This window comes from Sphingopyxis panaciterrae (assembly GCF_011762125.1).
In the GTDB taxonomy this organism is placed as follows: domain Bacteria; phylum Pseudomonadota; class Alphaproteobacteria; order Sphingomonadales; family Sphingomonadaceae; genus Sphingopyxis; species Sphingopyxis panaciterrae.
Genome location: NZ_JAASQN010000001.1, coordinates 967853 through 1192778 on the forward strand (window position 1 = coordinate 967853; position 224926 = coordinate 1192778).

General features: G+C 63.5%; 221 protein-coding genes, 4 tRNA genes and 3 pseudogenes (2 of these 228 cut by a window edge). 105 read left to right on the plus strand and 123 right to left on the minus strand.

Annotated features, from left to right (window positions below; all coding sequences use genetic code 11):
- The 8 genes from leuA to FHR22_RS04360 all read right to left on the minus strand — a co-directional run.
- Nucleotides 1-1496: the 5' portion of a 2-isopropylmalate synthase gene (leuA, locus tag FHR22_RS04325; RefSeq protein WP_166939298.1), read on the minus strand. The gene continues 169 nt to the left of window position 1, outside the view; the window shows 1496 of its 1665 coding nt (coding positions 1-1496); the start codon lies at nt 1494-1496; the stop codon falls past the left edge of the window.
- Between the two features lie 253 nt (nt 1497-1749).
- Complete coding sequence (locus FHR22_RS04330) at nt 1750-2136, minus strand: hypothetical protein (RefSeq protein WP_166939300.1); 387 nt, start codon at nt 2134-2136, stop codon at nt 1750-1752.
- A gap of 71 nt (nt 2137-2207) precedes the next feature.
- The gene (locus FHR22_RS04335) at nt 2208-2705 is read right to left on the minus strand and encodes a rhodanese-like domain-containing protein (RefSeq protein ID WP_166939303.1); all 498 of its coding nucleotides are present in this window, start codon (nt 2703-2705) and stop codon (nt 2208-2210) included.
- Between the two features lie 93 nt (nt 2706-2798).
- On the minus strand, nt 2799-4007 hold the full coding sequence (locus tag FHR22_RS04340) for an ABC transporter permease (protein WP_166939305.1): 1209 nt from the start codon (nt 4005-4007) through the stop codon (nt 2799-2801).
- Entirely contained in the window at nt 4004-4726 is a 723-nt protein-coding gene (locus tag FHR22_RS04345) for an ABC transporter ATP-binding protein (protein ID WP_166939307.1), read from the minus strand. The genes FHR22_RS04340 and FHR22_RS04345 overlap by 4 nt, the downstream gene beginning before the upstream one ends.
- 4 nt (nt 4727-4730) lie before the next feature.
- On the minus strand, nt 4731-6158 hold the full coding sequence (locus FHR22_RS04350) for an efflux RND transporter periplasmic adaptor subunit (RefSeq protein WP_166939310.1): 1428 nt from the start codon (nt 6156-6158) through the stop codon (nt 4731-4733).
- The gene (locus FHR22_RS04355) at nt 6155-7561 is read right to left on the minus strand and encodes an efflux transporter outer membrane subunit (protein ID WP_166939312.1); all 1407 of its coding nucleotides are present in this window, start codon (nt 7559-7561) and stop codon (nt 6155-6157) included. The genes FHR22_RS04350 and FHR22_RS04355 overlap by 4 nt, the downstream gene beginning before the upstream one ends.
- 212 nt (nt 7562-7773) lie before the next feature.
- Nucleotides 7774-9072 carry an MFS transporter gene (locus FHR22_RS04360; RefSeq protein WP_166940758.1) on the minus strand — a complete coding sequence of 433 codons (1299 nt, stop codon included), beginning with the start codon at nt 9070-9072 and terminating at the stop codon, nt 7774-7776.
- A 164-nt stretch (nt 9073-9236) separates the two neighbouring features.
- On the opposite strand from FHR22_RS04360, the gene FHR22_RS04365 reads away from it, so the two are divergent.
- A complete protein-coding gene (locus tag FHR22_RS04365; RefSeq protein ID WP_166939315.1) occupies nt 9237-9872 on the plus strand; it encodes a class I SAM-dependent methyltransferase in 636 nt (211 codons plus the stop codon).
- A gap of 3 nt (nt 9873-9875) precedes the next feature.
- Here FHR22_RS04365 and FHR22_RS04370 read toward each other — a convergent pair whose 3' ends face one another.
- On the minus strand, nt 9876-11072 hold the full coding sequence (locus tag FHR22_RS04370; protein ID WP_166939317.1) for a phospholipase D-like domain-containing protein: 1197 nt from the start codon (nt 11070-11072) through the stop codon (nt 9876-9878).
- Between the two features lie 152 nt (nt 11073-11224).
- Between FHR22_RS04370 and rpoZ the strand changes: the two genes are divergently transcribed.
- Nucleotides 11225-11569, plus strand: a complete 345-nt coding sequence (gene rpoZ, locus FHR22_RS04375) for a DNA-directed RNA polymerase subunit omega (protein WP_166939319.1) — start codon at nt 11225-11227, stop codon at nt 11567-11569.
- A 306-nt stretch (nt 11570-11875) separates the two neighbouring features.
- Here rpoZ and FHR22_RS22500 read toward each other — a convergent pair whose 3' ends face one another.
- Nucleotides 11876-13192 carry an SPOR domain-containing protein gene (locus FHR22_RS22500; RefSeq protein ID WP_166939321.1) on the minus strand — a complete coding sequence of 439 codons (1317 nt, stop codon included), beginning with the start codon at nt 13190-13192 and terminating at the stop codon, nt 11876-11878.
- A gap of 269 nt (nt 13193-13461) precedes the next feature.
- Between FHR22_RS22500 and FHR22_RS04385 the strand changes: the two genes are divergently transcribed.
- The 4 genes from FHR22_RS04385 to FHR22_RS04400 all read left to right on the plus strand — a co-directional run bounded on the left by FHR22_RS04385 (nt 13462) and on the right by FHR22_RS04400 (nt 16686).
- On the plus strand, nt 13462-14184 hold the full coding sequence (locus FHR22_RS04385) for an AAA family ATPase (protein WP_166939323.1): 723 nt from the start codon (nt 13462-13464) through the stop codon (nt 14182-14184).
- A gap of 15 nt (nt 14185-14199) precedes the next feature.
- Nucleotides 14200-14859: a hypothetical protein gene (locus FHR22_RS04390; RefSeq protein ID WP_166939325.1), complete on the plus strand. Its 660-nt coding sequence runs from the start codon at nt 14200-14202 to the stop codon at nt 14857-14859.
- A gap of 2 nt (nt 14860-14861) precedes the next feature.
- Nucleotides 14862-16256, plus strand: a complete 1395-nt coding sequence (locus FHR22_RS04395) for an SPOR domain-containing protein (protein ID WP_166939328.1) — start codon at nt 14862-14864, stop codon at nt 16254-16256.
- A 196-nt stretch (nt 16257-16452) separates the two neighbouring features.
- Nucleotides 16453-16686 carry a hypothetical protein gene (locus FHR22_RS04400; protein ID WP_166939330.1) on the plus strand — a complete coding sequence of 78 codons (234 nt, stop codon included), beginning with the start codon at nt 16453-16455 and terminating at the stop codon, nt 16684-16686.
- A 275-nt stretch (nt 16687-16961) separates the two neighbouring features.
- Here FHR22_RS04400 and FHR22_RS04405 read toward each other — a convergent pair whose 3' ends face one another.
- From FHR22_RS04405 to FHR22_RS04425, 5 genes are all read right to left on the minus strand, one after another.
- A complete protein-coding gene (locus FHR22_RS04405; protein ID WP_166939332.1) occupies nt 16962-18185 on the minus strand; it encodes a dihydroorotase in 1224 nt (407 codons plus the stop codon).
- Nucleotides 18176-19171, minus strand: a complete 996-nt coding sequence (locus FHR22_RS04410) for an aspartate carbamoyltransferase catalytic subunit (RefSeq protein WP_166939335.1) — start codon at nt 19169-19171, stop codon at nt 18176-18178. Before FHR22_RS04410 ends, FHR22_RS04405 begins: the two co-directional genes overlap by 10 nt.
- A gap of 13 nt (nt 19172-19184) precedes the next feature.
- Nucleotides 19185-19502: a DUF1294 domain-containing protein gene (locus FHR22_RS04415; protein WP_166939337.1), complete on the minus strand. Its 318-nt coding sequence runs from the start codon at nt 19500-19502 to the stop codon at nt 19185-19187.
- A gap of 7 nt (nt 19503-19509) precedes the next feature.
- Nucleotides 19510-19971, minus strand: coding sequence for a Holliday junction resolvase RuvX (gene ruvX, locus FHR22_RS04420; protein WP_166939340.1), 462 nt, complete (start codon nt 19969-19971; stop codon nt 19510-19512).
- Nucleotides 19972-20059: 88 nt separating this feature from the next.
- Nucleotides 20060-21343: a DUF3089 domain-containing protein gene (locus FHR22_RS04425; RefSeq protein ID WP_166939342.1), complete on the minus strand. Its 1284-nt coding sequence runs from the start codon at nt 21341-21343 to the stop codon at nt 20060-20062.
- A gap of 108 nt (nt 21344-21451) precedes the next feature.
- Here FHR22_RS04425 and FHR22_RS04430 point away from each other — a divergent pair, with 108 nt between their 5' ends.
- The 5 genes from FHR22_RS04430 (at nt 21452) to FHR22_RS04450 (ending at nt 27133) form a co-directional block, all read left to right on the plus strand.
- Nucleotides 21452-23236, plus strand: coding sequence for a DUF4153 domain-containing protein (locus FHR22_RS04430; RefSeq protein ID WP_243853463.1), 1785 nt, complete (start codon nt 21452-21454; stop codon nt 23234-23236).
- 73 nt (nt 23237-23309) lie between these two features.
- Nucleotides 23310-23612, plus strand: a complete 303-nt coding sequence (gene gatC / locus FHR22_RS04435) for an Asp-tRNA(Asn)/Glu-tRNA(Gln) amidotransferase subunit GatC (RefSeq protein WP_166939344.1) — start codon at nt 23310-23312, stop codon at nt 23610-23612.
- The gene (gene gatA, locus FHR22_RS04440) at nt 23612-25093 is read left to right on the plus strand and encodes an Asp-tRNA(Asn)/Glu-tRNA(Gln) amidotransferase subunit GatA (RefSeq protein ID WP_166939347.1); all 1482 of its coding nucleotides are present in this window, start codon (nt 23612-23614) and stop codon (nt 25091-25093) included. The genes gatC and gatA overlap by 1 nt, the downstream gene beginning before the upstream one ends.
- A 1-nt stretch (nt 25094) precedes the next feature.
- Nucleotides 25095-26561 carry an Asp-tRNA(Asn)/Glu-tRNA(Gln) amidotransferase subunit GatB gene (gatB, locus tag FHR22_RS04445; protein WP_166939349.1) on the plus strand — a complete coding sequence of 489 codons (1467 nt, stop codon included), beginning with the start codon at nt 25095-25097 and terminating at the stop codon, nt 26559-26561.
- Nucleotides 26562-26650: 89 nt separating this feature from the next.
- On the plus strand, nt 26651-27133 hold the full coding sequence (locus FHR22_RS04450; RefSeq protein WP_166939351.1) for a hypothetical protein: 483 nt from the start codon (nt 26651-26653) through the stop codon (nt 27131-27133).
- A gap of 53 nt (nt 27134-27186) precedes the next feature.
- Here FHR22_RS04450 and FHR22_RS04455 read toward each other — a convergent pair whose 3' ends face one another.
- A complete protein-coding gene (locus FHR22_RS04455) occupies nt 27187-27384 on the minus strand; it encodes a hypothetical protein (RefSeq protein WP_166939354.1) in 198 nt (65 codons plus the stop codon).
- A gap of 168 nt (nt 27385-27552) precedes the next feature.
- Between FHR22_RS04455 and FHR22_RS04460 the strand changes: the two genes are divergently transcribed.
- Nucleotides 27553-27637, plus strand: a tRNA-Leu gene (locus FHR22_RS04460).
- A gap of 88 nt (nt 27638-27725) precedes the next feature.
- Nucleotides 27726-29336, plus strand: a complete 1611-nt coding sequence (gene tig / locus FHR22_RS04465; protein ID WP_166939356.1) for a trigger factor — start codon at nt 27726-27728, stop codon at nt 29334-29336.
- A gap of 483 nt (nt 29337-29819) precedes the next feature.
- On the opposite strand, the gene FHR22_RS04470 is transcribed toward tig, so the two are convergent.
- The 3 genes from FHR22_RS04470 to FHR22_RS04480 form a co-directional block, all read right to left on the minus strand.
- Nucleotides 29820-30407, minus strand: a complete 588-nt coding sequence (locus FHR22_RS04470; RefSeq protein WP_166939359.1) for a GNAT family N-acetyltransferase — start codon at nt 30405-30407, stop codon at nt 29820-29822.
- Nucleotides 30404-30805: a ketosteroid isomerase-related protein gene (locus FHR22_RS04475; protein ID WP_166939362.1), complete on the minus strand. Its 402-nt coding sequence runs from the start codon at nt 30803-30805 to the stop codon at nt 30404-30406. Before FHR22_RS04475 ends, FHR22_RS04470 begins: the two co-directional genes overlap by 4 nt.
- A gap of 83 nt (nt 30806-30888) precedes the next feature.
- Nucleotides 30889-31506, minus strand: coding sequence for a DNA-3-methyladenine glycosylase family protein (locus FHR22_RS04480; protein WP_166939364.1), 618 nt, complete (start codon nt 31504-31506; stop codon nt 30889-30891).
- A 101-nt stretch (nt 31507-31607) separates the two neighbouring features.
- Between FHR22_RS04480 and FHR22_RS04485 the strand changes: the two genes are divergently transcribed.
- Nucleotides 31608-31925, plus strand: coding sequence for a 2Fe-2S iron-sulfur cluster-binding protein (locus tag FHR22_RS04485; RefSeq protein WP_166939367.1), 318 nt, complete (start codon nt 31608-31610; stop codon nt 31923-31925).
- A 93-nt stretch (nt 31926-32018) separates the two neighbouring features.
- Here FHR22_RS04485 and rlmB read toward each other — a convergent pair whose 3' ends face one another.
- Nucleotides 32019-32786, minus strand: coding sequence for a 23S rRNA (guanosine(2251)-2'-O)-methyltransferase RlmB (gene rlmB, locus FHR22_RS04490; RefSeq protein WP_166939369.1), 768 nt, complete (start codon nt 32784-32786; stop codon nt 32019-32021).
- Nucleotides 32787-32865: 79 nt separating this feature from the next.
- Here rlmB and FHR22_RS04495 point away from each other — a divergent pair.
- A tRNA-Tyr gene (locus tag FHR22_RS04495) sits at nt 32866-32951 on the plus strand.
- Between the two features lie 196 nt (nt 32952-33147).
- Nucleotides 33148-34371 carry a tyrosine-type recombinase/integrase gene (locus tag FHR22_RS04500; RefSeq protein WP_166939371.1) on the plus strand — a complete coding sequence of 408 codons (1224 nt, stop codon included), beginning with the start codon at nt 33148-33150 and terminating at the stop codon, nt 34369-34371.
- Nucleotides 34372-34438: 67 nt separating this feature from the next.
- On the opposite strand, the gene FHR22_RS04505 is transcribed toward FHR22_RS04500, so the two are convergent.
- The gene (locus FHR22_RS04505) at nt 34439-34630 is read right to left on the minus strand and encodes a helix-turn-helix transcriptional regulator (protein ID WP_243853465.1); all 192 of its coding nucleotides are present in this window, start codon (nt 34628-34630) and stop codon (nt 34439-34441) included.
- A gap of 201 nt (nt 34631-34831) precedes the next feature.
- Nucleotides 34832-35272: a DNA -binding domain-containing protein gene (locus tag FHR22_RS04510; RefSeq protein WP_166939376.1), complete on the minus strand. Its 441-nt coding sequence runs from the start codon at nt 35270-35272 to the stop codon at nt 34832-34834.
- A gap of 44 nt (nt 35273-35316) precedes the next feature.
- On the opposite strand from FHR22_RS04510, the pseudogene FHR22_RS22260 reads away from it, so the two are divergent.
- Both FHR22_RS22260 and FHR22_RS04520 read left to right on the plus strand, forming a co-directional pair.
- Nucleotides 35317-35511 (plus strand): annotated as a pseudogene (locus FHR22_RS22260) (DUF2274 domain-containing protein); the annotation flags it as partial.
- Between the two features lie 31 nt (nt 35512-35542).
- Nucleotides 35543-36232 carry a hypothetical protein gene (locus FHR22_RS04520; protein WP_243853607.1) on the plus strand — a complete coding sequence of 230 codons (690 nt, stop codon included), beginning with the start codon at nt 35543-35545 and terminating at the stop codon, nt 36230-36232.
- Between the two features lie 236 nt (nt 36233-36468).
- Here FHR22_RS04520 and arsH read toward each other — a convergent pair whose 3' ends face one another.
- The 7 genes from arsH to FHR22_RS04555 all read right to left on the minus strand — a co-directional run bounded on the left by arsH (nt 36469) and on the right by FHR22_RS04555 (nt 40314).
- Nucleotides 36469-37236, minus strand: a complete 768-nt coding sequence (arsH, locus tag FHR22_RS04525; RefSeq protein ID WP_166939383.1) for an arsenical resistance protein ArsH — start codon at nt 37234-37236, stop codon at nt 36469-36471.
- Nucleotides 37233-38309 (minus strand): ACR3 family arsenite efflux transporter, encoded by a 1077-nt coding sequence (gene arsB / locus FHR22_RS04530; protein WP_341786547.1) that lies wholly within the window; start codon nt 38307-38309, stop codon nt 37233-37235. The genes arsH and arsB overlap by 4 nt, the downstream gene beginning before the upstream one ends.
- A gap of 10 nt (nt 38310-38319) precedes the next feature.
- Nucleotides 38320-38748 (minus strand): arsenate reductase (glutaredoxin), encoded by a 429-nt coding sequence (gene arsC / locus FHR22_RS04535; RefSeq protein WP_166939387.1) that lies wholly within the window; start codon nt 38746-38748, stop codon nt 38320-38322.
- 13 nt (nt 38749-38761) lie between these two features.
- Nucleotides 38762-39091 carry an ArsR/SmtB family transcription factor gene (locus FHR22_RS04540; protein ID WP_166939390.1) on the minus strand — a complete coding sequence of 110 codons (330 nt, stop codon included), beginning with the start codon at nt 39089-39091 and terminating at the stop codon, nt 38762-38764.
- Between the two features lie 360 nt (nt 39092-39451).
- Entirely contained in the window at nt 39452-39664 is a 213-nt protein-coding gene (locus FHR22_RS04545) for a hypothetical protein (RefSeq protein WP_166939392.1), read from the minus strand.
- 180 nt (nt 39665-39844) lie between these two features.
- Entirely contained in the window at nt 39845-40099 is a 255-nt protein-coding gene (gene infA, locus FHR22_RS04550) for a translation initiation factor IF-1 (protein ID WP_166939394.1), read from the minus strand.
- A gap of 8 nt (nt 40100-40107) precedes the next feature.
- Nucleotides 40108-40314, minus strand: a complete 207-nt coding sequence (locus tag FHR22_RS04555) for a cold-shock protein (RefSeq protein ID WP_166939397.1) — start codon at nt 40312-40314, stop codon at nt 40108-40110.
- A gap of 368 nt (nt 40315-40682) precedes the next feature.
- Between FHR22_RS04555 and FHR22_RS04560 the strand changes: the two genes are divergently transcribed.
- From FHR22_RS04560 to FHR22_RS04575, 4 genes are read left to right on the plus strand one after another with little or no spacing between them, the layout of a single operon-like run.
- The gene (locus tag FHR22_RS04560) at nt 40683-41324 is read left to right on the plus strand and encodes a hypothetical protein (RefSeq protein ID WP_166939399.1); all 642 of its coding nucleotides are present in this window, start codon (nt 40683-40685) and stop codon (nt 41322-41324) included.
- Nucleotides 41314-41616 carry a DUF2384 domain-containing protein gene (locus FHR22_RS04565; protein WP_208417478.1) on the plus strand — a complete coding sequence of 101 codons (303 nt, stop codon included), beginning with the start codon at nt 41314-41316 and terminating at the stop codon, nt 41614-41616. Before FHR22_RS04560 ends, FHR22_RS04565 begins: the two co-directional genes overlap by 11 nt.
- The gene (locus FHR22_RS04570) at nt 41606-41839 is read left to right on the plus strand and encodes a hypothetical protein (RefSeq protein WP_166939404.1); all 234 of its coding nucleotides are present in this window, start codon (nt 41606-41608) and stop codon (nt 41837-41839) included. The genes FHR22_RS04565 and FHR22_RS04570 overlap by 11 nt, the downstream gene beginning before the upstream one ends.
- Before the next feature lie 32 nt (nt 41840-41871).
- Nucleotides 41872-42141 (plus strand): hypothetical protein, encoded by a 270-nt coding sequence (locus tag FHR22_RS04575; protein WP_166939406.1) that lies wholly within the window; start codon nt 41872-41874, stop codon nt 42139-42141.
- 532 nt (nt 42142-42673) lie between these two features.
- Here FHR22_RS04575 and FHR22_RS04580 read toward each other — a convergent pair.
- Nucleotides 42674-43153: a hypothetical protein gene (locus FHR22_RS04580; protein WP_166939408.1), complete on the minus strand. Its 480-nt coding sequence runs from the start codon at nt 43151-43153 to the stop codon at nt 42674-42676.
- 456 nt (nt 43154-43609) lie between these two features.
- On the opposite strand from FHR22_RS04580, the gene FHR22_RS04585 reads away from it, so the two are divergent.
- A complete protein-coding gene (locus FHR22_RS04585; RefSeq protein ID WP_243853467.1) occupies nt 43610-44785 on the plus strand; it encodes a winged helix-turn-helix domain-containing protein in 1176 nt (391 codons plus the stop codon).
- A gap of 500 nt (nt 44786-45285) precedes the next feature.
- On the opposite strand, the gene FHR22_RS22790 is transcribed toward FHR22_RS04585, so the two are convergent.
- Both FHR22_RS22790 and FHR22_RS04595 read right to left on the minus strand, forming a co-directional pair.
- Entirely contained in the window at nt 45286-46038 is a 753-nt protein-coding gene (locus tag FHR22_RS22790; RefSeq protein WP_481883013.1) for a plasmid partitioning protein RepB C-terminal domain-containing protein, read from the minus strand.
- Between the two features lie 325 nt (nt 46039-46363).
- Entirely contained in the window at nt 46364-47008 is a 645-nt protein-coding gene (locus FHR22_RS04595) for a murein L,D-transpeptidase catalytic domain family protein (protein ID WP_166939412.1), read from the minus strand.
- A 216-nt stretch (nt 47009-47224) separates the two neighbouring features.
- Here FHR22_RS04595 and FHR22_RS04600 point away from each other — a divergent pair, with 216 nt between their 5' ends.
- The gene (locus FHR22_RS04600) at nt 47225-47803 is read left to right on the plus strand and encodes a DUF4142 domain-containing protein (protein WP_243853469.1); all 579 of its coding nucleotides are present in this window, start codon (nt 47225-47227) and stop codon (nt 47801-47803) included.
- A gap of 311 nt (nt 47804-48114) precedes the next feature.
- On the opposite strand, the gene FHR22_RS04605 is transcribed toward FHR22_RS04600, so the two are convergent.
- From FHR22_RS04605 to FHR22_RS04615, 3 genes are all read right to left on the minus strand, one after another.
- On the minus strand, nt 48115-48909 hold the full coding sequence (locus tag FHR22_RS04605; protein WP_166939415.1) for a BON domain-containing protein: 795 nt from the start codon (nt 48907-48909) through the stop codon (nt 48115-48117).
- 276 nt (nt 48910-49185) lie between these two features.
- A complete protein-coding gene (xth, locus tag FHR22_RS04610) occupies nt 49186-49992 on the minus strand; it encodes an exodeoxyribonuclease III (RefSeq protein WP_166939417.1) in 807 nt (268 codons plus the stop codon).
- Complete coding sequence (locus tag FHR22_RS04615) at nt 49989-50210, minus strand: hypothetical protein (protein ID WP_166939420.1); 222 nt, start codon at nt 50208-50210, stop codon at nt 49989-49991. The genes xth and FHR22_RS04615 overlap by 4 nt, the downstream gene beginning before the upstream one ends.
- 95 nt (nt 50211-50305) lie before the next feature.
- Here FHR22_RS04615 and FHR22_RS04620 point away from each other — a divergent pair, with 95 nt between their 5' ends.
- A complete protein-coding gene (locus tag FHR22_RS04620) occupies nt 50306-50485 on the plus strand; it encodes a DUF3606 domain-containing protein (RefSeq protein ID WP_166939422.1) in 180 nt (59 codons plus the stop codon).
- Nucleotides 50485-50757 carry a hypothetical protein gene (locus FHR22_RS04625; RefSeq protein WP_166939424.1) on the plus strand — a complete coding sequence of 91 codons (273 nt, stop codon included), beginning with the start codon at nt 50485-50487 and terminating at the stop codon, nt 50755-50757. The genes FHR22_RS04620 and FHR22_RS04625 overlap by 1 nt, the downstream gene beginning before the upstream one ends.
- Nucleotides 50758-50791: 34 nt before the next feature.
- Here the strand turns inward: FHR22_RS04625 and FHR22_RS04630 are convergent, their stop codons facing one another.
- Complete coding sequence (locus FHR22_RS04630; RefSeq protein ID WP_341786549.1) at nt 50792-51286, minus strand: alpha-ketoglutarate-dependent dioxygenase AlkB; 495 nt, start codon at nt 51284-51286, stop codon at nt 50792-50794.
- Nucleotides 51287-51489: 203 nt separating this feature from the next.
- Between FHR22_RS04630 and FHR22_RS04635 the strand changes: the two genes are divergently transcribed.
- Nucleotides 51490-51627: a hypothetical protein gene (locus tag FHR22_RS04635; protein ID WP_166939429.1), complete on the plus strand. Its 138-nt coding sequence runs from the start codon at nt 51490-51492 to the stop codon at nt 51625-51627.
- A gap of 92 nt (nt 51628-51719) precedes the next feature.
- Here the strand turns inward: FHR22_RS04635 and FHR22_RS04640 are convergent, their stop codons facing one another.
- The 4 genes from FHR22_RS04640 to FHR22_RS04655 all read right to left on the minus strand — a co-directional run bounded on the left by FHR22_RS04640 (nt 51720) and on the right by FHR22_RS04655 (nt 53514).
- A complete protein-coding gene (locus FHR22_RS04640; RefSeq protein ID WP_166939431.1) occupies nt 51720-51896 on the minus strand; it encodes a hypothetical protein in 177 nt (58 codons plus the stop codon).
- Nucleotides 51897-52193: 297 nt separating this feature from the next.
- The gene (locus FHR22_RS04645) at nt 52194-52802 is read right to left on the minus strand and encodes an NAD(P)H-dependent oxidoreductase (RefSeq protein ID WP_166939434.1); all 609 of its coding nucleotides are present in this window, start codon (nt 52800-52802) and stop codon (nt 52194-52196) included.
- A gap of 24 nt (nt 52803-52826) precedes the next feature.
- A complete protein-coding gene (locus FHR22_RS04650) occupies nt 52827-53051 on the minus strand; it encodes a pepsin/retropepsin-like aspartic protease family protein (RefSeq protein WP_166939436.1) in 225 nt (74 codons plus the stop codon).
- A gap of 91 nt (nt 53052-53142) precedes the next feature.
- On the minus strand, nt 53143-53514 hold the full coding sequence (locus tag FHR22_RS04655) for a PRC-barrel domain-containing protein (protein ID WP_166939438.1): 372 nt from the start codon (nt 53512-53514) through the stop codon (nt 53143-53145).
- Between the two features lie 133 nt (nt 53515-53647).
- Here FHR22_RS04655 and FHR22_RS04660 point away from each other — a divergent pair, with 133 nt between their 5' ends.
- Entirely contained in the window at nt 53648-54211 is a 564-nt protein-coding gene (locus tag FHR22_RS04660; RefSeq protein WP_166939440.1) for a type 1 glutamine amidotransferase domain-containing protein, read from the plus strand.
- A gap of 190 nt (nt 54212-54401) precedes the next feature.
- Here the strand turns inward: FHR22_RS04660 and FHR22_RS04665 are convergent, their stop codons facing one another.
- Both FHR22_RS04665 and FHR22_RS04670 read right to left on the minus strand, forming a co-directional pair.
- Nucleotides 54402-54641: a DUF3606 domain-containing protein gene (locus FHR22_RS04665; protein ID WP_166939443.1), complete on the minus strand. Its 240-nt coding sequence runs from the start codon at nt 54639-54641 to the stop codon at nt 54402-54404.
- Between the two features lie 93 nt (nt 54642-54734).
- Nucleotides 54735-55511: an N-formylglutamate amidohydrolase gene (locus tag FHR22_RS04670; RefSeq protein ID WP_166940766.1), complete on the minus strand. Its 777-nt coding sequence runs from the start codon at nt 55509-55511 to the stop codon at nt 54735-54737.
- Between the two features lie 14 nt (nt 55512-55525).
- On the opposite strand from FHR22_RS04670, the gene FHR22_RS04675 reads away from it, so the two are divergent.
- Genes FHR22_RS04675 through FHR22_RS04685 form a run of 3 tightly spaced genes read left to right on the plus strand, consistent with a single transcriptional unit; the run spans nt 55526 to nt 58201 of the window.
- Nucleotides 55526-56467: a transglutaminase family protein gene (locus FHR22_RS04675; protein WP_166939445.1), complete on the plus strand. Its 942-nt coding sequence runs from the start codon at nt 55526-55528 to the stop codon at nt 56465-56467.
- Nucleotides 56461-57285: a transglutaminase-like domain-containing protein gene (locus FHR22_RS04680; protein WP_166939447.1), complete on the plus strand. Its 825-nt coding sequence runs from the start codon at nt 56461-56463 to the stop codon at nt 57283-57285. Before FHR22_RS04675 ends, FHR22_RS04680 begins: the two co-directional genes overlap by 7 nt.
- A gap of 28 nt (nt 57286-57313) precedes the next feature.
- On the plus strand, nt 57314-58201 hold the full coding sequence (locus FHR22_RS04685; protein WP_243853471.1) for an ATP-grasp fold amidoligase family protein: 888 nt from the start codon (nt 57314-57316) through the stop codon (nt 58199-58201).
- A 24-nt stretch (nt 58202-58225) separates the two neighbouring features.
- On the opposite strand, the gene FHR22_RS04690 is transcribed toward FHR22_RS04685, so the two are convergent.
- The 8 genes from FHR22_RS04690 to FHR22_RS04725 form a co-directional block, all read right to left on the minus strand.
- On the minus strand, nt 58226-58705 hold the full coding sequence (locus FHR22_RS04690; protein WP_166939449.1) for a hypothetical protein: 480 nt from the start codon (nt 58703-58705) through the stop codon (nt 58226-58228).
- A gap of 316 nt (nt 58706-59021) precedes the next feature.
- The gene (locus tag FHR22_RS04695; RefSeq protein ID WP_166939451.1) at nt 59022-59519 is read right to left on the minus strand and encodes a GFA family protein; all 498 of its coding nucleotides are present in this window, start codon (nt 59517-59519) and stop codon (nt 59022-59024) included.
- A complete protein-coding gene (locus tag FHR22_RS04700; RefSeq protein WP_166939453.1) occupies nt 59519-59848 on the minus strand; it encodes a hypothetical protein in 330 nt (109 codons plus the stop codon). Before FHR22_RS04700 ends, FHR22_RS04695 begins: the two co-directional genes overlap by 1 nt.
- 6 nt (nt 59849-59854) lie before the next feature.
- Nucleotides 59855-60259, minus strand: coding sequence for a PRC-barrel domain-containing protein (locus tag FHR22_RS04705; protein ID WP_166939455.1), 405 nt, complete (start codon nt 60257-60259; stop codon nt 59855-59857).
- 362 nt (nt 60260-60621) lie between these two features.
- Nucleotides 60622-60801 carry a hypothetical protein gene (locus FHR22_RS04710; RefSeq protein ID WP_166939457.1) on the minus strand — a complete coding sequence of 60 codons (180 nt, stop codon included), beginning with the start codon at nt 60799-60801 and terminating at the stop codon, nt 60622-60624.
- Between the two features lie 137 nt (nt 60802-60938).
- Nucleotides 60939-61109, minus strand: coding sequence for a DUF1328 family protein (locus FHR22_RS04715; RefSeq protein ID WP_084758191.1), 171 nt, complete (start codon nt 61107-61109; stop codon nt 60939-60941).
- Between the two features lie 260 nt (nt 61110-61369).
- Nucleotides 61370-61633, minus strand: a complete 264-nt coding sequence (locus FHR22_RS04720) for a DksA/TraR family C4-type zinc finger protein (protein ID WP_166939459.1) — start codon at nt 61631-61633, stop codon at nt 61370-61372.
- Nucleotides 61634-61760: 127 nt separating this feature from the next.
- On the minus strand, nt 61761-62216 hold the full coding sequence (locus tag FHR22_RS04725; protein WP_166939461.1) for a PA2169 family four-helix-bundle protein: 456 nt from the start codon (nt 62214-62216) through the stop codon (nt 61761-61763).
- Nucleotides 62217-62538: 322 nt separating this feature from the next.
- Between FHR22_RS04725 and FHR22_RS04730 the strand changes: the two genes are divergently transcribed.
- Entirely contained in the window at nt 62539-62898 is a 360-nt protein-coding gene (locus tag FHR22_RS04730) for a hypothetical protein (protein ID WP_166939463.1), read from the plus strand.
- Nucleotides 62899-63217: 319 nt separating this feature from the next.
- Here FHR22_RS04730 and FHR22_RS04735 read toward each other — a convergent pair whose 3' ends face one another.
- Together FHR22_RS04735 and FHR22_RS04740 are read right to left on the minus strand one after the other, a co-directional pair.
- A complete protein-coding gene (locus FHR22_RS04735; protein ID WP_166939465.1) occupies nt 63218-63358 on the minus strand; it encodes a hypothetical protein in 141 nt (46 codons plus the stop codon).
- 102 nt (nt 63359-63460) lie between these two features.
- Nucleotides 63461-63667: a cold-shock protein gene (locus tag FHR22_RS04740; RefSeq protein ID WP_166939467.1), complete on the minus strand. Its 207-nt coding sequence runs from the start codon at nt 63665-63667 to the stop codon at nt 63461-63463.
- 351 nt (nt 63668-64018) lie between these two features.
- On the opposite strand from FHR22_RS04740, the gene FHR22_RS04745 reads away from it, so the two are divergent.
- Nucleotides 64019-65356, plus strand: coding sequence for a glycine zipper 2TM domain-containing protein (locus tag FHR22_RS04745; protein WP_166939469.1), 1338 nt, complete (start codon nt 64019-64021; stop codon nt 65354-65356).
- A gap of 442 nt (nt 65357-65798) precedes the next feature.
- Here FHR22_RS04745 and FHR22_RS04750 read toward each other — a convergent pair whose 3' ends face one another.
- From FHR22_RS04750 to FHR22_RS04765, 4 genes are all read right to left on the minus strand, one after another.
- Nucleotides 65799-65951 carry a hypothetical protein gene (locus FHR22_RS04750; protein ID WP_166939471.1) on the minus strand — a complete coding sequence of 51 codons (153 nt, stop codon included), beginning with the start codon at nt 65949-65951 and terminating at the stop codon, nt 65799-65801.
- Nucleotides 65952-66117: 166 nt separating this feature from the next.
- Entirely contained in the window at nt 66118-66639 is a 522-nt protein-coding gene (locus FHR22_RS04755; RefSeq protein WP_166939473.1) for a lipocalin family protein, read from the minus strand.
- A gap of 389 nt (nt 66640-67028) precedes the next feature.
- Nucleotides 67029-67346, minus strand: a complete 318-nt coding sequence (locus tag FHR22_RS04760) for a hypothetical protein (RefSeq protein ID WP_166939475.1) — start codon at nt 67344-67346, stop codon at nt 67029-67031.
- 35 nt (nt 67347-67381) lie between these two features.
- Nucleotides 67382-67672: a hypothetical protein gene (locus FHR22_RS04765; RefSeq protein WP_166937679.1), complete on the minus strand. Its 291-nt coding sequence runs from the start codon at nt 67670-67672 to the stop codon at nt 67382-67384.
- A 159-nt stretch (nt 67673-67831) separates the two neighbouring features.
- On the opposite strand from FHR22_RS04765, the gene FHR22_RS04770 reads away from it, so the two are divergent.
- From FHR22_RS04770 to FHR22_RS04805, 9 genes are all read left to right on the plus strand, one after another.
- A complete protein-coding gene (locus FHR22_RS04770; protein ID WP_208417481.1) occupies nt 67832-68791 on the plus strand; it encodes a cation diffusion facilitator family transporter in 960 nt (319 codons plus the stop codon).
- A 96-nt stretch (nt 68792-68887) separates the two neighbouring features.
- The gene (gntA, locus tag FHR22_RS04775) at nt 68888-69607 is read left to right on the plus strand and encodes a guanitoxin biosynthesis heme-dependent pre-guanitoxin N-hydroxylase GntA (RefSeq protein WP_166939477.1); all 720 of its coding nucleotides are present in this window, start codon (nt 68888-68890) and stop codon (nt 69605-69607) included.
- A 285-nt stretch (nt 69608-69892) separates the two neighbouring features.
- Complete coding sequence (locus FHR22_RS04780) at nt 69893-70261, plus strand: hemerythrin domain-containing protein (RefSeq protein WP_243853473.1); 369 nt, start codon at nt 69893-69895, stop codon at nt 70259-70261.
- A 3-nt stretch (nt 70262-70264) separates the two neighbouring features.
- Complete coding sequence (locus FHR22_RS22265; protein ID WP_243853475.1) at nt 70265-70450, plus strand: hypothetical protein; 186 nt, start codon at nt 70265-70267, stop codon at nt 70448-70450.
- 185 nt (nt 70451-70635) lie between these two features.
- Complete coding sequence (locus FHR22_RS04785; protein ID WP_166939479.1) at nt 70636-71385, plus strand: Crp/Fnr family transcriptional regulator; 750 nt, start codon at nt 70636-70638, stop codon at nt 71383-71385.
- On the plus strand, nt 71382-71576 hold the full coding sequence (locus FHR22_RS04790) for a hypothetical protein (RefSeq protein WP_084758192.1): 195 nt from the start codon (nt 71382-71384) through the stop codon (nt 71574-71576). The genes FHR22_RS04785 and FHR22_RS04790 overlap by 4 nt, the downstream gene beginning before the upstream one ends.
- Nucleotides 71569-72066 (plus strand): hypothetical protein, encoded by a 498-nt coding sequence (locus FHR22_RS04795; protein WP_166939481.1) that lies wholly within the window; start codon nt 71569-71571, stop codon nt 72064-72066. The genes FHR22_RS04790 and FHR22_RS04795 overlap by 8 nt, the downstream gene beginning before the upstream one ends.
- Before the next feature lie 79 nt (nt 72067-72145).
- Entirely contained in the window at nt 72146-72769 is a 624-nt protein-coding gene (locus tag FHR22_RS04800) for a PRC-barrel domain-containing protein (protein WP_341786551.1), read from the plus strand.
- The gene (locus FHR22_RS04805) at nt 72756-73412 is read left to right on the plus strand and encodes a DUF6766 family protein (RefSeq protein ID WP_166939483.1); all 657 of its coding nucleotides are present in this window, start codon (nt 72756-72758) and stop codon (nt 73410-73412) included. The genes FHR22_RS04800 and FHR22_RS04805 overlap by 14 nt, the downstream gene beginning before the upstream one ends.
- Nucleotides 73413-73542: 130 nt before the next feature.
- Here FHR22_RS04805 and FHR22_RS04810 read toward each other — a convergent pair whose 3' ends face one another.
- Nucleotides 73543-74157 carry a DUF1989 domain-containing protein gene (locus FHR22_RS04810; protein ID WP_166939485.1) on the minus strand — a complete coding sequence of 205 codons (615 nt, stop codon included), beginning with the start codon at nt 74155-74157 and terminating at the stop codon, nt 73543-73545.
- 225 nt (nt 74158-74382) lie between these two features.
- Here FHR22_RS04810 and FHR22_RS04815 point away from each other — a divergent pair, with 225 nt between their 5' ends.
- Both FHR22_RS04815 and FHR22_RS22640 read left to right on the plus strand, forming a co-directional pair.
- A complete protein-coding gene (locus FHR22_RS04815) occupies nt 74383-74739 on the plus strand; it encodes a response regulator (RefSeq protein WP_166939487.1) in 357 nt (118 codons plus the stop codon).
- Nucleotides 74740-74866: 127 nt separating this feature from the next.
- Nucleotides 74867-76045, plus strand: a complete 1179-nt coding sequence (locus tag FHR22_RS22640) for an ATP-binding protein (RefSeq protein ID WP_166939489.1) — start codon at nt 74867-74869, stop codon at nt 76043-76045.
- Between the two features lie 52 nt (nt 76046-76097).
- On the opposite strand, the gene FHR22_RS04825 is transcribed toward FHR22_RS22640, so the two are convergent.
- The 3 genes and pseudogenes from FHR22_RS04825 to FHR22_RS22795 all read right to left on the minus strand — a co-directional run.
- Entirely contained in the window at nt 76098-76229 is a 132-nt protein-coding gene (locus FHR22_RS04825) for an entericidin A/B family lipoprotein (RefSeq protein ID WP_084758193.1), read from the minus strand.
- A 405-nt stretch (nt 76230-76634) separates the two neighbouring features.
- Nucleotides 76635-77828 (minus strand): AsmA family protein, encoded by a 1194-nt coding sequence (locus tag FHR22_RS22740; protein ID WP_425057425.1) that lies wholly within the window; start codon nt 77826-77828, stop codon nt 76635-76637.
- Nucleotides 77829-78125: 297 nt separating this feature from the next.
- Nucleotides 78126-78560, minus strand: a pseudogene (locus FHR22_RS22795) (AsmA family protein); the annotation flags it as partial.
- Between the two features lie 253 nt (nt 78561-78813).
- Here FHR22_RS22795 and FHR22_RS04835 point away from each other — a divergent pair.
- From FHR22_RS04835 to FHR22_RS04855, 5 genes are all read left to right on the plus strand, one after another.
- Entirely contained in the window at nt 78814-79542 is a 729-nt protein-coding gene (locus tag FHR22_RS04835) for a DUF72 domain-containing protein (RefSeq protein ID WP_166939493.1), read from the plus strand.
- The gene (locus FHR22_RS04840) at nt 79539-80504 is read left to right on the plus strand and encodes an NAD(P)/FAD-dependent oxidoreductase (RefSeq protein ID WP_166939495.1); all 966 of its coding nucleotides are present in this window, start codon (nt 79539-79541) and stop codon (nt 80502-80504) included. The genes FHR22_RS04835 and FHR22_RS04840 overlap by 4 nt, the downstream gene beginning before the upstream one ends.
- Before the next feature lie 82 nt (nt 80505-80586).
- Complete coding sequence (locus FHR22_RS04845) at nt 80587-82734, plus strand: catalase (protein WP_166939497.1); 2148 nt, start codon at nt 80587-80589, stop codon at nt 82732-82734.
- 12 nt (nt 82735-82746) lie between these two features.
- On the plus strand, nt 82747-83979 hold the full coding sequence (locus tag FHR22_RS04850) for an NAD(P)/FAD-dependent oxidoreductase (RefSeq protein WP_341786552.1): 1233 nt from the start codon (nt 82747-82749) through the stop codon (nt 83977-83979).
- Between the two features lie 224 nt (nt 83980-84203).
- The gene (locus FHR22_RS04855) at nt 84204-84959 is read left to right on the plus strand and encodes an SDR family oxidoreductase (protein ID WP_166939499.1); all 756 of its coding nucleotides are present in this window, start codon (nt 84204-84206) and stop codon (nt 84957-84959) included.
- Between the two features lie 102 nt (nt 84960-85061).
- Here FHR22_RS04855 and FHR22_RS04860 read toward each other — a convergent pair whose 3' ends face one another.
- On the minus strand, nt 85062-85808 hold the full coding sequence (locus FHR22_RS04860) for an HAD-IIB family hydrolase (RefSeq protein WP_166939501.1): 747 nt from the start codon (nt 85806-85808) through the stop codon (nt 85062-85064).
- A gap of 176 nt (nt 85809-85984) precedes the next feature.
- Between FHR22_RS04860 and FHR22_RS04865 the strand changes: the two genes are divergently transcribed.
- Entirely contained in the window at nt 85985-87103 is a 1119-nt protein-coding gene (locus tag FHR22_RS04865; RefSeq protein WP_166939503.1) for a glycoside hydrolase family 130 protein, read from the plus strand.
- Nucleotides 87104-87123: 20 nt separating this feature from the next.
- On the opposite strand, the gene FHR22_RS04870 is transcribed toward FHR22_RS04865, so the two are convergent.
- Together FHR22_RS04870 and FHR22_RS04875 are read right to left on the minus strand one after the other, a co-directional pair.
- On the minus strand, nt 87124-88155 hold the full coding sequence (locus FHR22_RS04870) for a mannose-1-phosphate guanylyltransferase (protein WP_166939505.1): 1032 nt from the start codon (nt 88153-88155) through the stop codon (nt 87124-87126).
- Nucleotides 88156-88166: 11 nt separating this feature from the next.
- Nucleotides 88167-90536 (minus strand): glycosyltransferase family 4 protein, encoded by a 2370-nt coding sequence (locus tag FHR22_RS04875; RefSeq protein ID WP_166939507.1) that lies wholly within the window; start codon nt 90534-90536, stop codon nt 88167-88169.
- A gap of 477 nt (nt 90537-91013) precedes the next feature.
- On the opposite strand from FHR22_RS04875, the gene FHR22_RS04880 reads away from it, so the two are divergent.
- Together FHR22_RS04880 and FHR22_RS04885 are read left to right on the plus strand one after the other, a co-directional pair.
- A complete protein-coding gene (locus FHR22_RS04880) occupies nt 91014-91286 on the plus strand; it encodes a hypothetical protein (RefSeq protein ID WP_166939509.1) in 273 nt (90 codons plus the stop codon).
- 200 nt (nt 91287-91486) lie between these two features.
- Entirely contained in the window at nt 91487-92794 is a 1308-nt protein-coding gene (locus FHR22_RS04885) for a glycoside hydrolase family 130 protein (protein ID WP_166939511.1), read from the plus strand.
- Nucleotides 92795-92930: 136 nt separating this feature from the next.
- Here the strand turns inward: FHR22_RS04885 and FHR22_RS04890 are convergent, their stop codons facing one another.
- The 3 genes from FHR22_RS04890 to FHR22_RS04900 all read right to left on the minus strand — a co-directional run bounded on the left by FHR22_RS04890 (nt 92931) and on the right by FHR22_RS04900 (nt 99052).
- Nucleotides 92931-95117 carry an AsmA family protein gene (locus FHR22_RS04890; protein ID WP_166939513.1) on the minus strand — a complete coding sequence of 729 codons (2187 nt, stop codon included), beginning with the start codon at nt 95115-95117 and terminating at the stop codon, nt 92931-92933.
- Nucleotides 95118-95473: 356 nt separating this feature from the next.
- Complete coding sequence (locus FHR22_RS04895; protein WP_166939515.1) at nt 95474-97771, minus strand: TonB-dependent receptor; 2298 nt, start codon at nt 97769-97771, stop codon at nt 95474-95476.
- Nucleotides 97772-98170: 399 nt separating this feature from the next.
- The gene (locus FHR22_RS04900) at nt 98171-99052 is read right to left on the minus strand and encodes an enoyl-CoA hydratase (protein ID WP_166939517.1); all 882 of its coding nucleotides are present in this window, start codon (nt 99050-99052) and stop codon (nt 98171-98173) included.
- Nucleotides 99053-99452: 400 nt separating this feature from the next.
- On the opposite strand from FHR22_RS04900, the gene FHR22_RS04905 reads away from it, so the two are divergent.
- Nucleotides 99453-100430, plus strand: a complete 978-nt coding sequence (locus tag FHR22_RS04905; RefSeq protein WP_166939519.1) for a helix-turn-helix domain-containing protein — start codon at nt 99453-99455, stop codon at nt 100428-100430.
- Nucleotides 100431-100455: 25 nt separating this feature from the next.
- Here FHR22_RS04905 and FHR22_RS04910 read toward each other — a convergent pair whose 3' ends face one another.
- Nucleotides 100456-101433: an amidohydrolase family protein gene (locus tag FHR22_RS04910; RefSeq protein ID WP_208417482.1), complete on the minus strand. Its 978-nt coding sequence runs from the start codon at nt 101431-101433 to the stop codon at nt 100456-100458.
- Between the two features lie 475 nt (nt 101434-101908).
- Between FHR22_RS04910 and FHR22_RS04915 the strand changes: the two genes are divergently transcribed.
- From FHR22_RS04915 to FHR22_RS04945, 7 genes are all read left to right on the plus strand, one after another.
- On the plus strand, nt 101909-102877 hold the full coding sequence (locus FHR22_RS04915; protein ID WP_166939523.1) for a polysaccharide deacetylase family protein: 969 nt from the start codon (nt 101909-101911) through the stop codon (nt 102875-102877).
- Nucleotides 102878-102879: 2 nt separating this feature from the next.
- Nucleotides 102880-104775, plus strand: a complete 1896-nt coding sequence (locus FHR22_RS04920) for an acyl-CoA synthetase (RefSeq protein WP_166939525.1) — start codon at nt 102880-102882, stop codon at nt 104773-104775.
- Between the two features lie 117 nt (nt 104776-104892).
- Nucleotides 104893-106515 (plus strand): AMP-binding protein, encoded by a 1623-nt coding sequence (locus FHR22_RS04925; RefSeq protein WP_208417483.1) that lies wholly within the window; start codon nt 104893-104895, stop codon nt 106513-106515.
- A gap of 747 nt (nt 106516-107262) precedes the next feature.
- Complete coding sequence (locus FHR22_RS04930; RefSeq protein ID WP_166939528.1) at nt 107263-109623, plus strand: TonB-dependent receptor; 2361 nt, start codon at nt 107263-107265, stop codon at nt 109621-109623.
- Nucleotides 109624-109741: 118 nt separating this feature from the next.
- Entirely contained in the window at nt 109742-110764 is a 1023-nt protein-coding gene (locus FHR22_RS04935; RefSeq protein ID WP_166939530.1) for an alpha/beta hydrolase, read from the plus strand.
- Between the two features lie 268 nt (nt 110765-111032).
- Entirely contained in the window at nt 111033-111965 is a 933-nt protein-coding gene (locus tag FHR22_RS04940; RefSeq protein ID WP_166939533.1) for a LysR substrate-binding domain-containing protein, read from the plus strand.
- Between the two features lie 138 nt (nt 111966-112103).
- Nucleotides 112104-113744 carry a flavin-containing monooxygenase gene (locus tag FHR22_RS04945; protein ID WP_166939535.1) on the plus strand — a complete coding sequence of 547 codons (1641 nt, stop codon included), beginning with the start codon at nt 112104-112106 and terminating at the stop codon, nt 113742-113744.
- A 250-nt stretch (nt 113745-113994) separates the two neighbouring features.
- Here the strand turns inward: FHR22_RS04945 and FHR22_RS04950 are convergent, their stop codons facing one another.
- From FHR22_RS04950 to FHR22_RS04970, 5 genes are all read right to left on the minus strand, one after another.
- Complete coding sequence (locus FHR22_RS04950) at nt 113995-115284, minus strand: CaiB/BaiF CoA transferase family protein (RefSeq protein WP_208417484.1); 1290 nt, start codon at nt 115282-115284, stop codon at nt 113995-113997.
- 112 nt (nt 115285-115396) lie between these two features.
- Nucleotides 115397-115879: a hotdog family protein gene (locus FHR22_RS04955; protein ID WP_208417485.1), complete on the minus strand. Its 483-nt coding sequence runs from the start codon at nt 115877-115879 to the stop codon at nt 115397-115399.
- Nucleotides 115880-115891: 12 nt separating this feature from the next.
- Nucleotides 115892-117058 (minus strand): acyl-CoA dehydrogenase family protein, encoded by a 1167-nt coding sequence (locus tag FHR22_RS04960; RefSeq protein WP_166939537.1) that lies wholly within the window; start codon nt 117056-117058, stop codon nt 115892-115894.
- Nucleotides 117059-117089: 31 nt separating this feature from the next.
- Nucleotides 117090-118595 (minus strand): aldehyde dehydrogenase family protein, encoded by a 1506-nt coding sequence (locus FHR22_RS04965; RefSeq protein WP_166939540.1) that lies wholly within the window; start codon nt 118593-118595, stop codon nt 117090-117092.
- A gap of 395 nt (nt 118596-118990) precedes the next feature.
- Nucleotides 118991-120436 carry an amino acid permease gene (locus FHR22_RS04970; protein WP_166939542.1) on the minus strand — a complete coding sequence of 482 codons (1446 nt, stop codon included), beginning with the start codon at nt 120434-120436 and terminating at the stop codon, nt 118991-118993.
- 442 nt (nt 120437-120878) lie between these two features.
- Between FHR22_RS04970 and FHR22_RS04975 the strand changes: the two genes are divergently transcribed.
- Nucleotides 120879-121847 carry a LysR family transcriptional regulator gene (locus tag FHR22_RS04975; RefSeq protein WP_166939545.1) on the plus strand — a complete coding sequence of 323 codons (969 nt, stop codon included), beginning with the start codon at nt 120879-120881 and terminating at the stop codon, nt 121845-121847.
- Between the two features lie 63 nt (nt 121848-121910).
- On the opposite strand, the gene FHR22_RS04980 is transcribed toward FHR22_RS04975, so the two are convergent.
- The gene (locus tag FHR22_RS04980) at nt 121911-123392 is read right to left on the minus strand and encodes an aminotransferase class III-fold pyridoxal phosphate-dependent enzyme (RefSeq protein WP_208417486.1); all 1482 of its coding nucleotides are present in this window, start codon (nt 123390-123392) and stop codon (nt 121911-121913) included.
- A gap of 69 nt (nt 123393-123461) precedes the next feature.
- Nucleotides 123462-124016, minus strand: coding sequence for a TetR/AcrR family transcriptional regulator (locus tag FHR22_RS04985; RefSeq protein ID WP_341786553.1), 555 nt, complete (start codon nt 124014-124016; stop codon nt 123462-123464).
- Nucleotides 124017-124030: 14 nt separating this feature from the next.
- Between FHR22_RS04985 and FHR22_RS04990 the strand changes: the two are divergent.
- Nucleotides 124031-124270: pseudogene (locus FHR22_RS04990) on the plus strand (aldehyde dehydrogenase family protein); the annotation flags it as partial.
- A 225-nt stretch (nt 124271-124495) separates the two neighbouring features.
- Nucleotides 124496-125026, plus strand: a complete 531-nt coding sequence (locus tag FHR22_RS04995; protein ID WP_208417555.1) for a DMT family transporter — start codon at nt 124496-124498, stop codon at nt 125024-125026.
- A 120-nt stretch (nt 125027-125146) separates the two neighbouring features.
- On the opposite strand, the gene FHR22_RS05000 is transcribed toward FHR22_RS04995, so the two are convergent.
- On the minus strand, nt 125147-126058 hold the full coding sequence (locus FHR22_RS05000; RefSeq protein WP_166939549.1) for a LysR family transcriptional regulator: 912 nt from the start codon (nt 126056-126058) through the stop codon (nt 125147-125149).
- A 98-nt stretch (nt 126059-126156) separates the two neighbouring features.
- On the opposite strand from FHR22_RS05000, the gene FHR22_RS05005 reads away from it, so the two are divergent.
- The 6 genes from FHR22_RS05005 to FHR22_RS05030 all read left to right on the plus strand — a co-directional run bounded on the left by FHR22_RS05005 (nt 126157) and on the right by FHR22_RS05030 (nt 129694).
- The gene (locus FHR22_RS05005; protein ID WP_166939552.1) at nt 126157-126534 is read left to right on the plus strand and encodes a nuclear transport factor 2-like protein; all 378 of its coding nucleotides are present in this window, start codon (nt 126157-126159) and stop codon (nt 126532-126534) included.
- Nucleotides 126531-127319: an SDR family oxidoreductase gene (locus FHR22_RS05010; RefSeq protein WP_166939554.1), complete on the plus strand. Its 789-nt coding sequence runs from the start codon at nt 126531-126533 to the stop codon at nt 127317-127319. The genes FHR22_RS05005 and FHR22_RS05010 overlap by 4 nt, the downstream gene beginning before the upstream one ends.
- A gap of 181 nt (nt 127320-127500) precedes the next feature.
- A complete protein-coding gene (locus FHR22_RS05015) occupies nt 127501-128049 on the plus strand; it encodes a hypothetical protein (RefSeq protein ID WP_166939556.1) in 549 nt (182 codons plus the stop codon).
- A 47-nt stretch (nt 128050-128096) separates the two neighbouring features.
- Entirely contained in the window at nt 128097-128534 is a 438-nt protein-coding gene (locus FHR22_RS05020; RefSeq protein WP_166939558.1) for a VOC family protein, read from the plus strand.
- Between the two features lie 77 nt (nt 128535-128611).
- On the plus strand, nt 128612-128881 hold the full coding sequence (locus FHR22_RS22745; protein WP_425057415.1) for a DUF6961 family protein: 270 nt from the start codon (nt 128612-128614) through the stop codon (nt 128879-128881).
- Nucleotides 128882-129031: 150 nt separating this feature from the next.
- On the plus strand, nt 129032-129694 hold the full coding sequence (locus FHR22_RS05030) for an alpha/beta hydrolase (protein WP_208417487.1): 663 nt from the start codon (nt 129032-129034) through the stop codon (nt 129692-129694).
- Between the two features lie 57 nt (nt 129695-129751).
- Here the strand turns inward: FHR22_RS05030 and FHR22_RS05035 are convergent, their stop codons facing one another.
- The 7 genes from FHR22_RS05035 to FHR22_RS05065 all read right to left on the minus strand — a co-directional run bounded on the left by FHR22_RS05035 (nt 129752) and on the right by FHR22_RS05065 (nt 137059).
- Nucleotides 129752-130045: a hypothetical protein gene (locus FHR22_RS05035; RefSeq protein WP_166939563.1), complete on the minus strand. Its 294-nt coding sequence runs from the start codon at nt 130043-130045 to the stop codon at nt 129752-129754.
- Nucleotides 130046-130910: 865 nt separating this feature from the next.
- On the minus strand, nt 130911-132707 hold the full coding sequence (locus FHR22_RS05040; protein ID WP_166939565.1) for a CocE/NonD family hydrolase: 1797 nt from the start codon (nt 132705-132707) through the stop codon (nt 130911-130913).
- A gap of 117 nt (nt 132708-132824) precedes the next feature.
- Complete coding sequence (locus FHR22_RS05045) at nt 132825-133793, minus strand: cation efflux transmembrane domain-containing protein (protein WP_166939568.1); 969 nt, start codon at nt 133791-133793, stop codon at nt 132825-132827.
- Entirely contained in the window at nt 133790-134293 is a 504-nt protein-coding gene (locus tag FHR22_RS05050; protein ID WP_166939571.1) for a type 2 periplasmic-binding domain-containing protein, read from the minus strand. Before FHR22_RS05050 ends, FHR22_RS05045 begins: the two co-directional genes overlap by 4 nt.
- An 83-nt stretch (nt 134294-134376) precedes the next feature.
- Complete coding sequence (locus tag FHR22_RS05055; RefSeq protein WP_243853585.1) at nt 134377-135171, minus strand: FkbM family methyltransferase; 795 nt, start codon at nt 135169-135171, stop codon at nt 134377-134379.
- A 5-nt stretch (nt 135172-135176) separates the two neighbouring features.
- A complete protein-coding gene (locus FHR22_RS05060) occupies nt 135177-136331 on the minus strand; it encodes a hypothetical protein (protein ID WP_166939575.1) in 1155 nt (384 codons plus the stop codon).
- A complete protein-coding gene (locus FHR22_RS05065; RefSeq protein ID WP_166939577.1) occupies nt 136331-137059 on the minus strand; it encodes an HAD-IB family hydrolase in 729 nt (242 codons plus the stop codon). Before FHR22_RS05065 ends, FHR22_RS05060 begins: the two co-directional genes overlap by 1 nt.
- Before the next feature lie 140 nt (nt 137060-137199).
- Here FHR22_RS05065 and FHR22_RS05070 point away from each other — a divergent pair, with 140 nt between their 5' ends.
- Nucleotides 137200-137877, plus strand: a complete 678-nt coding sequence (locus FHR22_RS05070; protein ID WP_166939579.1) for a response regulator transcription factor — start codon at nt 137200-137202, stop codon at nt 137875-137877.
- Nucleotides 137874-139232, plus strand: coding sequence for a HAMP domain-containing sensor histidine kinase (locus FHR22_RS05075; protein WP_166939581.1), 1359 nt, complete (start codon nt 137874-137876; stop codon nt 139230-139232). The genes FHR22_RS05070 and FHR22_RS05075 overlap by 4 nt, the downstream gene beginning before the upstream one ends.
- 305 nt (nt 139233-139537) lie before the next feature.
- On the opposite strand, the gene FHR22_RS05080 is transcribed toward FHR22_RS05075, so the two are convergent.
- The 4 genes from FHR22_RS05080 to FHR22_RS05095 all read right to left on the minus strand — a co-directional run bounded on the left by FHR22_RS05080 (nt 139538) and on the right by FHR22_RS05095 (nt 145180).
- Nucleotides 139538-141688 carry a prolyl oligopeptidase family serine peptidase gene (locus tag FHR22_RS05080; RefSeq protein WP_166939583.1) on the minus strand — a complete coding sequence of 717 codons (2151 nt, stop codon included), beginning with the start codon at nt 141686-141688 and terminating at the stop codon, nt 139538-139540.
- Between the two features lie 89 nt (nt 141689-141777).
- Nucleotides 141778-142200, minus strand: a complete 423-nt coding sequence (locus FHR22_RS05085) for a DUF4112 domain-containing protein (RefSeq protein ID WP_166939586.1) — start codon at nt 142198-142200, stop codon at nt 141778-141780.
- Nucleotides 142201-142243: 43 nt separating this feature from the next.
- Entirely contained in the window at nt 142244-143737 is a 1494-nt protein-coding gene (locus tag FHR22_RS05090; RefSeq protein WP_166939588.1) for an ABC transporter substrate-binding protein, read from the minus strand.
- A gap of 81 nt (nt 143738-143818) precedes the next feature.
- On the minus strand, nt 143819-145180 hold the full coding sequence (locus FHR22_RS05095) for an alpha/beta hydrolase family protein (protein ID WP_208417488.1): 1362 nt from the start codon (nt 145178-145180) through the stop codon (nt 143819-143821).
- A gap of 152 nt (nt 145181-145332) precedes the next feature.
- Between FHR22_RS05095 and alr the strand changes: the two genes are divergently transcribed.
- The gene (gene alr / locus FHR22_RS05100; protein ID WP_166939591.1) at nt 145333-146454 is read left to right on the plus strand and encodes an alanine racemase; all 1122 of its coding nucleotides are present in this window, start codon (nt 145333-145335) and stop codon (nt 146452-146454) included.
- A gap of 148 nt (nt 146455-146602) precedes the next feature.
- Here alr and FHR22_RS05105 read toward each other — a convergent pair whose 3' ends face one another.
- From FHR22_RS05105 to FHR22_RS05115, 3 genes are all read right to left on the minus strand, one after another.
- Nucleotides 146603-147721: a dipeptidase gene (locus FHR22_RS05105; protein WP_166939593.1), complete on the minus strand. Its 1119-nt coding sequence runs from the start codon at nt 147719-147721 to the stop codon at nt 146603-146605.
- Nucleotides 147718-147984, minus strand: a complete 267-nt coding sequence (locus FHR22_RS05110; RefSeq protein ID WP_166939595.1) for a hypothetical protein — start codon at nt 147982-147984, stop codon at nt 147718-147720. The genes FHR22_RS05105 and FHR22_RS05110 overlap by 4 nt, the downstream gene beginning before the upstream one ends.
- Nucleotides 147985-148037: 53 nt before the next feature.
- Nucleotides 148038-148123, minus strand: a tRNA-Leu gene (locus FHR22_RS05115).
- 88 nt (nt 148124-148211) lie between these two features.
- On the opposite strand from FHR22_RS05115, the gene FHR22_RS05120 reads away from it, so the two are divergent.
- Together FHR22_RS05120 and FHR22_RS05125 are read left to right on the plus strand one after the other, a co-directional pair.
- Nucleotides 148212-149159, plus strand: a complete 948-nt coding sequence (locus FHR22_RS05120; RefSeq protein WP_166939597.1) for an ABC transporter ATP-binding protein — start codon at nt 148212-148214, stop codon at nt 149157-149159.
- Nucleotides 149156-149923 (plus strand): ABC transporter permease, encoded by a 768-nt coding sequence (locus FHR22_RS05125; RefSeq protein ID WP_166939600.1) that lies wholly within the window; start codon nt 149156-149158, stop codon nt 149921-149923. Before FHR22_RS05120 ends, FHR22_RS05125 begins: the two co-directional genes overlap by 4 nt.
- Before the next feature lie 49 nt (nt 149924-149972).
- Here FHR22_RS05125 and FHR22_RS05130 read toward each other — a convergent pair whose 3' ends face one another.
- From FHR22_RS05130 to aroA, 5 genes are all read right to left on the minus strand, one after another.
- The gene (locus FHR22_RS05130; protein ID WP_166939602.1) at nt 149973-150251 is read right to left on the minus strand and encodes an integration host factor subunit beta; all 279 of its coding nucleotides are present in this window, start codon (nt 150249-150251) and stop codon (nt 149973-149975) included.
- A 197-nt stretch (nt 150252-150448) separates the two neighbouring features.
- Complete coding sequence (rpsA, locus tag FHR22_RS05135) at nt 150449-152161, minus strand: 30S ribosomal protein S1 (protein WP_166939604.1); 1713 nt, start codon at nt 152159-152161, stop codon at nt 150449-150451.
- Nucleotides 152162-152332: 171 nt separating this feature from the next.
- Nucleotides 152333-152965 (minus strand): (d)CMP kinase, encoded by a 633-nt coding sequence (locus FHR22_RS05140; RefSeq protein WP_166939607.1) that lies wholly within the window; start codon nt 152963-152965, stop codon nt 152333-152335.
- Nucleotides 152965-153492, minus strand: a complete 528-nt coding sequence (locus FHR22_RS05145) for a hypothetical protein (RefSeq protein ID WP_166939609.1) — start codon at nt 153490-153492, stop codon at nt 152965-152967. Before FHR22_RS05145 ends, FHR22_RS05140 begins: the two co-directional genes overlap by 1 nt.
- 76 nt (nt 153493-153568) lie before the next feature.
- On the minus strand, nt 153569-154903 hold the full coding sequence (aroA, locus tag FHR22_RS05150; protein ID WP_166939611.1) for a 3-phosphoshikimate 1-carboxyvinyltransferase: 1335 nt from the start codon (nt 154901-154903) through the stop codon (nt 153569-153571).
- A gap of 125 nt (nt 154904-155028) precedes the next feature.
- On the opposite strand from aroA, the gene FHR22_RS05155 reads away from it, so the two are divergent.
- Complete coding sequence (locus tag FHR22_RS05155) at nt 155029-155352, plus strand: TIGR02300 family protein (protein WP_166939613.1); 324 nt, start codon at nt 155029-155031, stop codon at nt 155350-155352.
- 135 nt (nt 155353-155487) lie between these two features.
- Nucleotides 155488-155563 (plus strand) — tRNA-Ala (locus FHR22_RS05160).
- A 211-nt stretch (nt 155564-155774) separates the two neighbouring features.
- Here FHR22_RS05160 and FHR22_RS05165 read toward each other — a convergent pair.
- The 8 genes from FHR22_RS05165 to miaA form a co-directional block, all read right to left on the minus strand.
- Nucleotides 155775-157055 carry an adenosylmethionine--8-amino-7-oxononanoate transaminase gene (locus FHR22_RS05165; protein WP_166940783.1) on the minus strand — a complete coding sequence of 427 codons (1281 nt, stop codon included), beginning with the start codon at nt 157053-157055 and terminating at the stop codon, nt 155775-155777.
- A 103-nt stretch (nt 157056-157158) separates the two neighbouring features.
- Nucleotides 157159-157770, minus strand: coding sequence for a dethiobiotin synthase (bioD, locus tag FHR22_RS05170; RefSeq protein ID WP_166939615.1), 612 nt, complete (start codon nt 157768-157770; stop codon nt 157159-157161).
- Nucleotides 157767-158909: an 8-amino-7-oxononanoate synthase gene (locus FHR22_RS05175; RefSeq protein WP_166939618.1), complete on the minus strand. Its 1143-nt coding sequence runs from the start codon at nt 158907-158909 to the stop codon at nt 157767-157769. The genes bioD and FHR22_RS05175 overlap by 4 nt, the downstream gene beginning before the upstream one ends.
- Before the next feature lie 50 nt (nt 158910-158959).
- Nucleotides 158960-159577: a DUF6151 family protein gene (locus FHR22_RS05180; protein WP_166939620.1), complete on the minus strand. Its 618-nt coding sequence runs from the start codon at nt 159575-159577 to the stop codon at nt 158960-158962.
- 114 nt (nt 159578-159691) lie between these two features.
- Nucleotides 159692-160726 carry a ketol-acid reductoisomerase gene (ilvC, locus tag FHR22_RS05185; RefSeq protein WP_166939623.1) on the minus strand — a complete coding sequence of 345 codons (1035 nt, stop codon included), beginning with the start codon at nt 160724-160726 and terminating at the stop codon, nt 159692-159694.
- A gap of 123 nt (nt 160727-160849) precedes the next feature.
- Nucleotides 160850-161368, minus strand: a complete 519-nt coding sequence (ilvN, locus tag FHR22_RS05190) for an acetolactate synthase small subunit (RefSeq protein ID WP_166939625.1) — start codon at nt 161366-161368, stop codon at nt 160850-160852.
- Nucleotides 161369-161372: 4 nt separating this feature from the next.
- Nucleotides 161373-163127: a biosynthetic-type acetolactate synthase large subunit gene (ilvB, locus tag FHR22_RS05195; protein WP_166939628.1), complete on the minus strand. Its 1755-nt coding sequence runs from the start codon at nt 163125-163127 to the stop codon at nt 161373-161375.
- 87 nt (nt 163128-163214) lie between these two features.
- On the minus strand, nt 163215-164174 hold the full coding sequence (gene miaA / locus FHR22_RS05200; protein ID WP_166939630.1) for a tRNA (adenosine(37)-N6)-dimethylallyltransferase MiaA: 960 nt from the start codon (nt 164172-164174) through the stop codon (nt 163215-163217).
- Here miaA and serB point away from each other — a divergent pair.
- On the plus strand, nt 164173-165057 hold the full coding sequence (gene serB, locus FHR22_RS05205) for a phosphoserine phosphatase SerB (RefSeq protein ID WP_166939632.1): 885 nt from the start codon (nt 164173-164175) through the stop codon (nt 165055-165057). The two genes, miaA and serB, sit on opposite strands and share 2 nt — an antisense overlap.
- A gap of 344 nt (nt 165058-165401) precedes the next feature.
- Here the strand turns inward: serB and FHR22_RS05210 are convergent, their stop codons facing one another.
- From FHR22_RS05210 to wecB, 12 genes are all read right to left on the minus strand, one after another.
- Nucleotides 165402-166007: a DUF3800 domain-containing protein gene (locus FHR22_RS05210; protein WP_166939634.1), complete on the minus strand. Its 606-nt coding sequence runs from the start codon at nt 166005-166007 to the stop codon at nt 165402-165404.
- A 6-nt stretch (nt 166008-166013) separates the two neighbouring features.
- Entirely contained in the window at nt 166014-166499 is a 486-nt protein-coding gene (locus FHR22_RS05215; protein WP_166939637.1) for a DUF11 domain-containing protein, read from the minus strand.
- Between the two features lie 34 nt (nt 166500-166533).
- Nucleotides 166534-166929 (minus strand): hypothetical protein, encoded by a 396-nt coding sequence (locus tag FHR22_RS05220; protein WP_166939639.1) that lies wholly within the window; start codon nt 166927-166929, stop codon nt 166534-166536.
- Between the two features lie 233 nt (nt 166930-167162).
- Entirely contained in the window at nt 167163-169106 is a 1944-nt protein-coding gene (gene ftsH / locus FHR22_RS05225) for an ATP-dependent zinc metalloprotease FtsH (protein ID WP_166939641.1), read from the minus strand.
- Between the two features lie 89 nt (nt 169107-169195).
- Nucleotides 169196-170194, minus strand: a complete 999-nt coding sequence (gene tilS, locus FHR22_RS05230) for a tRNA lysidine(34) synthetase TilS (protein ID WP_166939643.1) — start codon at nt 170192-170194, stop codon at nt 169196-169198.
- Nucleotides 170148-171095, minus strand: coding sequence for a tetratricopeptide repeat protein (locus FHR22_RS05235; RefSeq protein WP_166939645.1), 948 nt, complete (start codon nt 171093-171095; stop codon nt 170148-170150). Before FHR22_RS05235 ends, tilS begins: the two co-directional genes overlap by 47 nt.
- 120 nt (nt 171096-171215) lie before the next feature.
- Nucleotides 171216-172073: a helix-turn-helix domain-containing protein gene (locus tag FHR22_RS05240; RefSeq protein ID WP_166939647.1), complete on the minus strand. Its 858-nt coding sequence runs from the start codon at nt 172071-172073 to the stop codon at nt 171216-171218.
- A gap of 345 nt (nt 172074-172418) precedes the next feature.
- Nucleotides 172419-173720, minus strand: coding sequence for an ATP-dependent protease ATPase subunit HslU (gene hslU, locus FHR22_RS05245; protein ID WP_166939650.1), 1302 nt, complete (start codon nt 173718-173720; stop codon nt 172419-172421).
- 64 nt (nt 173721-173784) lie between these two features.
- Nucleotides 173785-174870: an FAD-dependent oxidoreductase gene (locus FHR22_RS05250; protein WP_341786554.1), complete on the minus strand. Its 1086-nt coding sequence runs from the start codon at nt 174868-174870 to the stop codon at nt 173785-173787.
- 17 nt (nt 174871-174887) lie between these two features.
- The gene (hslV, locus tag FHR22_RS05255; RefSeq protein WP_166939652.1) at nt 174888-175454 is read right to left on the minus strand and encodes an ATP-dependent protease subunit HslV; all 567 of its coding nucleotides are present in this window, start codon (nt 175452-175454) and stop codon (nt 174888-174890) included.
- A gap of 65 nt (nt 175455-175519) precedes the next feature.
- On the minus strand, nt 175520-176812 hold the full coding sequence (wecC, locus tag FHR22_RS05260; RefSeq protein ID WP_166939655.1) for a UDP-N-acetyl-D-mannosamine dehydrogenase: 1293 nt from the start codon (nt 176810-176812) through the stop codon (nt 175520-175522).
- Entirely contained in the window at nt 176802-177917 is a 1116-nt protein-coding gene (wecB, locus tag FHR22_RS05265) for a non-hydrolyzing UDP-N-acetylglucosamine 2-epimerase (RefSeq protein ID WP_166939657.1), read from the minus strand. Before wecB ends, wecC begins: the two co-directional genes overlap by 11 nt.
- 260 nt (nt 177918-178177) lie before the next feature.
- Here wecB and FHR22_RS05270 point away from each other — a divergent pair, with 260 nt between their 5' ends.
- From FHR22_RS05270 to FHR22_RS05365, 20 genes are all read left to right on the plus strand, one after another.
- The gene (locus tag FHR22_RS05270) at nt 178178-178963 is read left to right on the plus strand and encodes a metallophosphoesterase (protein ID WP_166939659.1); all 786 of its coding nucleotides are present in this window, start codon (nt 178178-178180) and stop codon (nt 178961-178963) included.
- Nucleotides 178964-179124: 161 nt separating this feature from the next.
- Nucleotides 179125-180585, plus strand: coding sequence for an O-antigen ligase family protein (locus FHR22_RS05275; RefSeq protein WP_166939662.1), 1461 nt, complete (start codon nt 179125-179127; stop codon nt 180583-180585).
- A gap of 27 nt (nt 180586-180612) precedes the next feature.
- Nucleotides 180613-181371 carry a polysaccharide biosynthesis/export family protein gene (locus FHR22_RS05280; protein WP_341786555.1) on the plus strand — a complete coding sequence of 253 codons (759 nt, stop codon included), beginning with the start codon at nt 180613-180615 and terminating at the stop codon, nt 181369-181371.
- Between the two features lie 13 nt (nt 181372-181384).
- Nucleotides 181385-183577, plus strand: a complete 2193-nt coding sequence (locus tag FHR22_RS05285; protein WP_166939664.1) for a GumC family protein — start codon at nt 181385-181387, stop codon at nt 183575-183577.
- A gap of 218 nt (nt 183578-183795) precedes the next feature.
- Nucleotides 183796-184857, plus strand: coding sequence for a hypothetical protein (locus tag FHR22_RS05290; RefSeq protein ID WP_208417490.1), 1062 nt, complete (start codon nt 183796-183798; stop codon nt 184855-184857).
- Between the two features lie 52 nt (nt 184858-184909).
- Nucleotides 184910-185959, plus strand: coding sequence for an NAD-dependent epimerase/dehydratase family protein (locus FHR22_RS05295; RefSeq protein ID WP_166939667.1), 1050 nt, complete (start codon nt 184910-184912; stop codon nt 185957-185959).
- 372 nt (nt 185960-186331) lie between these two features.
- The gene (locus FHR22_RS05300) at nt 186332-187645 is read left to right on the plus strand and encodes a nucleotide sugar dehydrogenase (protein WP_166939668.1); all 1314 of its coding nucleotides are present in this window, start codon (nt 186332-186334) and stop codon (nt 187643-187645) included.
- Between the two features lie 4 nt (nt 187646-187649).
- On the plus strand, nt 187650-188585 hold the full coding sequence (locus tag FHR22_RS05305; protein WP_166939669.1) for a Gfo/Idh/MocA family oxidoreductase: 936 nt from the start codon (nt 187650-187652) through the stop codon (nt 188583-188585).
- Nucleotides 188586-188596: 11 nt separating this feature from the next.
- The gene (locus FHR22_RS05310) at nt 188597-189502 is read left to right on the plus strand and encodes a UDP-3-O-(3-hydroxymyristoyl)glucosamine N-acyltransferase (RefSeq protein WP_166939670.1); all 906 of its coding nucleotides are present in this window, start codon (nt 188597-188599) and stop codon (nt 189500-189502) included.
- Nucleotides 189472-190587 (plus strand): DegT/DnrJ/EryC1/StrS family aminotransferase, encoded by a 1116-nt coding sequence (locus FHR22_RS05315; RefSeq protein ID WP_279588395.1) that lies wholly within the window; start codon nt 189472-189474, stop codon nt 190585-190587. The genes FHR22_RS05310 and FHR22_RS05315 overlap by 31 nt, the downstream gene beginning before the upstream one ends.
- Nucleotides 190584-191666: a hypothetical protein gene (locus tag FHR22_RS05320; protein WP_166939671.1), complete on the plus strand. Its 1083-nt coding sequence runs from the start codon at nt 190584-190586 to the stop codon at nt 191664-191666. Before FHR22_RS05315 ends, FHR22_RS05320 begins: the two co-directional genes overlap by 4 nt.
- The gene (locus FHR22_RS05325) at nt 191659-192567 is read left to right on the plus strand and encodes a glycosyltransferase (RefSeq protein ID WP_166939672.1); all 909 of its coding nucleotides are present in this window, start codon (nt 191659-191661) and stop codon (nt 192565-192567) included. Before FHR22_RS05320 ends, FHR22_RS05325 begins: the two co-directional genes overlap by 8 nt.
- Nucleotides 192462-193850, plus strand: a complete 1389-nt coding sequence (locus FHR22_RS05330) for a glycosyltransferase (protein ID WP_208417491.1) — start codon at nt 192462-192464, stop codon at nt 193848-193850. Before FHR22_RS05325 ends, FHR22_RS05330 begins: the two co-directional genes overlap by 106 nt.
- Before the next feature lie 15 nt (nt 193851-193865).
- Nucleotides 193866-194435, plus strand: coding sequence for an acyltransferase (locus FHR22_RS22515; RefSeq protein ID WP_208417492.1), 570 nt, complete (start codon nt 193866-193868; stop codon nt 194433-194435).
- Nucleotides 194436-194456: 21 nt separating this feature from the next.
- A complete protein-coding gene (locus FHR22_RS05340) occupies nt 194457-195683 on the plus strand; it encodes a hypothetical protein (RefSeq protein ID WP_208417493.1) in 1227 nt (408 codons plus the stop codon).
- Between the two features lie 159 nt (nt 195684-195842).
- Nucleotides 195843-196421 (plus strand): dTDP-4-dehydrorhamnose 3,5-epimerase, encoded by a 579-nt coding sequence (rfbC, locus tag FHR22_RS05345; RefSeq protein WP_166939675.1) that lies wholly within the window; start codon nt 195843-195845, stop codon nt 196419-196421.
- A gap of 10 nt (nt 196422-196431) precedes the next feature.
- Complete coding sequence (gene rfbB / locus FHR22_RS05350) at nt 196432-197487, plus strand: dTDP-glucose 4,6-dehydratase (RefSeq protein ID WP_166939676.1); 1056 nt, start codon at nt 196432-196434, stop codon at nt 197485-197487.
- Nucleotides 197430-198386 (plus strand): dTDP-4-dehydrorhamnose reductase, encoded by a 957-nt coding sequence (gene rfbD / locus FHR22_RS05355; protein WP_341786556.1) that lies wholly within the window; start codon nt 197430-197432, stop codon nt 198384-198386. The genes rfbB and rfbD overlap by 58 nt, the downstream gene beginning before the upstream one ends.
- Nucleotides 198383-199258 (plus strand): glucose-1-phosphate thymidylyltransferase RfbA, encoded by an 876-nt coding sequence (gene rfbA / locus FHR22_RS05360; RefSeq protein ID WP_166939677.1) that lies wholly within the window; start codon nt 198383-198385, stop codon nt 199256-199258. The genes rfbD and rfbA overlap by 4 nt, the downstream gene beginning before the upstream one ends.
- Nucleotides 199259-199312: 54 nt before the next feature.
- A complete protein-coding gene (locus tag FHR22_RS05365; RefSeq protein WP_166939689.1) occupies nt 199313-200797 on the plus strand; it encodes an FAD-binding oxidoreductase in 1485 nt (494 codons plus the stop codon).
- A gap of 80 nt (nt 200798-200877) precedes the next feature.
- On the opposite strand, the gene FHR22_RS05370 is transcribed toward FHR22_RS05365, so the two are convergent.
- The gene (locus tag FHR22_RS05370; RefSeq protein WP_166939692.1) at nt 200878-202092 is read right to left on the minus strand and encodes a sugar transferase; all 1215 of its coding nucleotides are present in this window, start codon (nt 202090-202092) and stop codon (nt 200878-200880) included.
- 98 nt (nt 202093-202190) lie between these two features.
- The gene (locus FHR22_RS05375) at nt 202191-204134 is read right to left on the minus strand and encodes a polysaccharide biosynthesis protein (protein WP_166939694.1); all 1944 of its coding nucleotides are present in this window, start codon (nt 204132-204134) and stop codon (nt 202191-202193) included.
- Between the two features lie 419 nt (nt 204135-204553).
- On the opposite strand from FHR22_RS05375, the gene FHR22_RS05380 reads away from it, so the two are divergent.
- The 5 genes from FHR22_RS05380 to FHR22_RS05400 all read left to right on the plus strand — a co-directional run bounded on the left by FHR22_RS05380 (nt 204554) and on the right by FHR22_RS05400 (nt 213773).
- Nucleotides 204554-206017: a protein adenylyltransferase SelO gene (locus tag FHR22_RS05380; RefSeq protein WP_166939696.1), complete on the plus strand. Its 1464-nt coding sequence runs from the start codon at nt 204554-204556 to the stop codon at nt 206015-206017.
- A 350-nt stretch (nt 206018-206367) separates the two neighbouring features.
- Entirely contained in the window at nt 206368-208548 is a 2181-nt protein-coding gene (locus FHR22_RS22645) for an autotransporter assembly complex protein TamA (RefSeq protein WP_341786557.1), read from the plus strand.
- A complete protein-coding gene (locus FHR22_RS05390; RefSeq protein ID WP_166939701.1) occupies nt 208548-212774 on the plus strand; it encodes a translocation/assembly module TamB domain-containing protein in 4227 nt (1408 codons plus the stop codon). Before FHR22_RS22645 ends, FHR22_RS05390 begins: the two co-directional genes overlap by 1 nt.
- On the plus strand, nt 212774-212968 hold the full coding sequence (locus FHR22_RS05395) for a hypothetical protein (RefSeq protein WP_166939703.1): 195 nt from the start codon (nt 212774-212776) through the stop codon (nt 212966-212968). Before FHR22_RS05390 ends, FHR22_RS05395 begins: the two co-directional genes overlap by 1 nt.
- Before the next feature lie 232 nt (nt 212969-213200).
- Complete coding sequence (locus FHR22_RS05400; RefSeq protein WP_166939705.1) at nt 213201-213773, plus strand: TMEM165/GDT1 family protein; 573 nt, start codon at nt 213201-213203, stop codon at nt 213771-213773.
- Nucleotides 213774-213781: 8 nt separating this feature from the next.
- On the opposite strand, the gene galE is transcribed toward FHR22_RS05400, so the two are convergent.
- Both galE and FHR22_RS05410 read right to left on the minus strand, forming a co-directional pair.
- Nucleotides 213782-214798: a UDP-glucose 4-epimerase GalE gene (gene galE / locus FHR22_RS05405; protein WP_243853481.1), complete on the minus strand. Its 1017-nt coding sequence runs from the start codon at nt 214796-214798 to the stop codon at nt 213782-213784.
- A 79-nt stretch (nt 214799-214877) separates the two neighbouring features.
- On the minus strand, nt 214878-215156 hold the full coding sequence (locus FHR22_RS05410; protein WP_166939707.1) for a hypothetical protein: 279 nt from the start codon (nt 215154-215156) through the stop codon (nt 214878-214880).
- Nucleotides 215157-215261: 105 nt separating this feature from the next.
- On the opposite strand from FHR22_RS05410, the gene FHR22_RS05415 reads away from it, so the two are divergent.
- Nucleotides 215262-216722 carry a helicase HerA domain-containing protein gene (locus FHR22_RS05415; protein WP_166939709.1) on the plus strand — a complete coding sequence of 487 codons (1461 nt, stop codon included), beginning with the start codon at nt 215262-215264 and terminating at the stop codon, nt 216720-216722.
- A 137-nt stretch (nt 216723-216859) separates the two neighbouring features.
- Here the strand turns inward: FHR22_RS05415 and aguB are convergent, their stop codons facing one another.
- The 3 genes from aguB to FHR22_RS05430 all read right to left on the minus strand — a co-directional run bounded on the left by aguB (nt 216860) and on the right by FHR22_RS05430 (nt 220641).
- Nucleotides 216860-217711, minus strand: coding sequence for an N-carbamoylputrescine amidase (gene aguB, locus FHR22_RS05420; RefSeq protein ID WP_166939711.1), 852 nt, complete (start codon nt 217709-217711; stop codon nt 216860-216862).
- A 90-nt stretch (nt 217712-217801) separates the two neighbouring features.
- Nucleotides 217802-218785, minus strand: coding sequence for an agmatine deiminase family protein (locus FHR22_RS05425; protein ID WP_166939713.1), 984 nt, complete (start codon nt 218783-218785; stop codon nt 217802-217804).
- 158 nt (nt 218786-218943) lie between these two features.
- Nucleotides 218944-220641 carry a M28 family metallopeptidase gene (locus FHR22_RS05430; RefSeq protein ID WP_166939715.1) on the minus strand — a complete coding sequence of 566 codons (1698 nt, stop codon included), beginning with the start codon at nt 220639-220641 and terminating at the stop codon, nt 218944-218946.
- 167 nt (nt 220642-220808) lie between these two features.
- Between FHR22_RS05430 and FHR22_RS05435 the strand changes: the two genes are divergently transcribed.
- On the plus strand, nt 220809-222794 hold the full coding sequence (locus FHR22_RS05435) for an alpha/beta hydrolase family protein (RefSeq protein WP_208417494.1): 1986 nt from the start codon (nt 220809-220811) through the stop codon (nt 222792-222794).
- A 57-nt stretch (nt 222795-222851) separates the two neighbouring features.
- On the opposite strand, the gene rpsD is transcribed toward FHR22_RS05435, so the two are convergent.
- The gene (gene rpsD / locus FHR22_RS05440; RefSeq protein WP_166939717.1) at nt 222852-223463 is read right to left on the minus strand and encodes a 30S ribosomal protein S4; all 612 of its coding nucleotides are present in this window, start codon (nt 223461-223463) and stop codon (nt 222852-222854) included.
- Between the two features lie 201 nt (nt 223464-223664).
- Between rpsD and FHR22_RS05445 the strand changes: the two genes are divergently transcribed.
- Complete coding sequence (locus FHR22_RS05445; protein WP_166939719.1) at nt 223665-224003, plus strand: chorismate mutase; 339 nt, start codon at nt 223665-223667, stop codon at nt 224001-224003.
- Here FHR22_RS05445 and FHR22_RS05450 read toward each other — a convergent pair.
- Nucleotides 224000-224926: the 3' portion of a TrmH family RNA methyltransferase gene (locus tag FHR22_RS05450; protein WP_166939721.1), read on the minus strand. Its footprint extends 255 nt past the window's final position; the window shows 927 of its 1182 coding nt (coding positions 256-1182); its start codon lies off the right edge, out of view; its stop codon occupies nt 224000-224002. The two genes, FHR22_RS05445 and FHR22_RS05450, sit on opposite strands and share 4 nt — an antisense overlap.

A 224926-nucleotide genomic window follows, 5' to 3' on the forward strand; every position in this document is an offset into this window, starting at 1 on the left:
TCCATCACCGGGCCGCCGCTTTCGCTGAGCGCGGCGATGACGCTCGACATCAGGCCGTTGCCGCGGCCGCTGACGCTGCGCGGGGTGCCGTCGATGGTGAGCTTGCCGGCGAAGATGCGGTCGGAGCCCGAATGGGTTTCCGACCAGTCGACGAGCTGGAAGCGCTTGGCTTCGGTCGCCAGATACTGACCCTCGAACGCGTGCCAGATATCCTCGGCGCCGAGTTCGCGGCTCGTTTCGTCGGCGAGGGCCTGGACGATATGGCTGAAGCTCGCCTGCATTTTCTTGGGCAGTTTCAGGCCCTTGTCCTGTTCGAGTACCCAGGCGACGCCGCCCTTGCCCGACTGGCTGTTGACGCGGATCACCGCTTCGTAGCTGCGACCCAAATCGGCGGGGTCGATGGGCAGGTAGGGGACTTCCCAGCGTTCGTCATTCTGGCGTTCGCGCGCGGCGAAGCCTTTCTTGATCGCGTCCTGATGGCTGCCCGAAAAGGCGGTGTAGACCAGCTCGCCGCCATAGGGGTGGCGCGGGTGGACGGGCAAATTGTTGCAATATTCGACCGTCTGGATGACCTCGTCGATGTTCGAGAAGTCGAGCTGCGGGTCGACGCCCTGCGTGTACATGTTGAGCGCGATGGTGACGAGGCAGGTGTTGCCGGTGCGTTCGCCATTGCCGAACAGGCAGCCCTCGACGCGGTCGGCGCCCGCGAGCAGGCCGAGCTCGGCCGCCGCGACGCCGGTGCCGCGGTCGTTGTGCGTGTGCAGGCTGATGATCGCGCGGTCGCGGTTCGGCAGATTCTTGCAGAAATATTCGATCTGATCGGCGTAGATGTTCGCCGTCGAGGCCTCGACCGTCGCGGGCAGGTTGAGGATGATCGGGTTTTCGGCGGTGGGTGCAAGAATCTGCATCACCGCTTCGCAGCATTCGATGCTGAAATCGAGTTCGGCGGTCGAGAAGGTTTCGGGGCTATATTCGAAACGCCAGTTGGTCTGCGGCAGGCGCGCGGCATTGTCGCGCAGCTGCTTGGCGCCCTCGATCGCAATGCCCTTGATATCGGCCATGTCCATGCCGAAGACGATCTTGCGCCACGCCGGGCTGACCGCGTTATAGACGTGGACGATCGCGGTCCTGGCGCCCGCGAGGCTGTCGAAGCTGGTGCGGATGAGGTCGGCGCGGCTTTGCGTCAGAACCTGCGGGGTAACATCGTCGGGGATGCGGCCATCGCGGACGAGGCCGGAGATAAAGTCATATTCGGTCGCGCCGGCGCTGGGGAAGCCGACTTCGATTTCCTTCAGCCCGATGCGGACGAGCAGGTCGAAGAAGCGCGCCTTCTTTTCGGCATCCATCGGGTCGATCAGCGCCTGGTTGCCGTCGCGCATGTCGGTGGAGAGCCAGATCGGCGCCTTGGTGTTGACGCGGCCGGGCCATTCACGGTTCGCCAAGGGAACCTGCGGAAAGGCGCTATATTTGACCGAGGGGTCGCGGAGCATGGTCATGGGTTGAAACTTCTTCTGCTGGGTTGGTGTCACTTGTCGATCGGACCCTTGAGCGGGTGGCCGCGACTAGCGCGCAGCCAGTGTCACGCCCAAGGGCGTGTAAGTCGCAGAAGAAGAAGGGCGTCGGTGCGCATCGCGACGCTATTGGTTTAAAATGTCGCGCTTGGCAAGGGGGAGCGAAGAAAATGTCGCCGGACCGCGTACAGGGGGATCGCGGCCCGGCGGAGGTGCAGGGGTCGTTGGAGCGCGAGGGTCAGGCGGCCTCGCTCTCGTCGTCCTCTTCGTTCGCGTCGTCTTCGTGCGTGTCGTCTTCGTCCCAGGGTTCGAAGACTTCTTCCTCGAACATATTGTCGACCGCGTGGATGCGGACGCCGATGACCCAGTCGTGGAGGGGGCCTTCCCATGCAGCCTCGACCTCGGTCAGCGTGTCGCCGGCGGCGTCCGCGGGGCGGTCGCCGACAAGGTCGAAGTCCTGAAAGCCGTCCTCGGGCGGGGTGATATAGACATGCGGGTCGAGCCGGACATTGTTCCAGCCCGTGGTGGGCGCAAGACCCTCGGTCTCGACGGTCAGCACGGGATTTTCCTCATCGCCGCCGATCGCGGCGTTTACTTCGACAATTTCGCGTACCAGTTCGCTCATCGTCCATACTCCTGTCGGGGTGGTTCGCCCCGGTGCTACAGGAGTCGTGTGACAGATTGGGGTGCGGCGGTTCAGCCCTTCACCCAGCCGACCGCCGGATTGTCGAAGTCGACGACATCGGCGAGTTCCCAGACGTTGGGATAGCCATAGCCGACGAGGTTGATGAAGGTCTGGATATTGAGCGCGAGGCCGCGCGACTTCATCGGCACCGGGGCGCGATCGTTCGAGAAATTATTGTTGCAATAGATGAGGATAGGGCGGTCAGGGTTGGCGCCGATCACCGCCGCCAGACTGTCGGCGGTAAAGTCGGTGAGCGGCAGGTTGATCGCGCCTGCGATATGCCCCGCGGCGAAAGCGTCCTTCGAGCGCGCGTCGAGGAGCAGGGTGCCGGGTTTCGCGGCTTCGGCCTTGAAGCGGTCCAATGCGATCAGCCGCTCGGCGCGCTGGGGGGAGACGGCGGCGGTAAGCTGCTGGAAGGCGGGATAGTCGATCTGGGGATTGGCGGGCGCGATTTGGGCGAGCGCGGGCGTGGCGGCGAATGCGAGGGCGAAAAGCAGGGTCTTGCGCATGGTGATCCTCCCTTTGATGGGGGGAGGTTAAGCGCGCGTTGGTGGATGGGGGATGAACCGCAATATGCGCAACGTGACGATCAACGAAGCAGCCTATTCATGCCGCAGCGCGTCGATGGGATTGAGGCTGGCGGCGCGGCGGGCCGGAAAATAGCCGAACACGACGCCAATAATCGCCGAAATCGCAAAGGCGATGACGTTGATCTGCGCATCGAACATCCAGCTCACCTGCATCAGCGGCGACAGGACCGCGATGGCGAGTTGCGCGATGACGAGGCCCGCCAGCCCGCCGAGGCAGGACAGGACGATCGCTTCGACCAGAAACTGCAGCAGCACTTCGCGTGCTACCGCGCCGATCGCGAGGCGGATGCCGATTTCACGCGTGCGTTCGGTAACCGATACCAGCATGATGTTCATGATGCCGATCCCGCCGACGAGCAGCGAGATCGCCGCCACCGTCGCAACGATGCGGGTGAGAAGGGTGGTCGTCCCGGTCAGCGTCTCCGAAATCTGCTTGGTGTCGAAAATGTTGAAATCATCGTCCTTGCCGCCGGTTATCTTGCGCCGTTCGCGGAGCAGGTCGGTGATCGAGGCCTGTACCTGTTCGTTCGCATAATTCTGATCGACTCCGACCAGCATCACCGACACATTCTGGTTGCCGGTGAAGCGGCGCTGCACCGCTTTGACCGGCATGATCACGATATCGTCCTGATCGCCGCCGAAACCTGCCTGGCCGCGCGTCGACAGCACGCCGATGACGTCGCAGCTTACCCCCTTGATGCGAAAGCGCGTCCCGACCGCGCCGCCGCCACGATACAGATTCTGGCGGATCGTGTTGCCGATGATGCAAACGCTCTTGCCCGCCTGCTCCTCTGCGGGTGTGAACGTGCGGCCCTCGGCGAGCGGCCAGGGCTGGACGGTGAAATAGGCGTCGGTAGTGCCGTTGACCGTCGTCGACCAGTTGGCGCCCTCGTAGATCGCGGTGCCGCTGGTCTGTGCCTGCGGCGCGACCGCGGTGACCCCGGCGATCTGCTGCGCGATCGCTTCGAGGTCGTCCATTTCGAAATCGGGCGGACGCGGGCCGCCGCCGCCGCGGCCGAAGCCCTGGCCGGGGCGGATCTGGAGGATGTTGGTGCCGAGCGCCGAAATCTGGCTCTGCACCGCCGCTGTGGTCGCGTTGCCCAGGGTCACCATCGTCACGACCGCCGCGACGCCGATGACGATGCCCAGCACGGTCAGGAAGGAACGCAGCACATGGCGGCGGATCGAGCGCAGCGCGAGGAAGAAGGTCGTGCCGATCACGCGTCGGACCCCGCAAGGCCGAGCGGTTTTGGATTGGCCTCGATCCGTTCGACCAGCCCGTCCTTGAAATGCACCAGCGTGTGGGCGAATTCGGCCATATCGGGTTCGTGGGTCACCATCAGCACGGTGATGCCGCTGTTGCGGTTGAGGTCGGACAAGAGTTGCATGATCTCGACCGATCGTTCGGAATCGAGATTGCCCGTCGGTTCGTCGGCGAGCAGCACCTGCGGCCGGGTGACGATGGCGCGGGCGATCGCGACGCGCTGTTGCTGGCCCCCCGACAGTTCGGCGGGAGTATGGTCCCACCAGTCCTTGAGCCCGACCTTGTCGAGCGCCGCCATCGCCGCGTCGTGCCGTTCGGCCTTCGGGTCGCCGCGATAGACGAGCGGCAGTTCGACATTTTCGAGCGCGCTGGTGCGCGAGAGAAGATTGAAGCCCTGGAAGACGAAGCCGAAATATTTGCGGCGGAGCAGTGCGCGCTGGTCGCGGGTCAGCACCTCGACGCGGTGCCCGCGAAACAGATATTGCCCGCGCGTCGGCACGTCGAGGCAGCCGAGGATGTTCATCGTCGTCGACTTGCCCGATCCCGACGCCCCCATCACCGCGATGAAATCGCCCGGCATGATGTCGAGGTCGATGCCCTTGAGCGCCTGGAAAGCGGTCGGTCCCTCGCCATAGGTTTTGACGATCCCGCTGAGGCGGATGATGGGGTCCGCCATCGGATCAGCCTCCGCCGCCCCCGCCGCGCCGGCCACCGCCACCGCCGCCGCCCGCACCGCCGCCAGCGCCGCCGGACCCGGCAGCCGCTGCCGATGTGTCGTCGGAGAGCTGGCCGGTAATCACCTTGGATCCGGCGCGCAGACTGCCCGAGGTAACTTCGGTGACGCTGCCGTTGGTTTCGCCCGTGGTGACCTGGACCGCCTGGGGCTGTCCCTCGCCGCCCAGAATATAGACGGTTTGCTGCGCGCCCCGATCGGACGTGACGGTCCGCTCCGGCCGGTCGCCGCCGCGCCGCGGGCGACGAGGCACCAGGGCGCCGGTGATCCCGCCGCTCGATGCAGCTGCCCCGGCCTGCGCGGGGCGGTAGCGCAGCGCGGCGTTGGGAATCAGCAGCGCATTCTGCTTGTGCATGGTGACGATATCGGCGGTCGCGGTCATGCCGGGACGAAGCTGCTGTTTGGCGTTATCGACCGAAAGGATGGCGGTGTAGGCGACGACGGTGCCGGCGCTGGCGCTACTCGCGGTGGAGGATGACGAGGAAGACGACGAGTTGCCGCTGTTGTTCGACCCGACGTTGACGCGTTTGATCTTCGCCGGAAAGCGCTCGCCCGGAAAGGCGTCGACCGTGAAGGTGGCATCCTGGCCTTCCTTCACTTGTCCGACATCGGCTTCGTCGATCGACACCTCAAGCTCCATCTGACTGAGATCTTCGGCGATGGTGAACAGGACGGGGGCATTCAGGGACGCGGCGACGGTCTGACCGGGCTCGATATCGCGCGAAAGCACGACCCCGGTCACCGGTGAATAGATGCGCGCCTTCGACAAATTGGTCTGTGCGGTGCCCAGCGCGGCGCGTTGCTGCGAAACCTGCGCGCGCGATGCCGCGAGCGACGCGGTGGCGCGCTTCTGGTCGGCGCGTGCAGCGTCGAGCTCGGTCTTTGAAGGCACACGGCCGCCCGACAGGCGGAACACCTCTTCCTGGCGCGCGAGCGTCGCGTTCGACAGCGCCAATGTGGCCTGTGCTTCGCCGACATTGGCCTCGGCGGCGGCGAGGCTTGCTTCGGCCTGAACGACCGAATCCTGCAGACGCGCCGGGTCGAGCGTCGCGAGCAATTGCCCCTTCGTCACGCGGTCGTTCACATCGACATAGACGTTCGTGATCAGCCCCGACTGTTCCGAACCGACATCGACCTGATTGATCGGCTTGATGTTGCCGGTGGCGGACACGGTGACGGTCAGCGCGCCCTTGCTGACCTCCCCGGTCGAATAGCGGACGGCGTCGCCGGGGCCGAAACAACGATAGAGCAGGAGGAGAAACAACAACGCAAGCAGGGCGACGCCGATCCACTTTCCCCTGCGAAGCCAAGGGTTTGCCGGCTTCACGCCCAGAAATTCGTCGAGCGTCTCGTCGCGCTTTTTTTCGTCGGTCATGCGCCGGTTCCGTTCGTTTCCATGGTCTGCCATCCGCCGCCGAGCGCATTATAAAGCTGGACCACGGCCAGCGCCTGCGCCGCTCGCGAACTGGCCAGGCTGTTGCTCGACGACAGAAGCGAGGTTTCGATATTGGACAAGGTCTGAAAGTCGGTCAGCCCCGACTGATATTGCAGCCGGGCGAGAAAGGCGCTGTTGTTTGCCGCTTCGCGCGCGATCGCCAATTGGGCGCTGCGCTCGTCGGCCGACGACACCGCAACCAATGCGTTTTCGACGTCTTCGAGCGAGGTCAATATGGTCTGGCGGTAAGCGGCAAAGGCGCCGTCGGCGGCCGCACGCTGTGCCCGGACCCGCGACGCGCGGGCGCCGCCGTCGAACAATATCTGCGACAGGCCCGCGAACAGCGATCCGGCGATCGTGTCGAACAGGCCCCCGGTGGTGAGGGCGCTGGTCCCGAGCGAACCGCTCAGGCTGAGCGAGGGCAGCAACTGCGCCTGCGCGACCCCGATACGGGCGGTCGCGGCCGCGAGGTCACGTTCGGACGAACGGACGTCGGGTCGCTGGCGAAGTGTGTCGGCGGGGAACCCTGCGGCGATGCCGGTCGGTGGGGCAGGAATCGGTGCCACCGGTTCAAGCGCCGCGGTCGCGGCGCCCGGTGCCTCGGCGGTCAGCACCGCGATGCGATTGAGTGCGTTGCGGATGCCAGTCCGGATTTCGGGGATGCTCGCTTCGGTCTGGGCCAGCTGGGTGCGCGCCTGCTGCTCGTCGAGCGAGGAGGCGAGGCCCGCCTGCACCCGCCAGCGGGCGATATCATAATTGTCGCGCTGATAGCCGACGGTGCTTTGGGCGATCGCGAGCTGTTCCTGCGCGAGGCGCAGCTGCACATAATTCGTCACGAGTTCGGCGATGATCGCGATCCGTACGCCGGCGAGGTCATAGCCGGTTGCCGCCTCGTCGGCCCGTGCCGCCTCGACCGCCCGCCGGTTGCCGCCGAACAGGTCGACCTGCCAGTCAGCGTCGAGACCCAGCGAAAAACTGCTGCTGTCCTTGCCGTTGATCACGACGTTGCGGCCCGCGCGGCCGCTCCCGCTGACCGTCGGCAACAGGTCGGCGCCGGCCTGGATCGTCGCTTCGCGGGCTTGCCTAAGACGCGCCTGTGCCTGGACGATGTCGAGATTGACCGAAATGGCGCGTTCGACAAGCCGGTCGAGCGCCGGATCGTTGAACCGCTTCCACCACGACGCGAGCCCGGCCTCGTCGAGCGCCGCGACGCTGCCATCGCTATACGTCGAAGGCAGTGCCAGATCGCCTGACGTGGCGGGGCGATAATCGGGGCCGACGCTGCAGGATGCCAGCGATGCCGATGCCAGCAGGACGATCAAAGATCCGTATCGCTCGCTCATCTACGGCATCCATATCAAGGTTGCCCGGCTTTCACAGGCGCCGGCGATCGGTGATCGTGCCCACCTTGTAACGACTTGCGATACCCAGTCAAAATCCATTTAAACACTTGTGACCCGAGAGCTGCCACGTGCAACATATCCCATCGGCCGCGAAGCTGCCGACCGAAGCGCCGTCCTCGGGTTCGCCGGGATGGCGCGGTTCGGCTCGCGATTCAGCCGATGTGCGTGTCCTGCCGCAGCGCGGACCAGCCCCATGCCACCAGCCAGACGCAAAAGCCCGCCATCAACCCATAGGCGACCATCGGGTGCCAGTTGTAGAGCAGCACCCCGATCGCGGGCGAGACGATATAGGCCGATCCGTTGATCGACGCGGTCATGCCCGCGACGGCACCCTGATCGCGGCGGGGGACGGCGAGTGAGGAGCCGGCGGTGAAGCCGGGGCGGAACAGGCCGAAACCGAGCGAAGCGGTCGCGAAGCCGATGACGATGCCGTGCAAATCCTGCGCGAGGCCGGTCATCACGATCCCGCAGATGGCGAGAGCCGCGCCCCAGAGGACGGTCGGGCGCGGGGTCATCTTGAACAATGGAATCAGCCCCCATTGCGCGAGCAGCGTCGCGAAAGCGCTGGCCATCAGGACCGTACCGGTCAGCTCGGCGGCGGTTTTCGGATCGCCGCGCAAATGAAGCCGATCGAGGATCAGGAATCCGATGACGCCGATCATCATCGCTTGCGCCTGTCCGCCGAGCAAGCCGGCGAGCAGCCACGGCCGAACCCGCTCATCGCGCCAGCTCAGCGGTTCTTGCGCCGGGGCATCGGGATCATTTTCCTCGTCACTCGTCGGTTCGATTGGCCCTGCCGACAGCGGGTAGGGCGCGATCGCGCCGCGCGCCGCGAAGCGCGGCGTATCGTTGGGGAGGCGCCAGCGCAGCAAGGCCAGCACGACCATTCCGATCAGCGCGAAGATCAGCATCGGGCCGGCCATTCCGACGACCGGCAGAATGAAATAGGGCGCGACCGCGGGCCCGATCACCGTCCCGATGCCGAAGGAGGAGGAGACGAGCGACAGCGCCTGCGTCCGCTCTTCCGGGTCGGTGCGCGAGGCCACATAGGCCTGGACCGCGGGCGGTGCGGCGGATCCCAGTCCGCCGTAAAGGCTGCGAAACAGCGCGAATATGACGAAGGTGAGCCCGGCGCCGATCAGCCCCTTCAGTCCGGCCCAAAGGACAAGGCCGCAAAGGGCCATCGACGAGAGGAAGCCGATGATACCGAGCGCCATCAGCGCCTTGCGGCCGCGCTTGTCCGATTGCCGCGCCCAATGCGGCGCGGTGAGAACCCAGAGCAGCGCCGACCAGCTGAAGGCCAGGCTGACCCAGACGTCGGGGATATGCAGTGTGGTTCCGATCGCGGGCAGGATCGATTGCATCGCGGTGTTGCCCGCCGCGGCGACCAGCATCACCGCGAAGAGGACCGCCATGCGGTCGGCGGGGATCGATTGCGAAACCGTCGCCATATCCTGTTGGCCCCTGCTGGCGCCTGCCGCCTTCGGCTCGTCGCGCATCCCTGTCTCCCTACACCGCGAGGAAGCGCTGTCCAGAGTCAAGCCCCACTCTTTCCTTGCGCCCGCGCGCCTATTTTGCCACCCCTTTAAGCAACCGCAACAACGCGAAAGCCATCATGACCAATCCCCGGGCGCAGGCCCAATCGAATGTCGCGCCGATCCGCCGGATCCGCGAAAGGCTGAAGCGCTTTTTCGGGCCGTGGGGCATGTTCGTCCGCGGTTTCATCAAGCATCCGGTGATGGTCGGGTCGATCGTGCCGTCGTCGCCGACGCTGATCCGCCACATGCTGAAACCCGTGGACTGGAAGAATACGAAGCTGTTCGTCGAATATGGCCCGGGTGTCGGCACCTTTTGCCGCCCGGTGCTCGAACATATGGCCGGCGACGCGACGCTGATCGCGATCGACACCAACGAGGATTTCATCGATTATCTGCGGGGGAATATCCGCGACAGCCGCTTTATCGCGGTCCACGGGTCGGCGGCGGATGTCGAGGATATCATCGCCGCGCACGGGTTCGATCACGCCGATTATGTCCTGTCGGGCCTGCCGTTCTCCACCTTGCCCGCGGGTGTCGGCCCGGCGATCGCGGCGGCGACGCATCGCGCGCTGCGCCCCGGCGGCGCCTTCCTCGTCTATCAGTTCCGCGCCCGCGCGCGGGACTTTCTGGCGGCGCATTTTGGCCGCATCGACAATGCGTTCGAATGGGTCAATGTCCCGCCCTGCTTTCTCTTCTGGGGCTGGAAGGAATAGAGCTTACACCTCGGTATCGGGGTCGGTCTCGGCGAGGCCGAAGTTCAGCCGCCGCGTGACGGTATAATCGGCAAAACCGACGACAAACCACGACAATGTCCAGCGCAGCCGCGTCAGCCAGCCGGCGCGCGCCTTTTGAACGTCGGCGGTGATGATAGCGCAATCGGCCTCCAGCCCGGCGATGAAATCGCGCATTTGCCGCGCAAATCCGGCGTCGGCGATGCGCAGCATGACCTCGACATTGACGAACAGGCTGCGCATATCGAAATTTGCGGTACCGACATGGACGACATCGTCGATGACGATCAGCTTCATGTGCAGCCGGCACGGAAGATATTCCCAGACCGTCGCCCGCTTGCGCAACAAATAGCCGAAAAGCAGGCGCGAGGCGCCGATGGTGGCCGGATTGTCCGACTTCGCCGCCATCACAAAGCGGGCGCGTCCGCGCTTTGCCACGCGCCCCAGCCGCCGCAGCATGCCCTGACCGGGCGAAAAATAGGCCATCGCCATGTCGAGCTGATGCGCGCGGTCGAGGTCGGCGCGGACCGAGCGCGCCCATGGCGACAGGCGCTGGGTTGGCCCGCCGACCAGCCACGACACGGGCCCGCTATCGACCGGCCATTCGCGGATCAACCGGCGCAGCATCAAAAGCTTGCCGTCGTTGTTCACCGTATAATCGTGGATTTCGGCGAACCAGTCGACCATCCGCGCCACCGTCGGCCCGCGCACGACGATGCCAAGGTCGAACCAGCAATGGGTGCGGCGGTTGCTGAGATAGGGATCGGCGATGTTGAAACCGCCGGTTACCGCGACATTGTCGTCGATCAGCAGCAGTTTCTGGTGATTGCGGATCAGATAGCTCGATCGCCAATGCCGCGAGAAGAAGGTCACGCTGCCGCCCGCCGCCCGCAGCGGGGCAAAGACGCTGTCCGATATGTCCGACGAGCCGAAGCTGTCGATCACCGCGCGGACGCGGACCCCGCGTTTCGCCGCCGCGGTCATCGCGTCCAGCACCTGCGCCCCCGCGATGTCATGCTTGAAGATATACATGACCATGTCGACGCTACGGATCGCCCCGCCAAGCAGCGCGAGGATCCGCTCGAGCCGCTGGTCGCCGTCGACGATGACCTCGATCCGGTGCCCCGCGACATCGGCCGTCAGCGTCCTGGCATCGCTGACGGGAAGGGGCGCGGCGGTCATGCACCGCTCATAGGCCCGGCGCGGCGCGGGGGGCAAGGACGGACGGCAGTAGACGCGGTTTTATTGACATTCGCATGCGGCGCTGCTAGCGCGCAGCGCTTGCCGCCACGCCCCCAAAAAGGGCATGGCCTCTCCTCAATCAAGGAATTACCATGGCCCGCGTTACCGTCGAGGATTGCGTCGACAAAGTTTCCAACCGTTTCGACCTGGTTCTGCTCTCGGCGCATCGCGCGCGCGAAATCTCGGGTGGTTCGGAGCTGACCATCGACCGCGATCGCGACAAGAACCCCGTCGTCGCGCTGCGCGAGATCGCCGAACAGACCGTGCGTCCGAAGGATCTGCAGGAAACTTTGGTCGGTTCGATGCAGAAGGTCGTCGTCGACGATGACGACACGCCCGATGAAATCAGCTCGATCAGCCGTTCGGCCGAAGCGCTTCGCCTGACCGCCGCGGCCCCGCCGCGCAGCCCGGCAGGCGGTGGCAGCGACTTCGAATAAGTCGCGCCATTACGGATTATGAAAAAGGGTCGCGGGAAACCGCGGCCCTTTTTTGTTGGCGGTTGTGCATTTGGCTGGGGCGGCTGGTTGCGGCCGATTGTTGCCCTTTTTCAGTCATCCCGGGCTTGACCCGGGATCCCGCTTTTCTGAGGGTAACGCAGGTTTCGACGTCCAGCGGGACCCCGGATCAAGTCCGGGGTGACGAAAAAGGGAATGTCCGCAACCGGCCGGAAGTTGCCGTTCCCGTCGGGGTACACAAACGAGCGAATGGCCGCTTTCCTACCCCAAGGCCGACACCCTGGTAAGTTACCTGTCGACAACGAGGCAGGCCTGGCCCGACTTGCGGACGGTGGCGCAGAAGCTTTCGGTTTCGCCCTTGTTTGCGAAATCACCGACCTGCAGGCGGGTCAGCTTGCCCTGCACAAGATAGGGCTGGCGCGCCGCGAAGGCGGGGTGCTTCTTTTCGAGGCTGAGCCACAGCTTGCGCGCATTGCCCTCGACCCCGAAGGCCCCGAGCTGCGCGCGCCACGGGCTCGCCGTCGCACTGCGCACTGATGCTGCCGGGGCAGCAGGCGCCGCGGCGACAGCCACGGGCGCGGGCTGCGCGACCGGGGTCACGGGAACGGGCTGCGCCGGCTCGGGCGCGGGCGGCAATTCGCCGCTTTCGGGCGGCGCGGTGTAGGTCGTTCCGGGCTGCGCCGGCGCGGCCCGTGCCGGGGCGGGCTGCGACGGCGGCAGCGCGGCGGTGCGGATCGGTGCCGGGACCGCGCGGACGGGCGCTGGCGTGGTCGCCGTTGCGGCGGCGGCTTCGCTGGCGGCCTGAACCGCCGCTGCTGCGGCGGCGTCGGCGGCGGGTGAGGAGAGCGGCGCAGGCGCCGGGACCGGGGTGACGCGCGCCGGTGGAGCGGGTGCCGGCGCGATCACGGGCGGCGGCGCATAGGCGGTTCCGGGCTGCGAAGCGGGCAGGCTGGCGGTTTTTACCGGCGACGGGGTGGGCTTGGCCGGGGCCGGCGCGGCGGCATTGACCGCGGCCAGGCGCGCGCGTTGCTCGTTCTTCTCCATTTCGGGGAGCATCGCGAGGCCGCGCTGGCGCTGTTCGAGCGGGATGAGGTTGTCGAGCTGCGCCAGCCGCGCCGAAGCGATGCCGAGCCCGGCGTCGCTCGCGCGCTTGGTCAGCGCATAGGCGCGCGGCCAGTCCTGCGCGGCAAGGTCGCCATTGAACATCGCGGTGCCGAGGACATATTGCGCGCGCGGCTCGCCACGCTCGGCCGAGCGGAGGATATAGCTCATCGCCTCCTCGCGGCGGTTCGCGGTGAAGAGGATGAGGCCCAGATTATCCTCGGCCTGCAAATGCCCCTGTTTCGCGGCGCGGCGGTACCAGGTTTCGGCCTGCGTCAGATCGGCGGGCACGCCGCGGCCGAGCTTATAGGCCTGGCCGAGATTGAATTGCGCATCGGCATCGCCGGCCAGCGCGAGCGGCCGCCACTCGGCCACCGCGGCTTGATAGTCACCCGCCTGCCACGCCTCGACGCCTTGCTTGACGTCGGCGTGTGCGGGAGCCGCGAGGATCGCCGCCGAAGCGAGCGGGATCGCCAGAAAAAGGGCGGTGCGGAATGAGCGCATCTGTATTCTCCAATGACATGCGCCGCTCAGGATGAAGAATCCCGGGCGGTGCGCAGTCCCGAAGCCGTCCTACCCATAAATGGCTAACAGCGCGTTAGCGACGGGCAAGCGATACGCGAATCCTGATCCGTTTCGGGACACCTGTCCGTAAAGCCGATGTTTACCACAAGCGTGAAGAAGGTGTTCACCCTCTTTTTGACATCGTTAACCCAATTTTAGCGCCCCGCGTGGCATTCCCCGCCGCAATTGAGGTAATCAGGGGGGCAGTCGTGCGCGTTTTGGCATTGGCTTCACAAAAGGGCGGGTCGGGCAAGACGACATTGTCGGGGCATCTCGCGGTGCAGGCGCAACTCGCCGGCGCCGGTCCGGTGGTGCTGATCGACATCGATCCGCAAGGCTCGCTCGCCGATTGGTGGAACGAACGCGAAACCGACCTTCCGGCCTTTGCCCAGACCACGGTCGCGCGGCTTGCCTCGGACCTCGAAATCCTCCGCCAGCAAGGCTTCAAACTCGCCGTTATCGACACGCCGCCGGCGATCACCATGGCAATCCAGAGCGTCATTTCGGTTGCCGAACTGATCGTCGTCCCGACGCGCCCCAGCCCGCACGACCTGCGCGCCGTCGGCGCGACCGTCGATCTGTGCGAACGCGCCGGCAAGCCGCTGGTTTTCGTCGTCAACGCCGCGACGCCGAAAGCGAAGATCACCAGCGAAGCCGCGGTTGCGCTGTCGCAGCATGGCACCGTCGCGCCGGTCACGCTGCATCACCGCGTCGATTATGCCGCGTCGATGATCGATGGCCGCACGGTGATGGAAGTCGATCCGAACGGCCGCTCGGCCGAGGAGATCCGCCAGCTCTGGTCCTATATGAACGACCGGCTGGAAAAGAATTTCCGCCGTACGATCTTCTCGTCGCCGCTGCCTTCGCAGTCCGGCTATGGCGCGGTCCGTCCGATGGGCGGTGGCTTCGGCCGCCGCATCGCGGGCCAGTAAGGGGGAGCCGGAGTGATGGGCGAACCCAAACCCCTCGCATCGCTGAGCGCCGGTCTGCTGGCGCGCAAGGGCGCCGCGCGCCCCGCAATGCGCCGCCAGCCGCTCGGCAGCGGCCCCGCGGTGCTGAATACGGTCGGTTACGACGACCTTGGCTGGAACGACATGGGATATGATGTCGATCCCGAACAGTCGACCGAACCGACGAACATGGTCGATCTGAAACCGATGCTGGCGGGGTCGGTGCTCGCGCACAACGTCGAGGCCGAACAGGCGGTCGACGAAAGCGCCGGGCATGAATTGACCCCGATATTGGGCGACGCGTTGGCGAACGAGGAAGTCTTTCCGGCCGAACCGCCCGCGATCCCCGAGGTCGTTCGCCAGCAGGAAACGCTGGCCGACCGTGTCGCCGCGGTGGCGCGCAAGGTCGAACAAGGCCCTGTCGAGCGCCAGCCGCGTACGCTGCGCGCCCGTGAAAAGGCGGCGTTCACGCTGCGTCTCGATGCCGAACGCCACCTGCGGTTGCGGCTCGCGAGCGCGGTGACCAACCGGTCTTCGCAGGTGATCCTGACCGACTTGCTCGACGAATATCTGTCGTCGCTGCCCGAAATCGACGCGATGGCGAGCCGCCTGCCGGCGGTGCGCCCGACGCGCCAGACGATGCGTAAGGGGGACTGATCATGAACCGCAACATGCTAATGAAGCTGGCTATTTCGGGCTTTGTCCTGGGAATTACGACCTTCGGGCACGGGACGCTGGGCCAGAGCGCCGAAGCGTCGAGCGTCGGCAAGCCCGGTATTGCCGAGAAATCGGCGGGTGCTGCGCGGACCGCGCTGGAAAAGGGCAAGGCCGGCAAGGCGGTCGGCTATGCCGAAGCCGCCGTCGCCGCGAGCCCGCGCGATGCCGGATATCGCGCCTTGCTCGGCCAGGCCTATCTGAACGATGGCCGCTTCGCCTCGGCCTCGACCGTGCTGACCGAAGCGATGGAGTTGGGCGCGAACGACGCCAACACCATCATCGCGCTCTCCCTTGCGCATATCGCGCAGGGCAAGGCGGCCGACGCCGTCGCGCTGCTCGGCGCACACCGCGACACGGTGCCCGCCCCCGATGCCGGGCTGGCCCTCGCGCTGGCCGGCGACAATGAATCGGCGATCTATGTGCTGACCGAAGCGGCGCGCGCCGAAGGTGCGAGCGCCCGCACGCGGCAGAATCTGGCGCTGGCGTTCGCGCTGTCGGGGCGCTGGGCGCAAGCGCGCATTCTCGCTGCGCAGGATTTGTCGCTCGCCAAGGTCGACCTTCGCATGACCGAATGGGCAAAACTTGCGGGGCAACCCGATGCCCAGTTGCGTGTCGCCAGCCTGATCGGGACGAAGGCCAAGGCTGATGCTGGCATGCCGGTGCGTCTCGCGCTCGCCAATTCGGCGGATACGCGGATGGCCGCAGCCGGCGATGGCGCCGGGGATGAGGTGGCACTCGCTGCTGCCGACCCGGCGCCGGTCGATAGCTTCGCACCGCCGCCGCCCGTGCTGGCCAGCGCCGATACGAGCATTCGCTCGGTCGAACTGCCGATGCCGCAGCGCGACGAAAACGGCGTCGTTCCGGTGACCGAACTGCCGCAGCCGGCAGCCGCGCCCGCCGAAGTGATCATGGCCGACGCGGTGCCTTATCGCGCCGCGCCGGGGGCACCCGCCGAAACGGTCCGTCCTGCGCAGGCGCAGGCGCTGGAGCTGGCGACGCGCATCGTTCCCGCAGCGTTCAATGCCAAGAAGCCGGACGGCTGGGCCGTCCAGCTTGGCGCCTATGACAGCCTCGGCATCGCCAAGGAAAAATGGGGCGTGCTGAAGAAGAAGAACGGCATGCTCGCGAGCTTCCCGGCGTCGAGCCACGCGGCCACCGTGAAGGGTCGCACCTTCTATCGCCTGACCGTCAACGGCCTCTCGACGCGCGGCGACGCGACCGAAATGTGCCGGCAATTGAAGGCGCAGGGACAGACCTGCTTCATTCGCCAGATGGGCGGCGCCGAAAGCATCCAATGGGCCGCCAAATCGAGCCCGATGCGCCTCGCATCGCGATAAAGTTCGACACTCCGGGGGGAGTGGACCGAGGAAGGGGCGCAGCCGCGAGGCTGCGCCCCTTCGCTTGTAAGGGAGCGGAGATGACGCGGGGTTTGCGAAGAGATGAGATGTTTTTGCGGTGTGTTGAGCCGCAAGACGCTGGGAAGACACAGAATTGTGGTTAGAGCGCAATGCCTGATAGTGGACGGAGTTTATCATGAATATTTTCAAAAAGGCCGCCGTGGCACTTGCCGCAACCTCGATGGCTTTGGCGCCGGTGGTGGCTTCGGCTGCCCCCGCGGCGGCTTTCGACGGCGCACGTGCAACCTCGACTGTCGATGGTCAGAGCGAATTTGAAGGCTCGACCTGGCTTTATGCCCTGATCGCCCTGGCGGCCGTCGTCGGTGTCGTGCTTCTGGTCGACAAGGATAGCGATCCGGTCAGCGCCTGATTCTCTATCGAAGCTATCTTTGCGGGCTCCGTCGAAAGACGGGGCTCTTTTTGTTGGTGATGCCGATTGCATCGCGGGGAAGTGATGTCGGTTTTGGGGTGGGGAGCGGACGCTGCTTAACGCACCTTCGTCATCCCGGGCTTGACCCGGGATCCCGCTTTTTTTTGGGCAGCGACAGTTTCGACTTCAAGCGGGACCCCGGATCAAGTCCGGGGTGACAAAAAGGGAAATGGCAACTTCCAGCCGTTATCCGACAAACCGGCTTCACCCAGCCCCTAACGCACCCGCAAACCGCCCTTCCAGATCGCGGTGGCACGGCCTTGCACCGGCATGCCGTCGAAGGGCGTGTTGCCTGCCCAGGCCGCCATCTTCTTGGCGTCGACCTGCCACGGCGTGCCTTCGTCGATCAGGATGAGGTCGGCTTCCTTGCCCACCGCGAGGCTGCCGGCATCGACGCCGAGCAGGCAGGCGGGAGTGGCCGCGAGCAGTTCGAACAGGCGGCCCGGCGAAACATGGCCGTCGCGGACAAGGTTCAGGCCGAGCGCGAGCAAGGTTTCGGCGCCGGCCATGCCGGGCAAAGCCTCGGCGAAGGGCAGGCGCTTGTCTTCGGGGCCGCGCGGGTCGTGGCCCGAGGCGAGGATGTCGATCGTGCCGTCGGCGATCGCGGCAAGGCAGGCGTGGCGATCATCTTCCGACCGGAGCGGCGGCGACAGGCGTGCGAAGGTGCGGAAATCGCCGATCGCGGTGTCCGAGAGGAGCAGGTGCGCCGGGGTGATGCCGCAGAGGACGGGCAGTCCCTTCGCCTTGGCGGCGCGGATCAGGTCGAGCCCGCGCGCGGTCGTGACCTGCCGGAAATGGACGGGCGCGCCGGTTTCCTCGACGAGCGCCAGGTCGCGCGCGATCGCGATCGCCTCGGCGATGGCGGGCGCCGAGGCGAGGCCGAGGCGTGTCGCCATCTCGCCGTCGGTCGCGACGGCGCCGGCGGTGAGTCCCTCATCTTCGGCATGGATGATCGTGACGAGGCCAAGCGAGGCGGCGTAGGTCAGGACGCGGCGCATGACGCCGCTGTCGGCGATGCGGCTGCGGCCGGTGGCGATCGCGCGTGCGCCCGCCTGTTTCATCAGGCCGATCTCGGCGAGTTCCTTGCCTTCGAGGCCCTTGGTGGCGGCGGCGACCGGATGGACCCAAAGGTCGGGCTTGCCGCCCTTGGCCGCCCGCTCGACCAGCCCGGCGCCGTCGAGCGGACCGATATCGGGCATCAGCGCCGCGCGCGTGACGCCGCCGAAGTGAAAGGCGGGCTTGTCGGTCGCGAAGACCCCGAGATCGATGATGCCGGGGGCGAGCCATTGGCCCCTGGCATCGACCGTCTCGGTCCCTTCGGGAAGGTCGCGGGGGTCGATCGCGGCGATGCGGCCGTCGACCGCGAGCAGGCTGCCCGGGCGCGGCGTGTCGCCGTCGATGAGCAGCGCGCCGGTGATATGGAGCGGCTTCAGTTCCATCCGGGCACCCCCCGCTTGCGGCGCGTCAATATGTCGAGGCACGCCATGCGCACCGCGACCCCCATTTCGACCTGCTCGGTGATCGTCGAGCGGACCGGGTCGTCGGCGATGCTGCTGTCGATCTCGACCCCGCGATTCATCGGGCCGGGGTGCATGACGATGGCATCGGGTTTCGCTTTTTCGAGCCGCTTCGGGGTGAGGCCGTAGAGCGTATGATATTCGCGCGGGCTGGGCAGATAGGCGCCGTCCATGCGCTCATTCTGCAGGCGGAGCATCATCACGACGTCGGCGTCGTGCAAGCCTTCGTCCATGTCGGTGAAGCTGGTGACATGCATCCGCTCCATCGCGGGCGGCGTCAGCGTCGGCGGTGCGACGATGCGCACCTCGTTGCCGAGCAGGGTCAGGGCAAGAATGTTCGAACGCGCGACGCGGCTGTGGAGGACATCGCCGCAGATGGCGATCGTAAGGCCCTCGACCCGGCCGAGGCGGCGGCGGATCGTCAGCGCGTCGAGCAGCGCCTGCGTCGGATGCTCGTGGCGGCCGTCGCCGGCGTTGAGCACGGGACAGTCGACCTTGTCGGCGATGAGCTGCACCGCGCCCGAACTGGCATGACGGATGACGATGGCATCGGCGCGCATCGCGTTCAGCGTCATCGCGGTGTCGATCAGCGTTTCGCCCTTCTTCACGCTCGACTGGGCGGCGTGCATGTTGACGACGTCGGCGCCGAGGCGCTTTCCCGCGATTTCGAACGACAGCAAGGTGCGCGTCGAATTTTCGAAAAAGGCATTGATGATCGTCAGGCCTGCGAGCCGGTCGTCATGCTTCGCGGCGCCGCTGCGGTTCATCTCGACCCACTGTTCGGCGGCATCGAGAATATAGCTGATCTCCCACGGGGTGAGCGGGGCGATGCCCAGCAGGTGGCGATGGCGAAAGGCATCGCCGCCGGGCGGATAGTCGCTGGCGGGTCGGGTGGTTGCGTTTGTCATTAAAGCCGAGCGTCTACGCAGGGCGGGGTAAATAAGCAAGCGCCGCGGCGACAATCGGGTCGATCAAATCGAGGCCCCAAAGCCCGAGCAGGACGATTTCTGCGGCGCAGAGCATCACCATTTTATTCGCGAAGGGTTGTTTGCGTGTCTTGTGCCGGACGAGGCGCGAAGCGAGGTAGGTTCCGATCGCTCCGCCGAGCCACGACCAGCCAAGCAGGGTGCTCTCGGATATCCGGCGTGCGCTCGCTTCGGCGCGGCGCTTGTCGGCAACCATCAGGCCGAAGGCGATGCCGTTCGCGACGCCAAGCCAGATCAGGAGATATTCGGTCAACCGCGCGTCATTCGCGGGTGAGGGCGTCGATCGCGCCCTGGAGGATGAAAGCCGCGGCGGCGCTGTCGACACGCTCGGCACGTTTGGCGCGGCTGACGTCGGCGGCGATCATCGCGCGTTCGACCGCCGCGGTCGACCAGCGTTCGTCCCAGAGCAGCAGGGGGAGGGCGAGGGGGGCGAGGTTGCGCGCGAAGGCGCGGGTGCTTTGCGTGCGCGGGCTGTCGCTACCGTCCATGTTGAGCGGCAGGCCGACGACGAGCCCGACCACCGACTGCGCAGCGGTGAGCGCCTTCAGCGCTTCAAGGTCGGCGGTGAATTTGGTGCGCTTGATCGTCTTGTCGGGGGTCGCGAAGGCCCAGTTCGCATCGCAGAAGGCGACGCCGATGGTTTTGGTGCCGACGTCGAGCGCCATCAGACGGCCGCCGTTCGGGCATGCGGCGACGAATTCGGCGGGGGCGGTGGTGATCATGCGCCGCCTTTATCGCCTAAATTCGTCATGCTGAACCTGTTTCAGCATCCATGGCCCGGCGTCGCGGCGTCGGGCCATGGATCCCGGGTCAAGTCCGGGATGACGAAGATGTCGGAGCGGGCTCGATCGGCGGCGCCAGTGGAGCCGGGGGCGGCGGCACCGGCGACGGCTTCCCTTCATACGTGGCCAGCCGGCGCAGTACGTCGGCGCGGACGTTCGCCCAGAACAGGGTGATGTCGAAGACATGGTAATTATTGCCGGGCAGCACATAGCTCGGCGCATAATCCTTCGCGATTTCGGCGTCGCCGATCATCAGGAAGCCGCGCGCATCGTCGCATTTCGCGCCGATCCTGCCGGCGACGAGCGATCCGCGCTTGAAACCGTCGGCGGGTTTCAGCGTGCCGATATTGGCGTCGGGCGCGGCGGCCGCGTCGGGGGTGCCGGTCAGCGGGTTGGTGCAGAGCATGCGCGTTCCCGCACGCGGGCGGCCGTCGAAACCGATCGTGCCGTCATAGGCGTCGGTGATCATCACCGGATCGGCGGGCTCGGCAAAGCTCGCCCACGACAGGATGCAGCCCTTTTGCTCGGGCGTCTCGCAGGCGGGAAGACCAAGCGCGGCAAGATCGGTGTCGCGGCTGATCGGCCAGCCGATGATATAAGCGGCAACGATACGCCTGGCGAGCGGCGTCCCCGCGATCCGGTTCTTGAGCAGCGTGGTCAGGTGGAGCGCGCCCTGGCTGTGGCCGGCGAGGATGATCGGCTTGTTCTTGGGGATCGACGCCAGGAAAGCGTCGAACGCCTGTTCCACGTCGCGATAGGCGGCGTCGATTGCCTTGCCCGCGGTGACGCGATCCTCGGCGAGGAAGGCGCCGAGCGTCGCCTGGCGGTAACGCGGTGCCCAGACCTCGCCGGCATCGCCGAAGGCGCTCGCCATGCCCTGCATGAACAATGTCGCGCGATAATTGGCGTCGCGGTCGTCGAGCGGAGCGTTCCAGCTTGACTTGCTGTAATAGCTGGTCGGGTGGACGAAGAAGATCGCTGCATCGCCCTTTGGCGCGGCGGTTTCGGTCGCCGTTGCGGCCTGGGCGGAGGGTAGGATCGTGCCCCCTTCCTGCGCCTTCGCCGGAGCGGAGGGCGCTTTCTCGTCGGTCGCCGGACGCCACGCCGACGGGTCGCCCTCCAGACCGGGGCGCGCGATCCACATTTTCGGATCGTCATAGGCGTTGGGTGCGGCGGCGGCCTGCTCGACGAATTTGGTGCTGGGAACGAGCGCCATCCGGCCGAACCAGCTCGGGTTGAGCTGATAGGCGATGCCGAAGCCGAGGACGAGAAGGATGATCGCGGCGATCAGGTAAAGGAATTTGCGGGCCATTGGGGCTCCATCAGGAGAAGATGTCGTGCCGTTCGCAGCGGACGCGAAAGAGAATGATGGGCGCTATCTGGCTTGCGAAGCGCCATGAAACAAGCCCAGATGTGGGGCATGACCGAGACACCCGCAAGCACGCCCGCTCCCGATTCGGCCGAAGTCCGGGCTCGTCCCGTCTCGGCGCGCCTGGATGAAAATGACGCGCCCTGGCCGCTGCGGCCATGGATCATGGCGGCGATCGGCGCGCTCGCGGGGCTGATCTTTCACCTGCTCATCGATCGTAACCATGCCGCGGGGGCGGCGCCGGGGCTGGATGCGCTCGCGGCGTTCGTCGCGATCGCAACGGTGGTTTTCCTGCTCGGCGTCGAGCAGCGGCGCTGGCACTGGGCGCTGGGTTTCGCATTGGCCTGGGGCGCGGTGATGGGGCTGATCACCTGGACGTCGGCGGGTTACAACCTCAATAGATCGCCGATCGAATGGCCCTTCTGGTCGGGGATATTGGCGGTGCTCGTCGCAACACCGCTGTTCCAGACGCGCCGCGACGTCGCGCCCGACTGGCGGTTCTGGAAGCTGTGGGCGATGCCCTATGAACGGCTGCACAGCCATGCCTGGACCGACGCGGTGATCGGCGCGGCGGGGCTGGTCTTCGTCGGCATCACTTTCCTGCTCATCGTGCTGATCGGACAGATGTTCAAGCTGATCGGGATCGACCTGATCGAGCGATTGCTGAACGGCGAATGGTTCGGCTGGATGCTCGCGGGGGCAGCATTCGGCGGCGCGGTCGGCTTGCTGCGCGAGCGCGACAAGCTCGTCGCGACCTTGCAGCGGCTGGTGATGATCGTGCTCGCGGTGCTGGCGCCGGTGCTGGCGGTCGCTTTGGCGCTGTTCCTGCTGTCGCTGCTTGGCACCGGGCTGACACCGCTCTGGAAATCGGGCTTTTCGACCGCCGCGCTGATGATGGCCGCGGCCGCCTTTGCGGTGCTGCTCGCCAATGCGGCGATCGGCAATGGCCGCGATGACCGGTCGGGCAACCGCTTCCTGCAGATCGCGGCGGCTGCGCTGGCCGCAGCGGTGCTGCCGCTCGCGGCGATCGCCTATTATTCGATGCATTTGCGGGTGGTCCAATATGGCTGGACCCCCGAACGCATCTGGGGCGTGATCGCGGCGATGATCGCGCTGGCCTATGGCGCTGCGGGACTATGGTCGGTGGTCAGGGGGCGGCGTGATTTCGACGACCTGCTGCGGCCGTTGCAACAAAAGCTCGCGATCGGCCTGATGCTGCTCGCCGCCTTCCTCGCCTTGCCGATTCTCGATTTCGGCGCGATTTCGACGCGCGACCAGCTCGGGCGGCTGAAGGATGGCACCATCGCCGCCGGCAAATTCGACTGGGCGGCGCTGGCGTTCGATTTCGGGCCCGCCGGACGCCGGGCGCTGGCCGACCTTGCGAAGTCGCCCGACAAGGCGAAGGCGGACCTGGCCCGATGGGCATTGAAAACAAGGAATCGCTGGGACCTGAACGCGCCGGGCGAAACGCCCGATGCCACAGATGTGACCTATGCGGCGAAAAAGATCGAAGAGAAGATACGCGTGCTGCCGGCCGGCCGGATTCTGTTGCCCCAAGCCTATGCGGCGGTGGATTCACGCGGCCAATGCCGGACCGCACCATGCGTCGCCTATGTGCTGGACGAGGCGCGGATCGTCGTCATCGGCCGCGGCAACAATGTCGCGCTGTTCGCGCGCGATGCGAAGACCGGCCAATGGGCGGAGGATTATCAAGCGTTCCGCAGCGGCGGCGTGCTGACGATCGACCGGGTCGAGAAGGGAAGAGTCGAGGTGCGGCCGGTCGCACGGCGGCAGGTGTTCGTCGACGGCCAGCCGCTGGGCGAGGTTTTCGAGTGAGAATCGCGCCCACGCCTTGAAGCGATCCGGCGAGGATGCTAGCGGCGCAGCTTCTCCCGATAAGGCGAAAAAGATGGCAATCGATCAGGCAACGGTAAGGAAAATCGCGTCGCTGGCGCGCATCGCAATCAGCGATGCGGAAGCCGCCGCGATGGAAGGCGAATTGAACGGCATCCTCGGCTGGGTCGAGCAACTCGGCGAGGTCGATGTGACCGGGGTCGAGCCGATGACCGCGGTGATCCCCAACACGCTGCGGCTGCGCGACGATGTCGTCGATGCCGATCCGCTGACCGGCGGCAATCGCCGCGACGATATTCTTGCCAATGCGCCTGCGCCGCAGCACGGCTTCTTCGGCGTTCCCAAGGTAATCGAATAATGACCGAGCTTACGAACCTGACTGTCGCGCAGATCCGCGACGGGCACCGCGCTGGCGAATTCAGTGCCGTCGAGGTCGCCGAGGCGTTCAACGCCAATGTCGCGGGCGCGAAGGCGCTGAACGCGTTCATCGTCGAGACCCCGGACCATGCGATCGCGGCGGCAAAGACCGCCGATGCCGACCGCGCAGCGGGCACTTTAAAGCCCCTGTCGGGTGTGCCGATCGGGATGAAGGATCTGTTCGCGACGAGCGGCGTCCAGACGACCGCGGCGAGCCATATGCTCGAAGGTTTCGTTCCGCGCTATGAATCGACGGTGTCGGCGAAGCTCTGGGACGCGGGCTGCGGCATGCTGGGCAAGCTGAACCTCGACCAGTTCGCGATGGGATCGTCGAACGAGACGAGCTATTTCGGCAATGTGATCAGCCCGTGGAAGCGCAAGGACGGCGGCAATGCGGCGCTCGCGCCGGGCGGCTCGTCGGGCGGCTCGTCGTCGGCGATCGCGGCGCGGCTGTGCCCCGCAGCGACCGGCACCGACACCGGCGGCTCGATCCGCCAGCCTGCGGCCTTCACCGGCATTTCGGGGATCAAGCCGACCTATGGCCGCTGCTCGCGCTGGGGCATCGTGGCGTTCGCAAGCTCGCTCGATCAGGCGGGTCCGATGGCGCGCGACGTGCGCGACTGCGCGATCATGCTCGAGAATATGGCGGGTTTCGATCCAAAGGACGCGACGAGCCTGAATATGGCCGTTCCGAATTGGGAAGCGGCTTTGTCGAGCGACCTCAAGGGCAAGACGGTCGGTATTCCCAAGGAATATCGATTGGAAGGCATCGATCCCGACATCGACGCGATGTGGGATGCGGGCATCGCGATGCTGAAGGATGCGGGGGCCGAGGTCGTCGAGATCAGCCTGCCGCACACCAAATATGCGCTGCCGGCCTATTATATCATCGCCCCCGCCGAAGCATCGTCGAACCTCGCGCGCTATGACGGCGTACGCTACGGCCTCCGCGACCTGCCCGAAAAGGCGGGGTTGCAGGACATGTACGCCGCGACACGCGCCGACGGCTTCGGACCCGAAGTCAAGCGGCGCATCATGATCGGCACCTATGTGCTGTCGGCGGGCTTCTATGATGCCTATTATACGCAGGCGCAGAAGGTGCGGACGCTGATCGCGCGCGATTTCGAGGCTGCGTTTGGCGTTTGCGACGTGATTCTCGCTCCGACCGCGCCGTCGGCGGCTTTCGGGCTGGGCGAAAAGACTGCCGATCCGCTGTCGATGTATCTCAACGACGTGTTCGCGGTGCCTGCGAGCCTCGCGGGCCTGCCCGCGATGTCGGTCCCCGCAGCGCTGAACCGCGAAGGGCTGCCGCTAGGCTTGCAGATCATCGGCAAGGCGTTTGACGAGCAGGGCGTACTGAACGCGGGGCTGGCTATTGAAGAGCGGGCGGGCTTCAACGCTCGCGCCGAAAAGTGGTGGTAAGATGAGCGATTATCGCATCAAGGGCGAAACCGGCGAGTGGGAGGTCGTGATCGGCCTGGAAGTCCATGCGCAGGTCACCTCCAACGCCAAGCTGTTCTCGGGCGCCGCGACGGCGTTCGGGGCGGAACCCAATACGCAGGTGTCGCTGGTCGACGCCGCGATGCCCGGCATGCTGCCGGTGCCGAATCGCGAGTGTATCCGCCAGGCGGTGCGCACCGGCATGGCGATCGAGGCGCAGATCAACAAATACTCGCGGTTCGACCGCAAAAATTATTTCTATGCCGATCTGCCGCAGGGTTACCAGATTTCACAGCTTTATCATCCGATTGTCGGTGAAGGTTCGCTGACGATCGAGGCTGATGAAAAGGCCGGACTGCCCGAAGCGAAGCGCATCGGGGTCGAGCGCATCCATGTCGAGCAGGACGCGGGCAAGCTGATGCATGACCAGCACCCGTCGATGTCGTACGTTGACCTCAACCGGTCGGGCGTCGCGCTGATGGAGATCGTCTCGCGCCCCGACATGCGCTCGCCCGCCGAAGCTGGTGCGTATGTGCGCAAGCTACGCTCGATCCTGCGCTATGTCGGCTCATGCGACGGCAATATGGAAGAAGGCTCGATGCGCGCCGACGTGAACGTGTCGGTGCGCAAGCCGGGCGACGAATTCGGGACGCGCACCGAGACGAAGAACGTCAATTCGGTGCGTTTCGTGATGGCGGTGATCGAGGGCGAGGCCAAGCGTCAGGTCGAACTGATTGAAAGCGGCGGCACGGTGGTGCAGGAAACGCGGCTTTATGATCCGGATCGTAACGAGACGCGATCGATGCGGTCGAAGGAAGATGCGCATGATTACCGCTACTTCCCCGATCCTGATTTGCTGCCGCTCATCCTCGACGATGATTTTCTGGCCGAATGCCGGACGTCCTTGCCCGAACTGCCCGACGCCAAGCGCGCGCGCTATCTGGCGGCCGGAATTTCGCCCTACAACGCCGACGTGCTGACCGCCGAGGTCGAGGCCGCGCTGTGGTTCGACACGCTGCTCGAAGCGGGCGCGAAGCCCGCTCCCGCGGCAAACTGGGTGACCAGCGAGTTGTTCGGCGCACTCAACCGCATGGGCCGCGACCTGTCGGATTCGCCGGTCAGTCCTGCGGAGGCAGCCGAACTGCTCGGCCTCGTCGCCGACGGCACGATTTCGGGGACAATCGCGAAGGCGGTGTTCGAGAAGATGCTCGAAAGCGGCGATGCTGCGGGCGTGATCGTCGAGCGCGATGGCCTCAAGCAGACGAGCGACACCGGCGCCATCGAGGCCGAGATCGCGAAGATCCTGACCGCCAATGCCGACAAGGTCGAACAGTATAAGGGCGGCAAGGAAGCCTTGTTCGGCTTCTTCGTTGGGCAGACGATGAAGGCGATGCAGGGCAAGGCGAACCCGCAGGTCGTCAACGAACTGCTGAAAAAGACGCTCGGCTGATTGCCAAGTGATGCAGTTCACAGCGAATTCAGCTACTTCGCTGTCATAGGCATGGACGTTGGTCCAGGATGATGACGAAGGATGGAATGATGAAGCGGATGATGGTTTCGGTCGGCGGCGCGGTTACGCTAATCTTGGGTGCTACGGCGAGCGTCGCGGGCGCGCCCGCGGTGAACGAAGGTTACGACTGGACGATGCGCGTCAACGAAGAGGAACGCGCGCAGAGCGCGATCCTCGCCTATGAAGTCACCGACACCGATGACCAGCCGCTGGCTTTTTCGTGCGAAGAGGGCGGCAACCGCATCTTCGCGAGCATTTCGGGAAATTCGCCCGATCTGACCGCAATCGACCTGGCGTCGGGTGACCAGAAGCTGCGGTTGACGGGGACCACCGATGCCGAAGAGATTCCCTATTTCTCGTCGGAGGAAATCGCCGGCGGCTCGCCCTTCATCCGCGCCTTTGCCGCCAACGGCTGGCTGCGCATGACTGCCGACGGCGCGACCGTCGACATGGCGGCGACGCCCGGCGGCAAGCAGGCGATCACGCGCTTTGTTACATTCTGCGCGGGCTGACGCGGCGCAGTAAGACAATCCGGGCCCGGCCGTTCCCGGCCATTATCGAGGCGTCAGACCTGTTGCGGCGGGACTTCGTCCGGGCCGCGGCCGGGCTGATCGATATCACCGCCGCCGGGGCTGCCCGGGACTTCCTGCGGCTGGCCGGCGGGGTCTTCGAGCGGGGTCGGCTGCACCGGCTGTTCGGGCGGCGCCTGGGGTTCGATCGTGTCGGGCTTCGGTTTGGGAAGCGGGTCGGGGGCACTGGCCATTGTCACTCTCCTTGCGTTAAGCAACGAACGGGCGCGGCGCATGTTCCGGCGGCGGATTATCGGGGCTTTGTGCCCTTGCCCTTGGCCACGTGTCTGCTATAGCCCCGCGCGGCCCGCACGGGCGTGCGCGGCAGCGCGCGATTTCGTGCACCCCGGCCGAAAGCTCCTGCGGGCGTGGCGGAATTGGTAGACGCGCTGGTTTTAGGTACCAGTATCGCAAGATGTGGGGGTTCGAGTCCCTTCGCCCGCACCAATCTGTAGCGCAGGCCGGGAACAGGGGAATTCCGCCATATCGGCTGGGTTCTCGATACGAGATTTTGAGCAAGGATAAGACCAAGGCAATGAAGACCGTCGAAACGCTGAACGAAGGCCTGAAGCGCGAATATAGCCTGACCATCGCCGCCAAGGATATCGACGCGCGCGTCGATGACGAAGTGAAGAGCATTGCGCCGACCGTGCGGATGCCCGGCTTTCGTCCCGGCAAGGTGCCGCCGAACCTGATCCGCAAGATGCACGGCGAAGCATTGTCGGCCGACGCGCTGAACAAGGCGATCGACGCCAGCGTGCGCGACCTGATGGCGAAGGAAAAGCTTCGCCCCGCGTTGCAGCCCGCGGTGACGCTCGCCGATGGCTATGAGCGCGGCAAGGACGCCGAACTGACCGTCGCACTGGAAGTGCTGCCCGAGATCGAGACCCCGTCGATCGACGGGCTGAAGCTCGAACGGCTGACCGTTCCGGCCGACGACAAGGCGGTAATGGCGAAGATCGAGGAATTCGCCGCGCAGATGAAGCGCTTCGAAGAGGCGCCGAAGACCAAGAAGGCAGCCGAGGGCGACCAGGTCATCATCGATTTCGCCGGCAGCGTCGACGGCGTCGCCTTCGACGGCGGCACGGGCGAGGACATGGCGGTCGAAATCGGCTCTGGCCAGCTGATCCCGGGCTTCGAAGACCAGCTGGTCGGCGTCAAGGCCGGCGACGAAAAGACGCTGAAGGTGACCTTCCCCGACGAATATCCGGTCGAGAATCTGAAGGGCCAGCCCGCCGAATTCGCCGTCAAGGTGAAGGAAGTGAAGATCCCGGCCGCGTCGAAGATCGACGACGAGTTCGCCAAGTCGCTCGGCCTCGAAAGCCTCGACAAGCTGAAAGAGCTGATGAAGGATCAGGTCGAGCAGGAACTGAACGGCCTGACGCGCACCTATATGAAGCGCAAGCTGCTCGACCAGCTCGCCGCCGCGCACGACTTCGACGTGCCGCCGACGATGGTCGAGGCCGAATTCAACCAGATCTGGCAGCAGCTCGAGCATGAAGTCAGCCACGAGGAAGATCCCGAAGCGGCGAAGGCCGAACTCGAGAACGACCGCGACGATTATCGTTCGATCGCGGTGCGCCGCGTTCGCCTCGGCCTGCTTCTGTCCGAAATCGGCCAGGCGCATGGCGTGCAGGTCTCGAACCAGGAAATGCAGCGCCTGGTCATGCAGGCGGCGCAGCAGTATCGCCCCGAAGATCGCGGCCGCTTCATGGACTATGTCCAGCAGGATGCGCTCGCCGCCGCGCAGCTCCGCGCCCCGCTCTATGAAGACAAGGTCGTCGACTTCCTGTTCGAAAAAGCCGAGATCACCGACCGCGAAGTGACGCGCGAAGAGATTGAAGCGGCGATCGAAGCCGATGACGACGGCCATGTGCATGGCCCGGGTTGCGGCCACGACCATGACCACGACCATAAGCCCGCCAAGAAGGCGGCAGCGAAAAAGCCCGCCGCCAAGAAGGAAGCGGTGAAGGAAGAAGCCGCCGAGGCTGCCCCTGCCAAGAAGGCTCCGGCGAAGAAGGCCGAAGCGGCCCCCGCCAAGGCGGAGGAAAAGCCCGCGGCCAAGAAGGCTGCGGCCCCGAAGGCGGCTGAAGAAAAGCCGGCTGAGAAGAAGGCTCCGGCGAAGAAGGCAGCTGCGAAGAAATAAGTTTCGCGCTGAAGAGATCAGGAAAGGCCGGGTGGAGGAATTCGCCCGGCCTTTTTCTTTGGGGCGAATAGAAGGGCTGTTTGACGTCGGCATTGGGGTGGGGAGCGGCCGGTCGCTAACCATCCATAACCGTCGCCCCCGCGAACGAGTGAAGGGTCGAATGGTCCCCCGGACCATTCTTGGACATGCCGGGGGCATGTCCAACCCTTAACTGGCCGCAATCGGCCGAGCGCAAGGTTGCCAGCGGCCCCCGCCTTCGCGGGGGCGACGGTTATTTAGCTAGCGTCCGCAATCGGCCGCTTTCTGCCCAAGACTTCGTCATCCGCGGAGGAGACCCGTGGCTCTTCCGCCTTGACCCGGGATCCCGCTTTTTGAGGCACGAGCAGTTTTCGACGTCCAGCGGGACCCCGGATGAAGTCCGGGGTGACAAGCTAGGAAAAGGTCCGCAACGGGCCGCAGCCCGCCGCTCGCCGTTGCCGGAGCCTAAAGCGCCCGCGTCCAATATTGCAGTTGGTGCCGCTCCTCGCCGGTGCCCCCAACGGTTTTCCAATCGAACCACGCCGTCACGTCTTCCAGCGGCGCATAGCCGCGGCCGCGCCAGAAGGCGTCGAGCGGGCGATAGCCGGCCGGGCGTTCGGGATGATCGGCAGCGCGGATGACGCTGCAAAAGGCGGCATGCGAAGCGCCATGTGCGCGCGCCTGCGCCTCGCGATGGTCGAAGAAGGCATGACCGACGCCTTGCCCGCGATACCCACCGAGCAGTACCGATTCGCCGAAGTAGAAGGTACGCGCGATATCGAAGCCCGCGGCGGCGAGCGGTTCCTGCCACGCGGCGTCCTGTGCGGCCAGCGGCGCCGCGGTGGCGGCACCGACGATATCGGTGCCGTCGCGCGCGACCACGACGACCGCGCCTGCCGCCGCCGCGAAATCGGCGAGATAACTGGCCTCATAGGCCGCATCGCCGTCATAGATATAGGGAAAGTCGCGAAATACCGCGATGCGCAGCCGGGCGAGGGCAGGGATGACATCGGCCAGCCCTGCGCCCGTCACCGGTGCAACTTTTATCGTCACGCGCCGACCTGCCGCATCCAGTCGGTCAGGTTGTAATAAGTGGTGACGCGGTCGATCAGCCCCTCGGCATTGACCGACAGAAAGGCACCGCCGGGGAGGCGATAGCTTTGCCCGTTCGCTTCGGGAAGCCCTTCGTCGGTCGCCAGATAGGTGCCGTTGACGATGAATTCGGCGGCGGCGCGATCACCCTCGGCGAAAATCACCATGCCGGTCAGCTCTTCGCGATAGCATTTCGTCATATGGGCGTTGAATTCGCGGAACAGCGGCTTGCCGTGGCGCGGGTCGCCCTGGTTGACGTCGTGGCGAACGTCATCGGCGAGGCAGGCGAGCATCGCTTCGCTGTCGCCGGCATTGAAAGCGGCATAATAGGTGGTGACGATGTCGCGGGTCGTGGTCATGAAGGCCTCATCAACTGGAATTGCGCAATCCCGATTGGCGCTTCGCACCATTCCCCGCAATATAGAAATAGCAGGGCTCAGCCTTAGATCACGTCCATATTGTAACAGTGCCAGCTGAAGATCGCCGCGGCGCCGCGGTGCGGGCGCCAGGCTTCGCCGAGTTCGCGCACCTGTTTCTCGCTTGGCCGTGCTTCAAGCTGCAATATACGCCCGACCGCTTCCTGGACCGCGAGGTCGCCCGCAGGCCAGATGTCGGGGCGTCCTTCGGCAAAGAGAAGATAGATTTCGGCCGACCAGCGCCCGATGCCCTTGACCTTGGTCAGCAGTGCGATCGCTTCTTCGTCATCGGCAGGCAGCGCGTCGAACTGCAACTCTCCGGCGAGGATGAGCTGGGCGAGGCTTTTCGCATAGCCCTGTTTCTGGCCCGACAGGCCGCAGGCGCGTAGCGCGTCGAAATCGGCGGCGGCAACCGCTTCGGCGGGACAGCCTTCACCGAATCCCGCTTCGAGCTTGTTCCAGATCGAATTGGCGGCGGCGACGCTGACCTGCTGGCCGACGATGGTACGCAAAAGCGTGGGGTAGCCGGGCGCGCGGATGCGCGGCTCGGGATAGCCCGCGTGGCCGAGCGCGCGCGCGAAATTGGCATCGAGCGCCGCGAGCGCGTCGATTCCGGCATTCAGCTGCTGCTGGCCCAGGCCCATCGTATATTCTCCTTTTGTTCCCGGTCATCGCTCTAGCAGCGCTTGATTTGCCGCGCAACGCGCGACATAGGCCAAGCGAATCTAATGATATGGGGATGCACATGGCCAAGCTGATTGTGGTGACGCGTGACGGGACCGAGCATGAGATCGAAGGCGACACCAGCCTGACCGTGATGGAAAATATCCGCGATGCCGGTTTCGACGAACTGCTCGCGCTGTGCGGCGGCTGTTGCTCGTGCGCGACATGCCATGTCCATGTCGAGGCGGGTGCGACCGACCGGCTGCCCGCGATGAGCGAGGACGAGAACGACCTGCTCGATTCGACCACCGATCGCAGCGATGCGTCGCGCCTGTCGTGCCAGCTGCCCTTCACCGACGCCCTCGACGGGCTGAAGGTGCGAATTGCGGCAGAGGATTGACTATTCGTCATCCCGGCGGAGGCCGGGATCTCGACATTTTGTTATGGCGCAAAGTTGAGCCCCCGGCCTTCGCCGGGGCGACGGTTGATGGAATTATGCGCCGGCCGTCGCCACCGCGTAGAGTGCGATCGCGGCGGCGTTCGAGATATTGAGGCTCTCCATCCGCGGCGAAATCGGCAGCTTCGCCAGCACGTCGCAATGTTCCATCACATTGTGGCGCATCCCGTCGCCTTCGGAGCCGAGCACCAGTGCGACGCGGCTGCCGTCGAGCGTTTGGGCCAGCGTCGTTTCGGTATCGCCCATCAGCCCGATGCGCCAATATTGCGCCTCGGCGATCTCTTCGAGCGCGCGCGACAGGTTGACGACGCGCACCCACGGCACGGTTTCGAGCGCGCCGGACGCAGATCGCGCGATCACACCGCTTTCGGGCGGGCTGTGGCGGTCCTGCGTGATGATCGCGGCGGCGTCGAACGCCGCTGCCGAACGCAGCACCGCGCCGATATTATGCGGGTCGGTGACCTGATCGAGGACGATGAGCGGACGCTTGCTGTCCGCATCGACCTCTTCCTGCAACAGATCGCCCAGATAGATGCTTTCGAGCGGGTCGACCTCGATCACCAGCCCCTGATGCGGCGCGTCGCGCGCGACGAGTCGCGCGAGATCGGTGACCTCGGCATAAGAGATGGGAACGACCGGGGGCAGGTCGAGCTGCGCGAGCGCCTCGCGCGTGCCCCAGATGCGCTTGACGGTCCGTTCGGGATTGGCGAGCGCGGCCAGAACGGCGTGGCGGCCCCAGAAACGGATCGGCTGGCCGCGCGTGCTCTGGCCTTGCGGGCGGCGGTGACGGGAAAATTGTCTCATAGCGCGCGCCTTTCCCATGACTGGCATTGACAGGCAAGCCTCGTTTCGCCATTGGACCGCTTCCCAAAGCGGACCCCATGGACAGGTGGCCGAGTGGTTAAAGGCAGCAGACTGTAAATCTGCCCGGGTTTCCGTACGCTGGTTCGAATCCAGCCCTGTCCACCACCCTCTGGTCCGAGGGCATCTCCTAAAATCGCTGGAAGCCGCAGAAAACCTAGGGTATTATCCCTCGGTCGTTCCTCTGCATCTCATCGCAGATCACTGCAGCGCAGTGAAAAGTGTGGGGAGAATGTGGGGGTAAATTTTTCGACCCCTAAGAATCGGGCTTCCGAGTGTGGGGGTAAAAAATTGGGTTAACCCTATGAAAAAGCTTACGGCTTTGGCGGTCAAGGCAGCATTGGCGAATCCCGGCACGTATCAGGACGGCGACGGGCTATTTCTGAAGGTCGATAAGCGGGGAGGGGCCTCTTGGCTTCTTAGGCTGCAACGTGACGGCAAACGCCAGGATATCGGCTTGGGCAGCGCCAAGCTGCTTCCTCTTGCGGAGGCGCGTGAGAAAGCCAATGAACTTCGGAAGGCGGTCAAGATCGAGGGTCGCGATGTGCTGGCGGAAAGGAAGGACGAAGCCGCCGCCAAGGTGACATTCCGGGAAGCGGCCCGCCAATATCATAGCGAGAATGCGGCAGGCTGGAAAAGCGCCATCTATGCCCGCCAATGGCTTGCGGCCCTCGAGAGCCATGCTTTCCCGAAATTGGGCGACCTTCCAACTGGGAGAATCTCCGCGGCGGACATCATCGATGTGCTGTTGCCGATATGGCAGGAGATTCCCGAAACAGCGCGTCAGGTGCGCAACCGAATCTGCGTCGTCCTCGATTATGCGCATGCAAAAGGCTGGCGCTCTACCGAAGCTCCGTCGGGCAATGGCAGCCTGAAAGCCGGGCGCGGATTGCCCCGCCAAGTGAAATCGCGCGAGAATCGCAAGGCGATGCCTTACAGCGCGCTGCCCGACTTCATGGTCGCCTTGCGTCGAAAGCCCGCATTCGGACGGCTGGCGCTCGAACTGCTCATCCTGACAGGCGTGCGCAGTCAGGAGGTTCGGCTCGCGACATGGGCGGAGTTCGATTTCGAGGGGCGACTGTGGACCATTCCGGCCGACCACATGAAGCGGGCCAAGGCCCACATGGTCCCGCTATCGGACGCGGCTCTCGCGGTGCTGGCCAAAGCAAATGCCTTTCGGCTCCCCGATACAGAGGTCGTTTTCCCCGGAGCGGTTGGAATGCCGATGTCCGACATGACGTTGCTGAAGGTGCTACGCGACATGAAGGTGCCGTTCCATGTGCATGGTTTCCGGTCTACATTCACCGACTGGGCGGCCAACGAGGATTTTGCGGACGCCGTGGTGGAAGCGGCGCTGGCTCACAAAACACCTGACGCCGTGCAGGCGGCCTATCGCCGCACAACCTATCTTGGCACGCCGGCCCAGCCGGGCGCGCGCGTCAGGCTGATGGAGGCGTGGGGGAGTTATTGTGCTGGTAGCGCTGCCGGGGCGATACCGCAGGACCCAAATGGACGCAGCCTCGATTAGGCGTGCATCGGCGGCATCACACCGCAGCCAGAGGTCGTGCAACTACCGGCTTTGAAGTCGGCTGTGCTCAATTTCGCGGCGGAGCGTCGGTATTGTCCGCCCGCTCGCCGAACCGCTCGGCCATCCAGCTTTGAACCTCCGACTCGCGCCATGCGACGCATCGACGGGTGAGCTGAAGCTGGCGGGGAAAGTTGCCGTCGCGGATTTGCCGGTAGAGCGTCGCGCGGCTGAGGCCGGTCCGGTCGAGCACGCTTTGCATTCGCAGAAATCGTTCGGGTTCCATGGCATATCCTGTCTTCGCTTTGACGCTCCCGAATGCGATCTGGATGTGCACGATCCACCCATCAAGCCTCGGCAGCCGGTCATGGGCGGCGTGCGGCGATGCTTCGTCCTGTCGCCTGCGGGTGCCGCAGGCCGTTCCGCCATGCGATATCGTGCACGGGCCTGCCGACGCATGCCGTCAATCGAACCATGGACCGCTGAGCGGCGCGGCAAGATAGCGGCGCGCGACGCGGACAAGCCTTTGCACCCGCAGGCGATAGGAGGCGCTTTCGACCCGCCATCGCTCAGGGGCTATGGCATGTCCGAACAGCGCGCGCGCCATCACTTGCTGGCGCGCGCCTTCAAGAAGTGCGTCTCCGACGCGCAGTTCGAGGATCCACTGCGCCGCGCGCCGCTCGCGGGGCAAAAGCGATGCGGGCAGCCGCCCTTTCCGGGCGAGGAGGACGAACTGCCGGAGCGCCTCGAGATTCGGTATTGCCGATGCGAGACCCGTCACGCGATGCTCGACCAGGGTCGGCCCGCCGAGCAGCGTGCCGTCGTGAAGGTCGAGGCGAACGGCCCAGTGACCGTCGCTGAGCAGCCAATGCTCGACATGCGCCGCATCGACCTCGACCGACATGCCGATCTCATATTGCGGCCCTGGCAGGCGCGGGGAGATTGAGAATGGCGGGTATCAGCCTCAGGCAATTACCCGATCGAACACCGGTCAAGCTCGCGATCAACCTCATGCCTGACCTCCACGCGTCGATCGGCGAATATGCCGCTTTCTATCGCGAGCAATATGGCCGCGAAGAAGCCGTCGCCGAATTGATTCCCGCGATGCTAGCGGCCTTTCTCGACAATGACCGGGTATTCCAGCGGTTGCGCCGAGAACGGAGAGGAACGGGGGATGATGATCGCCTATGCTTCGCGCACCGGTACGCGCCGCAACCTCGATGCCCTGCGCCGTGCCGGGTGGAGGCTGATGGTGTCGGCCCGCGGCGCGCTGCGGACGGAAGGATTCCGCTATACCCTCGACAATGGTGCATGGACTTCGTTCCAGCGCGGCGAGCCGTTTGACGAAGCCGCGTTCGAGCGCGCTATTGCCCGGCTCGGCGCCGATGCGGATTGGATCGTCGTGCCCGACATCGTCATGGGCGGCATGGCATCGCTGAAATTTTCGCGGACCTGGCTCGCCCGACTCCGCAATCGTCGTTCCCTTGCCAAGGCGCGCTTCATGGTCGCTGTCCAGAACGGCATCCTGCCCGCGCATGTCCGCGACCTGGTGGGGCCGCGCGTCGGGGTCTTCGTCGGTGGCGATACCGAGTGGAAGCTGGCGACGATGGCGGGTTGGGCACGGTTCGCACGCGCGCGCGGCGCAATATGTCATGTTGGCCGGGTCAATAGTGCGCGGCGCATCCGACTTTGCGCGGCGGCCGGCGCCCACAGCTTCGACGGATCGGGCGTGTCGCGGTTTGCCACGGCACTGCCGCCGCTCGATCTCGCGAGGCGGCAGGCCGATGTCGAAGGTTGGCTCTCGCGAGACGAAATCGCAAGCTTCGCTCTCCGTTCCTCTATGCCAGTGCGAGGTGGAGGATGAACGTCGAGGAGCGCGAGCGAACTGCGTTGGTAGCGCAAGAGATCTTGCCGACCGAGCCGGTCAGCCTATGCATCGCCGATGCTGTAAAGTTCACCGGCATTCCGCGCTCGACCCTATATGAGCTGGTCGAGCAAGTACCATCGACACCGTCAAGATCGGCCGATCAACCTTCATTCTCCACGCGAGTTTGAAGCGTCTCTTCGAGAAAAGTTGAACCGCCCGGCTGTTCTTTGATCTCACGCGGCCGATGTCGTCCCGGGAATTCCGGCCATCTCGGCGGGTGTAAGAACCGGCTCGTTTCGGTCCTTGCGTTCCGAATAGCGGTCGACGAGCTGGTCGGCGTGGCCGCGCGTGAGCACGGTGAACCGCACGAGTTCCTCGGCGACGTCGACGATCCGGTCATAGTAACTCGACGGCAGCATGCGGCCCGCTTCGTCGAACTCCTGCCAGGCCTTCGCGACACTCGACTGGTTGGGGATGGTGATCATCCGCATCCAGCGGCCGAGGATGCGCAGCGTATTGACGCTGTTGAACGACTGCGACCCCGCCGACACCTGCATCACCGCGAGCGTGCGGCCTTGCGTCGGGCGGAGGCCCTTATAGGCGAGCGGAAGATGATCGACCTGCGCTTTCATGATGCCGGTGATCTGCCCATGGCGCTCGGGGCTGCACCAGACCTGGCCTTCCGACCAGAGGGAGTGCTGCCTGAGTTCTTCGACCGCCGGATGATCGTCGTCGGCAATCTGATCGGGAAGCGGCAGGTCTGACGGATCGAAGATGCGCGTTTCGCAGCCAAAGAGCTGGAGCAGGCGTGCGGTCTCCTCGACGACGAGCCGCGAATAGGAGCGTTCGCGCAAGGAGCCGTAGAGCAGAAGAATGCGCGGGGCGGGATCGAGCGGTCCGAGGCCGAGCGCGGGCTGCGTGCGAAGAAATTCCGGGCTGAGCGCCGGGAGATGGTCCGGGTCGGAGAGAGTGCGAAGGCGGTGATGGGTCTGTTCTGTCATGATACTCGGGCTTCTGAAGGCGTGGTGGCCGGGAACCAGCGGCGTCCGAGGCGAAAGGCGACGCCGACGAGCAGGATGAGGATGGGCACTTCGACCAGCGGGCCGATGACGGCAGCGAAGGCGACCGGCGAGGCAAGGCCGAAGGCGGCGATCGTGACAGCAATCGCGAGCTCGAAATTATTTCCCGCCGCGGTGAAGGCGACCGCGGTGGTGCGCGGATAGTCGGCCTCGATCAGCCTGCCCATCCAGAAGCTGATGAGGAATTGCACGACGAAGTAGATGATGAGCGGGATTGCGATCCGGACGACGTCGGCAGGGATGGTGACGATCTCGCCGCCCTTGAGGCTGAACATCGCGACGATCGTGAACAGCAGCGCGACGAGCGTGATCGGGCCGATGCTGGGCAGGAAGCGCGTCTCGTACCACTCGTCTCCTTTCGCGCGAGCGAGGAAGCGGCGCGTGAGATATCCTGCGAGGAAGGGGATGCCGAGATAGGTGAGGACCGCCTCGGCGATGGTCCAGAAGCTCACGTCGATGACGCTGCCTTCGAGGCCGAACAGCGGCGGCAGCACGGTGAGGAAGAACCAGGCGTAGATGCTGAAGAAGAGGATCTGGAAGATCGAGTTGAAGGCGACGAGCGCCGCGACATATTGATTGTCGCCCTTCGCGAGCTGGTTCCAGACGATCACCATCGCGATGCAGCGGGCGAGACCGATCAGGATCAGGCCTGTCATATATTCGGGTCTGTCCGAGAGGAAGAGGACCGCGAGCGCGAACATCAGCACCGGCCCGATGATCCAGTTCTGGACGAGCGAGATTGCGAGCACGCGCTTGTCCGCGAACACGCGTGGCAGTTCGTCATAGCGCACGCGGGCGAGCGGCGGATACATCATCAGGATGAGGCCGATCGCGATCGGGATGTTCGTCGTGCCAACCGACATGGCGTCGATCGCGGCGGGCAGCCCCTTGAAGACCGACCCCAAGAGGACGCCGAGCCCCATCGCGAGGAAGATCCAGAGCGTCAGATAGCGGTCGAGGAACGACAGGCGTTCGCGCTTGGCGGCAATGGTCACGATATTTTCATCAGGCCTGAACGCGATTGCCGGCCGCATCGACCACCTGTTCGCCATCTTCCTTGGTGAAGGCGCCAAGCTGCCGTGCGGGCAGGATATCGAGGACGGCTTCGGAGGGACGGCAGAGCTTGACTCCGAGCGGCGAGACGACGAGCGGGCGGTTGATGAGGATCGGATGCGCCATCATGGCATCGACGAGCGCGCGATCGGTAAGGCTTTCGTCCCCGAGGCCGATGTCCGCATAAGGCGTGCCCTTCTCGCGCAGCAACTCGCGCGGTGTGATACCCGCGCGTTCGATTAATTGCTCGAGCAGTGCGCGACACGGTGGTGTCTTCAGATATTCGATGACATGCGGCTCGACCCCGGCATTGCGGATCAGCGCGAGCGTGTTGCGCGAGGTGCCGCAGTCGGGATTGTGGTAGATGACGATGTCGGTCACGGAGCCCGTTCCTTCAGCAGCAGGTGAGTTCGGCGAGCAGCGGCTCGCATAGCTCGGGGTGGCCTTGGCAACAGTCCTTCGCAAGGAAGAGCATCAGATCCCGAAGCGTGTCGATATCGGCTCGCTGGATCTGCTGTCGCCCTTGTTTTTCGGATTTGACGAGGCCTGCCTTGGCCAGCACCGCGAGATGCGTCGAGAAGGTGCTCTGCGTGAGACCCGATGCGTCGACAAGCTCGCCGGTCGACAGGCCTTCCGGCTCATGCCGGACAAGCAGGCGAAAGGCCTCGAGACGCGTGGGGTGGGAAAGGGCGGCAAGAGCAGGAAGTGCGGAACCGATGTTCATGTATCGGAATTATCCGATGCATCTGCGTCCGTCAAATCATATCGGAAATACCCGATAGGTCGGGCGGGCCGGCCGATGACTCGGTTCGGGCAATATAGGAGAGTTCGCCCGGCTACCGGCGATATGGAACAGCTATTGAAGGGTGGGCATCGGTGTGTAGCCGTTCTTCTGCCCGATTGGGTCCGGAAGACGCCGTGTTGGATCGGGATGGGGTGGTACTTCGGTCGCAGGCTGGGCCGGCCCCCGCTTGGTAGGACCCTTTTTGCCACCGGAAGCCATTGCTGCGTACATTAAGGTCTCCCGGCTAGATATTCGGAAAAGGCAGCCAGAAGCGTTAGGATGGCGTTGCCGAACCATCGCTCATGCGAGGCATTGCTTGCGCACCTCATTCGCGAGATGGTCTCTTTCGGCTCGCGCCTTTTCGGACTTCATCTGGCGAACCGCCATGGCATGCCAGGCCGCGGCCGAGCGCAGGCTGCGATCACGCACCTGCGTCTGCTCGGCCGCAGCGGCTTCGGCCTCGCACCGTTCTGCCTGCTCGCGATAATGAACGCTTGTTGCTGTAGCGGCCACGGTGAGGTCCTTTCGATCAGTCGATCATGTCGGCGATGAGACGGCGGAGTTCGCGGCGCGATAACGTCGGCGAGCGCCGAGCCTCCGGGCGGAGGCGTATCGGCCTCCCTGCCTGTGAAAGGCCTGCAAGGCCGGGGTAGATATTATTCTGAAACATGTTGGTCTTCTTGAATATTAGTGTCAGCGCCGCTTGCTTGCGGCGTCCGGATTGCCAGGGCCGCGATCGCGATAGACGATGCGACCCTTGGTCAGGTCATAGGGCGTCATTTCGACGCGCACGGCATCGTCCACCACCGAGCGGATGCGGAAACGCCGCATCCGTCCGGCGGTGTAGGCAATGAGCCGGTGGCCATTTTCGAGTTCGACGCGAAAGCGCCCGTCGGGCAGGATCTCGTCGATCATGCCGTCGAAGGTGAGAAGCTCTTCCTTGGCCACCCGACGCGTCAGGCCGCTTCGAGATTTACGGCCGAAACCTTGCCGTCACGGCCGGTCTCGAGGTCGTAGCTGAGGCGCTGGTCCTTGTTCAGCGTCGCCATCCCGGCGCGCTCGACGGCGGTGACGTGGACGAAGCTGTCGCCCGAGCCATCCGCGGCTGCGATGAAGCCATAGCCCTTGTCGCTGTTGAAGAATTTGACGTTGCCGATCGGCATGGATGTTTCCTTTCACGAAAACAGGGTATCCGCCGGCAAAAGCACCGGCAGAGCTGGAAGCGTGAGAAGGGAAGAAGCGACCCCCGCAGGGGGGCATCAAATTTCGTCGCAGGCGACGTTAGCGATCTGCATATAAGTCAGCGATCTCAAAAAATCAAGGAATTCCTCGGCTTTCAGTTACGTCGACAAATAGTCGGCCGAGAGCAGGAGGTCGATGTTCGCCTGGGGCGCCTGAGGTTCGATCAGGACCTTTCGACATGCAGATGGCTTGTAATGCAGCATCGGGACGCCCACATGAGACTATCGCCGGCTTGGCATTGCATGCCGGTGACTGAGAGACAATCGCGCTCCCGCAAAAGGGAGCAGACATGGATCTCAACCAACTTCTCTATCATCACCAGATGGCGCTCATGGCGGTAAGCCAGGCCCGGCGCGACGGTCACTTGCTTCCGAACTTCGATCTGCCCCGCTATTATACGAAGCGGATCAATGAGTATCGCGAGCGCCGTGGGCTGGCCGACGGCTTTGCAGGGGTTATCACGCCGGAACATGTTGGTCCGAAGGCTGACCCACCTGTTTCCGATCCGGCAAACGACTACCCATTTTTTGTTGGCGACACGCTGATTGCCGAATTGCTCGTCAACGAGGCGCTGGCGATGACCGGGGAGGAAAGGGCGGCCTTCGGCCTGGAAGACATCGTCGGCCGGCTTGCTGCGGTCCAGGAGGATATCTGGGTTATCGGACGCGATATCTATCGCGCGCTTGGTCTCGACGAGGACAAGCTGGCCGCGCTTGAAGCCAAGTTGTCGGCCTTGCCTGATTTGCATCCAGCCGATGCGGTGCATCTCCAGCCGTTTCGGTCGCTATCGGAAGCGGGCATCGTCCACACATATGTGGAACAATTCCGGGTCGGGCCATTCCGATATTCGAATATCGACGACGCGCGCGCCGCGCTCCGGCGCCAGGGCTCCAGCAGTGGAGCCGAAGGAAAACAAGCCAATGACCTCTGAGCACGATAAGCTGCGCACCGCTTTGGCGAGCGCGCGTACAAACCCGTTTCGGCGAAATCGCAAGGTCACACCCCTTGCGCCGGACGATGCGCAGCGGCAAGGCGCGATCAGCGCGCTGGCGTTCCAACTGCTTGGCGGACGCGACGCGGCGCTCGACTTTCTCAACACCGAAGACACTATTCTGAGCGGGCGTCCCATCGCGGTCGCGACGCGAAGCGACGCCGGCTATGCGAGCGTCGAGCGCGAGCTTCGCGCACGATCCCTTGTCCGGGATGCGCCGCATGGAGGATGATCGAGAAGGAGCCAGTCATATCGTCCGCTGCTGGTTCGAGTGGGAGATCGACGGCCTTGCGCGAAAGGTCATTCTTGTCGTCGAAACCGATCTTCCCATGCAGCCCGACGAAAACGGCTATGAAGTCATCGCTCTCGATGAGCTTCGCGCCGCTGCCATCGCCCGGTCGCGAGCGTCCCCTGGCGCTATCGACCGGATCCGCATCGTTCCGGTTCGCTACTAGCTGGCCCGCGCAAGAGGATCGGACGTCACGATATGGCCGACTATGAGATTATCGCTGTGCGCGAAGGTACCGGTAATGGCCAGACGCATCATATCGCCGCGGTGAAGGTGGGCGAGAGCCTGTTTCTCGCCGATCAGATCGTCGACTGGATTAACGCGGGGACGCATCGCTTCTGGGTGTGGTTTCAGAATGAAGAGGTCGATGTGGTCGCCAGGGAGCAAGGTTCGTCTCGGCGCTATTACCTGACCATAAAAAGCGGGGCTTTTCCGCCCGTTGCCTTGCTCTCGCTGCCCCGTTTTTAAGTTTGGAATTTGGATTCGGATCCGGATTCGTAACCGGTTCAACGGTAGCGACGACGAACAGCGACAGGCCTATCTTCGGACTTCAGCGCCGCTCGAACGCTTTTCCGCCGGCCATGTTGGTCGAAGGAGAATTGTGATGGGAAGATCGGAGTTTGATTAATCGACGCCGCGCCCCGCGTGGAATCCTGACAAGAAGGTCGGTGCGAAACGTTCGCTGAAGCTGCGGCAGATATGGGCGATCCGATTTCATCTCGTCGCGAAACAGACTATCCGTCGCGAACCGCAGGGCCGGAGATACCGCCCGCCTTCAGAGATGTGCGGAAAGCCGCAGTGCGGCTGCCGCCCGCGCCGCCAGCACCGGGCGTCAGGACGAAGCAAGGAAATGACCGATCCCGGTTGTTTCACGTCATCGCGACCCGCTGATAACGAACGTCCGCTTCTCTCAGCTTGGCTCGAAAGCTCCCTGTCGGTTGCCGGCCAGATTCAGCAAACTCATCCTCCGGGTCTGTGGGAGCACGAAGCTCGCTCCGAATTAGCTGGCTAACCCCCCGGGGGTTACAGCGATTCGGGAGTTCGGCGCAAAGATGCCGATGACTCTGCCGATGAGGATATCCCGCACATATTCGTCTTCATACGGACCATCCATAAATCGAATGCGCTCGCCGCATGGCTTGCCTTCCAGCGTCATGAGTTGCTGGCCTGCGAAAGATCCGACGAACCAGAGTTCCCTAGGCGTGGTCGAGCGATCCGGATTGCAGATATTCACCCACCTTTTGGTGAGTCCCGCAAGCGTCGTGCGCGAGCTGGTCTGCCATTGGATGAGATACATCTCCCCTTCATCCAATTCCCGGTCGCGCGTATCTACGACCGCGAGTTCGCCTTTCCGGATGTGCGGAAAGCTCTCGCCCTCGATGTCTTCGAAGGCAATGCAACCGGGAGGGAGTTCGTCGTAAATGACGAACGAGCGCAGCCCCGGTTGTTGGGCATCGTGTGGAAATTCATCGGCCGTCATGGTGCCTCACTTCCCCCGCCCGGATTTTCAATCAGCGACCCGAAACAGGCATGGGATTTCCCGGCGGACCATCCGCGGAAGCACCGCTTGCCCGCGTGGGGTGTGTTATTCAATATTGCACGATCCTGTTGGCAATCGTCCGGAAAAATTGCATTCGTTTTGGTGGGCCTCTTCGATTGCGACGTCGCTGCCAAATGCCAGGACTGGCGCTTCCGAACGGTCAAAAGCGTGCCCGGCACTTACAAAACAGGCAGACGCCGTGACTTCCGTCTCGCCATTCGTGACGCGCCCCGATCGATCATGGTTGCGGTATGAAGATCGCGCCCAGGGGCGGGCTGAAGAACGCCCCTTCGGAAAACCGTCTTTCCCGATTTGGATTGTCTGGCGCCGGCGTTTTGCTGCTAGGACGATCATTTGCCCGCAACTATTCGGATGCGCGGGGAGGCGGCGCGCAGGATGACAATGAAACTGGAGATTTCGGCGAAGGAGGCGCGACGGATCGCGCTGGCGGCACAAGGATTCGGTGCGCGCCGCCCCGAGCAGCCGAACGCCGCGCATGTTCGCCGCGTGGCCGACAGGTTGGGCCTGTTTCAGATCGACAGCGTCAATGCACTCACCAGAGCGCATTATCTGCCGGCCTTCTCGCGGCTCGGTCCCTATGATCGGACGCTGCTGGAGCGCGATGCCTGGGGGCCGAAGCGCCGGCGGCGCTTCTTCGAATATTGGGCCCATGAAGCCTCGCTGCTGCCGATCGATCTTCATCCGCTCCTGCGCTGGCGGATGGCGCGGGCCGAGCGCGGCGAGATCGGCTACCGGGCGCTGCGCCGGCTTGCGACCGAGGGACGGCGCGAGGTCGATCTCGTGCTGGCCCGGATTGCCGACGAGGGGCCGATGGCTGCTGCCGATTTCGAGAAGGGGGCGAGCAAGTCCGGCTGGTGGGAATGGAGCCCGACCAAGCATGTCCTCGAATATCTCTTCTGGGCCGGCAGGATTACGACGTCGACGCGCCGGGGCAGTTTCGCGCGCATCTACGACCTGAGTGAGCGGGTTATTCCGCAGGCGGTGCTCGATTTGCCGACGCCCGATGCCGCGAGCGCACAGCGGGCGCTCGTCGAACGCAGCGCGCGGGCGCTCGGGATTGCGACCGCGGCGGATATCAGGGACTATTACCGGCTGAAGCCCGGCGAAGCCGATCATGCCATCGCCGATCTCGTCGACGCGGGCGTCCTCGTGCCCGCCAATGTAAGCGGCTGGAATGTGAAGGCCTGGATGCACCGCGATGTACGGTCACCGCGCAAGATAGGTGGCGCGGCCCTGCTGGCGCCGTTCGACCCCTTGGTCTGGGAGCGTGGACGCGCGGAGCGGCTCTTCGATTTTCACTATCGCATCGAGATTTATGTCCCTCAGGACAAGCGCAGGCACGGTTATTATGTCCTGCCGTTCCTGCTCGACGAAGCCCTGGTGGCGCGGGTCGATCTCAAATCCGACCGTAATGCCGGCGTCCTGCGAGCGCCGCGTGTCACGCTCGAACCGGGTGCTCCAGCCGAGACGGTCGAGCGGTTGAAGGGCGAACTCGAGGGCATGGCGGGGTGGCTTGGCCTCGGCGCCGTCCATATCGGGGCGGTTGTCTGAGCCGACGGGTGCAGGAGTAGCCGCAGCACGCCTCTAGGGAGGTTTGCGGACCTAGCTTTGTCAGAATTGGAAGATTGAGGTTTTCGGCAATCTCAGGTTGTTTGATAGGCCGCCTATGGCGTGGCCGAGACGCTTGTTCCCCATATGCTCGCTGCCTTCATCGAGAGCCGCCGCAGCTTTGCACGATCGCTCAAAAGATGATGCGACCATAGGCGGGGTGCTGCGTGCATACGCAAGAGCAGGAAAACCATATAACTCCATGCCGGCATTATCCTCGATGCACCCAGGCCGGGACGGCGGAACGAGACCGGCGTTCGGCGAGGGGCGGCATTGGCGTGCCGTGCGCTCTCGGCGCGCCAATGCCCCTTCGGCCGGAATATGGCGTCCGGCCTTGGTGGGCTCACTGCGGGTTCGCCGCCATTCCCACCTCCGCGCTTGATCCGCCCCAGCGTGCGGCGTCTCCCGCGGTCCCCGCGCTTTCGGGTCCGGGTCCCCATCGTTTACGGCAAGACCAGCTCGGTCCCCGCAGCCAGTGTGTCGATCTCGGCGATGCGCTGAAATTCCGCGAGATACTCCTGCCGATTATGCGAGAGCCAGCGGACCACGCCCGAATTGCCGAGAAGCTTCGCGACATAGCCGCGCGCGAGGGTCAGGTGCAGATTGTCGATGCCATAGCTGTCCTCGACCGACTTTATGCGCGTTTGCAGCACGGCCAGTTCGCGTTCCATGCGCGCGAGCTGCTGGCTGTTCGGACTCGCGTTCGCGTTGCCATTCCGATTTTTCGGCGGTTTTGCGAGTTGATCGTCGGGCGTGGCGGCGAGGAGCGCCTTGGCAAAGGCCGCGGTGAAATTATTCTGTCCGATCATGAGGTCGGCAGCCTCGACCTGGCGCAGCGACGACATGCGGCGCAGCGTGTCGAAAACGGCCATCGGGCAGTTCGTCTCTTTCAGCATCTCTGCGGCGTCGGAGCTGATACCGTCGAGGAGCCGCGAGCGCCGTTTGACGGTCTGGATTTCGAGTCCGAGCGCATCGGCAATTTGTGCCGGGGCGACGCCGCGCTCGATCGCCCGGACGATCATCCGATGTTCCTGGACGGGAGGAAGGCGGTTGATGCGCTTGTTATAGCTGTAGGTATCCTCGTCGGTGGCGACGAGGCATTCGATCGATGCGATGGAAAGCTGCTTGAGGACCTCGATCCTCAAATGGCCATCGAGCAGATAATATTGGCCGCAATCTCCCGGAGCCGCGATCACAACGGGCGCTTCGACGAGCCCGATGGCCTTGATCGAGCTTACAATCTGGGCATATTTCTTGCATGCGCGGCGCGGCCATCGATCGCGGCGCGCAATTGCTTCGCAGTGGCGTCGGTCCAGCGGGCATTTTCGGCGGTCAGGCCCGATGGCGAGGAGCTGGATGAAAAATTGCATCCGGAAAGGGTAAGGGACAGGGCAAGCAACGAACACGCAATCACTCCATAACGCACGCAAATCTCCTCGGCGGCCTGAAGAGATAACCCGGGAGCGGAGGCGGCGTTCCGGCGCGGTCGCGAACCGGGTGATATATTGTCGGCGATTTTGCCTAGGCGCGGGCCGCATACAGCAGCCGGCCCGTCCCGAGATGGTCGAACACCGCGTCGAGGCACGCATCGCCCACCGCGAAGCAGCCTTGGCTGCGTCCCAATTTGCCATGCGCCGCAATCATGGTCTCATCGGCGTACCAGGCGCCGTGAATGACGATCGCGCGCTCCATCGCATGATCGTTGGTCGGGTCGAGCCCGGCGAGCCGCTGCGAGCGGCCATGCTTGCCGACATAATAGTCGCCGGTCACAAACGCACCCTCGCTCGACGCGTTCGATCCCGACGCGTTGGAGAAGCGCTCGGCCCAGCCCGTATGCAGCGGATCGGATCCGCTTCCGTGCGCCACGAGCAGCCGCGACGCCTGGCCGCTCGCCACGTCGAGGAAGTGGAAGCGCGCGTCGGACGAGGGCGCCGCAAAATCGACGATGGCGATGCGGTCGCGGTGCCGGATCGCGCCGGCGTGGCTGTCGAGCGCCGCAAGCGCCTTGCGCAGCAGCTGCGGATCGAGTGCGGCGTCTCTGATGCTCTGCGTTTGCGGACGCGGCGACGGAGCCACGGCAACGGGTCGCTCCGGCAAAACGCTCGAAAGCGGTCCCGCGGTCGAGCGGGTCAGGAGGCTGGCCGCTACCGCTGCGCCCGACATCATCAGGGTTCGCCGGCCCGGTCGAAAGGGCAGGTCGGTCATCGGCTTCATATAGGCGACCGGCGGAGCGATTGAAGGCCCGCCAGGCGCCGGACGCGCCGCACCGTGCGCGCGCATGGCCGAACCGTTCGCGGACGACCGCTCCGGCGGGGGAACCTCCTCCCGTGCGCCACGTTGCTGGATCATCGCGGGGCGGGCGACTTGTCTTGGAGAATCCCGATGAAAAACGCCTCTGTTCTCAGCCTCGCCGTGTTTTTGGCGGCTTGCGGGTCGAACAACGACTCCGCACCGCCTCCCGCCGAAACGGCAACGGTCGATCAGGCTGCTCCCGCCGAAATGACCGCGCCCGCCGGCACGCCGGCGACCCCGGTCGACGCGGCGGGTTATATCGCCAAGGCCGGCGCCGGCGACATGTGGGAAATCGAATCCTCGAAGGCGCTTCTTGCCAAGTCGACCAACGCAGACGTGAAGGCCTTCGCGCAGATGATGATCGACAATCACGCCAAGTCGACCGCGAAAGTGAAGGCCGCGGCGGCCGAGGCGAAGATCGATGTGGCCCCGCCGAAGCTCGATGCCGACCAGCAGAAGATGCTCGATGACATCAAGGCCGCCGACGCGGCCTCGATCGACGCGCTTTATCTCGCGAACCAGACGGCCGCGCATGATGCCGCGCTCGCGCTTCATAAGGCTTATGCCGCGAGCGGGGACACGCCGAGCCTGAAGAAGGCGGCTTCCGAAATCGTGCCGGTCGTCGAGGCGCACCGCGCCGAACTTGGCAAGCTTGCCGCGAAGCGCTGATCCGATCGGCTCGCGCTCGGGCTCCCTCCAGGCGCGGGACGGTTGCGGGGTCGCGACCGCGGGCCGCGGCCCCGTCTCATCGGATTGCAGCTCGCGTTGCCGCCGGGCAGGAGAGGCTTTGCCGTCGACCCTGCCATTCCGATAATCGGAGTCGTCGAAGCAATACGGCCGGGGCAGCGGGGCGCCAGCGCGCGCCTTCGATCGTGAAGAGGCGGCGGGTCGGGAGCTACCCATATGTGCCGCGCTCCCGACCGCTTGCGTACCGAAAAAGGGAGCGGGCCACCACCCGCTCCCTCATTCGAGGCTGGAGCTCAGCTCTGGATCTTCGGGCTGACGACGCCCGAGGTGTAGCGCAGATTATTCTGCACATGTTTGACGCCCGAGACGCCGTCGGCGATATCCTCGGCGCGGCGCTTCCCACGGCGGTCTTCTACCGTGCCGGCGAGGGTCACCTCGCCATCGGCGACGCTCACCTCGATCTCGGAAGCATCGATCCACACATCTTCGGTCAGCCGGTCATTGACATCCTCGCGGATACGCTCGTCGGATCGTGCGTAGTTTTTGGGACCCCGGCCCCGGTGGTCGAGCTCGGGCCGGCGCTGCGCATCGCGATCGCCGAACCAGGACATGACTTCGTCGCCGGCGCGCTCCATGAACCCGCGCTCGTCGGAGCGATAATCGCGCTCGCGCGTCGGGTTCGAGCGCCCATAAGGCGAGTAGCCGGGTGCGGGCGGGTAACCGAGTTCGGCGGGCCAGCCGAAACCCGAACGATCCCAGGCGCCGCCGCGCGCGTCGCCCGCGGCGTCCTGATACCGGTCATAGTCGCTTCGGCTGCCATAATAGTCCTGGCGGCGACCACCCGGCTCGCGCGCGTAGTCGGCGCCATAGCGCTCGCGCTGGCCGCTTTCGCGGCGATAATTTGCGCGATCCCGGCGCTGCTGGCTGTACCGGTCGCGCGAACGATCGTCGCCTTCCTCGTCAGCTACATAGGTGCGAGCCGCTTCCTCGGCACGGGCACGGTCCCAGCGCGGGGCTGCATCGCGGTAATCGGGGCTTCGATTGTCGCTATAATCCCAGAGCGGGGTGCGGTCGTCAAACCTGTCCATCTTGCGTCTCGGCGGGCAGGTTGCCTGGGGCGGCAACCCCCAAGCCTGACGAATTGACGCGTCGGCTTGGCGGAAGTTCCCCCAATCGAACCCCCCGCGACGGCCCGTTCGGCGGATACGCCCGGCCTCGGGAAAAATCGCCTCGCACAGGCTCTCGCATCCTCGCGCGACCAGCCCGCGCGGCGAGCGAAGCGTTGCCTATGTCGCGCGCGGCGGGCGCCGTTCATCGCTCCGCGCGGCAGCCCTTCTCGTGGCGGATGGCATCGGCTCGTCGGGTCACGCGACGCGCTTTGCGCGTTTGCGTTTCGCCGGCTCGGCAAGCTCGATCCAGACGGGCGTGTGATCGCTGGTTTTCTCCCATCCGCGCGGGCGAAGATCGACTTCGGCGGCCTTGAGCAAAGCCTTGGCGAGAGGGTTGAGCAGCAGGTGATCGATCCGGATTCCGGCGTCGCGCGCGAAGGCGTTCCGCCAATATGGCCAGAACGTGTAGAGAGTCTCATCCGGGTGAAGATGGCGGACCGCATCGGTCCAGCCCTGATCGAGCAGGCGCTTGAATGCGGCCTTCGCTTCGGGGGCGAAGAGGGCGTCGTCCTTCCAGCGCTCGGGCTTGTAGACATCTTCGTCGGTCGGGATGACGTTGAAGTCGCCGACGACGACGACCGGCGCCTTGAGGTCGACGAGCGTGGCGAGGTGCGCGTCGAGGCGTTCCATCCAGGCGAGCTTGTAGTCGAACTTGGGGCCGGGACGGGGGTTGCCGTTGGGGAGATAGAGGCCCGCGATCAGCACGCCGCCGACCGCTGCCTCGATATAACGGCTTTGCTCGTCCCCTGGATCGCCGGGCAAGCCGCGGCGGGTCTCGTGGATTTCGCCGACGCGGCTGAGGAGTGCAACCCCGTTCCAGCGGCGCTGGCCATGCCAGATCGCCTGGTATCCCGCCTCCGCGATGGCCGCGCGCGGAAAGGCTTCCTGCGGCGCCTTGAGTTCCTGCAGTACGACGATGTCGGGCTCGGCGAGGGCGAGCCATTTGAGGAGGATGGGCAAGCGGCCGCCGATCCCGTTGACATTGAAGGTCGCGATTTTCACAGGCCCGGGAGCTTGCGATCGGCACCGCCGCGGCCAGCGAGCCCGGTGCTGGCGCGCTCCAGACGCACCTTTGTCTCGCCGACGATGGTCGGCGCGCGGCAACCGTCGAAATCCGTCGCGGAGCAGATGCCGGACCTCACCACCGCGTCGGGCAGGGCCGCCGGTCCCGGCGACGGGACAGGCGCGGGCGCCGACGTCCGGGTGGAGGTGCGGGACATGACGTGACTACTCGAAGAGGCGTGCTTCGTTCCGTCCCGGCGCGGCAACCCTTTATGCAAGCGGGCGTTGACCGGGCATCAATCAGGAGCGCAGCATGACCGTGAAGATGAACAGCGTCGGTTCGCATGACCGCGACCGGATCAGCCTTGGTGAAGATCATGAGGTCCGCGACTGGATGGCGACTCTCGGCGTGAGCGAGGACGAACTGCGCGAGGCGGTCGACGCGGTCGGCAACTCGGTCGACGCCGTGCGTGCCTATCTGAGGTGTCCGTGATGGCGCGCGAACATGATCGCGCGGCGACCGCGCCCGTCGAGCGCATCGCGCGCGCGCTCGCGGGTCATGCGCTCAGCCGGAATGCCGAAGGCGACCTCGCCTCGGCGGGCGAAGCCGTCAACGATCTCTGGCCCGAATATACCGACGCCGCCCTGGCCGTCCTGCGCACGCTGCGCGAGCCGAGCGGGCGCATGCTCGCGGTCGGCGACGGCGACGTCTGGGAGCGGATGATCCGCGCGGCGATCGAGGACGAGACGATCGCCGACAACTGACCGCGCCGCACCGCTTGCCGGCCGCGGCGGCCGGTCAGCGAAGGCTTCGGAAGGTGACCGACCAGCGCGGCGCATGCATCGCCGCAATGCTATGCTCCCAGTCATCTCGGACTTCGCCCTGCATATGATAAATCGATCGCGGCGCGAGATCGGCCGTCGCGCGCTCGAACCTGGTGCCGCCCCTCCGCCGGAAACGCATGGTCGCGGGCGCGCCGAGCGAGAGGCCGATGACGTGCCCGAAGACCGGGCGGTCCTTGTGCCAGCCGATGCCCGCGCCCGGACCATATTGAATGACGAGCGCCTGCTCGAGGGAGGCGGGGTCGACACCCGCAAATCCGGCGGCGCGGCCGCGGACGTCCTCGAGCCAGTCCGGGATTGGCTCGCCCGGGGCGAAGCGGCCGGTCTGGAAGTCGTATGTCCAGCCGAACGAGCGGGTGAGCCGCTTGCCTTCCCATTGCTGGAACTGGAATGGCGCCAGTCCGGCGGTTTCGATGCGCGCGACAAGCTCCTTCTCTTCGCTCGCGCTCACGACCTCGCCGGCGTATGTCAGGCCGGGAAGAAGCGCAGGGCCGAAAAGGTCTCCCTGCGGCGGCGGCGGTACCCCTGCGGCGGGCCGGGTCACAGCGGAAGTCCGGCTTGCTTGCGCAGCGGCCCGAAAGGCGTTGGCGCGATGCCCATGTCTGGAACATAATGGGAACGGTAAGGAGTCGCAAGGGCAACGGACCACCGCCGATGTGTAAAAATTATCGGCTCGAGATCGATGTCGCGTCGATCGCCGAAAATTTCGACGACCTCCATATCAGGGTGGATATGCCCGAAGGCGTACCGAATGTGCCTGCGCGCGAGGATATCCGTATTACCGACATGTGACCCGACGTCGAGGGGGCGGCGGCGGTCTGCGGGCCGATAAAAGGCCCGCCGAAGCGGGCCAAGTTTACCACGGGAGGAGTGGCGGAGGATTCCTAGTTTTCGGTGCCCGGCGTGCCGGTCTTCGGCGGCTTGCCATCTTCGATGCGGCCTTCGTTGCGAAGGTCGCGGCCTTCCTGCGCCTTGCGCTTGGCCTCGGGGCTGTCGCCGGCCTCGAAGGCTTCTTCTTTCACATAACCGGCGGCTTCTTTGATCTGTCCTTTGACGCTCATGATCATCTCCTTCGTTGATGCGGAAAAAACCGGCGAGCGGTATCGAAAGTTGCGTTCCGGCCGGAGAATTTATCTTCATCTCGCGGCGCAACTTTCGCGATATTCCGGGGTTTCGATCCTGCACGGGTCATGCGGAGATCCCCGGGTCTGCCGGTGCCATGTGCGATCAATCTCGTGCCGCCGCGGGCCGCCTGCGCCCCTCGTCGGAGGGCTCGCGGCGCACGATTTCCATCTCCGCAAAGAAGACCCGGCCGTGCGTTTAGCGTGCCGCCATTGCGGTGCCGCACCGTGACGGCGTCATCCGGGATAGGGCGATCGCTTGAGAAGACCCGCCAGATGCGCTGCATTTGCCGCCACCATCTTCGCGGTCCCCGTGATCATGCGCGGGCGGTGGTCGAGATCCTTGAAGTCGACCGATCCCATGGCTTCGCCGACCCAGTAGCACCCCGCGACCGCCGGGATCGTCCAGCCGACGTCGTTCAACGCCTGGAACAGTTCGGCGCAGACATGATGCGCCCCGTCCTCGTTGCCGACGATCGCCGCGACAGCGACTTTCGAATAGCTCGGCATGCGGCCGGCCTCGTCGGTCTCCGCGAGAAACGCGTCCATGCGTTCGAGCACGAGCTTTGCGACGCTGGACGGCTGTCCCATCCAGATCGGGGTGCCGAAGATGAGGATGTCGGAGGCGAGGATCCGCTCACGGATAGCTGGCCAGGCGTCGCCGTCGCCCTCGTCGGACGAGACGCCCCATTTTACCATGTGTGCGGCGATGCGGATCGGGTCGCCGACCTCGATGTCATGCTCGGCGAAATGCTCGGCAAGGACCGCGATCATGGCGTCGGTCGAACTCTTGCGCCCCTTCGCCGAGAGCGAGCAGTTGATGGCGGATGCGGTGAGCGAGGGCACGGGACGTCTCCTTGAGCCCCCTCCCTACAATGATCGTTCCGGGCGCCGGTTCCACTGGCCGGTCGGTGTCTTCCGCGGGGGAACGAGGATGAGGGTGCGGCCCTCTACGTGCCAGGACTGGAACGCGGACAGGAAATTCATGCCGGGCACGACACTGTCGCGGAGAGCCCGCGAGATGACGACCTTGAGCTTTCTTGCTTCGATGCGCCCGGTTTCGAAACGGTCGAGCGTTGTGGTATCGGCCCGCACGGACCGATCTCCAGTCATCGAGGCCGAGGCTCGTGGAACCACGATTTCTACTGAGTGGGTGAGAAATGCCCGGAGAACGGAGCGCGCCGGCCTAGCCGAGCGTCAAATCTTCCTTGGCGACCTCGTAATAGCTTGCGACACGATCGGCATAGGCCTGATCGAACAGCGGCGCATTGGCGGCCCAGCTCGGGCCGCCTTCGAGCACGCGCCGGTCGATGGTCACGACATAGGAATCGCTTGTCGCCTCGAATGCGAGCAGGCGGAAGGGCAGGGGATAATAGGCTTTCCCCATGCCGAGGAAGCCGCCGATGGACAGTACCGCATAGACCGCCTGGCCGGTTCGCTTGTTGATCATGAACGCGTGGATCGATCCGAGCTTGTCGCCGTCACGCGTCTTGACCCCCATCGTGTCGGCCTTGTTCGACTGGCACAGCAGCTGGGTCGGTTCGTCAATATCGGTCATCGGGCCTCCTTGTGGTCATCCTCACAACAGGCGAGCCGCGCGGGGGTTCCGGCGGGGCGGGCAAAGACGGGATGAGCGAGGCAACATCTGACTCTCCCGCGCATTGTCACAGGAGCAGACAAGGAGTTTTACCATGGCAGCCTCGACCCCTCTCGCCGCGCATCGCATCCTGATCATGGCCACCGATGGCTTCGAACAGTCCGAACTCGAGGTGCCGCTCGCGCGGCTGCGCGAGGCGGGCGCCACCGTCGATATCGCCTCGCTCGACACGGCTGAGATCACCGGCTGGGACAAAGATGACTGGGGCGACGATATCGAGGTCGATCTCGAGATCGCCGACGTCGACATCGACGATTATGATGCGCTGGTTCTTCCCGGCGGACAGATCAATCCCGATCTTCTGCGCGTCGAGACGGCGGCGATCGCGCTGATCAAAGGCTTCGCAGCGGCCGACAAGCCCGTCGCCGCCATCTGTCATGCACCCTGGCTTCTCGTCGAGGCGGGCCTTGCGAAAGGGCGCCGCATGACGAGCTACAAATCGATCCGTACCGATGTCGCGAACGCAGGCGCCGATGTGGTCGACGAAGCCGTCGTCGTCGACGGCAACCTCATCACGAGCCGGTGTCCCCACGATCTCGATGCCTTCTGCAACGCGATCATAACCGCCGTCGCCGACGCAGCGGCGCACGCCGACTGAGCGCGCGCCGGGCGCCGTCGGGCGCGCGCTCCCGCGCACGCTGGTGACGCCGGCGCGCAACAATGACGGTCGTTACGATTGTTGGGGGCGCCGCGCCCTGGAAAAACGCCGCGCTCTCATGTCCCCTTTGGCACCCCGCGTCGACGTCGGCGCGAAACGGCCGCGTGATCATAACGCCTGGGCGTTGCCGTCAGGCGGCGAGACTCCTCGCCTCGGGCGGGACGGGGGCCAGCGCGGTTTCGCCTTCGCGGCTCGAAAAGCAGAAATCTTCGGCGAGATAGGATTGCACATCCTGATATCGGGGACCGACCGCGGCGACCGCGACGAGGATTTCGACTTGGGTAACGCCGAGGATCGCCGACCAGGCGCGCATCGCGTCCACACTGCTGCGATTGATCCGGCCGCCGTCCGGTACGATTTGTGCCTGCATCCTGCTCCATCCCGTCGGCGTCGAAAATCGCCGTCTGTTGAACGCGCGTCCGGCGCGCTCCGTTCCCGGGTCTGCGGTGAACGGATAAGCCGGTCAGGCGATAACGGAGGGCAGCGCTGCCGTGCAGGCGCGGTGCAGCGCCTCGCACCAGCGCTCGACGCCGGCGGGCATTTCGAGACCGTCCTGCCGGACCTCGATTTCGGCATAAGGGAGGCCGGCCGGATAGGCATGGTGCGGGACGCTAAAGTCGGTGGCATCCATGCGGTAGGGCTCGTTATCGCCGACGACGAGGTCGGCTTGCGCGCGCAGTCCCGCGAGCAGTGCCTCGGCAAATCGTGTGTCGCCCCGATCGTAGAGGACTCCAGCGTGCCAGGGACGGGCGCGGCCGCCGAGCGCGGGCGTGAAGCTGTGGAGCGCGAGCAGGATCGTCGGTCGCGCCGCCGCGCCGCGCCGCGCGATCTCCGCCGCGATTTCGGCATGATAGGGGGCGTGGATTGCCGCGATCCGCGCCGCAAGATCACGGGCCTGAAGCCGTCGATTGCCCGGGATCGCGCTGCCGTCGGACATGGCCGGCGCCGCCTCGGGGTGCGCCGGGTTACGGTTGCAGTCGATCACGAGCCGCGAATAGGGCTGGAAGAGGAAGGGCGCGTCGAGCGCCCCGGCGAGCGCGATGCCGAGCGCATGAACTCCGATATCCCAAGCGATGTGGCGCTCGCGATCCTGTCCGGACAGGCCCAGCGTGCCGAGCGCGCGGGGAATCGCGTTGCCGGCATGATCGCCGAGCAGGAGGAACGGAGCGCGTCCGCCTGCGTTGACCCACTGAGCGGGCGCCGGTTCGTCTGCGAGCAAGAGGCTGTCCGACAGCGACATCACGAAAGTCTCCCATGCCCCGGCTCACGATCCGCCATACGACCGAATATAGATATCGCCAGCCCGTCGCCTTCGGCGAGCACCGGATCATGATGCGCCCGCGCGAGAGTTTCGACCAGCGTCTCGTGAAAGCGGATCTTCGCATTTCACCCCATCCTTGCGAGCTGCGATGGTTGCACGACGTGCTCGGCAATTCGGTCGCGATCGCGCTGTTCGACAAGCGCGCGAACGCCTTGCGCGTGGTGAGCGAAATGACACTCGATCACGCGCCCCTCGCGAGCGACCGGATCGACATCGAGGACTATGCCCGGCACTTTCCCTTCACCTATGCCTCGGAAGACATGCCCGACCTGCTTCGCTCGATCGAGCGTGGATATCTCGACGTCGGCCGCATCGTCGACAAATGGGCGAACGGGTTTCTGAACGATCATGGTCCGACCGATACGCTGGGCCTGCTCACCGACATGGCGACGACGATCAAGCGCAGCTTCACTTATGTGCCGCGGCATGAAAAGGGCACGCAGTCCCCGATCGAGACGCTGTCTCGCCGGCAGGGAACCTGCCGCGATTTCGCGGTGCTGATGATCGAGGCGGTCCGCGCGCTCGGTCTCGCCGCGCGTTTCGTCTCGGGCTACGTCTACAATCCCGGCCGCAGCGAAGGGCGCGTCGGAGGCGGCAATACCCACGCCTGGGTCCGCGTCTTTCTGCCCGGATCGGGCTGGATCGAGTTCGACCCGACCAACGGCATTGTCGGAAACCGGGGGCTTGTCCGCGTCGCGGTCGCGCGCGATCCGTACCAGGCCGTGCCGCTCTCGGGCAGCTGGAGCGGCTATCCCGCAAGTTACATCGGCATGGACGTCGCCGTCGACGTCGAGCTCGGCGATGCCGCCGCGGGCGAGACCGATATCGCCGCATCGGGCCTGACCCACGTTGCAAGGAATGCTGCCAAATGTTGATCAGGGCCGGATACGAGATCCGCTTCGAGACCGCGAACCCGACGCCGATGATGGCGATGCTCAGCATCCATCCGTCCCGCCAGAAGGACCTCAAGACCCCGCAGCAGATCGAGACGTCTCCCGTCATTCCCATTTACAATTATGAAGACAGCTTCGGGAACATCTGCACGCGCCTGACCGTGCCCGCGGGCGGGGTGACGCTCGCCGCCGATTTCGTGATCGAGGACAGCGGGCTCGTCGACGCGCGCGCGCCCGATGCGGCACCGACCCCGGTCGAGGATCTGCCCGACGACATCCTCATCTATCTGCTCGGAAGCCGCTACTGCGAGACCGACCGGCTCATGGGGGTGGCCTGGGCGGAGTTCGCGCATCTCGCCTCGGCGCGCGACCGGGTCGATGCGATCGTCGCCTTCGTCCACGACCATATCGTCTTCGGCTACGAACATGCGCGCCCGGACAAGACCGCGTGGAACGCCTATCAGGAGCGGCAGGGCGTGTGCCGCGACTTTGCCCACCTCGCGGTGACCCTGTGTCGCTGCATGAATATCCCCGCGCGCTATTGCACCGGCTATCTGGGCGATATCGGCATCGCGCCGGTCGATGCTCCCATGGATTTTTCGGCCTGGTTCGATGTCCATATCGGGGGCGACTGGTATACATATGACGCGCGGCATAACCGCCCGCGCATCGGACGCATCCTGATGGCGCGCGGGCGCGACGCAACCGATACCGCGCTCACCACCGCCTTTGGCCCGGCGCGCGTCATATCCTTCCAGGTTCATACCGACGAGGTCGATACGGACGATATCGCGTCATGACGGTGCGGCAGCGGGGAGCGGCCCGGCCATGACGGCGATGGATCGCGCGATACCGTTCGTCGGCGATGCCGACGGCACGGCGGCCGAGACCGGATCGTCGCTTGCGCGGTGGCGCGTCGTCGCAAGCTATCTATGGCGGCACCGCCGCCATCCGGATCTCGACGCGCCGACCCGCTTCACCGAGCTGGTACAGCGGCGAAAGCTCACCGATCGCTCGCCGCGACAGTCGCAGTTCCTCGACAAGCTCGGCGTGAAGGCCATGGTGTCCGCGCGCCTCGGGACGGAGTGGATCATCCCGACGCTGTGGCACGGGCAAGCGCTGCCGGCATCGCTCCCGTTCGACGTGCCCGCCATTTTGAAGGCACGGCACGGCTGCAATCAATATGCGGTGCTGTGCGACGTGCCGAGCGCGCGCGAATGGCGCCGCCTCCAGCGCACGGCCGCGCGCTGGCAGCGAAGGCTTTACGGGATATGGCTCGACGAATGGGCCTATCGGGGTGTCCCGCGCGGACTGATCGCCGAGCCCTTGTTGGGCGGCGCGCTCCCGCTGCCCGTGGACTATAAGATCTATGTGTTCGGCGGGACGGCGACACATGTGCAGGTCCATCTCGATCGCGGCGGCCGCCACCGCTGGATCCTGCACGACCGTGGCTGGCGACAGCTGGTGGCATGTGCCGACCGGCCACCGGCACCGGCATCGCTTGCCGCGATGCTCGAGGCAGCCGAAGCGCTGGCGCGCGATACGGCGTTTTTGCGTGTCGACTTCTACGAGGTCGACGGAAAGCCCCGGTTCGGGGAATTTTGCCTGTACCCCGGATCGGGGTTCGATCCGTTCGCTGCCGACTGGATCGATCTCGAGCTCGGGCGATTGTGGCTGCGTGCCATGCAGGATCGGTCCGGCCTCGGGACGTCCTGATATCGCCGGCCGGCCAGCGCGCGCCTACCGGGTCGCGCGCGGCTCCCCTCCGGACAAGCGCTCGACGATGCGGCGCCGATGCTCGATCGCTGCGAGGATCAGTTCGGCGCGCGACAACAGGCTGAATCGCCGGACGAATTCGGGATCGGTGATGGCGGCGGCCAGGTTCAGTGTCAGCCAGTCGGCTGCGGCGGCGCAACAGGTCGTGCGGCCCGTCAGCCGCGCGGCCATTGCGTCCAGATCGGCGCCCGGGGCATCGAGCGCCGCGCCGCGCCGCTGCAGTTCGGCTTCCACCGCTGCAAGGTCGCGCCGCGACAGCAGCGGCCAGCGATCGTGAAAGCATGGCCAGTCGGGGACCGGGACCGTCCACGGAACGTTCGCCAGCACCCAGTCGGCGATTTCGCCGATCCGATCCCGGGCCGGCGGAGCCTCGGCAACGCGAAGCGCCGGATGAAAGTCGGTCTCGCGACCGCCCGATGCGGGGGTGGAATTGAGATCAAGCACGTCGCCACTGCCTCCAAATCAGCCGGTTCGATGCGCGCCGATGCGCGCGTAGCTTCGCGATCGCCACGGTTACGGCGATCGCCGCCGCGGCCAGCCCGCCTGCGATCATCCACGGCGTCTCCATGAGCTTGCCTCCGGTAAAATGCCTCGTGGCACATTACGCATGGCGCCAAGAAAAGCTGCTTGCCCGATGGCGATCGCGTCGCGCGGCGCGGTCCGGGCGAGGAAGGGCAAGCGGCGACCTTGCAACGGACAGGCGCGAGGTCGCGTCCCGCGTGTGGCGGCATCCGGAAATCGGCACGCGGCGCCGGGTGGATCAGTCGATCCAGACGCCGTTCGTCCGGTGCCACTCGGCGATCGATAATGGCGGGTAGAGCGCGTAGCTCTCGTCCGCCGGCGCGATATCGGGCGCGACCCAGTCCGCCTTATATTTGAGCATCAGATGCACCGAGGATCGAGGCGCCGGCAGGGGCGTGTCGATCGCGCTCGCGAACGGATGCACAAGATCGGGCCAAGCGGGGTCGTAGAGCCATAGCGCCGCGCCGCAGTCCTTGCAGAACCGCCGCCTTCCGCCGGAAAGCTCGCAGCGCTCATGCTCCGCATTGGCGATCCGTGCGCGATACGTGCCGAGTTTCGCCTCGCCTTCGACCCTGAGCGAGGCCGCATTGGCACCCAGATTGATGGAATAGCCGCCACCGCCCTGTTGCTTGCGGCAGATCGAACAATAGCAGCGCTGATAAGGAACCGGCGTATTGCTTTCGACCGTGAACGTCACTTCGCCGCAATGGCAGGAGCCTTCGAGCGTAATCGGCATCAGCGACCTTCCCTGGACTGCGCCGCGAACCAGTCGGCATAAGGCGTGTTGCGCGCCATATGCCGGTTATAGTCGGGAGCGCCGTCGGTCCACCAGACCGGACCGCGCTCGCCAAGCGCCCGCTTGCTCGTATCGACGCCGGCGCGCGCCTTGCGCAGCGCGAGCGTATCGCCGGACATTTTTGCCGCCGCGACCGCGCGCCGCGCGGTCATGAGGCTCTGCACCAGCCGTTCGCTTTCGCTGGTACCGAGCGCGGGGTTCGCGCGGCGCCAGAGCCGTTCGCGCACCACCAGGTAGCGGCCATCGGGCGTGACGGGATGATCGGCCATATCGGCCTATGGCTTCGGAAGGGGAACTTCGGGCATCGCCATGAGGTCGGCTCGCGTCAACGAGGTAGCAAGATCGGTGTCGTCGCCGTTCACCACGGTGCGCAGGCCGAGAATCGGAAGTTCGACATAGCGGTCGGGATTGCTTCCTTCCACTTCGACCAGAAGCCGATCCACCTTGCCGTCCGGGGCGCGAAGCACCTGCGCGACGTCGCCAACCTCCTTGCCGTCCGCACCGACGATATCGGCGTTGAGAAGCTCGGCCTCGCTCAGGCCGAAGGCTGCGGGGACCGGCCCCGCGACGCTCGCGCTCGTTTCGGCGGATTTCTCCAGCCTGTCCTCGGCGGCCTCGTTCGCATCGGAGCAGGCGGCCAGCAAGGTGGCGGACAGGGCGGCAAGCATGATCGTTCGCATCGGGTCATCCTTTCGGAAAGGGTTCGGCTTCAACGCGTGCGATCCATCCGTGGTTGCGAGCGAATGACGGGTCTTGCGATGCAATGGGGCGCGGACGAACCACGATGCTCCACGTCCCGCTGCGGCGCCGGCCCCGGCACCGCCGGGGGGGGCAAAAAGAGGGAAGGGCCGTGGCCGCTCGGGTCAATCCATGCTCATCCCGATCGAAATTCGCCGCGCGGCGGCCACGAGGCGCGGCGCGAGAGCGAACGGCGCCGACCATGCAGGTCGCCTACGACGCACCGGCCAGCGACCTGGACATCGCCGGCGTGTTGAGCGGCTTGCCAAGATAGGCGGCGTGATCGCGGTCGGAACTGTCTCCGTCATAAGATCATGGCTCTGGCAATCAAATAGGATCCGCAGCCTGCGAGCAGCGTCGCGGCGGTCATCGCAAACACGCCGTTCATCCATTTGCGGGCGCGGACATATGCCAATCCCGACGCGAAGGCGTAATATCCGGCCAGGCCGAGAAGCGGCGCCAAAAGCAGATTGATAAGGTCCATTCTGCGGTGATTCCGCTCCGGATAGGGTAGGCCGCTGCTGCTGGATGCCCGGAATCAAAGGCTGGCCGACGGGCTCGAATGAGACCGCCGGCATCGTCAGGGACCGCGGCCGAGAGCGGCGAAGCGACCCCGGATATTCACGGGAGCTTGCGTCCCCCGCGGCCGAAAACAAAGCCGACGATGACGAGCACGACCGCAACCACCAGCAGGATCTTGGCGAAATCTGCCGAGAGCCCGGCAATGCCGCCGAAACCGAGGAGTGCCGCGACCAGTGCAACGACCGCGAAAATGATGGCCCATCTGAACATGTAAGTCTCCTGTCGAGACGCACGCAGCTGCTGCCCGCGCGTCAGGGTGCACGAGCTTCGCGGCGCCGCGAAATCATCCTGTCCGGATATGGGGCCAACGCCAGCCGCGAGCCAAGGTTCCGGCGTCTCGTCGAGCAAGGCAGCCTTCGGCGGAATCGAACGGAAGGTCGCACGGGACACGTGTACGTCGGCGTTCGAAGATTGCCCGCGGCCCACTACGCGGCGAGACGGCGGCGCAGGGAGTTTCGGCTCTCGGGCGATTAGCGCAGTTGACTGTCCTTGCTGCCGCGGCGGTTGATGCCCGCCGGTCGGACCGATGCATCGCGTGACGTCTGGCAGGCTACGCATGTTCGTGTTCCGGGTAACGCCTCGCGGCGCGCTGCCGGTATTTCCGCTCCGCAATCGTCGCAAAAATCGGTCCCCTTGCCAGCGGGAAGGCGCGCCCGCGCATTCTTTACCGCGTCGGACACCGTATCGTCGATCTGATCCTGCACGGCGCCGTCGCGCGCCCAACCATTGGCCATGGCCTGTCTCCGTCGATGAAACGCGCGCTCGCCGCGGAAGCTCCCGGCCGTGTCGCGGGCGGGCGTGAAAACGGCGGCTCCGACTTTGGCCGGGCCGCCGCTTCATGTCGATGTTCGACGGCGGAGACTAGCTCGCGTTGAGCCCATGCTTCAGCGCCGACATCTGGTCATGGCCGTCGCGCACCGACGTAAAGGCGGTCTGAATCAGCTGGCGCACTGCGGGGTCGAGATCGTCGTCCTTCAGCGCGCTTTCGAACTTCGCCTTGATGTGATCCTCGCCGCGCTCGACCTCGGCGATGACCGCCGAATCGTCGCGCTCGCCGGTCAGCTTGTCGCGCAGTCCGAGGAAAGCGCGGTGCGCCGACGCGAGCACGGTACCGTCGTCCTCGGGGTTACCGCCAAGTTCGCGGACCTTCGCCTGGAAATTCGCGACGATGGTCTGACGCTCGTTGGCGCGGCTCAGAAACTGGTCCCGGAACTGCGCGGCATTGGCTTCTTCGGCGGCCTTGCGATAGCCATCGACGCTGTCGAGCGTTGTCGCGATCAGCGAATTGAGCGTTGCGACATTCTTGTTATCGAACATTGTGAGATCCTTCTGGGAGGGGACGCCATCGAAGTTTCGAGGGCCGTACGATCCCCAACCACTATCGCGCGCGAGGGTTGCGAAGGGCGGGCGGAAACTAACCTGCATCATGACGATAGGGCGGCTGACGATGTCTCGGAGCCTCGAACCGAACTGCAGCAACTTAAGCTGCGGCGCCGCGTACTGCTGGCAACCCGTCTCCTGACGCCCTATCGTCTCAAGGATGTCAGGAGACGCGGCCAATCATTCTGACGGGATTGCGGTTCCGCTTCTGTGGCTGGATGAACAGCGTCGACGGGTCCGATGCCGAGCCGGCTTAACGATGATCGACCTGCCGGATAAATCCCAACTTCTCGCACAGACGACGCAGGGCTCGTTGCCGCTCGATCTCGGTCTGCGCGATATCTTCTGCCGATGGCGCCGCGGGCCGATCGACGAATATTATCGCACTCCGCTCGGCGTTGCCTTCATCCATATCCGGGCCGGGTTCCACCGGCGCGGGAATACCGCGCGATCGCGCCGCCCCATGCGCTATGACCAGCGCGCGGCAGCGCGGTTTGATCTGCAATACGACGTCCGGCGGCAGAATGCCGCGTTCGGCTTTTTGAAAGGAGAGTTGGTCTTCGGCCGCCTGATAGGCTCCTTCGCCGGAATCGGGGCTCCGTTGCTCGGGCCCTGGTGACGCGGCGCCTTGGGCGGGTATCGGGCTATCGGAGCAGCCTGCGACAGAAAAAAACCATAAGGCGAACAGACAAGGCACGAGAGGCTTTGGGAACCAGCCTAGGCCAGGCATTGCGCACGAACGTCATTGGCGAGCCGACCCCTGTCCGCGCTCGCTTGCTCGAACTTGAGCCGGCGAGCGGCCATGGCGTGCCAGGCGGCAGCGGAACGCAGGTCACGGGCGCGTACGTGCGCTAGGTCGGCGCGCGCCGCATCGGCTTCGCATCGGTGGGCATGGTCGAGATAAAGGTCACTGGTAGCGGGCATGGCGTTTCCCTTGGTCAGCCGAGCAGCTTGGCGATGAAAGACCATATTTTTTGGCGGCGGCGTCTCGTGAGGCCCGGCATGCCGGTGAAGCGGATCGGCCTGCCGGCGAGCGAGAGACCGCCGAGGATCGGGAAGATATCGTTGTTCTGAAACATGTCGGTTCCGATGTTCGGGAAATGCGTCGCGGGCGGAGGTGCGCCACGAAGCGTGGAGGTGCCGACGCACAGCCGCGAAGCTGTTCGCCGGCACGGCCCGGCTCAGGCGGTTTCGAGATTGACCGCAGAAATCTTGCCGTCGCGGCCTTTTTCCAGATGGTAGGAAAGACGCTGATTTTTTTCGAGTGTCGCCATTCCGGCCTGTTCGAGGGCGGTCGCGTGGACGAAACTGTCGCCCGAGCCGTCTTCATTCGAAATGAAGCCATAGCCCTTGTCGCTGTTGAAGAATTTTACGTTGCCGATCGGCATGGATGTTTCCTTTCACGAAAACAGGAACCTGTCCGCGAAAGTGCGGGACAGAGCTGGAAGCGTGAGAAGGGAAAAATCGCCCCGAAGGGGTATCAAAATTCCGTCGCAGGCGACGTTAGCAAAAAAATATATAGTTCGATCTTTCAAAATGTCAATAAATTATCTCGCGATCTCTCGCTGATGATGGCGTATAATTATCGAAATAATTTCCATTATAAAAATTGAGAGAAGATATTTATATTTGACATATAACGTCATATTTCTTCAAATCCTTAATCGTACCGGAACAATTATTCCGATCCGGTGTTAGGGTCTTGAGAGCGGCTACCGCCGGTCCAGGAGTCTTCCATAATGCGCAAATTCATGTTCGCGGCGAGTATCGCCGCAATCGCCCTCGTGCCGTCCGCGGTTTCGGCGCGCACCCAGTCGCAGGCGAGCTGCGAGCAGCAGCGCTCGACGCGCGTTGTTGCAACGGTTGCCGGCGCTGGCGCTGGCGGCGTCCTTGGCAATGTCGTCGCGGGGAAAGGCGACAAGCGGCTCGGCACCGTGATCGGTGCGGTCGGCGGCGCGATCCTCGCCAATCAGGTTGCCAAGCCGGGTCGCGATTGCCGCGACGCTTATGGCTATTATGATCAGGAAGGCCGTTGGCACGCATCGGGTATCAGCTCGTCCGAGGCTCGCGGCTATTATGATCGCGAAGGGACGTGGTTCGAAGGACCGCCCAATGGCCGCTATGGCGATGACGGTCGCTGGATCGCTTATACCGGCTCCAGTCGCGGCGAGGGCGACTATCAGTCTGGCGGAGAATGGATTCCGGCGTCGGCGAACGGTTATTACGATCGCAACGACAAATGGGTCGCAGGCATGACGACCGGTCGATACGATAATCGCGGGCGCTGGGTTGCAGACGCTGGTAACACGCCCGGCAATCGCCGCGCCGACGCCTATGGTTATTATGACGCGCAGGGAGCCTGGCACGCAAATGCCTCGTCACGCGGCAGCGCAACGGGATATTACGACCGCAATAATCTTTGGGTGAACGGAAGCCCGAACGGTCATTATGACGAATATCGCAACTGGGTTCCGCACAGCGGAGACAGCAATGCGAACGGCAGCTACGATAGCCGGGACCGGTGGGTACCCGCTTCCTCGACCGGCTATTATGACGACAAGGACCAGTGGGTCGGCGGCGCAGCGAGCGGCTACTACGACCGACGCGGACGCTGGGTCGCCGGGTCGACCGTCGGCCATTATGACGCGAAAGGGCGATGGATGGCGGGGGTCGCAAGCGGCCGCCGCGATGCCAGCGGCATGTGGGTCGCCGATCCGCAGCCCGGATATTATGATGCCAATGGCCGCTGGAATGCCGGTGCGACGAGCGGCTATTATGACAATCGCGGCCGCTGGATTTCTACCGCCCGCAGGACAGCTTATTCCGGTGGATACGGCGAAGGCCGTTCGATCCACTCACAGCTTTCGGACCTCGATCAATATGTTCGCACCGCGCGGTCGGATCGCAGAATAGACAGTCGCACCGCCGCAAGCGTCCAGCGCGAGCTGACGGCGATCCGCCGCGACGAAGGAAAGATGCGCCACGACCCGATGGGCAATGTGTCGGATCGCGAAATGGCCGATCTCCAGGCCCGCGTCAACCGCGTGAACCTTCGCCTGCGTATCAGCCCCAACTGATCGGCTCAGGCGTGCCGGCGCAATAGCCGCTCGGCGAGAGTCATGAATTCCTTCCCCGCGATCATGGTGTCCGCCGTGCTCGCGGGGTTTTTGCGTGTGAGGGGAAAAACCTGCTTGCCGGAGATTTGCCGCGCGCCCGCGATCAGTTCCAGTTTTCACCCTATGGGTGAAGGGGAGTCGCGGGCTGGAGCAAATAGCGCCGGACGGCCTTGTGAAAGGGGCCGACGACCGCGACCGCAATCATGATATCGGCTTCGTGAACGCCGAGCAGGCTTACTCATGTCCGCATTGCGGCCGGTGAACTCCGGTCGATGACCCCGCCGTCGGGGAGGGCCGAGTGTGTGCAGGCAGTCATGGCTGGTGGTCCTCGCGCATGTGGAGAGGCTTTGAAAAAGCGGGCCGCGAAGCATGTCGCGGCCCGCTTTTTTAGCTTGATCAGATGTCAGCTTTTCTTGCCGTCATCCTTCTTGTCGCTCTGCTTGCCCGCGCCCTGCTGGCCGCTGCTGCTGTCCTTCTGCTGCTGCTGGCCGCCCTTGTCGGACGAACCACCCTGCTGCTTGCCGCCGCTCGATGAGCTTTTGTTGTCCTGCGCCATTTTGAAATTCCTCTATCGTTGCCCGGAATGGGCATGAAAGAGACGCGGCGCTCCATGGCCGTGTTCCGGCGTTTCCGCGGAAGTTAACCTGCATCATCACGATTGGACGGGGGCTGGCGCGCGCCGGATACGCGCGCGTTGGATAGCCCCGTCCGCTCCTTGGCCGTCATGCTTCGAAAGCGGTATCGGGGACCATATGTCCGGACTGGCGCGGGGTGATCAGCCGGGCAAGGTCGAAGCCCTGCGTCTTCGCCACGGCGAGATAATTCTCGACGACCTCGCTCGGCAACGCGGCTGTACGCGCGATCAGCCAGAGATGCTCGCGGTCGGGTGTTCCGACGAGCGCGACGGTATAATCGGGGTCGATCGCGAGAACCCAGTAATCGCCCTGCGTGAACGGAATCCATTGCAGATATTCGGGAAGAAAACTGACCTTGAGCTTCGCGTTGCTGGCGTCCTGGGGAACCGCGAGCCCGATCGACCGATCGGGCTTCCAGTCCTTGTCCAGGCAGCGGTTCTCGACCCGAATGCGACCATCCGCGGTCTGGCTGTAGGTGGCGGTGATATCGCTGGCAGCCGCGTCCTCCCATTTCAGAGGCAGGCGGCATATCTCGAACCAGCGACCCACATATCGCGCAAGGTCGATGTTCGGCACCGCGATAACGGGCGTATTTTCATTGTGATGCATGATTTTTCCCATTCGGAAGAGGAAACTTCGCGAGCGGCGTCCGGTTCCTTCCACATCGTTCCGCCGGCGCGGCACCCGGAAGAACGGCCAGGAGGGCAACACCCTCCCGCCTCGACGATACCGCCGGCCGCGTGCCAGCGACCTGCCGATACTGCCGTGAAGCATAGGCGGCGCCGCAGCGGCCGGGCCGGCCAAGTGAGGTCGATGGACGCCGTGAGCGTATCGGCGCGGCGCGCGATCGCGCCGCCGAAGCGGTCGGGGCCTGCGCGCAGGGCGGCGCAGGAAGCGATCATGGCGCTGATCGGCACGGCAGGCGGTGGAAGGCGCAGTGACGGAAGAGGGAAGGGCGAGGGCGGCCTTGCGCCCGCGCCCCTCACGATGCAGGGAAATCAGCGGCTCCCGCCAAGCGGAGCATCCGCTCCGGTCCTCGGCCCATTGTCGGTGCGGACCGGCTTATGGCCTCCGCCGGCCTGTGTATCCGAATCATAGTCCTCCGGATTTCCACCGCCGCCCGCGCCGGCACCGCTGCCCGTGACCGGGCCACTGCCAGCCTTGTTGGCGCGGTGCCCACGGTTCGAGGCGCCGGTAATATCGCCGTCGTCGCGTTCCTCTTTCGGGTAATCGCCGGGACGAACCGTTCCGACATTGTCGCGGTCCTCGGCATTCTCGGCCGGGAGCGAGCCCGGCGTGGAAGCTTTATCGGTCATGACGATCTCCTTTTCGGGTGTGGAGGTTCCGCCGCTCAATATGTCGAGGGCGGATCGCTGGCGGGGAAGGATTGGTCGGCCGCCTGATCGACGCCGTCCCAGGCGCGCCGCGCATCGCTGCGCATGCCGCCGGGTCCGGCCGAACGCGTCTGGTCGAAATTTTCAGGATCGGTTTCGCTGTCGGCGAAAGCCGCCGAATGCGTATCGCTCTTCGGAAATTTCGGTGCTTTCTTGCGGGTGAACCAATAGAGCGCGCCGATTACGGCGACACTCATGATCTTGCCGATGCCCGAGGATTTTCCGGGTTGATGGGTTGCTGCGGTCATGATCTTCTCCTCTTCGAGGAAGAAACGGCGCGCTGCGGCCAAGGTTGCCGGGTTGATCTGGATCAGTCCGTTTGTGGAATGGGCGGCAGAAGGCCCGGCGTGCTCGCGGAACCGACCGCCGGGCCATGGCTTCTTCCCAGACGATGCCCCGGAGAAGTCATGCAGAGCGCGTCCGCCTATCGTCACATGAAAGCGAATATCGTGCTCTATGGCGCGCTGATCGCCAATCTCGGCATCGCCATCGCCAAGTTCATCGCCGCCGCCATCAGCGGCTCGTCCTCGATGCTGACCGAGGGGGGCCACTCGCTCGTCGACAGCGGGAACCAGCTGCTGCTCCTCTATGGCCAGTCACGCGCAAAACGGCCCGCCGACGCCTTCCACCCCTTCGGCTATGGGCGCGAACTCTATTTCTGGGCCTTTGTCGTCGCGATCCTGATTTTCGCGATCGGCGCGGGGGTGTCGATCTATGAAGGCTGGAGCCATATCCTCGACCCCGAGCCGCTGCGCGATCCGACGATCAACTATGTGGTGCTCGGCATCGCCTTCCTCCTCGAAGGCATGTCGTGGAGCATCGCGGTTCGCGAATTCAACACCGCGCGGGGCGATCGGGGGTGGTGGGAAGCGGTCAGACGCTCGAAGGACCCGGCAGGCTTCATCGTGCTGTTCGAAGACAGCGCCGCGCTGCTCGGGCTTGCGATCGCCGCTCTGGGTGTCTGGGCGAGCCACTGGACCGGCGATGCACGGATCGACGGCATCGCGTCGGTTGCGATCGGCGGCGTGCTGGCGGCCGTGGCGGCCCTTCTCGCGCGCGAGGTCAAAGGGCTGCTGATCGGCGAGAGCGCCGATCCCGATCTGGTCGCCGCGATCTGGCGCCTCGTCGATCGCCGCCCCGAGATTACGGCGGTGAACCATGTGCGAACGATCCACACGTCGCCCGACACCGTCTTCGTCGCGGTCAGCGCCGACTTCGACGACGCTCTCTCGATGGGCCGTGCGGAAAGCTTGATCGAGGAGATGGAGACCGAACTCAAGATGGCCGAACCGCGGATCAGCTCGATCTACATCCGTCCCGAGAAACGGAGCGATGCCGTGGTGTATCCGCCGCCGCGACGCGACTGAGATTTTCCCGTATCGGCGGGCACGCGAATTGCTGCAAATCGCTATAACCGAAGTTAGTCGGGCGCAACTGGCCACCCTCTCAGCGGTTTACCGGTCATGCTGCAACCCACCGACGATCGCGACCACCCGCTGGCCCGCCGCTTCGACGCCTTCGTGCGCGATCCGGCTTTTCCTTGTGTTGGTGCCAAATCCGCCCTCGCCAAGGGGCAGATACGGATCGTCGTCGGCCGCGACATGCGGTCGGCGTGGGACGACCTGCGCATCTATCCCAACCTGCTCGATCTGGCCTGGACCTACGCGCGCGAACCCAGCCTCTTTCATTCGCTCGCGGTCGTGTTCGAGGAGGATAGCGGGCTCGATGAGGAAGGGTTCGAACGCTGCCTGTGGGAGCGTCTCGAATCGCTGACCCGGAAGGACGACTTCCACGGCCAGATCGCCGACCCGCGGGTCAGCGCCGATCCCGGCGACCCGCATTTCTCGCTGAGCTTTGGCGGCGAGGCCTTTTTCGTCGTCGGTCTTCACTCGCGCGCGAGCCGTCCGGCGCGGCGCTTCGAGCGGCCGGCGCTGGTCTTCAACCTGCACGACCAGTTCGAACAGCTTCGCGCGAGCGGGGTCTATGACAAGATGGGCAGCACGATTCTGGCGCGCGATGTCGCGCTAGCCGGCGACGTCAATCCGATGCTCGCGCGCCATGGCACCATGTCGGAGGCGCGCCAATATTCGGGACGGGCGGTCGGCAGCGACTGGGTCTGTCCCTTCGCGGGGCGGAGCGGCGCACCTGCACCACGAAATTTCCTGGTCGGCCGAGGCTACTGATCGAATGGGCGCGGTCCGCAGCGCTGCCTGTCGTCCGCGACGACCGACTGTCTGCGATTGGCCATCGCGGCCACCGATGGGCGTTGCGCCGAGGCCCTGTCCGAGGTTCGGGTAATGACCTCGCCCTGCGCGTGCGCAGCGCAATCCGGACCATGGCGATTGTCCGCACGGCGGCAAAAGAGATTGAGCGAGGTTAATAATCGCCCGCGGCGCGGGACGATTGCCCGCGCCCGGCGTTCGTTCGTTGAACGGGGACATTCCGCTCCTCGTCACAGGATAATCATCATGGCTGCAACCAAATCCGCCTCCCGGAAAGCCGCTTCGAGCGGCGCCGGAAAACAATCCGAGCGCGCATCGAAAGCGAAGGGCAACGGCAAGCCCGGCCCTTCCGCGCAGCGCCCTGCCGACGCGATCAAGCTGCTCAAGGCCGATCACAAGGAAGTGAAGACCTGGTTCAAGGAATATGAAAAACTCGAGGCGAAGGGCGACAAGCAGGCGCTCGCCGACAAAATTTGCCTCGCGCTCACCGTTCACGCGCAGATCGAGGAGGAAATCTTCTATCCCGCCGCGCGAGCGGCGGTCGACGACGATGCCCTCTTCGACGAAGCCGAGGTCGAGCATGGCAGCGCGAAGCAGTTGATCGCGGAAATCTAGGCGATGAAGGCCGGCGACCGTCTGTTCGACGCCAAGGTCATCGTGCTCGGCGAATATATCGATCATCATGTCGAGGAAGAAGAAGAGGAAATGTTCCCCGAGGCGCGCGACAGCGATCTCGACCTGAAGGCGCTGGGCGTTCAGCTCGCTGCGCGAAAGGCCGAACTGATGGCCGCGGCCGGTAAGTAACCGGCCCAATGCCCGACCCGTTGGACCGCCTCTTCAGCGAGCGGCCCGCGGGTCGCCCCAGCGAACTGAATCTCCGTCATGATGAATGCCCTGGTGCCCGATGCAACGCTCGCGCTTATCGGTCGTTGCGAGGGAGCACAGGCCTTCCGCTGATGCTTCCCGAAACCGAACGAGGATCGTCAGACATGTTCACCGAACGCTTCCTGAGAGACAAACGCGGTGCAAGCCTTGATACCGCCGAACGCACGCGGCTCGAGGCGGCGATCAGCGAGGTGAAGACCTTCGCTGCACGCAAGATCATCGCGCGTGCAGGCGAGCCGCTCGATCAGAGCACATTGCTCGTCGAAGGCATCATGTCGCGCTATCTCGACGACCGGAACGGACTCCGGCAGTTGGTCGCGATCCACCTTCCGGGCGATTTTCTCGATCTTCACGCTTTCCCGCTCAAGGTGCTCGATCACGATGTGGCGACGCTGACCCCCGCGACGGTCGCAATCGTGCCCCACTCCGAGCTCGAGGCGATCGCCGAGGAAATGCCGCAGCTCGTCCGCAAGCTCTGGTTCGCGACACTGCTCGACGCGGCCATTCATCGCGCCTGGCTTTTTCGTCTCGGGCGGCTCGACGCCACCGGGCGCGTTGCCCACTTCCTCTGCGAGACGAACGCAAGGCTCTTTTCGGCCGGACTCAGCGACGGACGAAGGTTCGCGCTCGGGCTGACGCAGGCCGACCTCGCCGAAATCTGCGGGCTCACGACGGTGCATGTGAACCGCGTGATGCGTCAGCTCCGCGAAGAGAAATTATGCATCTTCCGTTCGTCGCTCGTCGAAATCCTCGATCCGGCCGGTCTGGCGGCGCGCGGCCAGTTCAACCCCGCCTATCTCTACAACAACCACGACGTCGAGCATCTCTCCTCCCGCCAAAGGCCAAAATCATGAGATCCATCCCAGCCGGACTCGAGCCCGAAACCGAACCCGGCATCGCCAGCGCCGAAGGGGGGCTTGTTTTCCTCGACGGGCCCGACGGGATCGCCAAGACGATGACCGCCGATGCTGCGGCGCGGACCGGTCAAAGCCTGATCGACGCGGCGGCGATTGCCGAAGCACAGAGGGCGAACGGCGATGTTTGACCCGTTCGGCCAGTGGAGCCGCTATCTCTCGGCCGGCCATTCGATGCACGCCACGGGCCGGCACGCCGCCGAAACGCTCGATGGCGCGAGCCGCGTCGTCGCGGCGCGCAGCGCGATCATCGGCGAGGCCCTTGTATCACCCTGGACCGCCGATCATGCCGAGCTCGGGCGCATGATCCCCGAAAAGATGGAAGCCTTCGCGCTTGCCGGCACCGCGATCGCCACCGTCTGGTGGGACAATGGATCGCTGTGGATGAAATATCTGCAGCACCTTGGCGTCATGGCCATGCGCGGACGACCGCCCACCGTCACCGAACTCGCCGACCTCGGGCAGCGCAGTGCCGTTCTCGCGTTACGCTCCGTGGAGGCCGGCGCAAGGCTTGGTTCGGTGAGCCTGGCGCCCGTACGCGGTCAGGTGCGGGCCAATGTCCGCCGGTTGAAGGTTACGGAAAGGAAGCCAGGTCGAACAGGGCGCTTGCGGGCGCGTTGACTGGCGCCGATGCGCCGCGAGGATGCGGCGATGACGATCATGTCGAAAGGATAACGGGCTGGAACAGATTGCTGGGCTGGTGGCGCCGGTCGCCACGATGATTGCCGCGATGATGACCGCCGCCAATCTCGGCGCGCGTGTCACCGGCTGGGGCTTCGTCGTCTTCACGGTCGGCTCGATCGGCTGGTCGCTCGTCGGCCTCGGATCCGGTCAGACCAATCTCGTTGCGACCAATGTCTTCCTGACCCTCGTCAATCTTGTCGGCGTGTGGCGATGGCTCGGGCGGCAGCGCGGCTATGAGGATGGAGCGCGGTCGGCATCGAGGTCCAGCCGGAAAAGCCCTGGTTCGAGCCTGTTTTCAGCCACCAGCCTGTCGGGCCTGCCGGTGAGCGATATGCGCGGAGAGACCGTCGGATCCTCGGTCGATGCGATGATCGAATGCGAAACCGGGCGGGTCAGCTATATCGTCGTTGCGAGCGGCGGCCTTGGGGGGATCGAGGAGACGCTGCGCCCCGTCCCGCTCGCTAGCGTCGACTGCCATGCCGACGGGCTCATTCTCCTGGAGACGAAATCGCAGTTCGAACGCCGCCCCGAGCTTGGCGCGGGCGATTGGCCAGCGCGTGTGCCGGGTGCGGATCACCGGAAATCGGAAGCTTCGCGGCGTTCCGCCGTCGACAAGGAGGATGTGCATGCGACTGTTTAGGAACAACAGCCTCACTGTCGTTTTGCTGCTGCTCTTTGGTGCCACCATCGTCGGTCAGTGGCTGACGGGCTGGCAAGTGGCGACTGCGGACGCGTCGCAACATGGCCGGGCAGCAATGTCGCTGATGGGTTACACGCAAAGCCCGGAGTTTCTGTCGAGCGTGTTCGAGAATTGGGAGAGCGAATTCCTGCAGATGTCGGCCTATGTCGTGCTGACCGCCATGCTCATCCAGCGCGGCTCGTCGGAATCGAAGGACCCCGACAGCCCGCCGCGCGACGCCGACCTCGCGGCGCAGGCATCGAAGCCGGGCGCGCCGGCCATCTTGCGCAAAGGTCGCCTCGCACGCGCGCTCTATGCCCGTTCGCTCGGCATCGCATTGTTCCTGCTCTTTCTTTTCTCCTTCGTGATGCACTGGACGCAAAGCGCGCGCGCTGCGGCCATCGAGGCGAAGGACCATGGCGAGGCCGCGCTGTCGACGATCGCCTATCTTGGCGATCCGCAACTGTGGTTTGAATCCTTCCAGAATTGGCAAAGCGAATTTCTGTTGACCGCCGTGCTCGTGCTGCTTTCGATCTTTCTGCGTCAGAAGGAATCTCCCGAATCGAAGGCGGTTGCGGCTTCGCATGCGCACACCGGCGACTGACGATGTGACGGGAAGCAAGAGAGATCGGCCGGCGGGCGCGATCTGAACCGAGACCATCGCAACGGGCATTCGCCGACAAGGTGCGGCGGCCGGCATTCCATCGCAGGCCTCACATCGCGGGCGCCGGTCTTTAAAGGTCGCCGGTCGCAGCAGCTGTGCCGGCCTGGCTCTCGATCTCATAATGGATCGGTTTGAAACTGCCTCCGCAGCTGTCGTAAGCCGAACAGGCGGTCAGCCCGATCACCAGATCGCTCAGGGCACGCATCCGGATATAGTCGCCAGGTGCGGTGGGTGGCGGCAACACCTTGAGCTTTCCCTTTCCATCCACCGGGACATTCATGAAGATGTTGAAGGCAACCGGAATGGCGTCTTCGCCGATTCCAAAAGGGGCGAGGGCCGCGGCGAGGTTGCCGAAGCAGCCGCGGTGGACCGGCTTGTCGGCATAGAAATGGCGGAAGGTCGCCTCGCTGCACGGCGTCAGAAGAAAGTCATGCGTGCCGACGCCGTCCTCGACGATTTCGAGCATCGGGTTCGATCGGTTGGACCAGAGCCGGTTCCCCGTCGTGAGCCGGATCGTCTCTTCATAATCGAAGGTGCGGCCGTTCGAGAGCGCTTCGCGGACATCGCCCTGCATGAAGGCGAGCAGGTCGCTCACCTGGCCGCCTTCGGGATCGATCACCCGCAAGATATCGCCCTCGCGCAAGGAAAAGGCGGTGCCGCTGCGCGGCGCGATGTGTTGAATCATTGATTGGAGCCCTTGATGGGAGTCGTACGAAAGGCGGATCCGTCGTCTTTTATACGGATGGCGACGTCGAAAGCTGCGAAGGGAAACGAAAGTGGGTCGGGAGAGACAATATCGGACGAACCGTGGGACGAATCGCGATCCCGGGCGTTGCTTCCCTGTCTGTGCCATATGGGGCACATGAGGTGCCGATCCGGCTTTGCGGTTTTGGGCCGCAAGGAGAATTTGATGCCGGTCTCGCATATACTCGTCGTGGAGGACGATCCGCTGATTTTGATGATGGCTCTCGGCATCATCGAAGACGAGGGATATATCGTTCTCAAAGCGTCCGATGCCGACGAGGCCATGGTCCTGCTTGAGCGGAGTTCCGAGATTGGCATCGTCTTTACCGATATCGAGATGCCCGGTTCGATGGACGGGCTGGAGCTCGCGACCTGCATCCGCGAGCGATGGCCCGATATCAAGATACTCGTGACCTCGGGCGGTGTGCGCGTGAGCGAAACCTCGCTCCCGCCGCAAGGGCAGTTCCTGCGCAAACCCTATAGCGCGAACGACCTTACCGCCAAAATCCTTGCGCTCCGGTGAAGCCGCCGCCTTTGAGGCTGCGCGGTGAACTGCTCATGGGCTTGGCGTTCGCGATTGACGCCGGCGCCCTGCTGCCGTCTAGGTCCATTTGCAGCGAGACCACAACGCACTGAACGACGGAGGATGAGTGGAAATCGACCCGGCCAGCAGTGTCGAAGCGATCCGCGCGATCGATGTCGTGCCTGCCATCCTCGATACCGTGTGCCGCGTGACGGGGATGGGCTTTGCCGCGATTGCCCGCGTTACCGAAGCGCGCTGGGTCGCGTGCAGCGTCAAGGACGACATTGCATTCGGCCTCGAACCGGGCGGCGAGTTGAAGCTCGAGACCACGATCTGCCACGAGATACGTGACAGCCGGCAGGCCGTGGTCATACCCGACGTCGCGAGGGACGCTGTCTACCGCAGCCACCATACCCCCGCCCATTACGGGTTCCGCAGCTATATCTCCTTTCCGATCGTTCTTCGCGACGGGCGTTTTTTCGGAACGCTTTGTGCGATCGATCCCGAACCGCGCGATCTTGACCGGCCCGAGGTGGGCAACATCTTCCGGATGTTCGCCGACCTGATCGGCTTTCATCTGGGCATGGGGGCGCAGCTTTCCGAAACGCAGGCGGATCTGGGTCGCGAGCGCCAGACCGGAATCCAGCGCGAGCAGTTCATCGCCGTACTGGGCCACGATCTTCGCAATCCGCTGGCGGCACTCGAGGCCGGGCTTTCCTTGATGAAGCGGGCGCCCGACCAAAAGCGGGCCGAATTCATCATGTCGGCTATGCAGGCGACGATCGACCGCATGAATGCCATGGTCGGCAATATCCTCGATTTCGCGCGCGGACGGCTGGTCGGCGATTTGCCGCTCCGCTTCAAGGCGGAGTCTGCGGAAGCGATCGTGACGCAGATCGTAAACGAACTGGCGATTGCCCATCCGGACCGAGAGATCGTCTTGCATTGCGATTCCGCTACGCCACTGATGTGCGACGCCCAGCGGATCGGCCAGCTCGTGTCCAATCTCGTCGGTAATGCGCTAACGCACGGCGAGCAGGGGACGCCGGTCGTCGTCGCGTGCCGCGAAAGCGACGACGAATTCACCTTGTCGGTCACGAACAATGGCCCCGAGATCCCGATGCAGGTCCGCGAAACATTGTTCCAGCCCTTCGAACAGGGCGCAGAATCGCACGCAAGCGGAAGCCTCGGCCTTGGCCTCTATATCGCCTCGACGATCGCCAAGGCGCATGGCGGCAGTCTCACAGTACAGTCTTCGCCGACCGAAACGAGCTTTGCGTTTCGCATGGGTCTCGCGGCGACCTGACATAGCATGTCGCTCCTGAAAGCCTGGGCCGCGCTACACCTCGGCTGATGGCTCAACAGTTGCCTTTGACGCCGTCGACACAGTCTCCGGCGGATTCGACATCCCGTCCGGCGCCCTTGACCGTATTGCAGGCCGAAAGAACCAGCATCGAACTGATTGCGAATATTGTCAGAAGCTTCTTCATTCACTTTCTCCGACAGCGAAGGCAAATTGCCCTCTGCCGGGGATTACGGTCTCCAGAGCGAATTGTTCCGCGGCGTCGGTTACCCGGAGCCAAGACGTTCGAATGGGTCGACAGATCGGCCAGGCCTGCAACCGGGAAACACCGGGACTGTCACCCTCGGAAAGCTTCGCTTTGCAATCAGCAGATATTTGTCGAGGTTCGTTGCCGACCCGCCCGTCGACCGGTTTGCAAAAACCCTGCCAGGCCCTGACTGGCGGCCGATCATCTGCTCGTGCGGCGATTTTTCCAGGCCGCCGGAAAATTTCGCGTGAATGGAACGGCTTGGGAATATCCGCGTATCTACGCCGAGCTTCAAAACACGAAGGATTGAACGCTTTCTACCGGGCCGCGCGTGCGCGGTCCGGACTAGCGTAGCGCTGCCTGCGTCAGCGCCTTGCAATTGACCGCCGAAGGAGGCGGAGCTTCGGCTTTTTTGCCGTCGTCCTTTCGCAGGCCCAGAGCACTGCCGATCGAACGGCCGATCGATCCGATGATGCCCTTGCCGGAACCCTTGCCCTTTGTCGGCTGGCTGTCGACGGTGATCGAGGGGACCGAGAAGGTGCCTCCGACCCGCAACGGGTCGACGAGCTTCAGGACAGGCTTGTCTTTCGACGCACCCACCACCGTCAGCGCCACCGTTTCGCCATCGAGGTTGATCTGGCCGCGGCCGCTGCCGCGCGATACGGCGGTCGCGATCAGGAACGGCGCGGGACGAAGAACGCCATTTTTGGCATCGAAGGCAAGGATCGCGCAGGTGAGCGGGGTCATCGCGTCATCGTCGCCGAGCTTCTGGCCGATGGCACCGCCCAGATCCTGGCCGAGCACGAAGGCGGCGGCACGGTTCATCGAGCCGCGGCTGGCGGTAAAGGCGATTTTCCCCGACCCGTTGCCGAAAGCCTCGCGGATCGTCGTCCCGTGGCCCGTTATCCGGACGAGGCCCTGCACCGCGCCACGGATCATGTCGGGCTGACCGACCAGCGTTTCGAGCAGCGCGCCCTCGACCCTGAGTTCGGTCGAGAAGGTCGGCATGGGCTTCGTGGAATCGACGTTCACCCAGCCGGTCATGCGCCCGGCGTCGAGCTTGGCGACGGCATTCTCGAGCTTGAGGACACGGTGATCGAGCGCGAGATTGCCCTTCAGGCTCTGGAAGGCCGATCCGCCCTCGACGAGGAGCCGGGCGATGGAGAAGCGGATGATGCCGTCGGTCGGTCCCATCCGGCTGAGATCGATCCGCGTGTCGGGGATGACGCGCTTGCCGATCCGGGCCTCTTTGGCGCGCGCTGCAGCGAGCCCCGCATCGTCGGCGAGGTCGTCGAAATCGAACTGCGTCGCATCGATCGTCGCATCGATCTTCGTGCGGCCGTCGCGTTTCAGGACCGTCGCTTTTGCGTTGATCCGCGAGCGGCCGATCGTGCCGTTCAGCCGGTCGATGAACCAGTCCTCGCCGACGTGGCGCACCGAACCGGCGAAATCGACATCCTGCGTTCCGAACAGGCCAGCCTCGATGACATAGTCCAGCTTCTTGAGGCTGGTGCCCCTTGCCGTCATCTTCATCGTCATGTCGCGGAAGTTGAGCGGGCCGGCGGTTGTGCCGGTTGCGGTGACGTCGAGAACAGCGGAGGCGAGGTTTGCAGAAAAGGGCCAGGTATCGCTTGTGCCTTGACCTGTTACCGGCTTGCCGCGCGCCGTGAGGCGAGCGGGCGCTCCGTCGAAGCTGCCCGCGGCGTCGACCGCGAGGCCGGTGGCGCCGTTGGCGGTGATCGTGCCCGCAATGTCGAGTCGGCGCTTCGCATCGCGCAGCGTGAAGCGGCTCTTGTCGATCAGCAGGCGATCTAGAGATGGCGCATCATTGCCCGGCGACGATTTCTTGTCGGCGCGTCCCGCCCAATTGCTGTTGCCTTTGGCGTCGCGCACGAGCGCGACATCGAGGCCCGTGACGATGATCGACTGCGGATTGGCGTTGCCGGTCATGACATCGAAGATCGACAGGTGCGCGCTGGCGCGGACGATTTTCAGGAAGTCGCCTTTGCCGGCCCATGCCGGTTGTGCGATCCGCAGGTCGTTCACGACGATCTCGGGGGTGAAGGAAAAGATGTTCGTTCGTGACAGCGCGCCGATCGTAACCGGCGCGCCGAACTCGGCCGAAAGCCGGCGCTCGGCGACCCCCTTCAACAGTCCGACGGGAAAGGCGGCGGCCGCAAGCACCACGGCGACGATTGCAATGACGATAGCCCCGACGGCGATTTTTGCCTTTTTGGGAAAGCGACTGCGCGGAGTGTCTGCTGTCGCCATTCGCCGTCATTCTCCCTGCTTGCCGATCGTCAAATCCCGTTCGTCGCGAAACGTTCCTGTGCTTAGCCCACATCTAACGCGAGGAGACTTGATCCAGGTTAGTGTGTGACCAATGCTACCGCGCTACGCGAGCAGCGCTGCGACGAGGGGGGATGCGTTCGACCCGCGCATGATCTCGTCGCGGCACCTCTTCCGACATATCGCCAAATCGCCGTCACGCGCATCCAGTTGACGGAGGCCGCGTTCTCGAACGATGAGATGGCGGATCGGAACGGCAGGGTGGAGCATCGCGTCGCAATATGCCGACCGGTTTCCGGATGCGGGCTTTGCGCTCGAACGCTATGCGCACCGCCTTTCGTGCGTCGAGATCAATTCCTCCTTTTACCGCTCGCATCGTCCCGCCACCTGGACGCAGTGGGCGGCGATCGTACCCGAGGACTTCCGCTTTGCGGTGAAAGTGCCGCGCACGATCACGCATGAACACCGCCTTCGCGATTGCGGTGACTTGATTGCGCGTTTCGTCGATGAGACTGCAGGGCTGGGGCCGAAGCTCGGCGTCCTGCTCGTTCAGTTTCCGCCCAATCTGACCCTCGATGTCGAAGTGGCCGAGCGCTTCTTTGCCGAGCTTGGAGCCTCGACATCCGCTCGTATCGCCTGCGAGCCGCGCCATGCGAGCTGGTTCGAACCCGGCGCTGGGCGCCTGCTGGCGACCTTCGAAGTCGCGCGCGTCGCCGCCGATCCGGCGCGCGTCCCTGCGGCCGGGGTGCCGGGCGGCTGGCGCGGGCTCTCCTATTGGCGCCTCCACGGATCGCCCGCTATATATCGTTCGCCTTATGGCGCCGAGCGGCTCAGGGGGTATGCAACGCTGATCGAGCGCGAGGGCCAGGGAGAGGCGCCAGCATGGTGTATTTTCGACAACACTGCCGGGATGGCGGCGATGGGTGACGCGTTCGAACTCGCCTCGGCGGTGTCGAACCGATGAAATCGGACCTGCATTCGGAGGGCGAGGCGCCGCTCCTCGATGTCCTTGTGGTGGGCGCTGGCCCCGCCGGACTCGCCGCCGGCCTGTATCTGGCGCGCTTCCGCCGCCGCGTCCGCATCGTGCATGACCGGCGTTCGCGGGCACTCTGGGTTCCGCGCTCGCGGAACGTCCCCGGTTTTCCCGACGGAATCGTTGGAGCCGATCTCATCGCGCGGATGAGCGACCATGCGCTGCGCTACGGCGCCGAGATTGCCGAGGGGAAAATTGTCGAAATCGCGCGGCGAGACGATGCTGGCGGCTTTCGCGCAATCCTCGAAGGCGGTGCGATCATCGACGCGCGCGGGCTGATCCTCGCGACCGGCGTCGACACCAATCTGGCGCAGCTCGACAGCGGCGATCATGCGGCGGCCGTGCGCAGCGGCGTGCTGCGCTATTGCCCGATCTGCGACGGCTTCGAACATAGCGACGAGCAGATCGCGGTCCTCGGTTCCGACCTCCACGGCGCCGCCGAGGCGATGTTCCTGCGGCAATATTCGCGCAACGTCACGCTCATCCCGAAATGGCAGGTTGCGCTGACCGATGCGCAGCGGGGCGAACTTGAAGCGAGCGGCGTCGAGGTTCTCGAAGGCCGGGTGCTGCGCCTCGACGCGGCCGAGGAGGCGATGTTCGTCGCGATCGAGGGCGAAGCCGCGCCGCGCCGGTTCGACACGCTCTACCCGGCGTTCGGATCGACGCCGCGCAGCGAGCTTGCTGCCATGCTGGGGCCGCTGACCGATCCGAATGGCTGCATCCCGTTCAGCGCTTTTTCGGACGGACTGCTTCCAGGCGTTTATGCTGCGGGCGACGTCCTTGAAGGGCTCGATCAGATCAGCGTCGCGACCGGACAAGGCGCGATGGCGGCGACACGTCTCCACAACTGGCTCCGCGAACAGGACGGGCATGTGATGGCCGACCAGAAATAGGACAGAATGCGGGCACGCCGCGAAACCTAAGGGCGAGCGGGGGGTTGAAGATGCAATTCCCTCGAAACCCAAGGAACCGATCATGGCCAAGAAGCCCGCGCCGTCCCCTGCGACCGACCACGCCCTTCGCGATCATCAGCCGGGAGAGCGCCAGATCAAGCCGACCGACAGCCGCGGCAATGGCGACGAACTGCATCAGGGCGTGGGAACCGAGGGCGCCGATGCGGCCGCCTATCTCACCGACAATTTCGGCCATCGTATTTCGGACAACCAGAATTCGCTGCGCGCCGGGACACGCGGCCCGACGCTGCTCGAGGATTTCGTCCTCCGCGAGAAAATCTTCCATTTCGACCATGAGCGTATTCCGGAGCGGATCGTCCACGCCCGCGGTTCGGGCGCACACGGCGTCTTCGAATGTACCAAGGCGATCCCCGGTCTGACCAAGGCCTCGATCCTGCAGAAGGAGGGCGCGACCTGCCCGGTCTTCGTCCGTTTCTCGACCGTCGCCGGCGGGGCGGGGTCGGTCGATACGCCGCGGGACGTGCGCGGCTTCGCCGTCAAGCTCTACACCGAGAGTGGCAACTGGGACCTTGTCGGCAACAACATCCCGGTCTTCTTCATCCAGGACGCGATGAAATTCCCCGACCTCGTCCACAGCGTGAAGATGGAGGCCGACCGCGGCTATCCGCAGGCGGCGAGCGCGCACGACACCTTCTGGGACTTCATCGGGCTGATGCCCGAGGCGATGCACATGATCATGTGGGCGATGTCCGACCGCACGATCCCACGCAGCCTTCGCATGATTGAGGGTTTCGGCGTCCACACCTTCCGTTTCGTCAATGAAAAGGGCGAGGGCAAGTTCGTCAAATTCCACTGGAAACCGGTGCTCGGCATTCAGTCGACAACGTGGGACGAGGCGGTCAAGATCGCCGGCGCCGATCCCGATTTCCACCGCCGCGACCTGTTCGAGGCGATCGATGCGGGGGATTTTCCGGCTTGGGACCTAGGCGTGCAGCTGTTCGACGAAGCCTTCGCCGAGAAGCAGCCTTATGACGTGCTCGACGCGACCAAGCTGATCCCCGAGGAGGATATCCCCGTCGAGATCGTCGGCCGCATGACGCTGAACCGCAATGTCGACAATTTCTTTGCCGAGACCGAACAGGTCGCTTTCCTTCCGTCGAACATCATCCCAGGCATCGATTTCAGCAACGATCCGCTGCTGCAGGGCCGGCTTTTTTCCTATCTCGACACGCAGAAGTCGCGGCTGGGGACAACCAATTTCCACCAGATTCCGATCAACGCGCCCAAATGCCCGTTCCACAATTTCCAGCGCGACGGGATGATGCAGACGCTCGTCCCGACCGGGCGCGCCAATTACGAGCCCAACAGCCTTGCCGAAGCCGGCGAGAATGGCGGCCCGCGCGCGAGCGCCGAAACGGGCTTCGCGACGTTCACGGCCAATGACGAGCGGAACGACCCTGCGCAGAAGCTGCGCATCCGCGCCGAACTCTTCGCCGATCATTTCAGCCAGGCGCGACTGTTCTACCTGTCGCAGACCGAGAATGAGCAGGCGCACATCGCCTCGGCGCTGGTGTTCGAACTGTCGAAGGTCACGCTCGATCATGTCCGCGCCCGCGTCGTCGGCCAGCTTCGGAATATCGATGAGGATCTCGCGACGCGTGTTGCCATGGGGCTCGCCATCGATCTGCCGGCGAAGGAAAAGGCCGCGCGTGCGCCCGTCGATCTTAAACCTTCCGACGCGCTGTCGATCCAGAAGAATGCCGACGACACGATGGAGGGCCGCAAGGTCGCGATCCTGTTCGCCGAAGGATCGGACAAGGCGGCGATCGACAAGCTGAAAAGTGATATCGAAAGCGCGGGTGGCACCGCCTTCCTCGTCGCGCCCAAGGTCGGCGGGATCAAGGTCAAGGGCGGCACGCTCAAGGCCGACGGCCAGCTCGCGGGCTCGCCTTCGGTATTATTCGACGCCGTTGCTTCGATCCTGACCGACGAACAGGCCAAGGCGCTGTCGGGGCAGGGCGCCGCGGTTCAGTGGTTCATGGACGCCTATGGGCATTGCAAGACGATCGCGCATGACGAGGCGACGCAGCTGCTGCTCGACAAGGCCGGAGTCGAAAAGGACGGCGGCGTCGTTGCGATCGACAAGTTCGAAAGCGTGGGCACCCGGCGTCATTGGGCACGCGAAGCGAGGGTGCGCGATCTTGCCTGATCGCCTGTCCTGGTGAGCCGCGCATCGGCTACCCATCATCGCGATCTCCGGACCGGCCAGTCGATCTGGTCGGCACGGCGTCGTCCCGCGATCGCCGCGCAGCCGTTGACACGCGACATCGCGTGCGAGGTTGTCGTGGTCGGGGCTGGCGTGTCGGGCGCGCTGATCGCGGAGGCGTTGTCCGAAGCGGGGCTCAAGACCGTTATCGTCGATCGCCGGGGACCGGCAGAGGGATCGACCGCCGCGTCGACCGCGATGCTGCAATATGAACTCGACACGCCGATGACCTTGATGGCCGAGCGGATCGGTCGTGAAAAGGCTGAACGCATCTGGCGGCGATCGCGCCAGTCGGTCGACGCGCTACGCGAACGGACCGAACGGCTGGGCCTTGCCGTCGATGGTGCGACGCGCGGCTCGATCTATCTCGACGGCAATGTCCTCGATGCTGGCGGGCTTGCGCTTGAAGCCGACGCGCGGCGACGCGCGGGCTTCGAAGTCGAACTGCTCAAGCCCGCTGCGGTGCAGGAGCGATATGGGATCGAGGGACGTCACGCGCTGATAGGCTTCGGCAATTATTCCGCCGATCCGCGCCGCCTCACCGCAGGCTATCTGAATGTTGCGCTGGCGCGGGGCGCGCGGCTCTATTCGCCCGTCGATATCTGCGACATCGCGCCGACGGGCGAAGGTGTAACATTGGTCTCGGCGCGCGGCCCGAGCATTCGCGCGCGCCATGTCGTCATGGCAACGGGTTATGAGATGATGAAAGGGATTCCTCGCAAGGGGAACAAGATCATCTCGAGCTGGTCGATCGCGACGCGCCCACAACCCCGCGCCATCTGGTCGACTGCCGCAATGATCTGGGAAGCCGCCGATCCCTATCTGTACATCCGAACAACCCCGTGCGGAGAAATTATCTGCGGCGGCGAGGATGAGGAAATAGCCGATGCGGCTCTCCGCGACGCGAAGCTCCCCGACAAGGCGGCGACGCTGTCGCGAAAGCTTGCTGCCCTGCTGCCGGGGGTGGACGCGGCACTCGCGTATAGCTGGGCCGGCAGTTTCGGCGACAGCCCGGTCGGGACACCGACGATCGGCCGCATTCCCGGCATGCCGAACTGTTATGCCGCGATGGGATATGGCGGAAACGGGATCACTTTCTCGATGATGGCGGCGCAGATGCTGCGCGGCCTGATTTGCGGTTATGGCGATCCCGACGCCGATCTGGTCAGCTTTCATCGCAAGTTCTGACCCCGGAAAAATCGGCTATTCGGCCGATGAATTTATCGCCGGTGCCCGCCATGACGAGCGTCGGGCCCGCGAGCGTGAAGCCAGGCGAATTTTTCGCGATGGCGACCGGCCGCTCGCGCGGCGCAGCCTCGCTTCAACCCTTCCGACGGGAACTTCGGCGGTCTCCAGACGTCGCTGAGGGAAGGGCGGGGCCCCGCGCGCGGCGCGACAGGAAGGAGCCCGGAATGATAGACGAACAGGACGCGCATACGCAGCAGCCCGGTCTCGACGGTCGCCGCGCCATCATAACGGGCGGCACGACGGGGATCGGGCGTGCCATCGCCGTTCTGCTGGCAAGCTACGGCGTGCGGGTTTTCGTTTGCGGGCGCACCCCCGAGCATCTTGCCGATGCGCTGCGCCGCATCGACGAGGTGGGCGAGGGCGACGGCATCAATGTCGATCTCTCGATCGCCGACGATGTCGATCGCTTCTTCGAGGCAGCGGCGGCCTATCTCGGCGAGATCGACATCGCGATTATCAACGCTGCGATCCCTGCGGCAGCGCTCGCCGACAGCGGCGAGAGCGAAACGCGCTACCAGCTCGACACCGACCTCACTGCCTATCTCATCTGCGCGCAGGAAGCGGCCCGAAGGATGTCGGCGGGGAGCGACATCGTCTTCATCGGATCGATGTCGGCGGTATCGAGAGGAGCGGGCGGTTCGATCTATGTGGCCGCCAAATCGGGTATCCAGGGCTTTGTGCCCTCCTTCCGCAAGGAACTTGCCGAAGAAGACATCAAGGTCGGGCTGATCGAGCCCGGATTCACCGGCGCCGACTTCCAATATCCCGAGTTCCCGCCCGAGAAGCAGCGCGAGCTCATCAACGAGGACAAGATGCTTCGCGCCGAGGACATTGCGGTGGCGGTCCACTTCATGCTGTCCCAGCCGCGGCGCTCCGCGGTGTCGCTCATTCGCGTCGAGACGCGGCTGGAGCATCCCTGATCTTGGCGCCATCATTGCTTGTCTCGCGCAGCGGCGGACGGGCGCGGAGGATGCCGCCGGCCCTGCCGGGGCCGACCGGTGCCCGACGAAGGTCGCGCCGGCCTATCTCTGGCAGGCGATGATCGCGGAGACGACGGCAAGCGTCTCTTGCGGGTCGCGGACGCGAACCGTGTCGAGGCCGATCTGTTTGGCTGGATAGTCATTGCCCCCCGGGAAGATCGCGTCGCCGATGAACAGCATCGCGTCGAGCGGGAAGCCGCTCGCCTCGGCAAGTTTCTTCAGCCCGTAACCCTTGTCGACGCCTTCGCGCGTGATGTCGATTGACGTGGCGCCGCCCATGTTGATCGACAGGCCCGGGAGCCGGGTCGTCAGGTCGGCCTGGATGATCTTGCGCTTCGCGAAATCGGGATCCCATATCTCTTTCGCGTGGATCGGTGCCTGTTGCCCGAGCGCGGAGAAGGTGATCTGGCTGCCGCGATCCTCGATCCGTTCGCCCCAGGTTTCCTCGGGTACAAATCCGGTCGCTTCGAGCGACGCGTCGAAGGCGTCCAGGATATGGCGCTTCTGCTCGTCGTCGAAAAGCTCTGCATAGACGGCCGCCCACGCGCCCTCGCGATGCGTGTAGAGCTTGGTGCCGGTCGTCGGCATCAACCACAGGCGAAACGGGTCGGCGCGAGCCGGGAGGCGGCTCGCGACCTGCTTGTCGAACTGGGGCCAGTCGCCCCCCGAAATGACGGCGACATCGGCGACTTCCAGCAGATCCGCCAATGCCTCTCCCATTTCGGTCTCGAGCGGCTGCTTGCTTTCGGCGAGCGTTCCATCGAGGTCGAAGGCAATGAGGTGTTTCATGCGATAAATTCCTTGGAGGAGCCGTACGATATGCGATGGGCGGCAGCGCGCGCCGCGTGAATGACGATCCGGACGCGCAGAAGAGGAACATTGGCCCGCTTCGAGCCTTGATGAAGCATCGGCGGGGCGGCCTCGATGTCGCGAAACCGCTCCCGCGCCGTCAACCGGAGTGCCCGATGCCATTCGAAACCGATCGCCTGATTTTTGGCCCCCACGATGTCGATCTCTCCCGTTCGTCGCTTGCGGGCTCGCTCGATGCCGAAACCTTTGTGCTCGGCGCTTTCAATCCCGGCCTGACCCGCCTCGCGAGCGGCAATTTGCTGATGATGGTGCGCGTAGCCGAGGCGCTGCGCGAACCGGTCGCGAACGGCCATGTCCACAGCATAAGATGGGACGCCGGTCGCTATGTGCGCGATGCCTGGCCGCTCGAACTTTGCGACACGGCCGACCCGCGTACGTTTCTCGTGCGCGGCGGGGCTTGGCAGGTTATCGCGCTGACATTGCTTTCCTGGCTCCTGCCGGTCGAGCTGACGCCCGACGGGCTCGCCATCGTCGCGATCCATTATGACCGCGCCATCGCACCCGCGGCGCCCTTCCAATGCTATGGTATCGAAGACGCGCGCATCAGCCGCGTCGACGGCCGATGGCTGATGACCAGTTGCTCGGTGAGCCCCGAGCGCCATTCGACGACGCTCTACAGTTCCGACAACGGCCTCGACTGGCGCTTCGAAGACATTGTCCTCGATCATCAGAACAAGGACATGCTGATCTTCGAGGGGCGGATCGACGGGCAATTCTGGGCCCAGACGTGCCCGCTCGGCAGTCTCTATTTCGCTTACCCGCCGGGAAGCCCGTGGCGTGCGGGTCCTTCGATCAACCTCGCGACTTCGCCCGACGCGCTGCACTGGAAGCCCCATCGCGAACCCGGCCTGCGCCCGCATGCCGACACCGTCGCGACCGCGCGAATGGGCGGCGGAACGCCGCCGACCCTGACGCCGGACGGTTGGTTGACGCTCTGGCACGGGGTGGAACCGAAGGAGATCGTGGGCATCTATCGCACCTATTGGTCCCTGCTCGATCCGGACGATCCGTCGCGGGTCCTGCGCGGTGACCATGGTCCGCTGCTCGAGGCGAACCCCGAGCTTACCCGGCCGATCGAAGACAGGATATATGTTCGCGATATCGTCTTCACCACCGGGATCGCCGATGCCGGCGATCATTATATCGTCGCCTCGGGTGAATCCGACCTCGCGTGCCGGATCACCCACATTCCGAAGCACCGTTTCGGCCTCTGATCCGGCAGCGCCCGGCAGGTTCATTCGCGCAGCGCAGCCGCCGCGCGAACCTCTTGCGATCGGGCGAGCGGCATCACGAGAATATCGTCTCCGTCGACGACCACTGCGACATTTTCCATGCCGATGAGCGAGACGCGGCGCCCGTCGGCGCGCACAAGGCAACCCCTGCTGTCGTGAAAGAGCCCGTCGCCGCGGCAACTGTTGTCGGCCATATCGTGCGCGGCACGGCTGTGGACGGCATGCCAGCTTCCAAGGTCGGACCAGCCCATCGACACGGGTACGACGGCCACCCGGTCGTGCTTCTCCATGACGGCATAATCGATCGAGACGGCGGGCGCCGCCTCGAAGCTGGCGAGGTCGGCATAGCGTGCGGTGCCGTCGTCACCCCCGTTGGCCAGCGCGTCTTCGGCTGCGGCAAGGATGTCGGGACAATGGACGCGCATCGCGTCGCGCATGGCCCCGGCACGAAACAGGAATATCCCTGCATTCCAGCTGTAGCCGCCGGCGTCGATCATGGCCTTCGCGACATCCAGCCGGGGCTTTTCGACGAACCGCTCGACGGCGAAGCCGGTGTCGCCGATGGCCATGCCGCTCGCGATATAGCCGAAGCCCGTGTCGGGACAGTCGGGCGCAATTCCGAAGGTCACGATCCAGCCGTCGCGCGCGAGCTGCGCCCCCTGTTCGATCGCGACGTGAAAGGCCGGAACATCGTCGATAATATGATCGCTCGGCATGATGAGCAGCAGGGCATCGGGCGCCGTCGCCGCGACCGCGAGCGCGATCGCGGGTGCGGTGTTGCGGGCGGACGGCTCGACGAGCAGCCCGATCCCGCGTCCGCCTGCCTGCTCGCGAACCGTCTCGACGTGCGAGGCGCCGCAAATGACCAGCGGGTCGGCGAAAGCCGGCCCCGCGACGCGAGCGAGGGTCTGCGCGAACAGGCTTTCGTCGTCGACGATATCGAGGAACTGCTTCACGCGGGCGCCGCGGGACGCAGGCCAAAGGCGCGTCCCGGCACCCCCGCAAAGGATGACGGGTTGGATCGGCGCGCTCATTCGCAGTCTCCTCAGTGGGCGAGCGCCGGCGCCGGCGCCGGTGCCGCGGCAGGAAGCGGACCCGTGCCGGCGCTGCGCCAGTCCGGGGAATCGGCTATGGCTTCGCGCCAGAACATGTCGGCCATCGTCCGATAGGCGAGATGAAAGGCGAGCACCGACTCGGCACCGCTGTTGCGATTGACGCCGCGCGGGGTGAGACCGTCGAAGCAGCGCCCCGTCCTGACATCGCCCAGCGGCAGGTGGCGGTCGTTCCGGCCGAGGAACCAGGCGTAGGCGGTCTCGGCGTGCGTCGACCAGAGCGCGTTGCCCGTGGCGGCCGACGCGGCCGCACAGGCCGCGATCGTCGCCCACGCCTCGAGCGGCTGCTGGTCGAAGGGCAGGCTTTCGCCAGGCTTGCCGAAGCTTTCGGATCCGACCGGACGAAAATGACCGTCCGGCGCCGTTTGGTAAGAGGTCAGCCAGGCCAGGGCGTCGAGACCGGTCTCCACGAGCGGAACCGACGGCAGCCGCCGCCCGGCGCGGATGAGTGCTTCGGCGAGACGCGCGTTGTCGTAAGCGAGATCGGCTTCGAACCAGTCCCAGCCGGGACGGCGTTCCGCTTTCCATAGCGCCGAGAGAAAGGCCGCGCCGCGCTCGACGATCGCGCGCGCCTGTGCATTTCCGGGGTCGTGCCCGAGCCGGTCGTCGGCGCCGAGCATCGCGAAGGCAATCGCCCGCGGATTCTCGAACTGCTCGAACATGGCGGCGCTTCGATCGAACCAGCTCGCCGCCCAATCGCGCATCGCGGGCGCCGCGGCGTGCGCGGCGGCATGGCCCAGCGCCCATAATGTCCGGCCATTGCTGTCTTCCGACCCTGCGTCTTCCAGCCATCGGCGGTCGTAACCCATGAAATTGCGGAAGCGGCCGCGTTCGGCGTTCCATCCGTGCTGGATAAAGCTCGCGAAGGTCTGCGCGTGCGACGCCGCTTCTTCCTGCGCTCGCGGCGGCAGGCTGTGCACGAGCATGAGCGCGCGCGCATTGTCGTCGATGCAGTAACCATGCGCGCGGTCGGGGACGAAATGGTTGCAGTGCTGGAACATGCCGACTTCGTCGCAGAGCGACCATGCGCCCTCCAGCGCAGGCGCGGCGCGCCCGCGCGCCGTCGGTCGATCGCGCCGGGTGACCCCGTCGACCAACGCGCCGCACGTCTGCGCGACGACGGTCCAGGCGGTGCGCCGGCCGCGGGCATAGGCGCGGCGCTGAAGCGCGCGCCGTTCTTCCGGGACCGCGAGAAGCAGGAGCACCGCCTCCGCGATCGCCTCGCTGTCGGCGCCGGGAAGCAAGATGCCGACGTCATCGGCCAGCAGTTCGCGCGCATGAACGAACGGGGTCGATACGACCGCGCGGCCCAGTGCGACGGCATATGCCAGCGTGCCCGAGGTGATTTGCTGAAGATTGGGGTACGGGGCGAGATAGATGTCGCAGAGTTCGATCTGGTCGAGCAGTTCGCCGGTATCGAGGAAGCGATTTTCCCAGGCGATATTATCCGCGACGCCGAGGCTCTCGGCGAGCCGTTCGAGGCTTTGCCGATAGGCTTCCCCCTCGGCGGCGACCAGGTTGGGATGGGTCGCGCCGACGATCCGGTAGAGAATATCGGGATATTGGGCGGTGATCGCCGGCAGGGCCCGGATCGCCGTTTCGAGGCCTTTCCCCGGCCCGATGAGACCGAAGGTCGAGAGAACCGGTCGGTCGGCAATTCCCAATGTCTCGCGCAGCGGCGTGACATCGACAAAGGGGCGATCGGGCGTGCCATGCTCGATATGGACGATCTGGTCGCTGCTCGCTCCATAGACGTCGCGCAGGATTTCGCGGCCGAAATCGCTCATCACCACAAGCTTGCTTGCGCGGGCGATCAGTCGTTCCATGACCCGGCGCTGGTCGGGGTTGGGCTCGGCGAGCACCGTGTGAAGCGTCACGATCAGCGGCGCGGCAACCCGATCGACCAGCTCGAGGACCATGTCGCCTGCGACGCCGCCGAAAATGCCGAACTCATGCTGAAGCCATATCGCGCTCGCGCCGCTGTCGTTGATCGCCTCGGCGGCCGCGCGATAGCTTGCAGCCTCCTGCTCGCGGATCGTGCGCGCCACTTCGGCGCCAAGCGCCTGATCGCCTTCGCCGCACATCGCATAGACGTCGATGGCGAGATCGGGCCGGACCGCGCGCAGATGATCATGGGTGTCCGCGGTAAAGGTCGCGATCCCGCATCGACGCGGCCGGAAACATCCGATCAGGGCCACGCGCGCGGTCGTCTCGATACCGCTGGCGGCAAGAGGGACATCAGAGACGGGAACATCGTTTTCGCAAACGTTCCGGAAAAAACGGCCTTCGCTGTCGTGCTTCATATCCGTCCTCGTGGCTGGCATTCCCTCGCACGCGCGCGCCTTCCGCCTCGCTCGCGGATGCGCGCGAAGAAGACGCCGGCCGCAAGACCGGGCTCGGGAACTGGCTGATTGTGTGCATGCTTAACGCGGCACATGCGTTCGGGTTGCAGTGCAACATGACGGGATCGGGAAATAAAGCCCTTCGATTAACCCAGGTTATAACGATTCCGTCTCCCGGCAGCGCGGTCGTCGGAAAGGCGCTGCGCGGCCAAACCATGCGAATTCCGCGCGCTACGGCGCCAAGCTGTCGCTGCGCAAGGAGCACCGGCGCGGCCGCGCGGGAGTCGGAAAAGACCCCCGCTGCTGCTATAAGGAGGCGAAGGGAATCGGGTCGCATCCGATGGCTTGCACGGCTGCCGGCGCAATCGCGGGTGATTGCGCCGTTCGCCAGGCCGGCGCCGGCATGCGTGCCGTCTCGAATGTTCGAGGACCATGGCCATGGGCGTATTTCATATGATCGTCACCGACGCGTCGGCGCGACATCGCCGCGTCGATTTTCATGCGGACAGTCCCGAACAGGCGTTCCTGTTGGCCCGCAACGAAAAGGATGGCGTCGAGGTCGAGCTGTTCGAAGGCGAACATCTCCTCGCCCGGATGACGAAATCGGGCGCCAATATGTGGCAGATCGGCGGCGTGCGAACGGCCCGTGCGCCGTCGCGGCGCGAAACCCCCGCCATGCCCGGCGCCGGGGCCGGATCTTCGTCCGCCTAGCGTGACATAGCCGCTTTCGAAGCAGCGACAGCGAGGGCAAGGCCGCCCGGCCGCGCCCGGCGGCGCACCTTGCGCGGTCGATTTTGATCGGGCGACGGGAACGTTGCGGCGCGAAGACCATTTGCTTTTCTCCCCGATCGCTTCATCGTGCGCGACCAGTTGCCGGTGGAAGGCGACGATATGAAAGGTCGAGACCATCCATGCTGATCTGCCGGCCCGAGCAGTCCCCGCTAAAGATTCTTGATGAAAAGCTGACGGCCGATCCCGGTCGTGTGGTGCTGCGGCCGTTCCACCTTGCCTGGCAGTCGAACGTCTCGGAGCCCCCGCGCGCGGCGCAGCTGGTAAGCGACATTCTCGGTCTCGACGACGATCAGGCCGAGCTCGAACTCGGATTGATCTGGAAGGATTTCTCGGAGCGCCACTGGCAGATCGGGGAGATTTTCGACGAGCGCTATCGCGAAATCTCGGAAGACCTCGATCTCGACGATCAGGCGGTGTCGCCCGTCAAACGCCGCCTTATCGGCGCCTATTTCTGCCACGAATATAGCTATGCCGCCGCGGCGCTCATGAACCCGAGCATCGTCCCGCATCCCGATCAAAGCGGTCTTAGCGGCGAGCAGCTCCGCTTTATCATGTCGATGCGCGCGGTTGGCGAAGGGCATATTTCTTCGGTCGCCTTCCGTGAGGGGATCATCGGTCCGGGGGCCGGTTTCCAGCTTTGGCCGCAGTCGGGACCAGCGATGGCGGCCGTCGCCGACGACCGTCACCAGATGGGCCCCGACGAGGCGGTCAGCGTCCATCGCCACGCGGGCAGCGCGATCTCGAACAGCGTGTTGTTCCCCGTTACCGAGGCACAGCGCAACGGTCTCGAGGACCTGCGCCTGGTCCGCTTCGTCGAGGACGATGGCGAGATCGAATATCTCGGCACCTACACCGCCTATTCGGGTCGCGCGATCCGGTCGGAGCTGCTCAGGACGCGGGATTTCAGCAGCTTCTGTCTCGAGCCGCTCCGGGGGCACGCGGCGCGGCACAAGGGGATGGCTCTTTTCCCGCGCCGTATCGATGGCCGTTACCGGATGGTCGCGCGCCAGGACGGGAAGAATATCACGATCCTGACGTCGGACAGCCTCGATGAGTGGAACGACGAGGGGCAGATCCTTATCCGGCCCGAATTTCCCTGGGAATTTGTCCAGATGGGCAACTGCGGCAGCCCGATCGAATGCGACGAAGGCTGGATTTTGCTCACCCATGGCGTCGGCGCGATGCGCAAGTACAGCCTCGGCGCGGCGCTCCTCGACCGCGAAGATCCGTCGCGGGTCATCGCGCGGACGCGCTGCCCGATCTTGTCCGCTGCCGAGAGCGACCGCGAAGGCTATGTGCCGAACGTCGTGTACACCTGCGGCGCCACCCGGGTCGGCGGGCAGCTGTTCATCCCTTACGGCATTTCGGATAGCGCCATCGGCTTTGCCACCACCACGATCGAGGCAATGCTCTCCGCGATGGACTGAGCGGGCAGGGCAGAATGCCAGGCGTCACAGCAACACCCGCGCGTTGGCGCGGTCTTCGGGGTCATCCGCGCCCGCCTTCTGCAGGCTGCGATGCACCGCCGCGCCGTGACGAAAGCTCCCTTGCGCCGGCGAAGCCTCAGAATATCCCGAGAAATTTCTTGCGCTGCTTCTTCTGGCCGTCGGCCGACTGCTTGCCATCCTCGGACTTCGCGGTGGTGCCCTTGCCGACATCGTCGCGCGGCTTGCCCTTGCTGGTACGCTGGGCCGCCGCGGTGGCGCCCGCGAGCACCGGACCGCACTGCGCCGCCTTCGCATCGCCGGGATCGATGAACGGAATGATCAGGCCCACGGGGCTCGCAAATATGCCGAGGCCGAGCGCCGTGCCGGCGCGGCCCGCGAGTTCGTCGCTGACGGGATCGATCTTCGGCGCCGCGAAATAGCCGCCGACGCCGACCGGCGACTGCCCCGAAAAGAGGCTGAAGGTCTTGCCTTCGGCGCGCACCGCCATGTCGATCGCCTCGCTGCGGAAGGAGAAGCCGCCGCGGCCGAGCATCACATTCTTCTTCGTGTCGATGAGGATCGGGTCGGCAGCGGCGATCCCGCCGCGCACGGTGAAGGCGATCACGCCGCAGTTGATTTCGACCGGCTTCTTGAGCTTGTCCTGGAACATCTTCTGTACGAACGTCCCGAGATCGAGTTCGGCGAGCTGGATGTTGCGTGTCCAGAAGGTGCCTTGCGGCAGGACGAATGCGATCCGGCCGTTCGACGTCGCGAGCGATTCGCGCACGCTGTCGCCGAAGCCCACCATCCGGATGCGGCCGCTGACCGTGCCCGTCGTCCCCGACTGCTCGGTCCCGAAGCGCGCGAGCAACGTGCCGAGCCGCGTCGGCGACAGGCGGACGTCATATTCGGTGCGCACGACGGCAGGGCGCGCGTCGATCGCGATGTCGCTTTTGACCGTGCCCCCCGCGACGACGAAATTGAACGGCTTCAGCTCCATCAGCCCGTTCTTGAGCGCCAGCGTCAGGTCGACATTGCTGATCGGAAAGCTCTCGGCGCGCACCCTGGTGACGCGGTAGCGGACGTCGGCGTCGAAGCGCTTCAGCGCCGCGGCGCGAAGCTGCGCGTCGGGCAGAACCCGCGGCCGGCCGCCGACCGTCTCGATCGTGCCGCCGGTGCCCATCCGGTCGAGCCGCTGCGGATCATAGCCGACGAACGGGCCGGCATCGATGATGTTAAGCGAACGGGTGGCGAGGTCGGCCTTGAGATAGAGGCGCCCCTTGGGCTGGCTGACCGCGAGCGAGCCGGCAAGATCGCTGTCGCCGAACATCCCCTTCATCCCGGTGAGTTTCCAGACCTCGTTTTCATAGGTCAGCGCGGAGGTGAGGCGGTAGGCGCGCGTGTCGGGGATCGCGACGCCGAGGAAGTCGAACATGCGCGACAGATTTCCGCCGCGCGCCTGCAGTTTGAGATCGGCGCCTTCGAGCTCGGTCGGCCCGGGCAACGTCCCCGACACATTGAGCGTGTTGCCGAGACCGACCGCATGGAGGGTCAGCGCGTTCTTGCCGCCGGCAATCGTCTCGTTCGGCGATTGGAGGCCCCCCGACACGGTGAAAGGCTGCGCGCGCATCGTCCCGCGTCCGGAAAAGCCGATATCGTCGCTGATGCGCGTGCCCGCCGCGCGAACCGTGTCGACGTCGATGTCCGCGAACAGCTGCAGTCGCGGGTCGCGATAGGTGAGGCCGCTCTGGGTGATCGCGGCGCGGCGGATCCGCGGCAGTTCGAGCGGCTCGGGCGGACGGTTCGGGTCGCCGAAGGTCCAGCTGTTGCGCTTGTTCCCGGCATCCCATTCGAGCGCGAGCCGCGCGCCGTCGAGATCGGCGAACCGCAGGATGCGCTTGCCGAAGATCAGCGGCAGGGTGGCAACCCGCGTGTCGACTTTCTTGGCCGTGAAGAACTGCTTGTCGCGCGCCCACGCCGGGTTCGCGATGCGGATGTCCTCGGCATAAAATTTGACGTTGAGCGGCGCGAAATAGAGCTGGAAGTCGCCGCCGACATTGACCTGGCGCTCGAGCTGCGCCGTCGCGAACTGCTCGAACGGGCCCTTGAGAAAGCGGCCTTTGGTGATGAAGAGGATAAGCCAGATAGCGAAGAGGATAAGCAGGATGAGCGCGACCGTCCTGATCGCGATCCGCAGCGGGCGCGGGCGCCGTTCGAGCGAGGCAGGTGTCCAGGCGGTCCGTGCCCAGTGGCGCGGTCGAGCGGTCCAGCGGAGGGCTGGCGCGCGGGCCGCCGAGGCTTCCTGACCGGAGCGCTTTTCCATGCGGCATCAATCCGCCGCGCGGAGCATCGTTCCGTTCACGGGTTGAGCTGGCGGGCGGATACCGCGCCTTCAGTGCGGTATCGCCAAGGTGGCAGGTGTGCGCCTCAATTGGGGCGCTCAATCTCGAATTTGCATTGCTCGAAAGCGGCCGCTCAGTTTGTGCATCCGCAATCGCGCCAAAGGTTGAACCAATGCTTCGGGCGACAGGAATGGCCCTTCCGTCGCGACCAAGCTGCGCACCAATCTGGCTGTCTGGCCATGCTGCTGCGAACATGCACGAGTAAGAGAGCAGATTGCGGCCTGCGGGGGGCGCACCGCAGAGCCGCTATTTCGACCTCGATCAGCGAGGCCTGGTTCTAGAACTTGCGCGATACTGTTACGCCGTAAGTGACTGGCATGCCGACCACTCGGGCGATGGAATCGGTGTTACGCGCGATACTGGTCACGTAGAATTTGTTGGTAACATTGCGACCAAATAACTGTAGGCGCCATGGCCCGCTTTCGACCCCGGCGCGCAGATCGAGAAGGGTGTAACCCGTAACCAGAAAAAGTGGGTGGTTACCAAATGCCACCTGCGCCCCGCTTCTGTAAGAGATAGTTCCGCCGATGAAGGCATCGATGCTTCCTGATACCGGAAAGTCATATTGCCCATCCACCGAATATTGCCATTTCGGCGCCCCCGGGAAGGCTTCGCCCTTGAAATTCACGGCGTTTTGCAGCGGATCATTGCCGATGAAATCGGATTTGACCTTGGAGTCGATATAGGTCCCGCCAACGGTCAGATTGAGCCCGCTTAAAGGACGGATATCGAGCTGTAGCTCTGCTCCCTTGATTTCACCTTTGGGAATGCTGATAAGTCCCGGCAGGTTCCCAAGAAACGTATTAATATATCCAAGTATTTGCTTATCGGTGTAATCATAATAGAAGGCCGCACCGGATGCTCTCAGCTTGTTTCCGAAAAATCCCTTTTTAAATCCGACTTCATAGGCAAGAATGGACTCCTGCTTAATCGGCGCAAACTGCGAAGGAATGAGCCCGGGTACCGTCGGATAAATTCCGGCCTTATATCCCTTCGTCACGTTGAAGTAATAGTTGGCATCTGACGACGGTTGGTAGCTCAGGCCGATTCGCCACGGAACGTTATTTTCCGAAAGCGTGCTCGTCACGATCGAGACCCCCTGAAATGTGGCGGGGTCCAGCGTGACGCACGCACCAGCGGCGATTGGTGCCGAGGCGAGTTGATTGATCGCTGCCGCGATCTGCCCGCCGGAATCGCGCAGACACCCTGCAAATTTCCTCTTCGAATGCGTGTAGCGGATCGAACCCTGCAGGGTCAGTTGGTCGGTCAGATCATAATCGACCCCGGCAAACACGGCATAGGCATCGATGTCGGACTTGTTCTCATTGATGAAGGTGTCGTAATTAATAGCGCCAACGACGGCATTGGTTGCCTCGAAGTCCCCGAACTGGCTGTCCTTCGTCTTGTCCGACTCATAATTGGCGCCGATGGTCCATTTAAGATTGCCGTCGAAAGCCGTTCCGGCCAGCCGCAGTTCCTGCGAGAAGGAGTCGATCCGGCCGAAGATCGTCAACCGAAAATCCTTTACCGCCAAACCATCAGTGTCGATGGGGGATTCCTGCCGGTATTTGGAATAGGCCGTGATGGACGTCAGAGTGGTTTCAGGCGCAACCGTCCAGTCAACGCGCAGCGAGCCTTGGATCATATAGTCATCCCGGCGAAACGAGAAGTCGGGGTCCCAGTCGGCCAGCCGGTTATTGTCCGGCGCGGGGCTCTGCGCGTTGAGATAGGGCACAAGGGTCTGGCGACCGGCGGGTAGCGCCAGCGCGACGCCGACGAATTGCGAGGCCGGCGTATCGCTCTTGTCCGCCCAGCCATTGATATTGGCGGAAACGGTGAGCGAGCTGGTCGGAGCCCAGTCCAGAAGCAAGCGGGCTGTCGTGAAATTCCGGCTGCCAAGCGTGTCGTTTCGCGTTCCGCTTCGCTGCCAGTCGTCACGCTGTTCCGTTCGAACCGCGATCCGGCCATTGAGCCCTTCGGTGATCGGGCCGCTCAGGACGAGTTCGCCATTTAGTTCATTGAACCGGCCGTATGTCAGGCTTGCCTTGCCCTCGAAGATATCTGTAGGCTTGGCGGCGATATAGTTGATCGCGCCGCCGGTCGAATTTTGTCCGAACAGCGTGCCCTGCGGCCCTTTCAGAACCTCGACCCGCTCAAGGTCGAGGGTCGTGCCCCGCGTCATTTCGGAGAAGGGCAGGGGGACCTGGTCGACATAGACCGCGACGGTGGGCGACGCGGCGATGGCTTTGTCGCGCAACCCCACTCCACGCAGCGTCAGGATCGGAGAGCCATACTCGCTCGGCTGAAATGCAAATCCCGGTACGATCTTCGTGAGATCGGCTACGCCCGTGATGCCTACTTGCTGAAGCTTGTCGCCGCCGACAGCGGTGATCGACATCGGGACGCTGGTCAGCGTTTCCGACCGTTTCTGGGCAGTTACGACGATGTCCTGCGTGCCATCATTGTCTTCCTGTAAAGGAGGCGCTGCTGTTGCTTCCTGAGCGTGTGCGCCTGTTGCACTCGCGAGCGAAATAGTTAGGGCCAGGGGCGCGTGGGCCCAACGGTTCTTGATCATTTTCTCTCCCTCTTCCCACGCATTGATGCGCTCTGTCTGTTCGCTGACTGCAGCCGCGTTGCGCCAGCAATTGCCCGTCGCAAGCGAACTGCCCGGTTCTTTCCCGGTCTCGTCCTTTCGGTACCCCTTGCACGTCAAACTGGACTATCCGCAGACCGCATAATCACTATGGTGCTGGCGCAATGTCCTTCGCCTGGAGGAAAGAGGTGAGGCATCGATCGTCCAACGCCGAACAGCTTTTTCTTCCCGGTGTTCCCTCACCCCGCGAGGTAAGGGTCCGAGGCACCCTTACCGGAACCGAGGCCATTATCTGGCCGCAAGGACTGAGGAGGACGTCGGTGTTCTGACCTTTCCTCGCGGCGGTCCCATCTCATCGGCAAGACTGTCGCGCGTCCGGCGTCATTTCTCCGGGTTGTTGGGGAATCGGCGCAAGCCGCCCGGGAGCGAGTCCTGGATTTTCTGGGGCACCCCGGCGGGATCAAGGATCAGACCGTCATAGCGTATGCGATTATGGGCATGGGACAGGTGATGGAGGGCGAAGGCCCGGTCAACACCGTCCACAAAACCGGCACTGTCCATGCAGCCGTTCACCGCCTCTTTTGCCAGCTTTAGCGCGAACATCGGCTTCGACGCAATTTTGCGCGCGAGCCCCAGCGTTTCTTCCTGGAGAACCTCGCGTGGGACGACCCTGTTGACCATGCCCCAATCAAGCGCATCCTGTGCCGACCAGCGGTCGGCCGTGAAAAGCTTTTCCTTGGCGCGCCTTGGCCCGATTTCCGCGACATGGGCGAAAAACTCCACGCCGCTGACGCCGATGTCGATGGTCATGTCCTGAAAAAATGCGTCTTCTGCCGCGACGATCAAATCGCAGGACCATGCGAGCATGAGCCCGCCCGCGATACAGGCGCCCTGGACCTGCGCTATTGTCGGTTTGGCCAGCGCCCGCCAGCGCTTGCACATGTCGAGATACATCTCGTGTTCCCAGCCATACCAGCGCTCGATCGAGCCGATGCCGGTTTCCCCCCAGGTCGAGAGCAGCGGCCGATCCTTGCCGACGATATCGACATCGGACTGGCCGAGATCATGTCCCGAGGAAAAATGCTTTCCCACGCCGCCGAGGATGATCACCTTGACCGCGGGATCATGGGTGGCCCGAAGCATATGGTCATTGAGCGCATATAGCGTAGCCGCATTCTGGGCATTGGCGTCAGCAGGGGAGTTTATCAGGACACGGCCAATGCCTCCATCCAGAACCTCATAAATGACTTTGTCTGCGCTCATTGGTTCTCTTTCTCGAATGGAATTCATGTGACGCGACGGGCCTTTGCCCGTGCTGTGCTCGAAGGCATGCTGCCGCCGATATGGTTGCGGAAACGAGTGCGGACCGTCGTTCGATAATGGGCGATAGCGCATCGCGACATCCCCGTTTCTGGCACTGGCCTTGGCCTGATTCTGATCCATGGCGCACTTTCGAGTGACGTCGCCTTTCGCTGCTGTGCGGCGATCTCCTATATTGCCGACCACGGCAGTCCGCCTATCGTCAGACCGGGCAAACGCTTTCGCGCAAGCGCACATCGGGACAAAGGAAGGGGCCGTCCCGGCCGCGCATTGACTGCTCATCGACAGCAGCGTTACAACTGACCCAATTATACAGAATATCGAGAGGATGCTGGGAGAGGTAATGGCAGTCAGCATGGTACGTCGCTTCGACACGACGGAGCTGCCGCCCTCGGGCCGCTCGCGGGCGTGGAGCCGGAATGTTCAGGACCTGCATTTCAACATGTCGGTGCACATCCCTGACCAGACCTTCTTTGACGGCGCGCTCGATTGTTATGCCGTCGATTCCTTTCAACTGGTCAGCTTCAGGGAGCCTCCCGCCTCTTTCCATCGCGGGAGCGACCATATCCGCAGCGATGGATGCGACGATGTGGAAATTATCGCACCGATAGAAGGCGAATGCATTATCGAACAATTCGGCCGCACGGCGGTTACGCCGGTCGGCAGTTTCGTGATGTTCGACGCGACGGCGCCAATGAGAATCTTTCACGCCGTGCCGATGTCGGCGCTGCTGCTGAAAGCCAAGCGCGGCATTTTCGAGCAGCGGGTGAGTGATATCGAGCGGTCTTGCGCTCATGTGATCCGATGCGACGTAGGCATCGCAAGGCTCGCGGGAGACTTTCTGCGATCGCTTGTGACCGAGGTCGGATATCTGGCCGAGCATGAATTTCAGAGTTCGTGCAGCCAGTTCGTCGATCTCGTCGCGCTCTCGCTGCAACGCGAATCGGGAACGGCGGATTTGACCGCCCTGTCGCGCGATCGGACGCTCAAGCGGATCAAGGCCTATATCCGCAGATGTTCCGGGAACCATGATTTGACCACCAGCCATGTAGCCAGCGCCCTTGGCCTTTCGGAACGATATGTTCAGGCGCTTTTTAAACAGGACAGCACGACGCCGCGCCAATATCTGAGGGAGCAGCGGTTGTTCGCGGCGCATGAGCAGCTCTGCAATCCGCTCTACCGCAACAAGAGCATCACACAAATCGCCTTCGAGTCGGGCTTTTCGAGCAGTTCCCATTTTTCGGAAGCGTTCCGCGCGCATTATGGATATTCGCCCTCCACGCTGCGGTCGCAAAAGGACGCTGGTCACACCTATTCATGAAAGCGGCACGGTCACCGTCACAAGTCTACCCGGCAGCGGCATCGCCGAATGACTTGCCTGCAGCAAGGCGCGCGGCGGCCTTGGGGAACAAGTTGAGCGCATTCCGCCCGATCGCTTGAATTTGGTCGGCCGAGAGCCCCCGGAATGCGAGCAGGGCCTCGATATTCTCCGCGATTGATTGATCGTCCACGCATGGCACGCCATAATCCGAGCCATAGACGATCTTGTCCACTGTCGTCATTTCCAGAGCTGCCCCCAATGTCGTCGGCATCGTCGCGGCAGTGTCCAGAAAGAGTTTGCCCAACACCTCCGATATTTCTTCGCGCGTGATATTCTGCGGGTTGGGAACCCACGACATCGCTCCCATTTGAAGGAGCCTGCCGGAGATGGCGGGAAGCGCCCCGCCGCAGTGGGCGATGATGAACCGGATGTTTGGATGCCGGCGGAACACACCCGCATACAGCATGTCGACGATGACGTAGGCGGTTTGAAACGCGACTTCCATCAGCGCGCCGGGGCGGTCCCATGCGCTTGTCGTTGCATTTGGGTGGAAGAAGACCACGGCCTTGCGATGCTCCAGCTCGGCCCATACCGGTTCAAGCTGCGGGTCGCTGAGATACACGCCGTTGTACAGCGCCTGCATCGCGAAGCCGTCGGCATTGAGGTCGCTTTCGGACCGAGCAATCTCTTCCAGGCAAACAGCCGGATCGTCGCTGGGCAAGCCAACGAGCAATCCGAAGCGATCGGGGTGCTGGCGGACGATCTCAGCTCCAAAGTCGTTGGACCTGCGTAACTTTTGAACCGTATTCGGAACAAAGCTCAGCATCTGCATCTGGGTGCCGAGCCGATCCATATGATCGAGCGTCTTTTCGACCGTCCACTCGTTGAAATGATCGATGCACCAGCAGTTCTTGCGCAGATGATCCACCATCTCGCGCTGTTCTTCTGCGGACATCGGCGGAAAATAATGGCTGTGGACGTCAATCCAGTTCTGTACCGGCACGGCTTGAATCCTCCGACTGTCGAATATGAAAAGGCTGGGGTCATGGGCCATCTGGCGCCAGGGCAAGCCCGCGGGTGATGCAGCGATCGACATTCAGATGAGATGGGACGCAGCCTTGTGTCAACATCGGCGTCCGCATTACCGGACGGGCATCCGGCCGCGATTTTCCCCCCACCACAGCGTATCGAAAGGCGCTCGTCGCGACCACGGCTCATCTCTGACAAGATGATCATTTCTATCAAAAAGGTCCGGTTTTCAGACATTTTGTGCCCGGACTGCGAGCCGGGTCCGCGCGACGGCGCGTGCCACCGCGATGCTTTCGCGCGAGGTGCATCTTCGCTGCTTTCGCTTCTGCGCTGTGCGTTGTGGCGAAAGCCTTCCTGCGTTCCGACGAAAGCAGGGCAAAAGCATTGGTTCCAAATTCGCCGCACTTGGAGGGCGTCACAGAGCGTCCAACTTGCTGAGAGGAACTCAAGTGCAACCAATTTCGCCGCACGGAACGGTCAAGGTCGCCGTAACGATCGATGATCTCTTCTTGTGGGACGGAACACCGATCCCCGCTGACCGGTCGGCCGCGCGCACGGCGCGCGAAATGACGGATGCGTTCGCGGGTCACGCCATAAAGGGCGTCTACAGCTTTTCCAGTACGGCGCCCGCGGATGGGGATCCCACGCTTTACAAGGTGTTCGATCATTGGGTCGAGACCGGGCACCATGTGGCCAATCATACCCATTTGCATGCCAGTCTGAACTGGGTTGATGCCCCGACCTATATCGCTGATATCGAGCGTACCGAGAAGCTCATCGGCAGATGGACGGCCCATGCCCCGACCAAATATTTTCGATATTGCATGGATATGTGGGGCAATGCGCGGGAGAAGCGCGACGGGGTCGAAGCCTTTCTGAAAAGCGAAGGTTTCACGTCCAGTCCGCTTAGCGCCTGGTTTTATGATCACGCCTGGATCGTCCCCTATTGGCGCGCGCACAAACTTGGCGACCGGGAAGCGCTGGCCTACCTGCGAAAGACATTCGTCGATACGGCGGTCGATCAATTGCGCCGACACGTCGCGCTTAACTGGGCGATGTTCGGCCGCAATCCGCCGCTCATCTGGCTTGCCCATGGCTCGCCGATCGCGGGTGAGTGCATGCGCGAAATCCTCGACAAATTTGCCGAGGGCGGCGTCGAATTCATCCCGCTTGAAGAAGCGATGGCCGATCCATTTTACAGCGTGCAGCCCATCGTCACGGAACGATTCCGCAACCAGACGCAGAAATGGGCAGACGCAAAGTCCGTCAGCCTGGCCGGTATTCCGCCGCAGATCCTGAACGAACTGGACAATATTGCCTATATCGAGGGACACAGCACCGGCGAAGTGTTCCATGACATTTTGCTTCGCCTCTGTAACTCCATGGGTGGTAACTTTTCCTGGCCGGGTTGGGATTGACCATGGCCCCCAGCCAGAAAGCAATGCTGGAGACGCGATGGAAGCCGCTCCGGGATCTGGACGATATTATTGAGATGGAAAGGATGCCCTTCAAGCAAAGGGTGTCCGCTTCCACGACCTATGACCTCATTCGCTCGTCAGCGGATCGCTTTGCCGATCGGCCGGCGCTGACAACCCTGCCGAAGGGAACGCCGTCTTCCGGCGGGCGCACGTTAAGCTATCGCGACCTCTTCGATACCGTGACGCGGACGGCAAATCTGTTTCACCGGCTCGGATTGCAGCGCGACGAATCCGTTTCGATCCTGCTGCCCAACATAGCGGAGTTCCAGTTCGCCATGTGGGGAGCTGAAGCCGCTGGCCGAGCTAACCCTATCAACCCGTTTTTGGATGTCGAAGCGATCGGTGCAATCGTCCGGGCGGCCCGCACCCGAATATTGATCACCCTGCCGCCAGGGCATGCGTCCGGGCTGTTTGAGCGCGCGAGGGAGGCGTGTCCGCCAGAGGTCGTCCTGATCGCGGTTTCAGACGAAGCGGTGGTCGGCGACGCGATCGATTTCTCGGCTGAGCTGGCCTTGTCCCGCGGCGATAGGCTTGACTTCGCCTTGCCCGCCACGGACAATGCCATTGCGGCGCTGTATCACACCGGCGGCACCACGGGGAAAGCGAAGCTGGTCACGCACTCGCATCGCAACGAAATTGCCAATGCATGGCAAAGCTGCTGCTGCTTCGCGCTGACCAGAGACGATGTCGTCTTCAACGCGGCGCCCCTGTTTCATGTGACGGGTTCGATCCTTCTCAGTCTCGCGCCTTTTTCGGCTGGCGCGCATGTCGTGATGGGTGGCCCTGACGGGTTTCGATCCGCCGACACAATCGCATCCTTCTGGAATATCGTTGCCGGATACAGAATCTCGGTCTTCTGCTCCGTGCCGACAGTCTATGCGACATTATTGAACAGTCCGGTCGGGCAGCATGACATTTCCTGTTTGCGCCTCGCGATCTGCGGTGCTGCGCCTTTGCCGTACTCTGTGGCGGAGCGCTTCTTCGAGAAGACGGGGACGATAATCATCGAGGGGTATGGGATGACCGAAACCTGCTCGACGTCGATCGTCAATCCGCGAGACGGAGAACGCAGAACTGGCGCCGCCGGTATTCGCGCCCCTTATCAGGACCTTCGCATTGCAGTCCTGGACGATGCGGGCGGGTTCGTTCGCGATGCAAAGGTGGACGAGGCGGGAGCTCTTCTGCTTCGCGGTCCCAATGTCACGCCGGGTTATTTGCCGGCATCGGCCAATGAAGGTGCAAGACCGCTGCCGGGTTGGCTCGATACCGGCGACACCGCGCGCATGGACGACCGAGGCTATATCTTCCTGACGGGGCGCAAGAAGGACCTGATCATCCGGGGCGGTCACAACATCGACCCTGCGATCGTCGAAGACGCTCTTGTCGGGCACCCCGCGGTTGCAGCCGTGGCCGCGGTGGGAAAGCCCGACGGATATGCGGGCGAACTGCCCGTCGCCTATGTCGTGCGAAAGCCTGGATATGGCGTTACGGCGGAAGACCTTGTGGCGTTCGCGCGCGACCGCGTCGCCGAGCGGCCCGCCGCCCCCAGCGACATATATTTTGTCGATGCGCTTCCGATGACAGCGGTGGGAAAAGTGTTCAAACCGACGCTTCGCCTCGACGCCGTGCGCCGAGCCTGCCTTTCGCTTCTCTCACCCGATCTCGGATATGCGCTCGAAGACATCATCGCTGTCAATGATTCCTCGCGCGGGACCGTGGTGGAGGTGACGATCGCGGGGCCTCCGGACGAGAAACTGGCAGATATCGTCCGAGGAATACTGAGCCCGCTTTCACTTCACTTCGACCTGAGGTGGGGCGGCGAAAACGTCGTTCGGTGATACCGCGCAGGGTGTAGCCGGTCCGCTGGTGAGAGCAAGCTGCACCATAATTTCAGGTCTTTGAGTCGAACGATATGGCGCCCGCCAAACCTGAATAGCATCGATGGGAGTTGGATGATGGACCGCAGCAATGACGTGACAGAAGGATTGGCATTTGCCCCTGTCTCAGCGTCGGATGGTTTGTCGGGAAACTGGGATACAGGCCTGAATGCATGCTTCGAATGTTGCGATCGTCACGCCGCAGTCGATGCCGACAGGCCCGCAATTTATTTTGAAGACGAGGGCCGGTCGAGCGTCACGACCTTTGGCAAGCTTCGGGCGAGGTCGACCGCCTTTGCGGGCCTGTTGACCCGGCTGGGCGTTCAGCCCGGCGACTGTGTCGCGGCCCTCGTTCCGCGCAGCCCGGAACTGGTCGTGGCAGCTTTGGGGGCGTGGCGGATAGGCGCCATTTTCATGCCTTTGTTCACGGCCTTCGGCGAAGCGGCGATCGGCCACCGGCTCGAACAGGCCAATGTCGCCGTGTTGATCGTCGATGAAGCCTATCTCCCGAGGGTCGATGGGGTCGACAATCCCCCGCCTTCCATCTTGATCTCCAACGTTGGCTGTACTCATGGTACGACAGAATCGTGGGACCAACTGATCGCTGCGGCAGCGCTTTCCGAACCGAGCGAGATGGACGCCGACGCACCCTTTCTTCGTATGTTCACCTCCGGCACGACCGGCAAACCGAAATCTTTGGATGTACCGCTCCGCGCGCTGGTCGCCTTCACGGTTTACATGCGCGAAGGGATCGATCTGCAACAAGCAGATCGATTCTGGAATCTTGCCGACCCAGGCTGGGCCTATGGCCTATATTATGCGCTGATCGGTCCCTTGCTGCTCGGCTTTCCAACTGTCTTCAGCAAGCAAGCCTTTGATCCGCATCTCGCGATAGAGACTATACGACGGCTGGAAATCACCAGCCTGGCGGGGTCCCCCACGGCATTCAGGCTGCTGATGAAGGCTGGCCCGGACGCCGTTTGGCCGATCAGAGATCAGCTGAGGGTCGTCTCGAGCGCGGGAGAGCCGCTGACCCCGGAGGTCAGCAGCTGGTTCCGCGAACATCTGGGTGTGGATGTCCGTGACCATTATGGACAGACGGAGCTTGGTATCGTGCTCGCCAGCCACGAGATGTCGGAAGACTTGGCTTCGCAACCAAAGGGCAGCACGCCCATCTCCGGCTTTCGTCTCGCCGTCCTCGATGAAGCGGGAGGCGAACTGGGGCCTGGAGCAGCAGGCGAGTTGGCGGTTCACCGCACTGCATCTCCGCTATTCTGGTTCGTGGGATATAGGGAACAGGTCGCCCTTTCGGAACCCTATTATCGAACAGGCGATCTGGTCCAGTGGAACAGCGAAGGCCGCATCCTTTTCATCGGCCGCACCGATGATGTCATCACCTCATCAGGCTATCGTATCGGGCCGTTCGACGTCGAGAGCGCGCTGGCGGAGCATGCTAAGGTTCTTGAGGTCGGGGTGATTGGAATACCCGACGCGCAGCGGACTGAAATCGTAAAGGCCTTTGTGGTCCTGATGCCCGATGTCGACGCTACGAACGATCTGACCGAGGAACTAAAACAGTATGTACGCAAAAGGCTATCGGCTCACGCATATCCCCGCGAGATCGAGTTCATTGATCGTTTGCCAAGGACACCGAGTGGTAAGCTTCAAAGACATCTATTGAAAGGGAAAGCCTTCCCCTGACGGCCCGTTCATAGTCCGCCCCTATCTCTTCTGCACGGAATAATCGCCTCCGCGAGGCCCTAATTATGCGCGCGATTTTTGATGCGCTGCTTCGCATGTATGGGTTTTGAGGACAATACCGACATCAGGAGAATCCCGCGGCATATCGACGAGCAAAATGAACGGCAGGATTGATCGGTCACATCTGAGGGCCGCCAGCCGAGGCGGCTTACCACCTCCACCAAGCCGCTGGGAACGTCGCGACCGGTGCTCGAAACCTGCCATTCGCCTATCTCAGAACGGGGTTGCAGCAACGCGGCCCGAAGACGACTGATGAGCTGTGACAGTGCGCAAACACGCAGTCACCTCGGGACTACGCGGCTTCGCGCCCTGATCGCAGCGTATCGAGTTCAATGCCGGGCCGTTCCGTCGGGCCCTCTCAATTCTCAAGCATCCGCCCTTGCGCCTAAACCGTCAATGCATCGCGGCGTGGCAGGTCGGCACCGATCATGCGATGCTCCGACGGACTGACGTCATAGGCGGACGGGAGCTATGCACCGATGACAGCGTCGAAATCTTCGTTCAGCAGGGCTGGTTTCGTAAATGCAACGCCCGGGCTGCACTCGGAAGACTCTCACATATCATGTGCTGATAATGGTGAAATTATCTCATCAATAACCGCAAGTTCTTTAGACTTATCCCCATTGAGATTTTTGTTATCACTTTATCCAAGTCTCCCTCGGAGGGAGAAAAGTAATATCGGGGGCGATGAAAATGAAATACTTAGGTAATTATTGCTCGATTATCGCTATTTCTTGGCTGAGTCTGAATTCGGTCAGTGCTCGTGAGATTTCACGCGAAAACGATGCACGCTCCACCGAGTCAGGCAGTCAGCCGGCCTTCGATGATACGGCAGATGCTCCGGCCTCGGGAAACGATATCGTCGTGACCGCCAACAAGCGGCAGTCGACCACCGTTCTCAAAGCGCCTAGCGCCATTCAGGCTATCTCCGGCACGGATTTGCTCGACCAGGGCGCCGTGAGCTTTGAGGATGTTGCGGGACAGGTGCCTGGTCTGGCCGTTCAGAACCTCGGCCCCGGCGATCGCAAATATGTTATTCGGGGGGTCAGTTCCACTGGTGCTTCGACCACCGGCGTTTATTATGACGAGGCCGTAATAAGCGGTTCCAATGCGAATGACGGCGGCGGTCTTCAGTCCGATATCCGGCTATATGATCTGGAACGTATCGAGGTGCTGAGAGGGCCGCAGGGGACGCTTTACGGCGCCGGTTCGATGAGCGGAACGATCCGCTTCATCACCAACAAGCCCAATCTCGACAATTTTAGCGGCTATGTGAAGGGCGAGATATCGACGACCCGCAAGGGCGGCGAGAACTACAATATCAACGGGGCGCTCAACCTGCCGATCGTCGAGAACAAGATAGCGCTGCGCCTCGTCGGTTGGGGCGTCGATGACAGCGGCTTTGTCGACCAGGTTCGCGTCGGCACCGGGTCGCCCGATCCTCTTGGGCGTGTGTCCAACGTCAACAATGACAAAGTCCTTGGCGGCAGGGCCATCCTGCGCGTCAAGCCGGTCGACGATCTGACGATCGACCTTTCCTACACCCGCCAGCGCCAGGAATCACAAGGCTCGTCGCGATACACTCCTGCCGGGATCACGGCGTACTCAGTTCCGGGGACCCCGACTACCCAAGGTTGCGATCTGTGCAACACCGATGTCAATCTCGCTCCCCGCAAAGACAATCTTGAGATTTTTAGTGCCACGGCCAATTATCAGACGTCGTTCGGGACATTCACGGCCACCACCAACCAGTTCAACCGTAAATTCCTGTACAGTATCGACACAACCGCGATCCTGTTTCAGCTCGGCATTCCCTATCCTTCGCTGACCTATGAATATGTAGATCGGAAATTGAACTCCAGCGAACTGCGCTTCGCTTCTGATTTCGACTTTCCAGTCAATTTCGTGGTCGGCGGTTTCCGCCAAGGCGAAACCTCGAACCTTGAGGTCAATGTCCTTTCCACGAATAGCATCGGCAAACCACGGGGCGGATTCAGCACCCTGAATTCAATGGATGCTTTGCTGTTCCCCGACACCGGGAGCACATTTTATGGCCGTACGGATCGCCGCAAGAGCGTTCAATATGCCGCATTTGGCGAGGTGGCATGGGATGTGGCGTCTGGCCTCGAACTGACTGCCGGCATACGCTATTTCCACGAGACACTTAACGGCGTCCAGCAAACATTGCATCCATTTGGTGGCTTTCCGGACGGGGAGACCAGCGAGCCGCCGGTGGTCAACGAGGAGCAATCGAACAGCAAGCTAACGTACAAGTTCAACGCGGGCTATACGGTCAACACGGACTTGCTGATCTATGCGACAGTGTCGTCGGGTTTTCGCTCGGGCGGCTTGAATCCTCCCAGCCCCTTTGCGCCTATCCCACCGTCGTTCAAGTCGGACAATCTGTGGAACTATGAATTTGGTATCAAAGGGAAATTGTTCGGCGGCGGTCTCGAGTACCAAGCCGATGCTTTCTATATCGACTGGAAGGGTATCCAGGTCCAGCAGGCAACCCCGGAAGCGCTGCCTTACCTGGGCAATGCCGGCAACGCGCGCATCAAGGGCTTTGAATTCGAACTCGTCGCCAGGCCGACCGATTCTCTGACCGTCAATTTCGCCGGCTCGATTCAGGATGCCTATCTGAAGGAGGGCGCGACGCCGGATCAGCTGGCGATCAATCCGACACTTGGTGTTTCCGGAGACAAATTGCCTGACGTCGCACCGTTCCAATTTGCGGTTGGGCTGAATTATACGACCCCATTGTCGTCGACCAGCGACTGGTCCGCGACTTTGGCGGCCGACGTCAATTATCAAGGCAAGCGTAATGCCTATTTCCAGAACAGCCCGTTCAATATCGAGCTGAAGTCCTACACGCTGGTTGATCTTCGCGCATCGATCTCGAACGATCTGTGGACGGTGTCGGTCTTTGCCCGAAACCTGACCGATAAACGCGCCCAGCTCTCGGCAATCAACTCGGCCCAGGATCCATATGCGCTTATAACGGCTCGCCCGCGCACTTTTGGGCTCTCGGTCTTGCGGAATTTCTGAAGTGCATGAAGGTAGTGGCCATTACCCGGTGAGGCCCTGACGGCCGAATGATTGCCGATGCATGGTTAGGTTCAAGCGATATGCGGGCGATGATCCAAGATATCTGCGGAGGTCGAGTATGAAAGCAAGTGGCACCAGTCTGATGTGCAAGGCGCTCATCGCCATCTCGCTGACCTTCATGTGCCAGCCCGCTTCAGCGCAAGAATTTATGCAGCAATATTGTGTTCCGAGCGAGGCAGCCGACCCGCAGCCGCTGCATATCAATGGATCCAAGCCTTTCATCTACAAAACGGTTGATGGATCTGATTTACGTCTCCACGTCTTCAGTTCCGCGGCGCGCGGTCCGGATAAGAAGGCGCCAGCGGTCGTCTTCTATTTCGGAGGCGGCTGGATCATCGGCGATATCCGGCGCTTTCAGACGCAGGCCACGCATCTGGCGCTGCGCGGCATAGTGACTGTCCTTGTCGATTACCGGGTCAAGTGCCGGCATCATTCGTCGATGATGGATTCCGTCGCGGATGCGAAGTCGGCGATGCGCTGGGTGCATGAACATGCCGGCGATTTCGGTATCGATACGAACAGGATCGCGGCGTTGGGCAGTTCCGCGGGAGCTCACTTGGCGTTGGCGACGGCGCTCTACCCCGATGCGGAGGCCCCGGCGCGCAAAGGGGAAGCAGATGTCCGGCCCAATGCGCTCATCCTCTATAATCCTGCCCTCGACACGTCATCGCCTGAGGCAGTGCAGACTATCGCACGTTTTGTCGGCAAGGAGGATGCGGAGCGAGGTCGCGCGTTTTCCCCGATCGGACATCTCGGCAAAGATCTGCCTCCGACGATAATCTTCCAGGGCACAGCCGACACAGCGACGCCGCCCGAGAAAGCAGAAGCCTTTTGCAAGCAAGCGACGGAGAAAGGTTCGCGCTGCGAGTTGGTGCTGTATCCCGGTGCACCGCACGGCTTCACCGAGATATGGATGGGCCTCGACGATCCATCGCTCGGTGCCAAGACGGAGTATTGGGCAGAGGACACCAGCAGACGTACCGATATTTTTCTCGCGACACTGGGATGGCTGCCGCGAGACGGGAGTTCGTCAGCTAGCGGCAGCGAGGCTTGCGAATGCGAAGCACGGCCGGACGAGTAATAGCGGTTGGGCAGCGATCGCCAATTATCTCGCGACCGGTGAAATCCGTTGATGATGTCACGCGGCGTTTGATCTTTCCGATCGGTGCTTCTCGCTATCATGTTGTTTTAGCTTCCATGATTCTCGCCGCTTCCAAAATCTGACGCGGCAGTTCCCGGCGCCGGGCGTCGTCCGCGCGAACGGCAATGGATGCCAGTGCCTCTCGAAGAGCAAATGCGCGTGACGTCGGGCGGTCAGCGTTGCCGGGATATTCGGTGGGAGACGATAGGTGAAGCTTCAGCAATTGCGTCAATTCGTGGCGGTTGCGGAAACGCTCAGTTTCCACCGCGCGTCCGAGCGTCTCAATATTGCTCAACCGCCGCTTTCGATGGCGATCAGGCGGCTGGAAAATGACCTTGGAACAAGATTGTTCGAACGAAATTCCCAGTCGGTGAGGCTGACAGAGGCGGGGAAGGCCGCCCTTGAACCGGCGCGAAAGGCAATTTTTCATGCCGACCAGGTTCGACAGGTTCTGGCGCAGGTGGAATCGGGAGAGATGGGTCGGCTACGCGTCGCATTCGTCCCTTCAGCGATGCTCACCTTCCTGCCGCGGACAATCGCGCGTTTGCGCGTGGAGCATCCATCCATCCAACTCGATTTGGTCGAGAACGACACGCAGGCCATCCTCAGCTTGCTGGACAACGGCCAGGCCGACATCGGAATAGTAAGGCATCCGGCTCCGCAGACTGCGTCGATTACGCTCGTTCCGATCCAGAATGATGGATATATCGCGGCCCTTCCCGAAGACCATCGTTTATCCGGATGTACCAGGATTCGGCTGGAGAATCTCGCGACCGACAGCTTTGTGTTCCCGTCGGAGAGCCGTAACCCGACGATGTTCTTCAGTGTCAAAGCGACATGTGCCCAAGCCGGATTCCTTCCTAACATTGTCCAGCACGGTGAGCAGGCCCACACAATCCTGGCGTTTGTTGAAAGCGGAATCGGCGTGGCGCTCGTACCCGCGATGTGGAAGGGGATCGCACCCCCCGGCGTCGTACTGCGTCCGCTCGTAAAGCAGACCGCTGCGAGCGGAACCGGCCTTTCCATCGCCTATCGCAACGATGCCATGACATTTGCGACGCGCCGGATACTCGACGTGGCGGTCGATGTGCAAAGGGCGCTGGAAGCACCGGCGCCATCAAGGCCGGCGATATCCCAATGATATCGGCAGCGGACCTAATGATATTAGACGCCGTGCAGAGCGGTTTCTACCCTCAGAGCCATGCTGGTGCGTGCCCGCCTGAACGGGCACCTGCGGCCATTTAAATCAACAAAATATAATTGAGAGAAGGATTCCCGGATGAGCTCCGCAATTGACGTAGATGGCAACAGCACTCTCGACGCCGAGCAATTCGATGTGCTCATTATCGGCGCAGGTTTTGCGGGCCTTTATCAGCTCGACAGCCTGCGCCGGCGCGGCTTCAAGGTTCAGTTGATCGAAGCGGGCGCGGATGTCGGCGGCGTCTGGTACTGGAACAGCTATCCTGGGGCGCGTCTTGATTCCGAAGGGGCGGTGTATCAATTCTCTCGCGAAGATCTTTGGAAGGATTGGGACTTCGGCGAGCGATTCCCCGGCCGCGATGAGGTCTACGCCTATTTCAAATATGTCGATAAGAAACTGGATCTGAGCCGCGACATCCGGTTCAACACGCGCGTCACGAAATGCGCGTTCGATAGCGTCACCAACACATGGGGCGTCGAAACCGATACCGGGTTCTCGCTTCGCGCGAACTTCATGGTGATGTGTACCGGTTTCGCATCAAAGCCCTATATACCCGAGCTGCAAGGTCTCGAAAGCTTCGCGGGCGAATGCCACCATACCGGCCTTTGGCCGAAGGACGGGATCGACTTCGAAGGTAAAAGCGTCGCCGTGATCGGTACGGGCGCGAGCGGCGTCCAAGTGATCCAGGAAATCAGTCCCATCGTCAAAGACCTGACTGTGTTTCAACGCACGCCGAACACGGCCTTCCCGATGGGGCAGCAACGGTTTGATGGCGCCGCCAAGCTGGACGTGAAGAAGCAACAGGCTGCAGGTCGTTTCCAAGCTGTGGCAGACTCCCACGGAGGCGTCGACGTCGTCCCTCTCGGCGATTCAGCGCTCGCCGTGTCGGAAAGTGAGCGCAATTCCGTGTTTGAACAGCGCTGGAACGAAGGGGGCTTCGGATTCTGGCTCGGAACGTTCGCTGACGTCATGCAGAACGCCGACGCGAATGCAATGGCCTATGCGTTCTGGCGAGACAAGGTTCGTGCCCGGGTCAAGGATCCGGCGATGCAGGACAAGCTGGCACCCATGAAGTCGATACATCCGATTGGGACGAAGAGACCCAGTCTGGAACAGCGCTACTACGAAGTTTACAACCAGCCCAACGTGAGGCTTGTTGACGTCCGAGCCGATCCGATCGTCGAGATTACGCCTACGGGTTTGCGGACGACGGAGGCCGCGTATGAGTTCGATATTCTGGTGCTCGCCACGGGTTATGACGGCGTCACCGGCGGGCTGACCAGCATAGATATTCGCGGCACCGACGATCAACTGCTTCGGGACAAATGGAAATCCGGCGCCAAAGCCTATCTGGGCTTTGGGATTCACGGCTTTCCCAACATGTTCGTGATTTACGGCCCCCAAAGCCCATCGTCTTTCTGCAATGGTCCGACCTGCGCCGAGATACAGGGCGCTTGGGTTGTGGATTGCCTCGAAGACATGCGGGCGCGCGGCTATGAGCGGATCGAAGCCACGGAGGAAGCGCAGGATAGCTGGGCTCAGCACGCGACTGACGTGGCGATGGAAACCTTGTTTGTGAACGCCGATTCCTGGTGGATGGGTGCGAATATTCCCGGGAAAGCCCGCCAGCTCCTCAGCTATGCCGGAGGCCAACCGGCCTATTTCGAAAAATGCAGGGAGGTGGCCGCCAACGGTTATGAAGGCTTCACGTTAAGCTGAAAGTCCGGAGGACAATACAGTCATATGATACCCGCCCGTCACGGGATGTGTTGCGCTGCGCTGGAAGCTCAGAAGTATATTCTTTCGGGAGCGCCGAGGGAAGCGATCCATTCGCTTGTACCTCGGACAGACTGCTGTCCGGCGGGTTCCCGCGTCAACTCATAATCGTCACGCCCAAGCGGCCTTCAGCGGCTGGCATTTGTCGCGATCCGATTGTCTGACCTCTCATCGCGTGTGCGGGCAGGCACGCCTAATGCTCGCCCGATGGGCGCTCGCCGTCGCCAACAGGCAGGTCGCCCAGATGTACGACGCCGCTGGCAACAAGCGTTTCTATCGTCTCGGCCGTGTAGCCGAGATCGTCCAGAATAGCCCTTGAGTGCTGCCCCAAAACAGGCGCGGGGAGGCGAACGCTCATCGGCGTTCTTTCGAAGCGGGCGGCTGGACGGACGAATTTCGTTATGCCTTCAGTTGGATGATCCATGGTTTCGAACATCCCAACCGCCTTCAAATGCGGGTGGTCGGGCAGGTCTTCAATGTTGTAGATTCGCGTTACGGGGATATCGAGTTCGGCACAGATCGAGAGCCACTCGTCCGTGCTTCGTGTCGGCGTGATCTCGTTCAGTCTGTCGTAAAGCATGCGGACTACCGAATTCACCTTGAAACGGTCTCCTATGTCGATTTCATGCAAAGCCGTCATGAGGTCCAGATAAGCGAACAGGTCGGCCCAATGCTTGGGGCTGTAAGGAAGCATGGCCACATACCCGTCGGCGGTTCGCGAAGGCCGCCGTCCGCCGCTCAGGATTCGCGCATATCCTGCGGCACCCACGGGCGGGTCAAACGCCATCCCCCCCATATGCTCGGTCAGAACGAATTCGACCAAAGTCTCATACATGGGAACTTCTACATATTGGCCTTCGCCGGTTCGCGCTTTGTGGACCAGCGCGGCCAGCACGGCGCCTGACACAGCAACGCCGGCCAGCTTGTCGGCGATCAGGCTGGGCGTATAGTCCGGTTGACCGCTCGCAGCGCCGACCAACCCCACGAGGCCGCAAGCCGCCTGCACGATGTCATCGAAAGCGGGCTTGTGACGATCGGGCCCTTCTTGGCCGAACCCCGTTGCGGCGCAGTAGATCACGTTCGGATTGACCGCTCTGATCGCGTCGTAGCCCAAGCCCAGACGCTCCATTGCCGGAACCCGCATATTGTGGATGACAACGTCGACTGACGCGGAAAGGTCCAATGCTATCTTGCGGCCTTCCTCCGTTTTCAGGTCGATCGCCAGCGAGCGTTTGTTCCTGTTTATTGCGAGAAAGATTGAGCTCATGCCCGGATTGCGAGCGGCCCCGTTCGCGCGCATCATGTCGCCGGCCGTGGCTTCGATCTTGATGATGTCGGCTCCGTGATCACCGAGAATCTGCGTGGCAACGGGGCCTAGCACCACCGACGTGAGATCTAGCACGCGGATCCCGCTCAGGGGGCCGGTCGCTTTTGGCAATGCGGCGTCGCTATCCGGCGACACGGCTCCAGGGCTCATCGACATCACAATTTATCCCCTGAACTGTTGGTAGCGACAAACGCGCTTGATGAAGACGGCGCCCGAGTTGAAAGGGCGGGGTAGCGCGGCGCGGCCAGCAAAATGGACTTGAACATGATCAGGCACCCGTTGTTTGGTCCTGCGCTGCGCGGAGACGCAACAAGCGCAGTGGCTGATACGTCAGGACGGGCCGGTCATTTTGATTCAGCACGATATTTCGGGTGCGAACCAGCCCTCGGTCGCCCTTGGACGTCAGTCTTACCTCGATGACTTCGCACGCCACATGAATGGTATCGCCCACGCCGGTCGATGCGTGCACCTCCATGTCGGTGTGGAGGAAAGCGAGCCCGGCGCGCGCGAGCGTGGGAACGATCAGTCCCTCGGCAAACGCCATAACCAAAAGCGCGGGGACCGGACGCCCCTGGATCGCATGGGATGTGCGGTCGTGCAGATTGGTGAACAGTTCTTCGGTGAACCAGGTCAAATTGATGTAGGTCGCGAGATCCGCCTCGAGCAAGGTGCGCCCGGGGCTGTGCCACCGCATGCCCAATGCGAGATCGTCGAAGAACAGGCCGGAGCCGATCAAGCCCAGATCATTCACGCCAAAGGTCACTTAGTATGAGCGCGGAAGGCCGAGAACCTTCTCCGCGATAAAGCACATGATGAGTTGGATGCTGACGGGCGCGATGCGCAGCAGCATCGCTTCGCGCATATAGCGTTCGACGTGATATTCCTTGGCATATCCGAAGCCGCCATGGGTCAGCACCGCGGCCTCGCAGGCTTTGAACCCAGCTTCTCCGGCCAGATACTTGCCTGCATTGGCTTCGGTGCCGCAGGGCAGGCCTGCATCGTAGCGCCAGGCAGAATTCATCACCATGAGATTGGCGGCTTCCAGTTCCATCCAGCATTTGGCGAGTGGATGTTGGATGCCCTGATTTTGCCCGATGGGACGATCAAACACGATCCGCTCGTTGGCATATTGAGCCGCGCGCTTGAGCGCGACCCTGCCAAGCCCGATCGCCGCCGCAGCTGCGAGGGAGCGTTCAGGGTTCAGGCCGTGCAGGATATGATAAAAGCCTTTCCCCTCTTCACCGATCAGGTCGGTGGCAGGAACGGGAAGGTTTTCGATAAACAGCTCGTTGGAATCGACCGCCTTGCGGCCGAGTTTCTCGATTTCGTGAACATCGATAAAACGCCGGTCGAGGTCGGTGTAAAAGAGGCTCAGGCCGTCGGTCGACTTCTCGACCTCTTCCAAGGGTGTCGTCCGCGCCAGAATCAGCATTTTTTCGGCGACCTGCGCGGTACTGATCCAGACCTTGTGACCGCTTACGAAATAGGTGTCGCCCTCGCGCCGCGCGAAGGTCTTGAGCTGCGTGGTGTTGAGGCCGGTATTCGGTTCGGTCACCGCGAAGCAGGCTTTTTCAGCTCCCGCGATCAAAGGCGGAAGAATGCGCTTCTTCTGTTCTTCGCTGCCGAACACAACGACCGGGTTCAGGCCGAAGATGTTCATGTGAACGGCAGAAACACCGCTCATTCCCGCGCCCGATTCGCTGATGGCCTGAATAAGAACGGCGGCATCGAGGATCCCCAGTCCGGCGCCGCCATATTCCTCGGGCATGCAGATGCCGAGCCAGCCACCGTCGGCAATCGCCTTGTGAAAATCGAGCGGAAAGCCACCGTTGCGATCTCGGTCGAGCCAATATTCGGCGTCGAAACGAGCACATAGGCGCAAGACCGATTCCCGTATCTCGTTCTGCTGTCCTGTCATTTCAAAGTTCATGTGCAACGTGTCCGATTTGAATAATGAGATATTAATTGTGGAAATAGAGAGACTGCGGCGTCGTGTAGGCGAGGTAGCCATGCTCGCCGCCATCGACGCCGAGACCGGATTCCTTCTGCGGTTCGAAGTACCGGGCGGTCCCGAGTTCGGGACCAGTGGATCGCGCGGCATCGACCGAAGAAAAGATGGAGACGCCGCCCGCCCGGATATTGCGGGCGAGTTTGTAGCCGTGATCGGATCGCGCGGTCCAAACACTTGCCGACAGTCCGAACGCGGTGTCGTTAGCCAATGCGATTGCATCGTCCAAATCGTCGAACAGTTCGACGGTCATCAGGGGGCCGAAGACTTCTTCAGTTTGCAAGACCGATCCTCGGGGCAATCCGGTCACGATGCTGGGCGAAACATAATAACCGCTGCTGTCAGTGATTCCGCGTGGGCAGTCCAGGTCGACAAGCTCGCCCGTTGCACTGGCTGCCGTGTAATAGCCTTGCACCCTGGCGAGTTGGGCTCTGCTGGCGATCGGGCCAAGCCGCGTGCTCGCATCCGCCGGATCGCCAACCTGCCAGTCCCGAGCGGCAGCGATCAGGCCGTCGATCGCCTGTTGCTCTCGACCGCGCGGGATGAGCAGCCGCGTTTTGGCCACGCACCATTGGCCGGTGTTCCAGAAGGCGGAAAAGAATAGCAGCGGCCAGATCCGCTCGTCGTCGAAAGCGTCATCGAGCACGACTTGCGGCGACTTTCCACCGCACTCCAGCAGGACCGGTTTAAAGCTGGTGCTCGCCGCAGCGCGGGCAACCGCATGGCCGGTAACGCTGGAGCCGGTGAAGGCAACAAGGTTGAGATCGGGATGTTCCGCAAGGCGCGCCCCCGCTACCGGACCCTCGCCGATAACGACATTGAAGGCCCCGTCAGGCAGTCCGGCTTCCATTGCAAGACGAGCCAGCAGGAGCGTCGTCCTTGGGCAAAGCTCGGATGCCTTGACGACGATCGTGTTTCCTGCGGCAAGTGCCGGCGCAACCCGCAGAAGGACGTTCATGACGGGAACATTCCACGGGACGATCGCGCCGACGACGCCCCGCGCGCGGCGCAATACGACGCCCATTCGCCGCTCTTCGGAACGGAACATGTCGCCATTCACAGTGTCGATCTTTAAGGCATAGCTTCGAAGAATGTCGCCCGCTGAAGCGTTCAGGCCGGCGGCGTCGGTGCCGGGCCGGCCCACCTCGAGCATTTCGAGCAGCGTCAATTCTTCCGCATGCTCGTCGATCAAATTGGCATAGACGAGCAGCAATTTCTTGCGATCATAAGGCGAAAGCAAGCCCCAGCTATGTTCGAAACACCGGCGCGCGGACGAGACGGCAAGATCGACTATTCTGACGTCCGCCGTCTCCGTATCGCCGAGATCGGCATCGTTGGCCGGATTGCGATGTGCCATGGCCGAGCCTCCGCCGTCGACCGTCCGACCGTCGATCCAGGATGCCCGCAAACTGGTCATCAAGGCCGTTCCGCGCGGAATATCTGCCCGGCTCTGATTCATGGATATGCTCCCTCGCAATATCGGTCACGTCAATCGCGCCTACACAGGCAAGAATGGCTAAACTTGTCGTCGCGCCGAGGTCGATCCCGGTGGATTCTGGCCGTCCGGCTCATCGATCAGGACCGCCACCATATGTTCCAGCGCGGTGATCGCCACGACAGCAACATTGGCCCGGACCTAAGCCATGCCAGCGGTCGCAAGTACAAGATGCCGCCTGAGGCAAGATTTCTTCGATTTTTACGACGAAATTTACTCCTAAAATCTGTTTATTATTCCCAGAGCACGCAATCAAATATCAGTTTTATGCATCTTGATACTTTATTGATATCGAGCGCGACGGCCGGAGGGCGTCAGGGTGGGCTCATCTCACTAGCCCCGCTCTCCACGCGCTGGCGTTAAATTACTTCGCTGCCGACCATCCGCTCGACCGGCACGATCCGTCTATTTCTGACGATGTAGAGCGCGGTGCCAATGAGGGCCCATGCGACAAGCAATCCCCATTTGAAGGCCGCAGCCGCGTTGGTCGGCGCCGGCTGCACGAGTGCAAAAAAGACCATTCCCGAAGCCGCTACGATCGCGAGGATGCCTGCCGGGTAGCCGCCATATGCCTTAAAGCCAGAATGGCCTGGATCTCGCCTGCGCATCACCAATGTCGCAGCGCAGATCAGAACAAAAGTCAGTGCTATGCAGACCGACATGACATTGACGAGCGGTTCTATGAGTCCTTTGCCAAGGAAAACTCCGATAAAATTGAAAATCGCGACCGCGATGACACCCTTGCCCGGCGCCCCGGTCTTCGCGTTCACATGGGCGAAGACTGCCGGAATCATGCCCTCGCGCGATTGCGCAAAGAGGAGACGCACCGCTGTCATGAAAACCGAATTCCACGTTTTGATCAGTGAAATGATGAGCGCCAGCAGGAAAATTGTCTTCACGGCTCCGGACCAGGGCAGTCCGGAAAGCGCCTCGACCGGAGGCAGCCCGCTCGCCGCGAGTTCGCGCCATGGCGCCGCCTGGATGGCAGCCAGGATAACGATCAGGTAGAACAGGACCGCGCAGACGACGGCGGCAACGCACAACCGGACAACCGTCTCCTTCGACGTCGAAGGAGATCTTTCTTCAATGGTGTGCAAAACGCTTTGAAAGCCGGCCAGGATCATCGGCGCGGATCCGAAGACCCATGCGACTCCAACAAGCCAGGAGCCGCCATCGCCGGCCTGCCAGAACGGCTGCATATTCTGCACGGAGCCGTACGAAAATTCGAGCCCCACGGTCACGAAGACGATGGCCAGGAACATCATCGTCATGACATTTTGAAAGCGCACAAACGAATGGGCGCCTCGGTAGTTCAGCACGGCGATCACAAGGCAGCATGTCAATGCGAGGAAAAGCCCGCCAGCGCGAATTGGTTCGCCAAAAGCCATGTAAAGTGTCGGCCCAATCAATGTAGGCCATAAAATCTCGACAAGCCAGGACAGGGCGACGCCCTCGAAAATAAGGTTGCTAAGATAGACAATCGTCAGCAGCCAGCCGACGACAAATCCGGCATGCCGGCCGAATACGGCCGTGACGTAGGTTACTTCGCCGCCGGTTTGAGGAAAGCGGGATGCGAGTTCAGCATACATCGCCGCGACCATTGCGATGGCGGCTCCGCCCAGTGCGATCCCCAACATGGTCCCGGCCGGCCCGGCGTGCATCAGAAACCCGCCCAGAAGGACAACCCAAGACGTTCCCACGACGCCGCCAAATCCGAATATCGCGAATTGGGCCGGGCGGATGGTTTTCTGAAAACCGGGCCCCTCAGTTCCTTCCGGAATGCCGTCTTTAGGCACCGTCGTCACAAATGCCCCGCAATCCGGCCATCACCGGGCCGCTGACTATCGGCAGTGGAAGACTGTGCGGGCTTTGTGTCCACGCATGGCCGACGCACAGATCTAAAATTTCCTGACGCCAATTGCTGTTCCTGCCTTCACTTTGATGCTGCGCCAAAGATGATAGCAAGGGCCTGCGCGCCGATAAGTTCAAAGAACTTGCCGCAACTGACGAAGAAACTTCATCAATGGTGCACGTTCCTTGCCATGCTCGCGCAATAACCACGCCGGCGCGCGCCCATTCGCATGATTCCCGTGCGTCCTTGCGCTTGTCAGACTGGCAGGACGTCTCGCTGAACGTCGATGCTCCGCAAGTCTTCGCTGTTGTCTGGGTAAATGCCTTTGCCCGCAGCGAGATTTTGACTCCAACGGCATTCGCTCTAAACGCGAGAGGTCAACGGCGGAGTAGCAGATGGCTGAGAGAGTGCTTCCATTGCGAGGAATAGCGGTGTTTGAAGCGGCAGCACGCTCATCAAGTTTCCAAATTGCCGCTGACGAACTCAATCTCACGCCATCCGCCGTCAGCCATCAGATACGGTTGCTTGAGGAAATAATCGGAGTCCGGCTCTTTGACAGAGTTGGCAGAGGAGTCATTCTCACACCGGACGGGGCTGAATATGCCCTCTCTGTTCGTCAGGGCCTCGGCCGCTTGCGAACAGCGACAAGCGACATCCGAGCGCGGGGAAAGAAGGGCGGCAGCCTGGAAGTCGTTCGACTGGAGATGCCGCCTTCTTTCGCGCGGTGCTGGCTTGTTCCTCGCTTGGCCGATCTGATGTCCGAACTACCGAACATCGACATTCGACTGAATGCTCAAGGAAATTATTTGCATGCGAATCGGTCGCCTTTCCCGGAACTGGCCGATGCGCCTGCCGATGTGCAAATCGTGTACGGGGACAAGGGCACTTGGGGCGACAAAGCGTCGTTGCTTCTCACTGAAGTGTACCAACCCTATTGCACGCCTTCGTTTCTGAAGCAGCACAATATTCGACAGCCGGACGATCTTCTCCTGGTGAGATTGATCAGAACAGCCCTGAACATCGTGTCCTGGGACGAATGGTTGAACTTGCAAGGGATCGACATAGCCGGAAACTCGATGGGGACGGTCCAGATGGATCCCTCTCATCTGGCGATAAAGGCTGCCGGCGATGATGTCGGGATCATTTTGGAAAGCAGCGCCCTCGTCGCGCAAGAGGTGGCGGACGGGACTCTTATCGCCCCGTTTCCCAACCTTAGTCGTCCCGGTGTGGGATATTGGATGTATACACCCTCCGCACATAATCTGCGACCATGCGTCGAAGCAGTGAGGGACTGGATGGTAGCCATTGCCGCTGACAGGCGGGGCGATGACGGACCGACGATCGACCGAACCTCAAAATCGTGATCGAGAAGGCCGGTTAGCCTCGATCATGACCGTATCTCGTACCACGCATGTGCGGCGCGCGAGTTACTGACCGGCGTCGGCAGTGGCTTGGGTGATCGCAGCGTCGAGTACCTCAAGGCCAAAATCGATCTCGGTTTCGGTGCAGGTGATAGGGGGCGCAAGCCGCATCACGCCTGCGGAGAAAGCTCCTGTAATATTTGCCGACACGCCCAGCTCAAGTGCCAACGACGTCACCTTTGACGCGATCTCGGTTGAACTTTGACCGCAGTATGGTTCGAACTCGACGCCGAGAAGCAAACCGCGACCGCGCACATCGCCGATGCACCGGTGCTTTTGCATCAGATTCTGCAAACCCTTGAGCAGCCGAGCACCCAACATCTTGGCGTGGGGAACAAGTTGATCGCGCTCGATGACCTCCAGAACCTTCAAAGCGACGGCTGCAGGCAGCGGGTCGTTCACATGCGTGGTGGCAAACATGAACCCTTTCGAAACGCCGGCCTCGGCGATTTCATCTGTGGTCGAGACAGACGACATAGCCATCCCGGCACCAAGGGTTTTTGACAGGAGAAGAATGTCCGGAATGATATTGTCCCGCTCGAACGCAAACATCTCGCCGGTGCGTCCGAGGCTGGTTTGAGCTTCATCGAGGATCAACAGCATGCCCCGAGCGTGACAATGCGCCTTGAGCGCAGCGAGGTAACCAACGGGAAGGTCCAGAACGCCTCCCGTGCTCAGGATCGGCTCGGCGACAAACGCGGCGAGGTTGCCGGTCGATTGACGATCCAGCAAGTTGAAGCTGTCATCCAATTCCTGCTGCCACGTAACGCCGGGAAATCGAGGACGAAATGCATTCGGTGCCGGGATTGCAAAGGAGCCGGGCATAAGCGGCCCGTAGCCGCGACGTGCGACGGAATATGTGGCCGAAGCAGCCGCGCCGGTCGAACCATGATAGGACTGGCTGAAGCCAACGATTTCCCATTTTCCCGTAACGGCCTTCGCAAGCCGGAGCGCCGCCTCGACGGATTCTCCCCCTGTCGATAAAAACATTGACCTCGGCAGCTCGGGCACAAGTTTCGCCAACGCCACCGCGAGATCAATGACAGGCTTCGACACCATCATACTGAGCAGATGGTCGAGATTTCCCGCAGCTTCGGTCAGTGCCTCAACAAGATCGGGGTGCGCGTGGCCCAACACCGAACTCATTTGCCCGGACGTGAAATCAAGTACCTTACGGCCTTTAGCATCGTAGAGCCACGCACCCTCGGCACGCGCCGGTATAAACGGAACAAAATCACCGCTTACACCCATATACTTAAGCAAATTGCGATTGGCGGCCTCCCAAAGGGGGAGATCGGCTTCGCTTACATTGCCATTCATTCTAAAATACCTTCCAACGGGTCTAGCGATGTCGTTAGACGACCTTTTCAGACCGCCTGTTAGCCCGCTGCTATTGCCGGCGATAAGCGCAAATAGTTTGCCCGAATTGGTGAGGTCATTTCGCGAATCGTCGAGTGCGCTCAATTCCCCACCGCCGGGCAGCAGCACTCAATATCCACCACTGGGGACCCGATTAATTGGGCCTTTCGTTGGCACCTAGAAGGCCTTCAGGCTGCTTCAGACGATATCTGTAGGGGCTCGTACCGGTACGTCCACAAGCCCGGCCGTCGTCGCCAAGCCCCGACGAAGTGCACCGAGCACGAAGTCAGGCGACAGGCCGCGGTCGGTGGTCAACTGAAATTCCGCGCCAGTGAATAATTGCATGTGAATTTCGGTGGTTTCCGCAAGGCCCAGCGGCAGTTTCACAATCCCGAGTTTGGCCAAGCCGGCAAGGCTTTGCATGACGTCCTCGCGGTACAGAAACAAAAGCTTCGACAGACTTTCCGGATTATCCTGCATCTGAGTGAGTTCGGCTGAAAACTGCAAAGATAAGCGGAAGCGCTTGGACGTGGGCGAGCCCTTCTCGGGGCGCCCGTGAAAGAAAGTAGCGACATAGGCATCCCAGGACGTTGGCCGTGCGCTATTGAGCCGGTCGGCATGGTCGAGGACACAAGCCGCCGCGATCACTTCCTCTCGAGTCCGGAAATGCGTGTAAAGCGCGCCGTTCGAAATGTTCGCCGCGCGACAGATATCACGCTGCGATGTCGCATACACCCCCTTTTCCAGCAACACACCCAATGCGGCGCGCGCGATCGCCTCGCGTTGGCCTTGCGGCCTATTTCTTTGCCTGCGACCTGTCCCGCGTCTGGCGCGTCACCGAGGCGCTCGAATATGGCATCGTCGGGGTTAACACCGGACTGATTTCCACCGAAGTCGCGCCCTTCGGCGGTATCAAGGAATCGGGCCTCGGTCGCGAGGGATCGCACTACGGAATCGATGACTATCTCGAGATCAAATATGTCTGTGTGAATGTACGTGAAGGCTAACTCGGGCGGCCGCCGAGCGGTTGGCGACCATCGGCCTGCGCCAAGATACCGGGACGTGAGCAGGGTCTGTCGGATTCCCCGTGCCATGGATCACTTCCTTGTCTGGCTGGGCGAAGCCAGCAGTAAAGGCGTGCAACCGGTCGACATACGATTGTGCTTGCCATGAGCATTCGTGATTTCTTGCTGCTGATGGCGGCCAGTCTTTTCTAGGCATCGAACAATGTCCTGAGCAAGATCGTCGTCACCGATTGGGCCATCCCGCCGCTTTTCTATGCATCCTTGCGCTTTTCCGTTGTTGCGCTCCTCATGTTGCCTTGGCTGCTGCCGGTGCCGCGCCCATTCTGGCGCATTTCCGCGATCGCATTAACGCTGGGCGGAGGCAGTTTTGCCCTCGTTTTTCTGGGACTCAAAACCACGTCGCCGTCGGCGGCTGCGATCATCCTTCAGCTCGGTGTGCCCTTCACCGTGCTACTGTCGATTTTGTTGCTCGGAGAACGCATCCATTGGCGACGCGGGTTTGGCATCGCCCTGACGCTTGCGGGCGTTCTCGTGGTGTCGTGGAATCCGCATGGTCTTTCGCTGTCGACGGGTCTCTGGTTCGTCGCCGCAAGCGCCTTGGCGGGTGCTATCGGTGCCATCCTGATGAAGCAGGTCGGCGGCGTAAAGCCTTTTCGCTTTCAGGCTTGGGTGGGGCTTATCTCGGCGAGCGTGCTCGCGCCCCTGTCACTGACCCTGGAGTATCCGCCTCCGCTCTGATCGGAATATTTGGGAGCCGCGCATCGGCAAGTCAGGCGAAGCGTTAGGATAGGGATGTCCGATTACCGCGTTTTCAAACTATAAGCAGATCGTCTTCAATCGGCCAGCACCCGCCGAAATCTACGATTTTGTTCCGGTTGAAGCCAGTTCGCGAGCGACCGAAAGGAATGCGGCCAGCCCGGCGGACGGATGCCTCCGGCCTGGATAATAAAGACAGAGGCCGGGGAAGGGCGGGGTCCAGTCTTCAAGCAGGCGGACAAGCGTTCCTGCTTCGATATCGGCGATGACATCCTGTTCGAAATAAAAACCGATCCCGCGTCCCGCCATTACAGCGGCGCGGGACAGGTTGAACTCATCGAACGTCATGGGGCCGCTCACCTCGATCTGCGCTAGGTCGCCGCCCTTCTCGAAATGCCAACGGTAGAGCGCGCCATCGGGTAGGCGGACGCGAATGCAGTCGTGGGAAAGGAGATCGGTCGGCACCAGCGGTCCCGACCGTGTCTTTAGATAGGCTGGCGAGGCGACCGCCGCGAAGCGCTGCGCCTCACCGAGCGACAGGGCGATCATGTCGGTCGGAACGAGCGAGGCGACGCGAACGCCGAGATCGAAACCTTCGGCGACGATGTCGCGCAGCTGGCCCTCGGTCACGACGTCGACATGCATGTCGGGATAGCGGCGCGAATATTCCAGGAGCAAATGGGTGAAAGCGAGCGAGCGTACCGCGAAGGGCGGCGCATTGATCCGCAGTTTCCCGGAAGGAGTCTCGCCGCGGGCGCGCACGATCTCGATGGCTTCGCGGACATCCTGAAGCGAGGGACCAAGGCGATCGACGAAGACCCGCCCGGCGTCGGTCAATGCGACGCTCCGTGTCGTGCGGTTGAACAGGCGCACGCCAAGCTCGGTTTCGATCCGCGCGATCATGTGGCTGAGCGCCGTCGTCGACATGCCGAGATCAATGGCGGCCTGCCGGAAGGAGCCGCGCCGCGCAACTGCCAGCACAGCGTCCAAATCCCGAAGCGCCAGTCGCGACATTATCCCGAATCCTTCACTAGCTCATGCCAGATTGGCCTTCTTATCCGGATAGTGTGCTGGTCTTACAACAGAGGCAAGTCAAACGAAGGAGACTTGTCATGCAGACCAAGAGCGAATCCGACACCAATCAAAACGGCACCCAAGCGGTTGTCGCAGCCTTGCCGAAACCCATCGCCGACTTTGTCGAGGCCAATGCGCGGCTCGATGTGGGCGGCATGCTGAAGCCGTTTGCCGCCGATGTTCTTATCGTGGACAACGGCCACCGTCACGCGGGCCACCCCGAAATCAGGACGCTGTTCGAAGACGAGGTCGTCGCCGTGAAGGCCATCTTCACGCCGGACAGCGTGCGTTACGAGAAGGGCAGGATCGTCGTGGAAGGCCCGGCCCATGGCGACTTCAAGGGCAGCCCGATCCGCTTCACCTATGCCTTCACCCTCGAGAATGACCTGATCAAGACGCTGGAGATCACCCTATGAGCATTACCGTTGATCCGACCGAGTTCGCGGGCAAGCGCGTCGTCGTCAGCGGCGGCACCAAGGGTTTGGGCCGCGCCACCGTCGAGCGCTTCCTGGCTGGCGGCGCCCGGGTGATGACCGCCGCCCGCGGAAACCCCGAGCCCATTGCAGGCGTCGAGTTCGTCCGGGCCGATCTGACCACGGCGGCGGGCGGAGAAAGCCTCGCTGCAGCGGCGCTCGCGCAAATGGGCGGCGTCGACATCGTCGCCCATGTGATCGGCGGTTCATCCTCACCGGGCGGGGGCTTCGCCGCCCTGACCGACGATCACTGGCTCGCCGAACTGAACCTCAACCTTTTGGCCACGGTTCGCCTTGATCGACTTCTAATTCCGCAGATGGTCGAACGCGGCGCCGGCACGGTGGTACATGTCACCTCGATCCAGTCGGTCCTGCCGCTTCCGGAATCGACGACCGCCTACGCCGCCGCCAAGGCTGCGCTCAGGACCTACAGCAAGTCGGTGTCCAAGGAGCTCGGGCCGAAGGGGGTGCGGGTCAATATCGTCTCCCCCGGCTGGATCATGACCGACGCGTCCGAGGAACTGCTGAAGCGGATGCAGGCCGCCAATGGCGGTACGATCGAAGACGCGCGGCAAGTTGTTCTTGACGGCCTCGGCGGGATTCCGATCGGGCGTCCGGCCGATCCGCATGAGGTCGCCGATCTCATCGCCTATCTGGCTTCGGATCGCGCTGCCGCCATCCACGGCGCTGAGTTCGTCATCGACGGTGGCACCGTTCCGACCGTTTGAGGTCATTGCCCCGACGTTCGCACCTCGCAGCGGACGCGGCAGCCGGCAGGGACACGTCCGATCGCTTCGAGGGCAGGGACGTCGTCTCGCCGTGTCCGTTGCACGGCCGATCAGCATCGCATTTGGCGTGCTGTCATGCATTGCGGCACGAGAAGACACTCTGGTTCCCGAGGAGTCTTTCATGCCCAGATCATTCACCCCGACGGCGGCGCTGTGCCTTGCGGGCGCGCTGGCACTTGCTGCGCCCGTCGCGCACGCGCAGGAGGCCGCGCTGGCTGCTTCGCTGGTTGTCGGGACCAGGGTCTATGACCAGAATGGCGAACAGGTCGGCGAGATCGCGAAAGTGTCCGGAGACAGGGTTGCGGTGTCCATCGACGGCAACGGGCTCGTCGTGCCGAAGAATGCCTTTGTGAAGAGCGCCAAGGGCCCGGCGCTGAAAGCCCCGAAGGCGAAAATTGTCGCGGTCCTGAGGCAGGCCGAGGCCGATGCGGCGGCCGTCGATGGAGCATTGAAACCTGGCGCCGAGGTGCGGAGCGCCGACGGTGCCACGGTGCTCGGCAAGGTCATGGCGATGGCGCCTCAGGGCGCAATACTGACCACCAGCGAGGGCAATATCACCATGCCGCGGGCGGCATTTTTTCTGTCAGCGCGAGGGCTGGCGATGAAGGTCGATGAAAAGCAGTTCCTCGCCGGTGTCAGGGCGGCGCGGGCGCAAAAGAAGGGCGGTTAGAGGCAGGGACGCCCTGACATCAAGCGCGACATCAGGAGACCGGCATCATGGCGATCAAGCGGATGGATAATATGGGAATCTTCGTCGAGGACCTCGATGCGACGGTGGATTTCTTTCTCGAACTCGGCCTCGAGCTCGAGGGGCGGGCTACGATCGAAGGCGAATGGGCGGGCCGTGTCACGGGTCTCGGCGACCAGCATGTCGAAGTTGCGATGATGCGCACACCGGACGGCCATAGCAGGCTTGAGCTTTCTCGCTTTTTGCGGCCGTCCGTCGCTGCTGATCACCGAAACGCCCCCGTCAACGCCCTGGGCTATCTTCGCGCGATGTTCGCCGTCGACGACATCGACGACACGCTGGAACGGGTTCGCGCGCGCGGCGCGGAGCTCGTAGGCGAGGTCGTCGACTATCAGGACATATACCGGCTCTGCTACATCCGTGGACCCGAAGGGATTCTCATCGGGCTTGCCGAGGAGCTGGGTTGAGCATTGGTCGGCTACCGGCCTTTTGGTGCACTGGCGTTCATGTGCTAGCGTTGGGCAAACACATCGGAGCCGCAGCGATGGGAAGCAATGCCGACCATGACCTTTGGGGTCAGGTGCTCGCACTCGAAACCCGATATGGCGACCGCGCGCCGGCAATCATTGCCGATAGGATTCAGGCGCTTCGTGCCCGCGGCGAAGACCAGGAAGCCGAATTCTGGTCCCAGGTTGCGGACTGTCTGAACGATCTTCATTCAATCCGTTACTTCGGCGGGCGACGAGCGGCCGACCCGTCGTCACCCGCATCGACTGGTCCCGCTGCGATGGGGGCAGCGGCGGCGCGGTACTGACGTCCGTCTCAAGACCCGGCAAGCCGTGCCCACGCGGCCGCAAAGCTCCGGTGGTGGTGCAAATCCTGACCGCAGCGCCGAACCACTCATGGCTTGTCGAGCGAACTGCCAATGACCAAATAACCTTCGGCAACCGGAAAGAGGTCATATTTGTCGAAAATCGTGAATGGCGCCAGCCTGCAACCGCGCTCGGGCAACGCACCGAAAAAGATCGTCTTGCTGTTGCACGGCTTCGGATCGAGCGGCACCGACATGATTTCGCTCGCCCCCCAGTGGCAGGAGGCGCTCCCCGACACGCTGTTCCTCGCGCCGCACGCGCCGCAGCGTTGCAGCATGATGGGCGCGGGCTATCAATGGTGGGGCCTGTCGGGATTTGCACCCTCGGCACTGGCCGCCGGCGCGGCATCGGCAGCGCCGACGATCGACGCCTTCATCGACCGCAAGCTTGCCCAATATGAACTGACCGAAGCCGATCTGGCGCTCGTCGGTTTCAGCCAGGGCACGATGATGGCGCTTCATGTCGGTCTGCGTCGGCCGCGCGCCGTCGCCGCGATCGTCGGTTACTCGGGCATGCTCGCCGGAACGCTCGGCCTTGTCCATGACGCCTCCCCAAAGCCGCCGGTGCTGTTGGTGCACGGCACGGCCGATCCGGTCGTGCCGATTGCCGCGCTCCACATGTCCGAAAGCGAACTCAAGCGCCTGGGCGTCGATGTCACGACGCACATTTCCTATGGCGTGGGCCACAGCGTCGATCCGGTCGGATTGCGGCTCGGCCGCGATTTCATCGCCGAGGCCTTCGCCCGATCGTCGTGACGGCTATGCGCCTTCAGCCCCGGTCGGGGCTCGGCGGCGCATCCCCGAAAGCTCTGATCACGCGAGCAGGCGCCTGAGGAAGTAAATCCGGAACAGGTCGAGCAGCGCTTCCGCCGTCTCATTGTCGTTGGCGGACGCCACGACCTGGCGCCCGCCATCGGCCGCGCCGGAAAATTCGAACGGGTGGAGCCCCGTCAGCCGCAGCCGTGCCGGATCGAGCCCGTCGCGGCGCAGGGCGGCATGCGCGGCATCGTCGATCGACAATCCGACCCAGATGCCCGCGCTGCGCGCCGCGATCTGCTGGATATCGCCATATTCGCCCGCGATCAGAAGCTCTGCCCTGCCGTCCATTCGATCCCCCTGGTCCGCGCCCTCGTCGCCGTCGAAAACCCGCTGCGGACCGCCCCGTCCGCGAATCCGGAGACCGCGCGCTCACGCCTTGCTCCGATCCCCCGGCGCTGGCCATGCCAATTTCGATGAAGCGTTCAGCAAAAATTCTTTAGCCGCGCTTCGTGCCTGTCACCGCCGGGACCATTCCGGTGCCCGAGGCGACGCGGTCCCCGCGTCCAAAAAGCGCCGTTCTTTCCGTCCTCCGCATGCGCTGCGGCCCTTTGCGTGCGCGCCGTTTCCTTAGGCCCGGCCTGTCCCTGCTCACGCTCCAGGGATGGTCTCCGGCGAGACCTACGTCTCGCTGAGCCTTGCGGCACTCGAGTTCGGACCGCGCCGCCTCGACCGCATCGCTCATTCCATCCAAATCGGCGATTCACGACCGATACGGACTGGATTGAAGACGGCCCGTTTTTCGGATTCGGGCATTCGATTGCCGTGCCCGGAACCGCCTTGCCGGGACCCGCCACAGCTTGCCCAAAACCAGATCAAGCGCATCATTTTGTGAATCGAACAAGCGTTAGACCGTCAGAAATGTGGGGGTGAGTGTGGGGGTAAGAAACTCTCATTAAAAGAAAAAATAAATTAAATCAATGGTTTAATATATAGGTTCGATACAAGCCCTGCCACCATCTTTCCCGGAATAGCGCGAAAATGCATATGGGCTTGGCCTCGGGCCTTGGGCGGTTCCGGATTCGCACATCGGCGTGGGAATCCGCCGGAGCAGCGGCTCGGTCGTCGGCGGCGCGCGCGCGAGTGCATCACGCGCAATCCCCGGCAAGAATTCCGCTTCGTTTGCGGCAAAAGCCGCCACGATGATCGATATGGGCTAGGTTTCCGGCTGGCCGATCGGGATGCTCAGCGTGCTGGGATGCGCTGTATCGTGATAGAGCCGCACGGTGACGGTGCGGGCGTCGGCCATGGTCTCGTCGACCACGGGCTTGCCGCTGTTATAGTTTTTTTGCCACTTCAGATCGTGGTTCGGCTTCACCACGAGTCGCAGGCGGCAGCCCTTCCTGATCAGCCGCGAGATGAAGAAGAAGCCGTCGAAGTCATATCGTAGCGGTTCCTTGGTGGCGATCAGCTTTTCGGTCCGCAGCCCTTCGCGATAGCGGGCGCGCTTGTGCTGCTCGGTCAGGAACATGCTCGAGCCATCGGGCGCGATTTCATAGATCGAGACCATGAAATCGGTGTCCGGCGTATCGATCGCGATCGACGCGTTGAATTTGAAGAAGCCGGTGACTTCGGTGTCCTTCTCGAACGGCTCGCTGTGATAGATCAGCTTGCCCCCCGCATTGGCGGCGACCAGCGTCTGGCCGGTCGTGTGCCATTCGGTCAGCGACGCCTCGAGCCGTAGGCCGCTCAGATCGCGCGGATCATAGATAAAATGATCGGGCTCCGCCTTTTTCGCGGGCTTGGGTTTGAGCGTTCCTGACGCATAGACATTATCGGGATTGCCGGACGAGTGCAGGTGCAGCGTTTCATAGCGCGCGGTGGCGGCTTCGATCGTGTCGGCATAGCGCCACTTGTCGGCGACCATCACATAATGGGCGAATTTCTTCTTGAGGAATTCGGGCCGCGGGCCGTCTTCCATCGCGAAGGCGTACCAGTCGCGGTGCAGCTTCTTCATGTCGAGCACGCTCGCCTGACCGACCTTGATGCCATAGAATTCGGCGGTGGGATTGCGCACCTCGTCATGGCCCCACGGGCCGATCACCAGATAATGATTGGCCTTTGCACCGGCATGTTTGAGATGCTGGCGATGGAATTCGAGCGTGCCGAGCTGGTCGCCGTCATAGATGCCGCACAGCGACAGCACCGGCATGGTCAGCCGGGCAAGCTGCTCGGGCAGGGGATTGAGCTGGTCGTAATATTCGTCCTGCTGCGGATGCTTGATCCATTCTTCGAACGGTTTGGATTCGAAGCCGAAAAACTCCGGCATCTTGCGGAACGGCAGGCCGGATTCGAGGAAACGCAGATATTCCTTGCCCCAGTTCGCGTCGGCAAAAGCGTTGTTTCGCCGTGTGTTGCCCTTGACGAAGGTCATCCACTGCCCGCCGGCATAGTTGAAGAAGATATTGTAGCGGATCGGAAAATCAAAGCCGGCGTAGGCGGGGGCCGAGGGGATGATCGTCGCGAGCCCTTTGGGATCGCCGCGCACGGTTGCCCATTGCGTGTAACCGACCCACGACAGGCCGCACATGCCGACCCGGCCATTGCAGAAGGGCTGCTCGACGATCCACTCGACGATGTCGTGGCCGTCGTTCGGCTCGGTACCGAAGGGAGAAAATTCGCCATTCGAATCGCCGCGCCCGCGCATGTCGACCGCGAGGAACGGGTAGCCGTTCTGCGAAAAGCTGAGGCCTTCGGCATGGTAGCCGTCAGCCGTATAGGGCGTCAGCGCAAAGATCGTCGGCCGCGGTGTCCTGACGCCGCGCGGCAGGTAGAGCGTTGCGCCCAGATGCACACCATCGCGCATCGGGATGCGCACTTCATATTTGATCTGTGCCGAAAATTTGGGCTCGGCCGCCGTCTCGTCCAGATTGGCCAGCGCTGCTTTTGCGGCGGGGGCGGAGGCCAGCGTCAGCGCCGAGGTCGCGGACAAAAGATATTCCCTGCGGTTCACGCTTGCCTCCCATGATTTTCGTATACGTTATTCTATTTCCTTTCCTCGTCAAGCGTGAATGGAACCGCCTTCCGGCGCCGTTCGACGTCGGTACCCCGGCCGCAACTTTCGTGAAGGTCATTCTGCTTCGGTCGAATCGTTCGAAACGGCATCCGCCGGTGGAACGAAGCTGACTTGCGCGAGGCGCCAGTTTCGTTCCGCCTTTCCCGGCCAATGGCCCTGGGCGTCAAAGGGTTCGTCGGGGGGAAGGCAGCCGTGAACTTCGGCGCGGATCAGCCGTCCGGTTTCGCGCAGCCGGATCGTGGCATCGGGATAGCGTTGCTTCAGCGCAGCTTCGAGAGCTTCGGCCTCTTCGGCGATTTCGGCGCTGGCCAGCGCGCGCGGCGTACCGTCGACGAGTTCGGCGGTGGACGAACGGATTGCCTTCAGCCCGTCGTGGAGAATGTCGAAGGAAATTGCGGCGGCGGCGAGCGAGTCAGCCCACCACCAGCCAAGCCCCAGGCCGATGATGCCCGCGATGCCCGCCGCGCCGGTCATCCAGTTCGCCTTGTTCATCAGCGCGTCGGTGTGGAGCAGCTTGTCGGCGAGTTCTTCGGCGAGCGGCAATTCCTTGCGTCCGATGATCATCGGCGGGATCATCGCATAGACCTGTGCGCCGATCATCAGCCAGCCGAGCCAGATGTCGCGTCCGAACAGATGCACCGATCCGACCGTCGCATGCTCGGCCTTGATCAGCGTCAGCGCCGAATCCCACAGCAGCAGCGCGCCGGTCGCGGCGAGCGCGACCGCGGCGAGGAAGAAGCCGAGGCCGTTGACCCGCTCAAAGCCGAAGGGAAATTTGCGCGACCGCGCGCCCTTGCGCTCCATTCGCGCCGCGATGAGAAACGCGATCGGCGGAACGAGGCCCAGCGTATCCTCGATCCACGCGGTTTTCATCGTCTGGCTCTGTCCTAGCACCAGCCCCATCACGACGATGATCGTCACAGTCCAGAAAATATTCCAACACTCCAACCGCTCGGCGCGCTTCAGCGTTTCGCGCAAGGCGGGGGGAAGGCTGTCGACGTGCGTCGCGGCCGGATCGCTCATGTCGCGTCGCTTTCGCGCACGATTTGCCGGGCCTTGGTTTCAACCAGGAATATCCAGCGATTTTCGCCGCTTCGCATAGCAACGCGCCATTCGATCCGGTTTTTCTCGTGCCCTTCGATGCGAATGGGTGGCGAAAGCGTACTCGTTGCGGCCCACGGTGTTTTCTTTGTGAATGGGGCGATGACGAGATCGATTTCGCCCTTGTCGAGTTTTTGGAGAAGCGGTTCGAGGGCACCTTCGCTAAGTTTTGCTTTCGCGCCCGTTGACCGTTCGATCCGTTCGATGAGCTGCGTCGCCTCGGGCGGCAGGTCCTGCTGTGCGCCGATGCGGAGGATACCGCGGGAGCGGATATCGTCGAGACTATGCTCCGGATCGCGCGGGAAGTAATCGCAACCGCCAAGGCCAAGGGCGATCAACGCGAGCAATATCATGCCTTTCGGGCGGGGCTTTGTGATCGGGACTTTTGCACCTTCGCGCGGTGCCGCTTTCACTCGGGCCAAGGCATGTTCCTCGCGAAGGCTGTTGCCGCGGTGAGCGGCATTCAGTTCAGGATACGCCCGGGAAGGGAAGAGGGTTCCGCGCCTCAGCGCCGCGCGAGTACGTCATAATGCCGCCCGATGCCGAAGCGGTCGAAGCGGGTGAAGCCGGTCGATCTCAGCCGTGCCTCGATCACGGCGGCGTCGGTCCAGCGGCTGTCGATTTCGTAGAAGATGGCGGAGATACGATCGCGATGCGTGGATGCTGCCAGCGCCTCGACGACGGTTTCCTCATGTCCCTCGACGTCTATCTTGACGATCAGTGGCAAAACGTCGGGAAGCAGCGTGTCGACACCCGAAATGCCGAGAATGCGAATATCCTCGGCCTCAGGCCGAGCCGTGTTGTTCGAATCGCGCAGGCTGGCGGTGCCGCTATGCGTGGCGTTGGTGGATATCGCGGCGATTCCCGAATGGAGCGAGACGGCGGCGTGGATCGGCCTGATCTTCGCTTCCGCTGTGTTGAGCGCGATATTGTCGCGCAGCAGGGCAAAGGTCGCGGCGACGGGTTCGAATGCGATCGCCGCCGCGCAGTGCGGGTTCTGCGCCGCGAGCAGGCTGTAGAGGCCCTGATTGGCGCCGATGTCCACGAAGGCGAAAGGCATGTCGTGCGCGGCAAGATAATCCGAAAGGACGCGGCCATAGGTCGCGTAGCGGCAATATTGAAAAGTGCGATCGCGCCAGTTGGCACGCATCCGGACGCCATAGCGCGACATCACGACGTCGTCGGGGCGAGGCAGGGGCAGCGCTGAAAGACCGCGCACGAACCATTTGTGCAGCGTCTTCTTCACACCATAGTCGAAGAAAGCGGCGAAGCGCGAGGGAGCTGGCTGGTTATATGGCATAGCGGTCACTGACGCGCCATATAGGCAAGGATGGCGTCGGCCGCGCGCTCGGACGAGGGGCGCTCCTGGAGATCGAAGCTGTAGCGAAACATATCCTCCTGCCGCTCGTGCATCGCGGTTGACAGCAGCGGGGTTTTGGCCAGGGCGGCCGCGAGTTCGTCGATCGTTTCGACGACGGTACCGGCGCGCCAATGCGCGAAATCAGGGTTGCCCTGCCAGTTGATGCGGCGCGGATTGAGGAAGATGCAGGGGCGGGGGCGGCGAATGAACTCGTAAACCTGACTGCTTGCATCACCGATGTAGATGTCCGCAGCATCGGTATAGGTCATGTCGAGGCTCGCGGGGCTGGCGGGGTCTATTATGATGTGGTCGTGCCCGTGATGCTCCGGACGCGGGCGGGGGTTCCAGCCGAGGGCGAAGGGAGAAAGCGAGGCGGTGAGCCGTTTTTTGAATAGCATGACGTGCGGCGCGAAGATGAGGTTGTAATCGCCGCTTTGCGCAAACCAGTCCAATATTTGCGGTCCCATGCCATACCATGACGACAAGGCGGGCGAGGGATGCGGGTTGTAGAGGACCGTCGGCCGGTCCTTGGGAAAGAGGCGCGGGCCGGCCGGTCGCGGCGGCAGGTCGAATTTCGGATAGCCGACGATCGCATGTCCGTCGTCCTTCAGCAGTTCGGCCTGCGCAAGGCGGTCGCGGATCTTTTCGCCCGACAGGAGGACAAGGTCGAACTTGCCGCTGGCCTTGTCGAACCCGATCGCGCGGTCGCCCGCGCCGTGCCGCGTATGGACCAGCTTGAGCGATTTCAGCCCGAAGAGCGATTTCAGCAGCAGCGAGGTTTTTTCGGGCACGACGAGCGCATCGAGATTGCGGAACCGGTCGAGGTTGCGGTGGAGGGTCGAGACGATGTCGGCGGGAAGCGCGCTTCCCGTCGCCTTGTTCGCGGCGCGCGCGAGGAGCGATGGCGGGCGCAGGCGGACGATTTCCGGCCTCGTTTTTCCATGCGCGGCCGCGAGCCGGCGTACCTCGGCCTCGCAACCTTCGGAGACGAAGATGCTGACCCGCGCCTGGTGGTCGCGCTGCTGCAGCTTGAGCGCCACCGGCAGCGCATGCGCGACCTGATGCCCGCCGTGATGGTTGAAGAGGAAACCGATGCGCATCACGGCCGCTTCCGCCAGTCGAGGATCGGCCAGCCGCGCGCGGCGGCGACGCTGCGCAGCTTGGGCGACGGGTTGACCGCGCAGGGTTCGTCGCACAGGTCGAAGACGGGGAGGTCGGAGACATGGTCCGACCAGAAACGGATATACGCCGCCTCGCGCGCGATGCCGGCCTGCGCCATGAAGGCTTCGAGCCGCTGGCGCTTGTCGGCGCCATAGCAATTGGCGCCGCCGATCGCGGGGACGAGGCATCCGTCCTGCCAGATCGATGCGGTCGCGATGACGTCGGCGATGCCGAGCCGGCGCGCGAGTGCGGCGGTGTAAAAATGCGGTGCGGCGGTGGCGAGAACGACGCGGCGCCCCGCCTGGCGTTCGGCCTCGATCAGCGCGAGCCCTTCGGCATAAAGGCCGCGTTCGGCGAGCCGGCGCGCGAAGCGGTCGGCGATCCGCGCCGCATCGCGTTCGGGCAGGGCGCCGCCAAGCGCGACGCGGTGCATCGCCTGCTTCATCGCACGGCGCGGGATCAGCCCGAGCACATAGAGGATCGCGACCGGCAGCAGCAACGGGACGAGCAGCAGGCGCCACGGGGCGCGGGTGCGCGCAGCGAAGAAGAGGAAGGGTGTGTAGGTGGGCAGGATCGACAGCGTGCGATCGAGATCGAAAACCGAAAGTTCGATCCGTCGCGTCTCGACCGCGCGCGCCGCGGCGCGTTTCGCTTGTATTTGTACCACGACCCACTCCTGTTCTGCAGGAGCGACAGTGGCAGCGGCACCTGCCGCGCCGATGGCGCAAAGATTTGATTTTCGACATGTTCGGTCCGCGCGCATCGAAGTGATGGCGGCAGCGGCGTTCAGCCGGTATCGGTGACGCAATGCATATATTGGTGATCGAGGACGATGCGCGCGTCGCGGAACATATCGGCAAGGGACTGAAGGCGGCCGGGCACCTGGTCGATGTCGAAGGCGACGGGCGCGCCGGATTGCTGCGCGCCGCGGCTGAGACCTATGACCTGATCGTCGTCGATCGCATGTTGCCCAACGTCGACGGGCTGACGATCGTGCAGACGATCCGCGCGACGGGCGACACGACACCGGTCCTGATCCTGAGCGCGCTGGCCGAAGTCGACGAACGCGTCGCGGGGCTGCGCGCCGGCGCCGACGATTATCTGACCAAGCCGTTCGCGATGTCCGAACTGCTGGCGCGGATCGACGTGCTGAGCCGCCGCGGCCCGGCGATCGTCACCGAAACCAGGCTGGCGATCGGCGACCTGGAAATCGACTTGCTCGGCCAAGCGGTGCGGCGCGGGGGCAAGCCGGTCGATCTGACCGCGCGCGAGTTTCGTATCCTGGCCTATCTGGCGCGCAACGAAGGGCGGGTGGTGACACGTTCGATGCTGCTCGAACATGTGTGGGATTATCATTTCGACCCGCAGACCAATATCATCGACCAGCACGTCAGCCGGCTGCGGCAAAAGGTCGATCGCGGATTCGAACGGCCGCTGATCCATACGGTGCGCGGTACCGGCTATATCATGCGGGCGGCACCATGAGCGCGCCGCGCCGCCGCGTGTGGCGCAGCCTGACGCTGCGGCTCGGCGTCATCTATGTCGCGCTGTTCCTGACGTCGACCGCCGCGATGTTCGGCGCGGCCTATTGGATCGGCGTTTACCAGCCGCTGCTCCACGAAACCGGATCGGTCCGGACCGAAGCCGGAAATCTCGCGGCGGTGGACCGCGCGGCGGGGCGTGATGCGCTGCTCCGCGCCCTGGAGGCGCGGCGTGCGTCGGGACCGCGGCGGGCCTTCGACGCGCTGATCGCGCCCGATGGCAAGGTGCTGATCGCCAATCTGCCGAGCTGGCCCGACGATCCGGTACCGGGCTGGGCGCTGCTCGAGGCCGATGCCTATAAGGGCGGGCAGGAACGCGATTACGAAGCGCTGGTCGTCGAGCAGCGGCTCGACGACGGGACGCGGCTGATCGTCGGGCGCGATGTCGAGGACATCGACGACCGCGATGAACTGTTCACCATCGGTTCGGCGTGGCTGATCGTCGTCGCGGCCTTCCTGGCGATTGCCGGCAGCTTCGCGATGAGCGCCGCGGTCGGGCAGCGGATCGATGCGGTGACACGCACTGCACGGCGGGTGATGGCGGGCAGCCTGACCGAGCGCATTCCGCTGCGCGGCACCGGCGACGATTTCGACGAGCTTGCCGACGCGCTGAACCTGATGCTGGCGCGGATCGAGGAATCGGTCGAATCGGTGCGGCGGGTTTCGGACAATGTCGCGCATGAACTGCGCACGCCATTGGCGCGGCTGCACGCCGACCTTGATGAATTGCGGACGGCTGAAAGCGAGGCGGAGCGCCAGCGGCTGGCCGAACAGGCGGTGAATGAGGCCGAACGGCTGCAATCGATCTTCGACGCGCTGCTGCGCATCGCGCGGATCGAAAGCGGGCGCCATCTGGCCGGGATGAAGCCGGTCGACCTGTCGACCCTGCTCGCCGATGCCATCGAATTCCATCTGCCCGAGGCCGAGGCGCGCGGGCAGCGGATCGAGAGCCGCGTCGCGCCGGGGCTGGTGATCGAGGGCGACCGGCACCTGATTTTCCAGGCGGTGTCGAACCTGCTCGACAATGCGGGCAAATATGGCGGCGAGGGCGGGACGATCGGGGTGACGGCGAGCGCGGCCGGGGCGGGCGCGCGGATCGAGATCAGCGATACCGGCCCGGGGATCGCGCCCGAATATCGCGAGCGTGTGAAAGAGCGTTTCTTTCGCGTTCCCGACACAGCGGGGCAGCCGGGGACGGGGCTGGGCCTCGCGCTCGTCGCCGCCATCGTCGCGTTTCATAAAGGGCGGATGGAGATTGGCGATGCGGGTCCGGGGGCGAAAGTGGTGCTGAGCTTTTGACGGCTTTGGGGTGGGAAGCAGGCATCGCTTTCTACAGCTTCGTCATCCCGGGCTTGACCCGGGATCCCGCTTTTTTGAGGGTAACGCAGGTTTCGACGTCCAGCGGGACCCCGGATCAAGTCCGGGGTGACGATGGACGGGACGGCAACTCCCGGCCGGTTGTTGCCCTTTTTCAGTCATCCCGGGCTTGACCCGGGATCCCGCTTTTCTGAGGGTAATGCAGGTTTCGACGTCCAGCGGGACCCCGGATCAAGTCCGGGGTGACGAAAAAGGGAATGTCCGCAACCGGCCGTCGGCCGACCTTCCTATTTCTTCTCGACCAGTTCCTTCAGCAGAAAGCCGTGCAGCATCGCGGCGCGGACCGCGTCTTCGGCATGGTCGGCGCCGACCGAATGGCCGCCCTCGGTATATTCGTGGTAATAGACGGGGTTGCCATATTCCTCGAGCTGCGCCGCGAATTTGCGCGCGTGGCCGGGGTGGACGCGGTCGTCCTTGGTCGACAGGTAGAGGAAGATCGGCGGGTATTTCACGCCCTTGCGGATATTCTGATAGGGCGAATATTTCGAGATATAGTCCCAGTCGGCGGCATCGTCTGGATCGCCATATTCGTCCATCCATGATGCCCCGGCGAGCAGCTTGTTGAAGCGCCGCATGTCCTTGAGCGGCGAGCCCGAGATAACCGCGCCGTAGAGGTCGGGGCGCTGCTCCATCGCGGCGCCGACGAGGACGCCGCCGTTCGAACGGCCCGAGATCGCGATCTTGCCCTTGGCGCTCACCCCCGTCGTGACGAGATCCTCGGCGACGGCGTGCAGATCGTCGAAGCTGTTCTGGCGTTTTTCATAGAGCGCGGCCTGGTGCCACAGCGGACCATATTCGCCGCCGCCGCGGATATTCGCGAGGACATAGGCATTGCCGTCCTCGACCCAGAACAGCCCGAGCGGGCCGGCGCGATAGGGCTGGCCGGTGAGGTAGCCGGGGGTCTGTGCCGCCTTGAAGCCGCCATAGGCGTGGATGAGCGCCGGGACGGGCGAGGCTTCGCTGCCTTGCTTGCGGACGAGGAAATAGGGGATTTTGGTGCCGTCCTTCGACGTCGCGAAGCGTTTTTCGACGTGCATGTCCTGGGCGTCGAAAACCGCCGGCAGGCTCTGGATCGCCTGCGCCGGCCCGGTTTCGCCGAGGGCATAGAGCGTCGGCGGCCGGAGCATCGTTTCGGCAGTCGCGAGCACGAGATTGCGGCGGCCGACCGTGCCCGCGATGTGGACTGTCGCCTTGTCGGCGAGCGGCACTTCCTTCTGGCTCCAGCGGCCATGGGGCTGGTCGCGGCGCAGCGCGAACAGCTTGCCCTCGACATCGTCGAGCGCCTTGACCCACAGCACATCGTCGCCCGCCGCGACCTCCTCGATCGCCTGCGCGGCGGTCGGCTGCATCACGAGGACGAAGGGCACCTGATCGCCGCGCGACATTTCGTCGAGCGGCAGCGCGAGCAGCGAGCCCGCCGGATAATCAAATTCCTTGTCGTTGAGGAAGATGATCGCCTGTCCGTCGATCACCGCGCGAAGTTCGGCGGTTTCGGGGATGATCGTGTCGGTATATTCGCCGCCTTCATAAGGTTTGGGAATGTAATAATCGGTGGTGTAGAAGCTTTTGGCGCGGCTGATGACCGGCCAGCGCTTGTCCCCGTCCATTTCGGCGCTGACGGTCATGCCGACGTCGGCGGCCTCACCCTCGACGAGCGTCTGCGCCGACGACAGCGGGGTGCCGCGTTTCCAGCGCTTGACGATGCGCGGATAGCCCGAGGTGGTCATGCTGTCCTTGCCGAAATCGGTCGCGACGAGCAGATTGTCGGCGTCTTCCCAGGTCACGCTGCTCTTCGCGAGCGGCAGCGCAAAGCCGTCCTTGACGAATTTTCCTGTCGTACGGTCCCATTCGCGCACGATGTCGGCGTCGGTGCCGCCGGGGCTCAGGGAGATGAGGCAGCGTTTGTAATCGGGGGCGAGGCAGTCGGCGCCGTGCCAGACCCAACTCTGTTTCTCGGCCTTGCCGAGCGCGTCGACGTCGATGAGCGTCGTCCACACCGGTTTGCCGGCGAGCCAGGCGTCGAGCGGGCTTTGCCGCCACAGCCCGCGCGGATTGGCGGCGTCGCGCCAGATATTGGTGACCGTCTCGCCCATCACCTCGTCGGGCATCGCGATCTGCCGGTCGTCGTCGAGGATGGCGCGGGCGCGTTTGCGATCGGCTTCGAAACCCGGGCGCGGCAGGATCAGCTTGCCGGTCGCGGCATTTTGACGGCGCACCCAGTCGAGCGATTTCCGGCCGTCGATATCCTCGAGCCAGCGATAGGGATCGGCGGGTTCGGGCGCCGCGACCTTCGGCTTTTCTTCCCCGTCGTCCTGCGCGGCGGCGGCGCCCGCAAGCGAACAGCAAAGGGCGAGCGCGGCGAAGGTGGCGCGGATCATCATCATCTCCCTGTTGCCGGCGTGCGCCGGCCTCTCCAGACCTGCTAGCATCGCGGCACGGGGCAAGGGAAGGGCCGCTGTGCGGCGGCTTACTGGTCGATGATGATCGTGCCGGGGTGGTGTTTGTCGAGGTGGCGCTTGATGATCTTGAGATTGCGGGTGTTCGAGCGGAAGAGGAAGTCGAACGCGTCGCCGACCAGCGGGATCGCGCCAAGTGCGGTGTCGACGCCAAGATTGCCCATCATGCGCAGGATTTTCCACTTCGGCATGCCGAGGTTGCGCGCTTCCCAGATCAGGTAGGCGCCCATTATCGCGGTGATCACATCGCCGACGACGGGGACCAGGCCGACGATCGCGTCGAGCCCGACGGGGCGGTTGATCCCGGGGATGACGAAGCTGCGTTCGAGCAGGATTTCCAGCGTTTCCACACGCTTGCGCAGCGCTGCCGGGTCGTTGCGGTTCTGGATCAGCGCATCGAAGATCGCGTCGGGATTGGGGGTCGAAGGGGCCATCAGGGTCCTTTCCGGAAGCGCTCGAAATTGCAGCGCCGCCCGTTTAGTTGGGCGCTGCGATCAGATGATTCAATGGGTGTTGTGCCCGGCCGTTGGCGCGCAGGCCGGTCAGCCGCTGCGACGCGACCGACCAGCGGAGCGGGGTCGCGAGCGGGATGAAGGGGGTGTAGCGCGCCATGACCGCCTCGGCCTCGCCGACCTGCTGGGCGCGCTGGCCGATGTCGATATTGGCGGTGGCCTGGTCGATCAGCTGCTGCGCCTCGCGGTTGCACAGCGTGTCGCGGCGGCACGACAGGCGGCGCAGCGCCCATAGCGCGTCGTCGTTGGGCATCACCTCGTCGATCAGCCGGAGGTCGGCGTCGGCGGCGAGGCCGACGCGGCGGCTCTCGATCCCGAGCCGCGCGAAGTCGGCGGCGACATAGGCGAAGAGGATGCGCCCGCCGGGCGAGTCGGGCAGCGCGATGCGCAGCGGTGCGATCTCGCGCCCCGCGCCGCGCCAGGCGTCGACGGCGCGCTTCGCCTGTGCGAGGCGCGAGGCGTCGTCATATTCGGACCAAGCGGGCAGCAGCGGCGCCGGGCCGCCGTCGCGCGCATAGAGCGCGGGGCGCAGCGTGAGTTGCGGCTGCCATTCGGCGAGGCCGAACGCGTCGATCAGCCGGTCGCGCCGGATCACCCGCGACAGCGCGTCGCGGTTGGCGTCGGTGGCGAGGAAGCCTTCGGCCTTCACGAAGCTGAGCCCGAACAGCCCCGGGGCGGGATCGACGACGAGGCGCGAGCGCCCGACGTTCGAGGAAATGAAATAGGGCAAAGTCGAAAAACGGCCGCCGATGACGCCGTCGGCATAGCCGTTCTTGAACCGCGCCAGCGCGCGCGAGGGCGAGGTGCCGATCAGTTCGATCGACGCCGCGGGATCGTTGGCGGCGGCCTCGGCCGCTTCGGGATCTTCGGCGAGCGGATCGGGGACGGGGGAGAGGCGGATCGCGCGGCCCAGCTTGTGCGCGCGCATCGGGCCCCAGCCCATGCCCTTGTTGACGATCGCCATCGACGGCTGGGCGAGCAGTTCGAGCATCGCCGGCTGGGGGACCGCGAGGCGGATTTCGATGACGGTATCGGTCATCGCCTTGATCGTCTCGATCTCGGGAAAATCATCCTTGAGCATGTGGCGGCTGCGCGGCGCGAGATAGGAGCGGAGGATCGTCGCGACATCCTCGGCGGTCACCTTGCGGCCGTCGGCCCATTTCGCCTCGCGCAGGCGGAAGATATAGCTGCGGCCGTCGCCGGTCACCGTCCAGCGATCGGCGAGCCCGGTATCGATCTGCCCTTCGCCGTCATAGCTGATCAGCCCCTGCGATGTCGTGTCGAGCAGTGCGGCGTTGGCGGCGGACAGTTCGCCGTTGACGGGGTTCGCGGCGGCATTGAGCGGCCCGATCGCGGCGATCTTTACCGGGCCGCGGTCACCGAACAGGCCGCAGCTGGCGAGGACAAGCGCGAGCAGCGCGGCCGGGGCGGCGTGCCATCCTTTGCTCTTTGCCTGCATTCTGTACCCTGTTCTTCGTCGCCGCGCGATGTTGCCGATCATAGCCGTCCGCCGCGAAAGCGGAATAGCCGTCGTCATGAATTAACCCGCAGGTCGGGGCGGCGGGCGGGTGATCCGCGCATCGCCATAGGCTTTGCCCGCCGCGCCGTCGCGTGCGAAATCGACCAGCAGCCGGAAATAGCCGGGGGTGAAGCGCGTCGACACGCGCGTGCCGTCGGCGGCGGTCTCGAACTCGGTCATGCCATGTTCGGCCTTGGGGAAGACGGCGAGAGTGATCGGCTTGCCTGCATCGATCAGCGCGGTAATCCGCCGCACCGTTTCGCCGGCCGGCGCATCGATATCCTGCCCGCCGAGCGCCCAGAGCTGCGGCACTTTCACCGCGCGGAGCGTCGGCATCGGATCATAGTGGAGCGGGGTGCCGAAGCGATAGGCCTGGCCCTTGGTGCGGATGTCGTCGGCGGTCATGCCGAGGATGATGTGGGTGAAATTGCCATAGACGTCCTTATACCAAGGCTCGCCGCGATAGCGGGCGCGCACCGCGTCGAGTTCCTCGATCCCGTCGGTCATCCCGCTTGCGAAGACGCGCGTCGCCGCGGCGCCGATGTCCTGCGCCCTGGCGATCACGTCGGGGCCATAGCCCTTCAGCCCCATCTGGAACGCGATGGCTTCGCGGTCCTCGTCGGCGACCGATACGGCAAGCCCGAAGCTGACGATCAGGAAGTCGACATCGGTGCGCGTTGCCGCGAGCGGCGCGATCCAGCCGCCCTGGCTGGGTCCCTGAAAGCCGAAGCGGACGCCACGCGGCCCCGCCATCCGGCGCGCCTCGGCGAGCGCCGCGACCGCATCGTCGGCGAGCAATGTAAAGACCTGCGTATATTTGTCGCCCGACGCGCCCGTCCCGCGCTTGTCATAGACGAAGGCGCCGACACCCGCGGCGGGAAGCAGGTGCTGCAAGGAATTGGAATCCAGGGCAGAGCTGAATTCGGCGCCATGGAGCAGGACGACAATCGGGACAGGGCCGTCGCCCGGCGGCATGACGAGGCGGCCGACGAGGCGGGTATCGTGGCTGGTGAAGCTGGTGTCCTGCGTGGCGAAGGCGATCCGCCGCGCGCGACGTTCGCCGAACTCTGCGGTGCCCGCGGCGCAATCGAAACGCACCTGCAAGCCGTCGGAGCGGCCGGTCCAGCCCGCGGTGCTGGTCCAATGATCGCCGTCGCGCCTGAGTTCGCCCGTGCTGCCATCGAGACTGCGCCAGCGGAGCGCCCCCGCGTCGGCGGCGGCGACATCGATTACCCCGTCGTCGGGCAGGCGATACGTGCCGATCGCACAGTCGGGGCCGGCGGCGGCCGCCGGCATCGCCGCTGCGATCGCGATCAACGCCGACAGCAGGCGCGGCGGGAGAAGAGGGCGCCGGTTGCGGCGGGTTCGATCGATGGCTGGCATGATATCCGGTGGCTGAGCGAGGCAGAGGCCAAGGTCCTAACCCTAAGGCAAAGAAGATGTGATTCTGCATCGTAGCGGCAAAACTGCTACCGCCAAGGGCGATAGGTGGATGACGGCGTCATCAGGCTCCAAGCCCCGGAAAAGGAAAGACTATGCTGCAATCCTCTCGATCGGTGGCGATGGACGTCGATCTTTCCGCGCTTCGCCACAATCTGGCCGTGGTCCGTGCGCTGGCAGGCGGGCGCGAGGTGATCGCCTCGATCAAGGCGAATGCCTATGGCTTCGGCGCGGTCGGGATCAGCCGCGCGCTCGTCGATGCCGGTGTCCGCAAGCTATGGACGGGCAATGTCGACGAAGCGATCGCGCTGCGCGACGCGGGAATCGATGCCGAGATCCTGCTGTTCGGCGGCATCGAACCGCAGCAGGTCGAAGCGGTGCTGCGCCATGATTTCCAGCCGACGATCTTCGACGACGCGGGGGCGGAGATGCTGGCGAAGGCGGCCGCGGCCGCCGGGCGGCGTGCTCCGGTCTGGATCAAGCTCGATGCGGGACTGGGGCGCTTCGGCGTCGCGCTGGAACAGGCGTCGGCGTTTGTCGAACGGGTGGCGGCGCGGGGCGAACTCGACCTGCGCGGCGTCTATTCGCATCTTCCCTTCGGTTCGAAAGATGGCGCGGACTGGGCGCGCGAACGCTGCCAGTTGTTCAACGCCGTGATCGACGCGCTTCGCGGGCGCGGGGTCGCCATTCCGGTGACGCAGATATGGGGCAGCTCGGGTGTGCTCGCCGACCTTCCCGACGCGTGCGAAGCGGTGTGTGTCGGGCATGCGCTGTTCGGGATCAGCCCGCTGGAGCAGGATGTCGGATCGCATCCCGCGCTTCGCCCGCTGATCCGGTCGGTATCCGCGCCCGTGCTGCAAGTCGGCGGGGCGGGGGTCGAGGGCGGCGGCTATGGCGCGCGTGGCAACAGCCTGGCCGCGACGCTCGGCATCGGGCTGGCCGACGGCCTGGCGAAGGCGAAGCATGGCGAAGCGCAGGTGATCGTCGGCGAGCGGCGCGTGCCGATCCGCGGCTTCACGCTCGAATATCTGATGATCGACGTCAGCGATGGCGCAGCGCCCGCGACGTTCGACCGCGCGCTGATCATCGGCGAAGCCGGCGATGTCCGCATCACGGTCGACGATTGGGCCGCATGGACCGGTGTTTCGCCGCTCGAGGTGATGATGTCGCTGTCGGACCGGATGCCGGTTCGCTATGTCGACGCGCCGACCGGCTAGGATTCGGGCCTATCGATCTCCCGCCGTCATTGCCGCGAAGGCGGGGGCACCACGGGAGAGCATCGGCTAGGGCGTCTGGCCGATCGCCGACCGGCCACTTTTGATCGCAGATTGAGAGAGAAGCGGATACCGGCCGCCGATCGGCCCGTCAGGCGCCCCACACTTGCTCGTAGACCCGCATCCAGTTGCCCCCCAGCACCTTGCGGATTTCGTCGTCGGTCCAGCCGCGTTGCATCAGTCCCTGGGTCACGTTCGGCAGCTCGGTGATTTTCTCATAGCCCTTGACCATGAACATTTCGGCCGGGGGCACGGCGCTATAGGCGTCGGGCGGCCAGAGCAGCGGGTTGGTCCGGGTCAAATCCGCCCGGCCATACATGAAATCGCATCCCAGGCCGATGTGATCGACGCCGACCAGGCGCTTCAGATAATCATATTGATCGAGATGCTTTTCCAGGCCGACCTGGGGTGTGAGCCGGATTTTCTCGTCCTTTCGGCTCCGCGCGTGGAAATCATTGACGGCGGTGACGCCGACGACGCCGCCGCTGGCGGCGATCTGTTCGATCATCTTGTCGGGCATGTTGCGCGGGTTGTCGGCAATCGCCCGCAAGTTGGTGTGCGAACAGATGACCGGGACCCCTTTCGACATGGCGATCGCGTCATAGGATGTTTGATCCCCGGTATGCCCGCCGACGTCGAGCACGATCCGCTGCTTGTGAATCTGTTCCACCAGCCGGCGGCCGGCACGGCTGAGCCCGAGCGTCGGATCGAGCGATCCGCCGCCGAACACGGTGGTGTTGTTGTAGATCAGGCCGCAGATCCGGAGGCCCAGTTCCCAAAAGGTCCGCAAATTCTCGATCGGGGGAAGACCCCACTCATCGGTTTCGTTGGTCAAGTAGGTGGCCGATTGCCAGCCGACGAGGTAACCGATCTTGCCGTCCTGATGCGCCTGCCGGATGTCGCGCACGCTCTTTACCAGCACCAGGCGCTTCGCATGTTTGTCGAAGAAGTTCAGCATCGCGGTCGCGTTGCTGAAGCTGGACATGCCATGGCCTTGCCAGATATCGACCCCGGCCGATTCCAGCATGTCCAGATACTCGTCGGTCATCGCGGACCCGTCGAGCTGATCGACCAGCAGCGTCGAATCCTGGAGCTGCCTGGCTTCTTTCAAGGTGGCGGAGCGACCCGGCGGCTGATTGGCGAAGGCGGTCGAAACCGACAATGTCGTCGCAAGGCCCAGGGAAGAAAAGAGCGCCTCTCTCCGGTTCATGCCTGATTCTCCTGTGAGTGGGTGGTGGTGGCCGCGCCAGCGAGCAGCGGGCCAGCAAGCAGCGGGCCAGCGAGCATCGGGCCGACGACAAAGGCTGAAGTGAGGATCGGGCGCATCGGGAACTCCTGAAGATCGCGATGAGCCTGTATCATTTGAATATAGCGTCTGGACAAGCGGCAGAAATTTCCGGTCTCAGCTTTAGAAAGGCTATTGATGCCGCCGGTTTCCGGGAAAGCGGGAAGGGCGATGCAGGAAGGTGGCAATCGGGCTTCGACGGTCTCGACCCCGGGGCGCGGCAGTGCCTTGTCACAGGGGATGGTGCGGACGGCGGGACTTGAACCCGCATATCCAGAGGATGGCAGATTTTAAGTCTGCTGCGTCTACCGATTTCGCCACGTCCGCTTGGCTTGCCGGTCAAGCCGATGGTCCCGGCGACGTCAAGTGATGTTTGCCGCTTCACCCCGGCGGGCGGCTCGGCTAGATGACGGTGATGACTCCAGTCCTCGAGATTTCCGGCCTCGGAAAAACCTATAAAAGCGGGCACGTAGCGTTGAGCGCCGTCGACCTGACGATCAACAAGGGCGAGATTTTCGCGCTGCTCGGGCCGAACGGTGCCGGCAAGACGACGCTGATCAGCATCGTGTGCGGCATCGTCACCGCCAGCAGCGGGACGGTGACCGTCGCCGGGCACGACCATGGCCGCGACTATCGCGCGGCGCGGACGATGATCGGGCTGGTGCCGCAGGAACTGCACACCGACGCGTTCGAAACGGTGATGGCGACGGTGAGCTTTTCGCGCGGGCTGTTCGGCAAGCCGCGCGATCCGGCATTCATCGAGCAATTGCTGCGCGATCTGTCCTTATGGGACAAGCGCGGCAGCAAGATCATGGAATTGTCGGGGGGCATGAAGCGCCGCGTGATGATCGCCAAGGCACTGTCCCACGAACCCGAGATATTGTTCCTCGACGAGCCGACCGCCGGGGTCGACGTCGAACTGCGCCGCGATATGTGGAACATGGTGCGGTCCTTACGCGAACGCGGCGTGACGATCATCCTGACCACCCATTATATCGAGGAGGCCGAGGAAATGGCCGACCGCGTCGGGGTGATCAGCAAGGGGCGGCTGATCCTGGTCGAGGAGAAAAATGCGCTGATCAAGAAGATGGGCCGCAAGACGCTGACGCTCAACCTCGCCGAACCGCTGGGTGCGGTGCCGGAAGAGCTTGCCCAGTGGAAGGTCGAACTGGCGGCCGAAGGGCATGAACTTGTCTATGAATTCGACAGCCAGGCCGAGGCGACCGGCGTTCCGTCGCTGCTGCGGCGGATGAGCGACCTGGGTATCCAGTTCAAGGACCTGAACACCAAACAGAGCTCGCTCGAGGATATTTTCGTCGGGCTGGTTCATGAAAGCGGCGCGGCGCAGGAGCAGGCGGCATGATCTCGAATATCCGCGGCATCCGCGCCATCTACCTGTTCGAAATGGCGCGCTTCGGGCGCACCTTCTGGACCAGCCTGATGCTGCCCGTGATCACCACCGCGCTCTATTTCGTCGTTTTCGGATCGGCGATCGGCAGCCGGATGAACGAGGTCAGCAACGTCCCTTATGGCGCGTTCATCGTGCCGGGGCTGATGATGCTGACGATGTTCACCGAAAGCATCAGCAATTCATCCTTCGGCATCTATATGCCCAAATGGACCGGCACGATTTACGAGATGCTGTCGGCGCCGATGTCGCCGCTTGAGCTGCTGATCGCCTATGTCGGCGCGGCGGCGACCAAATCGGTGATCATCGGGTCGATCATTTTCGCCACCGCGCATCTGTTCGTCGACGTTCAGGTCGCGCATCCGCTGCTGATGGCGGCGTTCATGGTGCTGATGGCGGTGACCTTCTGCCTGTTCGGCTTCATCATCGGCATCTGGGCGCAGAGCTTCGAGCAGCTTCAGGTCATCCCGATGCTCGTCATCTATCCGCTGACCTTCCTCGGTGGTGCCTTCTACTCGCTCGATATGCTGCCGGCGGCATGGCGGACGGTCACCTTGTTCAATCCGGTCGTTTATCTGATCAGCGGATTCCGCTGGACCTTCTTCGGGCAAGGCGACGTCGGCATCGGCGTCAGCATGAGCGCGGTCGCGCTGTTCCTGGCGCTGTGCCTTGGCGTGATCTTCTGGATGTTCCGGACGGGATACCGGCTGAAGAATTGATGATGGCACAGGCTGTCGTCCCGGCGAAGGCCGGGATGACGGTGTGCGTTCAGTCGTTCAGCCGCTCGCGCATTTCCTTGCCGGGTTTGAAATAGGGCACCGCCTTGGCCTTCACCGCCACCGGCGTGCCGGTGCGCGGGTTGCGGCCGGTGCGCGATTCGCGGCTGCGGGTCGAAAAGGCACCGAAGCCCCGCAGTTCGACCCGGCCGCCCGAGGCGAGCTGATCCACAATGGAATCAAAAAAGGCGTCGACGATGCGTTCGACCTCTTCAAGGCGTAAGTCGCTGTTTTCACTCGCGATCTTTTGAACCAGTTCCGACCGGATCATGAGCTTCCCCTATTATCACGCACCCCGCGGATGCAGGTTATGACCGGTCGCTGCCGGCTTGTTGCGTGAGACCCCTCCCAACGCGGAGCGGAGACTATCATGATTTGATGATCGGTCAAAATATATCGCGGCAGCAAAAAGGCCCGCAGAGGGACACTCTGCGGGCCTTTTGTGTCGCCTGACGGCGGAAGAAGGAATCAATCCTTCTTGCCGGCCTTCAGCGCCTCGCCGAGGATGTCGCCGAGCGACGCACCCGAGTCCGACGAGCCGTACTGCGCGACGGCCTGCTTCTCTTCGGCGATCTGCATCGCCTTGACCGAGAAGTTCGGCTTTTTCGAGCGGTCGAAGCCGATGACCATCGCGTCGAACTTCTGGCCGACCTGGTAACGTTCGGCGCGCTGTTCGTCGCGGTCGCGGCCAAGGTCGGCGCGCTTGATGAAGCCGGTCGCGCCATCGTCGCCGGCCTGGACTTCGAGGCCGTTGTCGCGGACTTCGAGGACGGTGACGGTGATGACGTCGTTCTTCTTCACCGAACCGGCAGCAGCGGCGCCGCCGCCAACCGCCGGGGCGCCCTTTTCAAGCTGCTTGATGCCGAGGCTGATGCGTTCCTTCTCGACATCGACGTCGAGAATGACGACCTGCACGGCCTCGCCCTTGCGGTGGAGGTGCAGCGCTTCTTCGCCCGAGATGCCCCACGCGATGTCCGACATGTGGACCATGCCGTCGACGTCGCCCGGCAGGCCGACGAACAGACCGAATTCGGTCGCATTCTTGACTTCGCCTTCGACGACGCTGCCAACCGGATGTTCGTCGGCGAATGCGCCCCAGGGGTTCGACTGGGCCTGCTTGAGGCCGAGCGAGATGCGGCGCTTGTCGCTGTCGACTTCGAGGACGATGACGTCGACTTCCTGGCTCGTCGAAACGATCTTGCCGGGGTGGACGTTCTTCTTGACCCACGACATTTCGCTGACGTGGACCAGGCCTTCGATGCCGGCTTCGAGTTCGACGAACGCACCGTAATCGGTGATGTTCGTGACCGTACCCGACAGCTTCGCACCGACGGGGTACTTGGCGGCGACGCCTTCCCACGGATCGCTTTCGAGCTGCTTCATGCCGAGGCTGATGCGCTGCGTGTCGCGGTTGATGCGGATGATCTGGACGCGGACATTGTCACCGATGTTGATGACTTCGCTCGGGTGGTTGACGCGCTTGTAGCTCATGTCGGTGACATGGAGCAGGCCGTCGATGCCGCCGAGGTCGACGAACGCACCATAGTCGGTGATGTTCTTGACCGCGCCTTCGATGATCTGGCCTTCTTCAAGGTTCTGGATCAGGCCCGAGCGCTGTTCGGCGCGCGTTTCTTCGAGGATGGCGCGGCGCGACACGACGATGTTGCCGCGGCGGCGATCCATCTTGAGGATCTGGAAGGGCTGCGGCAGGTCCATGAGCGGGCCGACGTCGCGTACGGGGCGGATATCGACTTGGCTGCCGGGAAGGAACGCCACGGCGCCGCCGAGGTCGACGGTGAAGCCGCCCTTGACGCGGCCGAAGATGACGCCTTCGACGCGCGCTTCCTTGTTGAATTCTTCTTCCAGACGGTCCCAGGCGGCTTCGCGGCGCGCACGGTCGCGCGACAGCATGGTTTCGCCATTGGCGTTTTCGACGCGGTCGACATAGACTTCGACTTCGTCACCGACATTGATGTCGGCCTTCTGGCCCGGCATCGCGAATTCGCGCAGCGGCACGCGGCCTTCGCTCTTCAGGCCGATGTCGATCACTGCCAGGTCGTTTTCGATCGCGGTCACGGTGCCCTTGACGACGCGGCCTTCAAAGCCGCCGTCGGCACCACCAAGCGATTCGTCGAGCATCGCGGCGAAATCGTCGCGCGTCGGGAAAGCCGTAGTGGCCATAGATGATATTCCTTACTTCATTTGTTCCGGCCAAGCGGTTGGTTCCGCTGGTCTTGTGGCCGATCCGTCCTGCCCGCCGGATGCGATGCAGAACATCCGCGAAGCGGGCGCGGGGAAAGGCATGGGCAAAGCAAAAGGGGCGCGATGGGTGAACCCCATCACGCCCGACGCTCATGTCGAGCGGCGGCCTGTCCGTGCCTCAACCAGCGCAATCGCCTGTTGGACGGCGTCGCCTATAGTCAAATTGCCCGTATCGAGCAAGTCCGCATCGGGGGCCCGCAGGAGCGGCGCGTCGGCGCGGCCGGTGTCGCGCGCATCGCGCGCGTGGATATCGGCAAGCACGGCATCGTAAGTCACGGTGACCCCGCGCGCCTGCATCTCGGTAAAGCGCCGGCGCGCGCGCACGTCGGCGGCGGCGGTGACGAACAGCTTGGCGTCGGCATGCGGGGCGATCACGGTGCCGATGTCGCGTCCGTCGAGCACCGCGCCGCCGGGCTGGTTCGCGAAATCGAGCTGCCGCTGAAACAGCGCCGCACGCACCGCGGGGTGCACCGACACGCGGCTCGCGAGCCCGCCGGTCGTTTCATAGCGGAGCGCCGGATCGCCCAGCAGGCTGTCGGGAAAATCGCACGCGGCCAGCGCGTCATCGGCCTTGTCGGCGTCGCCATGATCGAGCTGCGTCTGATAGCCGACGGCGCGATAAAGCAGCCCGGTGTCGAGCACGGGCAGGCCGAAATGATCGGCAAGCGCTTTTGCGATCGTGCCTTTTCCCGACGCGGTCGGGCCGTCGACGGCGATGATCATCAGTTCATCTGGAACGCGTCGATGCGCGCGCTCGTCAGCCGGTTGTCGGGGCCGAACAGCAATTTGAACCAGCCGCCATTGGCGAACGATCCTTCGCACGACGCAATGCCGTTGCCCTGGCCTGCCTTGTCCGCTTCGAGGCAGTCGATCGTGATTTCGGGCAGGAAGGCGCGCACTTTCGCCAGCACATCGCCGCGCGTCCGCGCCGTACCGATATTCAGCGCGCTGATATTGCGGGTGCCGAGCGCTGCGACGTCGACCGTCTTGATCGCCAGCGTCTCGCCCGCGAAGATATGATGGACGCCGGCATCATCTTCCCATTCGCACGCGATGCCATCATCGTCGCAGACATCGCCGTTGGTCAGCCGGCCGACGAGCTGCGGCGTGCTCGGCAGGTTGAGCGGGTAGCGCGAGAAGCTTTCGTCAGCGCGGTCGAACGGATCGGCGACGCTTTCGCCGGCATGCGCAACGCCGCCCGACAGGGCGAGGATGAGCGCGGTCATCGCGGCGGCGGTTTTCAGTTTCATCGTGTCAAATCCTCATAATTACCTGAAATCGAGGCGCTATCCTGTCACGATCGCGCGGTGGCGTCGATGACGGCGATCACAGTTTTCCCTGCAACTGATCGAGCAAAGCCTCGAAATTGGGAAAGCTGGTCGCGACCGGCGCCACATCGTCGATCGTGATCGGGGCATGGCTGACGAGGCCCGCGATCGCGAAGCTCATGCAGATGCGGTGGTCCAGATGGCCGGCCACCCCGGCGCCTCCGGGCAGCGGGTCGCCGCCTGTGCCGTCGATGACCAGCCCGTCCTCGCGCTCCTCGACGCGCGCGCCGATCGCTTTCAGGCCGTCGGCCATCACGGTCAGGCGGTCGCTTTCCTTGACGCGCAATTCGTCGAGGCCAGTCGTCGTCGTGCGCCCTTCGGCCAGCGCCGCGGCCACGAAGAGGATCGGGAATTCGTCGATCATGCTCGGCGCGACGGCGGGATCGACCGCGATGCCCTTCAGCGCGCTGTGGCGGACATGCAGGTCGGCGACGGGCTCGCCGCCGACGTCGCGGGCATTCAGGAGGATGATATCGCCGCCCATCTGGCGGAGGACCTCGACCAGCCCGGCGCGCGTCGGGTTGAGCCCGACATTGGCGATGATGACGTCGGATCCGGGCACGATCAGCGCCGCGACGATGAAGAAGGCGGCCGACGATGGGTCGCCGGGGACGGTGATCGTCTGCGGTTTCAGCTCGGCCTCGCCGCGGATGCGGATATGGCGGGTGCCGTCGGGGGCGGTTTCGACGTCGAGGTCGGCGCCGAAGCCCTTCAGCATGCGCTCGCTATGATCGCGGGTCGGTACGGGTTCGATCACTTCGGTGATGCCCGGGGTATTGAGCCCGGCCAGCAGAACCGCGCTCTTCACCTGCGCCGAGGCCATCGGCAGGCGATAGGCGAGGGGAATGGCGGGGGTGAGCCCGCGCACCATCAGCGGCAGCCGGCCCCCCGGCGAGGCGCTGATGTCGGCGCCCATCTGCGACAGCGGATCGATGACACGTCCCATCGGGCGGCCCGAAAGGCTCGCGTCGCCGATGAAGGTGACGGTGATCGGATGGCTGGCGACGAGGCCCATCAGCAGGCGCGTCGAGGTGCCGCTATTGCCCATGTCGAGCGCCTCGCGCGGCTGGAGCAGCCCGCCGACCCCGACGCCATGGATGCGCCATTCGCCGTCTTCGCGCCGTTCGATCGTCGCCCCCATCGCTCGCATCGCGGCGGCAGTGGCAAGAACGTCGTGCCCCTCGAGCAGCCCGGTGACGCGGCTTTCGCCGACCGCCAGCGCCGACAGCATCAGCGAACGGTGCGAAATGCTCTTGTCGCCCGGAATCGCGATCCTACCTCTGAGCGGAACGGAAGCGGAAAAGGCGCGCGGCGTGGAGGTGTGATCGGTCATGGCGTGCGGCTTTTGACAGCGGCCTTGCAATCTGGCAAGGCGCACGCCGATTTGACGGTTAGCTGTTCAGCTGACGTCGCTCTTCCGATATTTCTATCCCGTTTCCAGAAGGTTATGAGGCATTTATGGTGAAGGCTGAATGGGGCACCAAGCGTAGCTGCCCGAAATGCGCCACGCGATTCTATGATTTGACCAAGGATGATCCCATCAGCTGCATCAATTGCGGCTATGCCTGGATCCCGGAATCGGTGCTGAAATCGAAACAGCCGATGCCGTTCGAGCAGATCGAGAAGCCCGGCAAGGTCGACAAGGAAGAAGGTGCCGACGAGGATCTGGACCTGGACGTCGATGTCGACGAGGACAGCGATTCGCCCGACAATGATGTCGATCTGGGCGGGGACGACGATCTGGGCGTGGCCACCGGCGACGACGACGACGTCGAAACCTGATTTTTTCCTGCAAGGGGCCAAAAAGGCATCGCGAGATGCATTTGGCCCCTTGCATCACTCGGCGGCGCTGCTAAAGGCGGCGTCCCGGTCGCAGCAGCCAAGAAGATTGGCGAGGGCGGCACAGTGAAATGTTACGGGGCCTTAGCTCAGCTGGGAGAGCGCCTGCATGGCATGCAGGAGGTCAGCGGTTCGATCCCGCTAGGCTCCACCATTTCCCCAAGCGACGCGAGAGCGCGCTTTCCAACTTATCCGAAACCGGCGTTGGCCCGCGAAGCGGGACGTTCCGATTGGCGATTATATCGCTTGTAAAGCCGACGGAGGAATGTCCGCCTTGGGGTGGGGAGCGGACGTTTGTTTAATCAAGCCCCTCCCCTAAAGGGGAGGGGCTAAAGACTGTGCGTCCGCTAACCGCCATTAGCAGCCTATCCGCCCGCGCCGAGGTCCAGCGCCGCCCCGATGGTGTCCCAGACCTGCGCGAGGTCGTCCGGCATGGTGCAATAGGGGGGCATCACATAGACGCTGTTGCCGAGCGGCCGGAGCAGGACGCCGCGGTCGCGGGCGAAGGCGGTCAGGCGCGGGGCGAGGTTCGAGAGGTAGCCGTCGTCGGGGACGGCGATGTCGAGCGCTGCGATGGTGCCGAGGCGGCGGGGGTTCTGGACGCGCGGGTCGTGAGCCAGGATCGCGAGATGCGCGCCCTGCGCGTCGGCGAGCGCGTCGATGCGCTGCTGCACGGGCTCGTCGCGCCAGATGGCGAGATTGGCGTTCGCCGCGGCGCAGGCGATGGGGTTCGCGGTATAGCTCGACGAATGATAAAAGGCCTTGCCGCGGTCGGCGGAGAAATGCGCCGCGAAAATGGGTTCGATGCAAAGCGTGACGGCGAGCGGGATGGCGCCGCCGGTCAGGCCCTTCGACAGGCAGACGATGTCGGGGATCACCCCCGCCTGGTCGCAGGCGAAGCGGGTGCCGGTGCGGCCCCAGCCGGTCATCACCTCGTCGGCGATGAAGAGGACGCCGTGGCGCGCGCAGATCGCGCGCATTTCGGCGAGCACCCAGGCAGGGTAGATCAGCATGCCGCCGGCGCCGAGGATCAGCGGTTCGACGATGAAGGCGGCGGGCGCGTTGCCGGTTTCTGGGGTGGCGCAGGCGGCTTCGAGCGCGTCGAGCGCCGTCTGTTCCTGCCCTGCGTACGGGAAGGGGATGGTGTCGACGTCGAACAGCAAAGGCTGCCAAGCGCGGTTGTAGACGCCGCGTTCGCCGACCGACATCGTGCCGATGGTGTCGCCATGATAGCTATGATCGAGGACGAGGATGCGGCTGCGCGGTTCGCCGATGTTGAACCAATAGCCGAGCGCCATCTTCAGCGCCACCTCGACGCTGGTCGAGCCCGAGTCCGAGAAGAAGACGCGGGTCAGCGGATCGGGGGTGATGCGGACCAGTTCGGCGGCGAGCGTCTCGGCGGGTTCGTGCGTCCAGCCAGCGAAGATAAGCTGGTCGAGCTTTTCGGACTGGGCGCGGATCGCGGCCATGATGCGCGGATGGCCATGGCCATGGGTGGTGACCCACCAACTGGATATGGCGTCGATCCAGTAGCGGCCGTCTGCGTCATAGAGGCGCGCGCCTTCGCCGCGGGCGATCGGCTGGACCGGGTCGCCGAGACCGTGCTGGGTGAAGGGGTGCCAGACGGGGGATGGGTTCGAATTCATCATATCGCCCTACTCTCCTTCGTCATTCCCGCGAAGGCGGGAATCCCGCTTTGGCTTGTTTGCGCCGCCAGCGGGACCCCCGCCTTCGCGGGGGTGACGGATTTTAATCGAAGTCGGCGAGATCGAAGTTAGCGGCGAAAGCTGCGGCCAGATTTCCCGGCGTCAGCGGGTCGATGATGGGCAGGCGGCCGAGGCGGCGGACACCCGCGATTTCGGGAATGATGGTTTCGCTGTCCTCCATCGCGTCGCCGAGGAAGACGAGCCCGTGGATCGGGACGCCGCGCGATTGCAGCGCTTCGATCGTCAGCAGGCTGTGGTTGATCGTACCGAGGCTGGTGCGCGCGCAGACGATCACCGGGATCTGCCAGCGCGCGAAAAGGTCGGCGTAGAGAAGCTGGCGGGTGACCGGGACGAGCGCGCCGCCCGCGCCTTCGATGAGGAGATCGCCTTCCGGCGGGGTCAGTGCGTCGAGGTCGATCGCGACCCCGTCGATTGCGGCGGCAAGATGCGGCGAGGCCGGGGTAACGAGCCGATAGGCCTCGGCATGGATCGGCACCTTGGCGAGGCGGGCGACGGCTTCGCTGTCGGTTTCCTCCTCGAGCCCCGACTGGATCGGTTTCCAGTAGGGGATTTGAAGCGCGCCGGCGAGCGCGGCGGAGAAGATGGTCTTGCCGATCCCGGTGTCGGTGCCGGTGACGACGAAACGGCGCGTCATGCGGCGGCCATGGCGGCGGCGAGCGTGTCGGCCATCGCGTCGATGTCGCGTTCGCCCACATTGAGCGTGATCGCGATGCGCAGACGCGCGGTGCCCTGCGCGACCGTCGGCGGGCGGATGCCGCGCACGTCGAAGCCCGCATCCTGTAGCGCGCCGGCGATGCGCATCGTGCGCGCATTGTCGCCGATCACGACGGGCAGGATCTGGGTGCCGCTGGCGGGCAGGCCGAGCGCGGCGAGGCGCGTTTCGGCGTAACGGACGAGCGATTGCAGGTGCGCCTGGCGTTCGGGCTGGGTCGCGACGATTTCGAGCGCCTGGCGGACGAGCCACGCCATCAGCGGCGACGGCGCGGTCGAGAAGATGAACGGGCGGCCGCGGTTGACGATGAAATCGCGGGCGATCTGGGGGCCGCAGAGCAGCGCGCCCTCGGCGCCGAGCGCCTTGCCGCAGGTGTGGAGGGTGATGAGGTTGTCGCGGCGGGCGAGGCCGTGCGCGAGCCCGGCGCCCGCGGTGCCATAGACGCCGGTGGCGTGCGCTTCGTCGACGACGAGTATGGCGTCGTGGCGGTCGGCGACGGCGGCGAGGTCGGCGAGCGGGGCGCGGTCACCGTCCATGCTGTAGAGGCTTTCGACCGCGATCCACGGCGTGCCGGTGCCGCCCGCTGTGCGCCATGCCGCGATTGTATCGTCAAAGCTTTGCGGGTCGTTGTGCGCCGCCGCGGCGCGCTCGGCGCGGCCGAGCTTCATGCCGTCGTGCGCGCTGGCGTGGATCAGGCGATCATAGACGATCAGGTCGCCGCGTTGCGGCAGCGTCGCGAAGAGCGCGGCGTTGGCGGCGAAACCGGTGGAGAAGAACAGCGCCGCTTCGTGCCCGTAATGGCGCGCGGCATGGGTTTCGACCGCTTCATGCTCTTCGTGATTGCCGCGCAGCAGGCGCGAGCCGCCCGACCCGGCGGGAAGCCCGCGCGCGATCCCGGCGGCGAGCGCTTCGCGAAGAACATCCGATCCGGCGAGGCCGAGATAGTCGTTCGAGGCGAAATCGACCCCGGCGCGCGGAATGAGCGCGCGCCGGCGATTGTCGGCGGCAAGCGCGTCGAGGTCGGCGCGGTGGGTGGCGAAAGGGCGGGGATGAGACGGCATCGGCGCTTCCTAGGCTGAATATCGGTAATGACAAGCCTGTCCGGGCGCGTTCAGCGGCGGCGCTGAGCGAAGCGTTCCTCGGCGGTCAGTTGGCGCGGTGTGGCGATCGGTAGCAGCGTCGCGGGGTCGAAAAGGTCACAGCGCCGCCGGTCTCCTGACACGATGTCTTTGATCATGCGCGGGAAAAATCGGCGCATCAACGCGGCCATGCTCATCGCGGGCAGCTGGGCGGTGTCGCCGATGCCGTCCGGCGTGAAAAGATGGCCGAGCGGCGGACCGACGAGCCGGTCGCGCGCCACGGGATCGCAGGCGGCGAGCTGGGTCGTGATATAGGGAATCTTGCCGTTCGCGTAGCTGTTGAACAGCGGCAGGCCGCAGCAGGCGGCATACCAGCGCAAGGTCGGCTTGCCGGTCAGATGCAGACAGGCGAGCCGGTCGCGGCCTGAGGCGATCCGCACGCGGGCGCAGCGCGATTGATACAGGGCCGTGCCGCCGTGCGCGTCGAGCACGCGTGTCGCATGGCCGAGGTGGCGGGCGAGAAACTGGCAATCGGTGCAATGGCATATGACATGGTCGCCCTGATCCGGGCCGACGCGGAGCAATGTCCCGGAAACGGCCCCGCATTTACAGGCAAAGGCGAGGCCGGAGTTGGCGAAAGAGGTTGCCATGCTGCCCCCTTTAGCCGTCATTGCGAGCGAAGCGAAGCAATCCAGTGCGGTGTATTCCGCCCTGGTTTGCTTCGTCGCTACGCTCCTCGCAATGACGAGGACGGTCGGGAGGCGTCAGTTGACCGCCTTGTCGACCAGCTTGTTCTTGGCGATCCACGGCATCATCGCGCGCAGTTCGGCGCCGGTCTTTTCGATCGGGTGCGCGGCGGCGGCCTTGCGGCTTGCCTTCAGTTCGGGCTGGCCGGCCTGGTTGTCGAGCACGAAGTCCTTGACGAAGCGACCCGAAGTGATGTCGGCGAGGACGCGCTTCATTTCCGCCTTCGTCTCGTCGGTGATGATGCGCGGGCCGGTCTTGATGTCGCCATATTCGGCGGTGTTCGAGATCGAATAGCGCATGTTGGCGATGCCGCCTTCATAGAGGAGGTCGACGATCAGCTTGGTTTCGTGGAGGCATTCGAAATAGGCCATTTCGGGGGCGTAGCCCGCCTCGACCAGCGTTTCGAAACCCGCCTGGATCAGATGGGTGACGCCGCCGCACAGCACCGCCTGTTCGCCGAAGAGGTCGGTTTCGCACTCTTCCTTGAAGGTCGTTTCGATGATGCCGCTGCGGCCGCCGCCGACCGCCGACGCATAGGAGAGGGCGAGCGCCTTGGCGTGGCCGTTGCCGCTGTTGCCGCTGGCTTCCTGGGCGACCGCGATCAGGCAGGGGACGCCGCCGCCGCGCTGATATTCGCTGCGCACGGTGTGGCCGGGGCCCTTCGGCGCGACCATGAAGACGTCGATGTCGCCGCGGGCTTCGATGAGGCCGAAGTGGATGTTGAGGCCGTGGGCGAAGGCGAGCGCGGCGCCGGGCTTCATGTTCGGGCCGAGGTCGTCGGCATAGATTTTCGCCTGATGTTCATCGGGAGCGGCGACCATGATGACGTCGGCCCATTCGGCGGCTTCTTTGTTCGACAGCACCTTGAAGCCGGCGCCTTCGGCCTTTTTCGCGGTTGCCGAGCCGGGGCGGAGCGCGATCGCGACGTCCTTGACGCCGCTGTCGCGCAGGTTCTGCGCATGCGCGTGACCCTGGCTGCCATAGCCGACGATGGCGACCTTCTTGCCCTTGATCAGATCCTGGTCGGCGTCGCGATCATAATAAACCTGCATGTTCTTCTTCCCTATTTTTCTGCCGTCACCCCGGACTTGATCCGGGGTCCCGCTTCTAAACGTTGCTGAGCGGGACCCCGGATCAAGTCCGGGGTGACGATAGTGAAACCCAATGCGTAAATTCTAAAGCGCCTCCGGCCCGCGGGCGATGGCGACGACGCCGGTGCGGCCGACCTCGACCAGCCCGCATTCGCGCATCAGCGCGATGAAGCGGTTGACCTTGTCGCTGTTCCCGGTGATTTCGAAGATGAAGCTCGACAGCGTCGTGTCGACGACCTTGGCGCGAAACACGTCGGCGAGACGCAGCGCCTCGATCCGCTTGTCGCCGGTGCCCGCGACCTTGACCAGTGCGATCTCGCGCTCGACATGCGCCTCGCCCGCGTCGTTGAGGTCGACGACCTTGTGCACGGGGACGAGCCGGTCGAGCTGCGCGATGATCTGGTCGATGATCGGCGGCGGGCCCGAGGTGACGATGGTGATGCGGCTGAGCGCATGGTCGGCGGTGATGTCGGCCACGGTCAGGCTTTCGATATTATAGCCGCGCGCGGTGAACAGCCCGGTGATCTTGGCGAGCACCCCGGCTTCGTTATCGACGGTGATGGCGAGCACATGGCGCTCGCCGGCTTCGGTCTTGATTTTCATGATTTTACACCAGTGCCTTGGCTTCGTCGTCCATCGTGCCGGTGACGTCGCTCGGCTGGAGGATCATGTCGGTGTGCGCCGCGCCCGATGGGATCATCGGGAAGCAGTTGGCGAGCTTGGCGACGCGGCAGTCGACGATCACCGGGCCCGGCGTGTCGAGCATCGTCTGGATCCCCGCTTCCAGTTCGCCGAGTGTGTCGATGCGCAGGCCCGTCCAGCCATAAGCATCGGCGAGCTTCACGAAATCGGGCAGGCTGTCCGAATAGCTGTTCGAATAGCGACTTTCGTACGTCAGTTCCTGCCACTGGCGGACCATCCCCATCCATTCATTGTTGAGGATGAAGATCTTCACCGGCAGGCGGTACTGCGCGACGGTGCCCATTTCCTGGATGTTCATCTGCAGGCTGGCTTCGCCCGCGATACAGATGACGAGGCGGTCCGGATTGGCGATCTGCGCGCCGACCGCGGCCGGGAAGCCATAGCCCATCGTGCCGAGCCCGCCGCTGGTCAGCCAGCGGTTCGGGTCCGCGAAGCCGAAATGTTGCGCCGCCCACATCTGATGCTGGCCGACCTCGGTGGTGACGATCGGGTCGCGGCCGCGCGTCGCGTCGAACAGCGCCTTGACCGCGCGCTGCGGCATGATTTCGGCGTCGGCTTCCTTCTTTTCGGGGAAGTCGAGGCAGCGCGTCGCGCGCCAGCCGTCGACGCGGCGCCACCATTCGCCAAGGTCGCGCGCCTTGTGACCCGCCGCCTGCCAGTCGGCGACGATCGCGGCGAGCGCGCGGCCGGCGTCGCCGACGATGGCGAGGTCGACGGGGACGATCTTGTTGATCGAGCTGCGGTCGATGTCGATGTGGATTTTCTTCGAATCGGGCGAGAAAGCGTCGAGGCGGCCGGTGACGCGATCGTCGAAGCGCGCGCCGACCGCGATGATCAGGTCGGCGCGGTTCATCGCCATATTGGCCTCGTACGTCCCGTGCATGCCGAGCATGCCGAGCCATTTTTCGTCGTCCGACGGAAAGGCGCCGAGCCCCATCAAGGTCGAGGTGACCGGCGCACCAGTGAGCGCGACGAGCTGGCGCAGCGCCGCGCTGGCAGCCGGACCGGCGTTGATCACGCCGCCGCCGGTGTAGAAGACCGGGCGTTCGGCAGCGGCGATCATCGCGACGGCGCGGGCGATCGCATCGCCGTCGGGTTCGACCTGCGGCCGGTAGCTGTTGTGCAGGATATTTTCGGGCACGACATATTCGCCGGTCGCGACCTGCACATTCTTCGGAATGTCGATCACCACCGGGCCGGGGCGGCCGTGGGTTGCGATATGGAACGCCTCGTGGAGGATCGGGCCGAGGCGTTCGGGGTCCATCACGAGGTAATTATGCTTGGTGCAGTGGCGCGTGATGCCGACCGTGTCGCATTCCTGGAAGGCGTCGGTGCCGATCAGCGCGGTCGACACCTGGCCGGTCAGCACGACCATCGGGATGGAGTCGAGCAGGGCGTCGGTGATGCCGGTGACCGCGTTGGTCGCGCCGGGACCCGAGGTCACCAGCACGACGCCGGGCTTGCCGGTCGAGCGCGCATAGCCTTCGGCGGCGTGCGTCGCCGCCTGTTCGTGGCGGACAAGAATGTGCTGGATCGTCGGGTGCTTGTAGAGCGCGTCATAAATGGGAAGGACCGCGCCGCCCGGATAGCCGAACACCGTATCGACCCCAAGGTCGACCAGCGCCTGAACCACCATGTCGGCACCACTCATTTCCGTCACGACGAAACTCCTTCCTGCAAACGTGCAGAGGCACGAGCCGATGGGCTTGTGCGCTGCAACAAGGTTGCGGGCAATAGGTGTATGATTCTATCTTGTCAACAGTCTATTACGTAATATTATTGCTAATTCATCGATATTATAGACCGATAATGACTCTTCATGGCGCGGCCAGCCCGCTGGGGGCTGATGGCGGAACCACGTGAATTGGCGCTTTGCATATTGACGCGTTGCCGCCTGCGTCAGCACGAGCGCCTCGGCACCGGTGATTTCGCCCGCGAGGTGGCGCGCGATCTGCGGCACGCCGATCGCGCGCATCGCCGGAAGATCGGGGTCGAGACCGCGCGCGAGCAGCGCTGCCGCCTCGTCGATCGCCCCCATGGCGAACATCTGTTCGAGCCGCCGGTCGCAGCGGTCGCGCAGCCAGTCGCGCGGCGGCAGCAGGATGAGCGGGGTGAGCGCGATGGCGTCGGCGATGCCGCCCTCGCGCGCCTGCTGCCAGTCGGCGAGGGTGCGGCCGGTCGATTGTACGACCTCGAGCGCGCGCGCGATGCGGGTGCGGTCGGCGGGGTTCAGGCGCGATGCCGCGGCGGGATCGGTTTGCGCAAGCGCGGCATGGGCCTCGGCGACCGCCATCGCGCGCACCGCATCGCGGATCGCGGGATCGATTTCGGGGACCGGCGCGATGCCGTAGAGCAGGGTGCGGAGGTAAAGGCCGGTGCCGCCGACGAGGATCGGGACGTCGCCGGCGGCGTGCGCCGCGGCGATGACGGCGCGGGCCTCCTCGGCCCAGCGTGCGGCGTTATGCGCGTCGGCGGCGTCGACATGGCCGAAGAGGTGATGGGGGACGCCCGCCATCTCCTTGGGCGCCGGGCGCGCCGAGAGGATGGCGAGGTCGGCATAGACCTGGCTCGCGTCGGCGTTGACGACGGTCCCGTTTTCGAGCGTTTTTGCGAGGGCGACCGCCAAAGCGCTCTTGCCGCTGGCGGTGGGTCCGGCAATAAGCGCGAGAGGCGGTTTGGACGCCGAAGAGATCAAAGGAGATGCCATGTTCGTCGCGACGCTGATAGCAGCAGGAAAGCTGACCGACGAGGTGGTTCGCGAAGGCATCGACCGGCTCGCGGCGACGGGGCATGATGTCGGGGCGCCGCATTGGCTCGACGAGCATGACGCCGCCGATATCGTCTTTCAGGGCAGCCTGGTGAGCGCGCGCGCCGAACTGGCGAAGATGGACCATGGCGCGCTCGACGTCATCGTCCAGCCGCTCGGCGACCGGACCAAGAAGCTGATCATCGCCGACATGGATTCGACGATGATCACCGTCGAATGTATCGACGAACTGGCCGATTATGCCGGGCTGAAGCCGCAGATCGCGGCGATCACCGAGCGTGCGATGCGCGGGGAGATCGATTTCCGCGCCGCGCTGGCCGAACGCGTCGGGCTGCTCGGCGGGATGGCGGAGACGGTGCTGACCGAATGCCGCCAGGAGCGGGTGCGGCTGACCCGCGGCGCGCGGACGCTGGTGCAGACGATGAAGGCGCATGGCGCCTGGTCGGTGCTGATTTCGGGGGGCTTCATGCCCTTCGCCGGGCCGGTGGGCGAGGCGATCGGGTTCGACAAGATCGTGGCGAACGAGTTGGAGATCGCGGGCGGCAAGCTGACCGGCAAGGTGCTCGAACCCGTCGTCGACAGCGCGGCGAAGCTCGAGACGCTGAAGGCAGAGGCGGCGAAGCACGGCCTGCCGCTCGCCGAAACGCTGGCGGTCGGCGACGGCGCCAACGATATTCCGATGATCACCGCGGCGGGGCTGGGGATCGGCTATCATCCGCATCCGGCGGCGGCCGAGGCAGCGGCGGCGGTGATCCGGCATCATGACCTGACCGCGCTGCTGTGGGCGCAGGGCTATCCGCGGCGGTCGTGGGTGCTGGGGTAGGGCAAGGGGGCTGGTTGCGGCCGATAGCTGCTCCGTCCGTCATCGTCACCCCGGACTTGATCCGGGGTCCCGCTTGACGTCGAAAGCTGCCGCTGCCCTCAAGAAAAAGCGGGATCCCGGGTCAAGCCCGGGATGACGAAGGAAAGCGAAAACGGTCGAAACGCGGCATTTTCTACTTCGTCGCCCTGAACTTGTTCCAGGGTCCATGGCCTGCCCGTTCCTCACGCGCAGTGCTGGATGAGAGTTCAGGCGATTGATACTGAAACAAGTTCAGCATGACGAGGTTTAAACGCCAGCTCCCCACCCCAAAGCCGACATTGCTCCCGCTCCGGAAGCAGGCGTCATCACGGAACCTGCGTCAGCTCCGCCACCCGGATCGCTTTCGACGCGAGCAGCGGGTCGATGATCCGCTGGATACGCGGCGCGCGCGGGGAGCCGATGGTGACGTTGAACAGGCTGTTGGCGATGACGTCGGCGATCTGGACCCCGTCGCTGCGGCGGCTGTCGGCGAGCGAGGCGCGGCCCCACTGGCCGAGCCCGGCCTGGATATCCTCGCGGATATGGCCGAGGATCTTCGGGTCGTAGCGGCCGTCGTCGATCACGACATCGGTGCACACACCGCCGGTTTCAGGGAGCCAATGGCCGACCGCGCTGTCCAGTAGAGCCGCGTAGAGTGCGAGATCGCTGGGCAAGGTGCCGCCGGGGTTCTGCGCGAGCGTATCGCGCTTCGCCACCGCGACCCACGCGCGGCCGCCGGCGCGATCGAAGAGTTCGAGCAGCCAGGCGCGCTCGACGATGCTGATGCGGCTGCCCTTCAACTCGCCGCGCAGTCCGGTCACGCTGCGGAAGCGGTCATGGATCGCGGCGGCGGCCGACGGGGTAAGCATCACCGCCGAAAAGGTCATGACGCCGGTGTTGAGTCCGCCCGATTCATCGCAATAAATTGTCATCGGCGGCTATTTCACCCGTCCGAAGAAAGCGACCGAGCGGCTCTGCCCGGGCGCGATCGCGTCGGGCCACAGCCAGCGGACATGCGTGACGTCGGGGTAAGCGGCGGCGTGCGGCGCGGCGCCCTGGGCCGCTACGGTCAGCGTATCGAGCGCGCCGAATTCCTTGGCGCCGTCGACCGAGACGCTGAACGCCGCCGGATCGTTCGTGCCGTCGAAGACGAGGCCTTCGGGAATCGGATTGACGATCTTGACCCCCGACGCCGGTTTGGCGCCCTTGTTGGTGAAGGTCAGCGTGATGCGGATGCGGTCGCCGGGGACGACGACGTCGGGCGCGACATAGGTCTTGGCCGGGGGCTGGCCCGCGGCGGCCGGAGCCGGTTTTTCAAGCTCGATCTTCGACGCGAGCGCGCCGCCGTCCTGTGCCGCGGCGGGTTGTGCCAATAAGGCCGATGCGGCCGCGCACGCCATGACGCCAAACAACCGGTCCCTCATCGCCATCTCCTTTGGTCCGCCTCTTCTTGGCGTATCAATTGCGGCAGGGATAGCGTTTCTTCATCAGCGCGTCGAAGGCCGAATAGACCGACACCGACCGGCGCTGGCTGGCAGGGTAGCTGCGCAAATGCGCGAGCCATTCCTCGGGCGACATGCTGCCCGATTCGGGCGGGCAGCTCGTCGTCTTGAGCCCCGCCTTGCGCTGCGCGTCGATCCGCGCCTTATAGCGCTTGCCCGCGGCGACGACCTCGTCCTTCAGCCGGTGCCCTTCGGGCGTCGCGGCGGCGAGCGGACCGAGGCGCATCACCGGTTCGGCGCGTGCGAGAAAGGCGGCGATATTCATGTCCCCGGGCGCCATGCCGCACAGTATGACGCCCGCGCCGATGGCGAATGCGGCGGGCAGGGCCCGTGTCGACAGGCTTTTGATCATGCGAAGAAAATCGGGGTCAGGTGCTGAATATTGGCTGAATCAGCCACGGCAGTTTTGACTCGGGATGCCATGAACGGAGCGAGCAAATAAGCGTATCCCCGCGAAGGCGGGGATCCATCACCCGGCGGTGCAAAATAGCACCAATCGGAGATGGATCCCCGCCTTCGCGGGGATACACGGTATTTTTGTAGAAAAAACAATCGCACCGATATCAATAGATGGATCGCTGCAATCTAAGCGCCCTGCGGATTGACGTCGCCGAACGGGCGCGGTTTGCGCTTGATCTGCGGCATGCCGCCAGCGTGGCCCGACACCGGGGTGCCGCGCTTGCCGGCATCGTCTTCGCGGCCGATATCCTCGCCCTTGATCGCGCGCTTCGATTCCTCGCCCGACAGCGTCTCATATTCGAGCAGGGCGCCGGCGAGCAGGTGAAGCTCGTCGAGATTGTCGGTGAGCACCTTGCGCGCGACGGCTTCGCCTTCCTCGACGAGGCGGCGGACTTCGGCGTCGATCAGCTTCGCGGTCTCTTCGGACATATTCTGCGCGCGCGACACGCTGTGGCCGAGGAAAACCTCGTCCTGATTGTCGCGATAACGCAGCCAGCCGAGCTTTTCGGACATGCCATATTCCATGACCATCGAGCGCGCCATGTCGGTCGCCTGCTGAATGTCGTTCGACGCGCCGGTGTTGAGCTCGTCCTGGCCGTAGATCAGCTGTTCGGCGATGCGGCCGCCGAAGCAGAGCGCGAGGCGCGCCTTCATCTGCTTCATATTGGTCGAATAGCGGTCGCGTTCGGGCAGGTTCCACGTCACGCCCAGCGCGCGGCCGCGCGGGATGATCGTCACCTTGTGCAGCGGGTCGCAGCCTTCGACGTGCAGCGAGACGAGCGCGTGGCCGGCCTCGTGATAGGCGGTCGATTTCTTCTCGTCCTCGGTCATCACCATCGAGCGGCGTTCGGCGCCCATCATGACCTTGTCCTTCGCCTCTTCGAACTCGTTCGAGGCGATCAGGCGCTTGCCCTTGCGGGCGGCGAGCAGCGCCGCTTCGTTGCAGAGGTTGGCGAGGTCGGCGCCCGAGAAGCCCGGGGTGCCGCGCGCGACGCGGCGCAGGTCAACGTCGGGCGCGAGCGGCTTCTTGCGCGTGTGGACTTCGAGGATCTTCTGGCGGCCCTCGATATCGGGGCGCGGCACGACGACCTGGCGGTCGAAGCGGCCCGGACGCAGGAGCGCGGGGTCGAGCACGTCGGGACGGTTGGTCGCGGCGACGATGATGATGCCCTCGTTCGCCTCGAAGCCGTCCATTTCGACGAGCAGCTGGTTGAGCGTCTGCTCGCGTTCGTCATTGCCGTTGCCGAGCCCGGCACCGCGATGGCGGCCGACGGCGTCGATTTCGTCGATGAAGACAATGCACGGCGCGTTGCGCTTCGCCTGTTCGAACATGTCGCGGACGCGGCTCGCGCCGACACCGACGAACATTTCGACAAAGTCCGAACCCGAAATGGTGAAGAAGGGGACGCCCGCCTCACCCGCGATCGCGCGGGCGAGCAGGGTCTTGCCGGTGCCGGGCGAACCAACGAGCAGCGCGCCCTTCGGAATCTGGCCGCCGAGTTTCGAGAATTTGGTAGGGTCCTTCAGGAACTCGACGATTTCCTCGAGTTCCTCGCGCGCTTCGTCGATGCCGGCGACGTCGTCGAAGGTCACCTTGCCCTGTTTTTCGGTGAGCATCTTGGCGCGCGACTTGCCGAAGCCCATCGCGCCCGAGCCATTGTTCTTCTGCACCTGGCGGAAGACGAAGAAGGCGATGCCGAGGATGAGCAGGAAGGGCAGCGACTGGACGATCAGATACATCCAGAAATTGGGCACTTCCTGCGGCTTGCCGTCATATTTGACGCCATTGTCGTTGAGCATCTTGAGCAGTTCGGGGTCGCGCACGACGTTGGCGCTGAAGCGGTCGCCGTTCGACAGCGTGCCCGTGACCTTGTCTTCGGAAAGGACGACGTCCTTGACGCTGCCTTCCTCGACCTTCTGCCGGAACTCGGAATAGGCAAGGGGGGCGCCCGCAGGCTGTGATGCGCCGCCGAACATCGAGGCGACGAGGAGCATGGCCAGCAAGATGCCGCTCCAGATCATCACGCTCTTCATCCAGGGGTTGCCCTGCGGTTCCTTGTCGTCCTGCATGCGGAATCTTTCCCAATCGCCACGCAATTCGCGGCCTTACTCCGGACAAGATAGGATAATCCGGTTAAATGACAATGAGCCAGTGACGCCTATTTACGCGCTTTGCGCCTCGGGGCGGTGGAAATGCGCCAAATCGTGCCTTCGAGCCCGCGAACGGCGTCGATCAGCAGCGCGCCGACCATCGCGCGGCGCCCTTCGCGCATCGCTGCGATCACCCCGTCGAGCGAGGCGCCGCGGAGCGACAGCCCGGGATCGTTGGCGCGCAGCCGCTGGGTGATGATGCGGCGGAAGATTTCGGGCGGATAGCCGTCGTCGCGGATCACCGCGATGTCCGATGCATCGGGCCATGACGCGATCAGCCGCTCGACCGCCCAGTCGATCGCCTCGTCGGCCTCGGCAAGCCAGCCCGCCGAGCGCGCCGCAGCTTCGGGATCGAGCGCAGTCTGCGATCGCAGCGCGTGGCGCAGCCGGGCGCGATCGAAGCGGTTGTCGCAATTCGACGGATCGTCGACGAAGGGCAGGTCGTTTTCGAACGCCAGCTCGACCAGCTGGGCGCGGCGCCAGTGGAGCAACGGGCGGAGCACGACGCCGTTGCGCGCGCGGATCGCGGCGAGCCCGCCGACGCCGCTGCTGCGATTGAGGCGCATGACGATCGTTTCGAGCTGGTCGTCGGCATGATGCGCGGTGACGATATGGTCGAGCGCGTTCGCGGCGCGCCACTGTTCGAGCAGCCGGTAGCGCTCGCCACGCGCCGCCGCTTGCAGCGAGCCCTTGATCGGCGCCGACGGCCGCAGCGTCGAATGCGGAATATGTTCGCGCGCGCAAAAGCCCGCGACCATCCGCGCTTCCTCGTCGGATCCCTTGCGGAAGCCGTGATCGACCGTCGCCGCCCAGACTTGCCCGGGCAGCAGGGTCGCCATCAGCCAGAGCAGCGCCATGCTGTCGGGGCCGCCCGATACGGCGATACCGTAGTGAAGCCGTTGCCAGTCGGCGCCGAGCAGGACGGAAAGATCCCGCCCCAGCCGTTCGACGGCGTCGGTGTCAGCAGCCTGCTTTTGTTTTTGCGGCGGCTGCATCGGTCCGGACATCCTGCGGGGCCTTGGCCCCGTAAACCTCGTCGAATTCGCGGAACGCCTTGCAGGCATCGGCCTTGCGGCCGAGCTTGTCGAGCGCGACGCCCATGTACACCAGGCTGTGCGGTGCGCGCGCGCCGCTCGGCCGGTCCTTGTAATTATTGTAGAAAGCGACCGCGGCGAGGCTGGGCTTGCCCTCGTCGAGATAGGCGCGGCCGAGCAGGTTCTGCGCGAAGCTCGCCTGGCTGCTGTTGGGCCATTTGGTGACGACCTGTTTCAGCTGGGCCTGTGCCTCGGGATAGAGTTTCGCCTCCCACAGGCGATACCCATAGTCATAGCCGTCCTTGGTGTCGTTGCCGGTCGCCGGAATCTCGACCTTCTTGACCAGCGCAAGCCGCGCGGCGTCGGGTGTCGCCGCGGCGGCGGGTTTCGCGACCGGCTTTTTCGCCGGTGTCGCGGCCGCGGTCGGCGTGGTCACCGGGGGCTTGACCACCGGCACCGGCGTCAGGCCGGCGGGCGTCGCTTCGGTGCCCGTGGTCGGCGCGGCGAAGCGCTTGTCCATTTCGGTCTTGTAAGCGGTGAATTGTTTTTCGAGCTCGCGGAGCTGGAAAGCATTCTGCTCGGTCTGGCCGGTCAGCGACTGGAGCTGCGCCTCAAGCGCATCGACGCGTGCGGTCAGGTCGATCACCGGCGCGCTGGTCTTGACGCGGGCTCCCGGCGTGTTGTCGGGCGCGATCTCGCCCTCGAAAAAGGCGGGTGCGCCGCCCGGGAACACCGAGCGCTGCACCGCGCGCATTTCCTTTTCGAGCCGTTCGACGCGCTTGTCGATTCCGGTCTCCTGCGCCTGGGCAGCGGGCACCATGGCGACGAGCGCCATCGCAGCCGTTCCCAGGAAAGTGATATGGCGTTTTGTCATCTGCCGATCGGCCCCCACCTATTAACCATTCTCATCATCAGGGTCATAGCGCCGCAACCCATGGCTGCGCAAACCCATTTCGGCGCGCCGCCCGGCCAGCCGGTCGAATATCGGCCGAATTCAGCGCTTGGGCTTGGGTGCGGCGCCGGTTGCCGGAGCGTTGGCGTCGGCGCGCGCAACCAGATCGGCGGGCTTCAGCGAGATGCCCTTTACCAGCGTGTCGGCGGGGCCGATCGCGCCGACGTCGCGGCCGCCGACGGTGACCTTGAGCGCCTGCGGGATGCTGGTGCGCAGCGTGAATTGTTCGATATAGGCGGGCGGCACCTGATAAGTCTCGCCGGCATCGAGGGTGCGCCAGTTTTCGGTCTTGCCCGTCGCGTCGTCAAAACCGATCCAGACTTCCTGCGGCCCCGGCGCGGTGAGGACGACCGGTGCATTCGCGGCAACGGCGCTGCCGCCGGCAGCGGCTTTGGTCGCGGCCGGGCCTGCCGCGTCGGCGGACGGCGCTTCGGACGCCTCGGCGTCGCGCGTCTGCGCCGCGATCAGCGCCTCGTCGGGTTCGACCGACAGGAAGCGCCAGACGCCATAGGCCGATGCGAGCAGCGCGGTGACGATGACGAGCGTCCAGGTCAGCCGGGCCGTCGGCAGCCGGTCGGGATCGGTCGGTTCATAGGCCTCGTAAAGCGGCCGTGCGCCATATTCGTCTTCTTCGAGTTCGCGGCGGATCGAGGCGCCGACCTCGGCCTCGGGCAGATCGACCGCGCGGGCATAGGCGCGCGCGAATCCGGTCACATAGGTCCGGCCGGGAAGTTCGGTGAAATCCGATTTTTCAATCGCTTGCAGATGGCGCTGGGTAATGCGTGTCCGCGTCGCGACGTCGGCGAGCGACAGCCCGGCCGCTTCGCGCGCCAGACGCAGCCGATCGCCCGTACGCGTGATCGCCAGTTCGCCCTGCTCGGCGACCTCTTCGTCTGCCATTGCTGTCTCCAGTGCCGGCCGTTGCAACCCATGCGGCCGTGTCAGGAGCGTTCATCGCATTGGCAATGCGCGAAAGTCAAACGAAGTTCGGTAAACGACCGGTTGAAAAGAAGCTGAATTCGGATTGTTTGAATTTGGGTGGATGAATTGCGTGGGGTAGGGTTGGGGCGTCGGCTTTGGGGCGGGGAGCGGCGTTACTTCGCCCACCTTCGTCATCCCGGGCTTGACCCGGGATCCCGCTTTTTTTGGGCATCCAGCAGTTTTGACGTCAAGCGGGACCCCGGATCAAGTCCGGGGTGACGATGGTGGAAACATCCGCAACCGGCCGAAACCCGCCGTCACCCCCTAAAGCACATATTTGCTGAGGTCGGTGTCGCCGACGATGTCGGCAAGCTGACGGTCGACATAGGCGGCGTCGATCGCCAGCGTCGTGCCGCCCATGTCCTCGGCGCCGAAGCTGACTTCCTCAACCAGCCGCTCCATGATCGTCTGGAGACGGCGGGCGCCGATATTCTCGACCTTTTCATTCACATCGGCTGCCAGCTTCGCGACGCGCGCGATCGCGTCGTCGGTGAAGGAGAGGGTGACGCCTTCGGTCTGGATCAGCGCCGCATATTGTTCGGGCAGCCCGGCCTTGGTTTCGGTCAGGATACGCACGAAATCGGCCTCGCTGAGCGCGCCGAGTTCGACGCGGATCGGCAGGCGGCCCTGCAGTTCGGGGAGTAGGTCGCTCGGCTTCGCGACATGGAAGGCGCCCGACGCGATGAAGAGGATATGGTCGGTCTTCATCGGACCATATTTGGTCGCAACCGTCGTGCCTTCGATCAGCGGCAGCAGGTCGCGCTGGACGCCCTCGCGGCTCACCGATCCGCCGCGGACGTCGCTGACGGCAATTTTATCGATCTCGTCAAGGAACACGATGCCGTTCGCTTCGGCATCGGCGAGCGCGACGCGCGCGACGTCGTCCTGATCGAGGCGCTTGTCCTGCTCTTCCTCGATCAGCCGCGTCGCGGCTTCGATGACCTTCAGCTTGCGGCGCTTCTTGGGCATGCCGCCCATCGCCTTGCCGAGCATGTCCGACAGGTTGATCATGCTCATCTGCCCGGGCTGGCCGGGCAGTTCGAAGGGCATGCCTGCGGCGTCGGCAACCTCGATCTCGACTTCGCTATCGTCGAGATGGCCTTCGCGGATGCGCTGGCGGAAGCTCTGGCGCGTCGCCTCGCTGGCACCCTTGCCGGTCAGCGCGTCGAGCAGCCGCTCCATCGCGGCCTCTTCGGCGGCGGCGCGCACCGCATCGCGGCGGCGGTCCTTTTCGAGCCGCACCGCTTCCTCGACGAGATCGCGGGCGATCTGTTCGACGTCGCGCCCGACATACCCGACCTCGGTGAACTTGGTCGCCTCGACCTTGATGAAGGGCGCGTCGGCGAGCTTGGCCAGGCGGCGCGAAATCTCGGTCTTGCCGCAGCCCGTGGGGCCGATCATCAGGATATTCTTCGGGCTCACCTCGTCGCGCAGGTCGGCCGACAGCTGCTGACGGCGCCAGCGGTTACGGAGCGCGACGGCGACCGCGCGCTTGGCGGCGTCCTGGCCGATGATATGCGTATCCAATGCGGCGACGATCGCCTTCGGGGTCAGGTCTTTGTTCATGTGTCGGAGGGTTCCAGCAAAGAGAAATGCATCGGCTGCCTAGATGGGATCGGGCCGGGGCAAGTCAAGCCGGGCAGCGGAACCCCGCGAACAGCCGCTGGTGTGCCGCGACGATCCGCGCGATGCGCTCGGGCTGGGGTTCGGCCACCCACTCGTTGCGTTCGTAGGAGCCGCCGATGACGATGCCGTCGGCGCGCGGGAACATATAGCCGGCGTCGCCGGTGAAGGCGTAACGCACTTCGGGTTGCGGGATCAGGATCGCCAGCTGGCCGCGGATCGGCATGAGCTCCTGATCGCCGAACAGGTCGCGCGCGCCGAGCCCGGTACAGTTGAAGACGAGCGTTTCGGGGAGCGCGGCGATCTCGGCCGGCGCGGCGAAGCTTTTGACCGCGATGCGGCCGCCGGCGCTTTCGATGTCGCGCATCATCTGGCGCAGATAGCGGCCGGTTTCGACGTAGAGCGTGTCATATTGCCAGAGATTTTCGACGGGAAAGGGATGCTCGCCGGGGCGCAGCGCGTGCGCAGCGGGCGGAAAGGTCGGAAGCTTGGGCTCCTCCGGCGTCCCTTCGGAGTAGGTGGTGAGCCAGCGGACACCATAATCGTCGCCGACCATGATCTGGAACCGCCGCCAGCTGTAGTCGAGCGCGGCGGTGAACTGGCGCCGCCATTCGGGGGTGACGGCGTCGGGCTTGAACAGGCCGAAGGGATGGAACTGGCCGCCGGCGATGTTCGAGGTCGTGTCGGGCGGCAGCGCCTTGGCATAGACGGTGACCGGGAACCCCGCTTCCTGGACGAGGCGCGCGGTCGACAGGCCGACCACCCCGGCGCCGATCACCGCGACGGGGCCGCTGTGGCCGGCGAGCCCCATATCGGCGGCGAGCTTCGATGTGCCCCAGCTCAGGGTGATGCCCGAGCCGCCATGGCCGTAGTTATGGACGAGCCGCTTCGTACCCAGCGCTTCGGCGCGGACGACGAAGCCGCTCGCGCGATAGGGGCGCAGGCCCGCCATGGTGCGGATGACGCGGTCGGGCGCCGCCTTGACCGGCATCAGGCACGATGCCGGGGTGCGGGCGGTCGTCGTGGCGCAGCCCGGCAGGGCGAGCGCGGCGGAGGCGGCAACGAAATGGCGGCGGGGGAGGGCGTGAATCACCCCGCGACCATATAGGCTTAGCTGTTGATGTCGATGGTTTCCGAGGTGAACTGGTCGTTGGTGTAGACGCAGATATCGGCGGCGACCTGCATCGCCTTGCGCGTCAGCACTTCGGGGTCCTTTTCATAGCCGGCGAGCGCGGTCGCGGCGGCGAGGGCATAGTTGCCGCCCGACCCGATCGCGGCGATGCCGCCCTTCGGTTCGAGCACGTCGCCGTTGCCGGTGATGACGAGCGTGACCTCCTTGTCGGCGACGATCATCATCGCTTCGAGATTGCGCAGATATTTGTCGGTGCGCCAGTCCTTCGCCAGTTCGACCGCGGCGCGGAGCAACTGGCCGTTGTGCCGCTCGAGCTTGGCTTCCAGACGTTCGAACAGGGTGAAGGCGTCGGCGGTCGCACCCGCAAAGCCGCCGATCACGCTGCCATCGTGGAGGCGGCGGACCTTGCGGGCGTTGGGCTTCATCACCGTCTGGCCCATCGACACCTGGCCGTCGCCGATGATGACGACTTTCCCGGGTGCGCGGGCGGAAAGAATGGTGGTTCCGTGCCAGGGCGCGGCACGATGCGCATTTTGGTCGCTCATGGGGCGCGATATGGGAGATGGCCGTGGAGCGTGCAAGGGGAGCCATGGCCCCCGTTGCCGCGCCGTCACGCCATGGCGCGCTGCCCTGGCGCCGCCGGCCATCCCTGATCGGGCCACAGGCCGCGACTGTCATAGACGATCTTGCCGCTGCGTTCCTCGAGCGGGACCGATTTGAACACGTCATGGTCGACGAGCACGATCAGCACATCGCAATCGGACAGCGCATCGTCGAGTTCGACCAGTTCGGCGCCGCTGCCGGCGAATTCGGCGGGCAGCGCCTTTGCATAAGGCTCGACGATCCGGATGCGCGGGCCGAATTGGTGCGCAAGGGCGGCTGCGACTTCGAGCGCCGGGCTCTCGCGGAAATCGTCGATATTGGGTTTGAAGGCGAGGCCGAGGACGCCGACGCGGGCGTCCCGATGGCTCGCGACGAGCGCGGCGGTCGCCGCGATGACATGCGCCGTCTTGGCAAGGTTCACTTCGCGCGCGGTGCGGATCAGGCGGCTTTCGTCGGGCGCGCCATGGACGAGGAACCAGGGATCGACCGCGATGCAATGGCCGCCGACGCCGGGGCCGGGCTGGAGGATGTTGACGCGCGGGTGGCGGTTGGCGAGGCGGATGACGTCCCAGACGTCGACGCCCATCTTGTCGGCGATCATCGACAATTCATTGGCAAAGGCGATGTTGACGTCGCGATAGCTGTTTTCGACGAGCTTCACCATTTCGGCGGCGCGCGCCGTCGTGGTGACGCAGGCACCGCGCACGAACTGGCGGTAGAAGGTCATGGCGCGCCGCGCGCAGCGCGGGGTGATGCCGCCGATGCAGCGGTCGTTGTCGACCAGTTCGACGAGGATGCGGCCGGGCAGCACGCGCTCGGGGCAATAGGCGATGAAGATGTCGGGGGTGCCGGCGCAGCGGCCCGGGACCTTGAGGTCGGGGCGTTCGGCGGCGAGCAGTTCGGCGACCTTTTCGGTGGTGCCGACGGGGGAGGTCGATTCGAGGATGACGAGATTGCCGGGTTCGAGCACCTTGGCGATCTTGCGTGCAGCGTCGAGGACATAGGTGATGTCGGGGCGATGATCCTCGTCGTGCGGGGTTGGCACCGCGATGACGAAGGCGTCGGCGGCGACGGTCTCGGTCGAGGCGACGAGCGCGCCGCGCGACACGACGCCCTGAACGAGGCCGTCGAGATCGACTTCCTCGATATGGACGCGGCCGCTGTTGACCGTTTCGACGACATGCGCGCTGACGTCGATGCCGGTGACCTTGCAACCCGAGCGCGCGATCAGGGCAGCGGTCGGCAGGCCGATATAGCCGAGGCCGACGACAGTGACTTTTTGTTCGATATCAAGCGCCACGCGCAACAATCTCCGCAATCTGAGTGCCTGCCGTGCCGTCGCCGAAGGGATTGTGGGCGCGCGCCATGGCAGCATAGGCCTCGCTATCGTCCAAAAGGCTGAAAATTTCGGAAACGATGCGATTGCGATCCGTTCCTACCAGCCGCGCGGTGCCCGCGGCAATGCCTTCGGGGCGTTCGGTCGTCTCGCGCATTACCAGCACGGGCTTGCCGAACGACGGAGCCTCTTCCTGGACGCCGCCGCTGTCGGTCAGGACGATCTCGCTGACGCTGAGCAGGCGGACGAAATGCGGGTAATCGAGCGGGTCGATCAGCGCGACGTTCGAAAGCGTGCCAAGGATCGGCTCCATCGCGCTGCGCACTTGCGGATTGGGATGGACGGGGAAGATGACTGCGACATCGGGCCGGGCGGCGATCGCGGCGATCGCATCGGCGATGGCCTTCATGCCGTCGCCGAAATTCTCGCGGCGGTGCGAGGTGACGGCGACGATGCGCTTGCCCGCGAAGCGCGCGACGAGCGGGTCGAGCCCGGCCGCGAGCACAGGTTCCTCATCGATCCGTGTCTTGGTCGCGAGCAGCGCGTCGATCACGGTATTGCCGGTGATATGGATGCGATCGGCGGGGACATTTTCGGCGCGCAGCGCTGCCGCCGCGGTCTCGGTCGGCGCGAAATGGAGGTCGGCGACGGCCCCCGTGACCTTGCGGTTCACCTCTTCGGGCCAGGGATGATAGATGTTGCCGCTGCGCAGACCGGCCTCGACATGGCCGACGGGAATCTTGCGGAAATAGGCCGCAAGCGTTGCCGCCATCGTCGTCAGCGTGTCGCCGTGGACAAGGATGCGGTCGGGCTTTTCTGCGTCGAAAGTCTCGCCAAGACCGGTAACGAGCCGCGCCAGCAGCCCGTCGAGCGTCTGGTTCGCCTGCATCACGTCAAGGTCGATGTCGGGCACGATCCGCGCGATATCGAGCACCTGATCGAGCATTTCGCGGTGCTGCGCGGTCACGCAGACCCGGACGTCGATGTTCTGCCGGGCGTGCAGCGCGTGCACGACCGGGAACATCTTGATCGCTTCCGGACGCGTACCGAAAACTGCCATAATTTTCATTCAAAAGGCTCCGCGCGGGTTCGACACACTTAAACTGCGCCGGTGGCTGATCGCCGGTTAAGCGAAAAAACTTGCAACACTCTTAAATTAGGCTGCTTTGCAGCGACGGGGCAAGGTTGCGATCGAAGGTGTTGCAACGAATGCTCCCCTGCGGCGTATATTGTCACTCTGGAATGACGGGGCTAGGGGCAGGGGTGAGCTTGAGCCAGAGATTTTGGCCACCCGAGACAATTTAAGACGATAGATCGGTTCGACTTTTCATGTTCTGGAAGCGTAAGAGCAAGGCAGCCGATGCGGCGCGCGGCCGGCATGCAATTCCCGAGGGGCGGCGCGTTTATGCGATCGGAGATATTCACGGGCGCGATGACCTGTTCGCCCGGATCATCGAACTGATCCGGGCCGATCATGCGGCGCGGGGCCCCGCCGACATTACGATTGTCCTGCTTGGCGACCTTGTGGACCGGGGCCCTGCCTCGGCTGCGGTGGTCGAACGCGCGATGGGTTTGCACAAGGAATTCCCCGACACGCGGCTGCTGATCGGAAATCACGAGGAATGCTTTCTCGCCGCATTGACCGGCGATGTCCGCCGCCTTCGCTATTTCATGCGGATCGGCGGCGACGCGACGGTGCGCAGTTATTGGAATGATGACGAAAGCCTTGACGCTGCGAGCTTCGAGGAGGTCGCCGAACGGCTGCCCGCCCTCGTGCCCGCCGAGCATGTCCATTTCCTCGGGATGGGGGAGGACGTTGTCGAAATCGGCGACTATGCTTTTGTTCATGCCGGAATCCGCCCCGGTGTGCCGCTTGAAAAGCAGTCGCTTTCCGACTTGCGCTGGATCCGCGACGAGTTTCTCGACCACCTCGGCGATCATGGGAAGATCATCATCCACGGTCACAGTATCACCGCGGAGCCCGATGAGCAGGTCAACCGCATCGGTATCGACGTCGGCGCCTTTCGCAGCGGCGTGCTCGCCGCGATGGGGATCGAGGGTAGTGAACGCTGGTACCTGTATGCGCGTGAGGCCGCACTCGAACAGGCGGTTTGATACATGCTCTCCTCCTGCTGGTCTCGGACCGTGCAACATAGCGGTCGTTCCGGCGCACCATCCATCGCAACGGGTTGTCACTCCCGACCCGACGGGTTAAGCGCCCGTCAACTGGAGATTGAGGTGGATTTGCCTTGGGTAAGACAACAGCAAAGAGCCGGATGACCAACATTTCCAGACCTGCCACCGCAGCCCGGCCCGTGATTGGAACGGCGCTGAACGCATGGGCGCCCATCCTTTTCCTCGTCTTTGTATTTCTGGCTGGCGGTGCTTCGCGAAGCGATGTCTCGTCGCTGCCGGTTTTACGCGGCGGCGCGATATTGTTCGGCTGTTGGGCCATCGCGGGAATGACGCGCGACGATTGGCGGCGTGTCCGTATTCCGCTGGCCCTGTTGCTGGCCCTGACCGGGTGGATGGCACTTCAGCTCGTGCCGCTGCCTCCCGCCTTGTGGCATGGCTTGCCGGGCCGCGAATTGATCGTCGCGATTGATAATGGCCTTGGTCAAGCCGACCTTTGGCGCCCTGTCTCGATGACGCCGTCCGCGACCTGGAACAGCCTGCTGGCGATGAGCGTGCCCCTCGCCGCGGTTTTGCTGGCGACCCGCCTTCAGGAGGACGGCGCCACGAAAGTCATGCAGGCGCTGGTCGCCCTGGCGGTGGTGAGCGCGTCGCTGGGCATCGTTCAGATTGTTTCGGGCAACGGCAGCGCCGCATATCTCTACCGGATCACGAACGCCTCATCGATGGTCGGGCTATTCGCCAACCGCAATCACCATTCGCTTTTTCAGGCCTGCGCCATCGTGCTGGCCGCAGCGCTTCTGCGCGACGAATTCATGCGAAGGCAGCGGCGCGCCTCGCTGCAGCTTGGATATGCCGCAGCGGCTATTCTGAGCCTCGCGATGACGGCCCTGATCGGCTCGCGAGCGGGGATGGTGGCGGGCGGCATCGCCTTTGCATTCGGATATGCAATGCTGGTTCCCGCATGGCGCGCCCGTCCCCCGCATCATACGCGGGCGGGGCGTGCAAGCAGTCCCCCCCAACAGAAATTCGGGGCGCGGCAGTGGTTCGATTACGCGCCGGCGGTTTTGGTCGGGTGCATTCTGGTTGCCGTTTTGCTTCTCACCAATCGCAGCACGGGCCTGAGCCGGATTGCCGAAAATCGGGTCGCCGAAGATCTGCGTCTGCTCGCCTGGCCGGGCGTCCAGCAGATAATCGAAAGCTACTGGACGGTCGGGGCAGGTTTTGGCGCTTTCCCGAACATCTACCAGATCGTCGAAGCCGATTCGCTGCTCCAGCCCGCCTATTTCAACCATGCTCACAACGACTGGGTGGAAGTTCTGATTACGGGCGGGGCTCCTTTCGCCCTGATCGTGCTCGCCGGACTCATTTGGCTCTTCCGCAGCGTTTGGCAACTTGGCTTTCGAAGGCTGATCAAAGGGCATCGGGGGGATTTGCGCTTGCCGATCCTTCTTGTCGTGGCGCTTTTTGGCGGGGTCAGTTTGGTGGACTATCCGCTGCGGGTGCCCTCGCTTCAAGTAATGGCGGTATTCCTGGTTATTTTGCTTGCATCCGCCTCGGGCGGGGCAGGTTCGACCGGGAATAAGCTTGCGGGTGAAAGCTGAGCCATTATAGCCTTTGGAGCCACCACAGTGCTGAGTGTGAAATTCCCTATGAAAAGATTTTTCCTGTGTTTTGCCGCCGTTTCGTTGCTGGCCGGGTGCGCCAAGGATGCGCCGCCCGTCGCCAGCGCGCCGGACACGCCGATCACAGTCCTGGCCTCGCTTCCGCCGCCGGAAGCATCCGATGTCATCCGATCGACCCGGCTTGCCTTTGTCGGGCCGTTCACGGAGCTCCGGGTCGAGGTGTTCGGTGTTGACGAGATGCAGCGCGATATCATGACCGACGGAGAGGGGAATTTTTCCTTCCCCCTGGTGGGGAACGTCGCCGCGGCAGGGAAGACTCCGATCGCACTTGCCGATGAAATTCGCGGTAAGCTGGCGGGCAAATATATTCGCGATCCCCAAGTCACGGTGAACTTCAAGGCACCGAGCAGCGCGCTGGCATTCCAGTCGATGGCCGTTTCGGTCGACGGTGAAGTGAAGCGGGCGGGGTCCTATCCGGTGGCGGGCCGCGTGACGCTGATGCGCGCCGTCGCATTGGCGGGCGGGGTTACCGAATTCGCGAAGCTCGAGGATGTCGTTGTTTTCCGCAACGTCGGCACCAAGCAATATGTCGCTATCTATAACCTCGGTGCCATCCGGCGGGGCAATTATGCGGATCCGGAGATTTTTCCGAACGATGTGGTCGTCGTCGGCGATTCGCCTCAGCGCCGTGTGTTCAAGGATATTCTCACGGCAACGCCAGCCTTCCTGTCGCCGCTGATCCTCCTCATCAGAGAATTTAAATAGGGTGGACAATAAGATGAATGAAGGCGTCAGGGGCGCGATCGCAGAGGCGGAGCCGGTGCCGACCCAGAATGCGGGCGACAGCGACAAGCCCTACTCACTGACTCTCCCCGAGTTCGAGAAGATCCTGGCGGCGGTTATCCAGCACCGTTATTGGGTTCTTGGCGCCATTGTGGTCGCCCTGCTGCTGGGATTGCTTGCGACGACGCTCGCCACTCCCGAATATACGTCGACCGCGCGAATCGAGGTATTGCCCGATTCACCCGTCGATACCTCGGTGCCCAATGAACGCGATCGTTCGGCGGTTAATGAAATTGCGTTTTACAACACGCAATATTCGCTGCTGAAATCGGAATCGCTCGCGGAACGGGTCGTGCGCGCGGGGAATCTGACGGCCGATGAGGATTTCGTCGAGGCGTTCGGTCTCGGGGCGTCCGATGCGGGTTCCACGAGTGCGGAGCGGCGCAGTCTTGCCGACAAGGCGGCCGACACGCTGTTGAACCATTTGTCTGTCGAGCCGGTCCGCACCTCAAGTCTCATCGACATCAGTTTTTCGACCCCTTCGCCGCAATTGTCGGCGAAGCTCGCCGATCTTTGGGTTGCTCAGTTCGTCCAGGCTACGATTGACCGGCGCTTTGCCGCGACGTCGGACGCCCGCAAATATCTGGAGGCGCGTCTCGAAGCGCTGCGGCGCAATCTGGAAACTTCCGAGCGAGCGCTCATCAACTATTCGGTCCAAAAAGGCATCGTTACATTGTCGTCCGGCGCGGATGCGAGCGGCCGGACACAGACGCAGACACTCGTCGCGACGGACATCGCGCAGATCAGCACGGCCCTCGCCAAGGCGCGTGAGACGCGCATCATTGCGGAAGCGCAGCGCGCCAACACAATGACCGGGGTCGCGCAGGTCAATGCCCCCACCGTCGGGGCGATGCGGCAGCAGCGTGCGACGCTGGAGGCTGAACTTGCGAAAGTTCGCACGCTCTTCGCGGACGATTATCCGACGGTGATATCGCTTCGCGCCCAGATCGCCAATTTGGACAAGAGCATCGCGGCGGAAACGAACCGTTCTTCCCAGAGCAATCGCGAGGCATATGACGCTGCGGTGAAAACCGAACAGGATCTGCAGTCTGAGCTCGATGCCCTCACCGGCCGTTACAATAGTCAGCAACGCGAATCCATCGAGATGGCGATCATGCAGCGCGAGGTGGATTCGAACCGCCAGCTGTATGAAGGCCTGTTGCAACGCTATAAGGAAATCGGTGTTGTCGGTGTCGGCACCAACAATGTGTCGCTCGTCGACCGCGCAAAGGCGGCCCGGGTGCCTTCGAGCCCCAACCTCCTGATCAACCTGGCTATCGCATTGCTGGCCGGTATCGCGGTTGCCGCGGGTATCGTGTTCCTGCTCGAAAAACTCGACAGCTCCATTCGCGATCCGCAAGAAGTCTCGCCGCGCTTCGGGCTGCCCTTGCTCGGCGAAATTCCCGAAGCCAGCGACCGCCCGATTGCCGAGGCTATCACGGACAAGAAATCAGCCGTTTACGAAGCTTATTTCTCGTTGATGACCAACCTGACGTTTCTTACCGAACATGGCGCCCCGCGGTCGGTCATGCTGACGTCATCGCAGCCGCAAGAGGGCAAGAGCAATTCGTCGCTTTGCCTCGCAACGGTGCTGGCGGCCACGGGCAAGTCGGTCATCCTCGTCGATGCCGACGTCCGCAACCCGTCGCTCAACCGCTATCTGGAAATTCCCGATCAACGCGGCCTCAGCCACTATCTGTCGGGCGACAACGACCTCGACAGCATGATCGCGGAGCTTCCGCGTTTCGGTTTCTCGATCCTCACTGCGGGCAAGACTCCGCCTAATGCTGCCGAATTGCTGGGCAGCGACCGATTGTCGACCCTGATCCAGACGCTGCTTGGCCGCTACGACCATGTGTTGATCGACTCGCCGCCGCTGCTTGGGCTTGCCGATGCTCCGCTTATTGCGCGCCGTGTGGAAGGCGTGTTGTTCGTCATCGAAGCGAGCACGACCCGGAACCGGAGCATCGCGATGGCACTCACCCGCCTGCGGATGTCGGGAGCGAAGCTCTTTGGTGCGATCGTGACGAAGATCGGGGTGCGTAACCAGCTGTACGGCTATGGCTACCGTTACGGTTATGGCTACAGCTATGGGGCAGACAAGAGCGAAGGTGAGGAGCGTTCATAGGGAGCGGATCCTGCTGTTCGGAACATGGTGAGTTTATGAAGATTGCGCCTTTCATCCTTTGGACGGGCGGGGTGCTGCTTGCGGCTTTCGTCGGCTCGGCGAGCTCGGTGATTGCCAATCAGGTCAAGAATCCGGCGGCTTCCTATGCGATCGGTGTCGGTCCCACCGGCATTGCCGAAGCAAATCTCGCCTTCGCATCATTTTCCGGACGAAAGCGCATGGATCCGCAGGCCGGCGTTTCGGTTCACGAACGCCAGCTCGCCAGCCGCGCTTATCGAAACGAGCCGCTGTCCTCGGCAGCGCTTGGCCTGATGATCGCGTCGATGCCGGATAGCGCCAGCAAGGGCGACAGGGCGCGGTTGCTCGAACTAGGCGGACAGCTGACGCGGCGCAGTTCGCTCATCACATCGGCTTCGATCGAAGCGGCAGCCCGTGATGGCAATCAGCCAGCCTTTTTCCTGTGGCTATCGCGCGCGATTTTGACCAACGAAAGCCTGCGCGCCACCTATATTCGCGCGATGGCACAGGCAACGGCGCGCCCCGATACCGAGGCGGCGCTTGCCCCCGTCATCGGCCCAAACCCGACTTGGGCCGGTCATTACTGGAAGGCCGTAGTCAACGTGCCCGAAAGTCTGGTCAATGCCGCCAAGCTTCGCGTCGCTGTGGCGCAGTCGCCATGGCGTCAGCGCAGGATCAGCGACACCGACCGCATGCTGGTGTCGCAGCTCGCGAAGTTCCGGCATTTCGATGCAATGCGTGACCTGGTGGCGGCCTTGAGCCCGGCGGAAGGGGGCGCCTTTGCTGCCAACCTTGATTTTTCCCGGCCGTCATTGCTGCCGCCGGTCGATTGGCAATTGGCGTCATCGGGAAATCTGGGCGCCACGATTGAACCGAAGCGCAAGATATTGGCGATTTCGGCGATCGCCGGTGCACGCGGCTATGCCGCCAGGCAATTGCTGCAACTTGCCCCTGGGGCTTATGAGCTCGAGTGGAATCTTGCCGCCGATGCCACCATCGAAAATGGCACGCTGACGGCGCGTCTTGACTGCGCGGAGAAGGCGGGCAGCGCCGATGGCATCGAGGTGTCGAACCTCGATATCGGACGGCGGCGCACCAGCCTGACGATCCCCGGCGATAGCTGTCGCTGGTACTGGCTTTCGATTAACGTCAATGTGCCCGATACGTCGGCGGGCCTGGATGCACAGTTCCGGCGTATCAGCCTGACGCCAAGCGGCCAGCCTGCGCCGGTGGCACCCAAAGTAACCAATCCAGCCAACTGAATTCGCTCATTCACGAGCAACAAACGGGACGATTTTCAAGGATCGGATTTTGATGTCGATTGCTGAGGGCAACAATGATCCAGTCCGGACCGGACGGATATTCATCACCGGGGCCGCGGGTTTCATAGGCTTTCACCTGGCACGGCTGTTGCTGGAGGAAGGATATGCCGTCCATGGTTATGACGGCATGACTGATTATTACGACGTCAGCTTGAAACGGGGGCGTCACGGTCATCTTGAGCAATATCCTCACTATTCGTCGACCACGGCGATGCTGGAGGATCATGAGACGCTCATGGAAGCCGCGCGGCTGTTCAGACCTGACGCCATCGTGCATCTGGCGGCGCAAGCGGGTGTTCGGTACAGCCTCGAAAATCCGCGCGTCTATATCGACAGTAACATAGTCGGCACGTTTAACGTGCTGGAAGCGTCACGGGAATTGGCGATCCCCCACCTGCTGATGGCCTCGACATCGTCGATTTACGGCGCGAACGAGAAGATGCCGTTTGCCGAACTGGACAAGGCTGACGAGCAGCTGACCATTTACGCGGCGACGAAAAAGGCGAACGAGAGCATGGCGCACAGCTATGCGCACCTCTGGAATATTCCGACGACCATGTTTCGCTTCTTCACGGTCTATGGCAGTTGGGGACGCCCCGATCTCGCCTCGTTCAAATTCGTCGATGCCATTTTGGCCGGCAAGCCGATCGACATATACAATAATGGCGACATGTACCGCGACTTTACGTTTGTTGGCGACCTAGTCCGCGGCATACGCCTGTTGATCGACACACCACCCGAGCGGCCGGCCGGAAAGGACGATATCGCGCCGGGCGACAGCCTTTCGCACGTAGCCCCCTTTCGCATTGTGAACATCGGCAACTCCGACAAGGTGCGCCTGCTCGATTTCGTCGAAGCGATCGAGGTCAATCTGGGCGTCGAAGCGGTTCGCAACTATTTGCCGATGCAAAAAGGGGACGTTCCCGCGACATGGGCGGATTCCTCATTGCTCGAACGGCTGACCGGTTTTCGTCCGAACACGTCGATCATGGACGGCATTGCCGAATTTGTTGCGTGGCATCGCGGCTATTATGGCCATTAGCTGGCGGCCTTAGTTTCGAAAGGACGAGGATGCGGGTTGGCAGATGCTGGGTGCAATTTCCCGTCTGCCTGGCGTTTTTTCGCTACGAATTGCCGCTTGCTCTCCCGGGGCCGCCGTCGAAGCAAGTCATTCGGCCTGCGAGCGCAACGTTCTACATGTTTTGACGGGCTGATCATCGTCACAGGCTTGGCACAAATCGATGGGATGGATAGAGCGGCCGGGTTTGGAGACGTGGTACGTGGCGTGGGGTTCGGTTTTGCTCTATCGGCCCCGTGAAATCTGGACGCGACAGGGTGATGGCAAGGCAGGCCGGTTCTGAAAACGACGGATGTCGGAAGGACCGGAATTGCGGTTGCCGTTTACGGAAGCGAGTTGAGAAAGGCGAGTTCCTTGTTAATTGAAAAATTGCATTCGCGAGACGCAGTCATCGGGATACTTGGATTAGGCTACGTCGGGCAACCGCTTGCATTGCGCTACGCAGAACTCGGCTACAAGGTCATCGGTTTCGATATCGACAAGCGAAAGGTTGACGCGCTCAACGGCGGCCGGTCGATGATCGAGCATATCAACGACGCCGATGTCGCGAAGGCGATGGCGGCAGGCATGCGGTGTACGACCGACTTTTCGGAGGCGACGAATGCCGATGCCTTGATCCTGTGCGTTCCGACGCCCTTGAACAAATATCGCGAACCCGACCTCAGCTTCGTTGTTGCGACGACCGAGGCGATCGTCCCTTATCTCCGGGCGGGGCAGGTGGTTTCGCTGGAAAGTACGACCTATCCGGGAACGACGGACGAGGAAATGTTCCCGCGCATTTCATCGACGGGATTGGAAGTCGGCCGCGATATTTTCCTGGTCTATTCGCCGGAACGGGAAGACCCCGGCAACGAGCATTTCAACACCCATTCGATCCCCAAGGTCGTCGGCGGCCATACGCCGGCCTGCCTCGAGGCCGGTTTGGCACTGTACGGACAGATCATCGATAAAGTCGTCCCGGTCAGTTCGACGCGCGCGGCCGAGATGACCAAGATCCTGGAAAATGTCCATCGCGCGGTCAACATCGGCCTGGTCAATGAAATGAAGATTGTCGCCGATCGCATGGGAATCGACATCTTCGAGGTCATCGACGCGGCCGCGACCAAGCCGTTTGGCTTTACGCCCTATTATCCCGGACCGGGACTTGGCGGGCACTGTATCCCGATCGACCCCTTCTATCTGACATGGAAAGCGCGGGAATATGGACTCCACACGCGGTTCATCGAGCTGTCGGGGGAGATTAATCAGGGGATGCCGGCCTACGTGGTCGACAAGCTCAGCCGCGCGCTGAACGGTCAGCGAAAGGCCCTGAACGGCAGCCGCGTCCTTGTTCTGGGCATCGCCTATAAAAAGAATGTGGACGACATGCGCGAAAGCCCCGCCGTCCAGATCATGGAACTGATCCGCGATACGGGCGCCGACGTCTCCTATGCCGATCCGCATGTTCCGGTATTTCCCGAAATGCGCGAGCATAGCTTCGATCTGGAAAGCGTTGAATTGACCCCCGAAGCGATCGCGTCTTTCGATGCCGTGGTGGTCGCCACCGATCATGCAAAATTCGATTATGATCTGGTTTTGCGGAGCGCTCAATTGATTGTGGACAGCCGAGGCGTCTATCGCGGCGCACATGAAAATGTTATAAAGGCTTGATATAGTGAAAAAATTTACTCTCTTGGGTGCCGGCGGCTATATCGCACCGCGCCATATGAAGGCCATCAAGGACGTTGGCGGAGACCTGGTTGCCGCTATGGATCTGAACGATTCCGTCGGCATCCTCGACAGCCATTTTCCCGAAGCGCAGTTTTTCACGCAGTTCGAACAATTCGACGCCTTCGTCGATGCGGAGAAGCGCGCCGGACGGCCGATCGATTATGTCTCGATCGCCTCGCCAAACTTCCTTCACAACGCGCATATGCGCTTCGCGCTTCGCGCCGGGGCGGACGCGATTTGCGAGAAGCCGCTTGTACTCAACCCCGAGGATATCAGCGAACTGCAGTCGCTCGAACGCGATACGGGGCGAAAGATCAATACGATCCTGCAACTTCGCCTTCATCCGGCCATCATCGCATTGCGCGAACGCGTGGCGGCGATGCCTTTGGATCAGAAGGCTGATGTGGACCTTACCTATATCACGTCCCGCGGTAACTGGTATTTGAAGAGCTGGAAGGGAGCCGACAGCCAGTCGGGGGGGATCGCGACCAACATTGGCGTGCATTTCTTCGACATGCTGCATTTCGTCTATGGGGCGTTGCAGGAGAATATCGTCCACCTCAACACACCGCAAAAGGCAGCCGGCTATCTGGAATATGAGCGCGCGCGCGTGCGCTGGTTCCTGTCGGTCGACGTCAATGACGTTCCTGCCGCCGAGCGGGCCAAGGGCAAGCGCACCTTCCGCGCGGTGCTCGCGGACGGCGAGGAACTCGAGTTTTCCGACGGTTTCACCGACTTGCACACGCTCATTTATCAGGAAGTGCTTGCCGGCCGCGGTTTCGGGGTCGAGGAAAATCGTGTAGCGATTGAAACCGTCACGCATATTCGCAATGCTTCAGTATCGGCATCGGGGGAGAAACATCCCTTTATCCGTCCGTAGGGGGACTGCCCATGTTTACGGGTTCGACCAAGGCTCTGAGCGAATTTTCCAACCAGTTCGGGCTGAGCGTTCAACGTGACACCGATTTCGCATATGTCGGCAAAATTCCGACGCGGCTTGCCAAACGAATTGTGCCGTGCGGCAAGCCCGCCCATATCCATGCGGCGGCGGAGGAGGATGGCGTTTGCGCCATTATAACGACCGGCGAGCATGCGTCGCTTGTTCCTGACCGGTTGGGGCTGGCAATCGCCGACGACCCCGTCGCCTCGGCCATGCAGTTGCATGAGTTCATTGCCCGGATTCCGGATTTTCAATGGCAGAGCTTTGAAAGCCGGATTCATTCCAGCGCCACGATCTATCCCGGCGCCTATATTGCCGAGCGTGACGTCGAAATCGGTGAAGATGCCGTCATCTATCCGAACGCCGTCATCATGCCCAGGACGATCATTGGCGCCCGATCGACAATAGGCCCCGGCACCGTGGTCGGGACCGATGCCTTTGAAGTCAATCTTGCGACAAATCCTCTCTCCATTCTCGTCCAGGCGGGAGGCGTGCGAATTGGCGATGACGTGGACCTACAGGCAAAATGCACGATCATTCGCGCTACTTTTGGCGGCTTCACTGAAATCGGCGACGAAAGCAAATTCGACTGCCAGATCCACCTCGCGCACGATTGCGTGGTTGGACGGCGGGTCCGTATCGCAGCCTGCGCGGAAGTGTCGGGCAGGGTAGAGATCGAAGATGATTGTTTTATCGGTCCGAATGCTTCGATCAGCAATGGACTGACGCTCGGGGCGCGAACGCACATTACCATTGGCGCGGTCGTTGTTCGCGACACCGAGGCGGATAGCCGCATGACGGGCAATTTCGCCGTTGATCACCGAAAATGGATTTCTTTCATGCGGGGCTTCAAATGATTCCTTTCATCGACCTGAAGGCGCAGCAGGAGCGTCTTCGAGCCGACATCGACGCGGCAATTGCCAAGGTGCTCGCGCACGGGCGCTACATATTGGGTCCCGAAGTCGAGGAACTCGAGGAGCAACTCGCCACCTACACTGGTGCCACCCATTGCATATCGGTAGCCAATGGCACCGATGCGCTCCAAATTGCATTGATGGCGCTTGGCGTCGGACCGGGCGATGATGTCATCACGCCCGCGTTCAGCTATTTTGCGACGGCGGAAGTGGCGGCTTTGCTGGGCGCCAAACTGATTTACGTCGACATCGATCCGCTGACTTTCAACATGGACCCGGCACTGCTCGAAGCGGCGATCACGCCCGCGACGAAGGCGATCATCCCGGTGTCGCTCTATGGCCAGCCTGCCGATATGGATGCAATCAATGCCATCGCTGACCGGCATGGCATAACGGTGATCGAGGACGGCGCACAAAGCTTTGGGTCGACCTACCGCGGACGGAAATCGTGCAATTTGTCCACAATCGGCTGTACGAGTTTCTTCCCGTCCAAGCCCCTTGGTTGCTATGGTGACGGCGGCGCCATTTTTACGTCGGACGCGGAATTGGCCAAGATCCTTCGCCAGATCGCGCGTCACGGACAGGAAAAGCGATATCACCACGTCCGCATCGGGGTGAATTCGCGGCTCGACACGATCCAGGCCGCCATCCTGCTGCCCAAACTCGCTATTCTGGATGACGAATGCGAGGCGCGCCAGCGCGTGGCCGACACTTATGCAGCCGAATTGGCCGGAGCGAACGTACGTTCGCAGGCGATCGAGCCGGATTGCCGGAGCGCGTGGGCGCAATATACCATTAGCACGCCCGGCCGCGACCAGCTTCAGGACAAGCTGAATGCGGCGGAAATTCCGACGGCCATCCATTATCCGCTACCGCTGAATCGGCAACCGGCCGTCGCTCAGCCCTCTGCGCACCTTCCCAATGGCGATCGTGCGGCGCAAGAAGTCTTAAGTCTGCCCATGCATCCCTATCTGGAGGCATCCGATATCGCGCGGATAGCCGGAGTGATCAAAGATTTTTCATCATGAATTATCTTGCGATAACGCGCCCCATTTCTTCGTTGCGCCTGTTTTTCATATTTCTCATCGCGATTTTTGCCTGGTCGATTTTTTTTCCTGCTTTAAATTGGCCAGACGAAGTATATAAGATTTCTCAAGTCGGGATCGATAGCAATATATATCTTGAACTTATGTCAAGATTGTCAACGAATTATTGCATAGTAAACTATGTATATACTTCAGATGGCTCCTATCTTTCCAATCAGTTTTTCTTCAGGATGACGAGTGATGGCGGGTGTTATTATACTCTAAAATATATAAATGCCGGTTTTGTTGTAATTTTGGCGGCTATATGTTTATCTCTGCTTTGGAAAAAGCCGTATCTTAGAAATTTATTCGCACTATCTCTGATATGGCCGGCACAAATATTTTATACGACCGGGGTAAATCAGCAGGCTTTCTTTAGCATTGTCTCAATGTTTATCATTGTCTCTGTAATCGGGTCGTCGTTCATTATTCCATATGTTGCCCTGGCTGGGGTAATGATATTTGTCGACCGCTCGTTCGTCTCATTGTTCATATTCCTTGGCGCGCTGATCGCGATGCGGTGGAAGCCGAGGCTGGCCTTGCCCGTCTTCATTCTGGTGTCGATCGCCGCGCTGGTAGGTCGGCCTTATATCGAGGGGCTCGAAGTCCTGTTCGGTAGCGGCCAAACGGTAGGGGACATCAGCGGCAGTCTTGAGAACTATTATGATTCCCCCATACTTAGTTTAGGTCTGTTTCTTATTTCGTTCGTCTATCTTGGCGGGACCAATAGTATATTGGGAATCGGGATAGATTATATACTGGTTCTCGGTACGATATTGGTGAGAGCGTTTAAAAAGAGAAAAAATGCCGATATGATGGCATATTTCCTGTCTTTTATATTTACGTATTTCATCGTCATATTATTTGTTCCGACAATTCAAACTTTCAGATATTATGTTTTCATTGTCCCTCTTGTTCTTCACTTTCTTGTAGAAACCGAAGGTGATACAAAGAAATATGTCGCATATTGCGTGGCGATGAATGTTATTTATTTGATACAGGCAAGAATAATTTATGCATGACATTCCACGCGTGGCGGTGCTTTTGGCCAGTTACAATGGCGCCGGTTGGATTGGGGAACAGATTGCCTCGATTGTGGCGAGCCGGGGCGTTGCGACCCATATTTTCCTTTCGGATGATGGGTCCAACGATGGCACGGTCGCGATTGCCGAAAAGGCGGCGGGCGACCGGTTGACGCTGCTTCCCTTCAGTCCCTCCGGTTCGGCGGGATTGAATTTCTTTCGCTTGGTCAAAGAGGCGGAATGGGACGGGTTCGATTATGTTGCGCTGGCGGATCAGGATGACATCTGGGAGCCGGAAAAATTGGCGCGGGCGGTTGCTGCCATCGGGCAGCGAAACCTGTCGGCTTATTCGTCCGACATAACGGCCTTCTGGCCCGACGGACGGCGCCAGTATATCCGGAAGAGCCAGCCGCAGCAGCGCTGGGACCATCTGTTCGAAAGCGCCGGGCCTGGGAATACATTTGTTTTTCCAGTGCGGGAGGCCGCCTATTTGCGAGAAAAATTATCTTCGGCGGATCCCAGGAAACTCCGTATCGCGGATCGGCACGATTGGCTGTTCTACGCATATTTCCGCGAGGGCGGGAAGCGCTGGCTGATCGATGACGTGTCCGGGCTCGATTATCGGCAGCATGAAAGCAATGTCGTGGGCGCGGCAAAGGGCATTCGAGCCAGGCTGGCCCGCTTCAGCCTGGTGAACGACGGATGGTATCGTTCGCATATCCTGATGGTCGGTGATCTGACGGATGCCTCCAATCCCATCATCGATTATGTCCGGCGGCCCCGCCTGCGCCATTGGTGGAAGCTGCTCGTCAACGCGCGGTCGTTCCGGCGCGATTTCAAGGAATCCCTCGCAGTCATGGTCATTCTGGCGATGATGGCTTTGCCGGGGAAAAATGCATGATCCGCCTGTTGTATCTCACTTGGGGCGAGGTTCCGCGCATGTCGTCCGTATATGGCGGGCAGGTGGTCGATGTGGTTGCCGCGTTGCAACACCATCCTCGCGTCGAACATGCGGCGCTGGTGGCTGGATATCCGTTGATCCATTCGGGCATGGTGCGCGAAAAATGGCGTTATCGCCACCAGCTGGCCGCGATTCGCGCCCGGATCGGTGCCGAAAATTTCCGGACGCGCCGGATTCCGGTGCCGCCCGTGGGCGTCTATCCCAAGCCGCATGAACTGCCGCTGTTCTTTTTTGGACATCATGCCTTTCTGGCAGAGGAAATTCGCCGCCATCGCGCCAACGTCATTCAGTGCCGCTCCTATGTCGCGGCGCTCTTCGCGCTGCGGGTCCGGGAACATTATGGACTGGATATCAAAGTGGTGTTCGATGCCCGATCGTTGATGCCCGACGAGGCATGTATTTCCGGTCGCTGGTCCAGAGAGTCGGATGCCTACCGGTTCTGGAAGGAACAGGAAAAGCAGATATTGGCCACAGCGGATGTTTCCAACGCCGTGTCAAAGCCGATGCAGGATCATTATGACCGGCTGGGCGCGCGCAAAACGGCGCTGATCCATCTCAACGCCAAAGTCGATCATCTGAACGAGGCGCGCATCGCCGATGTGTCGCGTCTGGATGCCGGGGCGCCGCTTCTTGCCTATGCCGGATATCTTCACGAAGGAACCTGGCACGACCCGCGCAATTTATGGGCTGCGTTCGCCGGTTTCCGGCGGCACTGCCCGAACGCGCGCTTGCTGGTGATCACCAAATCGGCCCATGCCCAGCTGCGGGCCGGTCTGGCAGCCGAAGGCCTGGATGGCCTCGCGGATGCGATCAGCTTTACATCGGCGGAATCGCCGGCTGAAACGATCCAGCTATTGCAGAATGCCGATATATCGGTGCTCAGCTACCGCACGCCGGCAAATGAATTCGAACGCGAGCTGGCCGAGCCGGTTTTTGCTACGAAAACGGCCGAGTATCTTGCGGTAGGGCTGCCGTTGCTGGTCAACCATTTTTGCGGGGGCGCGCGCGATTATGCGATTTCCCGTGATGCCGGCGTCGCTTACGATCCGGCGACCGGCCCGACCGCCGACCAGGTTGCGACGTTGTTGCGGCAATCGCGAGAGCGGGTGCGTATTTCCCGGACAGCGCGGAGCGATTTTTCGGTTACCGACAATGCCGGCAGGCTCGTGTCGCTGTTTGAAAGTCTGCCGGATTCGGCGCCGGCGCGCCGGCTGGAAACATAGGAAGCGAAGAAGCCAATGCGGTTAGTCTATCGGATCGGGGTTGCGTTTCACCTTCTCAACCGGGTGATCGAAAAGCTTGTGGGCTATTATTGGGGCTGGTCGCTGAAAAGCTATATCCAGGCCAAAGCCGCAAGATGCGGATCGGTTTTCCTCGCAGGCTATGGACGCTTCGCTCATGTGGCGGAGCTTGAGATCGGTGACAATGTCCATATCAATGTCGGCGCCTATTGGGTGTGCGAGGGCGGCGTATCGATCGGCGATAACACGATCTTCGCCAAAAACGTGACCATCTACGCGCGCAATCACAACTATGGCGGTGACGAACTGCCCTTCGACCACACCAATCTATATCGCCCGGTCGCCATCGGGCGTAACGTGTGGGTTGGGGCGAATGTAACCATCCTGCCTGGCGCCCGCATCGGCGATGGTGCGATCATCGGGGCCGGTGCCGTGGTGGCAGGCGAGGTGCCGGATGGTGCCATTTTCGTTGCACAGAAAGCAGGTCAGATCGGTTCGCGCGATATGGAGCATTATCGCCGGCTCGATGAGGCGAAAGCCTATCATAATCCCATATATTTTGCCTGACGACGCGGTTGGTCCGGTTTGATGTCTAAGCTGCTGTCGCGCGTCTGGTCGAGATCGTCGTCGCTGGTTTTGGGGAGCCTTGCGCTGCAAGGCGCGAGCTTTCTGGCGCTTCTCATTCTGAAGCCGCGTCTGTCGGAGGTGAACTTCGCCTTTTTCATGACGCAGTTGTCCTGGGCATCGATCGTCGGATCGGTGGCAACATTCCGGCTCGAACTGCTGTTGTTTCAGGAACGGAATCGTGTCGACCGTGAATCGTTGATCTCGATTCTCGTCTTTGCGATTCTGATGCTCGGCCTTGTCGGGGCGGCGCTTTGGGCAATCTCCTGGCAAGCGGGTCCGGCGGTCATGATGTCGCCGATGGCAATCTTGCTGGCACTCGGCTTCGGATTGATCGAGGCACAGACTTTCCTCTGCGTACAGCTTGAGCGGTTGGGCGCGTTGCTGGTCACCCGCGCGGTTCAGGCGGCGGCACTCGTCGGAACGGCGCTCGTCGCCTGGAGCGATTTCGGCCACGATCATCTGTTCATTTTTTATGCGGCAGGCGTCTCGGTGCCCGTCCTCTTGTGGTGGTTTTACGCGATAGCGCGGACGGACGGGCGGCCCGGGATTCATTTCCCGACGCTATCGGTCTGGAAACGCAGCCTGTCGCTGACGCTGTCGACGTTGGTGAACAATATCTATGCCAACTTGGCCATATTGCTGGCCTCCGCGACGCAATCGCCCGGCTTCGTCGCTGATTTCGGCTTCGTCATGCGTCTGCTGACGGGGCCGATCACGCTGATCCGGCAGGCTTATGGCCATACTTATCTGGTCGATGCATTCCGGCTGGAACGCGACGATCCCAATCCGTCGAGAGCGTTATGGGCGCTGACCAAGAACGCGATCGGGCGGAGCGTGGCGACGTATATCGTCATCATGATTGTCGCGATTGCCGTATTGTTTTCGGCAAACAAGTTCTTGCAGATTTCGAACCCGCAGATGATCTTCCTGCTCGCCATCGTAACGATCGGGCAGGTCGGCGTGAATACCGTGGCGACGATCAGGACGCCGCTGCGAAAAGAAAAAGAGTTTCTGATCTATGATGTGCTGCGCGTCGGCGTCCTGGCGGGGGCCCTGACCTTCATCACCGCCCTGTCGTTTGACGTGGTGTTCAGCATTTTTTCGTCACTCCTATATGCGGGTTATCTTCTGTTTATATGGTGGCGGATTCGCGCCTTCTCCCGATCGGAGGGCGCTTCATCGTCATGATGGCCGATCCGTTTCCAATTCGGGTTGGTCTTGGCCGAACGATGCGCTATCGGGCGCGTCGATTGCGGACGTTTCGGCCTGCGCGTGGCACGAAACCGACATGATTGTCTCTCATGAGACGATTTGCCAGTTGCAGGCGCCGGATAGGGCTTTGATAACATGAATCATTCTTTCGGTCCGGTGCAACTCATCCGTCCGACGCGGCATGGCGATGCGCGCGGTTGGTTCACCGAAGTCTATTCGGAACCGGTATTTGCCGAGCGGGGAATCGATTGCCGGTTCGTGCAGGATAATCACTCCATGTCGGCGGCCCGTTTCACCTTGCGCGGCCTGCATTTCCAGACGCCGCCACGTGGGCAGGACAAGCTCGTGCGCTGTATCCGGGGCCGGATTTTCGATGTGGCGGTCGATTTGCGCAAGGATTCGCCGACATTCGGAAATTGGGTCGGAGCCGAACTGAGCGCGGAAAACGGCTTCCAGCTCTTTGTCCCGATCGGGTTCGGGCATGGATTTCTTACGCTCGAGGATGATTGTGAAGTCGTCTATAAATGCTCCGACACCTACGCGCCCAGCCACGATGGCGGCGTGTTGTGGAACGACCCGGCGATCGGGATCGACTGGCCGATGCCGGCCGGCACAATCCCGGAATTAAGCGCCAAAGACCAGCTTCACCCAAGCCTCGCGGAATTCGACAGTCCCTTCGCCTATAACGGCGAACCTTTGGCGCCCCTCATCTGAAGGATAGCATATGCGCATCTTGGTAACCGGTGGTGCCGGCTTCATCGGCTCGGCCATGATCCGTCATCTTATCGATCATAGCGATCATGAGGTTCTGAACTACGACAAGCTGACCTATGCGGGGACATTGTCTACGGTGGAACGTGTCGCGTCGAGCAATCGTTACCGTTTCGTACAGGGTGATATTTGCGATGCTGCCGCCGTGCGCGACGCGATGCTGGAATTCCGTCCTGAAATTGTGACGCATCTGGCTGCCGAAAGCCATGTTGACCGCTCGATCGACGGGCCGGGCGCCTTCATTCAAACCAATCTGGTGGGCACCTACACGATGCTGGCGGAGGCCAGGGACTATTGGCAAGGTCTGACCGGCGCCGCAAAGGACGCGTTCCGGTTCCATCATATTTCGACGGACGAAGTCTATGGCTCGCTGGGTGAAAACGGCCTCTTTACCGAAGAGACGCCCTATGACCCGCGTTCCCCCTATTCCGCGTCGAAAGCGGGGTCGGACCATCTGGTCAATGCCTGGGGACATACCTTCGGCTTGCCGGTGTTGATCACCAATTGTTCGAACAATTACGGCCCCTATCATTTCCCCGAGAAGCTGATCCCGCTGATGATCGCCAAGGCGCTCGCGGGCGCCCCGCTGCCGGTGTACGGAAAGGGGGACCAGGTTCGCGACTGGTTGTTCGTCGAGGACCATGTTCGCGCCCTGCAGACGGTTTTTGAAACCGGTAAGCCCGGCCGATCCTATAATATCGGCGGAAACAACGAAAAGCAGAATATCGAGGTCGTGGGCATCGTTTGCGCCATTCTCGATGAGTTGCGACCGCGGGCCGACGGCGTCGGCTATGCGGAGCAAATCGCTTATGTCGCCGACCGGCCGGGTCATGACAAGCGCTATGCAATTGACGCCAGCCGCATCCGCGATGAACTTGGCTGGACGCCGGCCGAAACCTTCGAAACCGGAATTCGCAAGACGATCGAGTGGTATCTGGCCAATGAGGACTGGTGGCGTCCCATCGTGGAAAAAAGCCAAGCTGCCGACCGCCGGGGACTGGCGGCCTGATCATGGCGGATCGTCGAGCCATTTTGGTTGCCGGCGCTGACGGGCAGGTCGGCACCGAGTTGCAGCGCTGCCCCTGGCCATCGGATTGGGAGGTCGTTGCCGTCGGGCGCCATGCACTCGATCTGGGCAATCCGGAGGCAATCGCCGCGATGCTCGCTTCGCGCAAATGGGCGGCCGTGATCAATGCCGCCGCCTATACGGCGGTCGATAAAGCGGAGCATGATGTGGTTTCGGCATGGGCGATCAACGCCTTGGCGCCGGCCGCCTTCGCCTCTGGATGTGCGGATGCGGATATTCCGCTGGTCCATATATCCACCGACTATGTATTTCCGGGCGACAAGCAGGGCGCCTGGGTCGTGGACGATCCTGTCGCCCCGCTCAACGTTTATGGCGCTTCGAAACTTGGCGGCGAGCTTGCGGTCCGGACGGCCGGTGGCCGCCATGCGATCGTGCGAACATCGTGGGTGGTGAGCGCCCACGGCCAGAATTTCGTCAAGACGATGTTACGCCTTGCGGGGGACCGCGATCATATTCGTGTCGTCGGCGACCAGTGGGGCAGCCCGACCGGTGCGGCCGATCTGGCCGAGGCGCTCATGAAGATTGCCATTCGTCTTGCGAACGATGCCCAGGCGCCGTCTGGAACCTTTCATTTCAGCAACGGCGGCGAGACATGCTGGGCCGAATTCGCGAGCGAAATTTTCCGTCAGTCGGCAATGCGGGGGGGTGTGCGAGCCGACGTCGAGGCCATCGCCACCAGCGAATATCCGACCCCCGCGCGGCGCCCGGCCCGTTCGTCGCTGGACACAAGCGCGATTAAGCTCGCTTATGGAATTCAGCCACGACCATGGCCGGAAGCATTGGGCGGCATTCTTGATGAACTGATTGGAGCTTCCAAGTGAAGGGTATTATTTTGGCCGGCGGGTCCGGTACGCGTCTGTATCCCGCCACCCTGGCCGTCAACAAGCAGTTGCTGCCGGTCTATGACAAGCCGATGGTCTATTATCCGCTCTCGGTTCTGATGCTGGCCGGCATCCGCGATATTCTGATCATCTCTTCGCCCGAATATCTCGGCAATTATCAGCGGTTGTTCGGGGACGGCGCATCCATCGGATTATCGATTCAGTATGTCGAGCAGCCGCGGCCCGAGGGGCTGGCGCAGGCCTTCATCCTCGGCGCCGATTTTATCGGCGAGGACGAGGTCGCGCTGGTGCTTGGCGACAATATTTTCTTCGGCGCCAATCTCTCCGACCTGCTTGCCAATGCCGCCGCGCGCAAAAAGGGCGCCACGGTGTTCAGTTATCGCGTCGAAGATCCGGAGCGCTACGGCGTCGTCGAACTGGATAAGGATGGCCGGGCCATATCTATCGAAGAAAAACCGGCGCAACCGAAAAGCAATTGCGCCGTCACCGGCTTATATTTCTATGACAACCGCGTTGTCGATTTTGCGGCGAATTTGGCCCCGTCTCCCCGCGGAGAGCTGGAAATTACCGACCTGAACCGCCTGTATATGGAGGCGGGAGAATTGTTCGTCGAGCAAATGGGGCGGGGATATGCCTGGCTGGACACCGGAACGCACGACAGCCTGCTCGAAGCATCGGAATTCGTGCGCACCCTTCAGCATCGTCAAGGTATTCAGATCGCGTGCCTTGAGGAAATTGCCTACCAGATGGGTTTCATTACGGCTGATCAAGCGCGGGCGCTGGGAGAAAAATTCAAGAACACCGCTTACGGCCGGGCCATTTTGCAGGCGGTAAATCTTTCGGAAAATTGAGAGAAATCAGGCGCTGCGCAATCTGGGTTGCCCTTGTGATCAGTGCCGGTGCCGATGGAGCGAAACAATGCTAGCGAGACGACAGTGACTCCTGGTCAGGCGCAACTCGTGGAAGAAGTCCTTGCCCGTTTCGGGAAGGCTGCGGCCATCGTGGATCCCGATATGATCGCCCCGTGGATCCGCGACTGGCGTGGACGCTATTGGGGAGCGGCTCCGGCTATTCTGGCGCCGGAAAACACGGCGGAAGTCGAAGCGATTGTCATCCGTGCCGGCGAACTCGGTGTCCCATTGGTTCCGCAGGGCGGCAACACATCCATGGTTGGCGGTGCGACACCGCCCGCCGACGGAAGCGCGTTGATATTGTCGCTGCGCCGCATGAAACGGATCCGCGAACTTTCGCTGGAAGACAATAAGGTCGTCGCGGAAGCCGGCGTAATTCTCGATGATCTGCACGCGGCAGCGGATGCGGCGGGACGCCGCTTTCCGCTCTCGCTCGGTGCGCGCGGCAGCGCGACCGTCGGCGGGCTGGTTTCGACAAATGCCGGCGGAACGCAGGTCCTGCGGTTCGGAACGATGCGCCGCCTGGTGGCCGGCATCGAAGCGGTGCTGCCCAACGGGCAGGTTTACCACGGCCTGTCTGCACTGAAAAAAGACAATCGCGGTTATGATTTCAATCAATTGCTGATCGGGGGAGAGGGCACGCTAGGCGTCGTTACCGCCGCGACGCTCGAACTGGTACCCGCGGTTACCGATCGCTGCGTGGCCTGGGTCGGGATGTCGAGCCCCGAGGAAGCGTTGCGCCTTCTTCGCGTGTTCGAAGCCGAAACAACGCAGGTCGAAAGCTTCGAGATCGTCCCGGAGGATAGCCTCAGCCTGGTCTTGAAACATATTCCCGGCACCAGAAATCCTTTGTCGCGCCTTCACCCGTGGAATGTTCTGATCGAAGCCTGCGCTACCAGTCCGATCGCAGAATCTCCCCGGACCGTGATGGAACGCGTGCTCGCCGCCGGCTTCGACGATGGATTATTCGATGACGCGGCCATTGCGACGAGCGAAGCACAGGCGAACGATTTCTGGCGCATTCGGGAATCCTTGTCGGAGGCCGAGAAAGCGCGAGGCCCCGCAACCCAGCACGATATTTCCGTTGCGATCAATTTGATGCCGAAATTCATGGTCGAAGCCGCGGCGGAACTGGCGGCCCGCTTTCCGGGAACGGAAGCGTCGGCGTTCGGGCATCTGGGAGACGGTAACGTTCATTTCCACGTTCGCGCGCCGGTCGGCGCCGATCCTGCGAAATGGTATGCCGAACAAGCCCCGCTGGTTACCGCATATGTTCATGATCTTGTCGTCGCCAGTGGCGGTTCGATTTCGGCCGAGCACGGCATCGGACAAATGAAACGCGAGGAACTGGAACGCCTCGGTCCGCCAGCGCGCCTTTCCATGTTATCCGCAATCAAGCGTGCGATGGATCCCGCCCAATTATTCAATCCTGGAAAACTCGTGCCGGATTGGACGTATAATGATCAGGCCAATAGCTAAGCCTTGAGGGTGAGTGCGGAGCCGACCCGGGCTTCTGGCTTAAGACGAGGCTACGCACGCCGGGATGCCAGCGGCAGGCTCTAAGCGGGCGTCGTGACGACCCGATCCCCGCTTCCGCGCCCCAGGCCAGTCTGGATGATGATCCGAAGGTTCAGGGCGAGCGATTGCAGCTTCATATAGGTATAATCGCTCACGGCCAATTCCTGTGGGCGGCTCATGTCGATTTCGCGGATTTGCGCATAGCCGGTAATGCCTGGTTTCAGGGAAAAGACTCCGACCGCTTCGCGTGCGTCGATCAACTCACGCTGGGAAAACAGGCAGGGGCGTGGCCCGACAAGCGTCATTTCGCCGCGCAGCAGGTTGATCGCTTGCGGCAGTTCGTCGAGCTTGGTCGCGCGGAGAAATTTGCCGATCTTGGTCACCGCGCTGACGCCCACTTCGTGCGTCCCGACATTGGCGGTATCGCGCTTCATGGTACGAAATTTATAGAGGGTGAAGGCCGCTTGTGCCTTGCCGATCCGCGACTGCTTGAAGATAGCCGGGCCAGGACTATCTGCCCGGATTGCTACCCAGAGGATGGCGAGCAACGGCATCAGCACCAACAGGATGCCGACCGCGACCGCTATGTCGAGCATGCGCGTGACCGTGCGATAGATGCGCGAGCGCAAAAGATCGTCGGTGAGAATTCCCGGCACCGGCAGCATGTTCGCGGCGCCGGCTGCATAATCGGCGAGGCTTGGCACGGACGTGGTCGGTTTCAGGGCCTTGAATAGGGCGAATGCCATCGCGCCGATCGCGCCCGTGCCATTCAGGAAACCCAGCTTTTCGCCATAATATCCCTTGCTATGCAAATGGCCGATATGGACCTGGTCAAGCCTGTCTCCGACAAATTCGGCGATCCGCCGTTGAGCCACGGCCTCACTCACCGCCTGCGGCGAATTATCATCATCATCGAGTGATCGGATCGATGCGATGTTGATGAACCGGCGTCCGTTCATGCGATTAAATTGTTCGCCAATCCACGCCGCGAAATCGTCCGGCGAGCGGGCCTGGTCATCGTGACCCGCGGCGAGATGGATCAGTGTATCGCAGTCGATTTCGTCGGCAAGAGCTTCATAATCCGCGATAGCGACGCTGGTCACGCCTTCATAAAGCGTGCGCAGCGAGTCTGGATTGGGATCCACGGCAAGTATCCGGCCGCCTCGCCGGGCAAGGGCCGGTACGAGATGGCGACCGACATCGCCCGACGCGCCCGTCACAATGAAATCGTAGCGATTGGATGTCTCGATGGTCATGGGAGCTTTCAGGCAGAACGTCGGGCCGACAGGTCAGGTCGCGGGCGGAAAATCATCGCGTAGCGATGTTGTCAACGTTTTCCGGTGTGCGCCCTTCGTTAGCGCTTGTTCGCCGCGAGGCGTTCGACCCATCCGGCATCGGGCGCGAACTCGGGTACGAGGCCACTGATCGTCTGCACCGCTTCGACGCTGTCGCCGCTCACGCGGATCGTCGTGTCGAGCGATTGCAACTCGCGCTCAAGGTCTTCCCATGGCCACAAGCCTTCGCGGGCGCGCATGATGCGGGGGTGGTTTGTTTTCTCGGGATTGTCGCCGATCAGCAATTCTTCGTAAAGCTTCTCGCCGGGGCGTAGTCCGGTCTCGACGATCTGAATATCACCATCGGGATTTTCCGCGGAGCGCACGCTGAGGCCGGAGAGGTGAATCATGCTGGTCGCCAGATCGAAGATACGCACCGGCTGCCCCATATCGAGCACGAACACTTCGCCGCCCTTGGCCATCGCGCTCGCCTGGATGACCAGTTGCGCCGCTTCGGGAATGGTCATGAAATAGCGGGTGATGTCACGATGGGTGAGGGTGACGGGCCCGCCCGCCGCAATCTGTGCCTTGAAGCGCGGCACGACCGATCCGCTCGATCCCAGCACATTGCCGAAACGCACCATGCTGAAAACCGTCTTCACCTCGGGCCGCTCGGCGCGCGCCTGCAGGATCAGCTCGCACACGCGTTTCGATGCCCCCATGATATTGGTCGGCCGCACCGCCTTGTCGGTGCTGATCAGGATGAAATTGGCGACGCCCACCGCTTCAGCCGCGGCGACGCTGTGCAGTGTCCCCATAATGTTGTTGCGCAGTCCCGAGATCGGGTTCGCTTCCACCAACGGGACATGTTTGTATGCGGCGGCGTGAAAGACGGTTTCGGGGCGATGATAGCTGTAGATGCGGTTCATCGACGAGCGTTCGGACGCGCTGGCAAGCTCCAGCACCAGCGGCACGTCGATGCGCAATTCACGCATCAATTCGATCAACTCCTGCTCGATGGCATAGAGCGCATATTCGGACTGCTCCAGCAGCACGAGGCGGGCAGGGCGGCACCGCACGATCTGGCGGCACAGTTCGCTGCCGATCGAGCCGCCGGCGCCCGATACGAGGACGATCTTTCCGGCGGTCGTGCGGCTCATCAGCAGCTGGTTGGCCGCCACGGTTTCGCGTCCGAGGAGCTCTTCGATCTGGATTTCGCGCAGATCGTTGACCGTCACGGATCCCTCGATGATGCCGGTCAGGTTCGGTAGCGACCGGACATAGACTTCTTCGCCTTGCAGCGTCTCGATGATCTCGCGGCGCCGCGCGCGCGATGCGCTGGGAATGGCGAGCAGCACTTCGTCGATCTCGGTTCCTTCGAGCAGGGTCTGCAGGCGGTTGGCACCGAAGACCGGAACGCCGTCGAGGCGTTGGCCGTCGAGGCGCAGATCATCGTCGATGAAACCGACGAGATGAACCTGCGATTCATGCCGAAGGGACAGGGCGAGCTGCTGGCCCGCGCGGCCGGCGCCGTAAACGACGACGCGGCGCGCATTGACCGACACCACCTTGAAAAGGTCGAGCAGGACGAAACGTATCGCGATACGGCTTGCCCCGAGCAGCAGGAGAAAGATGATCGGATGCAGGATGCTCAGCGTCCGGGGAACATCGGGCAGGCGGAATATGAAGCAGACGACGAACAGGGGCAATGACAGCAGCGCGCAGGCGATGGCCAGATCGCCGATCGTGCGCGCGCCGGAAAAGCGGATCAGCGAACGGTAGACACCCGTTTTCCATGCGATCGGATACCAGACCAGCAACGCCACGGCCGCGAAGGACAGGATCGGCGGCGAAGCAAGTTCCCATACGCCGAGCCGCAGTGAAAAGGCGATCCACACCGCCACGACGCACAGAAATCCGTCGATCGCGACGGCCGCTATCTGACGCTGGACACGCGACCGGTCGACCACGAATGCCAGTATTTTCGCGCGCAGGTCGCGCCACCGATCATCAGTTCGAATCATTCTATCGCCAACCGCTTTCTATGGCCCCCGCCACAAGGCGCGGGTTAAAGTATAGCAGATTGCAGGGATATTTCCCTGCGGCGACCCTGCGTTCAATCGACGTAAGTTCACGACGAACAACGGCGGCTTCATAAACAGGGTCGCAAAATAGTTCAATAACTAACAATTAACTTCCGCTGCATGGCGAAACACCCTCCGCGGCGCCTAAACTCGCTGCGACGCAAAACGATCCAAGCCGCCGACCATAAATTCAAATAAAGGACACTTTGAAGTCGCACCCTGCCGTAACAATATGAGGTCGGCCGCGGCCAAGCTGTGACCAAGCGCATAGTCTGCACATTCGCGGATGGGCTGGCGGGCGGGGAGTTCGCTTGCAATCGCGGCGAACAGGCTCGACATAGACCGCCAAGGAGCCGGACATGGATATCGCGTTCGACAACAGTTTCCACGATGCGATGGAAGGCTTTTATGCGCCCGCCGAGGCTGCGGTGCCGGCGGCGCCGGCGTTGCTGGTCTTCAATCATTCGCTCGCCGCATCGCTCGGGCTGGACGTTGCGAATGCCGGTGACGAGCAACTGGCGCGTGTTTTTTCGGGACAAGAGCCTCCCGGCGGCGCCAATCCGATCGCGCTCGCCTATGCGGGGCACCAGTTCGGCCATTTTTCGTCGCAGCTCGGCGACGGCCGCGCGCTGTTGCTCGGCGAGGTTGTGGCGCCCGATGGCAAGCGCTTCGATATCCAGCTCAAGGGATCGGGACCGACGCCTTTTTCGCGCAACGGTGACGGCAAGGCGGCGATCGGCCCGGTGCTGCGCGAGTTTCTGGTGTCCGAGGCAATGGCGGCGATGGGGGTCCCGACGACGCGGGCACTCGCGGCGGTGGCGACCGGCGACCGCGTCCAGCGCGAACGCGCGCATCCCGGCGCGGTGCTGACGCGCATCGCGAGCAGCCATATCCGCGTCGGCACCTTCCAGTTCTTCGCCGCGCATTTCGGGGCCGATCATGTCGTCCGGCTTTCGGATTATACCGTCCGCCGCCATTTTCCCGAGCTTGCCGATGCGGCAAACCCGCATCTGGCGCTGCTCGATCGCGTCATCGGCCTGCAGTGCGATCTTGTCGCGCACTGGCTCGGGGTGGGTTTCATCCATGGCGTGATGAACACCGACAATGTCGCGATCAGCGGCGAAACGATCGATTATGGTCCGTGCGCCTTCATGGACCGCTTTGCGGTCGACACGGTGTTCAGTTCGATCGACGCCAATGGCCGCTATGCCTATGGCCGCCAGCCGCAGATCCTGCACTGGAACATGGCGCGCTTCGCCGAAGCCCTGCTACCCGCAATCAACGCCGTCGATCCCGCCGATGTCGAGCGGGCGAAGGCGTTGGTGACGGCGATTCCCGATCGTTTTCGCGAGGCGTGGTTCACGCGGATGCGGACGAAGCTTGGCCTCGCCAACGCTGACGACGCCGATGCCGAGCTGATCGATGGCCTGTTCGACGAACTCGAACGGCTGCGCGTCGATTTCACCTCCTTCTTTCGCGCCCTCGCGATGCTGCTGCGCGGCGATGCGGCGATGATGGAAGCCTTGCTGCCCGATCCCGACGCGATGGCGCCGTGGATCGCCGGCTGGTGGGCGCAGCTCGAGCGCGAAACCACCGGTCCGGCCTTGCGCGCTGCGGCGATGGACGCGGTGAACCCGCTCTATATTCCGCGCAACCATATGGTCGAAGCCGCGCTCGCCGCCGCCGAAGCAGGCGACATGGCACCGTGGACGGCTTTGCTCGACGTCGTGCGCCATCCCTATGCGGTGCGTGCCGGGTGCGAGGCGTTTGCCGAACCCGCCCCCGAAGATTCGGGCCCGTATCGAACCTTTTGCGGAACCTGAGCCGGTCAGGCTCGTTGGAACCATGGTCAGCGGCCGGGCAGGGGATCGACCTATCGCAATAAGCACCCCTCGGGACAGGTTTCCCCGTAAAATCCGGTTGCGCCGCCGCGCTGCCGAGGCCACAAGTGCGCGATCGGCTGTGACAGATGCAAAATTCTGAAAAACCTTGTCAATTGCATCGGTGCCGGATTCCGCGCCTGCGCGGGCTATTGATCGTCTCGACATCGTTTCTATGTGTCGCCTGGGCCGGCTCTGCCGCAGCGCAGCAGGTCGAGCCGCCGCGTGTCGTGCCGACGCTGGAGGCGCAAGATAACAGTCCGATAGCGGTCCCGAGCCCGCCCCCGCCCGACGTGCAACTACCCGAAGTGGCGCCGATCATCGGCGATGAAGAGTTTCAGAAGGCCATTCCCGCGATCAGCGCCGAGGATGATCCCGAACTCGACCGGCCGCTCGAATCGATGGCTGAATTCGAAAAGCGCCAGGCGGCCGAAGCGACGAAGAAGCCTGGCGATGCGGCTGTGACCTCGACCATCGAGGCGCAGCCGCCCGAGGTCGGCGGCGTCCCCGTGCCCGCGCTGGCGGACGGCGACAGCGTCGAAGTCATCGGCGATGCGCCGATCACCGACACCGAACTCGCCGCACCGCTGCCGCCGCTCGAGAATTTCAATGTCGAGCCCGTCGTCTTTGCAGAAGCCGAGGATGCCGATGCCAACCGGGCCGTCGCCTATACGGTGCAGGTCAACGGCCTTGCGCCCGCCGACGATTCGACCGACGTCGACCTCGCCGATCTGTTCGGCGACCTGTCGGCGCTCTACGGCGGCGACGGCAAGGCCGATAATGCCGCGATGGTCCGCGCGCGGCTGAGCGCCGACGGCGAACTGATGCAGCGCGTCCTGGCGTCCGAGGGCTATTATGACGCAGTGGTCGCGACGCGGATCGAGCGGACGCCGCAGCCCGCCGATAGCGGGAACGGCAAGGCGGGCGCCGCGCGCGGGGCGGCGAGCGGCGAGGCCAACCGGGGCAACCGCGGCCCGATCGTCGCGGTGATCGATGTCACCCCGGGAAAGCGCTATACCTTCTCCGACATCGTCATCAACGCCGCGGCGACGGTGCCGCCAGGGTTGATCAACGATAATTTCCCGCTGGCGATCGGCGAGCCGATCGTCGCCCAGCGGGTCCAGGGCGCCGAGGCAGCGATCGCGCTCAAGCTGCCCGAAGAGGGCTATCCGTTCGCCAAGGTCGGGCAGCGCGACATATTGCTCGACGGTGCGACCGGCGACGCGGTCTACACGCTGCCGGTCGAGATCGGCAAACGATCGCGCTTCGGCGGGATCGAGACCAAGGGCGACCTGGCCTTCGATGCCGAACATGTCGAGGTGCTGTCGCGTTTCAAGCGCGGCGACCTCTACGACAGTCGCAAGGTCGACGATTTGCGGCAAGCGCTCGTCGCGACCGGGTTGTTCTCGAGCATCGCCGCCGAGCCGCAGGCGACGGGCGAAAGCGCGGGCGACGACACCGAATATGTGACGATGCTGGTGACGCAGGATGCGGGACCCCCGCGTACCCTGGCCGCCAGCGCGGGTTACGGAACGGGCGAGGGCATCAGGCTGGAGGGAAGCTGGACCCACCGCAACCTCTTCCCGCCCGAAGGCGCGCTGATCGGCCGCGCCGTCATCGGCACGCAGGAGCAGGGTATCGGCGCGACTTTCCGCCGCTCGAACGCCGGCAAGCGCGACCGCACGTTCGAACTCGTCGCCGAGGCAACACGCAGCAATTATAATGCATTCGAAGCATTGACCGGGCGCGTCGGCTTCCGCGTCAGCCGCGATTCGACCCCGATCTGGCAGAAGAAGCTGACCTATGCCTATGGCGCCGAGCTCATCGCGACGAGCGAGGATGACTATGATTTCGACCTCGGCCGCCGCAACCGCGATTTCTATACCATCCTCGGCCTGACGGGTCAGGTCGGGATCGATCGCACCGACAGTTTGCTCGATCCCACCAAGGGGTTCCGGGTGACGACGTTGGTCCAGCCCGAGGGATCGCTCGCGGGCCGCTTCTCACCCTATGGCCGACTGCGCATCGACGCGAGCGGCTATTATCCGGTAACGGACAGCATCGTGCTCGCGGGTCGCGTCCGCGTCGGGTCGATCCTCGGCGCCGCGCGCGAGCGGCTCGCGCCGTCGCGGCGCTTTTATGCGGGCGGCGGCGGCTCGGTGCGCGGCTATGGTTATCAGGAACTGGGGCCCAAGGACCCCAACAACGACCCGATCGGGGGACGCAGCGTCAACGAGGCGGCGTTCGAGGCGCGCTATCGATTCGGCAATTTCGGCATCGTCGGCTTCGTTGACGCCGGGCAGGTCTATCGCGGATCGACCCCGACCTTCTCCAACCTGCGCTTCGGTGCCGGGCTCGGCGCGCGCTATTATACGAACTTCGGCCCGATGCGCCTCGACATCGCGACCCCGATCGGCCGCAAGCCGGGCGAGGCGCTGGTCGCCGTCTATGTCTCGATCGGGCAGGCATTCTGATGGCCGACGACGCGCCCGAGATCGTCGTGGAAGAGAAGAGCGCGCCGCCATCCTGGCCGCTGCGTATCCTGCGCTGGATCGGGCTGGCGCTGCTCGGACTCATCCTGCTCTTCGCGCTGTTTCTCGTCGGGCTGAACAGCGACGCCGGGCGGCGGTTCGTCGTCACCCAGATCGAGAAATATGAATTCGAAAACGGGATGAAGATCGGCATCGGCCGGCTCGACGGGTCGCTGTTCAGCGCGATGACGATCCGCGATTTCACGCTGTCCGATCCCAAGGGCGTCTTCCTCGCCTCGCCTGAGCTCAAGGTCGACTGGCGGCCGCTGCGCTATCTGGCGAACCATGTCGACGTCCGCTCGGCGACCGCGAAGACGATCACCATGCAGCGGATTCCGGCGTTCAAGCCGGTGCCCGACACCGGCGAGCCGCTGCTCCCCGATATCGACATCGACGTCGGCATGCTGCGGGTCGACCGTTTCGTCTTCGAGCCTGCGGTCGCCGGCGAGCGGCAGGAAGCGCGGCTGAACGGCAAGATCGCGATCGCCGACCGGCGCGCGCAGGTGACCGCCGATGCCGAGACGATCGGCGCCAAGGCGAAGGGCGACACGCTGAAGCTGCTGCTCGATGCGGTGCCCGAGGCGAACCGGCTCGCGATGACGCTCGACGTCAATGCCCCGCAGGGCGGCGTGCTCGCGGCGATGGGCGGGTTCAAGGAGCCGCTGACCGCGAAACTCGACGGGCGCGGCGACTGGAAGGCGTGGAACGGCAATCTGACCGCCAATCTCGGCGCCGCGCCGCTGGCCCGGCTGGCGCTGACCGCGCGCGACGGGACCTTCGCTGTCAAGGGCACGGCGCAGGCGTCGCGGCTGCTGACGGGCCCCGCCGCCGAAATATTGGGCAGCGAAACCGCGATCGACCTGACCGCGCGGCTTCAGGATCGCAAGGCGGCGATTGACGGGCGGCTGGCGTCCGACGCGGCGCGGCTGGGGATCAGCGGCGGTATCGATATGGGCAATAGCCGCTACGACGGGCTGCAACTTGCGGTCAATATTCTGCGGCCGGGCGCCATTGCGCCCGCGGTGCGCGCGAACGGCCTGCGCGCGACCGCGAAGCTCGACGGGGCATTCGCGCTGCCGACGGTCGAATATCAGGCGAACGCCAACAGCCTCGCGGTCAACGACATCGTCGTCGAGACGCTGAGCCTGGCGGGCAAGGCGCGGGTCGACGCCGACCAGATTATCATTCCCGTCGCCGGGCGCGCCGCGCGGATTCGCGGGCTCGATACCGTGGCCGGCGGGACATTGGTGCAGGTACGGCTCGACGGCGATCTGGCCTATGCGGGCGGCCGGATCCTCAGCGACAATCTGCGGCTGCGTTCGCCGCGCATCGACGCCAAGGCGATCATCATCGCCGACCTGAACAAGGGCTTCTACACCGGCGCGATCGACGGGCGGATCAACGATTACCGCATCGAAAGCGTCGGTATTTTCGATATCGACACCGACGCCGATCTGAAGACTGCGCCGAACGGCGGGTTCGAGATTGCCGGCCGGGTGCGCGCGCGGTCGACGCGGCTGTTCAATTCGGGGGTGCGCGATTTCCTCGGTGGCAATGCGACGGCATCGAGCGATGTCCGCTATGGCACCGACGGTGTCATCCGCTTCGCCAATCTGCGAATGACAGCGCCGCGGCTGCGCGTCACCGGCGGGCAGGGCAGCTATGCGCCGAACGGCCAGATTCAGCTCGCGGCGCGGGCGCATTCGACCGACTATGGTCCGGTGGGCATCCAGCTCGCCGGAACGATCAGCGATCCGCGCGCGGTGGTCACCGCCGAACGGCCGGGGCTTGGCATCGGCCTCGCCAATCTGGTCGCGCGGATCACCGGCGCGCCGAACGGCTACCGCCTCGCGGCGACGGGCGACACCGACTATGGCCCGCTTTCGGCCGATGTCGTGCTGCTGCTGGCGTCGGGGCCGCTGACAATCGATATCGAGCGCGGCGACCTGTCGGGGATCGGCTTTAACGGGCGCATCGTGCAGAGCGAGGCCGGGCCGTTCACCGGACAGCTCAACGCGTCGGGACAGGGGCTGGGCGGGCTCGTCCGGCTGACCGCTGCGGGTAAATATCAGGCGGCGGCGATCAACGTGCGCGCGAACAATGTCGTGCTGCCCGGACCCGCGCAGCTCAACGTCGGGTCGGCGATCGTCGATGCCGATGTTACCCTCTATGACCAGCCGCATATCGTCGCCGACGTCCAGATCGCCGACACGCGCATTCGCGATTATGACATTGCGGTCGGGCGCGTGAAGATCGATTATCGCGACGGCAGCGGCAAGGCGCAGGCGTTGGTCGAAGGGACGAGCGGGGTGCCCTTCCGCATCGCCGCCAACGCCGACCTGCAGCCGAAACTGTGGCGCGCGTCGGTGCAGGGCCGCGCCACGGGCATCAACTTCCGCACCGTCTCGCCCGCGCGGATCATCCCCGGCGCCGACGGATATGAACTGCTGCCGACCAACATCAACCTCGGGCGCGGCAGCAACGCGCGCGTCGCCGGGCGCTTCGGCGACGGCATCATGATCCAGAGCCGCCTCGACCGCGTCAACATGGCGATCCTCAACACCGTCTATCCCGACATGGGGCTGGGCGGGCGCGCGACCGGCAGCATCGATTTCGAACAGGCGAATTCGGATAGCTTCCCGCGCGCCGACGCGCGGCTGACGATCGACGATTTCACGCGCACCACCGCGGCGTCGGTCAGCCAGCCGGTCGACGTCAATTTCGCCGGCAAGCTGCTGACCGACGGCGGCGAGGCGCGCGCGGTGATGCGCAAGCGCGGCAGCGTAATCGGTCGCATGCAGGCATCGCTGCGGCCGCTGGGACCCGGTGCAGGCAGCTGGATGGAGCGATTACAGGCGGCGCCACTCGGCGGCGGCATTCGTTACAATGGCCCGGCCGACACGCTTTATTCCTTCTTCGGACCCGCCGACCAGCATGTGTCGGGACCGATCGCGGTCGCCGCTGACTTTAGTTGCAGCGTCGCCGACCCTTGCCTGCAGGGTGTCGTGCGCGGCAAAGACATGATCTATGAAAACCAGACCTATGGCACGCGGCTGACCAACATGGCCGTGAACGGCCGCTTCACCGGCAACCGGCTGGAGATCGAGCAGCTGACCGCGACCGCGGGCGACGGCAGCATCCAGGCGAAGGGCTATATCAGCCTCGCGTCGGCCGATGGTTATCCGATGAATATCTCGGCGACGCTCGACAATGCGCGGCTGGCGCGGAGCGAGAATATCGCGGCGCGTGCGACAGGAACACTGACCCTTGAAAAGGTCGCCGGGCAAACCGCGCTGCTTTCGGGCGACCTTCGGCTTCCCGAAACGCGCTACAAGATCGTGCTCGAGGGCGCGGCGAAGGTTCCTGTCCTCACCGGCATACGCCGCAAGCCGCCGACGGGGCGGCGGCGGATCACCGGCGATGGCCTCGCCGCGGTTGGCGGCAGCCTGTTCGACCTTATCCGCCTCAACATCCACCTGCGCGCGCCCGACGAAATCTATGTCAGCGGCATGGGGCTGGAATCCGAATGGCAGGCCGACGTCACGCTGACCGGGACGACCGAAGCACCGCGCGTCGCGGGCGAGATCGAGCTGGTGCGCGGCACGCTGGGCTTTGCCGGACGGTCGTTCGAATTGCAGGAAGGCCGGGTGACCTTCCCGACCGGCGATGCCTTCGATCCGTCGATCCGGCTGGTCGCGAGCGAGACGATCGACACGGTGACGGTGAACGTCAATGTCTCGGGCCGCGCGATGAATCCGCAGATCACCTTCTCGAGCGTTCCGGGGCTGCCGCAGGACGAAATCGTCTCGCGCATCCTGTTCGGCGATTCGATCACGTCGCTGTCGCCGCTGCAGGCAGTGCAGCTTGCTTCGTCGCTGAATGCGCTGCGCGGCGGGGGCGGCGGTTTGAGCCCGCTCGGCGCGCTGCAGTCGGCGACCGGGATCGACCGGCTCCGCGTCCTCGGCCCCGACGATGCGGTCGGGCGCGGTACCGCGCTCGCGGCCGGGCAATATATCTCGAAGGACATCTACCTCGAAGTCATCACCGACGCGCGGGGCTATACTGCGACGCAGCTCGAAATCAGCCTGTCGAAAGCACTGTCGATCCTCAGCCAGGCCGGGGGATCGGGCCAGTCGAACCTCAGCATCCGTTATCGAAAGGATTATTGATGCGCCGTGTCCTGATCCTGCTGCCGTTCCTGCTCGCTGCATGCGAGCGTGAACCCGCCTTCAACGACCGCTACGACGCGACCGCCAAGGATATCGAGGCGCGCGCCAAGGCGATGGATGCCGAAATCAGCGCCGCCGAGAAGGCGAATAGCGCGAACAAGGCGGCAGGCGAGGCCGAGCCCGCCTACGACTGACGGCTTGCCATGCGCGGCTGGCCGGTCTAACGAAGCCGCGTCATCTGGGGAGTAGCCAGCCGTCCACACGGACGGGCCATCGCGTCAACATACTCGGTCGAGAGGCCGTGGTGCGGTGGAAGCGGGATCATCCGCTTGGGCGAGACCAATGGCATCGCACCTTTCGTCCGGGCCGGGCGGCGGGGAGCGATGACCGTTGGAATCTGCCTGCCGCCTGGCCCCGGAGAATCTCATGGAAGCCATTTTGACGTCGACCGCGGTTGTCGCGCTTGCCGAAATCGGCGACAAGACGCAGTTGCTCGCGATCCTGCTCGCGACGCGGTTCAACCGGCCGGTGCCGATCATCCTCGGCATATTGGTCGCAACACTCGCCAATCACGCGCTCGCGGCGCTGCTGGGTTCGCAGGCGGCGGCGTTCCTCGACAGTCCCGTCTTTCGCTATGCGATCGGCCTGTCGTTCGTCGCGATGGCGGCGTGGACGCTGATCCCCGACAAGTTCGACGACGACGAAGCACCGAAGCCGCGCTTCGGGGCGTTTTTGACGACACTGGTCGCCTTTTTCCTCGTCGAGATGGGCGACAAGACGCAAGTCGCGACGATCGCGCTTGGCGCCCAATATCATGACGTCATCGCGGTCACGACGGGGACGACGCTGGGGATGATGATCGCCAATGTGCCGGCGATCTTCCTCGGGCATGAATTGCTGAAGCGCGTCGACCTCAAAAAGGTGCGGATGGTCGCGGCGGCGTTGTTCCTCGTCATCGGCCTCTGGGTGCTTGCCCAGACCGCGGGCTGGTTCGCCTAGGCGGCGTATCAGGCGTTGCGCATGGCGGCGGTGCGTTCGAACCGCCATGTCGACGCACACATCGCATCGAGATCGCGCTTTGCTTCCCAGCCGAGCTCGTCGCGGGCGCGGTCGGGGCTGGCGTAGCAGCTTGCGACATCGCCCGGGCGGCGGGGCCCCACGCGATGCGGGACGCGGACATTGTTGATCCGCTCGAACGCCGAAATCATGTCGAGCACCGAATAGCCCTGGCCTGTGCCGAGATTCCAGACGGACAGCGCGTCGTCCTGCGCCCGGATGCGATCGAGCGCCGCGACATGGCCCTCGGCGAGGTCGTCGACGTGGATATAGTCGCGAACGCCGGTGCCGTCGGGGGTCGCATAATCATCCCCGAACACCGCGAGTTCGGGAAGGCGCCCCGCCGCGACGCGGCTGATAAAGGGCATCAGATTATTGGGAACCCCGTTCGGATCCTCGCCGATCAGGCCGCTGTCATGCGCCCCGACCGGATTGAAATAACGCAGCACCGCGATCCGCCACGCGGGGTCGGCGGCGGCGATGTCGGACAGCATTTCCTCGATCATCAGCTTCGTGCGGCCATAGGGATTGGTCACCGCGGTCGGATGTGCTTCGTCGAGCGGCAGATATTGCGGCTCGCCATAGACGGTGGCGCTCGATGAAAAGACGAGGGTGCGAACGTCGCAATCGACCATCGCCTCGATCAGCGACAGGGTACCGCGAACATTATTGTCGTAATATTTCATCGGGTCGGCGACCGATTCTCCGACCGCCTTCAATCCGGCGAAGTGGATCACCGCATTAGCGCCGTGATCAGTAATGGCGCCCCGCACGGCGTCGCGGTCGCGAATGTCGCCGACGACCAGCGGAACCGGCTGGCCGGTGATCGCCTCGACGTGTTCGATCACCGCGGCGCGGCTGTTCGAAAGATTGTCGAAACAGACGATGTCGTGGCCCGCGGCGGCCAGCGATACCGCCACATGGCTGCCGATATATCCCGCGCCGCCCGTCAGTAGAACTTTCATCATGCCCGCCGTCATTGTGGTGCCGCGATCGCCCGCTGCCCAGCGCATAGCGTTCCTGTCCGCATTTTGCCAATTGCGAACGTCACACAGATATCGCGGGATCATCGCGCTGCGAACGATCGACCATATCCATGAAATCGCGCGCCGAATTGCGCTCCGCCTCGTCCTTGAAAGCGATATCGAGGTCGGGCGCGGCGCCGAGCATATACATGAATGTCCACAGCGCGAAACGGCGGCCGGCATTGGTTTCCAGTCCGAAATCGACGCGCATGCGTTCGGTGCCCGCATCAAAGGCCTCGGGGCGAAGCGAGGCGAGGTCGGCGGTGCCGAAGTAGCGGCGCAGTTGATCGTCGAAATCCATGGCATCTTCCTTGGCGTTTGCGCGCCGCTTGGCAAGGCTGCAAAAATCGGATGGTGCGAAGCGCGCTCGGTTGTCATCGCGCGGGCGCACCGGTAGGGCGGCAGCGTGAGCAGCAGCATCGAAATCGGAACCGACGGCGCGGGCAGGGCGGTGCATGTCGACGTGCACGAACTGCTCGCGACGCGCCTGCTCGTTCAGGGCAATTCGGGGTCGGGGAAATCGCATCTCCTGCGCCGCCTGCTCGAAGAGAGCGCCGGGCTGGTGCAGCAGGTGATCATCGATCCCGAGGGCGATTTCGTCACCCTCGCCGACGCCTATAATCATGTCGTGATCAACGCCGGCGATTATAATGAGCGCGAGATCGCGGCGATCGGTGCGCGCATCCGCGAACATCGCGCCTCGGTGATCCTTGCGCTCGATACGCTGGAGATCGAGGCACAGATGACCTGCGCTGCCACCTTCCTCAACGCGATGTTCGATGCGCCGCGCGCGCATTGGTTTCCGGCGCTCGTCGTCGTCGATGAAGCGCAGATGTTTGCGCCGAGTGCTTCGGGGGATGTGGCTGACACTGTCCGTCGCGCCAGCCTCAGCGCGATGACCAATTTGATGTGCCGCGGGCGGAAACGCGGCCTTGCGGGCGCGATCGCGACGCAGCGGCTGGCCAAGCTGGCAAAGAATGTCGCCGCCGAGGCGAGCAATTTTTTGATGGGACGGACCTTCCTCGACATCGATATGGCGCGTGCTGCCGACCTGCTCGGCATGGAACGGCGGCAGGCCGAGCAGATCCGCGATCTCGAGCGCGGCTGCTTCCTGGGGCTCGGCCCCGCGATCTCGCGGCGGCCGGTGTCGGTGCGGATCGGGTCGACGCGCACGACGACGCAATCGGGAACGCACGACCTGCTGCCGCTGCCCGCCGCCGAAACCGCGGAGATGCGGACGATGCTGTTCGCCGAGATGGAAAGCGCCCCGGCGCCGGTGCCGGCGTTCGAACCGGCACCGGTCGAGGCGAGCGAAATGATCCGGCGTATCGCCGAACAGGAGGCGGCCTCCGAACCGCCGCCGCCCGGCGACCTGATCGAAGCGGTGCAGGATGCGGTCGACGCCGAGGCGGTGGTCACGGCGGCGCTTGAGGATATGCTTGCCGACCCCGACTGCGCCTTTCATCCCGAGGCGTTTCTGTATCAGGATTTTTCGGTGCGCTGCCGGATGCAGAAGATCGGGCGCGTCCCGCTTGACCTGGCGGCGTTCCGCCGCCGCTTCGCGCTTGCCAAGGGCGGGATATTCGATCCCGCCGACCCGCAATGGCGCGCGATGCTCGACGCCGCGGCGCGGCTACCCGACGACATGCTCGCGCCCTTCCTGCAGATCGCGCGCGCGGCGCAGGATGGCAGCCCGTGCCCCGACGACGACGCGCTCGGCCGCGCTTATGGCACGCGCTCGCCCGGCCGCATCCGGCGGCTGGTCGAATATATGGAAAAGCAGGGCGCGATCGTCGTGCGATCGGACTTCGGCGGCCGGCGCTCAATCGGTATTCCCGAACTGGGGCTCAGCACCGAGGCCGAGTGAAGTTTTTGCAACGGCGGGCTGACCTTGCGAAAAAAAAAGCCTCGTGCTCCCGCGCGTGCCATTTTGAGCCGACCGGAGATGGATACCCGCCTTCGCGGGGATACGGCCACTCTTGCAAGCGTTTAGTCGGAGATGCTCTAAATATCCTCGGCGAGGCGGCCGTAAAGCTGCGGCCGGCGGTCGCGGAAGAAACCCATGCCGGCGCGATGCTTCGCCGCGCGATCGAGGTCGATGGTTTCGACCAGCACCCCGGTTTCGCCCGCGCCGAATTCCTGGGTCAGGTCGCCCCATTCATCGCTGATGAAGCTGTGGCCATAGAAATTGGCGTCGCCTTCGGTCCCGATCCGGTTCGCGGCGATGACGGGCATGCAGTTCGACACCGCATGGCCCTGCATCGCGCGGCGCCACATGCGGCTGGTGTCGAGGCCGGCGTCATAGGGCTCGCTGCCGATCGCGGTCGGATAGAAGAGCAGTTCGGCGCCCATCAGCGCCATCGCGCGCGCGCATTCGGGATACCATTGGTCCCAGCAGACGCCGACGCCGATGCGGGCCCCGAAAACGTCCCAGACCTTGAACCCCGTGTTTCCGGGGCGGAAATAATATTTCTCTTCATAACCCGGGCCGTCGGGAATGTGGCTCTTGCGGTAGGTTCCCATGATGCCACCATCGGGGCCGATCATCGCGAGCGTGTTGTAATAATGCGGCCCGTCTTTCTCGAAATAGCTCGTCGGGATCGCGACCTTGAGCCTGGCGGCGAGCGCCTGCATCGCGATGACGCTGGGGTGCTCGGCGGTCGGGCGAGCGGAGGCGAAGAGTGCTTCGTCCTCGACCTGGCAGAAATAAGGCCCTTCGAAGAGTTCGGGCGGCAGGATGACTTGCGCGCCTTTCGCCGCCGCTTCCTCGACGAGCGCGGTGACAGCCTCGATATTCGGCCGGGCGGGGCCGGGCAGGGGAAGCTGCAGCGCGGCGACGGTGATGGTGCGGGTCATGAGCGGGATATAGGCGAGGGATGGTATGATGCCAGGATAAAGTCGCCGCTGGAAAATTCGTCGCCCCCGCCTTCGCGGGGGCGACGATGGCTACTTCGGCACCTGCTGGCTCGAGCAATGGAAGCTGCCGCCGCCGGCGATGATGCCGCGCGCGTCGACGCCGACGGCGCGGCGGGTGGGAAAAAGGGCGGCGAGGGTGTCGATCGCGGCCTGGTCGTTGGCGACGCCATAGGTCGGGACGACGACGACGCTGTTGCCGATGTAGAAGTTCATATAGCTCGCCGCGGCGATCTCGCCGCCCACCTCGACGCGGCCGGGTGAGGGGAGGTCGACGATTTCGACGCCGCCGAACGCCGTGGCCCGCGCGCGGGCATCGGCATAGATATGCGCGTTGGGATCGTCATTGCCCGCCGCGACGGGCACCGCCAGCCGGCCCTCGCCGACGAAGCGCGCGAGATTGTCGACATGGCCGTCGGTGTGATCGCCGACCAGGCCATTCCCCAGCCACAGCAGCCGGTCGATGCCGAGCGACTGGTGGAGGCGCACCGCGATATCCTCGCGCGTCAGCGTGGGGTTGCGGTTGGTGTTGAGCAGGCATTCCTCGGTCGTGACGCAGAGGCCGGCGCCGTCGACGTCGATGCCGCCGCCTTCGAGCACCCAGTCCTGTTCGTCGACCGGCAGGCCCGATCCGGCGGCGAGCGCGGCGCCGACTTCCAGATCGCCCGGCATGACGAATTTCTCGCCCCACCAGTTGAAGCGGAAATTGCGCGCGCGCCGGGCGGTGCCGGTGCCCGCGACGATCGGCCCGGTGTCGCGCAGCCAGATGTCGCCGAGCAGCTGGATCAGGATGCGGACGCCGGGGTCGACGAGCGCGGCGGCGATATCGGCCTGCTTCTCGTCATTGACGACCAGTCGTACCGCTTCGCCGCGTCCGCCGTCATGGACGGCGCCCGCAAAGGCCGCGACGTCGCGGCGGCCGGCGTCGATCTGGCCTGACCATTCCTCGGCCAGGTGCGGAAAGCCGATCCACACGGCTTCGTGCGGTGCCCATTCGGCGGGCATTTTGAGGGTCATATGGTGCTCGTCCAACTATACACACTCGTCATTGCGAGACCCCCGGACTTGTTCTGGGGGACGCGGCAATCCAGGGTAGCGTACACCGCCCTGGATTGCTTCGCTCAGTTTATCCTTAGCGCCTGCAAGGCAGTCGAAGGGCTCGCAATGACGAGGGGTTATTTCGCCGCCGGCCGCGATTTGTCGCGGGCGGCGCGGAATTCGTCGCCCTTGACCCAGTTCGGCCATGCATCGGTCATCGCCAGCATCCGTCCCGCGACATAATAGAGGCGCAGGTCGGCGAGCATGCCGTCCCAGTTGGTGATCGCCGCATATTCGTCGGCGGGGGCGTGATAGCGGTTCTTTTCATAATCTTCCGACGCCTTCTTGCCGGCGTCGGTACCGCCGGTGACAAGGTCCTCGCCGCTGCCGAAATTGAACATCGGCACGCCGAGCTTGGCGAAGCTGAAATGGTCCGACCGGTAGTAGAAGCCCTTTTCGGGGGTCGGTTCGTCCTTGATCACCCGCTTGTCGAGCTTCGCGAGCTTTTCGACATAGGCGTCGAGTTCGGACTTGCCGCGGCCGACGACGACGATGTCCTTCGTCGGGCCGATCGCATTGAGGGCGTCCATATTCACGCCGCCGACCGTCTGTGCGAGCGGGAAGACGGGATTTTCGGCATAATATTTCGACCCGAGCAGGCCCGATTCCTCGGCGGTGACGGCGAGGAAGACGATGCTGCGGTCGGCGGCGCCCGCCTTTTGATAGGCCTGCGCCAGCGTGACGAGGCCGGCGGTGCCGCTCGCATTGTCGACGGCGCCGTTGCAGATGTCGTCGCCCGCCACCGGCGTGCAGCGGCCGAGATGGTCCCAATGCGCGGTGTAGAGGACATATTCGTCGGGGCGCTTGGTTCCCGGCAGCACGCCGATGACGTTGCGCGACAGCTTCTTCGAAATCTGGTTGTCGAAGCTGAACGAGGCCTTCACGCCGGTCAGCGCGACGGGTTTGAAGCCCTTCACCTTGGCGGCGTCGCGCAGCTTGTCGAAATCCTGGCTGGCGCTGGCGAAGAGTTCCTTTGCCTTGGCAAGCTGGATCCAGCCGTTGGCGGCGGTTTCCTTGGCGCCGCCATCCTTGCTGTCGGCCAGATACTGGGTGCCGGTGTTGCTCGATTCGACGACATTCCAGCCATAGGCGGCGGGTTCGGTGTCGTGGACGATCAGTGCCGCGGCGGCGCCCTGCCGTGCCGCTTCCTCATATTTATACGTCCAGCGGCCGTAATAGGTCATCGCGCGGCCGTTGAATTCGCCCTTGGCTTCCTTTGTCTGCCAGTCGGGATCGTTGATGAGGATGACGACGGTTTTGCCCTTCACGTCGAGCCCCGCATAGTCGTTCCAGCCCTTTTCGGGGGCATTGATGCCATAGCCGACGAACACGACGTCGCTGTCCTTGATCGCGGTCTTCGGCTGGACGCGATAGCTGAAAGCGACAAAATCCTTGGCATATTGCGCCGTCACCGGGGTCTTGCCGCCGGTGAAGGTCAGCGGGGTCGCGTTCTTCGCCGTGATCTCGACCAGCGGCACGTCCTGTGTCCACTTGCCATTGTTGCCGGGCTTCAGCCCCGCTTCCTCATATTTCTTGATCAGATAGGCGACGGTCTTTTCCTCGCCCGCCGTCCCCGGAGCGCGGCCTTCGAAGGCGTCCGACGACAATTGCTTCGTCACCTCCTGCAATGTCGTGAGCGACAGTTCGGGGAGCGCGACATCGGGGATGGCGGACGCGGCGGCGGTCGCCGCCTTGTCGGCGGTGTCGGAACCGCTGCACGCGGCAACCGACAAAAGGACCGCGGCAGCCGCGGCGGCTTGGGGGAAGCGAAGCATGGAATATCCTTGGGATTCAATTGCGACTGAAACCAATGTGCCAGCCCGGCGGCTACGATGCAAGGCGCGCGGCGATGGCAGAGGTCAACCGGTAAGCTTCTAAACTCACTTGAAAGAACTTCGTTTATTGGCAATCTGGCGGCAAGAATTTGCAAATGGGGGCCAGGATGATTTCAAGGCAGATGGGGGCGTGCAGCCTTTCGCTTGCGGCTCTGGCGGCCGCGCTGGTTCCGCTTTCGGGCGCGGCTGCACAGGAAAAGGACAATGCCGCGCGGTTCGGCGCGCTCGAAGCCATCGCCGACATCAGCTTGTCGCCCGACGGCAACCATCTTGCCTTCGTCGAGCAGCAGGTGAAGCAGAAGCGGCAACTCTATGTCGTCGATACGAGCGAAGGCGCGCAGCCGAAACCGGTGCTGTCGAGCGATGGGGGTGCCGAGGGAAGCCTGAGCTGGTGCGGCTGGGTGACCAATACGCGCCTGACGTGCCAGGCCTTTTTTCGGGATTCGGTCGTGGGCGATGTCATCGGCGCGACCAACATCTTTGCGGTCGATGCCGATCGCGCCAATTTCCGCATGCTCAGCAACCGCCGCAGCGAGCGGTCGCTCTATGCCGATTTCCGCGGCGGCAGCGTCATCGACTGGTCGGCGACCGACAATGGTTCGCTGTTGATGTCGCGCAGCTATGTCCCGGAAAGCGAATTGAACACGCGGATTGCGAGCCGCGCCGCAGGGCTGGGGGTCGACCGGGTCAATTCGATTACCGGCGCGGCGCGGCGGGTCGAAGGCGCCAATCGCGACGCGATCTATTATCTGTCCGACGGTAACGGCAATCTGCGGATCATGGCGACGCAGAGCTTTTCGAGCGGCACCGGGCAATTCGAGCCCATAGTCCGTTATTTTTACCGGCCAAAGGAAGGCGGCGGCTGGCAGTCCCTGTCGCAGTTGGATGTTGTCACGAACGGGGGCTTCCAGCCCGCCGCGGTCGATGCCGCGACCAATCGCGCCTATGGCTTTCAGACGCTCGACGGGCGCAAGGCGGTGGTGGCGATGGCGCTCGATGGCAGCGGGACAACCGACACGATCTATGCGCATCCAGAAGTCGACGTCGACGACATCATGCGCGTCGGGCGCAATGGGCGGATCGTCGGGGTTTCCTTTGCCACCGACCAGCGCGAGGCGGTGATGACCGACAAGCCGCTGGCGAAATTGACCGCGTCGCTGTCGAAGGCGCTTGGGGGCAAGCAGGTGGTGATCGTCGACGCCTCGGCCGACGAAAGCCGTTATCTTGTCCGCGCCGAATCGGACACCGACCCCGGTTCCTATTATCTGTTCAACCCCGGCGCCAGGGAGGTGCGGCCGCTGCTCGCGGTGCGGCCGCAGCTTGCCGAGGTGACGCTGTCGCCGGTGAAGGCGGTAAGCTATGCTGCCGCTGACGGCGTGATGGTTCCCGGCTATCTGACGCTGCCGCCCGGGCGTAGCGACGCCAAGGGGCTGCCCGCGATCGTCATGCCGCACGGCGGCCCGTCGGCGCGCGACGAATGGGGCTTCGACTGGATGGCGCAATTTTTCGCGCAGAGCGGCTATGCGGTGCTGCAGCCCAATTACCGCGGCTCGTCGGGCTATGGCGACCAATGGTATCAGAACAATGGTTTCCAGTCGTGGAAGACGGCGATGGGCGACATCGCCGACGGCGGCCGCTGGCTGGTCTCGGCGCAGGGTGCCGACGCCGCGAAGCTGTCGATCGTCGGCTGGTCCTATGGCGGCTACGCGGCCTTGCAGTCGGGCGTCGTCAACCCCGACCTGTTCAAGGCGATCGTCGCGATTGCGCCGGTGACCGACCTTGCACAGTTGAAGGCCGAGGCTTTGCGAGAGGGCACCGGGCGGATCAACGCCAAATTCATCGGGTCGGGGCCGCATGTTCGCGAAGGGTCGCCGGCGCAGAATGCCGAAGCGATCAAGGCGCCCGTACTGATGTTCCACGGGACGTTCGACCAGAATGTCGACGTCGCGCAGGCGCGGACCATGCGCCGCGCGCTGGAGGCGAAAAACAAGCGCGTCGAACTGATCGAATATCCGGAGCTTGCGCATTCGCTGAGCGACAGCGACGCGCGCACCGACATGCTGCGCAAGATCATGGCGTTCCTGCCGCACTGAACGAAAAAGGGCGGCCCGTTGCCGGACCGCCCCTTTTTCTTGCGATGAACCGCCGGATCAGCGCGAATAGAATTCGACGACCAGGTTCGGTTCCATCTTCACCGGATAGGGGACTTCGTCGAGCGTCGGAACGCGGACGTAGGTCGACTTGGTGCCGTCGACGGCCAGATATTCGGGCAGGTCGCGCTCGGGCAGGCTCTGTGCTTCGGCGACCAGCGCCATTTCCTGTGCCTTCTTGCCGAGGGTGACTTCGTCGCCCGGCTTCACGAGGCGGCTCGCGACGTTGCACTTCACGCCGTTCACATAGACGTGGCCGTGGCTGACGAGCTGGCGGGCCGAGAAGATCGTCGGGGTGAACTTCGAACGGTAGACGACCGCGTCGAGGCGGCGCTCGAGCAGGCCGATCAGGTTCTGGCCGGTGTCGCCCTTCATGCGCGACGCTTCGAAATAATTCTTCTTGAACTGCTTCTCGGTGATGTCGCCGTAATAACCCTTCAGCTTCTGCTTCGCGCGGAGCTGGATGCCGAAGTCCGACATCTTGCCCTTGCGGCGCTGGCCGTGCTGGCCGGGGCCATATTCGCGGCGGTTGACCGGGCTCTTCGGGCGGCCCCAGATGTTCTCGCCCATCCGGCGGTCGAGTTTATACTTGGCGCTCTGGCGCTTCGACATATGTCGTCTCCAATATGCTGTGTGCCGAAGGATTTCGGCGGTTCCCGGGTTGCACCATATGGGCTGATGCCATATGCGACCGCCGCTTCACCGGGGTGCGGGGTCCATTGCGAAGGCGCGCGGTTAGACGGCGACCGGCGTAAAGTCAAGCTTTACAGCCGCTGCTCGACACGGCGGAAAAAGCCGTTAAAGGCAGCGACCATGACGTCCGCCAAACTTCCCGAACCCAGAAATCCCGAAGCCAGAAATCCCGAAGAGTGCGAAACGATGACCGAGGTCCGCGCCGGGGTCGACCAGGTCGACCGCGAACTGGTCGCGCTGCTCGTCCGCCGCTTCGGCTATATGGATGCCGCGGCCCGGATCAAGCCCGACCGCGCGGCGGTGCGCGACGAGGTGCGCAAGGCCGAGGTGCTGCGCAATGTCGCGCAAGAAGCCGAAGCGTCGGGGCTCGACCCCGATCGGCTGCGCGCGGTGTGGAACGAGCTGGTCGAACAGTCGATCGCCTATGAATTCGACCGCTGGGACCGCACGCGCGCCTAATCCTTATCGCTATCGCTTCGTTCCGGTCGGCGCCCTTTGCCCAGTGCTGTAATGATGCCGTGCATCATCCTGATATCATTGTAAGACCAGCCGGTCTTGGTCAGCGTCGTGCGGAGCGTGCGCAGCGTCGCTTCGGTGCGGTCGGGCACGAAGAAATAGCCCGCGGCGTCGAGGTCGCGGACAAAATGCTGGATCAGCCGTTCCATCTCGCCATGATCCGCCGGCGGATCGAGCGGGGCTTCGGGCGGGCTCGCGAGCGCGATACCCTTCGACCATTCATAGGCGAGCAGGATCACCGCCTGCGCGAGGTTCAGCGATCCGAATTCGGGGTTGATCGGCACCGTGACGATGCTGTGGGCAAGCGCGACATCGTCGGTTTCGAGCCCCGAGCGTTCGGGGCCGAAGATATAGGCCGAGCGCCCGGCGCTGGCGTGAACCGCCTTTGCGGCGGCTTCGGGCGTGAGCACGGGTTTGGTGACGCCGCGCTTGCGCACCGTGGTCGCGTAGATATGCGCGCAATCGGCGACCGCTTCGGCAAGGCTGTCGAAGACCCGGGCTTCGGCGAGGACGCGATCGGCGCCCGACGCGGCCGGCCCGGCATCGGGGTTCGGCCAGCCGTCGCGCGGCGCGACGAGGCGCAGTTCGGTCAGCCCGAAATTGAGCATTGCGCGCGCCGCCTTGCCGATATTCTCGCCAAGTTGCGGACGGACAAGAACGATGACGGGAGGCGGGGCGGTTTCAATCTCCGTATCCCTCTCTTCCCATATCCCCGAGCGAGAGCGAGGGGCTTTGCCGGGGCTTAGCCCCTCCTCAGGACGAACGGATGGTGAAACATCCCGTTCGTCCTGAGGAGGGGCAGAGACTGAGCTTGTCGAAGGCTCTGTCCCGTCTCGAAGGATCTCGGCCCGGGATGCGAGCCGGCG

Excerpts from the sequence above, each read along its gene's own strand:
- FHR22_RS05120 (WP_166939597.1), top strand. The coding sequence starts at position 148,212 with ATGACTCCAGTCCTCGAGATTTCCGGCCTCGGAAAAACCTATAAAAGC.
- FHR22_RS04905 (WP_166939519.1), top strand. The coding sequence starts at position 99,453 with ATGGCAGTCAGCATGGTACGTCGCTTCGACACGACGGAGCTGCCGCCC.
- FHR22_RS04430 (WP_243853463.1), top strand. The coding sequence starts at position 21,452 with ATGACCGAGACACCCGCAAGCACGCCCGCTCCCGATTCGGCCGAAGTC.
- FHR22_RS05140 (WP_166939607.1), bottom strand. The coding sequence starts at position 152,965 with ATGATCATCGCCGTCGACGGCCCGACCGCGTCGGGAAAAGGCACGATC.
- FHR22_RS04785 (WP_166939479.1), top strand. The coding sequence starts at position 70,636 with ATGTTCACCGAACGCTTCCTGAGAGACAAACGCGGTGCAAGCCTTGAT.
- gatB (WP_166939349.1), top strand. The coding sequence starts at position 25,095 with ATGAGCGATTATCGCATCAAGGGCGAAACCGGCGAGTGGGAGGTCGTG.
- FHR22_RS04405 (WP_166939332.1), bottom strand. The coding sequence starts at position 18,185 with ATGGAACTGAAGCCGCTCCATATCACCGGCGCGCTGCTCATCGACGGC.
- FHR22_RS04390 (WP_166939325.1), top strand. The coding sequence starts at position 14,200 with ATGGGCGAACCCAAACCCCTCGCATCGCTGAGCGCCGGTCTGCTGGCG.
- FHR22_RS04835 (WP_166939493.1), top strand. The coding sequence starts at position 78,814 with ATGAGATGGCGGATCGGAACGGCAGGGTGGAGCATCGCGTCGCAATAT.
- FHR22_RS05015 (WP_166939556.1), top strand. The coding sequence starts at position 127,501 with ATGCCCAGATCATTCACCCCGACGGCGGCGCTGTGCCTTGCGGGCGCG.
- FHR22_RS04945 (WP_166939535.1), top strand. The coding sequence starts at position 112,104 with ATGAGCTCCGCAATTGACGTAGATGGCAACAGCACTCTCGACGCCGAG.
- FHR22_RS05315 (WP_279588395.1), top strand. The coding sequence starts at position 189,472 with ATGGATTTCTTTCATGCGGGGCTTCAAATGATTCCTTTCATCGACCTG.
- FHR22_RS04900 (WP_166939517.1), bottom strand. The coding sequence starts at position 99,052 with ATGAGCGCAGACAAAGTCATTTATGAGGTTCTGGATGGAGGCATTGGC.
- FHR22_RS05005 (WP_166939552.1), top strand. The coding sequence starts at position 126,157 with ATGCAGACCAAGAGCGAATCCGACACCAATCAAAACGGCACCCAAGCG.
- FHR22_RS04355 (WP_166939312.1), bottom strand. The coding sequence starts at position 7,561 with ATGAGCGAGCGATACGGATCTTTGATCGTCCTGCTGGCATCGGCATCG.
- FHR22_RS04895 (WP_166939515.1), bottom strand. The coding sequence starts at position 97,771 with ATGATCAAGAACCGTTGGGCCCACGCGCCCCTGGCCCTAACTATTTCG.
- FHR22_RS04480 (WP_166939364.1), bottom strand. The coding sequence starts at position 31,506 with ATGGGCCTGGGCCAGCAGCAGCTGAATGCCGGAATCGACGCGCTCGCG.
- FHR22_RS04615 (WP_166939420.1), bottom strand. The coding sequence starts at position 50,210 with ATGTCCCGCACCTCCACCCGGACGTCGGCGCCCGCGCCTGTCCCGTCG.
- FHR22_RS04880 (WP_166939509.1), top strand. The coding sequence starts at position 91,014 with ATGGGCGTATTTCATATGATCGTCACCGACGCGTCGGCGCGACATCGC.
- FHR22_RS05220 (WP_166939639.1), bottom strand. The coding sequence starts at position 166,929 with ATGATCAAAAGCCTGTCGACACGGGCCCTGCCCGCCGCATTCGCCATC.
- FHR22_RS04715 (WP_084758191.1), bottom strand. The coding sequence starts at position 61,109 with ATGTTCAGATGGGCCATCATTTTCGCGGTCGTTGCACTGGTCGCGGCA.
- FHR22_RS04555 (WP_166939397.1), bottom strand. The coding sequence starts at position 40,314 with ATGCCGATCGGCAACGTCAAATTCTTCAACAGCGACAAGGGCTATGGC.
- FHR22_RS04765 (WP_166937679.1), bottom strand. The coding sequence starts at position 67,672 with ATGACCGCAGCAACCCATCAACCCGGAAAATCCTCGGGCATCGGCAAG.
- FHR22_RS05000 (WP_166939549.1), bottom strand. The coding sequence starts at position 126,058 with ATGTCGCGACTGGCGCTTCGGGATTTGGACGCTGTGCTGGCAGTTGCG.
- FHR22_RS05165 (WP_166940783.1), bottom strand. The coding sequence starts at position 157,055 with ATGAATTCGAACCCATCCCCCGTCTGGCACCCCTTCACCCAGCACGGT.
- FHR22_RS04410 (WP_166939335.1), bottom strand. The coding sequence starts at position 19,171 with ATGACAAACGCAACCACCCGACCCGCCAGCGACTATCCGCCCGGCGGC.
- hslU (WP_166939650.1), bottom strand. The coding sequence starts at position 173,720 with ATGAACAAAGACCTGACCCCGAAGGCGATCGTCGCCGCATTGGATACG.
- FHR22_RS05105 (WP_166939593.1), bottom strand. The coding sequence starts at position 147,721 with ATGAACCGGAGAGAGGCGCTCTTTTCTTCCCTGGGCCTTGCGACGACA.
- FHR22_RS05240 (WP_166939647.1), bottom strand. The coding sequence starts at position 172,073 with ATGGCAGACGAAGAGGTCGCCGAGCAGGGCGAACTGGCGATCACGCGT.
- FHR22_RS04600 (WP_243853469.1), top strand. The coding sequence starts at position 47,225 with ATGAAAAACGCCTCTGTTCTCAGCCTCGCCGTGTTTTTGGCGGCTTGC.
- FHR22_RS05395 (WP_166939703.1), top strand. The coding sequence starts at position 212,774 with ATGCGCCGTGTCCTGATCCTGCTGCCGTTCCTGCTCGCTGCATGCGAG.
- FHR22_RS05410 (WP_166939707.1), bottom strand. The coding sequence starts at position 215,156 with ATGGATTTCGACGATCAACTGCGCCGCTACTTCGGCACCGCCGACCTC.
- FHR22_RS05295 (WP_166939667.1), top strand. The coding sequence starts at position 184,910 with ATGTCGATTGCTGAGGGCAACAATGATCCAGTCCGGACCGGACGGATA.
- rlmB (WP_166939369.1), bottom strand. The coding sequence starts at position 32,786 with ATGAGACAATTTTCCCGTCACCGCCGCCCGCAAGGCCAGAGCACGCGC.
- FHR22_RS05035 (WP_166939563.1), bottom strand. The coding sequence starts at position 130,045 with ATGGACGGCAGGGCAGAGCTTCTGATCGCGGGCGAATATGGCGATATC.
- FHR22_RS04780 (WP_243853473.1), top strand. The coding sequence starts at position 69,893 with ATGGCTGCAACCAAATCCGCCTCCCGGAAAGCCGCTTCGAGCGGCGCC.
- FHR22_RS04740 (WP_166939467.1), bottom strand. The coding sequence starts at position 63,667 with ATGCCGATCGGCAACGTAAAATTCTTCAACAGCGACAAGGGCTATGGC.
- FHR22_RS05400 (WP_166939705.1), top strand. The coding sequence starts at position 213,201 with ATGGAAGCCATTTTGACGTCGACCGCGGTTGTCGCGCTTGCCGAAATC.
- FHR22_RS04540 (WP_166939390.1), bottom strand. The coding sequence starts at position 39,091 with ATGAACATCGGTTCCGCACTTCCTGCTCTTGCCGCCCTTTCCCACCCC.
- FHR22_RS04365 (WP_166939315.1), top strand. The coding sequence starts at position 9,237 with ATGACCAATCCCCGGGCGCAGGCCCAATCGAATGTCGCGCCGATCCGC.
- FHR22_RS04965 (WP_166939540.1), bottom strand. The coding sequence starts at position 118,595 with ATGAATCAGAGCCGGGCAGATATTCCGCGCGGAACGGCCTTGATGACC.
- FHR22_RS04860 (WP_166939501.1), bottom strand. The coding sequence starts at position 85,808 with ATGAAACACCTCATTGCCTTCGACCTCGATGGAACGCTCGCCGAAAGC.
- FHR22_RS05340 (WP_208417493.1), top strand. The coding sequence starts at position 194,457 with ATGTCTAAGCTGCTGTCGCGCGTCTGGTCGAGATCGTCGTCGCTGGTT.
- FHR22_RS05390 (WP_166939701.1), top strand. The coding sequence starts at position 208,548 with ATGGCCGACGACGCGCCCGAGATCGTCGTGGAAGAGAAGAGCGCGCCG.
- FHR22_RS04660 (WP_166939440.1), top strand. The coding sequence starts at position 53,648 with ATGGCAGCCTCGACCCCTCTCGCCGCGCATCGCATCCTGATCATGGCC.
- bioD (WP_166939615.1), bottom strand. The coding sequence starts at position 157,770 with ATGACGCGCCGTTTCGTCGTCACCGGCACCGACACCGGGATCGGCAAG.
- aroA (WP_166939611.1), bottom strand. The coding sequence starts at position 154,903 with ATGACCGATCACACCTCCACGCCGCGCGCCTTTTCCGCTTCCGTTCCG.
- FHR22_RS05375 (WP_166939694.1), bottom strand. The coding sequence starts at position 204,134 with ATGATTCGAACTGATGATCGGTGGCGCGACCTGCGCGCGAAAATACTG.
- FHR22_RS04665 (WP_166939443.1), bottom strand. The coding sequence starts at position 54,641 with ATGCAGGCACAAATCGTACCGGACGGCGGCCGGATCAATCGCAGCAGT.
- FHR22_RS04655 (WP_166939438.1), bottom strand. The coding sequence starts at position 53,514 with ATGACCGATATTGACGAACCGACCCAGCTGCTGTGCCAGTCGAACAAG.
- FHR22_RS05380 (WP_166939696.1), top strand. The coding sequence starts at position 204,554 with ATGGATATCGCGTTCGACAACAGTTTCCACGATGCGATGGAAGGCTTT.
- FHR22_RS04890 (WP_166939513.1), bottom strand. The coding sequence starts at position 95,117 with ATGGAAAAGCGCTCCGGTCAGGAAGCCTCGGCGGCCCGCGCGCCAGCC.
- FHR22_RS04450 (WP_166939351.1), top strand. The coding sequence starts at position 26,651 with ATGAAGCGGATGATGGTTTCGGTCGGCGGCGCGGTTACGCTAATCTTG.
- galE (WP_243853481.1), bottom strand. The coding sequence starts at position 214,798 with ATGATGAAAGTTCTACTGACGGGCGGCGCGGGATATATCGGCAGCCAT.
- FHR22_RS04635 (WP_166939429.1), top strand. The coding sequence starts at position 51,490 with ATGTGTAAAAATTATCGGCTCGAGATCGATGTCGCGTCGATCGCCGAA.
- FHR22_RS04395 (WP_166939328.1), top strand. The coding sequence starts at position 14,862 with ATGAACCGCAACATGCTAATGAAGCTGGCTATTTCGGGCTTTGTCCTG.
- FHR22_RS05325 (WP_166939672.1), top strand. The coding sequence starts at position 191,659 with ATGCATGACATTCCACGCGTGGCGGTGCTTTTGGCCAGTTACAATGGC.
- FHR22_RS05430 (WP_166939715.1), bottom strand. The coding sequence starts at position 220,641 with ATGCTTCGCTTCCCCCAAGCCGCCGCGGCTGCCGCGGTCCTTTTGTCG.
- FHR22_RS04730 (WP_166939463.1), top strand. The coding sequence starts at position 62,539 with ATGATCGACCTGCCGGATAAATCCCAACTTCTCGCACAGACGACGCAG.
- FHR22_RS04750 (WP_166939471.1), bottom strand. The coding sequence starts at position 65,951 with ATGGCGCAGGACAACAAAAGCTCATCGAGCGGCGGCAAGCAGCAGGGT.
- FHR22_RS05285 (WP_166939664.1), top strand. The coding sequence starts at position 181,385 with ATGAATGAAGGCGTCAGGGGCGCGATCGCAGAGGCGGAGCCGGTGCCG.
- FHR22_RS05215 (WP_166939637.1), bottom strand. The coding sequence starts at position 166,499 with ATGAGGGACCGGTTGTTTGGCGTCATGGCGTGCGCGGCCGCATCGGCC.
- FHR22_RS04575 (WP_166939406.1), top strand. The coding sequence starts at position 41,872 with ATGGCCGACTATGAGATTATCGCTGTGCGCGAAGGTACCGGTAATGGC.
- FHR22_RS04620 (WP_166939422.1), top strand. The coding sequence starts at position 50,306 with ATGACCGTGAAGATGAACAGCGTCGGTTCGCATGACCGCGACCGGATC.
- FHR22_RS05045 (WP_166939568.1), bottom strand. The coding sequence starts at position 133,793 with ATGAGCGATCCGGCCGCGACGCACGTCGACAGCCTTCCCCCCGCCTTG.
- FHR22_RS05080 (WP_166939583.1), bottom strand. The coding sequence starts at position 141,688 with ATGATCCGCGCCACCTTCGCCGCGCTCGCCCTTTGCTGTTCGCTTGCG.
- tig (WP_166939356.1), top strand. The coding sequence starts at position 27,726 with ATGAAGACCGTCGAAACGCTGAACGAAGGCCTGAAGCGCGAATATAGC.
- aguB (WP_166939711.1), bottom strand. The coding sequence starts at position 217,711 with ATGACCCGCACCATCACCGTCGCCGCGCTGCAGCTTCCCCTGCCCGGC.
- FHR22_RS04485 (WP_166939367.1), top strand. The coding sequence starts at position 31,608 with ATGGCCAAGCTGATTGTGGTGACGCGTGACGGGACCGAGCATGAGATC.
- FHR22_RS04625 (WP_166939424.1), top strand. The coding sequence starts at position 50,485 with ATGGCGCGCGAACATGATCGCGCGGCGACCGCGCCCGTCGAGCGCATC.
- FHR22_RS04805 (WP_166939483.1), top strand. The coding sequence starts at position 72,756 with ATGCGACTGTTTAGGAACAACAGCCTCACTGTCGTTTTGCTGCTGCTC.
- FHR22_RS04595 (WP_166939412.1), bottom strand. The coding sequence starts at position 47,008 with ATGATGTCGGGCGCAGCGGTAGCGGCCAGCCTCCTGACCCGCTCGACC.
- FHR22_RS05085 (WP_166939586.1), bottom strand. The coding sequence starts at position 142,200 with ATGGCCCCTTCGACCCCCAATCCCGACGCGATCTTCGATGCGCTGATC.
- FHR22_RS04560 (WP_166939399.1), top strand. The coding sequence starts at position 40,683 with ATGGATCTCAACCAACTTCTCTATCATCACCAGATGGCGCTCATGGCG.
- FHR22_RS05210 (WP_166939634.1), bottom strand. The coding sequence starts at position 166,007 with ATGACAATTTATTGCGATGAATCGGGCGGACTCAACACCGGCGTCATG.
- FHR22_RS04455 (WP_166939354.1), bottom strand. The coding sequence starts at position 27,384 with ATGGCCAGTGCCCCCGACCCGCTTCCCAAACCGAAGCCCGACACGATC.
- FHR22_RS04675 (WP_166939445.1), top strand. The coding sequence starts at position 55,526 with ATGCCCCGGCTCACGATCCGCCATACGACCGAATATAGATATCGCCAG.
- ilvC (WP_166939623.1), bottom strand. The coding sequence starts at position 160,726 with ATGCAGGTTTATTATGATCGCGACGCCGACCAGGATCTGATCAAGGGC.
- FHR22_RS04795 (WP_166939481.1), top strand. The coding sequence starts at position 71,569 with ATGTTTGACCCGTTCGGCCAGTGGAGCCGCTATCTCTCGGCCGGCCAT.
- ftsH (WP_166939641.1), bottom strand. The coding sequence starts at position 169,106 with ATGCAGGACGACAAGGAACCGCAGGGCAACCCCTGGATGAAGAGCGTG.
- tilS (WP_166939643.1), bottom strand. The coding sequence starts at position 170,194 with ATGTCCGGACCGATGCAGCCGCCGCAAAAACAAAAGCAGGCTGCTGAC.
- FHR22_RS04870 (WP_166939505.1), bottom strand. The coding sequence starts at position 88,155 with ATGAGCGCGCCGATCCAACCCGTCATCCTTTGCGGGGGTGCCGGGACG.
- FHR22_RS05075 (WP_166939581.1), top strand. The coding sequence starts at position 137,874 with ATGAGCGCGCCGCGCCGCCGCGTGTGGCGCAGCCTGACGCTGCGGCTC.
- FHR22_RS04810 (WP_166939485.1), bottom strand. The coding sequence starts at position 74,157 with ATGATTCAACACATCGCGCCGCGCAGCGGCACCGCCTTTTCCTTGCGC.
- FHR22_RS22745 (WP_425057415.1), top strand. The coding sequence starts at position 128,612 with ATGGGAAGCAATGCCGACCATGACCTTTGGGGTCAGGTGCTCGCACTC.
- FHR22_RS22265 (WP_243853475.1), top strand. The coding sequence starts at position 70,265 with ATGAAGGCCGGCGACCGTCTGTTCGACGCCAAGGTCATCGTGCTCGGC.
- FHR22_RS04845 (WP_166939497.1), top strand. The coding sequence starts at position 80,587 with ATGGCCAAGAAGCCCGCGCCGTCCCCTGCGACCGACCACGCCCTTCGC.
- FHR22_RS04840 (WP_166939495.1), top strand. The coding sequence starts at position 79,539 with ATGAAATCGGACCTGCATTCGGAGGGCGAGGCGCCGCTCCTCGATGTC.
- FHR22_RS05070 (WP_166939579.1), top strand. The coding sequence starts at position 137,200 with ATGCATATATTGGTGATCGAGGACGATGCGCGCGTCGCGGAACATATC.
- FHR22_RS04825 (WP_084758193.1), bottom strand. The coding sequence starts at position 76,229 with ATGAAGAAGCTTCTGACAATATTCGCAATCAGTTCGATGCTGGTTCTT.
- FHR22_RS04815 (WP_166939487.1), top strand. The coding sequence starts at position 74,383 with ATGCCGGTCTCGCATATACTCGTCGTGGAGGACGATCCGCTGATTTTG.
- FHR22_RS04745 (WP_166939469.1), top strand. The coding sequence starts at position 64,019 with ATGCGCAAATTCATGTTCGCGGCGAGTATCGCCGCAATCGCCCTCGTG.
- FHR22_RS04930 (WP_166939528.1), top strand. The coding sequence starts at position 107,263 with ATGAAAATGAAATACTTAGGTAATTATTGCTCGATTATCGCTATTTCT.
- FHR22_RS04520 (WP_243853607.1), top strand. The coding sequence starts at position 35,543 with ATGATGATCGCCTATGCTTCGCGCACCGGTACGCGCCGCAACCTCGAT.
- FHR22_RS05175 (WP_166939618.1), bottom strand. The coding sequence starts at position 158,909 with ATGCCGTCTCATCCCCGCCCTTTCGCCACCCACCGCGCCGACCTCGAC.
- FHR22_RS04335 (WP_166939303.1), bottom strand. The coding sequence starts at position 2,705 with ATGCGCAAGACCCTGCTTTTCGCCCTCGCATTCGCCGCCACGCCCGCG.
- gatA (WP_166939347.1), top strand. The coding sequence starts at position 23,612 with ATGACCGAGCTTACGAACCTGACTGTCGCGCAGATCCGCGACGGGCAC.
- rfbC (WP_166939675.1), top strand. The coding sequence starts at position 195,843 with ATGAATCATTCTTTCGGTCCGGTGCAACTCATCCGTCCGACGCGGCAT.
- FHR22_RS04865 (WP_166939503.1), top strand. The coding sequence starts at position 85,985 with ATGCCATTCGAAACCGATCGCCTGATTTTTGGCCCCCACGATGTCGAT.
- FHR22_RS04565 (WP_208417478.1), top strand. The coding sequence starts at position 41,314 with ATGACCTCTGAGCACGATAAGCTGCGCACCGCTTTGGCGAGCGCGCGT.
- FHR22_RS04425 (WP_166939342.1), bottom strand. The coding sequence starts at position 21,343 with ATGGCCCGCAAATTCCTTTACCTGATCGCCGCGATCATCCTTCTCGTC.
- gntA (WP_166939477.1), top strand. The coding sequence starts at position 68,888 with ATGCTGCAACCCACCGACGATCGCGACCACCCGCTGGCCCGCCGCTTC.
- FHR22_RS04350 (WP_166939310.1), bottom strand. The coding sequence starts at position 6,158 with ATGACCGACGAAAAAAAGCGCGACGAGACGCTCGACGAATTTCTGGGC.
- rpsA (WP_166939604.1), bottom strand. The coding sequence starts at position 152,161 with ATGGCCACTACGGCTTTCCCGACGCGCGACGATTTCGCCGCGATGCTC.
- FHR22_RS05145 (WP_166939609.1), bottom strand. The coding sequence starts at position 153,492 with ATGAAACTGAAAACCGCCGCCGCGATGACCGCGCTCATCCTCGCCCTG.
- FHR22_RS05090 (WP_166939588.1), bottom strand. The coding sequence starts at position 143,737 with ATGCAGGCAAAGAGCAAAGGATGGCACGCCGCCCCGGCCGCGCTGCTC.
- FHR22_RS04875 (WP_166939507.1), bottom strand. The coding sequence starts at position 90,536 with ATGAAGCACGACAGCGAAGGCCGTTTTTTCCGGAACGTTTGCGAAAAC.
- FHR22_RS04400 (WP_166939330.1), top strand. The coding sequence starts at position 16,453 with ATGAATATTTTCAAAAAGGCCGCCGTGGCACTTGCCGCAACCTCGATG.
- FHR22_RS04925 (WP_208417483.1), top strand. The coding sequence starts at position 104,893 with ATGGACCGCAGCAATGACGTGACAGAAGGATTGGCATTTGCCCCTGTC.
- FHR22_RS04360 (WP_166940758.1), bottom strand. The coding sequence starts at position 9,072 with ATGGCGACGGTTTCGCAATCGATCCCCGCCGACCGCATGGCGGTCCTC.
- FHR22_RS04670 (WP_166940766.1), bottom strand. The coding sequence starts at position 55,511 with ATGTCGCTGTCGGACAGCCTCTTGCTCGCAGACGAACCGGCGCCCGCT.
- FHR22_RS05425 (WP_166939713.1), bottom strand. The coding sequence starts at position 218,785 with ATGACCCTCAAAATGCCCGCCGAATGGGCACCGCACGAAGCCGTGTGG.
- FHR22_RS04370 (WP_166939317.1), bottom strand. The coding sequence starts at position 11,072 with ATGACCGCCGCGCCCCTTCCCGTCAGCGATGCCAGGACGCTGACGGCC.
- FHR22_RS05180 (WP_166939620.1), bottom strand. The coding sequence starts at position 159,577 with ATGGCAACCTCTTTCGCCAACTCCGGCCTCGCCTTTGCCTGTAAATGC.
- FHR22_RS05320 (WP_166939671.1), top strand. The coding sequence starts at position 190,584 with ATGAATTATCTTGCGATAACGCGCCCCATTTCTTCGTTGCGCCTGTTT.
- ruvX (WP_166939340.1), bottom strand. The coding sequence starts at position 19,971 with ATGATCACCACCGCCCCCGCCGAATTCGTCGCCGCATGCCCGAACGGC.
- FHR22_RS04705 (WP_166939455.1), bottom strand. The coding sequence starts at position 60,259 with ATGCGAACGATCATGCTTGCCGCCCTGTCCGCCACCTTGCTGGCCGCC.
- FHR22_RS05235 (WP_166939645.1), bottom strand. The coding sequence starts at position 171,095 with ATGACAAAACGCCATATCACTTTCCTGGGAACGGCTGCGATGGCGCTC.
- arsH (WP_166939383.1), bottom strand. The coding sequence starts at position 37,236 with ATGACAGAACAGACCCATCACCGCCTTCGCACTCTCTCCGACCCGGAC.
- FHR22_RS04640 (WP_166939431.1), bottom strand. The coding sequence starts at position 51,896 with ATGAGCGTCAAAGGACAGATCAAAGAAGCCGCCGGTTATGTGAAAGAA.
- FHR22_RS05445 (WP_166939719.1), top strand. The coding sequence starts at position 223,665 with ATGACGTCCGCCAAACTTCCCGAACCCAGAAATCCCGAAGCCAGAAAT.
- FHR22_RS05310 (WP_166939670.1), top strand. The coding sequence starts at position 188,597 with ATGTTTACGGGTTCGACCAAGGCTCTGAGCGAATTTTCCAACCAGTTC.
- FHR22_RS04855 (WP_166939499.1), top strand. The coding sequence starts at position 84,204 with ATGATAGACGAACAGGACGCGCATACGCAGCAGCCCGGTCTCGACGGT.
- rpoZ (WP_166939319.1), top strand. The coding sequence starts at position 11,225 with ATGGCCCGCGTTACCGTCGAGGATTGCGTCGACAAAGTTTCCAACCGT.
- rfbB (WP_166939676.1), top strand. The coding sequence starts at position 196,432 with ATGCGCATCTTGGTAACCGGTGGTGCCGGCTTCATCGGCTCGGCCATG.
- FHR22_RS04605 (WP_166939415.1), bottom strand. The coding sequence starts at position 48,909 with ATGGACAGGTTTGACGACCGCACCCCGCTCTGGGATTATAGCGACAAT.
- FHR22_RS04505 (WP_243853465.1), bottom strand. The coding sequence starts at position 34,630 with ATGCAAAGCGTGCTCGACCGGACCGGCCTCAGCCGCGCGACGCTCTAC.
- rpsD (WP_166939717.1), bottom strand. The coding sequence starts at position 223,463 with ATGTCGAAGCGCCAGAGCGCCAAGTATAAACTCGACCGCCGGATGGGC.
- FHR22_RS05010 (WP_166939554.1), top strand. The coding sequence starts at position 126,531 with ATGAGCATTACCGTTGATCCGACCGAGTTCGCGGGCAAGCGCGTCGTC.
- FHR22_RS04330 (WP_166939300.1), bottom strand. The coding sequence starts at position 2,136 with ATGAGCGAACTGGTACGCGAAATTGTCGAAGTAAACGCCGCGATCGGC.
- FHR22_RS04500 (WP_166939371.1), top strand. The coding sequence starts at position 33,148 with ATGAAAAAGCTTACGGCTTTGGCGGTCAAGGCAGCATTGGCGAATCCC.
- FHR22_RS05370 (WP_166939692.1), bottom strand. The coding sequence starts at position 202,092 with ATGACCATCGAGACATCCAATCGCTACGATTTCATTGTGACGGGCGCG.
- FHR22_RS05290 (WP_208417490.1), top strand. The coding sequence starts at position 183,796 with ATGGATCCGCAGGCCGGCGTTTCGGTTCACGAACGCCAGCTCGCCAGC.
- FHR22_RS04950 (WP_208417484.1), bottom strand. The coding sequence starts at position 115,284 with ATGTCGATGAGCCCTGGAGCCGTGTCGCCGGATAGCGACGCCGCATTG.
- FHR22_RS05055 (WP_243853585.1), bottom strand. The coding sequence starts at position 135,171 with ATGCCATATAACCAGCCAGCTCCCTCGCGCTTCGCCGCTTTCTTCGAC.
- FHR22_RS22515 (WP_208417492.1), top strand. The coding sequence starts at position 193,866 with ATGCGGTTAGTCTATCGGATCGGGGTTGCGTTTCACCTTCTCAACCGG.
- FHR22_RS04720 (WP_166939459.1), bottom strand. The coding sequence starts at position 61,633 with ATGGCCAATGGTTGGGCGCGCGACGGCGCCGTGCAGGATCAGATCGAC.
- FHR22_RS04920 (WP_166939525.1), top strand. The coding sequence starts at position 102,880 with ATGGCCCCCAGCCAGAAAGCAATGCTGGAGACGCGATGGAAGCCGCTC.
- FHR22_RS04345 (WP_166939307.1), bottom strand. The coding sequence starts at position 4,726 with ATGGCGGACCCCATCATCCGCCTCAGCGGGATCGTCAAAACCTATGGC.
- FHR22_RS05060 (WP_166939575.1), bottom strand. The coding sequence starts at position 136,331 with ATGCGCATCGGTTTCCTCTTCAACCATCACGGCGGGCATCAGGTCGCG.
- FHR22_RS05365 (WP_166939689.1), top strand. The coding sequence starts at position 199,313 with ATGGAGCGAAACAATGCTAGCGAGACGACAGTGACTCCTGGTCAGGCG.
- FHR22_RS04760 (WP_166939475.1), bottom strand. The coding sequence starts at position 67,346 with ATGACCGATAAAGCTTCCACGCCGGGCTCGCTCCCGGCCGAGAATGCC.
- FHR22_RS04580 (WP_166939408.1), bottom strand. The coding sequence starts at position 43,153 with ATGACGGCCGATGAATTTCCACACGATGCCCAACAACCGGGGCTGCGC.
- wecB (WP_166939657.1), bottom strand. The coding sequence starts at position 177,917 with ATGAAAATTATGGCAGTTTTCGGTACGCGTCCGGAAGCGATCAAGATG.
- FHR22_RS04790 (WP_084758192.1), top strand. The coding sequence starts at position 71,382 with ATGAGATCCATCCCAGCCGGACTCGAGCCCGAAACCGAACCCGGCATC.
- FHR22_RS05095 (WP_208417488.1), bottom strand. The coding sequence starts at position 145,180 with ATGCCAGCCATCGATCGAACCCGCCGCAACCGGCGCCCTCTTCTCCCG.
- FHR22_RS04960 (WP_166939537.1), bottom strand. The coding sequence starts at position 117,058 with ATGAACTTTGAAATGACAGGACAGCAGAACGAGATACGGGAATCGGTC.
- FHR22_RS04680 (WP_166939447.1), top strand. The coding sequence starts at position 56,461 with ATGTTGATCAGGGCCGGATACGAGATCCGCTTCGAGACCGCGAACCCG.
- FHR22_RS04935 (WP_166939530.1), top strand. The coding sequence starts at position 109,742 with ATGAAAGCAAGTGGCACCAGTCTGATGTGCAAGGCGCTCATCGCCATC.
- FHR22_RS05275 (WP_166939662.1), top strand. The coding sequence starts at position 179,125 with ATGACCAACATTTCCAGACCTGCCACCGCAGCCCGGCCCGTGATTGGA.
- FHR22_RS04755 (WP_166939473.1), bottom strand. The coding sequence starts at position 66,639 with ATGCATCACAATGAAAATACGCCCGTTATCGCGGTGCCGAACATCGAC.
- FHR22_RS04585 (WP_243853467.1), top strand. The coding sequence starts at position 43,610 with ATGACAATGAAACTGGAGATTTCGGCGAAGGAGGCGCGACGGATCGCG.
- gatC (WP_166939344.1), top strand. The coding sequence starts at position 23,310 with ATGGCAATCGATCAGGCAACGGTAAGGAAAATCGCGTCGCTGGCGCGC.
- FHR22_RS05270 (WP_166939659.1), top strand. The coding sequence starts at position 178,178 with ATGTTCTGGAAGCGTAAGAGCAAGGCAGCCGATGCGGCGCGCGGCCGG.
- FHR22_RS04735 (WP_166939465.1), bottom strand. The coding sequence starts at position 63,358 with ATGTTTCAGAACAACGATATCTTCCCGATCCTCGGCGGTCTCTCGCTC.
- FHR22_RS04685 (WP_243853471.1), top strand. The coding sequence starts at position 57,314 with ATGACGGCGATGGATCGCGCGATACCGTTCGTCGGCGATGCCGACGGC.
- serB (WP_166939632.1), top strand. The coding sequence starts at position 164,173 with ATGTTCGTCGCGACGCTGATAGCAGCAGGAAAGCTGACCGACGAGGTG.
- FHR22_RS22740 (WP_425057425.1), bottom strand. The coding sequence starts at position 77,828 with ATGACGATGAAGATGACGGCAAGGGGCACCAGCCTCAAGAAGCTGGAC.
- FHR22_RS04695 (WP_166939451.1), bottom strand. The coding sequence starts at position 59,519 with ATGCCGATTACGCTCGAAGGCTCCTGCCATTGCGGCGAAGTGACGTTC.
- FHR22_RS05125 (WP_166939600.1), top strand. The coding sequence starts at position 149,156 with ATGATCTCGAATATCCGCGGCATCCGCGCCATCTACCTGTTCGAAATG.
- miaA (WP_166939630.1), bottom strand. The coding sequence starts at position 164,174 with ATGGCATCTCCTTTGATCTCTTCGGCGTCCAAACCGCCTCTCGCGCTT.
- FHR22_RS04975 (WP_166939545.1), top strand. The coding sequence starts at position 120,879 with ATGGCTGAGAGAGTGCTTCCATTGCGAGGAATAGCGGTGTTTGAAGCG.
- FHR22_RS04885 (WP_166939511.1), top strand. The coding sequence starts at position 91,487 with ATGCTGATCTGCCGGCCCGAGCAGTCCCCGCTAAAGATTCTTGATGAA.
- ilvN (WP_166939625.1), bottom strand. The coding sequence starts at position 161,368 with ATGAAAATCAAGACCGAAGCCGGCGAGCGCCATGTGCTCGCCATCACC.
- FHR22_RS04725 (WP_166939461.1), bottom strand. The coding sequence starts at position 62,216 with ATGTTCGATAACAAGAATGTCGCAACGCTCAATTCGCTGATCGCGACA.
- FHR22_RS22500 (WP_166939321.1), bottom strand. The coding sequence starts at position 13,192 with ATGCGCTCATTCCGCACCGCCCTTTTTCTGGCGATCCCGCTCGCTTCG.
- FHR22_RS04510 (WP_166939376.1), bottom strand. The coding sequence starts at position 35,272 with ATGTCGGTCGAGGTCGATGCGGCGCATGTCGAGCATTGGCTGCTCAGC.
- FHR22_RS04770 (WP_208417481.1), top strand. The coding sequence starts at position 67,832 with ATGCAGAGCGCGTCCGCCTATCGTCACATGAAAGCGAATATCGTGCTC.
- FHR22_RS04700 (WP_166939453.1), bottom strand. The coding sequence starts at position 59,848 with ATGGCCGATCATCCCGTCACGCCCGATGGCCGCTACCTGGTGGTGCGC.
- FHR22_RS05130 (WP_166939602.1), bottom strand. The coding sequence starts at position 150,251 with ATGATCCGGTCGGAACTGGTTCAAAAGATCGCGAGTGAAAACAGCGAC.
- hslV (WP_166939652.1), bottom strand. The coding sequence starts at position 175,454 with ATGAGCGACCAAAATGCGCATCGTGCCGCGCCCTGGCACGGAACCACC.
- alr (WP_166939591.1), top strand. The coding sequence starts at position 145,333 with ATGCTGCAATCCTCTCGATCGGTGGCGATGGACGTCGATCTTTCCGCG.
- FHR22_RS04475 (WP_166939362.1), bottom strand. The coding sequence starts at position 30,805 with ATGACCACGACCCGCGACATCGTCACCACCTATTATGCCGCTTTCAAT.
- FHR22_RS04570 (WP_166939404.1), top strand. The coding sequence starts at position 41,606 with ATGGAGGATGATCGAGAAGGAGCCAGTCATATCGTCCGCTGCTGGTTC.
- FHR22_RS05155 (WP_166939613.1), top strand. The coding sequence starts at position 155,029 with ATGGTGAAGGCTGAATGGGGCACCAAGCGTAGCTGCCCGAAATGCGCC.
- FHR22_RS05020 (WP_166939558.1), top strand. The coding sequence starts at position 128,097 with ATGGCGATCAAGCGGATGGATAATATGGGAATCTTCGTCGAGGACCTC.
- FHR22_RS05435 (WP_208417494.1), top strand. The coding sequence starts at position 220,809 with ATGATTTCAAGGCAGATGGGGGCGTGCAGCCTTTCGCTTGCGGCTCTG.
- FHR22_RS04710 (WP_166939457.1), bottom strand. The coding sequence starts at position 60,801 with ATGGACCTTATCAATCTGCTTTTGGCGCCGCTTCTCGGCCTGGCCGGA.